Below are 227,051 nucleotides of genomic sequence, written 5' to 3' on the forward strand. Positions count from 1 at the left end.
TTGACCGCCGAGCCCCGGAGCACCGCCAGCACGCGATGTCCGTGGCGACGGGCGTCGGACAACCGCTCCAGCACCACAATCCCCGCACCTTCACCCCATGCGGTCCCGTCCGCGGCCGCCGCGAACGGTTTGCACCGCCCGTCCGGGGCCAGCCCACGCTGCCGGCTGAACTCCACGAACAGGTTCGGCGTGGACATGACCGTCACACCACCGGCCAACGCCAGCGAACATTCCCCGCTCCGCAGCGCCTGCGCCGCCAGATGCATGGCCACCAAAGCCGACGAGCACGCCGTGTCCACGGTGAGCACCGGCCCTTCGAACCCGAAGGTGTAGGCCAGCCGGCCGGACGCCACACTGCCGGCGTTGGCCACCGACGACTGCCCGACGAGGTCGTCCGGGAGATCGGCCAGCGGGAGCGCGTAGTCGCTGCCCATCAGGCCGACGAAGACACCGGTTCTGCTGCCCCGCACCTTCTCCGGGTCGATGCCCGCCGACTCCAGCGCATGCCAGGCGACTTCCAGCAGCACCCGCTGCTGCGGGTCCATGGCCAGCGCCTCACGGGGTGAGATCCCGAAGAACCCGGCGTCGAAATCGGTGGCCCCGGACAGGAACCCACCCTCCCGGACGTAGCTGCGGCCGGCCCGGTCGGGATCGGGGTCGTAGAGGGCGTCCACGTCCCAGCCGCGGTCGGCGGGGAACTCGGTGACCGCGTCCCGGCCGGCCGCCAGCAGCTCCCACAACGCCTCCGGCGAATCGGCCCCACCCGGGTACCGGCAGCCCATACCCACCACCACGACCGGGTCCTCGTCCCCGGCGATCGCCGGGACGGCGGCGGACCGGTCGACCGAACCCCATACCCGGCCGCTCAGGAAGCCGGCCAGCGCGACCGGGGTGGGATGGTCGAAGATGAGCGTGGGCGACAGCCGCAGGCCGGTGGCCGTGCTCAGCCGGTTGCGCAGCTCCAGGCCGGTGAGCGAGTCGAAGCCCAGCTGCCGGAAGGCCACGCCGGGGTCCACCGGGTCCGCTGTGGAGTGACCGAGCACGGTGGCCACCGTGACGAGCACGAGGTCCCGCATCGCGCGGTCGTCGCGGGTGACCGGCAGCCCGGCGGCCCGTGGCGTGGTGGCCCCGCCGTCCTGCGCGGTCCGACGCACGGGGCCGAGCAGCGCGGCGAACAGAGGGGCGGGCCGGGCACCGACGGCGCGGAGCCCGGCGAGGTCCAGCCGGGCCGGGACGACGAGGGCGGCGTCCAGCCGTAGCGCCGTGTCGAACGCGGCCAGCCCTTGGTCCTGCTCAAGCGGCACCAGGCCGCCCCTCGCCATCCGGGCCCGGTCGACCGTGCCCAGGTGCCCGGTCATGCCGGTGCCGGTCGCCCACAGGCCCCACGCCATCGCGGTCGCGGGCAGCCCGCAGGCCCGGCGGTGGTGGGCGAGCGCGTCGAGGAACGTGTTCGCGGCGGCGTAGTTGCCCTGGCCCGGGTGGCCGATGATCCCGGCGACCGAGGAGAACAGGATGAACGCGGACAGCTCGGCGCCCTGGGTGAGCGTGTGCAGGTGCCATGCCCCGTCGACCTTCGGACGCAGTGCGGCATCCACTTTGGACTCGTCGAGCGCGGCGATCGTCCCGTCGTCGAGCACGCCGGCCGCGTGGACGACGGCGGTGAGCGGGTGCTCGGCAGGAACACCGGTGAGCACCGCGGCGAGCTGGTCACGATCGCTCACGTCGCACGCGGCGATCCGGACCTGGGCGCCGAGCGCGGTCAGCTCGGCGGCCAGCTCTCCGGCGCCGGCGGTGTCCCGGCCGCGGCGGCCGGTCAGCAGCAGGTGCCGCACGCCGTACTCGGTGACCAGGTGCCGGGCCAGCAGGCCACCGAGCGTCCCGGCGCCGCCGGTGATCAGCACCGTGCCGTCGGAGTCCAGCGTGACCGGCTCGTTCCCGGGCGGGGGCACGCGGACCAGCCGGGCGGCGAGCAGCCGGCCGTCGCGCACCGCGAGCTGCGGCTCGGCCGCCGCGGCTGCCGCGCGCAGCAAGCCGGGCGCGTCCGTGTCGAGGTCGATGATCAGGAAGCGATCCGGGTTCTCCGACTGTGCCGACCGCACCAGGCCCCACACCGGCGCCGCGGACAGGTGGGGGACGTCCTCGTCGGGACGGGTGGCGATCGCTTGGTGGGTGACCACGACCAGCCGGACACCGGCGAGCGCGTCGTCTGCCAGCCAGTCGCGGACAACGTCGAGCACGCCGACTGTGGTCTCCCGCGGGTCGAGGTCCGATGGGACGGGCACGGCGACGGCTCGGGGCCGCGCCCCGGCAGCCCGCAGCGCGGCCAGGTTCGGGTACACCGGGGCGCCGAGGCCGAGGCCGGTCTCGCCGAGCACGGCCCAGTCCGTCTCGGTGGCCGCAGGCGTCGGCACCGGCACCCAGTCGACTCGGAACAGGCAGCGTCGCCCCGCGCGGCCGGCCGCGCCGAGCCGGTCCGCCCGGACGTCCCGCAACGTCAAGGACTCGACGCTCCCCACCGGCTCGCCGGCGCCGTCGGCCATGGTGATGGCGTAGGCGTCCGCCCCGGTGGGCGACAACCGCACCCGCAGAGTGGTCGCGCCGGTCGCGTGCAGGGACACCCCGGTCCACGAGAACGGCAGCCGCACCGGTCCGGCGTGGCCGACCAGCACGGGGTGCAGCACGGCGTCGAGCAATGCAGGGTGGATGCCGAACCGCGCCGCGGCCTCACGCACCTCCGCCGGCAGGACGATCTCCGCGTAGAGGAAGTCACCCCGCCGCCAGAGCGAACGCAGTCCCTGGAACGCCGTGCCGTACTCGTACCCGGTGTCGGCGAACCGTTCGTAGATGCCGTCGAGGTCGACGGCGTCGGCGTCCGGGGGCCACTGGTCGAGGTGTTCGGCCCGGGCGCCGCCCGCACCCAGCGTGCCGCTCGCGTGACGAATCCAGTCCTCGGTGGGCTCGCCGGCCGGGCGGGAGTGGATGGCGACGGACCGCCGGCCGGACTCGTCCGGGCCGCCGACCGTGACCTGGACCACGACCGCGCCCTCGTCCGGCAGCGGCAGCGGGGCTTCCAGCGCAAGATCGTCCACGACCCCGCAACCGACCTGCTCGCCGGCGTGCAGGGCCAGCTCGACGAAGGCGGCGCCCGGCAGCAAGGGCAGCCCGTGCACGGCGTGGCCGGCCAGCCACGGGTGCGTCCCGAGCCCGATCCGGCCGGTGAGCACCAAGCCGTCCCCGCTCGCGAGCGGGACCGCCGCGGCGGCGAGCGGATGGTCCGAAGTGGACAGGCCGAGGGCCGCGGAGCCGGCCCGCTCGGTCGGCAGCATCCAGAACCTCTCCGGCTGAAACGCGTAGGCCGGGAGGTCGACCTGTGCGGTGCCGGCGAACACGGTGTCCCACTGGACGTCCGCGCCGTGCACGTGCGCCTCGGCGAGGGACCGCAGGAAACGGTCCGCGCCGCCCTCGTCGCGGCGAAGCGTGCCCAGCGCGGCGCCGTCCCCGCTCGCGCCGTCCAGGACCTGTTGAACGCCGACGGTCAGCACCGGGTGCGGGCTGACCTCGACGAACAGCCGCTCGCCGCGGGTGACCAGGTCGGCGACCACCGCGTGGAACTCGACCGGGTGACGCAGGTTGCGGTACCAGTACCCGGCGTCCAGCAGGGCGGTGTCGACCGGCCCGCCGGTCAGCGTGGAGCGAAACGGGATCTCGCTGGTGCGCGGCGTGATCGGGGTCAACTCCCGAAGCAGCGTCTCGCGTAGCTGGGTCACCTGCGTGGAGTGCGACGCGTAGTCCACCGGCAGCCGGCGCACCCGCACGCCGTCGGCCGCGAGCGCGGCAGCCAACTCGTCGAGGGCCGGTGAATCGCCGGAAACCACCGTGGCCTCCGGTCCGTTGACCACGGCGATGGACAGCCGCTCGCCCCACGGTTCGATCCGGCGGCCGGCCCTTCCGCGCGTGAGCGCCACCGACAGCAGCCCGCCCCGGCCCGACAACTCGCGGAGTGCCCGGCTGCGCAACGCCACGACCCGTGCACCGTCCTCGATGGACAGCGCACCGGCGGCGGTGGCCGCGGCGATCTCGCCCTGCGAGTGGCCGACCACGGCGGCCGGCTCGACGCCGTGCGCCCGCCACGTGGCGGCGAGCGACACCATGATCGCCCACAGCGCCGGCTGCACCACGTCCACCCGATCCAGTGCGGCCTGGTCGGACAGCACGTCGGTGAGCGACCAGTCCACGAACTCGTCCAGCGCACGCTCGCACGTCGCCATGCGCTCGGCGAACACCGGGCTGCCGGCAAGCAACGGCACGGCCATACCCGTCCACTGCGTACCCTGACCGGGGAAGACGAAGACCGGACGGGCTGCCCGGCCGGCCCGCCCCGAGATCGTGCCGGCCGACGGGACACCTGCGGCCAGCGCGCGCAGGCCTGCGACCAGCTCCGCCCGGTCCTGGCCGACCGCTGCGGCCCGGTGCTCGAACCGGGCTCGCCGGGCGAGCGTGCCGCCCACATCCGCGAGGTCGAGCCCGCTGTTGCCGTCGAGGTGCCCGGCCAGCCTCGACGCGTTGTCCCGGAGCGCCTGCTCGGTCCTGGCGGACAGCAGCAAGGGCACGACCGGTCCCGCCACCACACCCGCGGCGTCCTCGGTGTCCGGGACCTGCTCGATCCTCGCGGACAGCAGCAAGGGCACGACCGGTCCCGCCACCACACCCGCGGCGTCCTCGGTGTCCGGGACCTGCTCGATCACCACGTGAGCGTTCGTGCCGCTGATGCCGAACGAGGACACCGCCGCCCGGCGGGGCCGGCCGGTGTCCGGCCAGGCGGCGTTCTCGGCGAGCGGTTCGACGTGCCCGCCGGCCCAGTCCACGTGCTCGGTCGGCCGGTCCAGGTGCAGCAGCTTCGGCAGTTGCCCGTGGCGGATGGCCTGCACCACCTTGATGACGCCACCGACCCCGGCGGCCGCCTGCGCGTGGCCGATGTTGGCCTTGAGGGAGCCCAGCAGCAGCGGCCGCCGCGCCGGCCGGTCCTTGCCGTAGGTGGCGAGCAGCGCGTTGGCCTCGATCGGGTCGCCGAGCGTGGTCCCGGTGCCGTGCGCCTCCACCGCGTCCACATCGGACGGCCCGAGCCCGGCATCCGCCAGCGCGTCGCGGATCACCTGCTCCTGCGCCCGGCCGCTCGGCGCGGACAGCCCGTTGGACGCGCCGTCGGAGTTGATCGCGCTGCCGCGGACCACGGCCAGCACCCGGTGCCCGTGACGCAGCGCGTCGGACAGCCGCTCCAGCACCAGCACCCCGGCACCCTCCGCCCACGCGGTGCCGTCCGCACCGGCCGCGAACGACTTGCACCGGCCATCCGGCGCCAGCCCGCGCAGCCGGGAGAACTCCACGAACATCTCCGGCGTGGCCATCACGCACACACCGCCGGCCAGCGCCAGCGAGTTTTCGCCGCGGCGCAGCGACTGGACGGCCAGGTGCAACGCGACCAGTGAGGACGAGCAGGCGGTGTCCACCGTGACGGCCGGGCCGCGCAGGCCGAATACGTAGGCCAGCCGGCCGGAGACCACGCTCGCCTGGTTCCCGGTGATCAGGTGCCCTTCCAGGCCGGCCGGCACGGTGCCCACGCGGGGGGCGTAGTGGTGGTACATCGCGCCCGCGTACACCCCGGTGCGGGTACCGCGGACCGACTCCGGGTCGATGCCGGCGTGTTCGAACGCCTCCCACGCGGTGGTGAGCAGCAGCCTCTGCTGCGGATCGGTCGTGAGCGCCTCGCGCGGCGCGATGCCGAAGAAGCCGGCGTCGAAGCCGGCGGCGTCGTAGAGGAAACCGCCGTGCCGTGTGTAGGACGTGCCCGGCCGCTCGGGGTCCGGGTCGTAGAGCGCATCCAGGTCCCAGCCGCGATCGGTGGGGAACTCGCCGATCGCGTCCGTCCCGGACACCGCCAGCCGCCACAACTCGTCCGGGGTGCGCACGCCGCCCGGGTAGCGGCAGGCCATGCCGACGATCGCGATCGGCTCACCCGCGCCCGCCGTGGCGGTGTCCACCGCCGTGTCCACCGCCGTGTCCGCAGCGGGTGCCGCCGCCAGGTACTCGGTCAGCGCGGCCGGCGTCGGGTGGTCGAACAGCAGCGTGCTCGGCAGCGGCGAGGTCACTTCCGCCGCGAGGCGCTCCTCGAGCTCGATGGCCATCAGCGAGTCGAACCCCAGGTCGGTGAACGTCCGCTCGCGGTCCACCGCATCGGAATCGGCGTGCCCCAGCACGGCGGCGGTGTGCGCCGCCACCAACTCCCCCACGTCCCCCGGCGGGTCCGGCTCGCGGGGGCCGGCCGCCACGACGGTGTCCAGCCAGTGCCGGGTGCGCTGGAACGCGTAGGTCGGCAGGGAGACCCGGGTGCCGCGGCCGGGCTCCGGGACGGCCACGGGGATGCCCTCGCCGCTGGTCAACCCCGCAGCCGGGTGCCCGGTGCTCAGCGCGTCCAGCCCGGCGAGCAGCTCGTCCCGGCCGGACGCGGTGAGCCGCGCGCGGTGCTCGAACACGGTGCGGGTGGTGGCCAGCGAGTGCGCCACGTCGCCCAGCGTGACGTCCGGGTGCTCCTCGAGGTGGGCCCGCAGCCTCGCGGCCTGCGCCTGCAGCGCCGCCGCGGTCCTTCCGGAAATGACGTACGTGGTCTCGCCGGCCGATGGCGTCGCGGGTGGGCGCGGCGTGGGCGGGGGTGCGCCGAGCACCAGGTGGCAGTTGGTCCCGCCCATGCCGAACGCGCTCACCCCCGCTCGCCGCGGCTCCGGCCAGCCGATCAGGTCCGTGACCACCCGCAATCCCAGCGACGCCAGGGGGATCCCGGGGTTCGGCGTGGCGAAGTTCAGGCTCGGCGGCAGCTCACCGTGCCGGATCGCCAGCGCCGCCTTGATCAGCCCGGCGACGCCGGCGGCCGCCTCCAGGTGCCCCAGGTTGGTCTTCACCGAGCCGACCAGCAGTGGCCGGCCGAGCTCCCGGCCGGCACCCAGCACCGCGCCGAGAGCGGCCGCCTCGATCGGGTCGCCCACCGGCGTGCCGGTGCCGTGCAGCTCGACGTAGCCGACCTCTACCGGGTCGTGGCCGCCGTGCCGGTGGGCCTGCCGCAGCACCTCTTGCTGAGCGGCTTGATCGGGCACGGTCAGCCCGGCACCACCCCCGTCGTTGTTGACGGCGCCGCCGTCGATCACGCAGTAGATCCGATCGCCGTCGCGGACCGCCGCGTCCACCGGCTTGAGCACCACGATCCCGCCGCCCTCGCCACGCACGAAACCGTTCGCCCGCGCGTCGAACACATAGCAGCGGCCGTCCGGCGAGAGGCCGCCGAAGCGCTCCGCCTCCTGTGCGCTCATCGCCGCGAGGTTCAGATTGACCCCACCGGCCAGCGCGAGCTCGGACTCACCGGCCAGCACGCTCCGGCAAGCGAGCTGGACCGCAACCAGCGACGAGGACTGCCCGGTGTCCACGACCAGGCTCGGCCCGCGCACCCCGCAGAAGTAGGAGACGCGGTTGGCGATCACCCCACGTTGCAACCCGGCGAACGTGTGCCGGCTACTGGCCGGCGCGGCCGCACGCCGCGAAAGATCAGCGTAGTCGTCGCGCATGGCACCCACGAACACGCCGGTCCGCCCGCCGCGCAACGTCCCCGGAACGATGCCGGCGTCCTCCAGCGCCTCCCAGGCCAACTCCAGTGCGAGCCGCTGCTGCGGGTCCATGACCGCGGCCTCCCGCGGGGAAATGCCGAAGAAGTCGGCGTCGAACCCGGCCACATCCGCCAGGAACGACCCCCACCGCGCCCCGGCCTGCGACCGGGCATCCCAGCGGCTGTCCGGCACCTCGCCGACAACCTGCCGGCCGGCCCGCAGCAGCCGCCAGAACTCGACCGGCCCGGAGGTACCGGCAAACCGGCACGCAATCCCGACGACCGCAACCGCGCCGGACAAGCCGTCCATCGGACTCACGCCGCCCCCACCCCACCCGCCGCCACGCCGAAGAACCCGGCCGGTCCACGCATTCGGTGCCCCCGTTCCGTGCACCGCACACTGATGTCGGGGCACCACCGACACCGGGCCCGCGACGACGGGATCCATTCGCCGAGCGTCGGCATCGACGAAGTTCGTACGCCTCTTCGAGCGCGCACGCCAGCCAAGCCGGTCGCACAGTCGAACGCGACGGTTGCGAGCAAGTGGCCAGGGTCGGCGACCTCCCAGGCTTGGTACTTGTTGGCCGATCCCCAGTAACTACTGCGCGAGAGGGTCGTGAGGGCGCAGGGCTTTTCGCTGGCCCGTGGCGGCGGACCGTGCGATCGCGTCGAGGAGCCGGTGGCGCTTGACGGCGTGGGTGAAGTCCGGGGCGAGGACCGTCCCGTGGACGAGGTCGTCCCGAACGGCGGCGTAGGCGTGCGCCAGTGTGTGGATCGCTGTTCCGGCCAGGGCGGGGTAGTCGTCGTAGCCGCTGGGCAGCGTGAGTTGCGCGAGCGGACCACCGCTGCGTGTGCCATACACCGTGACCGGACCGATGTGCGGAAATTCGGCGCCGGTGATCTCGAGTCTTCCCGCGGTGCCGTCGATGATCAGGGAGAACCCGGCCCCCGAGGCCGCGCCTCCACGGTGGTGAACGGACAGGATCGCCCCTCCCGCCACGGTGCCCGAGATCGCGATCTGGTCCTCGGCGGTCATCGGAACGACCCGCCCGGTGCGCCCGAGCGGAACCTGGGGGCGCCGGGTCGCAGTCGTGGCAACCACTTCCCGGAGCTCGCCGACGACCATCGTCACCAGGTCGATCGCGTGTCCGAACGGGATGGTCAGCATCGTGGCGCCGAGTTTGCGGTCGAGGGTGTAGACCATGTTCGGAGACACCGGGGTGCCCCATTCGGTCGAAGACGCCACGACGGTGGCGGAGAGCACTTCCCCCACGAACCCTTCCGCCACCAGGTCGGCCAGCCAGCGGAAGGCGGGCGAGGAGCGGCCCTGAAGACCCACGAAGGTGCGCGTCGTCCCGGCGGCCCGCTCCATCTCCTCGGCCTCGCGCAGGTCGACGGCGAGCGGCCACTCGGAGAGCACCGGCACTTCCGCCTCCAGCACGGGCAACACCAGTTCGCGATGCCGAGGCACTTTGACGGCGACCACGACAAGGTCGACGTTCTCGTCGCCGGCGAGCTGCTCGACCGACGTGTACGCGGGTACGCCATACGCCGCTCCGGCCGCCTGGGCCGAGGCTTCGGAGCTCGCCGCCAGCGCGCGAAGCTCGATCCCGTCGACGGCACTCAGCGCGGGCAGGTGAGCCCCGGCCGCCCAGCCTCCCCTGGCGCTCAAGCCGACGATGCCGACGCCGATCGGCTCACGGAGGTCAGGCACCGAGCTGCCGCCTGAGCGTCTCGGCGTCGTGCAGGGCCGTCATGTGCACGAACCGCCCGTCACGAACCTGGTAGACGGCGTACTCGACGATCTCGAACGAGGCGCCGGTGGGCGTCACGCCGAGCCGCTCCTTGACGGGCGTGCCCGTGTTGGTCAGACGAGCGGCCAGGCGATCCCCGTCGACCGCGATCTCCCGGGGCTCCCAGTGGAAGTCCGGAACCGCGTCGATGTCGCCGTTCAGCACGGCGATGACCTGGTCCCTCGTGCCAGGCTCGCCGTTCAGGGTGGTCTCGTCGTTGATGAACTCGTCCATGCGGTAGATCTCGTGGGCGTTGAGCGCCCCGATGTAGCGCAGATAGAACTCGCGCAGGTCGGTGTCGGACATGATCACCCTTCTTCGGCCGTGGGAGCGGGGTCCTGCTCGAATTCTGTTCCGAACGGCGGCAATCTCCAGCCGTCAGCGCAGGAACTTGAGCAGCAGCGCGGTGAGCTCTTGCGGTCGTTCTTCGGTGAGCCAGTGGCCGGTGTGGGCCATTACCCGGGTCTCGACGTTCGAAGCGTAGCCCTTCCACTGGGTACCGACGGCACTGCTCAGCGCCTGTTCGCCACCAATGGCCAGGATCGGCATCTTCAGCAGCCCCGCCCCACGGAACTTTTTGTTCTGGGCGATGTCGGTGTGAAGCGCTTGGTACATGTCCATCCACGCCTTGAACCGGCCGGGTTCGCGAAGGTACCGGGCGTAGAACTCGTAGTCGCCGGCGTCAAACGCACCGTCCACTGCCAAGTACTGCTCGATGAACCCCTTGACCAGATCACGCTCGTGCCCACGGACCAGATCTTGAGCGAAGTCCTTTTGGAAGAATCCGAGGTGCCACGTCGAAAGCTCACCTTCAGGCGAGAAGGCCGGGAACGTGTAGAGGGAGTGGTCGGGGATGGGCCCCTCCATCACCACCATCCTGCTGACCTCGGTGGGCCACATGGCGGCGTAAGGGTAGGCAATCCATGCGCCGATGTCGTGGGCCACGATCTGGATGCCCTTGTCGAGGTTGAGGTGGGCGAGCAGCGTGTGCACGTCGTCAGCCAGCTGCGTCGTGTCGTAACCGGTCTTCGGAACCGAGGAGTCACCGGTTCCACGAAGGTCGACAGCGATCACGGTGTGGTTCTTGGCGAGTGCCTGGAGTTGCGGCTCCCACTCCGCGGACGTCTGCGGAAAGCCGTGCAGGAGAACGACCGGTGAGCCACTGCCTCCGCGGAGGTAGTGCATCCGGAAACCGTTCACCCACGCGTAGTCCGACCGGTAGCCGATCGGCGATTCATCGGTCCGGGTAGCGGCGCTCTGCACGGCAGCCGGCTCCGGCCTTGAGGTCGCGACGGCGTCGGCGGAGACCAGGCCGGTCCCCACGACAGCGGTGGCCGCGGTGATGGCGGCGACGAATGCCCTGGACAGGACCGTCATTCTCGTTTTCATGGATTCCCCTGGAGTGTGCTCGGCCTGGTGCCGATCGTTGTGGATGCAGCCGTCTGTTCGCTGTCGCTCAGCGGTCGACGGCGGCCATGTTGGCTTCGTCGTAGCGGTCACCGGCGGCCGGCTCCAGGTTGTTCAGCCGGGCGATGTGAGCGTCGGTGAGTCCGATGTGGTCGGCGGCGATGTTTTCTTCCAGCCGGTCGATGCGTGTGGTGCCGGGGATGGGGGCGATGTCGTCGCCTTGGGCGAGCAGCCAGGCGAGGGCGACCTGTGCCGGTGTGGCCTCGACTTCGGCGGCGACGACGTTGACCTCGTCGACGATGCGCAGGTTGAGTTCGAGGTTGCCGCCGGTGAATCGCGGGTTGGTGCGGCGCCAATCGTCGGCGTCGAGGCCGTCCAGCGAGCGGATGCTGCCGGTGAGGAACCCGTGGCCGAGCGGCGAGTACGGGACGAGGCCCACGCCGAGCTCTCGCAGGGCCGGCAGAACCTCCGTTTCGGGGTCGCGGGTCCACAGCGAGTACTCGGATTGCACCGCGGCGATCGGGTGTACGGCGTGCGCGCGCCGGATCGTCGTGGAGCTTGCCTCGGACAGGCCGATGTGGCGGACCTTGCCCTCGGCGACCAGGTCGGCCAAGACTCCGACGGTGTCCTCGATCGGGGTGTCCTGATCGACGCGGTGCTGGTAGTAGAGGTCGATGTGGTCGGTGCCCAGGCGCCGTAGCGATCCCTCGACGGCGATCCGGATGCCGGCCGGGGTGCTGTCCGGGCCGGGGCGCCCGGTGTGCGAAACGAGGCCGAACTTGGTGGCCAGTACGACTTCGTCCCTGCGCCCCTTGACGGCGCGGCCGACCAGCTCTTCGTTGACGAAGGGGCCGTAGACCTCCGCGGTGTCGATGTGGGTGACGCCGAGATCCAGGGCGTGCCGGATCGTGCGGATCGACTGATCGTTCAGCCGGCCGGCTCCGGTGTAGAAGTCTGACATTCCCATCGCACCGAGACCGATGCGGGAGATCTCCAGCCCTCCGAGTGAGGTGGTCTTCATTTTGATGCCCTCTTCCGATGTGAGGTCGGCTGCTTTAAGTACCGCTCGGTACAGAACCGTAGCACATTGGGACCGTTCGGTACTAAAGTCTGTTGTGACGAGAGTGACAGCGTCCGCGCCATGGGGCCGGCCGCGTCGGCTCCGGAGCGAGGAAGATGCCGCTATGAGTGGTTCGCGGAGTACAGCGTTCGGACGGCCCCGGGAGTTCGACATCGACGAGGCGCTGGAGCGCGCCATGCAGGTGTTCTGGGCTCGGGGATACGACGGCACGAGCCTGACGGACCTGACCGGCGCCATGGGAATCACCAAGTCGAGCATGTATGCCGCTTTCGGCAACAAGGAGCAGCTCTTCCGCAAGGCAGTAGAGCGCTACGCCGAGGGGCCGGCCTCCTACGCGACGCGCGCTCTGCGCGAGCCCACGGCACGAGGGGTGGCCGAGGCGTTCCTCCGCGGAGCCGTCCGGACCACGACATCGCCCGGCGCCCCCGCCGGCTGCCTGTCCGTTCAGGGCGCACTGGCGCTGAGCGAGCAGGGCCGCCCGGCGCACGATGTGCTCGTCGCCTGGCGCAACGACGCGGGCGTACGGCTCGAGGAGCGCTTCCGGCGCGCCGTCGACGAGGGCGACCTCGGGCCGGACGCCGATCCGAGGCGTCTCGCCCGGTTCATCATGACGATGGGATTCGGCATTGCCGTCCAAGCCGCGAACGGCCTGGGCACCGTCGAACTCGACGAGATCGTCGCCACGGCGCTGCTCGCCTGGCCGGACTAGTAGCTGCTCGGCAGCACCCCGGACATCATGTCGGTCGCCAGGTGCACTTCCAGGAAGGAACTCAAAGCGCCGCCATCGCGCTGAGGTAGCGCGTCAGCGCCGCCGGCGTGGGATGGGTCCAGAGCGGGCGCAAGGCGGCCAGGTCCCAGTCCGCGAGGTCGGCACCGTCGGGCCGGATCCGGCCCGACGACGGTCCGTGGAACCGTTCGGGCAATGCGAACAACGTGGACTTCCCGGCGCCGGAGGCCCCGACGAACGCCGTCATGCCCCGGGCGGGAACCTCGAGGTCGCCGCCGCGCAGGATTTCCGGCGAGTCCGGGCCGTACCGGAAGCGGACGTCCTCGAACACCAGCCCGGCCGCGCCCCCGCCGCCGGCGGTGCTCCCGGCCGGAGCCGGTTCGGCCGCCATCTGCTCCACTTCGGACAGCCGGCGCACGGCCGCCAGCCCGTACACGACGCTGCTAGTGCGCGGCGTCGGAACAGTCGGAACAACAGGCAGTGGCAGCCTTCGCCGAGCTGTTTGCGGACCAGCCGGTGCGCCTGTGGGACGGCCGCCGTCAGGAAGAGCCGGGAAGACCAGCGGCTTGATCACGGTGCCGGTCATGAAGACCGCCGCCACCGAAGGCGGCGCAACCGAGAAGACGTTATCTCCCGTGTCTGGGCAGCCCGCGCCGACGGCCAACCGGCCTGAGCGCCGCTTTAACAGTCGTTTCAGGTTCGCTCGGTATGAAGTTGGCATCGCCGGGTGACGCGGGTCCCGGCCTTGCCCGGACGGTGGCTGGACCGTCTACGCGCCCCTGAAAGGCAGCCGTTCATGATCTCGGTGCTCGTGGTGGACACCCAGCCGATGCAGCGCTTCGGGTTTCGCATGCTGCTGGAGTGCACCCCCGACACCGAGATCGTCGGCGAGGCCGAGAACAGCGCCGAGGCCGTTCGGTGGACCACCGAACTGCATCCCGACGTGGTGCTGATGGGCATCCGCATGCCGGGCGTCGACGGGATCGAGGCCACTCGGCGCATCGTCGCCGCCGGTGGGCGTTCGCGGATCCTGGTGATGACGACGCTCGACGTGGACCGGTACGCGCTCGCCGCTCTGCGGGCCGGGGCGAGCGGTTTCCTGCTGAAGGACACCCGCCCGGAGGAGCTGCTCGCCGGCATCCGGGCCGTCGCCGCCGGGGACGCGGTGATCGCGCCGGCGCTGACCCGGCGGCTGCTCGACGCGTTCGCCGACCGGCTCGGCGATGACCTCTGCGGGCCCGGGCGGGAGGATCCCCGGTTGGACTCCCTGACCGGCCGCGAGCGCGAGATCTTCGTCGCCATCGGCCACGGCCTCACCAACGGCGAGATCGCGCAAAGGTTCACGCTGTCGGAGTCGACGGTGAAGTCCCACGTCGGGCGGGTCCTCGCCAAGATCGGCGCACGGGACCGGATCCAGGCCGTCATCCTCGCCTACGACCTGAGACTCACCCGGCCGGTTTAGCACCACCACCACGATCGGGCCCGGTCATGCTGTGACGACCTGCCCGTCGACGACTCGCACCGGCACGTTGGTCAGGGGTTTTGTCGCCGGCCCGCCGGTGGCTTGGCCGTTGCCGTCGAAAGTGGAGCCGTGGCACGGGCAGCGGAAGCCGGAGCCGGCGGGCGTGATGGGGCAGCCCTGGTGTGTGCAGGTGGCGAGGAACGCCATGAAGGTGTCGGTCGAGGGGCGCACCAGATATGCGGCGGAACCGTTCGGTGTGGTGAAGCTCGTCGACGAACCGACGGCGACGGCAGAGACCGCAGCGATCACCGTCTGGGAGTTCGTTCCCGGGTCTGTCGGCCGGCTTGGTTCGGGGTCGGTGGTGGTGCGACGGGTAAGGGCGATGACGCCGCCGCTGACTGCAGCGGTCGTCGCGGTGATCAGGCCGCCCCAGATCAGAATGCGTCGCTCGACGTCGTCCGGGGTGGCGTTCGGCCGGCGACGACGGCGTATCGCGGCGCGCAAGCGGGCCGTCGTGGAGAACAGGCCTGCGTCGCCGGCAACCAGCAGCGGGGTCCAAGCGGCCGCGAAGACGATGTCGGCGCCGAAATAGTACGGGCGGGTCGTCCAGCTCACGGTGAGGAAGAAGCTCAGCGCAAGGAGAAACCCGCCGAGTGCGGCGATGCGGGTGAACAGCCCGAGCAGAGTACCCAGCCCGACAGCGACCTCGCCGAAAGCGATGACCAGGCCGATGACGGTCGGGTGTTCGGCCGCGAATGACACCACCGGGCCGATCGGGGAGGTGGTCGCGGCGTGCAGCATCTGAGCGTGGACGCCGAGGGGTGAGGTGTGGTCCAGGTAGTGGGTGTCGAGGATTTTGGAGAGGCCTGCGTAGAGGAATGTGCCGCCGAGGAAGACGCGTAGCGGCAGGAGTGCCCAGATCGGTGTCCGTAGTGGCGCATCGGCCGGTAGAGTTGTTTCGCCGGGGGAAGGCGTGTGGGGCAATAGAAGTCGCCTTTCATTTCATTTCGCAAGTATGGATCCCGGTGCTTCGTCAGGACTTGCGAGGGGAGACTGTCATGATGCCCGCGCACATTTCGTCGCTGGTGCCGTCGCCCCACACCACGTAGCGGGGCGGCAGCTTGCTCAGCTGCGGCAGCCGTTTGCGCAGCCCCGCGTCGTGCGTACACGTCACCCGCAGCGTGTCCCCCGGACCGATCTCCACCGGCGACGGCAGCTTCACCAGCCGCTGGTTGTCGAAGTCGAACTGCGGCACGTCCAGCACGACCTCGGCATTCGCTTTGCCGGGGTTGAGTTCGACCTTGATGGCCCGCCCGAGCAGGTGCATGTGGCCGAAACCGGCGAACAGCGTCATCGGCGCCTCCACCTTGTGGTCGCACGTCTGGCGGTCACCGGGCTTCGGCGCGCTCTGGCCGCACTCCTCCAGCTGCTCGTCCGCGGTGCCGCCGACCTCCGGCCCGAACCGCTTCGTCACGTCCGCGATCGAGGCCGCCCGGTCACAGAGCGGACCCGACTCGCCGGCGGCGCAGGGCAGGTCGGTCGGCGCGTCGAGCGGCAACGTGTCGAATTCCCTGGTCTGCGGCGTGCCGTCCGTCAGCCGCAGCCGCAACGCCGTGCGGTCCGACCCACCCGGCTTGCCGTCGGTCGCGAGCAGGTTGTAGTGCATCTGGAGGATGACCAGGCTGCCCGGCTCCAGCTTGAAGCCCACGTCCTGGGTGAACAGCGTCTCCGTGGCGCCCGGCGCCCAGGTGTCCGCCCACGTCGCCTCCCCCTCTTCTACTTCGGCGCCCTTCACGCCGGTCCCGCCGAAACACTGCCAGCCGGGGCCGGGGGTCTTCGCGTCCTGCTCGCGCACCGCGGCAGCGCCGCCCGGCGGCACCGTGTACACGATGGCGTGGTGCGCGAGGGCGACGTTCTCCGGCATGACTTGGGTCCCGGTCAGGAACGCCGTCTTGGTCAGGCCCGGATCGACCACCTGGCACCGGTACTCGTCCGTGCCGCCGCCCTCCGGCGGCGCGGGCGTGTAGGCCTCGGCCATCTTCAGGTCGACGAACCGCTCGCCGGCGCGCAGCGGCTGCGGTGCAGCCGGCGGCCGGCCCGCGTGCCCGTTGTGTGAGCCGGCCGCGGGGGGCGCCGCACTGGTGCCGGCGTTCGACCCGCAGGCGGCGACGGCGAACGCCGTCGCCAGCGCCATGGTGGCCGCCCCGAACCTCCACAGTGGACTATCAAGTTTCGTCATAGCTTGAACGCTAGGCCGAATTCCGTCCCGTTGCATCGTACTGCGGTCGTCATTCTCGGGAGGACGGCGGTACGACCGTACTACCGAGCCCGAAATCGCGCCCATTTTAACGGTCGTTTCAGATTCGCCCGGTACGAAGTAGACGTCAGACAAGCGATGTAACACGTATGTAGGGGGCCAGTGAATGGCAGTCAACGCAGCGCAGTCCGGGGAAGCGCCGACCAGTCGGTTGGCAAGCCGGTGGGTGCCGTGGTTGGTGCTCGGCTTGTGGGTGGTGCTGGCGGTGGTCATGGTGCCCCTGAGCGGAAAGCTGAGTTCGGTCACCACCGACAGCGCCGCGGTCACCCTGCCGGCCGGCGCCGAGTCCACGAAGGTCGCGGTGCTGGAGGACAGTCTCCCCGGCGGGGAAGACAACACGTTCGTCTTCGTGTACCACCGCACCGGCGGCATGACCGACGCCGACCGCGCGACGGTCGAGCGCCACTACGACACCCTGGCCAAGCGGTACCCGCCGAAGGTGGCGGCCCCGGCCGGCGAGGGCGACGAGGGCCCGCCGACGAGGCCCTCCACCGACGGCAAGGCGATGATGTTCACCCTCGATGTGAGCACGGCCTACGGCGCACCGGAGGCCATCGTCGGCCCGTTGCGTGACGCCGTGAAGGACCGCCCCGCCGGCCTGGAACTCGACGTGACCGGCCCCGCCGCGATCGACGGCGACATGGAATCCGTCTTCGACGGCATCGACCTGCAGGTCTTGCTCATCACCGTCATCGTCGTCACGCTCCTGCTCATCATCACCTACCGCAGCCCGGTGTTGTGGTTCATCCCGCTCGTGGCCGTGGGCGCGGCCGCACTGACCGCGATGGCGACCGTCTACCTGCTCGTCAAGGGCTTCGGCATCGTGGTCAACGACCAGAACTCGGCGCTGCTGACGATCCTGGTGTTCGGCGTCGGCACGGACTACGCGCTGTTGCTCATCGCTCGATATCGGGAGGCACTGCACCACCACGAGAACGTCCGGGTCGCGATGGTCCACGCGCTGCGCAGCGCGGCGCCGGCCATCGTCGCGTCCGCGGCCACCGTGGTCGCCGGCCTGCTCTGCCTGCTTTTTGCGGACCTGAACAGCACCAGCGGGCTGGGCCCGATCGGTGCGGCCGGCATCCTGTGCGCGCTGGTGGCCATGCTGACGCTGTTCCCGGCGCTGCTCGTGGTGCTCGGCAGGCGGATCTTCTGGCCGGCCATCCCGCGGTTCGGCACGGCCGTGGCGGAGAAGCCGGGGCTGTGGGGACGGCTTGGCACCGCCATCAGCCGCCGCCGGTGGGTGGCGGCGCTCGGCTCGCTCGGAGTCCTCGGCGTGCTCGCCATCGGGCTGTCGGGCAACACCGGCGCCCTGCGTCAGCAGGACCAGTTCCCGGACGCGCCGGAGTCGGTCACCGGCTTCACCGTTCTCCGCCAGCACTTCCCGGAGCTCGGCGGCCAGCCGATGACGATCTTCACGCGGCCGGCGTACCAGGAGCGGGTGCTCGACATCGTCAAGGGCACTCCCGGCGTGGCCGTGGCCATCCCGGGCCAGACCAGCGGTGGCTGGGCCGACATCTCCGTGTTCCCGACGGACGCGCCGGACACCGTCGCGGAGTACGAGACGATCAAGCGGGTGCGCACCGCGGTGCACGCGGTGAGCGGGGCGGAGGCGATCGTCGGCGGGCCGAGTGCGGAGCACCTCGACACCGAGGTGACCACCAGCCGCGACGAGTTGCTGGTGATCCCGTTGGTGCTCGCCGTCGTCCTGTTCGTCCTCGGGCTGCTGCTGCGCGCGATCGCGGCCCCGCTGATCCTGATGGCGACCGTGGTCGTCTCCTTCGCCGCGGCCTTCGGCGGCAGCGTGTTCGTCTTCGACACGATCCTCGGGTTCAAGGGTATTGACTCGTCGGTGCCGCTGCTGGCGTTCCTGTTCCTGGTGGCGCTCGGCGTCGACTACAACATCTTCCTGGCCAGCCGGGCCCGTGAGGAGACCATGCGTCTCGGCACCAGAGAAGGCATGCTCAAAGCCCTGTCCGCCACCGGTGGCGTCATCACCTCGGCTGGCCTGGTTCTGGCGGCCACGTTCGCGGTCCTCACCACGCTTCCGCTGGTGATGCTGGTTGAGGTCGGGTTCCTGGTCGCCTTCGGCGTGCTGCTCGACGCCTTGCTGGTGCGGTCGGTCCTGGTGCCCGCCCTCACCCTGCTGATCGGCCGGCGGATGTGGTGGCCGAGCCGGCTGTCCCGGCCGGTGGAGCTGCCGGCCGGTCAACGGCCGCTCGTGGACGACGAGGAGCCTGCGCTGCAACGGTGAGCGCGGCGGCGCGGACGAGATCCGGGACGGGGCCCAGGCCCCACCCCGCACTTTCACGTGAAAGTGCGGGGTCGGGGGCCGCACTTTCACGTGAAAGTGCGGAGTCGGGGCCGCGGCGGCCGGGGACGCCGTGAGACTTTTCACGAGCCCGACAACCGCCCTTTGGTCCTGCGCCGTGCGGCCAGGGCCGGGATCGGCGCACCGCGGTGTCCCGCCCCGAAGATGAGCCGCGGGGGGCCATGCCCGAGGCCGCCGCCCTTTGGTCCTGCGCCGCGCCGGCGGGGCGGGTCAGCGCACCGCGGTGTCCTCCCCGGCAGTGAGCCGCGGGATCGGGCCGGTCGCGGCCGGGAGGGCGACCCGAAGCAGCGCGCCACCGCGTGCGGAGCGGGCGACGGTGGCCCGGCCGCCGTGGGCGTCGACGACCCGCTGCACGATCGAGAGCCCCAGACCGGATCCCGGCAACGCCCGGGCGCTGTCGGCACGGTAGAACCGGTCGAACACCCGCGGTGCGTCGGCGGCGTCGATGCCCGGCCCGGCGTCGTCGACCTCGAGCACCGCCGACGCGCACTCGGCCCGGAGCCGGACCTGGACCGGCTGGTCCGCGGGAGACCATTTGCCGGCGTTGTCGATGAGGTTGAGCACCGCCCGTTGGAGCGCAGCGGGACGCCCGCTCACCCACACGGAGGTCACGTCGAGCGCGATCTCGATGTCGGGCACCCGGGAACGCGCCCGGGCCGCGGCGGCCACCACCACGTCGGCGAGGTCGAGCAGCTCGGTGCTCTCGTCGGTGACGTCACCGCGCGCCAGGTCGGTCAGCTCGGCGGCCAGGGTGCTCAACTCGGCCACCTGGGCGCCCAGATCGTTGAGCAGCCGGGTCCGGCTCTCCGCCGGCAGTGCGCTGTCCAGGGTGCCGCGCCGATCGAGCCGGATCAGCAGCTCGGCGTTGAGGCGCAGGCTGGTGAGCGGGGTCTTGAGCTCGTGGGCGGCGTCCTCGGCGAGCAGCCGCTGGGCCCGCCGGGAGTCCCGGAGCGCGGCGAGCATGTCGTTGATCGACTGGATCAGCCGCCGGATCTCCCCGCCGCCCTCATCCGGGATGTCGGCGTCGAGATCCCGGGTGTGCGCGACACGGACCGCGGCGGCGCTCAGCCGGTCGATCGGGGCCAGCCCGGCCCGCGCCACGGTCCGCCCGACCAGGGCGCCGCCGGCCACGCAGAGCAGCCCGATCAGCAGCATGCCCCACCCGAACCGGTTGTTCGTGCTGCCGTCGGCGACGCGGACCGCCTGGACCGCGCCGTCGCCCGCCCGCAGCGTGTAGATGAGGTAGCCGTCGTCGTCGCTGTCGTCCGACTCCATCAGGTCGGCGGACGCGCCCTGCGCCACGCGCCCGGCGCCCTCGCTGACGGGGGGCAGCGCGGGTTGGCCGGGCGGCGTCCGGGTCGAGCCGTCGGGCAGGATGACCCGCACCAGCCCACCGGATCCGGGATACGGCGGTAGCTGGACCTGCGCCAGACCGGCGCGCTCCGCGTTCGTCGCCAGGACGCGGGAGTCGGCGCGTAGCTGATTTTGGGCGGTGTCCTGCAGCTCCCGGTCCAGTAGCTCAATGGCCACTTGGAAGGCCACGAACACGCTGACCGCGATGGCCGTCGCCGCGATCACCGTCAGCCTGGTCCGCAGGGACCGCCGGCGCCACCATCGGGTCAGCCGGCGCGGTTCCCGGCCGGCGGGCCTGCTCACGGAGGAGTCTCCCGCAACGTGTACCCCAGGCCGCGCCGCGTGTAGATCAAGCGTGGCTCACCCCCGGCCTCCATCTTGCGGCGCAGGTAGCTCACGTACACCTGGAGGTTGTTGGCGGTGGTGCTCATGTCGAAGCCCCAGATCGCCTCGAACAGCGCGTCGCGGGTCAAGACCCGGGTCGCGTTGCGGACGAGGACCTCCAGCAGGGAAAACTCGGTCCGGGTCAGGCGCAGCGGCCGCTCGCCCCGCCACGCCTCGAACCGGTCAGGATCGAGGCGGACGTCGGCGAACGACAGGATCTGCGACTCATCGTCGGTCGGCGTCCGCCGGCGCAGCAGGGCCCGCACCCGGGCCAGCAACTCCTCGGTGGCGAACGGTTTGGGCAGGTAGTCGTCGGCACCCGCGTCCAGCCCCGCAACCCGATCGGAAACCTGGTCACGGGCGGTCAGCATCAGCACCGGCAGATCCCGGCCCGCACCCCGTAACCGCCGGCAAGTCTCCAACCCGCCGAGGCGGGGCATCATGACGTCGAGGATCAGCAGATCCAGCGTGTCACCGCCGGCCCCACCGACCCCGTCGAGCACGGCGAGACCGTTGGCGGCGGTGCTGGTGTCATAACCCTCGACCTGGAGCACCCGCTCCAGCGACTCACGGATGGCCGCGTCATCATCTGCGATCATGATCCGCACGCCGGCCCGCCCCTTCCAGTCGATGCTTTGCCGCTCATCCTCCCCGATCAACCTGAAGCCAGGATTAAAGCGTCGCCGCTGTGGTGCCCGCGGGCCGTGCTCGTACGGAATGGCCGATGAGCTGGTCGCGGGCCACGGCCAGGTCGTCGCCGCCTACTCCGACGCCGGCACCTCACGCCGCGTCTCATGGCGCCGCGAGCGCAGGCCGCCGGGGTGGCCAGGTCGATGGTGGTGGTGAAGCGCAGCCGCCCGCCCAGTGGCCGCCCGAGCCGGCGCTGCCAGGGCACGCCGGGCGCTTCCCACCTGCGTCGGGTCCACGCCCGTGTCGGCGATCTCTGCCAACGCGGCGCCCAGCGCACGGTCCTGCTGCTCCAGGCGGTCCGGTGCCGTGAGCCAGGTCCGCAGGATGCGCTCGCCTCGGTCGATCCGGTCGGCGACGGCCGCGACGTCGACGCGGGCTGAGGCCACCAAGCGACGGAACTCGCCGTCGGAGTAGCCGGGCAGGCTGCGGTGTTCAATACCGCGGGCGACCTGCCACGCTCCATGACCAGCTGCGCGAGCACGGCATCCCCGTCCTCTCCGCGCGCAATACCGCACGGCTCGCGCTCGCAGCTGTCGGCGAGTTCGGTGACCGACACGGACTCCTTCCCGGCCAGCCGGTGCCCGGCGGGCACCATCACGACGCGGGGTTCGGTGAACAGCGGCCGCACGGTCAGGCCGCGCTGGTCGACCGGCAGCCGGACGATGCTGAGGTCCACGCGGCCGTCGTGGACGACCTCCACCTGATCGTGCCAGCTGGTGCGCAGCAGCCGGACGCTGACGTCCGGCCGCCGCCGGGCCAGCACTCGTACCGCCGGGGTGACCACGATGCCCGGCATGAACCCGACCGTGAGCACCGGTTTCGCCTCGGCCGCGGCCGTGACTCTCCGGTGGACGGCTTCGGCGGCCGCCAGCAGGTCCCGGGCGTCCGCCAGGAGTTGTTCGCCCGCCGCGGTGAGGACCGTAGTCCTGCGGTCGCGGACGAACAGGGCGGTCTTCAGCTCGTCCTCGAGAGCGCGGATCTGGCGCGACAACGCCGGCTGGGCGATGTGCAGCCGCGCGGCGGCCCGCGGGCCGCGACCTCGATGCGCACAGGAGGTCAGTGCGCGGCCGTCAACCCGCCGTCCTTGGTGACGATCATTCCGCTGTCGAAGTTGGCCAGCATCTCCCGATGCGCCTGCTCGGCTCTCGACGCCCCTGAACGCCGGCTGGCCGGCTCTACTCTGCCGAATGGGTCAACGGCGACGGCTGTTCTTGTGACCACGAGCCGCGAGCGGTCACACTGGGAAATCCGGGCGGGTTTTCCGAAGAAACGGGGGCGCCCATGCCGACGGTGGCCCAGGAGCCCGCACACGAGCCACAACGCCCGGCGAAAAACCTCGTCCACCCGAATCGATCCGCCGGCGGCCGGCCACCCACGAACGTGGCCGCTTTGCGCGAACTCCAGGCTTCGGCGGGCAACCGCGCCGTGTCGCAGATGCTGGCATCGCGTGCGGGGCCGGTGCACCAACGAACGTTGGCCGTGGAGTCCGACGAATACTCGGCGTTCGTCCGCGAGCAGGAGCAGAAGCAGCACGCCGTTCTCGAGGGCCAAGAGCGCGAGCCGTTCACCACCGTCGGTTTCGAACACGAGTTCTGTGGGCACGAGGGCCCGCTCCAGGGCGTCTCCCACCTCACCGTGGCGACCGCCGACCAGCCGCTGCCGTACACCAATCTGTCCTTCGCCGTGGAAACGGACGCGGCCAACGTGTTCGAGCTCGTCACACCACCGTTCCTGCTTCCGGTCAAGGACGCCGCCACGCCCGTGCCCAAGGCCGACCAGGTCGAAAAAGTCGTCGGCCTGGCCCACCAAGCACTGGGCCAGGCCGCCGGAACCCACCTGAAACTTCCCGATTTGCTGATCAACCTGCGCAAATTCGTCGGTCCTGATTTCACGCTCGCAGACGGCGCCCTGATCACCGCCGAGAACCTCTCGCACCATAGCAAACTCAAACCGGGACGACTCCAGGCCGACGAGCTGAGTTCGATCGACATCGTGCCCATGACAAAGCACCACGGAAGCATTGCGACGCAGGTCAATTTCGCGACCAACTTCGCGGTGTTCAACAAACTCGTCGAACAGAGACGCGAACTGGTCGGGCCGGACAAAGTACACCGTCGCGACGTCTACCGGGAGATCGAGGAGCGGCTCTCTGCGAGCATCGACCCGGCCAAGACCAAACAGACGATTCTGGACGAGTGCGAACGGCTGATGATCATCACCATCGCCGGTCAGCTGGCCACCTTCATGCAGCAGCTGCTCACCGGCTATCTGCGAGATCGCGGGCGCCCGGCGTCGGACCTCTTCAGAGCCACCCTGGAGCAGCTGGTCGACGAGGACCTCGACCCGGTGCGCAGGGCAAGGTTCGCCGACGCCCTCTTCAAGGGCAAAATCACCAAGAAAGCGATCGCGATCAACCTCGGCAAGAATGGAAAGAGAGTCAAGGAAGACGACCCGCTCGTCGAGCAGATCTTCTACCAATACCAGCTGCGCGTGCCCACCGACCAGGCACTGAGCACAGCCGGCCTGTTGAGCAGTCACGTGAAGGACGTGTACGGTGTCTGGCCGAAGGACACCTGGGAGAACGTCATCTCAGGCGGCCTGCTCGGCCCCTGGCGGGCGCTGGCCCTGAAATTGGGTATCGGTGAGCGGAAAGTGGCCGAGTACCTGCACACCGCCATGATCGGGAAACTCATCGGCCGGCTGGAACGAAATATCCGGCCCGCCGTCGAAAAGATCGATCTGACCGATCTCCTGAAAGACCTGCCGTGGCCGGCGGGTCTGCTCGCCCAAGATGTCAAGGCCCAGATGCGGTCCGCCGTCAACACCATGTCCGCGCTGCTCGCCCACGATTTCCTCAACGTGCTCGCGGCGCGAGGGCAACTGCCGCACAGCGGCGACGTGGCCGAGCTGATGCGGCCCTGGTTCGGCGAGGACCCGCGGCGGAATTTCGGGGAACCGCCGCAGACCGCGCAACCCGGCCTGTACGGGCATGACCCCGCCCGGGTGAGTGCTCGGCAGGACACCCACCTCGATCCGGCGCAGGTCCAGAAACCCGCGCAAGACCAGCTCGGCTTCGGCCACCTGTTCGTAGTCGAATCCCGCGGCGACGTCGATACGTTCATCAAGGTGCTTGGCGAGCTCTGAGCAGGAGCCGGCGCGTCGAACCCGGTTCGGCGTCAGGCGGGCCTCCCGACGCTCTGGGCCACACGCTGCCGCCGGTGCGCGGCCATCCGGACCGGCGAGTTCGCCGCACCGTCTCCGGCGTAGCCGCCGATCCGTTGCACCCGACTCGAAGAAGACGCGGCCGCCCAGTACCACCGTGAAGAAGTGCAGCAGTTCGCCGTGCTCGTCGCGGTCGTAGAGCACCGACTGCTGCCGCAACGCCGTCAGCAGTTCGAGGTCCGGGGCCAGCCGCGCGTCGAGGTCGCATCCGGCGCGCGGACGATCAGGCGCCGGGTGGGAAAAGAGCGCCGGAATCGCGGTTCCCGATCACGGACTCGGCGCAGCAGCGCCATCCGATCGGCCTCGAGAGGGTCCGGGCTCGGCGCCCATCCCCAAGTCGCCTAACCGATGAACAGCACGCTGCTTCCGGGTCTGTTCGGGTCGACGTTGACGATCTCGGCCAACAGGCGTCGCGCGTACGGCTCAGGCACAGGTGAGCTGGTCGTCGATCCGGGCACGATGCTCCTCTCGAGGCGCTGCGAGGCGAAGGCGGGGCAGTTCGGGCGTCCAGCACGTCGACCCGCTACCACGAGCCGCCTGCCGGAACCGATCCCGGCGTTCCGACCCTCGCGAACTTCCGTCGCGCGAGCGAACCGGTTTACCGCGAGCGCGTCAGCCGCCGATGCGATCGCGGGTTGGCCCGTTGGCCGGGAGCGGCGTGTCGGCGGAGGGTGCCGACGGTGAACAGGCCCGTTCGCCGGTGAAATGGTGGAGTGCGTCGAGTTGCTGTCGCACGCGCTGGACGTCCAGGTTGCGGTGTTGGCCCTGGTAGAGCTGGAGTGCTTGCTGCCATGCGGCGCGGGCGTGGTCGTACTGGCCGAGGGCGGTGTGGGGGTGTCCGAGGTTGTCGAAGGTGTTGGCGATTTCGTAGCTGTGGTCAAGACCGCGGAACAGGGTGAGGGCTCGCTGGTAGTGCTCGATGGCTTGCCGGTGGTGGCCGGTGTGGTGCGCGATGTACCCGAGGCGATCGTGGGCGACGCCCTCGAGCTCGGGATGGACGTTCTCGATCAAGCGCAGGGCGTGCCGGCAATGCGTGCGGGCGGTGTCGTAGTCCTCAAGGAGGAGGTGGCACCAGCAGGCGACGATGTGGGCGCTGGCTTCCAGCAGCGGCGGTCCGATGGTGCGGAAGAGCGCCAGTGCCCGAGTGGCGTGCTCCAGTCCGCGTCGGCTGTCTCCCCAGCCGTTCCACTCCCGGCTCAGCTGCAGGTGGACGTGGCCTTGGTCGGTGAGGTTGCCGTGTTCCTCGGCCAGGTCGAGTGCGACGTGGAAGTGATGAACGGCCTCGTCGTGACCTCGCATCTGGTTGTAGACCCGTCCGAGGTGCCAGTGCACGCCGGAGCGCACAGCCGGATCGCCCAGCTGGTCGGCCGCGTCCAGCGCCGCCCGCCACGCTGCGAGTTCATGCTGGTGGTCCCCCGACCGGAGGTGGAAGGTACTCAAGGCGGCGGCCAAGGCCCACACCGTGTGGTGCCGGCCCAGGATGGCGGCGGTGTGCTGGGCGGCCATGAGGGTGCGATGTTCGACGTTCAGCCAGTCCATCGCCGCGGCCGCATCCGACAGCTTCCAGACCTCGACCGCGGTAGTGGGTAGGCCGCGCCGCAGAAGCGGGACGTCCGGCTCCAGCAACCGCCCGGCGGCATGGGCGGTGTGGAGGTAGAAGTCGAGCACGCGCCGCACAGCGGCTTCCCGGGCCTCCTGCGGGATCTCGCGCTCGGCGGTTGCGGCGGCGTAGCTGCGAACGAGGTCGTGCAGCAGGTAGCGGTCGCGGGCGCGGCGGGTGAGCAGCGACGCGTCTTCCAACTGACGCAGGATCTTCCGGGCCCGCGCTCGGGACAGGTCGACAAGGTGCGCGACGGCGGGCAGGGCAATGTCCGCGCCGGGGGCGATACCGAGTAGCGCGAACACTCTGCGCTGCTCGACGGTCAAGGAGTGCAGCGACCAGGAAAGGACGTCGGGAAGGCTGACTGTGGGGTCAGCGTCGTCCAACGCGTCCAGGCCGACCTCCCGGAGTTCGGCGACGAATTCGCCGATGGGGATGTCGGAGCTGATCTGTGCGCGGCTGGCCACGACCGACAACGCCAGCGGGTAGTTCCCGCACGAACGGATCAGCGCGGTGGTTGCCTCGGGTTCGGCTGTCAGCCGTTCCCGGCCCAGCCGGTGGGCGAGCAGCGTGCGGGCGTCGTCCTCGGCCAAGACACCCAGACGCACGTGACGGGCGCCGTAGCGGTGCAGCAACGCGCTCAGGATCCGCCTGCTGGTGATCAGCACCGTGCACGCGGCCGTCCCCGGCAGCAGCGGCGCCACCTGGTCGGCGGTGGCCGCGTTGTCCAGCACGATCAGCATTCGCCTGCCCGCGACCCGGCTGCGATACAGCGCGGCCAGCTCGTCCGGGCCACCGATCAGCTCCGCCGGATCCACCCCGAGCGCGGTGAGGCGCACCACGGCCGGCGGGTCCACCGGGTCACCATTGGGACTGAACCCCCGCAGATCGACGAACAGCTGCCCGTCCGGAAACCGGTCCAGGTGATCGTGTGCCCACCGTAGCGCCAGCCACGTCTTGCCGATACCGCCGGCGCCGCCGATCACGGTGATCAGGGCGCCGCGTCCAGAGTCGACCACGGTTTCCGCGGGCTCTTCCAAGGCCGCCAGTTCGCCGGCCCGTCCGGCGAACCCGCGTGGCACGGCAGGCAACTGCCGGGGAACCGGCGGCGCGGCCGCCGGCGGCGTCGCCGCACTCAGCACCACCAGCAAGTCGTCACGATCGCCCGGCGAAAGCTCGAGCGCATCCGCCAGCTGGACCAACGAAGCAAGCTGGGGATTACGCCGCGTTCCGGTTTCGATCCCCCGGATGGTCCGCACCGACACGCCGGACCGCTCCGCCAGGCCCTCCTGCGTCAACCCGGCTCGCAATCGCAGTCGCCGCACCGCCAACCCAGTCTCGTCCTGCACCCTCATCCCCCTCGAAAGATCCGGGATCTTCCTCGCGCTCGACGGTAGCGCACGACCGGCCATCGGTGGCCGGTCCGTGACCTGGCCTCAGCAAGCGACCGAACAGCATCATGAGGACTCAATCCCGCGAGACGACGCAGGAACAAGGGAGATGGGCGGTTATCGATGCCCAGAACATCCGCGTGACCACCGCCGTCGGACCAGTGCTGTGCAGGTTCGCCGCGGGGAGCAAAGGCACGTACGCCCGGCCACCGCTCACCCGAGCGCGGCCCGGGTGTGTTCCGTATTCACCACAGTTCCGACGGCCGATGTGCCCGCGCCGACGCAAACACCCTCGGCGGCAGCGGATGGGCACGCCGTGAACCCCGCGGCATACCCAGCGAGCCCGGCCTGAAGGAGCGGCGGTCATGAACTCGAGTTGAAGAAGAGTCCTGACGATCAACTGTGAACGTGATGAAGTCGCGACCCGGGTTGGCCGCCTGTTCGAGGCCATCCACGACAAGAAGGGGAATCTTATGAGGATCAGGACTTTGATCGGAGCGGCCGCAGCCGCTGTCGCGGCCACCGCGGGACTCGTCGCGCCGGCATCCGCGACCAGATTCGAGAACCCGTACATCGGGTTGCAGGCCTGTCTCGACCGCCACGACTTCACGGAATTCTTCAGGAACAACAGCTCTGGGGACAAGTACTGTTTTTCAGCGAACAACCCGAACGTGGTCATCGATCCCACGCTCATCCCGCTGAACCACATCACATGGTTCCACGCCGGGGTGAACCACGGCTGGTTCAGGTTCGTGGACGGGGCCGACGGCCGGGTGAAGACTTACTATTTCGGCGCCGGCGACAACAGCGGATGCACCGACTGCACCATCCTGCTCGTCAACGTCGAGTACTAGGTTTCGGACGACGGGCGGCGGATCGCAGGACAAGCGCGGCTCGCGCGAGCACCGTGCTGAAAGCGCCCGCTCACCGCTGCAGATACTGCGAGCAGGATTGATTGATTGGTCTCGGCAAAATCCGCGATCGTCAAGCGCATCAGCGCGCCAGGAGCGTCACACGCAGCGCAGTGGACGCCGAGCCGATCGGTGTCCACTACGCGGTGAGCGGCTGACCGGTGTCGTTATGGCCGCGGTCTCGGTGAGGTTTGTCGTGCTGTCGGGAATGCCGTCCGGTTCGTCTGGGCGTAGGTGGACCACGCGTTGGCAGTGGTGGTGCCTATGCCGAACAGGTCGCTGAGCACGATCGGCGAGAGCGTGGTGGCCGCTTCGAGCATGGCGGTGTTCCGGGCCGATGCGACAGGCAGATGGCGTCTGCGCAGGAGGTGGCAAACGCTGCGTGGCAGGTGGGGCGGGTGGCCGGGAAACAGGTACTGGGTGCCGGATTCGGTGGATCCCTGCAGCACGAAGTATCGGCGTGGCCGGGCGATCTGCTCACGTAGCCAGCACCCGCTATCACGCTGCGTAGCAGATCTGCAGCGCGCTCTGTCCCAGAGGCACGTTGTGAGCAGATGGAGCGGGTGCACGGCATCGGCCAGCCGAGTGTTGACGAGCAGTCGGCATCGCCCCGTGGGCGATCCTGAGCTGCACTTTCAGTCCGATGACGGCCGAGGTGGGTCGAAGTTGATTAGAGGACGACCTATCGATTAGAGTACCGTTGTGGTCGGTTACGGAACGTTGCCGCAAACAGGCGGTTGCGGAGCGCCGACGGCGGAACTCAGACGATGAGTGATGTGTCAGGTGCCGGGGCAGGCAAGCAGTGCCCTCTTCGCTTCCGCGGCCAGCCAGCGCTCGGCGTCGTCGAAGCTCCACCTGCGGTGACTCACGAGGCTGAACCAGGCGTCCTGTCCGACGTAGAACCAGAGCACGTCCGCCACCGTGTCCTCGGCCACCCCCGGTCGAAGCGCGTTCAGTTCGATCAGCCTGGCGGCAATCGTCGCGAGCGCGGCGGCATATTGGGCGTTCCCAGCTTCGAGGACAGCTGCCGCAATAGGCTCGGTGCGGCATTCGGGAACGAGCGCTTCGAGCATCTCCCAGTGCGCTTCGTGGGCCAGGCGGGTTCCGCGGGCGGTGAGGTCGATGACCTCACCGGGGTCGTCGCTCTGGGCTACCGCACTGAGCGTTCGTCCGGCGTTGGGGTCGTGAACAGCAGGTACGAGCAGTTCCCGGAGGATCTCGGCCTTCCCGCCGGTACTGCTGTAGACGGTCTGCGGTGCGACGCCGGCGGCGGAGGCGATCTGGGCGACCGTGACGTTGACGTAGCCTCGCTCGATGTAGAGGTCGCGGGCGCTGTCCAGGATCGCGGCGCGGGTGGCGGCGGCCGCGCTGAGCCTGCGGGGCGAGTGGTATCTCCCCTTGGCCACTACGTACCTCGCGCTCTGACGATCACCCCACCGACCAGGCGGACTTTAGCACCGTGCACAGGTTGCTCATCCCACCTCTTGCCAAGATCGAGTCGCCGCGTTCCCCGGCGCTTCACCCTCAGGCCTGCCCGGCAGCCGGGGGTGAGCCGCGGTGATCGGCCGAACGACTGAGCTGGACGAGCTCGCGCGGGTTGCCCGGAGCGTGACGGCCGACGGGGCGGCGGTAGTGATCGCGGGCGAGGCCGGTATCGGCAAGACCCGGGTCGTGGAGGAGTTCAGCGAACTCGCTCGCGCGGACGGATTCCGGCAGCTGCGTTGCACGGGCCTGGAGAGCGAAGGTCATGCCGGGTTCGCCGGACTTCATGAGCTGCTCCATCCGGTGCTGGACGAAGCCGAAGGGTTGCCGGAGCGGCAGCGCCAGGCCTTGTTCACCGCTTTCGGGATGGCCGACGGACCGGCCCCGGAAGGGCTGCTGATCGGTCTTGCCGTGCTGGGCCTGCTCGAAGAGGTGGCGGCGCGGCAGCGGCTGTTGCTGGTCGTGGAGGACGTGCAGTGGCTCGATCCTTCGACCGCCGAGGTGATCAGGTTCCTCGCGCGACGCCTGAGTGCGGCACCGATCCTTCTGCTGGCGACCGTTCGCGCGGCAGCCGGGGACGCCGAGCCGGCGAAGTCCTTGCCCGGCACTCATCTGACTCTCGGTCCCTTGTCCGAGGCGGACTCGGCGCTGCTGCTCGACAGCGTCGCCTCGGACCTCACACCGGCCCGCCGGGCCCGCATTCTGCAGGAGGCGGGTGGAAACCCGCTGGCGCTGCGGGAGATTCCCGTCGCGTTGCGCGAACGTGGACCGGCGCCCGACTCACCACTTCCTCCGCTGCTGCCCACCACTCGCCGGCTGGAACAGGCTTTCCTGGCCCAGACCGCGGCCCTGCCCGCGGCGAGCCGGCGGCTCCTGTTGCTCGCCGCGGCGGGCGGCGAGCCGACGCTGAGCGATCTCGTCGCGGCGGCCCGGCAGGTCGGCCTCGGTCCCGAAGGCCTCGATCCCCTGGAACGCAGCGGGCTGGTGGAGGTGTGGCAGGGCCGCGTGCGGTTCAGCCACGGGCTGCTTCGTTCGGCCGTCTACGGAGCGGCGTCGTCGATCGAGCGCGCCGACGCGCACCACGTCCTTGCCGCGGTCGCGCAGGATCCGATGCGGGCGGCGTGGCACCGCGCTGCGGCGGCCGGCGCTCGTGACGAGAACATCGCGGCCGAGTTGGAGGCCGCGGGGATGGGGGCCGCGCAGCGGGGTGCTCTGGCGGAGGCGGTGAACGCGCTCGAGCGTGCGGCGGCGCTGTCGCCCGAAGCGGCACCGCGGGCCCGGCGGTTGGCCGCGGTCGCCGAGCTGGCGCGTCAAGCGGGCAGGACGAACGACGCGCTGGGGGCGGTCCAGCAGGCCAGGCCGCTGGCCACCCAGCCGGCCGTGCTCGTGGAGCTGGCCGGAACCGAGATCGTGAACAACCTGATGTCCGGGCTGCCGTCGCCGAGTGAACGGGGCCTGGTGGCTCTGGCCCGGCGGCTGGCCGGCCCGGCCGGGGACGACCACCGCGCCGAGCGGATCCGGCTGCTGTGGGCCACGGCCGTCCAGCTCGCCCTCCGTCCCGGCGGACAGCACAACGCCGCCGAAGTCATGGCCGAGCTGACGAAGGCCGGCCCGAATCTGCGAGACCCGCTGCAGCTGATCGGGCTGGCCCTGCTGGATCCACTCGGCTACGCCTCCCAGGCGCGGCCGCGGCTGGAGACGTTGCTGCCGCCGGTGCTGACCGAACCTCGGGTCCTGCTGAGCCTGGGTTTGGCGGCCGAGACCGTGCAGGACCTGCCCACCGCGCTAGCGGCGTTCGCCGCCGGCCGGACCCACCTGCAGCGCAGCGACGCTTTGGGTGATGAGAGCCATCTGCTGGCGTGGCTGGCGTGCCAGCGGGTGCTCGCGGGCTCGCTGTACGAGGGTGTCGCGGACGCGGCGATGGCCGAGCGGGTCGCGACCGAGCTCGGGCTGCCCGCGGTCGCCGCAGCCGCAGCCGCCTCCGGCGCACTCGGGCTCGCCTGGCGAGGGGAACGCACCGAAGCCGTCGCCGCGCTCGCCCGCATCGGCGAACAGTCACCGGATGCACTGTGGACGTCGACGACGGCGCGCGCGGCCTGGGCCTCCGGGCACCTTGCGCTCCAGCAACGCAGCTATCGCGACGCGTGGCTCGAGCTGCGGAAGGTGAGCGCGGACCGGACAACTGCCTTGTGGGCGCTCGGGGACTTCACCGAGGCGGCCGTTCGGTCGGGCAAGGCCGAATCGGCGCGGCGTGTGCTGGATGGCGCCGAGCGCGACGCTGCCTGGCTGAAGTCGCCGGATCTGGACATGCTCGTGCAGCGGTGCCGCGGGCTGCTCGCTGCCGACATCAAGGCCGGCGCTCACTTCGAGGCGGCACTCGAGCACGGGCGCGGGGGCCGGGCGGTGCTGGAACGGGCACGGACCCAGCTCTCCTACGGCCGGTGGCTGCGCCGGGAGCGGCGGGCGCCCGACGCACGAGACCACCTTTCCGCGGCGCTGTACGCCTTCGAGGAGCACGGGGCCGAAGAGTGGGCGAACCAGGCAGCCGCCGAGCTGCGCGCGGCCGGGGTGCCCACGGGCCGCCGTCCGCGCGCCGGTCGTCCGGGTGCCGGGGTGCTGACCCCGCAGGAGCTGCAGATCGCGCGCCTGGCGGCGGACGGGCTGACGAACAAGGAGATCGCCGACCGGATCTACCTGTCGCACCGGACCGTCGGCGCGCACCTGTACAAGATCTTCCCGAAGCTCGGCATCACGAACCGCGCACAGCTGAGGGAAGTCATGGCGGCCCTCGGAGTGCCCGAAGGCCGAGCGTGACCGTCGTTCCGGCCGGCCTCGGCGAGCGTGGGCGGGCGGTCACGGGCGCGCAGCGGTTCCGGCTGGTGCGCGCCCGTGACCGGCGGAGGTCAGGCCGTGCCGAGCACGCCGGACAGGAAGCCGATGCCCTGCGTGATGGCCGCTTGCGCGGCGCGGGTGCCGCGCAGCGGGTTGAGGCCGACGAAGTCGTGGACGATGCCCTGGTAGCGCACCGCGGTGACCGGCACGCCGGCCGCGCGCAGCTTGGCCGCGTACGCCTCACCCTCGTCGCGCAGCACGTCGGCCTCACCGACGATGACGAGCGCCTCGGGAAGCCCGGCCAGATCCTCGAGGCTCGCCCGCAGCGGCGACGCGGTGATCTCGGCGCGCTGGGCGGGGTCGGTGGTGTACTGGTCCCAGAACCACTGCATGCCCTCGCGGGCGAGGAAGTAGCCGGTTTCGAACTGGCGGTAGGAGCCGGTGTCGAAGCTGGCGTCGGTCACCGGGTAGAACAGCAGCTGGCCGGTGAAGGAGATGCCGTCGCGCTGCTTGGCCAGGATCGTGGTGACCGCGGCCATGTTCCCGCCGACCGAGTCACCCGCGACGGCGACCCGGCTGGTGTCGAGGCTCTGCTCGGCCCCGTGGGTGCGGATCCAGTCCGCCACCGCGTAGATCTGCTCGATCGCCGTCGGGTACTTCGCCTCGGGCGAGAGGCTGTAGTCCGGGAACACGACGGCCGCACCGGTGCCGACCGCGAGTTCGCGGATCAGCCGGTCGTGGGTCTGCGGTCCGCCGAAGACCCAGCCGAGACCGTGGACGTAGAGGATGACGGGCAGGTCACCGGTCGCGCCGACCGGGCGGACGATCCGGATCGGCACGGTGCCGGTCGGGCCGCCGGTGATGGTCAGGTCGGCGATGTCGGCGTCGGGCACCTGCCCGGGGTTCGCCTGCACGCTGTCGACGATCTTGCGTCCCTCTTCGGGGGACATCTGGTAGAGGAACGGCGGCGTCGAGTTGGCGTCGGCGAAGGCCTGGGCGTCCGGTTCGAGGACGGGCTTGGAGTCGGTCATCGGTGTTCTTTCTCTCGTGGCGGCGAAACCCGCGGCGGGCGTGATGCCGACGGTTCCAGGCCCGCCACGGCGAGGCATCTGTCACGCGACTGGTGTTGGCTTTGGCCTCCGGCCGAACCCGGCGGGCCGACCTATGCTCGTGCGGGACAGCCCGGCAGGAAGGACCACGCCTCGTGATCGGCCGCACGTCGGAACTGTCGGTCCTGACTCGTCTGATCGACACGATGACGACGGCGGGACACGCCGTCGTCATCGCCGGTGAGGCGGGGATCGGCAAGACGACCCTGGCCGAGGCCGTCGCGGAGCACGCCCGGGCGGCGGGATTCCGCGAGCTGCGCTGTACCGGCTACCAGAGCGAGGCCACCCCGGGCTTCGCCGGCCTGCACGAGCTGCTGTACCCGGTGTGGGACGAAGGTTCGTCGTTGCCCGACCGGCAGCGCGCGGCCCTGCAGGCCGCGTTCGGCCTCGCCGACGACGCCGGGGTGCAGGACCTCCTCGTCGCGCTCGCCGCTCTCGGGATCCTCGAGGACGCCGCGTCCGAGCAGCCGGTGCTGCTGTACGTCGAGGACCTCCAGTGGCTGGACGCCTCGAGCGCCGCCGTGATCAAGTTCCTCGCACGCAGGCTGACCAACGCCCCGATCCTGCTCCTGGTGACCGTCCGCGCGGAGGACCCGGAGATCGAGATTCCCTGGGCGCCGGCCGAAGCCGTCCTGCCGTTGGCGCCGCTGACCCGCGCCGAGTCGGACGAGGTGCTGGAACACGCCGGCGTCGCGCTGAGTGAGGGCGAACGGAAGCGGATCCTCGACGAAGCCGGCGGCAACCCCCTCGCGTTGCGGGAGCTGCCCGTCGCCGTGCGCGAGCACGGCGACGCCGTCGGGCTCCTGCCGGGCGTGCTGCCGACCAGCCGCAGGCTGGAGTCGGCGTTCCTGGGGCAGGCGGCGCACCTGCCCGACGGCAGCCGGCGCCTGCTGGTGGTGGCGGCCTGCGGGGAGGACATGCCGCTGCCCGAGCTCGTCGCCGCCGCCCGGGAACTGGGGCTGACGCGGGAGGACCTCGATCCCCTCGAGAAGTCCGGGCTGCTCACGCTGTCGGGTGACCGGCTGCGGTTCCGGCATCCCCTGGTGCGGTCGGCAGTGTACGGCGCGGCGTCGTCCCGCGAACGCACCGCCGCCCATCTCGCGCTGGCGGCCGCCGCCCACGATCCGGGCCGCGCGGCCTGGCACCGCGCCGCCGGCTCCTACGGCCGCGACGAGGCGCTGGCCGCGGAGCTGGAAGCCGCCGGTCAGACCGCGGCCCGGCACGGAGCCCGCTCCGAGGCCGCCGCCGCGCTGCACAAGGCGGCCGAAGTCTCCCCGCGCGTCGACGACCGGGTCCGGCGGCTGTCGGAAGCAGCCGAGCTGGCCCGCCGGGCCGGCGAGCCGGACGCGGTCTGGGCGATGCTGCGCGAAGCGGTGCCGGTGGCGACCGAGCCCGACACGATCGTCCAGCTGGCCAGCACCGAGGTGGGCACGTCGCTGGCTTCCGGTGTGCCGGCTCGCAGCATCCGTGAACTGCTCGTGCTGGTCCGCCGGCTGGCCGGTCCGGACGGATCCGGCCACCCGGAGGCTCGGGTGCGGCTGTTGTGGGCGATGGCCCTGGAGTGCGTGGACCGTGCCCGTAGCGCTGAGGAGACCGCCGCGGTCGCCCGGGAATTGGCGGCGATCGATCTGGGCCGCTGGGATCCGGTTCAGGAGATCGCCCGGGCGCTGGTCGATCCCGCCGGGCGGGTGGACGTCCTCAAGCCCAAGCTGCGTTCGCTGGTGCCACTCGTCGGACAGGACATGCGGGTCCTGCTCTCGCTCGGTCACGCCGCTTTTGTGCTGCACGACCTGCCTGCCGCTCGGCTGGCCTGGGCGGCCGGCTGCGACTACCTGCCCTCGCTGGGCTCCTCGGTGGACGAGGCGCAACTCCTGGCCACGCGCGCGAGCACGGAGCTTCTGCTGGGCAGGCTGCAGGAGGCACAGCAACGGGCCGAGCTCGGGCTGCGGATCGCCGGCCACGCCGGATTGCCGGCCGTGGCCGCGGCGGCCGAGGCGGCGTCCGCGTACGCCTTCGCGTGGCGGAGTGAGATGGCCGAGGCCGCGGCCGCCGTCCGGCGCAGCCGGCGGCTGTCGACGGAGGCACCGCGGGGACACGAGACAGCCCTGGCCGCGTGGGCGGCCGGGCTGGTGGCCTTTCACGCTCAGCGCTACGAGGAAGCCTGGACCGAGCTGATGCAGGTCCAGGTGTTCCCCCCGCTGGCCCGGATGAGCGTGGCCGACCTGACGGAAGTGGCCCTGCGCAGCGGGAAAGCCGGCGACGCCGAGGCGTTCGTGGCCCGCGTCGAGGCCGACGCCCGGGTCTTCGACTCACCGCACCTGCGGACGGTGGTGCACCGCAGCCGCGCGTTGTTGCTGGACGGGCCGGAAGCCGCCGGGCACTACGAGCTGGCGTTGGAGCACGGACGGCGGAGCGAGGCGCGCATGGAGGTCGCCCGCACGCAGCTGGCCTACGGCGAGTGGCTGCGGCGGAGGCGGCGGATCGCCCAGGCCCGCGAGCACCTCACCGCGGCGAGCAAGGCCTTCGAGGACGCCGGGGCGCGGGGGTGGGCGGCGCGGGCGGCGGCCGAGCTCACCGCCGCCGGCGGCACGCCCGCCACCGCCGCCTCCAGAGCCGGAGCCCAGGGCGGGCTCACCCCGCAGGAGCTGCAGATCGCCTTGCTGGCCGCCGAAGGGCTGACCAACAAGGAGATCGCCGACCGGCTCTACCTGTCGCACCGCACGGTCGGCGCCCACCTGCACAAGGTGTTCCCCAAGCTGGGTATCACGGCGCGCACCCAGCTTCGGGACGTGCTGGAAACACCTTCCGACACCTGATCACGCGTGCATCCGGGCCAGGCCGGCCTCGGTGTCCCGTTCGCCGGCCACTCCGGTTTCGGTCACCGCGCGCCGGAGGGCGGCAAGGTCGTCGCCGGTCAGCACCAGGTCGACGGCCGCGGCGTTCTCGTCGAGCCGCGAGCGGTGCCGGGTGCCGGGGATCGCGACCGCGCCCTGGGCCTGCACCCAGGCGAGCGCGACCTGGGCGGGCGTGGCGTCCTTGGCCTCCGCGATCCGCCGTACCTGCTCGACGAGCCGCAGGTTCGCCGCGATGGCCGCCGGCTGGAACCGGGGCAGCGTGCGGCGGGCGTCGCCGGGTTCGAGGTCGTCCACCGTGGTGATTTCCCCGGTGAGGAAACCGCGGCCGAGCGGGGAGAACGCGACCAGGCCGATGTCCAGCTGCCGGAGGGTGTCCAGCACGCCGTTGCCGAGCACGTCCCGGGAGAACAGGGAAAACTCCGACTGGACGGCGGCGAGCGGGTGCACCGCGTGCGCCCGGCGGATGGTGGCCGCCGAGACCTCCGAGAGCCCGATGTGGCGGACGAGCCCGTCGCGGACGAGTTCGGCCATGCCGCCGACGGTTTCCTCGATCGGCACGGCGGGGTCGACCCGGTGCAGGTAGAACAGGTCGATCACGTCCGTGCCGAGGTGGCGCAGCGAACGCTCCGCCGCGCGGCGCGCGTACTCCGGGCGGCCGTTGAGGCCGTGCGGACGGCCCTCGTCGTCGAATTCGGTGGCGAACTTCGTCGCCAGCACCGCCTCGTCCCGCCGGTCACCGAGCGCGCGGGCGATCAGCTTCTCGTTCTCGAACGGCCCGTACGCCTCGGCCGTGTCGATCAGGGTGACGCCGATGTCGAGGGCGTGCCGCAGGGTCGCGATCGCCTCGGTTTCGTCGGTGGTGCCGTAGAAGGCGCTCATACCCATCGCGCCGAGTCCCTGCGCCGGGACGGTCAGACCGTCGCCCAGCGTCGTCTGCTTCACGCGTTCTCCTTGTCGTTCTGTTCACGGCGCTCGTCGAGCACCTCGAGAAGGCGGTGCATCTGCACCGGCATGTCCCCCGGTTTGCGGGCGGTGATGAACTGCCCGTCCTCCACCGTCGGCTCGTCGACGTAGGTGGCACCGGCGGCGCGCACCTCGGGGGCGACGTCCCGCCAGGACGTCATGCGGCGGCCTTCGGCCAGCCCGGCGCTGATGAGCACCTGGGGTCCGTGGCACAGCGCAGCCACCGGCCGGCCGGTTGTCGCGAATGCACGGACGAAGTCCAGCGCCGCCTCGTTCTTGCGCAACTCGCCGGGGGCGAGGCCGCCCGGGACGAACAGGGCGTCGTAGTCCTGCGCTTGGGCGCCCTCGATCGGGCGGGTGCCGGTCTTGAGCGGGAGGCCCTTGTAGCCGGTGAAGCCCGCGCCGGTCGGGGTCAGGACGTCGACCTGGTAGCCCGCTTCCCAGAAGCGGTAGTAGGGGTAGAAGAACTCGGTGTCTTCGACCTGGTCCGCGGTCAGGATGGCGACTCGTCCCTTCGACTCGACGTCGGGTGCGATCGCGGCGCGGTTGTCCTCGGCGGACGGCGTAATAGTTTGACTCACGTCCAACAGTGTGCGCTACAGTTGGATACATGTCAAACAGTCAGTGGGGTGAGCGGTCGCCGGCCTTCCCGGAACCCGAGCGGGACCGGATCGACTTCGTCTCCGTGCTCAAGGCGCTGGCCGATCCGGTGCGGCTGCGGATCCTGCGCACCCTGGCCGACGACCGCTACCACCCCTGTTCGGTGCGGGAGTACGACCTGGACATCCACAAGTCCACGCTGTCGCACCACTTCAAGACCTTGCGCGAAGCAGGGGTCACCTCGACGCGGGTGCGAGGCCGGGAGCACGCCGTCCAGCTGCGGCGAGACGACCTCGATGCCCGCTTCCCGGGCTTGCTCGGCAGCGTGCTCGCGGCGGCCGCGGACGTCGACGCCTGACCGGTCACCGGTGCAGGTGCTCGGCCCAGTCGCCGGGCACCCGCGCCGCCGGGCCCGGCACGCCCTGGCTCAGCGGACGGTGCTCGGGTGCGGCGAGCGCGGGGCCGCTTTCGTACATGACCTGCTCGCCGTAGTCCCAGAACCACTTCTCACCCGGCTCGAAGCTGCGCACGAACCGGTGACCGGTGGCGGCGGCGTGCGCACTGGCGTGCTGGTTGGGCGAGGAATCGCAGCAGCCGATACGCCCGCACCCGGCGCACCGCCGCAGGTGGAACCACCAGCCGGGCGGGTTCATGGCTTCGCAGTCGGCGCAGCCCGTGCCGCTCGGCGGCACCACGGGATCGATTCCCTCCATGGGACTCCTTCACTCGGGACTCCGGCGCGCGGGCAGATCGCGGCCGGAGTGGTCAACGCAGCTCAGGCGGACGCGCAGGGGCAGCTCACTGCCGGGTCTGCCGCTCCGCCGGGGTCAGCCGCAGGAGGTCCTGACCGAGCAGCGGTCCGGAGGGCACCTGGTGCAACCGGCCACCGTCGGCCAGGCCGCCCAGGTCGATCGGCGCGAACCCGAGATCGGTCAGCAGGCCGGTGAACGCCTTCTTGGCTTCCTCGTCGTCACCGGACACGAACAGCACCCGGTTGCCCTCCGGCCGCCGCGGGTCCGCGGCCAGCGTCGCGGCGAACAGGTGGTTGAACGCCTTGAGCACGCGCGCGCCCGGGGCCCGGCGGGCGACCACCTCGCTGGAGGTCTCCCCCTCCGGACCGGACGGCGGTCCGGTGTAGTCGTTCGTGGCGTCCACCAGCACGCGGCCGCTCCACTCGGGCAGCCCCGCGAGCGCCTCGGCGGTCCTCGCCGGGTACGGCGAGGACGACGAGCTCGGCCTGCGCCGCCTCCTCGCGGGTGCCGGCCGACACGCCGGAGCCCAGATCCCGGACCACGCCGGCCAGGGTGTCCGGGCCGCGGCTGTTGCTCAGGACGACCTGGTGGCCGCCCGCGGCCAGGCGGGTGGCCACCGCGGTGCCGATCGCTCCCGCCCCCAAAATGCCGATCTTCATCGTTTCCCTTCCGTGGCTTCGGTGTCGGCTCCCATCGTGACCGGCGACAGGACACCGCCACATCGGTCACGTGACTTATCCGGCCGGGTCGTCCGCGCACCGCTACCACCGCGGCGAACGGTGCCGGCCGGCCGCCGCCGACGTCCGCGGACGCCATCCGCAGTCACGTGACGGATGCCGCCGGCCGGCCGGGACGGCCAGCCTGGGCGGGACCAAACGTCTGCGAGCGGGAAGGCTCATCGGTGCCTCAACCAACAACCGCCGTCGGCACGCTGCCGGCCTGTCTCGGTCCACGGGAGCCCGCGGCCGCCGGGGGACGTGCGGGGTGGATCGCCGTCGGTTCCGTGGCGGCAGCGTCGTTCACGCTGGTCCTGTCCGAGTTCATCGTCATCGCCGTGCTGCCCGACATCGTGCGGCAGTTCGGTGTCTCGGCCGGCACTGCCGGGCTGACCCTCGTCCTGCCGGGATTGCTGGCCGCGGTCGCGGCGCCCGTTCTCACCTTGGCTTTCGGTTCGCTGGACCGGCGCGTGGTGCTCTGGGGCCTCACGGGCGTCGTGGCGCTGTCGGACTTGCTGGCCGCGCTCGCCCCCAGCTTCGCGCTGGTGATGACGGCCCGGTTGCTGCTCGGGGCGGCGATCGGAGCGTTCTGGACGATCGGCGCCGGGGTGGGTCCGCGGCTCGTTCCGGCAGCCCGCGTGACGCGGGCCACCTCGCTGATCATGGCCGGCATCTCCGCGGGCACGGTGGTCAGCCTGCCGGTCGGCCACCTCGTCGCCCAGCACTGGGGCTGGCGCTCGGCTCTGTTCGGCGTGGGCGCGCTGAGTGTGCTGGTCCTGCTCCTGCAGCTGCGCGTGCTCCCGCGGATGCCCGCCGGCAAGGCGTTGCACGCCGGGGATGTTCTCGGGCTGCTGCGCCGCCCACGGGCGCGTGTCGGGCTGGTGCTCTCGGCGCTGTTGTTCTTCGGGCACTTCGGCGCCTACACGTTCGTCTCGTCGTATCTCGGTGACCGGGCGGGCTTTTCGGCCTCGACGGTGGCCGTGTTGCTGCTGCTCTACGGAATCGCCGGATTCGTCGGCAACTTCACCGCCGGGGCGACGCTGAACCGCAGCCTGCCCGCCACGCTGGGCACCGCCGCGGCCGTGCTCGCCCTGTCGTTGCTCGCACTCGGGCAGTGGCACGCGCAGCCCCTGGTGATCGTCGCTCTGTGCGCGTGGGGAATCGGCTTCGGCGCCGTGCCCATTTCGCTGCAGACCAACATGATGCGAGGCGAGACGGCCGAAGGTGCGCTCGCGCTCTTCGTGACCGTCAGCCAAGTGTCGTTGGCGGCCGGGTCGTTCGTCGGCGGCCTGGTCGTGGACCACGCCGGAGTGGCGACCGACTATTTCGTCTTCGCGCTGCCCGCGATGGCCGCGGTGCCGGTCACCGCGACCGTGCTGCGCCGCCTGCGGTAGCCGGACCAAGCACAGGAAGTGAGTTCAAGGTGGACACCACACCACACACCGAAGTCGGCCTGCGCATCAACGGCGCTGATCAGACCGCCACGGTCGACAACCGCGTCACGCTGCTCGACCTGCTGCGCGAGCACCTCGGCCTCACCGGGACCAAGAAAGGCTGCGACCACGGGCAGTGCGGCGCGTGCACGGTCCTGCTGAACGGGCAGCGGGTCAACAGCTGCCTGAAGCTGGCCGTCTCGGCCTCGGGCGGCACGGTCGTCACCATCGAAGGCGTCCAGGACCTCGCCGACGGCGACGGTCTGCACCCGCTGCAGGAAGCTTTCGTGGCCAACGACGCATTGCAGTGCGGCTACTGCACACCGGGGCAGATCTGCTCGGCTCTGGGCGCGCTCGCCGAAGCCGACGCGGGCTGGCCCAGCCACGTCACTCCCGACGTGGCCGACGGCGTCGAGTCGGCGGCCGCGCTCACCGCGGACGAGATCCGCGAGCGCATGAGCGGCAATCTGTGCCGTTGCGGCGCCCACCGCGGCATCCTGTCCGCCATTACCCAGGTCGCGGCGGTGACGACCCGATGAAACCGTTCGCGTACCAGCGCGCCGGCGGTGTCGCCGAAGCCGTCACGGCCGTCGCGGCGAACCCGGACACCGCCTTCCTCGCCGGCGGCACGAACCTGGTGGACCTGATGAAGCTCGGGGTCGCCCGGCCCAGCACCCTCGTCGACATCTCCGGGCTGCCGCTCGGCGGGCTCAGCCACCGCCCCGACGGCGGAACCGTCATCGGCGCGACGGTGACCAACGCGGCCCTGGCCGGTGACCCGACCGTGCGCCGGCGATTCCCCGTGTTGTCCGAGGCCGTTCTCGCCGGCGCGTCCGGGCAGCTGCGCAACGCCGCGACGGTGGCCGGGAACCTGCTGCAGCGCACCCGGTGCGCGTACTTCCAGGACGTGCGCAAGCCCTGCAACAAGCGGGAGCCGGGCTCGGGCTGCCCGGCCCGCGCGGGCGCGCACCGCGACCTGGGCATTCTCGGCGTCTCGTCCGCCTGCATCGCGACCCAGCCCTCGGACATGGCCGTCGGCCTGGCGGTGCTGGACGCGGCGGTCACCATCCACGGGCCCGACGGGCCGCGCTCGGTGGCGTTGCGGGACTTCCACACCTTGCCCGGCGACACCCCGCAGCGGGAGACGGTCCTGCGGCACGGGGACCTGATCACCGGGATCGTGCTGCCCCCGGCACCGGCGGGGGCGGTGATGCACTACCGGAAGGTCCGTGACCGGTGGTCCTACGCCTTCGCGGTGATCAGCGTCGCGGCCCTGCTGACCCTGCGCGCCGACGGACGGATCGACCAGGTGCGCATCGCCTGGGGCGGGGTCGCGCCGCGCCCGTGGCGGGCCACCGTCGCCGAAGACCTCTTGCGGGGACAGGAACCGACCGCGGAGTCCTTCGCCCGCGCGGCGCGCGCGGAACTGCGCCAGGCCACGCCGCTGCCGCAGAACGAGTTCAAAGTGGACCTCACCGCGGACGTGACCGCCGCCGTCCTCACCGACCTTGCCGACCGCGCCCGCAATCCGGAGGTGACACGATGACGTCGATCGGAACTCCCCTCGAACGTCAGGACGCCACGGCAAAAGTCACCGGGGCGGCCACCTACGCCTACGAACACCACGTCGACGGTGTGCTGTACGCGTGGCCGGTGACTTCGGCCGTCGTCAAGGGCCGGGTCGCCGGCATCGACGAGGCATCGGCGACGACAGTGCCCGGCGTCGTAGCGGTCCTGCACACGGGCAACGCCGCCAAGCTGCACACCGGCTTCGATCTCGGGCCGGTGCAGCAGGTGTCGGTGCCGGAACTGCTCCTGCTGCAGACCGACGAGATCTCCTACCGGGGACAAGTCGTCGCCGCGGTCATCGCGACCTCCTCCGAAGCGGCCCGGGAAGGCGCCGAGACGCTGATCGTGCGCTACGAGGAACAACCCCACGACGTGGTGTTCCGGCCGGACGACCCGCGGGCCTACGTCCCGGACATGGTCGGCGACCTCGGGCCCGGCCATGTGGCCCGCGGTGACGCGGACGCCGAGCTGGACCGGGCCGAGGTCCGCGTCGACGTCGTGTACACCACTCCCCCTCAGCACGCGCACCCCATGGAGCCGCACTCGACCATTGCGGCCTGGACGGACGGGCGGCTGACCCTCCACAGCTCCGAACAGGGGCCGTCGAACACCAGCCAGACCTTCGCGTACCTGTTCGGCCTGGACCCCGCGGACGTCGAGGTGATCTGCGACCACGTCGGCGGCGGCTTCGGCGCCAAGGCCTCGCCCCGGCCTCCGGCGATGGTCGCCGCTCTCGCCGCCCGGCTCGTCGACCGGCCGGTCAAGGTCGCGTGGAACCGGCCGTTGATGTCCGCGCACGAGACCTACCGGTCGCCGACCATCCAGCGGATCGCGCTCGGCGCCGACCGTCAGGGCCGGCTGCGCGCCATCGTCCACGAGGCCCAGCACCTGGCCTCCACGCTGTCGGGCTACGTCGACCAGACCGCCAGCTCGGCGCGCATGATGTACGCCGCCGAGCACGCCCGCACCACCGCCACCGCGGTCCGGCTGGACGTGCCCTCCCCCGGCTGGATGCGGGGACCCGGCGAGGTCCCGGGGATGTTCGGGCTCGAGTGCGCGATGGACGAACTGGCCGGCGAGCTGGGCCTTGACCCGATCGAGCTGCGGATCCGCAACGAACCGTCCGTGGACCCCGCCGACGGAACGCCGTTCAGCAGCCGGAACCTGCTGGCCTGCTTACGGACCGGCGCCCAACGGTTCGGCTGGGCGGACCGCGATCCGCGGCCCGGCCTCCGCCCCGACGGACGCTGGTTGCGCGGAACCGGCGTAGCCGCCTCCCGCTACCCGGTGTTCACCGTGCCCTCCACCGCCCGGGCCACCGCCGAGACGGACGGGACGTTCACCTTCGCCATCGGCGCGGTCGACATCGGCACCGGAGCGCGCACGGTGCTCGCCCAGGTCGCCGCGGACGCCCTGGCCGTCCCCGTCGAGCGGATCCGGCTCGTGCTCGGCCGCGCATCGCTGAGCGTCGCCGCGTTCGCCGGCGCCTCCCTCGGCACCGCGTCGTGGAGCTGGGCGATCGACAAGGCCGGCCGGATGTTGCGGGAGCAGGGCGCGAGGCCGGGGCTGACGGTGCACGCCGACACCACCGACGAGGTGGCCGCGATGCGCCAGGTCAGCCGCAACGCCTACGGAGCCCAGTTCGCCGAAGTCGCCGTCGACACCGTCACCGGTCAGGTGCGCGTCGAACGGATGCTCGGCGTGTTCGCCGGCGGCCGCATCCTCAACCCGCGCACCGCCCGCTCCCAGCTGATCGGCGGCATGATCATGGGCGTCGGCGGCGCCCTGATGGAGGCCGCCGAGCTGGACCCGGTGTTCGGCGACTTCGTCAACCACGACCTCGCCGGCTACCACTTCCCGGCCCACGCCGATGTCCGCGACATCGACGTGATCATGCTGCCCGAGCAGGACCGGGAGCTGAACCCGCTGGGCGGCAAGGGAATTGGCGAGATCGGCGTGGTCGGTGCGGCGGCCGCCATCGCGAACGCGGTCTTCCACGCGACGGGCACCCGCATCCGCGACCTGCCCATCAGGCTCGAGAACCTGCGCCCGCCGGGTTCCCGTGCCGTCCAGCAGCAACTGTGAGGAGCAAATCGATGAAGGTTCTCGTGACCGGCGCGTCCGGCACGGTCGGCGGGCTGGTGACACGTCACCTGGCCGGGAAAGAGATCGCCGTGCGCGGTGTCGTGCACCGGCCCGAAAGCGCCACCGCCCTGCACCGGGAACTGCCGGCCGTGGAAGCGGTCGCAGCCGATCTCGCCGACGAGGCCCGCGTTCCCGAACTGCTGGCCGATGTGGACACGGTGTTCCTGGTGACGGCCAACGTGCCCACCCAGCTCGCCCAGGAGCAGACGGTGATCCGCGCCGCGGCCAAGGCCGGGGCGCGGTGGGTGGTCAAGATCAGTGTCGGCGGGGTGTCCCCGGACGCGCCGCTGGCCCTCGCCCGCGTCCACTACGCGGCCGAGCAAGAGCTGACGGCCGGCGGAATCCCCCACACGATCCTGCGGCCCGCGTTCTTCATGGACAACCTGCTGCAGTACATCCCCTGGATCGACCCCGCCGGCCGGCTGGAGCTCCCGCTCGGCGACGGCGCCATGGCCATGATCGACGCCCGGGACATCGCCGACGTCGCCGTCGCCGAACTACTGGCCCCGACCGGCGGCGACCGTGACCTCGTGCTCACCGGCCCGGAAGACCTCACCGCGGCCCAAGCGCTGGCCCGGATCGCCGACGTCGTCGGCAGGCCCCTGAGCCACGTCGACGGGACGCGGGAGAGCTTCCTGCGCCGGTACCTCGCCGACGGCAACCGGGCCGGCTACGCCGAGGACATGGCCACCCTCTACGACGGCGTCCTGCGCCACGGCTACGGCGCCGGGACCACCGCCACCGTCGAAGAGGTGACGGGTCACCCCCCGCGCACCATCGACGACTTCGCCCGGCAGCACGCCGCGAAGTTCAGCCGGTGAGGCGCACCGCGCGCACATGAACCGCGTACAGGCGAGCGCCGGCGATCCGCCAGATCAGGCGGGCCGGCGCCGGCATCTCGTGCAGGAACCAGCGGCGCTCCCCCGGCGTGGCGTCTTCGAGCACGACCCCCGCCAGCAGCATCCGGGACCGGAAGCCGCCGGGCAGATTGCGCATGGCCGCCTTCTGCGGCTCCTTCCACTCCGCCACCGACAGCCGTTCGCGGATCAGCGGAAGCACCCGCTGCTCTTCGAGGTCCAAGTGCTCCCGCAGAGCTGCGGCCAGCTCCCGGAAACGGGCGGCCAGGTGATCGCGCAGCTGCGCGGTTGCCGTGGCCGCCCAGCCGGGCAGATCCGGTTCGATCGACGCGATGGTCTTCGCCAGCGCCTCGTGCTGCTCTTCCATGGTGTTGATGAGGCTGTCGTCCAGGGTGAGCCGCTCGTGCAGCAACGGCCACAGGTACCGGTCCTCGCTCTCGTGGTGCTCGTGCAGCATGGTGAGCATCAGGCCGGCGTGCTTCGCGATCGTCGCCGCGGCGGCCCGCTCGCCCGCGGGCACGGCGGCGATCGCCGGCCCCAGCAAGTCCATCTCGCGGCGAAGGGCTTTGTGGATCACCTTCATCTCTTCGGTATCCGGCCTGCCCGCGGGGCTGTGCTGATCGATGCGCATGGTTCGTCTCCTCGGTGGAAGCCGGATTCTTCCGGCACGGCCCGTCCTGCCTCGGCGCGCGCCGAGGCAGGACGGGGTCTTTCATTCGGCGGCGAGCGCCCGCGGCACGTCCTGGCGCAGGGCGAGCAGGGCGGGAATCACCGTCGCGGGCACGATGAGCAGGGCCCCGCCCGCGGTCAGCGCGGCGACTGCCGCCACGGTCGCGGAAGAGACTGCGAGACCCTGGCCGGTGCCCCAGGCGCCGGCCAGCAACGTCGTCGCCACGGCGGCCAGCCCGAGCAGGCAGGCGGTCCCGACGTAGATCACCGCCTCGGCCGCCGCGGCGGCGGTCACCGTTCCCGGGCTGCCGCCACCGGCCACGACCAGGGCGACTTCACGCTCACGGCTGCGGCTCGACATGAAGATGGTGGCGGTCGCGCCCAGCAGCGACAGCAGGACCGGACCCCCGAGCAGCAGCACGACCGCTCCGACAGGCAGCGGACCGGCGTCGCCGGTGGTCCCGTGCGTCGCGTCGCCGGCGGCGTACAAGCCTCCGGCCAGCGCGATGGCCACCAGCAGCGGATTGATCACCGCGGTGCTCCGGCCGAGGTGGCTCACGCTCGCGTTGCGCGCCAGGTACCAGGCACTGGACCGGGAGTCCGGGACCAAAGCGGTCCAGCCCCGCACCAGCCGCGCCGTGAACAGCGGGCCCAGCGCCGTGAAGATCCCGGCCACGAGCGGACCGACCAGCATCAGCGGTGTGTCCATCCGGCCGGGGTCCGTGCCGGGCAGCGTGCTGACGAGCCACGCCAGGGCCGCCGCCATGGCTGCGGCGGCCACCCACCGTTTCCGGCTCATGGTCACCGGCGGAGCGTCCGCCTCGCGCAGGGTCCGGATGACCGGCGTGTGCGCGGCCCGGCGGGCGCCGCGCGCACTGGCGGCCACGGCCAGCAGGACGACGAACACCACCACCGCGGCCGCCGAGACGAACCCGAAGCTCGGCCGCACCGACGAAAACTCCGGGCTCGTCGCGAAGCTGAAGCGGAACAACGGCCGCAGCACCGGCACCGCCAGGAAACACCCGGCGATGCCGCCGACGAGGGCGAGTGTGGCCAGCTGGGCGTGGACGACCGTGCGCACGTGCGCGGGGCGCAGGCCGACCAGTTGCCACAACGCGTAGGCGCGCTGGTGCAGCGCTACGGCCAAGGCGGTGACCGAGCCGAGGACGACAAGTGCGGCCGCCACGCTGAAGACGATCATCGTGCCGCTGATGCCGTAGAGCGCCAGGGCGACGTTTCCGCCGGTGACCAGCCCGGTCTCGACGTCGCAGGCCACGACGGCGGTGACGACGGCAGTGGCCGCCGTGACCAGCAGCACTCCCAGCCACACCCGGAAGTTGTCGAGCAGGTCGGAGAAGATGAGGCGCAGCATGTCAGGCCACCACCGCACGGGCGTGGGTGAGCGCGTCGAGCACGTCCGCGGCGCTGGGCCGCAGCAACGTGCGGTGGATCGTCCCGTCGCGCAGCACGAGCACCCGGTCCGCCATGGCCGCCGCCTGCAGGTCGTGGGTCACCATGACGACGGACCGGCCGCCGTCGCTGACCGCCCGCAGCAGGCCGAGCACCTGGGTGCCCGCGTCGGTGTCCAGCGCGCCGGTGGGTTCGTCGGCGAAGACGATGTCCGGGCGCATGGCCAGCACCCGGGCGATGGCGACCCGCTGCTGCTGGCCACCCGAAAGCGCGGCCGGCTTGTAGGAGGCACGGTCGGCCAGCCCCACCTGGTGCAGTGCGCGGCTCACGTCCTCCGCACTGACTTTCCGTTGGGCCAGCCGGGCCGGCAGCGCCACGTTCTCCCAGGCCGTCAAGGAGCGGATGAGGTTGTAGGACTGGAAGACGAAGCCGATGTGCTCGCGGCGGACCGCTGCCTGCGCTCGCCGGCCGAGACCGCTCAAGGACCGGCCCATCACCGTGACGTCCCCGGACGTCACCGGCTCCAGCCCGGACAGGCAGTACAGCAGCGTCGACTTGCCCGACCCGCTCGGGCCGACGATGGCCACGAACTCCCCGGGGAAGACCCCGAGGGAGATGCCGCGCAACACCGGCGTGGGTGTTCCGCCGCGGCCGTCGAGGAACTCCTTGGTGATGGAGTCCGCCTGCAGAAGGTGATCGCTCATTCCGGTTCCCTGCTTCGTTCGTCCTTGACGGCTGAATGCTGCCCGGCCGGCAGCGGCTCGCGCGTCTGTCCCGAGGACGACCGGAGGTCTGTCCTGCGGCATACCCGGCCGTGCGTTCGCCGCGCGCTACCGCGTCTGTCCGGGGCGGCTTCGTGATCTCCCGGCTCGGCCCCGACCGCAGCACCACGCTGCGGCGCCGGACCCTCGACGCCGTCATCACGGTCTTGGTGTTCGTGACCGGCGCGGCGCAGCTGCACCCGTGGCAATTCCGGCCCGACCTCGGCTATCTCGCGGCGCTGACGCTGACCGCCGGTGCGCTGTCCATGCCCTGGCGCCGCCGGCTGCCCTCGAGCGTATTGGCCCTCGCTGTCGCGGGGAGCACGCTGCAGCTGCTCACCGCCGGTCCCAAGGACAGCTCCGTCGACATCGGACTGGTCTTCGCCGGCTACGCGATCGCCGCGTACGGGAGCGGGCCGACGCGCGTGCTGCTGCCCGCAGCCGGTGTCCTCCCCACGGCCTGGGCGGCGGCGGACTGGCTTGGCGACTCCGCCGGCCGCTACACCGCTCCCGCGGCGGTCGCGGTAGCCGTCCTGCCGATCTGGATCCCGTGGCTCATCGGCGCGAACGTCGAAGCGCGGCGCCGGGCGCTGGCCGGTCTCACCGAGCGTGCCGCCCGGCTGGAAGCCGAGCGGGAACTGGAGACCGTCCGGGCCGTGCTGGCGGAACGCGGACGCATCGCACGGGAGCTGCACGACATCGTCGCCCACCACGTGAGCGTGATGGGCGTGCAAGCCGGAGCCGCCCGCGTGGCGATGCGGGCCGCCCCCGAGCGGGCGGAGGCCGCGCTGCGCGGGGTCGAGGGTTCGGCCCGGCAAGCGGTCGCCGAGATGCGCAGCATGCTGGGCGCACTCAAAGCACCCGCCCCGGCCGCGCCACCCGAAAGACGCCGATCCGCCGGGTCCGCCGCCTTGAGCCCGCAGCCGGGCCTGGCCGATCTGCCGCGGCTGGCCGGGGAATTCGCCAACGTGGGCCTGAACATCGAGATGTCCCTTGACTGGCGTCTCGGCTCCGGCAACCCCGCGCCCGGCGAGGCGCTCCAGTTATCGGCCTATCGCATCGTGGAGCAGTCGCTGACGAACGTGCTCGAGCACGCGGGTACGGCACCGACCTCGGTGGCCGTGCGGGTGACGCCCACCGCGGTCGAAGTGACGGTGACCAACGGGCCGGCCGATGACGCGAAGAACTTCACCGGATCCGACCGGGGTACGCGCGGACACGGAACCGCGGGAATGAGAGACAGGGTGAGCATGTTCGACGGCACACTCAATGCGGGAGCCCTGCCCGACGGCGGTTACCGGGTCCACGCTCGGCTACCGAGGGAAGGCGGCCGATGATCCGCGTCGTGGTCGCCGATGACCAGCCCCTCATGCGGAACGCCCTGCGTACCGTGATCGACCTCCAGGCCGACCTGACCCTCGTCGGCGAAGCGGCTGACGGCGACGAAGCCGTGACTTACGTGCGCCGAGAACGTCCGGACGTCGCTGTCCTCGACATCCGCATGCCCCGGCTCGACGGCATCGCCGCCACTCGCGAAGTCACCCGCAGCACGGACACCCGCGTCCTGATCCTGACAACTTTCGAGGACGACGACTACGTCCACGCCGCCCTGAAAGCCGGCGCTTCGGGATTCTTGTTGAAGAACTCGCCACCCGAGGACATCCTGAACGCCATCCGCGTCATCTCCTCCGGGAACGGGCTACTCGCTCCATCGGTGACGATGAAACTCATCAAGCAGGTCGCCGCAGCGGCCCCCACCCACGACCCTGCCCTCGCCGAAACGCTCGACACGCTGACTGCCCGCGAAACCGACGTCCTGCGGGGCATAGCCCAAGGAATGTCCAACGCCGAGATCGGCCGGCACCTCTACATCGGTGAAGGCACCGTCAAAACCCACGTCTCGCGCATCCTCCTCAAGCTCGGCGCACGCGACCGGGTGCAAGCGGTCGTCTTCGCCTACGAAAGCGGCCTCATCGCGCCGGGAAAGCCGAGGTGAACGCCGACCGCAGCGAGAGCGAGGTTTCCGGGCAATATTCAGCCGCAGGCAGTTCGTCGCCGGAGCCGTCGCCGCCACGGTACGGGGTCCGGCGGCGGAGGTCGTGTTGTTGGGTGATCAGCGCCCCGGCGGCGATGATCCGTTACTGGTTCCTGCAACTTCGTCGAATGGCGATGCAGGCCTCACGGCGGAGCCATCACCCTCCCGGGAGCGACGACGGACAGCCCGTGCCGCTGGTTGGCTGCGGCACATCTCGAACAACGCTATAACAGGCCGAGCGGCGTTGCCGAACTCAGGTGAGCCATCCGGTCCGTCGTGGCCGGATACGAGTTTCGCAACGGCGGCAGTGGCGCTGTTCGGCGGTCGGGAGAATGCGGATCCGGCCGCGTTGCAGCAGCAGCTCGGTGCCGCGCACCAGTAGGTCCGGGAGCGCCGGCCGACGAGATCCGGTACGTCGGCCGGCGTTCCACGAGATCCGAGTCCCGCGCGAACCCGGCATCGCACCGAGCCGGGCGGCGGCCGGGATCAGAGGGTGACGACCAGTTTCTGCGCGGAGACTCCCTGGCGCAGGCGTTCCAGGGCGGCGGGGATCTGCTCGAGTCCGTCGCCGGCGATCACGGCCTCGGGCGCAGCCCGGTAGGTCCCGGTGGCCAGCGCGGCCGGAAGGAACCGGGTGAACACAGCCGGCCCGACGGAGGTGTCTTTCAGGGCCGGTCCCCGGATCAGGCCTACGCTGATGTTGTTGCGGCGGGCCAAGGCCGAGCGCACGTAGCTGACCGGGTCGGGGGCCGCACCGGAAATCCGTCGCCGTCCCGGCAGCACCGAGGCGAGCTTCAGTGCCGGGCCCAGTGAGCCATCGCCAATGGCCAGGGTCCCGGCCAGAGGGCTGCTGCCCACCGCGTCGATCAGGTCTTCGACCGCGTTCTTGCTGCGATAGTCGACCACCTCCTCAGCCCCGAGGCCCCGCACATAGTCGGCGTTGCGTGGTGATGCGGTGGTCACGACGCGGTAGCCGGCACCCCGGGCGAGCTGGATGGCGTTGCTGCCGACGGTGGTGGAACCGCCCCAGACGAGCACGCTTTCGGGTCGCTGCGGCGCATCGGGTCCCGGCAGTTCGAGAGCGAGCTGACCGGCCTCGAAAAGGCCGGTCGCGGCGATGGCGACTCCCATGGGCAGCACCGCTGCCTGCTCGAAGGAAAGGTGCTCGGGGATCGGTACGAGCATGTGCTGTTTCAGCACCACGTATTTCTGGAAGGCGCCCTCGGCGGCACGGTTGTGCGTGCGTTCGAGCGCCAGGGCGATCCCGGCCACGCGGGATCCGGGCGCCGTCCCGGTGACCGAAGGGCCGGTCTGGACCACCTCCCCGGCGACGTCCCAGCCGATGATCGCCGGGTAGGTGAGCCCGCGGTGGACCAGGCGGTACAGCGGGCCCGGCAGGTTGTCGACCGGGTTCAGGGCGATGGCCCGCACTCGCACGACGACCTCGCCGGCTCCCGGCGGCGTGTAGGGGGCGGGCCCCACGGCAAGAGCTGCGCCGGGGCGTCGCATCCAGAGGGCTTCGTTGTTCTCGTTCATGGATCAGGCCGTTTCTCAGGGGGTGTCAACGGCGTTGATCAGGCGCGCGTTCAGGTCGTCGCGCCGTGAGCCGCCGTGCACGATCGCGGTGGTAAGCAGGCTCGCCGTGATTTCGGCGCAGGCCTGGGCGCCCGCGGTCCCGCGCGGGATCGCCATGGCCTCGTACGCGCGCACGGCTTCGTCGAGGTCGTCGTGTTCGGCGATCGCCGTGGCCAGGTCGGTGCCGTCCAGCAAGGCCAGATTGGCCCCGATGCCGTACGGCGGCATCAGGTGAGCGGCGTCCCCGAGCAGGGTGATGCCCGGGACGTGGGACCACGAGTGCCCGACCGGAAGAACGAACAACGGCCAGCTGGTGTAGTGGGCGTCGCTCTCGCGGATCAGGTCGAGCAGCCGGGCATCCCAGCCCTCGACGGCCTTCAGCAGGTAAGCCCGGACGGCACCGGTGTCCTCGATGCTCGGACCGGTCTTGTCGGCCCAGTCCAGCGGGATGTCCAGGGAGACGAAGACCTGGATCTGGCCGGCACTGTTGCGCAGGGCCACCAGCGCCGTGGATCCGGACCTGGCCGACAGAGTTCCGCCGCCCACCAGCTCGGCCAGGGCGGGGTGGCGGTTGTCGGCGTCCTCGAGGACGTTTCCGACGAAGGTGGTTCCCAGGTAGGACGGTTCGATCCCCGACAGCGCCTGGCGGGTGCGTGACCAGGCCCCGTCGGCCCCGATGACCAGATCGAAGGTCTCGATCGAGCCGTCTCCGAAGCGGATGCTCGCCCGGCCGTCGGCAGCCGGGGTCACCGTGTCGGTCTGCCTGCCCCACAGCACGGTGCCCGGCGCGAGGGATTCCAGGAGAAGGGCTCGCAGCCGGCCGCGGTCGATTTCCGGGGCTTCGACGGTGCCGGCCTCGGGCTTTTCGTGCAGCAGCAGCGCACCCGTGAGGTGCTCGTACTCGCGCACTTCCTGCCCTTCCGGGCGAGCCAGTTCGGTGAACCGCTCGTACAGGCCGGCCACGCGGAGGGCGGCCTGGCCGGTGGGCACGTGCAGGTCGAGGGTGCCGCCCTGCCAACGGGCGTCCACCGAGGTCTCCCTCTCGTACACGGAAACGTCGAAACCGTGAAGCTGAAGGACACGGGCGCAGGCGAGGCCGCCGAGGCCGCCTCCAGAGATCGCGATACGTGCGGTGCGGGGGGTGCTCATGGCTCATGGACCTCTCGTCGGGGCAGCTGCCCTTCACGAGTGAACCACTAGCACACCAAAATTGCAACGCTCCAATAATGGAGTGCTCCAAGTTTTTAGCCTCGAGCGGCCACCCACCCGTGGTCCAGCAGGGCGAACACCGCACCGATGGCCTCAGCCGGCTGTGGGTGCGCGTAGGCCAGGTCGAACGCCTCCAGGGAGAAACGCGCCAGAGCCCGGCACAGGACATCCCCGGTCGCGGCCCCGACCGCCTCTTCCAGAGCTTTGGTCAACGCGTCTTCGTGCTGCAGCCAGACCCGCCGCCCGTACGCGCTCAGGGCCGGGGTCCGGTCGATCATCCCGGTGAACTCCGCGGCATGCGGATACGAGGCGACCTCGCCGGCCCACTTCACGATGAACGTGCGCAGGGCACCGACGACCTCCTGCGGCGCGCAATCCCGCACCGTCGCGACCAGAGCCGAGCCGATGGCCTCGCTTTCGTCGAAAGCCAGCGACTCCTTCGTGGGGTAGTAGTTGAACAACGTGCTGAGAGAGACGTCCGCAGCATCGGCGATCTCCCGCACACTCACCTGGTCGTAACCGCGCTCCAGAAACAACCGCAGCGCGGCATCCCCGATCGCCTTGCGGGTCTGGGCCTTCTTCCGCGCACGCCGACCGCTCTCACTCATCCGCAGATCCTAGGCCGCCCAGTTCACCGGCTGCGGTCGTTGCACCGGAAGAAGCCCAGCAGGACCTAGACCGGGGTACGAGGCGTCTTCCCCGCCACCGGGCCCGAGCCACCGTTGCGGCGGACGACCGTTCCCCGCACGGCCAAGCCGAGGCACAGCAGGGCCAGTCCCGCGACGAGCAGCAGGGCTCGGTGGTGCCCGAACGCGGCGGCGGCCGGCGCGAGCGGGACCGCGGCGACGGGCCACGGCCAGATCGCCCGCCACGACCGGCTGCTGCCGCCGAGGACGAGGGCGGTTCCGATCAGGAAGAGGGCGACGCCGGCGGCCAAGGCCCAGCCGCCCGCCGACGGCAGCGCTGCCCCGGGGTGCAGCACGAGCTCTTCGACGCCGACACCGGCCATGACGACGCCCAGGGCGAGCGGTAGGTGGCCGTAGACGAACAGGTCGTGCCGTTCGTCGGCGGGCGTGCCGTCGTCCCGGGACTCGTCGTCGCGCCGGCGCAACGCGGCGGCCCCCACGGCGGCGGCGGTGTCGAAGTAGATCCACCACATCGCGGCGGCGATGACGAACCCGGCGACTCCGACCGCCACTGCGGACGGGCCCCACGCCGCGTCGTGCACGCCGATGGCCGCGCCGCCCACGGCTTCCCCGAGCACCAGGATCACGAAGAGCCCGAACCGTTCCGGGAGGTGTTCCATGTGCAGCGGGAGGTGGTTGTCGCGCCAGGTGGCGATGACCGGGCCGACGGCGTCGACGACGACTGCCGCGCCCCACAGCCAGTACCGCGCCGGTCCCCCGAAAGCCAGCGACACGGCCCACAGGGCCGAGCTCGCCGCGATGGTGGCGAGGTAGACGTCGATGGTGCCCCGCGCGTCGGGGACGTGCCGCCATGCCCGCGCGTAGAGCCCCAGCAGGATCACCCGGCCGGCGAGGAAGCACACCGCGAACGGCGTGGAGAACGACGAGGTCGCGGTCGCGGCGCTCGCCGCGCACCCGGCGATGGACAGGGTCGCGGCGAGCTTGGCGATGCGGAACAGGACGTCGTCGGTGTCGAACCGGTTGGCGTAGAGGGTGTACCCCACCCAGGACGTCCAGATGGCGATGAACAGGGCCACGAACGTGCCGACCCCGGACCACGTCAGGTGCTTGAGGAAGGCGACGGCGAGCTCGTTCACGACCAGGACGTAGGCGAGGTCGAAGAACAGTTCGAGGTTGCTCGCCGATGCTTCCTGCCCGGTGCGCAGCGCGGGCGGGCGGACCATCGGCTCGCGTTCGGTACCCACGCTCACGAGCGTCTCCTGTCCCCGGCCCCTGCGTCGGGTACCGGCTGTCCGGGGGCCGCCCATTCCGGCACGATCGTCGGAGTGGTCAGGTCAGGACCCGGCGGCCTCGGTCCACCGGGCGGTGAGCCGCACGAGCCCGCTCCGGCATCGCCGCCCGGCGGAAGCCTGGCCGGTGCGGATGGGGTAGGCATGGCGTTCTCCGTTCGCTGCCGGAGTGCGGGACTACCCAGGGGCGGGCCGCAGGAAACGGCGAAGCGGCCGCGCTCACGTTGCCGTGCCGATGTTTGAGGGAGCGGGTCGAGGGCATTCGCCCCGGACCCCGTGTCCGACGGCGAGTGCCACCCGCAGGTCCGGTATTGCCTTCGCGAGCACGCCCGCGAAGGCAACACCGGAGGTTCCCATCTCCCGCTCGGCTCGGGTCCCCGCACTCGGAGCCGCTGACCTGCCGTCATCCGCCGACCGGCCGATCGGTCCACCTGGCCGGCCACCGGACCACCGAAGGAGCCACGCAATGCCCACCGAACGCCAAGGCGACGACCCCCGCGGCCGCGGATCTGCGGACCCCACCAGCCAGGACTCCCCGCGACGGGAGCCGTCGGTGCGAAACCGGCTGACCGGCCGCGCGGATCCCGGGCAGCACCCGGACGACGCCCGGACCGACCTCGATCACCACGACCGGCTCGAGGCGGACGCCGGCACCGGGCCTTCCCGCGGGGATGTCCTCCACCGGCAGAAGGACCGCTTCGGGGGCATCAAGTGGGGCTCGGCGTTCTTCGGCTGGCTGACCGCGATCGGCACCGCCGTCCTGCTCTTCGCCCTGCTCACCGCCATCGGTGGCCTGATCGGCCTGTCCCTCACCGACGACAGCGGGCAAGCGGCCGGGCAGGCCGCGCAGAATCCCGACGTGACGCGGACCGCGGGGGTCGTCAGCGCCATCGTCGCCGCAGCCGTCCTGCTGGTCGCGTACTACTGCGGCGGCTACGTCGCCGGACGCATGGCCCGGTTCAACGGCGTGAAGCAGGGCATCGCCGTGTGGGTCTGGACGATCGTCATCACCGTCGTCGTCGCGATCCTCGCCGCCATCGCCGGTGACCGGTTCGACGTCGTGAGCCGGATCGGCGGGCTGCCGAAACTGCCGGTCAGCGACGACGCCGCGACCATCACGACGATCATCGGCGTGGCCGTGGCCCTCGTCGTCGCCCTGGTCGGAGCGATCCTCGGCGGTCTGGCCGGGATGCGGTTCCACCGCAAGGTGGACCGCGCCGACCTCGGCACCGACCGACCGTGAAGATCGCGATGGGGCTGGAGCACGCCTAGCCGCCGGCCGCCGCCTGGGAAGGCCCCGCCGGCAGCCGGTGCACCCCCGTCGGAGAACTGGCCTCGGCGATGACCAGGTTCGGCCACGAGGTGACGGTCCACGCCCGGGGCGCGCCGGGAAACTTGTGCCGGGCAAGGGGTTCGCCGTCGTGATCGCCGCGCTGCGGCCCAACGAAGACACTCCCGCGCCTTGCACGCAGCGGTTTCAGCTCAGTGTGTGGCGGGCCAGCAGTGCCGCCTGCGCGCGGCTCTGGCAGCCGGTCTTGGTGAGCATGCGGCTGACGTGCGTCTTGACCGGGTGCAGGCTGACCACGAGCCGGTCGGCGATTTCCGCGTTGCTCAGGCCTTCGCCCACCAGGCGCAGTACGTCGCGTTCTCGCGGGGTGAGGTCGGACAAGCGGGCCAGCTCGGCGGGGTCGGTCGACAGCGCGGCCAGGTGGACGACCGCGTAGAAGCCGGCAACGTGCGAAGCGGTGACGTCCCGCAGATCGACGGCGTGCCCGGCCGGGTCGGCGGGGGCGGGCCCGAGCAGGCAGTCCTCGAACAGCCCGGAGTCCAGGCGGGGGACTTCGTGCCCGGCGACGGCGGTGGCCCGATGAGCTGTCTGGAAGCGGAGGACCACGCCGGAATCTCCGTCCCGCACGCCTTTCCGGAGCAGGTCGTGGAGCTCGGCGAAACCCGGATGAACTACGCGTCGCGGGCGACCTCGGGAACCCGGCGATGCTGCTCATCCCGGCGCAGACGGAGTCGTGGTGGGGCTACGAGGCCGCCATGGGGATATCGGTGCACGATCACCCGCGCCCGGCACCGCCTCACTCGGCCGCGCCCTTTCGCCACAAAAGCGGCGGTCGAACGCGGCACCGTTCTCGGAGTTGTAGACGGCTTCCGCGCCGTGGTCGTCGTGCGGCCGGTGGATCAGGCCGGCCCCCGGTCCCGGAACCGTCAAGCACCGGTCGCGCCGGCTGAGCATCGCCGGGATCGTGGGCCGCACCGTGCTCGTCGATCCCCGGTCCGCGACGCCCAGCAGGGATACCCAGGCCCCTGGTCGCCTGCTTGGCTCAGCAGACGCTGTCGGCGGGCTGGGGGTTGGCCAGGCCGAACAGGGGGCGGAGCCGGATCCCGATCCACGTTCCCCCGAGCGCGAACAGTCCCCACAGCCAGCCGTGCAGGCTGCCGGTGGAGATGCCGGCGAGGTAGGCGCCGATGTTGCAGCCACCGGCAAGCCGGGCACCGATGCCCATGAGGACGCCGCCCAGCACGGCCGCGACGAAAGTCCGCCACGGGATCTCCGCGCGGATCTTCCAGGTCCCGGCGGCCGCGGCCGCGACGGCGGCGCCGAGGATGATCCCGATGTCGGTGAGGCTCGTCTTGTCCGTCCAGATCGGGCCGGCGAGGGCCTTGGCGTTGGTCGCGCTCCGCCAGAATTCCCAGGTTTCCGGGTGCAGGCCGACCAGTTGCAGCAGTTTCGCACCCCACAGGGCGAACGCGAACGTGACGCCCCAGGGACTGCCGGACACGAGGACCACTACCGCGGCGAGTACACCCAGCACGACCGCGCCGGCCAGCAGCGGCCAGGAGCCCCGAAACACCCGCGCGAAGCCCCGCGCGGTCGGGACCGCGTCGACGGGTGGCGGCGTGCGGCGGGCCTGGACCACGCGCGTCACCACGACGACGAGCGCCAGCGCAGCGACGGTGATCGCCCAGGAACCCCACCAGCCCACGTGGTCGGCGAGCAGGAAGCCGGACACCTGCGGCCAGCCCGTGAAGATCGGGTAGGCCCACGTGAAGAGCACCGAGCCGGCGATGAAGCCGCCCAGCGTCGGCACGATCGTGGCCTGGCCGGCGCCGACCGCGAACAGCGTCCCCGAGGCGCAGGCGCCACCCAGCTGCATCCCGATCGCGAACAGCGCCGCCCCGGCGAACAGGGCGAGCCCCACCGGTCCGGCGGTGAGCTTCGGCGTCACGCCGAACAGCCCCGCGCCGGTGCCCGCGATCAGGGCGATCAACGTGGCCGCGGTGCCGAGCAGCAGGGTGTGCGCGCGCAGCCCGGTACCGTTGCCGACCGCGATCAGCTGCCGCCACGCGGAGGTGAAGCCGAACCGCGAATGGAACAGGGCCAGGCCGAGCAGCAGCCCGACGACCAGCAGCGCGCCGGACTTGGCGCCGTAGGACGCCCAGACGTACCAGCTCAGGCCGGCGGCGAGCGCCGCGCTGACGACCAGCGGTACCACCCGGACGGGTTCTTCCGGCGCCGGCCGCGGCGCGGCGCACGAAGTGGGCGAGCTCAGCAGGAAGTTCCCTGCCGGGGTGCGTTCGGTGGAGGTGGACATCGATACTCCTATGAGGACACGCGGATCGAGGAGAAACGAGTTCCCGGGGCGGCCGGTGGCGGTCCTCGCCGGGGCGGGCGAGGACCGCCGGCAGGTCAGGACCAGGAGGGCAGCAGCTTGCCCGGAACGCCGTTGACCGACTGGATCAGGCCGAGCACCGGGACGCCAAGTGGGGCGAACGTCCAAATGTTGTTCAGGCCGCTGGTGTCCGGCTCGTCGACCACGACGACGCCCGGGGCGTCGGCCGCCAGTGCCGGTCCGGCCGCGCCGAAGAGGGCCGCACCGGCGAGGACCGCGGCACCGGCCGCGCGGATGAGGTTCTTCTTCATTTTGTGCACCTTTCAGGAAACGGCGGTGATGAGGCCGAAGACGGGGGCGAGCAGCCCGACGGGCTGGCCGAGCGGACCCAGCACGCTGCCGAGGTCGACGCCGGGCACGAGCCAGACGGAGCCGTCGGTCGGGTCGGCACTGGCGACACCGGCGGCCAGGCCGGTGAACGCAGTCGCCGCGACGAGCGGCAGCAGCACGCGGGCAGCGAGACGCTTCATGCGTTTTCCTTTCTTCGCAGGGGTTTTCAGCGGAGAACCGCCGTGATCGGCACGATGGTTCCGTCGGGGACCCACTGGCCCGCGTAGTCGCGGTCCATCACCATTCCGGTGGCGTGGGGTTCGGTGGGGTACATCGGCATGGCGTTGACCTGGGCGGCGGCGAAAATCTGCACGTCCGCCGCCGGCCGGCCGGCGCCCAGCCAGTTCCGGAAGCCGCCGAGCGTCGGGCTTTCGCCGCCGAAGCGGTTGCCGACCGCGACGGCGTACCCGACCGCGGCCGACTCCCGCGGGTCGAAGCGCAGCGGCAGCGACGCGCTCGCGACGGCGTTGACGATCGGCCCGTTCAGCAGCCACGGCGCCAGGTAGAGCCCGTACTGGTGGGTGGGTTCGAGGCGCTGCAGCTCCGCGGCCCGCGTCATCGCCGTGTACCCGGCGGCCCAGCCGGAGACGACGACGAGCGCGGTGTCCGGCCCGGCGTCCGGGCGCACGGCCAGTCCGGCGCGCGCGGCGGTGTCCCGCACCAGCTTCGCGGCGGCGATCCCACGCGGGGAGTCGTCTTCGACCAGTGTGAGCGCGGCCGGCTTCCGCCCGGCGAGGAACTCGACGAGCTTGACGAGCGCCCCGCTGTCCTCCGGCGTCAGCGCGTCGGACGGGCACGCGGTCAGCACGTCGGTGCGGCCGGCGACCAGGCCGCCGAGGGCCGCGGACGCGCATTCCGGCGCGTCGGCGTCGATGATCGACGGGCCGGGCGCGCTGCCCGCGTCGACCTCGACGACCGAAGTCGTGTCGCCGCGGCGGATCTCCAGGCCGCTGCGCCCGGGCGGCAGATCGACATCTGCCCACGTGCCTTCGGCCCCGGGCCGCGCGACGGCCTTCGTGATGATCCCGCCGCGGACGCCGGCGGCGAGGTCGCCGCCCGCACTGGGCGGGAAGTGGACGAGGTTGTGCCCCGGCCGCTGCGGGCTGACCAGCACCGGGAACCCCGGCTCGTCGGCCAGCAGCGGCACGCCCGGCACGGGCAGCGGCGGTGGCGCCGGGATCGCACCGAGCGCACTCCACGCGAGGAACCCGAGGGCGACACCGGCCGCACCGAAGCGGTAGGCACGCCCGCGCAGCACCACCGCGAGCCCGCTCACCACCACGGGGACGACCACGACGGCGAGGACCGCGAGCCCGAAGAGCGTCGTGTAGAGCCGCCGGTCGAACCCGAGGCCGGACAGCCCGAACCGCACCGCGCCGGCGAGGACCAGGAGCCCGCCGAGGGTGAGGGCCAGCGGGCCGGGCCGGATCGCGGACGTCGAGACCGGCCCGTGCAGCGCGAAGCCGAACCACACGGCCGCCCCGGCGACGAACACCGTGTCGATCGCGAACTCGATGCCGGTGCCGCCGAGCGACGTCTCCAGCACGACGAGCACCAGCAGCGCGGCCGACGTCCAGCGGGTGGCCCGCGGGAAGACCGGCACCGCCACCGCGAGCACGACGTGGATCGCCAGCGCGACCACGGTGACGTCGACGGCGAAGGCCGACACCACGGCGAGCAGCGCCGACGACCCCCCGAGGACGTACAGCACGAGCTTCCGCGTGCGCGGCAGGTCCCCCACCGGCGGGCGCAGGACCCCGCCGCCCGCGAGGAACGCCGTGGCCAGCAACAGGGCCAGCCGCAGCACCAGCGCCAGCACGTCCACAGTGGACGAACCGGTCGGCGCGGAGTGGTCGTGTTCCATCAAAACTCCCAGCTCGGGGGTCGTGAGTGGTAAGGCGGGTTCTAACCCGCCTTACCACTCACGACGGGTGGGTCACTTCAGGCCGGTGGCTTCCGCGGCGGCGGGGTCGGAGTCGGCGAGGAACGTCCGGCAGCGCTCGTACTCCTCGGCCTCGCCGATCTTGCCGGCGGCCTTGCCGAGCACCGCGAGGGCGCGGAGGAACCCCTGGTTGGGGCGGTGCGCCCACGGCACCGGGCCGAAGCCCTTCCAGCCGGCGCGGCGCAGCTGGTCGAGACCCCGGTGGTAGCCGGTGCGGGCGTACGCGTACGCGGCGACGGTCTCGCCCGCGTCCAGCGCCTTCTCGGCGAGCGAAGCCCAGGCCTCGCTGTAGTCGGGGTGTTCGGCCGCGACGGTGGCCGGGTCGTTCCCGGCGTCGAGCGCGGCCTGGGCGGCGGTGTGCTCGGGCAGCATCGTCGGCTCGGGGCCGAGCAGGTTGTGCGTCATGCCGCCCATTCTGCCTCTAGAGGAAGAGGCTCCCGAGCACCCCGGCTCCGGCCAGCACCAAGGCGGCGACCAGCACGCCCGCGACAACTCGTTTCGGCATCATGGCGCGACACCATGCCAACCCGGGCGGTCCGGAAGCAAGTCCGCCACCCTTAGGGGTGAACCCCCGATTTTCGCGTTCTTTGCCACGGTCTTGGCCCACTCGTGACCATGACCGGCCATGATGTCCGGCATGGCCAAGGCAGTCGACGTCCCGGTGGACGTGATCCCGCGCAGTCCGATCGGCAAGACGCGGCTGTTCTTCTCCCGGCACTGGCACCGCGGCGCCCCCGGGCAGCCGACCCCGGACTGGGTGCTGCGCTTCTGTTACGGGATGTGGCTGGCGGCGTTCGGGTTCAAGCTGCTGGGCTCGTCGTGGGACATGTCGTGGCACTTCATGTGGCTGCGCGACGACCTGGCGCCACCGCACCTGATCAACACGGTCGGCACGGTGATCATCGTGGTGCTGGTGTCGATCCACAGCTATACGGGCCTCGGCTGCGATCGGAGCTCCCTGCGCCTGATGCAGATCGGCCTGCTGACGTTCCTGGTGGCGGCGCCGCTGGACGTCATCAACCACCGCGTCAACGGCCTCGACCTGACGGCGTGGAGCCCGTCCCACATGATGCTGTACCTGGGCACGGGCATCATGCAGGCGGGCGTCCTCCTGGGCTGGCTCCGGTCCGCACCGCCGGGCCGGTTCCGCACGGGCGTGCTGCTGGCGCTGTGGGCGTTCTTCCTGGAGAACACGTTCTTCCCGAACGGCCAGCAGGAGTACGGCATCCTCGGCCTGCGAGCGTGGGAGCGCGGTACCCCGGAGGCCGAGCCGTCGCTGCTGGACTTCGCGGCCGCCCAGATCGGGCACCCGGTCGACCGGACGGCGGTGCTGCACTTCACGATGCCGATCCCGGAGTGGGTGTACCCGCTGTGGGGCATCGGGGTGATGGCGTTGATCCTGGTTTTGGCTCGGAAGACGCTGGGGTTCCGTTGGGCGGCGACCGCGGTGGCTCTCGCGTACGTCGCTTACCGATCGGTGATGTGGCCGCTGCTGCTGGGGCTGGGGTTCCCGGTGTCGACGGTGCCGTTCTACCTGCTTTTTGTGGGTCTCGCGGTGGACTTGGCGTTCGCGATCGGGACGGGCGTGTTGCGGGCGGGCGCGGGGGCGTTGCTGGTGACGGCGTTCGGGTACGGGGCGTTTTGGCTGCAGTCGCAGTTCCGGCCGTGGGTCCTGGGTGACGCGCACACGGAGTCGGCCCCACCGGCGGCGTACTGGACGGCTTTGGTGGTGCTGGGCGGGGTGTTCGCCCTGTGGGCGGCGGCCGGTCCGGCTTCGCGACGTTGGGCGGCTCGGCGTTCGGTCACCGCATCGGTCTGAACACGATGAAGGGCGGCACTCCACGTGGAAGTGCCGCCCTTCGCGCGTAGAAGACTTACTTCAGCTTCGTCCCCGCCGAGCCCAGTGCCTGGCAGGCCTCGACGACCCGGGCCGCCATGCCGGCCTCCGCGGCCTTCAAGTACGACCGCGGGTCGTACACCTTCTTGTTGCCGACCTCGCCGTCGATCTTCAGGACCCCGTCGTAGTTCTTGAAGAAGTGGTCCACGATCGGGCGCGTGAACGCGTACTGCGTGTCCGTGTCCACGTTCATCTTCACCACGCCGTACGACACCGCCTCGCGGATCTCCTCCGGCAGCGAGCCCGAACCGCCGTGGAAGACCAGCTCGAACGGCTTCGAGCCCGCGTCGAGGCCCAGCTTCTTCGCCGCCGCTTCCTGGCCGCCCTTCAGGACGTCCGGGCGGAGCTTCACGTTGCCCGGCTTGTACACGCCGTGGACGTTGCCGAACGTCGCCGCCAGCAGGTAGCGGCCGCGGTCGCCGGAGCCCAGCGCGTCGATCGTCTTCAGGAAGTCGCCCTCGGCGGTGTACAGCTTCTCGTTGATCTCCGCCTCGACGCCGTCCTCCTCGCCGCCGACCACGCCGATCTCGACCTCGAGGATGATCTTGGCGGCCGCCGTCTTGGCGAGCAGCTCCGCGGCGATCTCGAGGTTCTCGTCGAGGTCGATCGCCGAGCCGTCCCACATGTGGGACTGGAACAGCGGGTTCTGGCCGTTCTTGACGCGCTCGGCCGAGATCTCGATCAGCGGGCGGACGAAGCCGTCCAGCTTGTCCTTCGGGCAGTGGTCGGTGTGCAGCGCGACGTTCACGTTGTACTTCGCCGCCACGACCTGGGCGAACTCCGCCAGCGCCGTCGCGCCGGTCACCATGTCCTTGACCTTCTGGCCGGACGCGAACTCCGCACCGCCGGTGGAGAACTGGATGATGCCGTCGCTCTCCGCCTCGGCGAAGCCGCGGATGGCGGCGTTCACGGTCTCGGACGAGGTCACGTTGATGGCCGGGTAGGCGAACTCGTTCGCCTTGGCCCGGTCGAGCATCTCCGCGTAGACCTCGGGGGTGGCGATGGGCATCGTTACTCCTCCTTGGCACAGGGTGGGTCCCGACCGCATCGTACGAGGTCGGCCGCCGCCGCACACCGGTCCCCGGCGAGAAACTTTTCCGCACGTGGAATCGGTTCAGAAGGGGCGTGTCCGGCCGCCGGGCGAACCGGCGGCCGGACGGGGATCACCGCAGCTCGGAAGCCAGCGCGCGGTAGGCGGGCCACGGGTCTTCGTTCAGCACCTGGACGTTCACGTGGTCGGCCCCCGCCTCGAGGTGGGCCGACAGGCCGCGAGCGATCGTCGCCGCGTCGCCCTGCAGCACCAGCGCGTCGATCAGGCGGTCGCTGCCCTCGCCCTCGAGGTCCTCGTCCGTGAAGCCGAGTTTCCGCAGGTTGGCGACGTAGTTCGACAGGCCGAGGTAGAACTTCACCGTCTTGCGGCCGATCGCGCGGGTCTCGGCGGCGTCGGTGCCGAGGACCACCTTGTGCTCCGGGGCGAGCAGCTTCCCCTCGCCCAGGATCTCGCGCGCCCCGCGGGTGTGCTCCGGCGTGGTCAGGTACGGGTGCGCGCCCGCGGTGCGGTCGCCGGCCAGCTCGACGACCTTCGGGCCGAGCGCCGCCAGCGCGCGTCCCGAAGCCGGGACGCCCGCCGCGTCCAGCCCGTCGAGGTAGTCGACCAGCGCCGCGTACGGCTTCTTGTACTCCTTGGTCGCCTCGCGGTGGCCCGCGCCGACGCCGAGCAGGAAGCGGTCCGGGTACTTGCCCGCGATCCGCTCGTACACGCGGGCGATGTCCGCGGGCTCGTCCTGCCAGATGTTCACGATGCCGGTGGCGATGACCAGGCGATCCGTCGCCGCGAGCAGGTCGTCCACGTAGGCGAGGTCGCCGCTCGGGGACGCCCCCAGCCAGATCGCGCCGTAGCCGAGCTTCTCCGCCTCCGCCGCGAACTGCGCGTCGACGCCCGAGTAGTGCCGCCAGATACCGAGCTTGCCGAGTTCGATTGCCATGGAACACTCCAACGCGCGGGACGGCGATTTTCCTCCCGGGTCCGGCGAATTAATGTCGACGGCATGACCAAGCTGGGCAACACCGACCTCGACGTCTACGGCCTCAACCTCGGCGGCAACGTCTTCGGCTGGACGGCCGACGAGCCGCAGTCCTTCGCCGTCCTCGACGCCTACACCGCGGCGGGCGGCAACTTCGTGGACACCGCCGACCTCTACGGCGGCGGGGGCGGCTCCGAGGAGATCCTCGGCAACTGGCTGACCGCCCGCGGCCGGCGCGACGACGTCGTCGTCGCGACCAAGGTCGGCATGTGGGAGGGCCGGCCGGGCCTGTCGGCGAAGAACATCCAGGCCGCGGCGGAGGACTCGCTGCGCCGCCTGAAGACCGACCACATCGACCTCTACTACGCCCACCGCGACGACCCGGACACGCCGCTCGAGGAGACGCTGGGAGCGTTCGACGCGCTGGTCCGCGCGGGCAAGGTCCGCTACCTCGGCGCGTCCAACTACACCGCCGAGCGGCTCGCCGAAGCACTGTCCACTTCGGACCAGAACGGCTTCGCGCGGTACGCGGTGCTGCAGCCGCACTACAACCTCGTCGAGCGGGACTACGAGCGCGACCTGGCCCCGCTCGTCGAACGGGAAGGCCTGGCGACGCTGCCGTACTTCGCCCTGGCCAAGGGGTTCCTCACCGGCAAGTACCGCACGAAGGGCGACGTGACGAACAGCCCGCGCGCCGCCCGCGCGGAGTCCTATTTGGACGGCGACGGCGAGCGCATCCTGGCCAAGCTCGACGCGGTGGCGGCCGCCCACAACGTCTCGGTCGCCACGGTGTCGCTCGCCTGGCTCCGGCAGCAGCCAACAGTCGCCGCCCCGATCGCAAGCGCCCGCACCCCCGAGCAGCTAACCGACCTGATCGCCTCCGTCTCCCTCAACCTGACTACAGAAGAAGTAGCGGAGCTTTCACGTGAAAGCTAACTTACTACGGGGTAGCTTACTGTGGGTAAGTTGGGGTACGGTGCCGTTCGGAAAGCGACGTTCGACGTCCAGGAGGGCACCGTGGCCAACCCGTTTTCGCTGCTGAGCGGCACCAAGAAGGTCGACGGCAAGGTCGTGCTGATCACCGGCGCCGCCCGCGGCATCGGCGCCGGGCTCGCCGAGCGGCTGGCCGCTCGCGGCGCGAAGGTCGCCCTCGTCGGCCTCGAAGCCGACGAGCAGAAGAAGGTCGCCGACCGGATCGGGCCGAACGCAAAAGCCTGGGAAGCCGACGTCACCAGCTGGGACGCCCTGGAAAGGGCCACGAAGAGCGTCGTCGAGCACTTCGGCGGGATCGACATCGTCATCGCGAACGCCGGCATCGCGACCGCGGGCTTCGTCCGCTCGGTCGACCGGGCCGCGTTCGAGAAGGTGATCGAGGTCGACCTGCTCGGCGTCTGGCGGACGTTCCGCGTCACGCTCCCGCACGTCATCGAGCGCAAGGGCTACCTGCTGGCCATCTCGAGCCTCGCCGCGATCACGCACGCGCCGGGCATGGCCAACTACTCCGCCGCCAAGGCCGGCGTCGAGGCGTTCTCGAACAGCCTCCGCGCCGAGGTCGCCCACCTGGGCGTCAAGGTCGGCGTCGCCCACCCGACGTGGATCCGCACCGACCTCGTCGAGAGCGCCGACGCGCACCCGGTGTTCGGCAAGCTCCGCGCGTCGATGCCCGGCCTGATCGGCAAGACCTACCCGCTGGACGTGGCACTGGACGACCTCGAGGCGGGCATCCTCAAGCGCGCCCGGACCATCCACGTGCCGCGCTGGGTCGGCGCGCTCAAGCTGTTCCGCGCCTTCCTGCCGCCGGTCGTCGAGATCGGCTCGCGCAGCCGGGTACCTTCGGCGGACAAGGCCGCGCTGGCCGACATCGAGGCCCGCGGCGCGTTCGAGTCGGCGGTCACCGGCCACGGCGGGCGAGCCGCCACCAAGGGGTGACGATGTCCCGTCGCGATCAGATCAGGATGACCGAGGCCGAGGTCCGGGCGTACCTCGACGGCCAGAAGGTCATCAACGTCGCCAGCGTCGGCCCGAACGGCCGCCCGCACCTCGCCCCCCTCTGGTACTTCCCGCACGAAGACGGCGTCGCGACCTGGACGTACGGCACCTCGCAGAAGGCGAAGAACTTCCGGCGGCTGCCGGAAGCGACCGTGCTGGTCGAGGACGGCGACAGCTACGAGAAGCTGCGCGGCGTCTCGTTCGAGGCCGACGTCGAGCTCGTCGAAGACACCGACAAGGTCACCCGGATGGGGACCGCGCTCATGCAGCGCTACTCCGGCGCCAAACCGGGTGACCCCGCGACCGACGAGCTCAAGGCCTTCATCGCAGGTCAGGCCGCCAAGCGCGTCGGACTGGTCTTCCGCCCGACCAAGGTCGTCAGCTGGGACCACAGCAAGCTCGGCGGAACGTACTAACCGGTAGGGAGTACTTCCAGGTAACTGTTACTTGAGGTAACGTCATCTGGGCAGCATCCCCGAAGCAGCGGAGGCCGACAGATGACCGAGCGGTTCAAGGTCGTGATCGTGGGCACCGGGTTCTCCGGTCTCGGCCAGGCGATCCAGCTCGAAAAGGCCGGCATCCGGGACTACGTGATCCTGGAGAAGGCCGACGAGGTGGGCGGGACCTGGCGCGACAACTCCTACCCCGGGTGCGCGTGCGACGTGCAGTCGCACATGTACTCGTTCTCGTACGAGCAGAACCCGGACTGGTCACGGTCGTTCTCGCCGCAGCCGGAGATCTTCGGCTACCTCAAGGGCGTCGCGGACAAGTACCGGCTGCGCGAGAAGATCCGCTTCGGCGTCGAGCTCACCGGCGCCCACTGGGACGAGCGGGACCGCCGCTGGACGGCGACGACCAAGGACGGCCGCGAGTTCGTCGCCCAGTTCCTCGTCTCCGGCGTCGGCGGCCTGCACATCCCGCAGATCCCCGAGCTGCCCGGGATCGGAAACTTCCAGGGGCGGACCTGGCACTCCGCGCGCTGGGACCACGGCTACGACCTGCGCGGCAAGAAGGTCGCCGTGGTCGGCACGGGCGCCAGCGCCGTCCAGTTCGTCCCGAAGATCGCCCCCGACGTCGCCGAACTGACGCTGTTCCAGCGGACGCCGCCGTGGATCATGCCCAAGCCCGACCACGCGATGCCGTCGTGGGCGCAGACGCTGTTCAAGCGCCTCCCCGGCACCCAGCGCCTCTACCGCAACGCGCTGTACTGGCTCCTCGAGGCGCGGGCCATCGGCTTCAACGGCCACCCGGTGGTCATGAAGGCCGGCGAGCTGATCGCGAAGCGGAACATCGCGAAGGGCATCAAGGACCCCGCGCTGCGCAAGAAGGTCACCCCGGACTACACGATGGGCTGCAAGCGCGTCCTGATCTCCAACGACTACTACCCGGCGCTGAGCCGGCCGAACGTCGAGGTGAACACGGCCGGCATCAGGGAGGTCAAGGCGCATTCGATCGTCGACTCCGCCGGGGTGGAGCACGAGGTCGACGCCATCGTCTACGGCACCGGCTTCAAGGTGACCGACGCGCTGGAGTACCTCGACATCACCGGCGTCGACGGCCGCAACCTCGCCAAGGAGTGGGCGAGCGAGGGCATGCGGACCCACAAGGGCATCACCGTGTCCGGCTACCCGAACCTGTTCTTCCTGCTGGGCCCGAACACCGCGCTCGGCCACAACTCGGTGGTGTTCATGATCGAGTCGCAGGCGCGGTACGTCGTCGACGCCATCAAGCTCGCCGACTCCCGCGGCGCCGCGGCGCTCGACGTGCGGCCGGGCGTGCAGGACGAGTTCCAGCGGGAGATCCAGGACAAGCTGGTCAAGGGCGTCTGGACGCAGGGCGGCTGCAAGAGCTGGTACCTCGACGCCCAGGGCGTGAACCGGACGATCTGGCCCGGCTTCACCTGGCGCTACTGGCTGGAGACCCGGAAGGTCGACCCGGCGGACTACGAGCTGAGCGGCCGCTCCTGATCCGCGGAGCGTGGTGCCCGACGTTTCGCCGAGCGGCGAAACGTCGGGGCGCGCAGCCTAGGACGGCAGCCAGGCGCCGATCACCGGCTTGAACTCGCGGATGCTCCGCTCGGCGATGGCGCCTTCCAGGAAGTACGGGTCCCGGTCGATCGTCTCCTTCAGGTGCGCCTCGTCGTCGGCCTGGTACAGCGTGACGCCGCCGGTGCCGTCGCCGAGCGGCCCGGCGACCGCGACGCGGCCCTCCTCGGCGAGCTTGGCCAGGAACTCGCGGTGGCGCGGCCGGACGTCCGGCATCTTCTCCTGGACGTAGGTGATTTCGACGAGGAACCAGGCCATGTGGATCTCCGGGGTCGGGCGGGCGGGACGGATCCGACGCTACCCGTGTCACGGTTCTGTACCAGCATCCGATCTGTGGCACCGGCAGTCGAACCCGATAGGCTGGGCACGCGTCAGTACCTGTGTGAGCGCTGTGAATACCGTGAACCTGCTGACGCGGCACACCGTGCAAACCGGGGTCGAGAACAGGCAGGGGTTCATGCTCGAGGGCAATGCGGAACGCAGTGTCGAGGCGACCCTCGGCCACCTGCGGGTCATGGACGGTCCGGCCCCGGCGCAGACGCCCGCGCCGCTGACCCTCGAAGACCTCTACCGCCAGCACCGCATGCGGCTGGTCCGGCTGGCGATTCTGCTGGTCGACGAGCCCGCGACGGCGGAAGACGTCGTCCAGGAGGCCTTCACCGGCCTGCACCGCAACTGGGGCAGGCTCCGGGACGCCGCGGCCGCGGTCGGCTACCTGCGCACGGCCGTGGTCAACGGGTCGCGCAGCGTGCTGCGCCGCCGCAAGACGGCCCGCGAGTACGTGCCGCCGCACGCGGTGAACGCGCGGTCCGCGGAGAGCCTCGCGATGCTCTCCAGCGAGCACCAGGCCGTCGTCAGCGCGCTGTCGAAACTGCCGCCCCGCCAGCGCGAAGTGCTGGTGCTGCGGTACTACGGCGGGCTGAGCGAGGCCGAGATCTCTGAGGCCGCAGGCATCTCCAAGGGTACCGTGAAATCGACCGCCAGCCGGGCGCTCGAGGCACTCCAGAAGGCCATGCAAGCCCCACAGTGACCCGGGTGGACCACTCCGATCACTGAGTCGTATCACCATGCTTGGTCCAGACCAATATATGCTGGGGGGCGTGAGAGGCGCCGGAGATTTCGTGATCATGGGCGGCCGGGTGGCAACCCCGGACCGTTTACTCGACGACGGCTGGGTGGCCGTCACCGACGGGCGGATCGCCGGCGTGGGTTCCGGGACCCCGCCGTCGGGCGAACACGTCGACGTCGGTGGGGCACTCGTCGTGCCCGGGTTCATCGACACCCACTGCCACGGCGGGGGAGGTGCTTCGTTCACCTCCCTCGATCCCGAAGAACTCCTGACGGCGGTGCGAGCGCACCGCCGTCACGGCACCACGACCATGCTCGCCAGCCTGGTCTCCGACCCGGTGGACATCCTGCGCGAGCAGGTCGCCGCGCTGCGTGAGCTCGTCCAGGACGGCGAGGTCACGGGCATCCACCTGGAAGGGCCGTTCATCTCCAAGGCCCGCTGCGGCGCGCACGACCCGGAGACGCTGCTCGAACCGGACACGGGCACGGTCGAGAAGCTCCTGCGCGCGGGCCAGGGCGCGATCCGGATGGTCACCATCGCCCCCGAGCTGCACGGCGGCGTCAAGGCCGTCCGGCAGCTGGCCGAGTCCGGCGTGATCGCCGCCATCGGGCACACCGACGGCGTCGAGGAGCAGCTGCTGCCCGCGATCGACGCGGGCGCGACGGTCGCGACCCACCTGTTCAACGGCATGCGGCCGCTGCACCACCGCGAGCCCGGCCCGATCGGGGCGCTGCTGGACGACGAGCGCATCACGATCGAGCTCATCTGCGACCTGGTGCACCTGCACCCCACCGTGGTCCGGCTGGCGGCGAAGCACGCGGGCCGGAACCGGACCGTGCTCATCACGGACGCGATGTCGGCCACCGACGCCGCGGACGGCCGCTACACGCTGGGCCGCCTCGAGGTCGACGTGCACGACGGCGTCGCCACCCTCGCCGACAACGGCTCGCTGGCCGGCAGCACCCTGACGATGGACACCGCCTTCCGCAATCTGGTCCGGGGTGCGAAACTCGGCATCCTCGACGCGGTGCACGCGACGTCGCAGCGGCCCGCTGAACTGCTCGGCATCGCCGACCGGACCGGGATGCTGTGTTCGGGCTACCAGGCCGACATCGTGGTCCTCGACCAGGACCTGCGGCCCGCGAAGGTGCTGCGGCGGGGAGAATGGGTCGCCGAGGTGGGTACGGCTACCTTGAGCACCTAGTTCCTACGACCGGACGGGCGGAGATGAGCGAGCCGAAGGACCCCGAGCAGCTGCTGGCGGACGCCCTTCGCGCGCAAGCCGTCTTCGCCCCGCAGGCGGCACCCCCGGCCCGCGACACCGAGCCGGCCACCGACGCCGTCCCGACGAGCGACCTGCCGTCGGCGTACGGGCTGCTTTCGGGGGCCAGCGCGGACTCGCTGGAGCGCGAGCGCGCGGCCCTGGACGCGGCCTCCGAGGCACCGACGGCGTTCGCCCCGCGCCCGCCGGAGCCGGCACCGGTCCGGACGTCGGCGCAGCTGCCGGCGTACTGGATCCTGTTGCTGGCGGTGCTGCTGGGGCTCGCCGCGGGGTCCGTGGTCGGCCTGCTGACGCTGGTCTGACCGGGTCTCAGTAACGACTCAGGGTGACCCTGTACCGTTTTCCAGGTGATTCTCGCCCAGAGCACGGTCAACACGATGTCGCTGCTGCCGTCATGGCTGGACCCGCAGCACCTGCTGAGCGGTCTGACGACACCGGTCATCGCGGTGCTGTGCCTGATCATCTTCATCGAGAGCAGCATCTTCCCGGTGCTGCCCGGTGACTCACTGCTGTTCACGGCGGGCCTGTTCATCGCGAACGGCACCCTCGACGCGCCGTTGTGGCTGGTCTGCGTGCTGGTGACGGTCGCGGCGCTGCTCGGCAACGTCACCGGCTACTACATCGGCTACTTCGCCGGGCCCAAGCTGTTCAACCGGCCGGACTCGAAGTTCTTCAAGCGGGAGTACGTCGACAAGACGCACGAGTTCCTGGAGAAGCACGGCCCGAAGGCGGTGGTCCTGGCCCGGTTCGTCCCGTTCGTCCGGACGTTCATCACCTGGATCGCGGGCATCGGCCGCATGGACCCGAAGCGCTACTTCACGTACACGGTGATCGGCGGCATCCTGTGGGCCGCGGGCATCACGATCCTCGGCTCGCTGCTGGGCAACATCGGCTTCATCAGGGACAACGTCGACGCGATCTTCGTGCTGATCGTGCTGATCTCGGTGGTGCCGATCGTGCTGGAGTACCTGAAGGCGCGCCGGGAGAAGAAGGCCGTCGTGGAGACCGATCCCGAGGTCACGCAGCGGATTCCGCGCATCAAGGACTGAGGTTCCGGTCTGCCCGGCGGTCACCTCGCCGATGCCGTCCAAGCGTCACTTTCCCTACGAAAGTGACGCTTCGGGCGCCTCGCCGATGTCGCGAATGACTCATTCGCGGCGTCCGTGGTCCCGAATGAGTCATTCGCGGCATCCCGCGTCCCGACCTCTGCCGGTGCGGCTCAGGTCATCGAGAACATCGAGCCCGGGTTGAACAGGTTCTCCGGGTCGAGCGCCTGCTTGATCTGCCGGTGCACCCGCAGCCCCACCGGGCCGATCTCCCGCGCCAGCCACTCGCGCTTGATCTTGCCGATCCCGTGCTCCCCGGTCACCGTCCCGCCGAGCGACAGCCCCACCTCGAGGATCTCGTCGAACGCGCGCTGCGCCCGGGCGAACTCGTCCGGGTCGTCCGGCTGGTACACGATCGTCGGGTGCATGTTGCCGTCGCCCGCGTGGCCGACGACGGCGATCCGCAAGCCCACCTCGGCGCTGATCTTTTCGCAGCCGCGGATCAGCTCCGCGATGCGCGTGCGCGGCACGCACACGTCGTCGGTGAGCCAGAGGCCGTACGTCTCCAACGCCGTCAGCACCACCCGGCGGGCGTGCAGGAGCATCCGGCCTTCTTCGAGGTCTTCGGTCGTGTACGCCAGGTCCGCGCCGCAGTCGAGGCAGATCTGCTCCAGGGCCGCCAGCTCGCGGCGGGCCACCTCGCCGCCCGCGTCGGACTGGCCGAGCAGGAGGGCCTGGCAGTCCGAGCCCGCGCCGAGGTCGGTCTTGAGGTACGCCTCGGCCGCCTTGATCGACGACGCGTCCATGATCTCCAGCAGTGACGGCACCAGCCCTTCGCGGACGACCCGCGCCACCGCTTCCCCGGCCGCTTCGGTGGTGCTGAAGCCCGCGACGAGCGTCGCCGGTGCCTGCGGGAGGGGCTTGAGCTGGACCGTCGCCTGCGTGATCACGCCGAGCGTGCCCTCGCTGCCCACGAACAGCCGCGCCAAGTCGTAACCGGCGACCCCCTTCACCGTCCGCCGTCCGGTCTTCAGCAGCGAGCCGTCGGCCAGGACGACCTCCAGGCCGAGCACCGAGTCGGTCGTCACGCCGTACTTCACGCAGCAGAGGCCGCCGGCGTTGGTCGAAAGGTTGCCGCCGATCGTGCACCAGTCGTAGCTCGACGGGTCCGGCGGGTAGAACAGCCCGTGCTTCTCCACGGCGTTGCGGAAGTCCAGGTTGACGACCCCGGGCTGCACGACGGCGAGCCGGTTGCCCGGGTCGATTTCGACGATTTCGTTCAGCTTGGTCAGCGACAGCGTGACGCAGCCGTCGATGGCGTTCGCCGCGCCGGAGAGGCCGCTGCCCGCCCCGCGCGGCACGATCGGCACCTTGGCCTCGGCACACGCCTTGACCACCGCCTGCACCTGCTCGGTGTTCGCGGGCAGGACCACGGCGAGCGGCCGGCCCGACGGCGCCAGCGGCATCATGTCGCGGGCGTAGGAGTCGGTGACGTCGGAGTCGGTGAGCACGGCGCTCTTGCCGAGCAGGTCGCGGAGCCGGGTGACCAAAGCTTCGTCGCTCATGGCCTCATGGTAAGCCCGGAGAGTCCGCACTGCGGAAATCTTCTTTCGAAATCCGCCGAACGCCCCAGCGACGTCAGCGGACCAGGCCCAGCAGCTTCTCGACGTGGACGGTCAGCAGCACCCGCTGGTCGGTGACCATGGCCTGGCGGTACTCGTCCCAGTCGGGGTGTTCGCCCGCCGCGCGCCGGTAGTAGCCGACCAGCGCTTCCACTGTGTCGTCGCCGGGTGCGGCGGCCGGCGCCGTGAGCGAAGCGCGTCCCTCGGCGACGACGTAGCTCCAGCCGTCCTCGCTGCTCACGTGGAACGTCACCCGCGGGTCCCGGCGCATGTTCTTCGTCTTCGCCCTGGTCTCGGTGATCGACGCGATGAGCGTCGCCGCTGCCGGGTCGTACCGGTAGGTGATCGTGGACAGCTGCGGGCGGCCGTCGCGGCGGATCGTGGCGAGGACGCCGTGGCTGCGGGCGGCGAGGAAGTCCTTCAGCGCTGTGTCGTCGGTCATACCCCTTTCCAACCGGCGGCGGCCGCCGTTGTTCCGGGAGCAGCCCGGAGGAAATGTGCTTGCATACGACAACTAAAGTGTGTTCCACCACATCGCGAGGTACTCCGCTTGCACAACCGCTGATGAAGGCACATCCTTGCCTGAGGCAACTAGTTGCAGCCGCCAACCAACGCCTTGAAGGATCACCATGGCACCGAACACCACCCGGCCCACGGCCGAGCTCGACCTCGCCGACCAGCTCGGTCACGAGCTCGTGCGCCTGGTCCGGCTGGTCAACAAGGCGAAGTCGCAAGTCTCCAAACAGGGGCCGGACGGCATCGAGCGGGCGGCGTACGCGATTCTCTTCACCCTCATCCACGAGGGGCCGCAGCGCACCAGCAAGCTGGCCGATTCGCTCCACTCCGAGATCTCCACGATCAGCAGGCAGTCGAGCTCGCTCGTCCAGCACGGCCTGGTCGAGCGTCAGGCCGACCCGGAAGACGGGCGGGCCTGCCTGCTCGCGCCGACGGCCGAAGGCATGCGGGTGTTCGAAGAGAACCGCAAGCAGCGCAACAAGTGGCTGGCCGAAGTGCTCGGGGACTGGACTGACGGGGACATCCAGACCCTGAACCGCCTGTTCGGCCGGCTCAACACAGGTATCGAGAACCACTCTCCACAGCTGGCCGACGCGCAAGCGTCCGCCGGTGCACCGGCCAAGGGGGCCAACGCATGAGCACCACCACTGTCGAACAACCCGTGGCGAAGGAACCACCACGGCTGAGCCACCGCCAGATCGTCACGATCCTGAGCGGCCTGATGTGCGGCATGTTCCTGGCCGCGCTCGACCAGACGATCGTCGGCACGTCGATCGTCAAGATCGCCAACGACCTGCACGGCTTCGACCTGCAGGCCTGGGCGACCACGGCGTACCTGATCACCTCGACGATCGTCACGCCGATCTACGGCAAGCTGTCCGACATCTACGGCCGCAAGCCGTTCTACCTGGCCGCGATCACCATCTTCGTCGCCGGTTCGCTGGCCTCGACGTTCTCGCAGTCGATGTACGAGCTGGCCGCGTTCCGCGCGGTGCAGGGCCTCGGCGCCGGCGGTCTGATGTCGCTGGCCATGACCATCATCGGCGACGTCGTCCCGCCGCGGGAACGCCCGCGCTACCAGGGTTACATCCTGGCCGTCTTCGGTCTGTCCACCGTGCTCGGTCCGGTGCTGGGCGGCTTCTTCGCCGGCTTCGACACCTTGGGCGGCATCGCCGGCTGGCGCTGGGTGTTCCTGATCAACGTCCCGATCGGCGTCGTCGCGCTGTTCGTCGTGGCGAAGGTGCTGAACGTCCCGCACGAGCGCCACGACCAGAAGATCGACTGGTGGGGCGCGCTGTCGCTGGTCGTCGCGGTCGTGCCGTTCCTGATCGTCGCCGAGCAGGGCCAGAAGTGGGGCTGGGGCGATGGCAAGGCGATCCTCTGCTACGTCGTCGGTGGTGTCGGTGTCATCGCGTTCATCCTGATCGAACGGGTGATGAAGGACGCCGCGCTGATCCCGTTGCGGCTGTTCAAGAACTCGACGTTCACCGTGGCGATCATCGGCGGTGTCATCGTCGGTGTGGCGATGTTCGGCGCGATCACGATGATCCCGCAGTTCATGCAGGTCGTGCAGGGCTACACGCCGACCGAGTCCGGGTTGCTGATGCTGCCGTTGATGGCGGGCATCATGACCAGCTCGATCGTCTCCGGCCGGATCACGTCGAAGACCGGGCACTACAAGATCTTCCCGATCCTCGGCACCCTGCTGATCGCCATCGGCGCGTTCTTCTTCGCGCAGGTCGAGTACAACTCGGCGCTGTGGCACCCGCTGGTCGCCGCGGCCATCATCGGCCTCGGTCTCGGCCAGTGCATGCAGACGCTGGTCATCGCGGTCCAGAACGCCGGCCCGCGCAGCGACATGGGCGCCTCGACCGCGTCCGCGACGTTCTTCCGCCAGATCGGTGGTACCGCCGGTGTCGCGATCTTCCTGACGATCCTGTTCAACACGCTGCTGCCCAACATCACCAAGGCGTTCGGCGGCCGGCTGCCGGCCGGCGCGGGTGCCGGGATCGGCAACCTGTCCGAGAACACCAGCGGCATCCAGAACCTGCCCGAGGCGCTCAAGACCCCGGTGCTGATCGGCTTCACCGAGTCGATCACGACGGTGTTCTACGTCGCCGGCGCGGTGGCTCTGCTGGCCACGATCGTGCTGATGTTCATGAAGGAGATCCCGCTGGCCGGGATGAACCCCGCCGCGGCGGCGGTCGAGGGCGGCGAAGCGCTGCTCGACGCCGACGACCACGACCACGCCTACGCGGACGCCGACGCGCCGACCGAGATCGTCGAGCCGGTGCGCCCGGCCGACCGCGAACCCGCACTCGTCGGTGGGGGCAAGCACGCGCTGAGCAACGGGCACGGCGATTACCAGGCCGTGTCGGGTGCCCTGCCCATCACGAACTCCGTCGCGCAGTCCGAGCCGGACGTCCCCGTCGGCGCGGGCGGCGTGCCGGTGATCGGGCACATCCGGCGCCAGGACGGCACCCACGTGGCGGGCGCCGCGCTGACCCTGATCGACCAGCGCGGCCGCCAGGTCGCGCGGGCCACCGGTGCGGCCGACGGCAGCTACTCGGTGCCCAGCCAGGGCCCGGGCGCGTACGTGCTCATCGTGTCCGCGCACGGCCACCAGCCGCAGGCCTCCAGCGTCGTGATCAGCAACGGGCCGGCAACGGTCGACGTCACGCTCACCGGGTCCGGCGAGCTGACCGGCACCGTGCGGGCGGCCGCGACCGGCCAGCCGCTGCCGAACGTGACGGTGACGCTGACCGACGGCCGGGGCGAGGTGAACGGCGCGTTCATCACGACCGCGGACGGCACCTACGCCTTCGTCGGGGTCGGCGCCGGGGCCTACACCCTGGTCGCCAGCGGCGCGGGCTACCGGCCCGTCGCGCTGACGCTCACCGTGCCCGACAGCGGCGTGCTGCGCCACGACGTCGAGCTCGCCAGCTCGGTGCTGCTCACCGGCACCGCGCGGACCGAGGGCGACCGGATCGTGCCGGACGCGCGGATCACCGTGCTCGACGCCGAAGGCAACGTCGCGGCCGTGGCCCGGACCGACGGCGAAGGCCGGTACGTGGTCAGCGACCTGCCCGCGGGGGCCTACACCGTGGTCGCCAGCGGCTACCCGCCGGCGACCAGCCAGGTGGAGCTCACCGGCGGCGAGGCGGACCACGACGTCCGGCTGAGCTACGACCAGGCCCTCGACGAGCTGGTCGACCGGTCATGACCGGCTTGCGCGCGACCCTCCGCACGGCCGAGGGCTGGGCGGTGGAGCACGCGGTGCTCACCGTCACCGACCCGGCCGGGCGGCAGGTCGCCCGGCAGGCGGCGGACGTCCGCGGGGACGTCGTCACGGACGCGCTCGTGCCGGGCGTCTACACGGCCGTCGTCACCGCGGCCGGGTACACCCCGGTCGCGCGGACGGCGCAGATCGCCTCGGACGGCAGCGGCTCGCTCGGCGACGTCGTGCTGGCCCCGGTCGCCGAGGCGGTCGAGCTGCCGCCCGCCGGCCCGTGGGTGATCGACCCGATGCACACGTCGGTGGTCGCGACCGCTCGGCACCTGGGCATCGCGAGCATCAAGGCGCGGTTCCCGGACGTGTCCGGCCGGATCGAGATCGGCCGCCCGGCCGAGCGGTCGTCGGTGCACGCCGAGATCAAGGCGGCGAGCATCGACACGGGCATCCGGATGCGGGACGACCACCTGCGCTCGCCGGACTTCCTCGACGTCGACGTGCACCCGGTGATCACGTTCACCAGCACCGGAATGCGCCAGCGCGGCGCGGACTCGTGGACCCTGCTGGGCGAGCTCACGCTGCACGGCGAGCGCCGCGAGGTCGAGCTCGAGCTGACCTACGGCGGCTGGGGCCCGGACCCGTGGGGCGGCGTGCGCGTCGCGTTCCACGCCGAGACGACGCTGCACCGCAACGACTTCGCGATCAACTACAGCGCGATGGTCCGCGCCGGCGTCGCGGCGGTCGGCACGACGGTGAAGATCGAGCTGGACGTCGAAGCGGTCCAGGGCGAGACCCTGCCGCAGTTCTGAGCCCGGCCGGTCCGGAGGCCCTCTCACCGCTGGTGAGGGGGCCTTCACCGTTGGTGAAACGCGCGCTCGATTCGACCGTTAGCCGCGGCACGTTCACCTGAGCCACGTAGGCTCCGGGGGTGAACGTCGTGAGCATCGAGGCCGCGGGCGTCGGCGTGAGCTGGCTGGACACCGCCGGCCCGCTGCTCGTCTGGGTGATCGTGCTGAGCTTCGTGCTGGTCGAATGCGCGCTGATCATCGGGCTGTTCCTGCCCGGTGACTCGCTCCTGTTCGGGGCGGGCGTGGTGCTGGCGCAGCACGGTTCGGACGCCAACGCGTGGTTCCTGTCGGGAGCCGCGCTGATCGTCGCCGTGCTCGGCAACCAGATCGGCTACTACATCGGCCGCAAGAGCGGCACGAGCCTGATCGCGCGGCGCGAAGGGAAGGTGCTGAACCGGCACAACCTCGAGCGCGCGCAACGGTTCCTGGACCGCAAGGGCTTCTTCGCGATCGTGGCGGCCCGCTGGATCCCGTGGATCCGCACGCTCGCCCCGCTGATCGCCGGCGCCGCCCGCATGGACCGGCGCCGGTTCCTGGTGGCCACGGCCTTCGGCGGCCTGCTGTGGGTCCCGACGCTGGTGCTGCTCGGCTACTACGGCGCCGGCCTGCTGGACACCCTGCCGTGGCTGAAGACGGCGGCGCTGTGGATCAGCATCGCGTTCTTCGTGTTCGGCACCGGGTACGGCGTGCTGCGCTACCGCCAGGAGATGCGCCGCCCGGTCGACGCACCGGACGACAGCAACGCCCGCGCCTGAGCTCAGAGCTGCGGGTCGGTCCAGATCTCGAGCTGGATGCCGTCGGGGTCGCGGAACACGATCACGCGTGACCCTTCGAACGTGCGTGACGGCGCGGCCGGAGTGTAGGAGACGCCGAACTCCTCGAGCCGGCTCTCCCATTCGGCCAGCTCGGCGGCCGAATGCACGCGGAACGCGACGTGGTCCAGGCCGGTCCGGCGTTCGTCGAACCCGCGGCGTCCGGTGTCCGCGTGCTGCACCAGGACCACCGAGAACTCGTCGCCGGCGGAACGCAGCACGACCTTGCGCAGTCCCGTGTCCGGCTCTTCGCGCCGGGTGACCTCCTCGAGGTCGAGGACGCGCACGTACCACGGCACGCTGCGGTCCACGTCGGTCACGGTGAGCGCGAGGTGGTGCACGGACATGAGTTTGGCCATGGCTTCCGAAGCCGTCCTTTCGCGTGGCGGCTTCCCAGAGTTGCACAGCGTTCGACCACCGAAACCGAGGTGACCAATTCCCCGGCCAATCGTGATCTCGCCGTCTCCGGCCGTCCCACCAGGCGGACGTCACCTACCGCCGGTCACCCGCCTCTCACGGATGGCGACCGGCGGTGACGAGGTGGTTTCAGCCCGCTGCCAGGCTCCGCGCGCGGAGGCGATCGAGCCTGCTCAGGAGCCCGTCGCGGATGATGCACTGCGTTGTCACCCGCTCGGGGTAGCACCGGGTGAACATGTTCGTGAAGTGCGTCCCGTAGTGGATGGACTCGTCGCCGCCGGCCAGCGGGCGGACGGTGGTGACGAACGACGGCTCGTGGAAGTACGCCAGCGTGTACCGCTCCCGCGTCGCCAGGCGGACCTTGTGCGGCGTCGACAGCAGCCGGCCGCCGGTGAGGAACTGGAGGATGTCGCCGGGGAAGACGGTGAACACCGCCGGCTCGGGTTCGACGAAGTGCCACGGCTCGTCGTCCTGGTACATCCCGGCCGTGCTCTCGTGCGGCAGCCAGTTGCGGTTGCGGTGCTCCCCGGGCACCGGCGGCCGGACGAACAGGCCGCCGACGTCGTCCTGCGCGGCGATCACGAGCAGGCCGTAGTCGGTGTGCGCGCCGATCCCGCGTTCGGTCGTCGCGGACCGGGCGGGGAACCGCAGCGCGCGCAGGTGGTGCCAGCCCTCGCGGGTGAGCCGGGTCAACCGGTCGATCTCCAGCCCCAGCCCGAGTGCGACCAGCGCCAGCAGCCGCTCGCCGATGGCCCCGGCCTCGCGCAGGTGCGTCTCCATCGCCGTCCGGTAGCCCTCGTCCGGCCACGGCACCGGTCCGTGGCACGGCCAGCCGTCCGCGACGCGGGTGTCGTCGAGCGGGACGTCCGGGCAGACGGTGAAGATTTCGGAATAGTCGGCTTCGCCCGCGGTCACTTCCTCCCCGGAGGCGATGTACCCGCTGTAGGTCAGGTCGCTGACGAACTTCGCCTTTTCCGGCAACGACCTTGCGAAGAACCGGCGGCTCGCGGCCAGCGCTTCCCGGGTGGTGCGGTCCTGCTCGGCCGTGGCCGCGACCTGGAAAATTCCGTCGGTCTCCCAGGTGCGGACCAGCTGACGGCCCAGGATCCGATCGGCTGTCGTCCCGCCCACTGAACCGGGCAGCTCGAACGTACGCATTGTTGTTCACCTTTCGCGCGGTTTCGGGGAACGCTCACCACACGAAAGGCGCGAAATGCCGGTTCACAAGGATCAGCGGCCGCCACCGACGTCGAGCACGGCACCCGTCGTGAACGACGACGCTTCCGACAGCAGGAACAACACGGCTTCGGCGATTTCCGCGGGCTGCCCGGCCCGGCCCAGCGGGATCTGCGGCGCGTACTTCGCCATCCGGTCCGGCAGGCCCGCGGCCGCGTGCAGACCCGTGTGGATCATGCCGGGCCGGACCGCGTTGACCCGGATCCCTTCGCCGGCGACCTCCTGCGCGAGCCCGAGGGTCAGCGTGTCCACGGCGGCCTTCGACGCGGCGTAGTGCACCCACTCCCCGGCCGAGCCGGTGCGCGCGGCCGTCGAGGAGATGTTGACGATGGCGCCGCCGTCACCACCGTGGCGGGCCGACATCCGGCGGACCGCCTCGCGGCAGCACAGGAACACACCCGTGACGTTGACGTCGAGGGTGCGCCGGACGACGTCGACCTCGTAGTCCTCGAGCCGGCCCGGCGTGTTGCCGACGATCGCCGCGTTGTTGACCAGGCCGGTCACCGGCCCCAGCTCGGCCGCCGCGTCGAACAGCGCGCGGACGTCGTCCTCGTCGGAGACGTCCGCGCGGAAGGCCAGCGCCTGCCGTCCGGAAGAACGCACCTGCTCGGCGACGGCCTCGGCCGGCGCGGGATCGCCGGAGTAGTTGACGACGACGTCGTACCCGCGCGAAGCGGCCAGCGCGCAGATCGCCGCGCCGATCCCCCGGCTACCGCCCGTGACGATGAGCGGCATCAGATCGCGAAGTTCGCCAGCGGCAGGTTCTCCAGCACCAGATCGGCCCGGTCGCGCGTCTGCGAGATGAGGTCGGCGTTGCGCTGGTCCGAGCCGAGCGCGCGCTGCCGCGCCTCGACCAGGGAACGGCCGTAGCGGCGGTGGCGCGACACGAGCCGTTCGATCCGCTCCGGCTCGTCCGGCGCGAGGAACCAGGCCTCGGTGAGCAGCGGCCGGATCGCGCTCCACGGGTCGTCCGGCAGCAGCAGGTAGTTGCCCTCGGTGATGACCAGCTGGACCTCCGGCGGCACCGCGACGGCCCCGGCGATCGGTTCCTCGATCTCGCGGCGGAACTCCGGCGCGTACACCGTCTCGCGGCCTTCGGCCAGCCGTCGGATCAGGTGGTAGTAGCCCGCCGCGTCGAACGTGTCCGGAGCGCCCTTGCGCTCGGTGCGGCCCAGCCGGCGCAGCTCGACCTGCGCGAGGTGGAAGCCGTCCATGCCGACCACCGCGGCGCGCGAGCCGAGCGCGCTGGCCAGCGCCCAGGCGAGCGTGGTCTTGCCCGACGCGGGCGCGCCGATGATGCCGAGCACGTTGCGCTGCCCGCGCACGGTCAGGCCCTCGGCCCGGGCGAGCAGGTCGTCGAACGCCGTCATGTCCTGTTCCTTCCTGCGATCGCGGTCGTCCACGACCGCGGTCCCACATGCCGCACCCGTTCGGCGGCCACCTCGTTGGCGAAGCGAATCCGGTCCGTCACCGTCGGTTCGCGCGTCACGGCCACGGCGAGCGCGCCGTGCCAGACGTCGCCCGCACCTAGTGTGTCTCGCGCTCGCACCGCGGGCACAGGCACCTCACCCGAGCCGCCGTCCGCAGTGGACCAGCGCACCGGGTGCGGCCCCGCGGTCGTGATCACGGTCGGCACCCCCCGCTCGTGCAGACCGGGCCCCGGCGCACGGAAGTGCGCGGAGCAGGCGGCCACGTCGACCAGCGGCAACAGCTCGTCGAGCACGGGTTTCCAGCTCCCGGCATCAAGCACGACCGGCGCTTTCGCTGCCCGCGCAACCGCCAGCGCAATCTCCGGATAGTGCCCATCAACCAAAACCACATCAGCCCCACCAGTCCCAAAAACCGGAGCTTTCACGTGAAAGCTCCGCTCGGCGGCGTTGCGGGAGACGACTGTGCGCTCGCCGTCGTGGTCGCGGACTGCTACCGCGCTGACCGGGGGTGGGTCGGGTAGTGAAGGGGAAAGGTCGATGAGCCGGACGCCGTGGGCTTCGAGGTCGGCGCGGGCGAGCGCCGCCAGCGGGTGTGCCCCGAGGACGGTCAGCAGGGTCGCCTCCGCACCGAGCGCGGCCGCCGTCACCGCGGCGTTCGTCGCGGGCCCGCCGGCCGCGACGTCCACCTGCAGCGACTGCACCTTCTCGCCCGGCGCCGGAAGCTCCTCGACCCGCTGGACCACGTCCACGGTGCACAAGCCCGCCAGCAGCACCCTCATTTCAACCCGGCGACGTGGGTCGCGGCGGCGGCTTCTTCAATTTCGCCGTTCTCGGTGAGCCGCAGCGCCCCGGTGAGCAGGCCGACGACCTGGTTCATCGAGTGGGTCTTCGGCGAGACGACCGCGACGCGCTTACCGAGGCGGTGCACGTGGATGCGGTCGGCGATGTCGAAGACGTGCGGCATGTTGTGGCTGATCAGCACCACCGGCAGGCCGCGGTCGCGGATCCGGCCGATCAGGTCGAGCACCTTGCCGGACTCGGCGACGCCGAGTGCGGCGGTGGGCTCGTCCATGATCACGGCCTTCGTGCCGAACGCGGCCGCGCGGGCCACCGCGACACCCTGGCGCTGACCACCGGAGAGCGTCTCGACGGGCTGGCTGATCGACTTGATGTTGATGCCCAGCTCGTCGAGGATCCGCTGCGCCTCCGACCGCATGGTCGCGGTGTCGAGCTTGCGGAACAGTCCCAGCGGACCCTTGAGCCGCTTTTCCCGGCCCAGGAACATGTTCGACGCGATGTCGAGCGCCGGCGCGACCGCGAGGTCCTGGTACACCGTCTCGATCCCGTAGTGCCGGGCGTCCAAAGGGGACTTGAAGTGGACGGTCTTGCCGTCCACTTTGATCTCCCCCTCGTCCGGGATCACCGCCCCGGAAAGGGTTTTGATCAGCGACGACTTCCCGGCGCCGTTGTCGCCGACCACGGCGAGCACTTCGCCGGGGAGCAGGTCGAAGTCGGCGCCGTCGATGGCGGTGACGCGGCCGTAGCGCTTGACCAGTCCGCGAGCCTGGAGGATGGGTTCACTCATGACTGCTGCTGCCTCCTCGCGATGCGGTCCACCACAACGGCGGCGATCAGCAAGGCGCCGGTGGCGAGGTCCTGGTAGTTGCCGTCGACGTTCATCTGCGTCAGCCCGGACCGCAGCACCGCCACAACCAGCGCGCCCATCAGCGTGCCGAGCACTGAGCCACGCCCGCCGAACAGGCTCGTCCCGCCGAGGACGACGGCGGTGATCGAGTCGAGGTTGCCGAGCTGGAACTGGTTCGGGTCGGCGTTCGGCGTCCGGCCGAGCGCCTGCCAAGCGGCGATGCCGAAGGTCAGCCCGGCCACGATGTAGACCGACAGCACCGTGCGGTTGACCTTGATGCCGGACAGCCGCGCGGACTCCGGCGCGTTGCCGACGGCGTAGACGTGCTTGCCCCACGCGGTTTTCGTGAGCGCGTACCAGACGCCGAGGTACATCAGCAGCGCCAGCGTCATGCCGTAGGTGATCGGGATGCCGCCGAAGAGGTAGCGCTTGGTGCCGAGCCACTGCAGCAGCCCGTCGGTCACCGGCACGGCCTGGCCGCCGGCGATCAGCTTCGACACGGCGGTGAGCATGGTGAACGTGCCGAGCGTGATGATGAACGCCGGCAGCTTGATCCGCGTCGCGAGCCCGCCGATGAAGATGCCGACGATGATCGTCAGCACGACGCCGGCGAGCAGCGCGACGAACCCGTTCGTCCCGGCCGCGGCGAGCTTCGCCATGATCAGCGTCGCGACCACCATCGACGCGGCGTTGGAGAGGTCGATGCCCGCGATGAGGATGACGAGCGTCTGGCCCAGCGCCAGCGTCCCGACGACCAGCGACTGCTGGACCACCGTGGACAGGTTGTCGAGGTCGAAGAACGTGTCCGTGGCCAGCGAGAACACCACGATCGCGACGACCAGCGCGAGCGCCGGGCCGACCGCGGGGGCGCGGAGGAGGAAGTCGCCGAGCGACTCACGCTCCCTTGTGGACACTGCGGTCGCTGTCGTCACTTCGTGCCTCCCCAGCAGTTCTGCAGGCCCCAGGCCGAGTCGTGGCTCTCGATGCCGGGCAGGGGCTTGTCGGTGATCACGGCGGACCCGGTGTTCACGAAGCCGGACGGCTTCTTCCCGGTCTTGGCGTACTCGACGGCGGCGAGCACACCCTGCTCGGCCATCTTCTTCGGGAACTGCATGACGGTGGCGGCGAACTGGCCGTCCTTGACGTTCTGGACGCCTTCGCAGCCGCCGTCGATCGAGCCCATGACGATCTGCCCGGTGAGGCCGCGGGCCTTCAGCGCCGCGTACGCGCCGCGGCCCATCGGCTCGTTCATCGAGTAGACGGCGTTGATGTCGGTGCTGCGCTGCAGCAGGTTTTCCATGCCCTGCTGGGCGAGGCTCTGGTCGCCGTTGGCCGCGGTGTGGCCCTTGATCTCCGGCGAGCCGTCGGTCAGCCCGATGCCCTTGAGGAACCCGGTGTGCCGCTGGGTGTCGACCGTGCTGCCCGCCGTGCCGTCGACCATCAGCAGCTTGGGCGGGACGCCCTTGAGCGCGGCCTTGACGTAGGCGCCCTGCTGCTCGCCGGCCGCGAAGTTGTCGGTGGCGAAGGTGGCGTCGACGGCGTCGGCCGGCTCGGTGGCGGTGTCGAGGGCGATGACCAGGACCCCGGCGTCGCGGGCGTCCTTGATCGCCTTGAGCACGCCGGTGGACGAGCTCGGTGTGATCAGGATGGTGTTCGCGCCCTGCTGGCGGAGGTTTTCGATGGCGCGGACCTGGCCGTCGTTGTCGCCGTCGAACTGGCCGGCGAGGGCGCTGAAGTCGGCGCCGTTGGCCTGTGCGGTCGCTCTCGCGGCGTTGCGGAGTTCCACGAAGTAGGGGTTGGTGTCGGTCTTGGTCACCAGGCCGACCTTCGCCTTGCCGTTCCCGCCCGTGTTGGTGTTGCCACCCCAGTGGCGCTCGACCGTGCACCCGGTCGTCGCGGCGAGGACGACGGCCAGCGTGAGCGCGGTGAGACTTCGCTGTCTCATGGATTCCCAGCCTTTGTTCGTGTCGAGGCTTGCCGATGGACGGGAAGGTAGACAGACTGCTCCTTGCGCGCAAGCGTTTGCGCAAACGCTTGCCGGAAAGGATGGGTATGCCCCAGTCGAGGTCTTCGCGGCCGACCCAGCGGGACATCGCCGAGCTCGCGGGCGTATCGATCACGACCGTCTCGCACGTGGTGAACGGGACGCGCGCGGTCGCCGAGGACACCAAGGCGGCGGTGCTGCGGGCCATCGAGACGACCGGCTACACCGGCGACGCGATCGCGCGCTCGCTGGTCACCGGCGGGACGCGGTCCATCGGGATGGCGATCTCCCTGGTGGCCAACCCGTACTTCGCGACGCTGATGCAGGCGATCGAGCGGGAGGCGTCGGCGCACGGGTACACCGTCCTGCTGGCCGACACGCACGACGCCGCGGACACGGAGCGTGACACCGTGCGGGCGCTGCGCTCCCGTCGCGTCGACGGCCTGCTGATCACCCCGGCGCCCGGCGACGGCCCGGTGATCAGCGAGCTGGTGTCCCTCGACGTGCCGACCGTGCTGATCGACCGGCTGGCCACCCGCACCGACGTCGACCAGGTCGGCTCGGAGAACATCCAGGCGACGTCGGCGCTGACCGCGCACCTGGCCACGCTCGGGCACCGGCGGATCGGGATGATCAGCGGCGTGCCCGGGCTGTCGACGAGCGAGGAGCGCGTGCTCGGTTACCGGCTGGGGCTAGGCCGGTCCGGGCTCACCTGGTCGTCGGAGCTCGTGGCCTGCGGAAACTCTTCACGCGAGGGCGGCGCGCTGGCGTTGAGCACGTTGCTGGCGCTGCCCGAGCCGCCGACCGCGCTGGTCGTCGGGAACGACAGCATGATGGTCGGGGTGCTGCACGAGGCCCGGCGGCGCGGGCTGCGGATCGGGCGCGACCTGCCGGTGGTGGTGTACGACGAAGTCGAGTGGGCGGACCTGGTCGACCCGCCGCTGACGACGATGGCGCAGCCGATCGAGGAGATCGGCCGGCAGGCGGTCCGGCTGCTGCTGGCCCGGATCAACGATCCGGCGCGCAAGGCCGAAACCGTCCGGCTGGCACCCACTCTGCGTCACCGCGAGTCGTGCGGCTGTCCACCGGTTCACTCACTTCAGTGAATCTGGGTTCCTGACATCTCCGCACGGCCGTTCAGCCGATAGGTTTCCGCTGAGCGTCTGCGAGGGCTTATGACCGCACTTTCGCCGGAGCTCCGGTTGTGGGACCCCCCGGTCACCTACCGGATCGGCGTCGCGATGGGTGTGCACGCGCACCCGTACTCCGGCGAGCTGCTGCGCGCGATCAGGGCGGCCGCGGCGCAGGCCGGGTGTGACGTCGTGCTGGCGGACACCGAGGACACCGCGGGTGAAGAAGCCGAGGTGGTGCGCGCGTTGCGGGCCGACCTGGTGGACGGCGTGCTGCTGGTTCCCTCGGCCGGCGACGAAGCGGTGATCAACGGCCTGGTGCGGATGGGCGTGCCGACGGTGCTGGTGGACCGGGTAGCCGCGCGCAACGACGTCGACCAGGTGGGCACGGAGAACGTGCACGCTCTGGCGTCGCTGGTCCGCCACCTGACCGACCGGCGGCACCGCAAGATCGGCTTGATCTCGGGCGACGACGGCCTGGAGGTCAGCCGCGAGCGCGTCCGCGGCTACCGGCTGGGCCTGGAGCAGGCGGGCTTGCGCTTCAACCGCGAGCTGGTGGAGTGCGGCTTCTCGAACTCGGGCGGCGCCACGCGCGCGACGGCGAAGCTCCTGGACGGCTGGCCCTCTCCGACGGCCCTGGTCGTGGCGGACGAGTCGATGCTGGTGGGCGTCCAGTACGAGGCCCACCGCCGCGGCATCCGGATCGGCGACGAGTTGGCGGTGGTCGGCTACGGGGACATGGACTGGGCCCGCCGCGTGAGCCCGGCGGTGACGACGCTGGTCCAGCCCGTCGCGGACCTGGGCCGCCGGGCGGTGCAGCTGCTGATGTCCCGCATGGCGGACCCGGACCGCCCGCCGGAATCGGTGTGGCTGACCCCGAAATTCCTCCACGGCGCTTCCTGCGGCTGCTGAGGGTCGTGAGTGGCAAAGAGGGTTCTAACCCTCCTTTCCACTCACGACAGCGTCGCCGCGGCCTCCAGCAGCATCCAGCCGCCCACCTGGACCGACATGTCCCGCTCCGGCGCGTCTTCCGGCAGCGGCCAGGGTGCCGGGCGGTCCCAGTACGCGCTGAACAACGGCCCGTCAGGGGTCTCCGCAGCACCCGACCAGCAGGCGTCCGCCGACGTCAGCACCAGCGACCGGGCCGTCGAAGCCTCCGGGCCCGGCAGGGAGCGAGCCGCCAAGGCCAGGTACCGCGCCAGGATCGCCGCGAACAACCCGCCGTCGCCGCCGCCTTGGCCGCGGAGCACGCCTCCTGGCGCGAGGTGCTCCGCCACCGCACGGACCGTCCGCGCCGTTTCGTCCATTAAGGACAATTCCAGGCATGCACCCAGGTACACCCCTTGGCAGTACGTGTAAATGTGCTTCACCAGCTCGCCGGTGTCCGCTCTGATCCCGTCCCAGACCAAACCGGACGACGGATCGACCAAAGTGGACGTCAGCCAGTCCGTCATCGCGCGCGCACGGGAGAGATTTCCGGACCGGGCGTGGAAGATCGCCGCCGGGCCGTTGGCCGGGGCGTTCTTGAAGTCGTCGCCGCGGCGCCACCAGATCCCGCCGCCCGCCGCCGACGTCCAGCCCGACAGCAGCTGCGCGTCGATGGCCGCCAAGGCCGGGCCGACGTCGATGCCCAGCGACGAGACCCGTTGCAGCGCAAGGCCGAGCCACGCGATGTCGTCGTAGTAGTCGTTGGTCCACTTGCCGAAGTTGCGCAACCGGACCGAACGCACGAAGGAGCGGATCAAGGCGAGCCGGGCCGGTGAAGGCGCGCGCAGCTGGGCGTCGACCAGCGTGTCCAGCAGGTGGGCCTGCCACCAGTAGTTCCAGTGCCAGTGCAGCCGCTGGTCGAGCGCCGCCGGCCAGCGGCTGCGGCCCAGCACCGTCGTGGGCAGCGCCCAGACGCGGCTCAGGTGCCGCGAAGTCACCGCGCGTTCCGCGGCCGAGACGTCCATGTCGCAATCGTGCCTTGCCGATCGACATACCGCTCGGTATGTTCGGTGGTCATGACGACGGCCCACGTCACCTGCCCGCTGTGCGAAGCCACCTGCGGACTCGAAGTGACGCTCGACGCGAACCGGCGGGTCACCCGCGTCACCGGTGACGACAAGGACGTCTTCTCGCGGGGCTACATCTGCCCCAAGGGCGCGTCGCTCGGCGCGCTGCACCACGACCCCGACCGGCTGACCACCCCGCTGCTCAAGCGCGACGGCGAGTTCGTCGAGGTCAGCTGGCAGGAGGCCTACGACGAGATCGCCCGGCGCCTCCCGCCGATCATCGAAGCGCACGGCCGGGACGCCGTCGCGGTGTACGCGGGCAACCCCGGCGTGCACAACATCGCGCTGACGCTCTACGGCCGGGTGCTCTACAAAGCGTTGGGCACCAAGAACTTCTACAGCGCAACGTCGGTCGACCAGATGCCGAAGCACTACTCCGCCGGCACGATGTTCGGCGACCCGCTCGCCATCCCGGTGCCCGACCTCGACCGGACGCGGCACCTGCTGGTCCTCGGCGCCAACCCGCTCGTCTCGAACGGCAGCCTGATGACCGCGCCGGACATCCGCGGGCGGCTGCGCGGGATCCGCGAGCGCGGCGGCAAGATCGTTGTTGTCGACCCGCGCCGCACGCGCACCGCCCGGTTCGCCGACGAGCACCACGCCATCCGCCCCGGCACCGACGCCCTGCTGCTGTTCGCGCTGGTCAACGTCCTGTTCACGGAGAACCGGGTCCGGCCCGGCCGGCTCGCGGAACACCTCAACGGCCTCGACGACGTCCGCGCGCTGGCCGAGCCGTTCACCCCGGAGGCCGTCGCGCCGCGCACCGGCATCGGCGCCGCCGAAACCCGCCGGATGGCGCTGGAGCTGGCCGACGCGGAAAACGCCGTGGTCTACGGCCGGATCGGCACCACGACGCAGACGTTCGGCACCCTCGCGAGCTGGCTGGTCGACGTCCTCAACGTGCTCACCGGCCACCTCGACGAGCCGGGCGGCGCCATGTTCCCGCTGGCCGCGTGCCAGCCCACCGGGAACCGGCGGCCGTTCGCCGTCGGGCGCTGGCGCAGCCGCGTGCGCGGGTACCCCGAGGTCGTCGGCGAGCTGCCGGTCGCAACGCTCGCCGACGAGATCGAAACCCCGGGTGAGGGCCAGGTCCGCGCGCTGATCACGGTCAGCGGCAACCCCGGCCTGAGCACGCCGAACGCCGGACGGCTCGCCGCGGCCCTGGACAGCCTCGACTTCATGATCTCCGTCGACGTCTACCTCAACGAGACGTCCCGCCAGGCCGACGTCATCCTGCCCGGTCCGTCACCGCTCGAACGGCCGCACTTCGACCTGGCCTTCTACCAGCTGTCGATCCGCAACGTCGCCAACTGGACCCCCGCGACGCTGTCCTCGGCGCTCCCGCAGGAGTGGGAGACCATGCTGCGGCTCACCGGCATCGTCGCCGGCCAGGGGCCGGAGGCCGACGTCTCGGCGCTCGACGACTTCGTCGCCGCCGACGTCGCTCGCCGCGCGGGCCTGGAAGTCACGCACGACCGGACCGGGCCCGCCCGCCTGGTCGACCTGATGCTGCGCGCGGGGCCGTACGACGTCACGCTGGCCGACCTCGAAGCCGCGCCGCACGGGATGGACTTCGGGCCGCTGAAGCCGCGGATCCCGGAGGTGCTGTGCACCGCGTCCGGCCGGATCGAACTCGCGCCGGAGCCGGTCGTCGCCGACGTTCCGCGGCTGCGCGAGGAGCTCGCGAAGCCCGCGGACGACGGCCTCGTCTTGATCGGGCGACGGCACCTGAGCTCGAACAACTCGTGGATGCACAACCTGGCCCCCCTGATCCGCGGCGGCAACCGCTGCACGGTCCTGGTGCACCCCGACGACGCCGCCCGGCTGGGCCTCGCCGACGGCGCCCTCGCGTCGGTGACGTCCCGCGCGGGCAAGCTCGAAATCCCCGTCGAGGTCACCGACGAAATCCGGCCGGGCGTCGTCAGCATCCCGCACGGCTGGGGCCACGACGCCGACGGCTCGCGGACGCGGGTCGCGCGCGCCAACCCCGGCGTCAACTCGAACCTGGTCGCCGACGAGACGCTGCTGGACGTTCCGTCCGGAACGTCCGTGCTCAACGGCATCCCGGTCGAGGTCGCCCCCGTTTGACGCTTGACACCCAGCGCCGTCCGAGCGCATCCTCGGCTCCCATGTTCACGTCAACATCGGAGCTCCCATGACCCGTTGTCTGCGTGCTGCCCTGGTCGCGTTCCTCGCCGCGGCCCTCCTCGCGGTTCCGCCGAGCGCCTCCGCCGCCACCAACGGTTTCCGCGGCGTCAACTGGGCGGACGCCCGCGACAACTACGTGGACGGCTGGGTGATCCCGACCGGCCTCACCGCCGGGGACAGCTACGCGAGCGTCCGCAGCAAGGCGGACGGCATCATCACCGGCTTCCAGCAGAAGCTGGGCGCGAACACCGTGCGGCTGCCGATCAACCCGCAGAGCGTCAACTCGGACTGGTGGGCGCGGTACAAGGGCACCGCCGATTCGGCCCTGTCCCACGGCATGAAGGTCATCTTCGGCTATTGGGAAGCGAACAAGGACGGCTTCGTCGACGACACGAACGCCTGGAACACCATGTGGGACAAGGTGACCGCCGACTACGGCGGCAACGGCAACGTGTACTTCGAGCCGATGAACGAGCCGTTCGGCTACAGCTTGAACGCCTGGGTGTCGCTCTGCTCGTCCTGGCTGTCCCGGCACTCGAACGTCCCGCGTGGCCGGGTGGTGATCAGCGGAACCGGCTACAACGACAACGTCACCGGCGTCGGTGCGGCGAGCGCGTTGACCGGGACGCTGCTTTCGCTGCACTTCTACGGCTTCTGGGCCTCCGACACCACGCGCTCGGCATGGACCACGAACCTCAGCAACCGGCTGGGGTCGTACTCCTCGCGCACCATCATCGACGAGGCGGGCGCCCCGATGACGACGGGCTTGGACTACTCGGCCGGGCACCAGGACGGCAACAACTTCACGGCGTACTTCGCCGCCACCACCGACCTGGCGCGGTCCCGGCAGATGGGCGTCGTCTACTGGCCCGGCCTGCGGTCCGGGGACACCTACTCGATCACCCGGCAGAGCGGCAGCGGCCTGGAGGTCAACAACACGACGGGCGTGGCGCAGCTGCGCTGGGGCTGGGGCCTGTAGGCCTCACCAGGCGCGGCCGAGGTCGGCGTGCTGCCGGATCCAGGCGTGCATGACGATCCCGGCCGCGACCCCGGCGTTGATCGAGCGGGTCGTGCCGAACTGGGCGATCGACACGACCAGCGACGCGGCTTCCTGCGCCTGCGGGGACAGCCCGGGCCCTTCCTGGCCGAACAGCAGCACGCACTCGCGCGGGATCTCGGCCGTCTCGACCGGCTGGGACCCGGGCGTGTTGTCCACCGCGACGACGGCGAGACCGTGCTCGGCCGCGAAGGCGACCAGGCCGCCGACGTCGTCGTGGTGGCGGAGGTGCTGGTAGCGGTCGGTCACCATGGCCCCGCGCCGGTTCCAGCGCCGCCGTCCGACGATGTGCACCTCGGCCGCGGCGAACGCGTTGGCCGTGCGGACCACGGTGCCGATGTTGTGGTCGTGCTGGAAGTTCTCGATCGCGACGTGGAACGGGTGCCGCCGGCTGTCCACATCGGACACGATGGCTTCGCGGCGCCAGTAGCGGTAGGCGTCGACGACGTTGCGGCGGTCGCCGTCCCGCAGCAGTTCGGGGTCGTACCGCTCGTCCGCGGGCCACTCACCCGGCCACGGGCCGACGCCGACCTCTTCGCGGCTCACCCACTCGGTGGGTCCGGGGATCGTGTTCACCCGGCGATTGTCGCTTAGCCGAGGTGGACGGGACGCACGTGGGCTTCCTCGGCGTCGTCGTGGCGGTGCCGCCAGCGGTGGTAAACGCCGACGTAGGAGTAGGCGACCACCGCGATCGCGCCGATGCCGATCGCCGGCAGCCACGACTGCGGGAACACCGTGCCGTACAGGTAGTAGGCGTTGAACCCGCCGGGCAGGTCGCCGAGGCCCTGCTGGTGCCGGAAGTAGTTCTCCAGCGCGGTGAACGGGCACGGCACCGGCGCCACGTTGACCAGGATGCCCCAGGCCAGCCCGAGCAGGTGGATGAAGATCAGCTTCGGCCAGCGCCAAGCCACGAATCCGCCGAAACCGATGAGCAGCAGCGCCAGAATGTGCACCACGACGGTCACGTCGGCCAGGAACTTCGCCATCGCACCCCCTCCACCGATCCCCCTACCAGCGACTTTACTCCGCCGGTCGACAGCGTCCGCTCTTATGGGTACCCGGTGGGGTGATGTTCAACCCAGCAGCGCAACAGTTCACCTGCGCGGTGACGGAGGCGTTACACCCGGTGGGAATTCCGGCGGCCGCTTTGCGGGGTACTGCGTCGGCTCCTCGTGCGGGTACTGGTCCGGCGCGCCGTCCGGTTTCTTCCGGTTCGGGTCGGCTGGGCGCTGCGGTTCCGGCGGCTCGCCGGGCGTCGACGGCTCGTCCATGCGCTCGACGGTACGCCCGGGCCCCGCCGGCGCCCTCCGGATTTCGCCGTCAGCCGAACGCCGCGCCGTCGAGGTCGGTGACCACCAAGCGCAGCCGCGCGTTCGCCCACTCCGTGCCGGCCAGCACCGGACGCACCACGCCGGCGGCCTGCTCCAGCAGCGGCGGGATCGGCAGCCGCGTGGCGATCAGCCGGATCTCGATGCACTCCGCCGACAAGTCGACCGCCGTACCCGCCGGCAGCCACGCGGGCTCCGGGGTCGCCGGCCGGAGGCCGTCCACCCGGCCGAGAGCGCCGACGATCCGCTCGACGGCTTCGTCCGCGGTCACCGGGCCGCCGGCTCGATGTCCATGATGGACACCGACACCTCGTCGACGACCAGGCCGGTCTGCTCGGCGACGAACCGGGTCACCGAGCGCTGGACCGCCCGGCCGACCGCCGCCGCCTGGTCGGCGCCGGCCGTGACCAGGTCGATCTGGACCGTCACCCGGCCGTCGGTGGTGCGAACGCGGACGCCGTCCGCCGGCGCCGGGTCGAGGCCCTTCCAGCGCTGCCGGGCCGCGCGCGTCCACGCCGTCACCAGGCCGAGCAGGCCCGGCTCGAGCCGCACGACGCCCGGCGTCGTGAGCGCCGCCCGGGCCGCGACCCCGGCGATCACCGGGTCGGCGATGACGTACTCCGCGCTCATTCCGGCTCCCCGTAAACGTCGTCCACCAGCAGGTCGAGCTGCGCCAGCGTCAGGCCGACCCGGGCCGCGGCCGCCGCGGTCACCCGCTCCCGCACCATCGACAAAGCTTCGCCGCCCGTGGCGTTGCCCAGGCTCACCGCGAGGGTGAGTTCCACTTCGACGACTCCGGCCGCGGTGGTCCGCACCCGGCAGCGCCGCGCCCGGACGCCGTCGACGGTGTCCGCCGCGTACCGCAGCACCGCCGCCACCGCCTGCTCGCTGACCTCGACGAACCCGGGTTCCGGGGTCGGCAGGCGCACCATCGAGCCGCGCCGCACCTCGGCGCGCACCGCCGACATGATCCGCCCGAACAGGTCCGGCGACGGCGCGTCCTCGTCGGCCGCCAGCTCCGCCGTGGCCTCGCGCAGCGCCAGCAGGCTTTCGCGCGCGGCGCGGCAGTGCGGGCAGGTCAGCTCGTGTTCGTCGGCCCGCCCGGCGCCGACCGCGTCGAGCCGTTCCCACACCTGCTCGACATCGCGTTCGCAGGGCAGCTCGTAGTCCGTCATCGCCACGGCTTCATCACCTCCGCCAGCTGGGCCCGGGCGCGCGCGATCCGGCCGCGGACCGCGGTCGCGTTCACGCCGACCACTTCGCCGATCTCTTCGTAGGACCGGCCGTGCACTTCGCGCAGCAGCCAGCACGCTTTCTGCTCCGGAGTCAGCTGCGCCAGCGCGGCGGTCAACGCCGCGAGCTGGCCGCTGACCTGGGCGGCCCGCTCCGGCTGGAGGTCGGTCCGCGGCGACTCGGCGAGGTCGAGGTCGACGTCGGCCTGGGGCCGCCGCGCTCGGATCGTGTTGAGGCACCGGTTCGTGGTGGCCCGGTAGAGCCAGCCGACGAACGCGGCGTCCGCGCTGAGCTGGCCCAGCTTGCGCCAGGCGGTGAGGAAGACCTCCTGCACGACGTCCTCGGCGTCGCCGCGGTGGGCGAGCATCCGCACCGCGAGCCGGAACATCGGCCCCTGGTACCGCAGCACGAGCTGCTCGTACGCCCGGACGTCGCCGTCGCGCGCGCGGGCCACGAGGGTCGCGTCGTCGAGCGGCGTTGCGGGCTCCGCGCTGGTCGTCACGGCACCTCCTCGGAAGGAAGACACCGGCGCACGGGAAACGTCACGCACCAATTGTGGGTGACGGCCGTCACCGGGGCGAATCCGCGGATCCGCCCCGGGTGCGTCAGTCCAGGCCGAGGTCGTCCTTGCCGAGGACGTACCGGTACTCCAGGCCTTCCTTCTCGATGGCCTCGCGCGCGCCGGTGTCGCGGTCGACCACCGTCACCACGCCGACGACGTTCGCGCCCGCTTCGCGCAGCGCCTTCACCGCCGTCAGCACGCTGCCGCCGGTCGTGGACGTGTCCTCGACGGCCAGCACGCGCTGCCCGCGGACCTCCATGCCCTCGATGCGCCGCTGCATGCCGTGTTCCTTGACCGACTTGCGGACGACGAACGCGTCCAGCACGACCCCGTCGGTCGCCGCGGAGTGCAGCATCGCCAGCGCGACCGGGTCGGCGCCGAGCGTCAGGCCGCCGGCGGCGACGTAGTCCCAGTCCGCCGTGAGCTGCCGCAGCAGCTTGCCGATCAGCGGCGCGGCCGCGTGGTGCAGCGTCGCCCGCCGGAGGTCGATGTAGTAGTCGGCTTCCTTACCGGACGCCAGGGTCACCTTTCCGTGCACCACGGAAAGATCGGTGACCAGCCTGGCCAGTTCGAGTTTCGCCGCTTGATCCAAACCGGGGTTCGCCACGGCCGTGAGTCTTACACACGACCGGGTTCACTCACCGATGGATGTGGCATCGACCGCACGCCCGCGCGTCGCGGCCCAGGCCGGCACCAGGATCGCCACGAGCGAGAGCACCACGGCGATCGCGAGCACCGCCAGGTAGATCGTCACCGGGCCCGACGGCAGCGGCGACCCGGTCACCACGAGGCAGAACGGCACGATCGCGCCGGCCGCGACGAGGGTCCCGAGCAGCACCGCGATGGTCGCGATGAGGCCGCCTTCGACGCCGGCCATGCGCAGCACCTGGCCGCGGGTGAAGCCGCTCAGCCGCTGCACCCCGAACTCGCGGCGCCGCCTCGCGGTGGCCGTCACCAGCGTGTTCACCACGGCGATGACGGTGTACGCGATGATCATCCCGACGAGCAGGTAGTTGACCCAGGCCCCGACCTCGTTGCCCTTCGCGTGCGCCGCGATCAGCGTGCCGCGATCGCCGACGAACACCGGCAACCCCGCTGTGGCCTCGCGAAGGCGCGAAGCCAGCGTTGCCGGGTCGACGCCGGGGGCGGCGCGGACCAGCAGCTGCGGGGCCAGCCCGGCGGTCGTGTGCGGGGCCAGCAGCCCGGCGGGCAGCACGAGCTTCTCGAACCCGGGGCGCTGGCTCACGACGGCGGTCACCCGCACGTCCACCGGCGTGCCGTCGCCGAGCCGCAGCGACAGCGTGTCGCCGACGCGGTGGCCGAGCGTCGAGGGCACCTCGACGGCGTTCCCGGTCAGCTCGCTGACCCCCAGCGCGGGCCGGCCGTCGTCGTTCTGGCCCGAGTCGAACGGCTTCTCGACGAACACCGTGCTCGTGACGTACTCCGAAGCACTCGCCACCCCGGGGGTGGCGCGCACCCGCCCCAGCACGGACGGGTCGAGCCCGCTCGGGCCGGCCACAACGGCGTCCGCTTGCAGGTCCTCGGTAAAGGCCTGGTTCGAAACGGCTTCCTGGGTGGTCTGCAGGTAGATGTTGGCGGTCGCGATGCCGACCGCGAGCATGATCGGGGTGACCGCACCGGCCGCCCGCACCGCGCCGACGCGGGTGTTGCGCAGCGCGACCCGGCCGTTGACGCCGGTGAGCGCCTCCACCGGCCAGCGCAGCAGCATCGCCATCAGCTTCGTCACGCCGGGGCTGATCGCCGCGAGCCCGAACGCCCACAGCATCACCGCGGGGCCGGCCGTGCTGGCCGCGACCGGGCCGGTCATCACCGCGACGGTGACGATGCCGAGCGCCGTCCCGCCCGCGAAGCACAGGATCGCGGTGATCAGCCGGATCGGCGTCAGCCAGCGCCGCTCCACGGCCGCTTCGGCGAGCGCCTCGGTCGGGCGGACCCGCGAGGCACGCCGTCCCGCCACGAAGGAAGCACCGAAGACGGCGAGCAGCGACGCGCCCGCGGCGACCACGGCCGGGAGCCAGCCCTGCTCGAACCGCAGCACGTCGGGGACGACGTGGTGGTCGGCGAGCTCGCCGAACAGCCACCTCCCGAGCACCGGGCCGAGCACCACCGCGGCACCGACCGCGAGCAGCCCGACGACGAGCGCCTCGCCGAGCACCATCCGCCGCAGCTGGCGCGGGGTCGTGCCGACCGCGCGCAGGAGGGCGAGTTCGCGCTGGCGCTGCTGCGTCGAGAGCGTCAGCGTGCCTGCCACGACGAACACCATGACCAGCGCCGACAGCCCGCCGGACACGGCGGCCAGCACGATCAGGTTCTCGCCGCTCTTGCCCGTCTCGGGGAACTCGAAGGCACCGCGGTCGACGCCGGTCGCCACGACACCGGCGTCCCCGACGGCCGCGGTCACGGCGGCGACGTCACCACCGAAGACGCCGATGGTGTCGAAGCGGCCCGGGTGCCCGGACAGCTTTTCCGCGTCCGAAGCAGCGAAGAAGACGGCAGAGTCCCGCATGGCCTGCGGTGCTTCGGCCAGCCCGGAGACCCGGTACTGGCCGACGCGGCCGTGCGCGGCAACCGGCACGGTGTCCCCGACGGCGAGCCCGCGGCCGGCGTCGACGACTACCTCGCCCGGCTTCGGCGCGTCGCCCTTCAGCGCGTACGGGGTCAGCACGGCGGAGTTCCAGGCGTGCCCCAGTGCGCTCGCGGACCCGATCTGCGCGGGAAAGGTGACCTCGCCGACGACGTCCGTGACACCGGGAACCGCGCGCAGCCGGTCGGCCAGCCCCGCGTTCAGCCGGACGCGCTCGGGCAGGGTCGCGTTCTCGAACTTGTGCTTGTCCTCGGGATCGAGGGTCGCCGGGTCCTCCTCCGGCAGCCGCAGCGTCTGCTGCCCGCCGACGACGATCGGGGCCGCGGCCAGCCGCTGCACCGGCGTCTCGGACCGGATGCCGGTCTCCATCAGGCCACCGCAGGCCGAGACGACCAGCGCGCCGAAGAACACGGCGACGAACGTCGCCAGGAAGCCGCCTTTGCGCAGGCGGAGGGTTCGCAGTGCGAGCTTGAACATCAGACCGCCACCTGGCCCCAGGCACCCAGGTGCGTCATCCGCTCGGCGACGGCTTCCGCGGTCGGCCGGGCCAGCCGCCCGGCGATCCGGCCGTCGGCCAGGAACACGACGTCGTCGGCGTAGGACGCGGCGACCGGGTCGTGCGTCACCATGATCACCGTCTGGCCCGACGACCGGACGGAGTCGCGCAGCAGGCCGAGCACCTCGGACGCAGTCCGGGTGTCGAGCGCGCCGGTCGGCTCGTCGGCGAACAGCACGGCGGGGGCGGTGACCAGGGCGCGCGCGATCGCGACGCGCTGCTGCTGGCCCCCGGACAGCTGCCCGGGCAGGTGCTTGCGGCGCCCGTCGAGCCCGACGTGCGTGAGGATCCGGGCGACGAGCCGCTTGTCCGGGCGCTTGCCGGCCAGCTGCAGGGGCAGCACGACGTTCTGCTCGACCGTCAGCGCCGGGAGCAGGTTGAACGACTGGAAGACGAAGCCGACGCGGTCGCGCCGCAGCTTCGTCAGGTAGGTCTCGTTCTTGCCGTCGAGGTCCTGGCCGTCGAGCACGACCCGGCCGGACGTCGGCCGGTCGAGGCCGGCGGCGCAGTGCAGGAACGTGCTCTTGCCCGAGCCGGACGGGCCCATCACCGCGGTGAACCCACCGCGCGGGAACGCGATCGAGACCCCGTCCAGCGCGACCACGCCGTCGCCGTACTCCTTGCGCACGGCCTCCAGCCGGACCGCGTCGGCTGCCTCGTGCCACCCAGTTGTCATGGGGAAAACGCTATTGAGCCGGCCCCCGATCCACCCTGGTGCGCACGCGCGTCTCCCCGGTAGGGCCAGCCCTACCGCGGAGCTTTCACGTGAAAGCTCGGGGTCGGAGCTTTCACGTGAAAGCTCAGGTTCGGCCCCGGCCGCCGCTGATGCGGCGCAGCACCGCGCGGGGCAGCAGGCCGCCGATCGCGACGACGGCCTTGTACTGCAGGCTCGGCACCGAGATCACCTTGCCGCGGCGCAGGTCCGCGAGCGCCTCGCCGACCACCTGTTCGACACCCAGCCAGGCGATTTTCGGGCCGGGTTTGCCGATGCCGGCCCGTTCGTGGAACTCCGTCGCCGTGAAACCGGGGCAGAGCGCCATCATCCGCACGCCCTTCGGCAGCGACACGGCGATGCCTTCGGTGAAGGCCGTGACCCAGTTCTTGCTGGCCGTGTAGGTCGAGCCGCGGCCGCTGAAGAAGCCCGCGACGCTGCTGACCTGGATGATTTCGCCGTGGCCGCGCTCGATCATGCCCGGCAGCACGGCCCGGGTGAGCCGCAGGACCGCGGTGACGTTGACGTCGAGCTGGCGCTGCAGCGCGTCCGGCGGGATGGTCCAGAAGTCGCCGTTCAGCCCGAACCCGGCGTTGTTGACCAGGAGGTCGACCGGCCCGGCGGCGAGCCGCTCCTCGACCACCGCTCGTCCGTCCACTTCGGACAGATCCGCCGGGAGCACCTCGACCGCGACGCCGTGCTTTTTGCGCAGCTCAGCGGCGTGTGCCTGCAGGCGCGCGGTGTCACGGGCGACGAGCACCAAGTCGTATTTCTCGGCGGCGAGCGTGCGCGCGAACTGCGCGCCGATGCCCGCGGTGGCTCCGGTTATGAGAGCGGTGGTGGTCATGTGGGTGAACCATACCCGCTGGTCAGGGCCGGGCGTGCGAGCCGAATCGACGGGAAGTATCGTCCGGCGCATGGGTAAGCACAGCAGGCGCAAAAGCGGCTATCTGCCCAAGGTCGCCGCCGGCGCGGCGCCGGTCGCGCTGCTCTTCGCGGCCCCCGCCACGGCCCTGGCGACCCAGACCGACATCACGCTGCCGCTCGACCGGATCACGCTCCCGGTCGACCACCGGCACGACGGCACGCTCGACCGCGACATTTCGACGGCGACCGAGAACGAGACGTCGGCCGCGTGCGAGGCCGTGACCGCCACCCGGCACGACTTCGTCGCCAAGGAGTTCGCCGGCGCCCTGCTCATCAACGACGTCACGGAGTCCGCGTCCATCCGCCGCGAGGGCCGGCAGACCCCGAACACGACTTCGGAGCGCGAGTTCGAATCGGTGACCCGGACCGGTCAGCACGCCCTCCGGCTCGGCACCATCGCGGCGGCCACGGCGAACGACCAGCGAATCGGCCAGGGGGCCGGGCGGGACTTGACGCTCTCACCCGGCCTGGCGGGCACCACCGACCGCCGCATCGCCGCCGGAGAAGGCACCAGCCACGGAATCTGGCTGGCCGACGGCGTGGACGTGCTGAGCCAGAACGCCGAGCAGGCCGACACGGGCTTCCGCGGCACCATCATGGGAGACCTCCGTGGCGCGCTGTCGGCCCAGAGGTCATCCGGCCAGGCGATCGACATCGGCCGCCTGGGCGCGCTCGGCATGACGTCCGAGCAGTACGCGAGGGGCCAGTTCGCCGGCGTCCTCGACCTGGGCCAGAAGCACGAACTGGGCGGCCAGCTGGGCCCGGCGTGGGGCCTGGCGCAGACGAGCCAGTCCATCGGCCCCGCCGGCCCAGCGAGCTCAATCCGCGGCGACCTGGGCGCAGACCACGTGATCTACGCGGAAGGCGACACGACAACGTCGGTCCGCGGCACGCTGGACCAGCACCGGTCGGCGTCGGTGGAGGTGCTCGACCAGCCGGTGGTTTCGCTCCCGCCGCGCTGACTGCGGCCCGAATTCCAGAAGCATTTATCCACTGCCCCGCTGATCCACTAACCTGGTCGGGCAATGCGGCCCGACGGGCACCGAGGAATCTCGTTGCTGCCCCCACCCGCGCATCGATGACGCGTGCCTTGGTGGGGGAGAATGTCGCTGCGCAACAGTGCCGGAGAAATGCTCGCCGAACTGCGAGCCGACGGCTTGGACGACCTGATCGCACAACTCGGCGTGGACCACTCCGGCGAGGCCACCGCCGATCGCTGGACGGACCTGCTGCCGAAGTTCCTCGCCGACCTGGAGACGGCCGGGCTGGGTCATGTCGACGTCATCCTGCACCACCGGTTGCCACACAGCCCGAAATACATCGACCTCGTGCTGTCCGGGCTCGACCCGCACACCAAGGAGTCGAGCCACATGCTGGTCAGCCTGGCTTCCGTGGGTGACGCCCAGGCGACCGCCGACGAGTTGTTCGTCCGCGACGGTGCTTATGTCCTCCCCCCGGGGAAACAGGTCCGCCAATACCTCGACTACCTCGCCGCGGCAACTCCGGAGCTGGCCAAACGACCGCGTTCTCTCCACGGCATGGCTTATGTCGGGGAACAGCCGTCGAACCCGGCTTTCGCCGACCACGAATCGCCCGGATCCACGCGGGTCTTCACCACCGCGGCCGGCCCTGAGCTGCACTACCACCTCCGAGCCCGGCTCGACGCTTCGTCCTCGACGGCGGAGACCCGCCGGGCCGGAGACCAGTTCCTCGCCTTCCGCCAAGAGCGGTCCTTCCTCTTCAAGACCGAAGAGGACAAGGCAGGCAAGGTACACCGGCTTCTGCGCGACAGTTTTGTGCTGCTGGACGAACAGGAAGTGGCGTACGAACGGGTCAAGACCGCCGTGCACAACGCTCGTGCCGGCGGAAAGCCGACGGCCGTGATCATCATCGGTGGCCCCGGCTCGGGGAAGAGCGCCGTGGCCCTCAACCTCAAGCGGGACCTCGACGCCGAAGGGTGCCGGGTGGAACACGCCACCGGCTCGAGGTCGTTCACCAGCACGTTGCGCACCTTCACCGGAAGCCGCTCGGAGCGCCCGCAAGGCGGGTTCCGCTACTTCAACAACTACGTCGACGCCGCTCCCGCGGAACTCGACGCGTTGATCTGCGACGAAGCGCATCGAATCCGCGAGAAGAGCCTCACGAGGTTCGCTCCCAAAGAGGTGCGGGACCGGGCCGGACGGCAGATCGACGAACTGCTCGCGGCGGCGAAGGTGCCCGTTTTCCTCCTCGACGATCAGCAACGGGTCCGCCCGGACGAGCTCGGCTCACGCGACGCGATCGCGGCCGCGGCTCGGGCGAAGGGCTTCGCGGTCGAAGTCATCAGGCTCGCCGGACAGTTCCGGTGCGGCGGATCGGATGCGTTCGACGCCTGGGTCGCGCGGCTGGTCGGGCTGAGCCCCTTGCCTCCGGTGAAGTGGAGCAGCATCGCCGGCCCCGACGACGAATTCGTCGTCGTCGACGCGCCGGACCCGGCCCGGATGGAGGCGTGGTTGCTCGAGCAGCAGCGGCAGCACGACGGCACCACCGCGCGGATCGCCGCCGGGTTCTGCTGGCCGTGGAGCGACCCGGCGGGTGCCAAGGCGGACCGCCACTTGGTGGACGACGTGACGATCGACGGCTGGAAACGTCCGTGGAACGCCAAGCCCGACGGCAAGGTCTCCCTGCCGCGGGGGATACCCGCCTCCCACTACTGGGCGACCGACCCTCGGGGCTTCGGCCAGGTCGGCTGCATCTACACCGCGCAGGGGTTCGAATACGACTGGGCGGGCGTGATCTTCGGGCCGGACTTCGTCCGGCGGGGTGACGAGTGGGTCGCCGACAAGAAGGGGTCCGCGGACACCACGGTCCGGAAGGCTCCCGACGAGCAGTTCCGCGTCCTGACGGCGCAGGCCTACAAGGTGCTGCTGACCCGGGGAATGCGCGGCGCCTGCGTATTTTCCGTGGATCCGGAAACACAGCGCTTCCTGGAAGAGATGACTGCATAGAGCCCGCGGTCAGAGGGTTCCCGGCTCCGCAACGCGAGGAGACACATGGCCGACTCGGCGCAACTGCTCAGGACCTGCATGGAGGTGATCCGCGATTCCGGCGGTCCCCTTCCCCCGGAGAAGGTCTACGCCGGCGTCACCGCCAAGCTGAGCAGCGCGCCGGGCGATGCCACGGCCGAGGCCGACAACCCGGAGCACCGGCGTGCGCAGCTCGACCGGTTCACCGCGGAAGCTGCCTCGATCGGCTGGCTGGACAGGATCAACGGGTGGTCCCTGACCGTTCCCGGCGAGCGCGCGTTGGACGCTTTCCCGGGCGACCAGCTGTTCGAGGAGTTCAAGCTGCGGACGAGTGAGTTCCGCAGGCAACGCGAGCTGGCTCTTTCCCACCTCTCCGGCACCGAAATGATGATCGCGCGCCTGGTGGACGTCGTGACTCCCGGTTGCTGGACCTCGTTCGAAGCCATCGATCGGATCGTCGGCACCTCTGTCGAAGACGTCACCAGCTATCTCGTCCGAGTCGGCCCGGCGGGCGCCCACCGCATCCTCCGCGCCGACGGATCGATCCCCGGCCCGAACCAGCTCCATGCCCGTTTCCACGACGTCGACCTGCAGCGCAAACTGGCAGTGGAAGGAGTCGAGTTCGACGCGGCCGGCCGCGCATCACAGCGCCAGCGTCTCGCGGTTTCGGCCCTTCGTGAACGCCTGCGAAGGGATCAGGAGGCAACGGATTCGGCGCCTCGCCGGGCCTGGTTGATCCGCGCCGCGACGACGACCAAGGCGGATCTCGTCACCCGCTGGATCGCCGAGGGCTTCGTTTCGATACCGGCCGACCGGCTGCGCTCACTGACCCTGCCGATCTCGCCCGACCTCCTGCGGGAAGTGGTCGACGAAGACTTCCGGCACGAGTCGTACAACGCCAGGGACGTCCGGTTCGAGGAGCTGAACGGCTTCCTCAACAGGATGAGGACCGGTGACTACGTCCTCACGTTGAGCGGCAGTTCCGCCTATTTCGGCCGGATCGCCTCCAGCCCCAGTTTCCTGGTGGACGACCGGCTGGCTCCGCTCCGGCGGTTCGCCCAGTGGGAGCGGCTGACCCCGACACCCGCACTCGACCAGCTGCCACGCTCACTCCAGGCCAAACTCCGCAGCACGTCGTCGGTGGTGGACCTGACCGAGAACCTCGGCGAAGTCGAGCAGGTGCTTCGCGACTTCAACGCCGGTACGGCCGAACTCTCGACCGAGCCCGGGCGTGCGCTCGCCTTTCCCGAGATCTCCGAAGAAGCGGCCCGGGATCTGCTGATCGACCACGACTGGCTTCTCCTGCAGGCGGACTTGCTCTGGGAGTACAAGCAGCTGATCTTCCACGGGCCGCCGGGGACCGGGAAGACCTACCTGGCGCAGAAGCTGGCCCGGCTCCTGGCCGACGTGAACGCGGTCAAGCTGGTGCAGTTCCACCCCTCGTACACCTACGAAGACTTCTTCGAGGGGTTCCGTCCCATCCAGAACAAGGACGGCAAGGTCGAGTTCGGCCTGCATCCCGGCCCCTTCCGGAGCCTGGTCGACGCCGCGCGCAAGAAACCCGGCGAGCCGCACATCCTGATCATCGACGAAATCAACCGCGCGAACCTGGCCAAGGTCTTCGGCGAGCTGTACTTCCTGCTCGAGTACCGCGACGAGCCGATCAACCTCCTGTACTCGGCCGACGCGGCCTTCACGCTGCCGGAGAACATCTTCGTCATCGGCACGATGAACACGACCGACCGCTCGATCGCCACGGTCGACGCGGCGATCAGACGGCGTTTCGTGTTCACCGAACTCCACCCGGCGGTGCCGCCGACAGCCGGGCTGCTGAAGCTGTGGCTGGACCGGCTCGTTGCGGCCGAGCCCGGCTCGACGTTCAACAACGACGCGCCCGAGGTGCTGGAAGCGCTCAACGAGCAGGTCGGTCGTCGCGACCTGGCGCTGGGGCCGTCGTTCCTCATGCAGCCGTCCATCTACCGGCGTCCGGACGGGCTGGAACGGGCGTGGGCGGCCTCGATCCTGCCGTTGCTCGCGGAACACCACTACGCCTCCGGTCCCGAAGCGCTCGAGGAATACCGGCTCGACGTGCTCAGGCGGGGCATCGCCGGGCGCCGGACATGACGGAGCCGCTCGAGCTGACGGAAACCGGCAGGTGCACCAGCCCGCTGACCTCCGGTCAGTTGCGTGCGCTCAAGGCCTGCAAGTTCGTCACCCTGACGCCGCCGCAGCCGGGCAGCGACGACTGGACGATCGCGGGCAACCGCGGGTGGGTCGGGGTCTTCTGGGCCGCGGATCGGCAGGTCCGCCTGGTCCCCAAGCTCGGCATCGCCCGTCTGCTGTTCCTCGCCGGCCATGGTGTCCGGTCCTCGGACCAGTGGTTCGACGAGCCGGGCGGGATGCGGACCGACGAGGGAGTCGTCCCGGCCGTGGCCAACATGCTCTGGCGGCAGGCGCGGCGGGCCATCGACACCAACCTGCTGTCGGGCTACGTCCCGACGACGGAGACCTCCACGACGATCCGCGGGAAGGTCCGGCTGGCCGATCAGCTCCGCCGGCACTACGACCGGGAGTTCCCGTTCGAGATCGGCTACGACGACTTCGGTGTCGACATCCCGGAGAACCAGATCCTGCTGGCCGCGACCACGCTGCTCTTGGATACCCGCGGGCTCGACGCCGTTTCGGCAGATCGGCTCAACGCCATCCGGCGGACTCTGAACGGCGTGTCACCCCTGCGTCGGAACGCGCCGTTGCCGTCGTGGCACCCCACCCCGCAGAACGCGCACTACCACTCCGTCCTCCGGCTCTGCGAGCTGCTGCTCGACGCGTCTTCACCCGAGCACGGCCAAGGTGGCTTCGCGACCAACGGGTTCGTCTTCAACGTAGAGAAGGTCTTCGAAAGCTTCGTGACCGAGGCCGTCAACACGGCGTTGAAGGAGCGGATCCCCGGCCGGGGCTTCCCGCAGTACGAGTGGCACCTCGACGAGGGGCGCAAGCTGAAGATGAACCCGGATCTCGTCTGGCAGATCGACGGCCGTCCGGCAGTCGTCGTCGACGCCAAGTACAAGCGGAAGCAGCCGGCCGACGACTTCTACCAGCTGCTGGCCTACTGCGCGGCGCTCGGCGTCGGCCACGGCCACCTCGTCTACGCGAGCGGCGAGCCGGGCGAGGTGCGGCACAAAGCCCGAGGTGGGGGTTACCAGCTCTTCGCACACACGCTGGACCTCATGCGCCCGCGAGCCGAACTACTGACCCAGATCGACCGGATCGCGGATCGGATCGCCGAACTCACGAACACGAAGTGAGGCTCGGTTACGGCCCGCCGCGCTGACCCGTCAGTCCTGCGGCTTGGGCTCCGGCTTCGGTTCCGCGGCCGGCTGCGGAACCGGGGTCCCCCCGGCCGGAGCAGGCGGGGCGGCCGCAGCCGGGGCCGTGGCCTCGGACGGGACCGGGGCGCTCGCCTGGTGGCGGCCCGCGTCGTAGTCCTCGTCGAACGGGTCGACGATGTCCGCGATCTCGCCGAGGTCGCGCAGCAGGCGCTCCAGGCGGGACGGGCCCGCCGTCGGGACCACGCTGGCCAGGACCCACTCGTTCTCCAGCCAGGCCACGCCGACGTCGCCGCCGAGCTGGTCGGCCGCGTCGACGAGCTCCTGGGTGATCACCATGCGGGCGCCGTCGGCGTCGTCCGCGAAGGCGTAGCGGGCGCCGATCGGGCCGAGCATCTCGGGCATGTCCGCGCGCTGGAACGGGACGCTGGACAGCCACATCTCGATGGGGATCCGGTGCTTCTTGTTGCAGCGCACGGCGACCACCACCGCGGGGATCTGCCCCTCGGTTTCGATGTCGAAGATGAACACCGGGCGGCGGCCGTCGGAGGTGAAGGTCGAGCCTGCGACGACGTTGACGGCCGCGTCCGCGCCGAAGTAGCCGATGGCGCCGTTCGACCACTGCTGCGGCAGCCGCTCGTCCTCCTCGACGAACTGCCAGCCGCGCAACTGTGCCCAGCGCATTCGCTCGCGGTTGCGCGAGCCCTCCTTCGCCCGGTCGGCCGCGAGCAGCCCCAGCCCCGCCACCAGCGCGACGGCGGCGATGACGAACCAGATCCACGCCGGAATACCCACGACCGCAGGGTATCGCCTGTTACGCCGGAGGGATGATCGCCGGCACCCGTGTCGCCGGGCTCATTCGGAGCATCTTCCAGCGCAACCAGGTCGACAAATCGGCACGAACACTGTGGACGCCCACCGTCGTGAGTGGCAAGGCGGGTTAGAACCCGCCTTACCACTCACGACAGGTCAGACCCGCGTGACGGTCAGCGCGTCTCCGGCTTCCAGCTCCGGGCCGTCGACGCGCACGGTGTCGCCGTCCCGGATCTCGCCCGACAGCAGTTCCTTCGCCAGCTTGTCGCCGATCGCCGACTGGACCAGCCGCCGCAGCGGGCGGGCGCCGTAGATCGGGTCGAAGCCGTTGAGGGCGAGCCACTCGCGGGCGCCGTCGGTGACGTCCAGGTGCAGCCGCCGCTGGGCCAGCCGCTTCGCCAGCCGGGCGATCTGGATGTCCACAATGGACGTCAGCTGCTCGGTGCCGAGCGAGTGGAACACGACGATGTCGTCGAGCCGGTTGAGGAACTCCGGCTTGAACTGCCGCTGCACCACCTCGAGCACCGCGTCCCGCCGCTGCCGCTCGTCGAGCGACGGGTCGGCGATGGCGTGCGACCCGAGGTTCGAGGTCAGGATCAGGATGGTGTTGCGGAAGTCCACCGTCCGGCCCTGTCCGTCGGTCAGCCGCCCGTCGTCGAGGACCTGCAGCAGCACGTCGAAGACGTCCGGGTGGGCCTTCTCCACCTCGTCGAGCAGCACCACCGAGTACGGGCGGCGCCGCACGGCCTCGGTCAGCTGCCCGCCCTGGTCGTAGCCGACGTACCCGGGCGGGGCTCCGACCAGGCGCGCCACCGAGTGCTTCTCGGCGTACTCGCTCATGTCGATGCGCTGCATCGCGCGCTCGTCGTCGAACAGGAACTCGGCGAGCGCCTTGGCCAGCTCGGTCTTGCCGACGCCGGTGGGGCCGAGGAACAGGAACGAGCCGGTCGGCCGGTCGGGGTCGGCGACGCCGGCCCGGGCGCGGCGGACCGCGTCCGCGACGACCTGCACGGCCTCGGCCTGCCCGATGACCCGCCGGGTCAGCTCCTCCTCCATCCGGAGCAGCTTGCCGGTCTCGCCCTCCAGCAGCCGGCCCGCCGGGATGCCGGTCCACGCGCTGACCACGTCCGCGACGTCGTCCGCGCCGACCTCCTCCTTGAGCATGACGTTCTGCTGGCTGGCCTCGTTCGCCGCGGTGGCCGCTTCGAACTCCTTCTCCAGCGCCGGGATCCGGCCGTAGCGCAGCTCGGCGGCCTTGCCGAGGTCGCCGTCGCGCTCGGCGCGCTCCGACTCGCCGCGCAGCTGTTCGAGCTGCTCCTTGAGCTCGCGGACGCGCTCGATGGAGCCCTTCTCGTTCTGCCAGCGCGCGGTCAGCGCGGTCAGCGTCTCGCGCTTCTCCGCCAGCTCCGCACGCAACGTCGCCAGCCGATCACGAGAAGCGGCGTCGCTCTCCTTGGCGAGCGCCATCTCCTCGATCTCCAGCCGACGGACGGCGCGCTCGACCTCGTCGATCTCCACCGGGCGGGAGTCGATCTCCATGCGGAGCTTGGATGCGGCCTCGTCGACCAGGTCGATCGCCTTGTCCGGCAGGAAGCGCGCGGTGATGTAGCGGTCGGACAGCGTCGCGGCCGCGACCAGGGCGGCGTCCGTGATCCGGACACCGTGGTGCACCTCGTAGCGCTCCTTCAGCCCGCGCAGGATGGCGATGGTGTCCTCCGGCGACGGCTCGCCGACGAGCACCTGCTGGAAGCGCCGCTCCAGGGCGGCGTCCTTCTCGATGTGCTGGCGGTACTCGTCGAGCGTGGTCGCGCCGACCATCCGCAGCTCGCCGCGGGCCAGCATCGGCTTGATCATGTTGCCGGCGTCCATCGCGCCCTCGCCGGTCGCGCCGGCGCCGACGATGGTGTGCAGCTCGTCGATGAAGGTGACGACCTCGCCCGCGGAGTCGGTGATCTCCTTGAGCACGGCCTTCAGCCGCTCCTCGAACTCGCCACGGTACTTCGCGCCGGCCACCATCGACCCGAGGTCGAGTGCGACGACGCGCTTGCCGCGCAGCGACTCCGGCACGTCCCCGGCGATGATGCGCTGGGCCAGCCCTTCGACGATGGCCGTCTTGCCGACGCCCGGCTCGCCGATCAGGACCGGGTTGTTCTTCGTGCGCCGCGACAGCACCTGCACAACGCGGCGGATCTCGGTGTCGCGGCCGATGACCGGGTCGAGCTCGCCGGCGCGGGCGCGCGCGGTGAGGTCGACGCCGTACTTTTCGAGCGCCTTGAACGTGCTCTCGGGGTCCGCGCTGGTGATCCGGGCCGAGCCGCGGACCTTGGCGAACGCCTCCTGCAGCGCGTCCGGCGTCGCCCCGTGGCGCTTGAGCAGGTCGGCGACCTGGCCGCCTTCGGTCGCGAGCCCGACGAGCAGGTGCTCGGTCGAGACGTACTCGTCGCCCAGTTCGGTGGCGAGCTTCTGGGCCCGTGTGAGCGACTTGACGGCGAAGGTGTCGAACTGCGGGCTCGACACGGTCGCGCCGGTCGCCGACGGCAGCGCCGCGATGAGCGGCTCGAGCTCCTTGTGCACCACCTCCGGGTCCGCCCCGACCGCGGTCAGCAGCGGTGCGGTGAGCCCCTCACCCTGCGCCAGCAGGGCGCCCAGCAGATGGGGGGCGGAAACGTGCGGGTTCCCCGCCATCGTCGCCGCCTGCGCCGCCGACGAGATCGCCTGCTGGGTCTTCGTGGTCGGGTTGAAAGCGTCCATCCCTCACCTCATGCTCGGTACTGCGTGAAAGTCCAGGTGACGGGCCTGACCGTGACCCGTCATCATCTCTAACGCACGAAAACTTGAGTCTGTTCCGCTCAACTCTGTCCGGGGGCGACCGCATGGGCCGGCAGCCGGGAGCCGAGCGTCCCGAGCCCGGCCACGGCCAGACCGGCGCACGTTCCCACCAGCACCCAGGGTAACCAGTCGGCCACCGAGAACAACGCGACCACGGCGGGGGCGATCACCTGCGCCACGGTGAACGCGTACTGGTACGCAGCGAGATAACGACCGCGGGCGACCGCGGGTGCCGCGGCCTCGGCGAGCGCTCCCGATCTCGGCCCGAAAACCAGGTCGCCGGCGGCGAACACCAGCGTCGACCCCAGCAGGTACAGCACCTGCCAGCCGTCCGGCACGAGCAGCACACCCAGGCTGACCAGGCACCACGCCGAGAACAACGCCGAGCCGACGCGCATCGCGGCGATGCGCGTCAGCTTGGCCGTGAGCCGCAGCGCCAGCGTGCCGCCGACGCTGGTCAGCACGGTCAGCAGCGCGAGAATCGCGCCCGGCAGCCAGGCCGGGCCGTGCAGCCGGTCGAGCACGAACACCGGCGTGCCGATCAGGAAGAAGTCCAGCGACAGCCCGAACAGCCCGCTGAACAGGATCAGCCCGAGGTACGGCCGGTCGCGCAGCACCCGGGCCGAGCTTTCGCGGTCCTGCCGGTGCGGCCGCACGAGCCGGACGAAGAAGACGAGGATCGACGCGGCCAGGAAGAACGTCAGCGCGTCCACGGCGAGCGCGATGCGGTAGCCGGCGTTCCCGAGCCACGTCAGCAGCGCACCCGCCGCCAGCCCGCCGAGGCCGAAGCAGGCGGCCCGCACCATCCCCACCTGGGCGAACGGCCGGTCCTTGGGGCCGTCGCCCGCGACGTCGGCGATGAGCACGAACAGGGAGCTGTAGAACAGCTGCTGCCCGGCGGTCAGCAGGACGGCGGCGACCACCACCGCGCCCGCGTTGTCGGCGATGAGGTACGCACCCGTACCGGCGGCCTGAAGCAGCTGGGCGCCGATCACCACGACGCGTGGCCCGACGTGGTCCACGAGCCGCCCGGCGAGCGGCGGCACCACGAGCCCGCCGAGGGCACCGAGCGTGACGGCGGTGCCGGCCACGGCCAGCGGCACCCCGACCACCTGCGTCACGTAGACCAGCCCCAACGGGAGGAACAGACCTGAGCCGAAGTTGTCGATCCCCAGCGCGCACAGCAGTGCGACCCGGTCACGCGTCACCTACCGACGTTAACCCTGACGATCGCCCCTAAGTCAGGACCGAACGGACACTTTCCACGGGGGCAAAAGACACTTCCGGTGGGCCTTTTCGCCGCGGTGTCACTTGTTCGTGTCAGCCAGCACGGCGTCGGCGCCGAGGGCGCGGCGAAGATCGGCGTTCATCTCCGCCAGCCGCACGGTGAGGTCGGTGACGCGCTCGTCGTCCCAGCCGCCGAGCGCCTTCTCCATGAACTCGACGTAGCTGGCGCGCCAGCGGGCGAGCTCGGCCCGGCCCTTCTCCGAGACGCTGACCAGCGACGCCCGGCCGTCCTCGGGTGCGGGACGGCGGTCGACCAGCCCGGCCGCGGAGAGCTGGGTGATCTGCCTGCTCACGACGGAGAGGTCGACGAACCGGCGCTTGGCCAGTTCGGACGGCCGCGCCTCGCCGTTCTTCGCCAGGTCGGACAGCAGCATCGCCGCCGCCGGGTGCAGGCCGGGCTCGCTCTGCCAGCTCTGCATGATCCAGGCGTGCTGGAGCTGGGAAGCGGTTTTCAGCTCACGCATGAGCTCGACCCGGACGTCGTCGTCGGTGTCGTCGAAGCCCATCGGAACCTCCCTTGGTTGCGCCATACAAGTTTATTGCCGGACGCTTGCCCCGGACAACCATCGGACCGGTGAGGTCCCCCACGCGGCACCGCGGCGAATACACCCGGTCGGAGCAACAATGCGGGCAAAAGGCTGCCCGGCGGCTACCCTGCGGACGGACCGCGCGCGCGGTACCGGACGAGTGACAGAGGTGGATGCAGTGGCGATGGACCCAGGAGGCGGCCGTGAGCAGCGGCATCCGCGTGCCCGGGCCGGCGGTGCATGATCGGGTGCCGCCGCTCAACCGTCCCCGGCCCGTGAACGATCACCCATGACAGCCGACTCGGTCAGCCCGCTCCCCAGGTCGTCGGCCCCGCGTGAAGCCCCCGCGGCCGTCACCGCGATGGTCCGGCTCATCCGGGACAGCTGGGCCAGGTCGGAGCCGTACATCGCGGACATCTCGCAGTTCTTCTACGGGATGCTGTTCACCCTCGCCCCGACCACGCGCGACTTCTTCCCGATCAACATGGAGATCCAGCGCGGCAGGCTGGTGCGCGCGCTGGTGCACATCGTGCAGATGGTCGACCGGCCCGACGACCTCGCGCCGTTCCTGCGCCAGCTGGGCCGCGACCACCGCAAGTTCGGCGTGGTGCCCCGGCACTACGAAGCGGTCGGCACCGCGCTGCTGGCGTCGCTGAAGAACCACCTCGGCCCGGAGTGGACCCCCGAGGTCGAACGGGCGTGGGCCGAGGCGTTCACGATCGCCGCGCGGGCCATGCAGGACGCGGCCGCGGCCGACACGAACCCGCCGTCGTGGTCGGCCACCGTCGTCGAGCACCGGCGGCTGACCTGGGACCTCGCCCTGGTGCGGCTGGTGCCCGATCAGCCCGTGCCGTACCACCCGGGGCAGTACGTGAGCGTCGAAGTGCCCCAGCGGCCACGGCTGTGGCGGTACCTCTCGCCGGCGAACGCGCCGCGCGAGGACGGCGGCATCGAGTTCCACGTCCGCGCGATCGACGGCGGCTGGGTCTCCCGCGCCATCGTCAGCCACACCCAGCCGGGGGACGTCTGGCGGCTCGGGCCGCCGCTGGGCCGGATGACGGTCGACCGGGAGGTGTCGCGGGCCGTGCTGATGGTCGCCGGCGGCACGGGTGTCGCGCCGCTGCGGGCCATCCTCGACCACCTCGCGCTGTGGGGCGAGAACCCGAAGACCCACCTCTTCTACGGCGGGCCGGCTCGCGAGGACCTCTACGACCTCGAAGAGCTCCGCGCGCTGGCGGCCACCAACCCCTGGCTGACCGTCACGCCGGTCGTGGAGCGCGGCGGCGACGTCCCGGGGTTCGAGCAGGGCACCCTGGCCGAGGCCGTCACGCGCTACGGCTCCTGGCCCGGCCACAACATCCTCGTGTCCGGCTCACCGGCGATGATCCGCGCGACGGTGTCGCGCATGCTGGTCGCGGGCAGCGCGCTGCACCAGATCCAGTACGACCCGTTCACGATCGACTGACCACCGGCAATCCGCCGTCCGGTGCACAATTTCGTTACGCTCCGGAAATCAGCCACCAGTAACGGATGAATCCGCGGCGTGATCAATTTTACGCTGCGACAGGCGGGGTTGACCGGGCGTACCTGAATTGCTCCGTTCGAGCGGGAACGCGCGGAATCACGCGCATCTGCACGGGAATTCGCCTACAGTCGGGAACCCTCGGGGGCGGTACCGCCACAGCGACGCCGCACGCACGGCGCGAAAACCTTTGTACGACTGGAGATTGCCGTTCCCGATGAACGCTGAATCCGTGAAGATCTCCGCACCGCCCGAGCCGCTTCCCGTTTCGGCAGTGCAAGGTCGAGAGATGGCCCGGTTGATTCGTGAGAGTTTTGCGGAGATCGAACCGAAAGCCGACGAACTGGCGCAGTACTTCTACGGCGCGTTGTTCGTGGTCGCCCCCGATTGCCGTGCCCTGTTCCCGGTCACCATGACGACCCAGCGGAGCAGGTTGCTGCGCGCCCTGGTGTACGTGGTGCAGATGGTCGACCGGCCCGACGAACTGGTCACCTTCCTGGGACAGCTGGGCCGCGACCACCGCAAGTTCGGCGTCGTCACCCGCCACTACGACGCCGTCGGGGTGGCGCTGATCTCCGCGCTGAAACGGTTCCTCAAGGAGAAGTGGACCACCGAGGTGGAATCCGCGTGGACCTCGGCCTACGGGCTCATCGCCAAGTCGATGCGCGAGGCCGCCCAGGCGGAGACGGGGCCGGCGACGTGGGCGGCGACCGTGCTGGAGCACCGGCGGCTCACCCGCGACGTCGCGCTGGTCAAGGTGCGCACCGAAGGCCTCCTGCCGTACCGCGCCGGCGGGTACGTCAGCGTGGAAGTACCGCAGCGGCCCCGGTTCTGGCGGTACCTCTCGCCGGCGAACGCGCCCCGCGGCGACGGCGAGCTGACCTTCCACGTGCGCGCGGTGCCCGGCGGCTGGGTCAGCGGGAGCATCGTCAACCACACCCGGCCGGGCGACGTCTGGCGCCTCGGGCCCTCGATGGGCGTGCTGAACGTGCGCCCGACCTCCACGAAACGACGGCTGCTGATGATCGGCGGCGGCACCGGCATCACGCCGTTGCTGGCGATCCTCGACGACCTTTCGCGCTGGAAGCGCAACCCGCCCGTGCACCTGTTCTTCGGCGGCCGGAGACCGGAGGACCTGTACGCGCTGGAAAACCTGCGCCGGCTGGCCGCGACGTCGAAGTGGCTGACGGTCACCCCGGTCACCGAGGAGGGCGCACTGGCCGGCGGCGACCGCGGAACACTCGCCCACGCGGTGACCCAGCGCGGCGCGTGGCAGAACCACGACGTCCTCGTTTCCGGTTCGCCGCCGATGATCCAGGCGACCGTCGCGAAGCTGCTGGCCAGGGGGATCGATCTGGCACGAATCTCCTACGACCCGTTCACCCTGGACTGAGGTTTGCCCGGAATGCGCTGAGGAACTCTCAGCGTCCGGCGCGGAACCGGCGGGGGCTCGCTATCTTCGCCGATATGGAGATGACTATCCCGGTTGCGGACGGCACCATCGGCGGCTACCTGGCGAAGCCCGGCGGCGCGGGCCCCCACCCGGGCGTAGTGCTCATCCACGACGCGTTCGGGCTGAGCCAGGACACAAAAAACATCACCGACCGCTTCGCCCGCGAGGGATATCTCGCGCTCAGTCCGGACCTGTATTCACGGGGCGGGATGTTCCGCTGCGTGCGGCGGGTGTTCTCGGACATGTTCGCGAACCGGGGCCGGGCGTTCGACGACATCGAGGCGTCCCGCGCGCTCCTGGCCGGTCTCCCGGACTGCTCGGGCCGGATCGGCATCGCCGGGTTCTGCCTGGGCGGTGGCTTCGCGCTCGTTGCGGCGTCGCGCGGGTTCGAAGCGTCCGCGCCGTACTACGGGCAGCTGCCGAAGAACCTGTCGGTGCTGGACGACGCCTGCCCCGTCGTCGCCAGTTTCGGCAAGAAGGACTTCGGGCTGCGCGGCGCCGCGGCGAAGCTCGAGACGGCGCTCACCGAGCGTGGCGTCCCGCACGACGTCAAGGAGTACCCGGACGCCAGCCACGGGTTCGCCAACAAGATCGACACCGTGGCGCCGGTGAACCTGCTGCTCAAGGTCGTCGGCTTCACCTACCACCACGAATCGGCCGAAGACGCGTGGCGCCGGGTGACGTCTTTCTTCGGCGAACACCTGCAGCAGCCGCCCCGACCTTCGCATTGAACCAATCAGAGCAGCGATTCTGGCGAACGGCGGTAGTTCGTTGACCGTTGTGCCCGAATCGTCTTATGGTCTAGACCACATCTTCCCCGGATGTGCTCGCTCGTCCTCCCCTCCGGAACGACGCTGTTCCCCTTCGAGGAGCCGAAATGACCTGGAAACGAAAGCTCTTCGCGGCCGCTGCCGGAGCCTTGCTCGCGCCGGTGCTGGTCGTTGTCCTCCCCGCCGCCTCGGCGAGCGCCCACGGTTACGTGTCCGATCCGCCCAGCCGGCAGGCCAACTGCGCGGCCGGGAAGGTCTCCGGCTGCGGCCAGATCGTCTACGAACCGCAGAGCGTCGAGGGCCCGAAGGGCCTGCGCAGCTGCAACGCCGGCCTGGGCCAGTTCGCCGAGCTGACCGACGAGTCGAAGCCGTGGCCCGCCAAGTCGGTCGGCACCACGGTGACGTTCAACTGGGTGTTCACCGCCCGGCACTCGACGTCGAACTACGAGTACTACGTCGGCAACACCCGCGTCGCGGTGTTCAACGGCAACAACCAGCAACCGCCGTCGACGTTGTCGCACACGGTGAACCTGGCCGGCTATTCAGGCCGGGTGAAGGTGCTGGCGATCTGGAACATCTCGGACACGTCCAACGCGTTCTACAGCTGCGTCGACCTCCAGATCGGCGGGGGCGGCACCCCGCCGCCCACCACCACGCCGCCGCCGACGACGACCCGGCCGCCCACCACGACCCCGCCCCCGACGACGACCCCGCCGTCGAGTGGCACGTGGTCGGCGGGCACGGCGTACAAGGCGGGCGACGTCGTGACGTACGGCGGCGCGAGCTACCGCTGCGTCCAGCCGCACACGGCGATCGCGGGCTGGGAGCCGCCGAACACCCCGGCGCTCTGGCAGCGCCAGTGAGAGTGGTCCTGGCCGTCGTCGCGCTGCTGCTGACCGGATGCGGCAGCGGCGCGACGGCGGCCCCGCCGCAGTACAACGCGGCCGACGTGATGTTCCTGCAGATGCTGATCCCCCAGAACCAGCAGGGCATCGAGATCGTCCGGCTGGCCCCGGCCCGCCCGCTACCGGCGGGGGTGAAGGAGCTGTCGGCGGCGATCGAGGTGACGCAGCAGACGGAGATCGAGGACATGCGGCGCTGGCTCCGCGAGTGGAACCAGCCCGAGGCGATGGACGCGAACCCGCAGGCCCACGCCGGCCACGGCGGCATGAAGATGGCAGCGCCGGACCTGGTGGGCGCGCTTCGATCGGCTCCGGACGGCGAGTTCAGCCGCCGGTTCCTGGACGTGCTGACGGGTCAGCAGCAGGGAGCGGTCGAGCTGGCCCAGACGGAAAACGGGACCGGCGGCGGGATCAACGCCCAGGCGCGGGACTTGGCCCGCCGGGTGATCGAGTCCCGGACGGCGGAGGTCAAGCAGCTGCTGAACACCCAGACGTAACCCCGCGGCGCCGGGCCGCGGGCAGCCGGGAGGGACTGCTCGCGGCCCCCACTCACGCACGAAGGCCTCCCCGGTCGCCCGGGGAGGCCTTCGTCGCGTTGGTCGTCAGCGGCGCTTGGGGCGCCAGACCACCAAAGCCGTCTGCTGGTTGAGCGGCACCAGGTCCCGGCGGTAGGACGCGTGCGCCGCCGCCGCGGCCTGTTCCGCGGCCACGTACGCCGCGGTCAGTTCCTCGGTCAGCTCGGTGATCCGGGCCCGGAGCGCGTCGACCTGGTTCTCCAGCTCGATGATGCGCTTGATGCCGGCCAGGTTGACGCCGTCCTCCTGTGACAGGCGCTGGACCTCGCGCAGCAACGCGATGTCCCGCATCGAGTAGCGCCGCCCGCCGCCGGGGGTGCGGCCCGGTGACACCAGGCCCTGCCGGTCGTACGTGCGCAACGTCTGCGCGTGCATCCCGGCGAGCTGGGCCGCCACCGAGATGACGAACACCGGGGTTTCCTCGTCGCCTTCCTGCGGTATCCCGCCGAACACCACACTCACCTACCTTGCAGCAGCTCGGTGATCTCGGGCCGGGGGTCGTGCCCGGCCATCGCCTCGGCGTACGCCTGCAGTGCGTCGCGCGCCTTGTCGTCCAGTTTGGCGGGAATCGCCGCCTGGAGGGTGACGAGCAGGTCACCTTGCGCACCGTCGCGCTTGGCGATGCCCTTGCCGCGCACGCGCAGCACCCGTCCGCTCGCGGTGCCCGGCGGCACCTTGAGCGAGACCTTGGCCTCGAGCGTCGGCACCGTGATCGTGGTGCCGAGCGTCAGTTCCGTGAAGTCCACCGGCACGGTGATCGTCAGGTCGAGCCCTTTGCGCCCGAACAGCGCGTGCGGGGCCACGTGCACCCGGACGTACAGGTCACCGGCCTGCGCACCGCCCCGGCCCGGCTCGCCCTGGCCGGCCAGCCGGATGCGCTGGTCGTCGTCGACGCCCGGCGGGATCCGGACGGTCAGCGTCCGCGTCCGCGTGCTGATGCCTTCGCCGCCGCACTCCGGGCACGGGTCGTCGATGATCGTGCCGCGGCCGCGGCAGTCGCGGCACGGCTCCGAGAACGCGAACGCGCCCTGGCTGCGGCTGACCAGCCCCGAACCGGAACAGGTCGGGCAGGTCCGCGGCGACGTGCCCGGCCGCGCACCGTTGCCGCTGCACGTCGCACAGGTCGCCGGGCTCGACAGCCGCAGCGGCAGGGTCGCGCCCTTGACCGCCTCGGTGAAGTCGATCCGGACGTCGGTCTCGACGTCGGCGCCGCGCTGCGGCCGGTTGGCCGTCGCGCCCGCCGACGCCCGGCCGCGGCCGAAGATCCCGCCCAGGATGTCCCCGAGCCCGCCGAAGCCGCCCTGCTGACCGGCGCCGGCCTGGCCGAAGATGTCGCCCATGTCGAAGCTGCCGCCACCGCCGCTTCCACTTCCCGGGAAGTTGAAGCCGCCCCCGCCGCCGAACAGCCGCCGTGCCTCGTCGTACTCCTTGCGCTTGCTCGCGTCGGAGAGCACGCCGTAGGCCTCGGAAACCGCCTTGAACTTCTGCTCCGCCTGCGCGTTGCCGGCGTTCGCGTCCGGGTGGTTCTCCTTGGCCAGCTTCCGGTAGGCCTTCTTGATTTCGTCCGCGGTGGCGTCGGAGGAGACGCCCAGTTCACGGTAGAAGTCCTTACCGATCCACTCCCGTGCACTCATCGGACGCCTCCTCCTCCCACTTGAACCGGATAGTGCTTACTGCTGCTGCTCATCGACTCCGCCGCCGAGTGGCAGCTCGCCACCGACGGACGGGTCCACCGGGGCCGCGCCGGGCTCGTGGTCGGTCACGCCGACCAGCGCCGCCCGCAGTACGCGGTCCCCGAAGCGGTACCCGCGGCGCATGACCACGGTGACCGTCGGGCCCGCCACGTCCGGCGAGGTGTTGTGCTGCACGGCCTCGTGCACGCTCGGGTCGAAGGGCTCGCCCTCGGAGCCGAACGACTCCAGGCCCGCCCGCTGCAAGCCGCTGATCAGCTTGTCGCCGACCGCCTTGAACGCGCCGGTGAGGTCACCGTGCTGCTCGGCCCGCTCGAGGTCGTCGAGCAGCGGCAGCAAGTCGTTCACCACGGTCGCCTTCGCGCCGATCACGACCGCCTCGCGGTCACGCTCGACGCGCTTGCGGTAGTTGGCGTACTCGGCCTGCAGGCGCTGGAGGTCGGCGGTGCGCTCGGACAGTTCCTTTTCCACGTCGGAGACCACCGACACCGAGTCGCCCATGATGGTCTCGCCGAGCGAGGGGCCCGCGTGCTCCACGGGCGCCTCGTCTTCCGGCTCCGGCGCGGCGTGGGCCGGACCGGGCGGGCGGACCTGCCCGGTCTGGGGGGCCACCCGGCGCCGATCCCGCACGACCACCGGCTCCTCGGGGCCGCGGCCCTGGTTCTCGGATTCGTCGTAGCTGTGGGTCACTTCTTCTCGTCCTCTTCGACGATCTCGGCGTCCACCACGTCATCGGCCTTGGCCTGGCCGCCGGCCGCACCGGCGTCCCCGGCCGCACCCGCACCCGCGGCGCCCGCGGCACCGGCCGCGGCGTCGGCCGCGGCGTCGGCGTTCGCGTTGGCGTACAGGGCGGTGCCCAGTTCCTGCGAAGCGGCGTTCAGCTTCTCGATCGACTCGCGGATCTTGGTCGAGTCGGTGCCCTTCAGCGCTTCGTTGGCCTCGTCGATCGCGGACTTGACCTTGCCCTTGAGGTCCTCGGGCAGCTTGTCGTCGTTGTCCTTGACGAACTTCTCGGTCTGGTAGACCAGCGTCTCCGCCTGGTTGCGGGTCTCCGCTTCCTCGCGGCGCTTCTTGTCTTCCTCGGCGTGGGCCTCGGCGTCCTTGACCATGCGCTCGATGTCGTCCTTCGGCAGCGCGGAGCCACCGGTGATCGTCATCGACTGTTCCTTGTTCGTGCCCAGGTCCTTCGCGGTCACGTGCACGATGCCGTTGGCGTCGATGTCGAAGGTGACCTCGATCTGCGGCACGCCACGCGGGGCGGGCGGGAGACCGGTCAGCTCGAACATGCCGAGCTTCTTGTTGTGCGCGGCGATCTCGCGCTCACCCTGGAACACCTGGATCTGCACCGACGGCTGGTTGTCGTCCGCGGTGGAGAAGATCTCCGAGCGCTTGGTCGGGATCGTGGTGTTGCGCTCGATGAGCTTGGTGAACACGCCACCCTTGGTCTCGATGCCGAGCGACAGCGGCGTGACGTCCAGCAGCAGGACGTCCTTGACCTCGCCCTTCAGGACACCGGCCTGCAGCGCTGCGCCGACCGCGACGACCTCGTCCGGGTTCACGCCCTTGTTCGGCTCGCGGCCGCCGGTCAGCTCCTTGACCAGGTCCGACACGGCCGGCATGCGGGTGGAACCACCCACGAGCACGACGTGGTCGATGTCGCCGACGGCGATGCCCGCGTCCCGGATGACGTTGTTGAACGGGTTGCGGGTGCGCTCGAGCAGGTCCGCGGTGATCTTCTGGAACTCGGCGCGCGAGAGCGTCTCGTCGAGGAACAGCGGGTTCTTGTCCGAGTCCACGGTGATGTACGGCAGGTTGATGCTGGCCGAGTTCGAGCTGGACAGCTCGATCTTCGCCTTCTCCGCCGCCTCGCGGATGCGCTGCAGCGCCATCTTGTCCTTGGTCAGGTCGATGCCGTTCGTGGCCTTGAACTTGTCGACCAGCCACTTGACGATGCGCTCGTCCCAGTCGTCACCACCGAGGTGGTTGTCACCGGAGGTCGCGCGGACCTCGACGACGCCCTCGCCGATTTCCAGCAGCGAGACGTCGAAGGTGCCACCACCGAGGTCGAAGACCAGGATGGTCTGTTCCTTTTCGCCCTTGTCCAGGCCGTACGCCAGCGCGGCGGCGGTCGGCTCGTTGACGATCCGGAGCACGTTCAGGCCGGCGATCTGGCCGGCCTCCTTGGTGGCCTGCCGCTGCGCGTCTTCGAAGTACGCGGGGACGGTGATCACGGCGTCGGTGATCGTCTCGCCCAGGTACGCCTCGGCGTCGCGCTTCAGCTTCATCAGCACGCGCGCGCTGATCTCCTGGGAGGTGTAGTTCTTACCATCGATCTCGGTCTTCCAGTCGGTGCCGATGTGCCGCTTCACGGACCGGATCGTCCGGTCGACGTTCGTCACGGCCTGGTTCTTCGCCGGCTGACCGGTCAGCACTTCACCGTTCTTGGCGAAGGCGACGATCGAGGGGGTGGTCCGGGAGCCTTCCGAGTTGGCGATGACCGTCGGCTCGCCGCCCTCAAGGACGGCGACGACCGAGTTGGTCGTGCCGAGGTCGATGCCGACCGCTCGCGCCATGGTGCTTCCTCCTGTGTAAGACTGCTGTGTTCGTGACCTGCAGGTTTGTGCTCGCCTTGAGCGAGGCCCTGTCAAGTTTTATCGGGCCTTCGCGCACCTCGTCAAGCCGGACTTGAGTCGACTGCGCTCAACCTCTGTACCCAGCCTAACGAGGGGGTGGGGGTTCTTGTTCCCGGGTCCGGTGAGCGAGTGTGCCCGGATGGGCTGTGACGCCGCTCACCCGGCAAATCGGCTCACCAGCTCGGCGGGCCGGGGCCAAGCCTGAGCGGACCCGGGGCGCGGCCGGACGCGGACACCCGCTGACCTTCGGTGTGCTTCTTTCCCAACAGCGGCCACCGGCAGTTCAGGAGCGGCGGCCGGCCCAGGAGGAGAAGAAGAAATCCGGGTTTCCCTGCTGCACAACGACTTCAGCCGGAGTGCCGATCCAAGAAGTCACTCGGTAGTGGTAATCCGCGGTGACCGGCACGCCCTGCGCCGGGGTTTCCGCCGGCCCGCCCCGCGCGAAGCCCACGACACCGAACATCGCGACTGCCCCCAGCAGCGCGGCCACCAGCACGCGCCGTTCGATCCTGCCCATCGGAAATGCCCCCGTAGTAAGAGAAAAGTCAGGCCGCGCGGACCGTGACGCTGCCGCTCTCGGTGGTCAGGTCCAGCAGGTGCGGACCCGAACCGTCGGTCGGGACGTCGATCTCGCGGTGCCCGCTGTCGCTGTTGCCCTGGACGCGGTACGGCCCGCCCGGCACGGCCAGCTCGATGCTGCCGCTGTCGGCGTGCACCTTCACGTCGTTCGCCTGGGCCAGCGTGAATTCGACGCTGCCGCTGGAGGACGTCACGTCGACCCGGCCGCGCACGTCGCGGCCGGTGATGCTGCCGGAATCGCTGCGCAGCTGGACTTCGCCGACGTTCCGCAGGTCGATCGAGCCGCTGTCCAGCTGCAGCTTCACCGCGCCGGAAACGTCCTCGACGCGGGCCTGCCCGGAATCGGCGTGAACGTCCACACTCGACACCCCGGCGATGTCCAGCTCCCCGGAGTCGACGCTCCCCGTGACGGGCACGCCGGGCGGCACGACGACCTCGAAGTCGACCGAGCAGTTCGTGCCGCAATCGCCGAGCACCAGCTGGTCGCCGTCGACGCGGTAGAAGGGGCCCGCCGGCTTGCTCCGCCAGTGGTAGCTGACTTCTTCCTGCACCTTCGACGGCCCCGAGCCGGTGCGGATCTTCACCGATCCCGAGTCGCCTTCCAGCTTCACGCTGCGGATGGCCTGCGAAACGGTGCCGGTGTTCCGGAAGTCCGAACCCCAGCCCCACCCGAGCGCGGTCGCCAGGCCGACGCCGATCAGGACGATGCCACCCAGTGCGAGAAGCGGGCGCGCCATGGTCGTTGGTCCCCTCAGTGTTGTTTCCCCTGCGTGAGAAACGTTAGGACGGGGTGAGCGGGCCGTACATGGGGGTAACCCCCCGAAAGACCCTGAGATCCCTCCCTGACACGCGGGGAAGGGGCCCGGGGCCTAACCTGGCGCACGTCTCCAGTTCCGTGATCAGGAGGATCCATGCCGCAAGCACCCGGCCCGTACGAGTCCCTGCCCGACGTGCCGTCGTTCACCCTGCGCAGCAACGATGTCGCCGACGGCGAAACCCTGGCCACGCCCCATTTGTCCGGCATCTTCGGCGCCGGCGGCGAGGACCGTTCGCCGCACCTGGCGTGGGAAGGCTTCCCGGCGGAGACGAAGAGCTTCGCGATCACCTGCTACGACCCGGACGCCCCGACCGGCAGCGGGTTCTGGCACTGGGCGGTGTTCAACGTCCCGGCTTCGGTGACGGAGCTGGCGTCCGGCGCGGGAGACGGCTCCGGCCTCCCCGAAGGCGCGGTGACGCTGAAGGGCGACGGCGGGGTCAAGCAGTTCCTCGGCGCGGCGCCCCCGCCCGGGCACGGCCCGCACCGCTACTACTTCGCGGTGCACGCGCTGGACGTCGACCGGCTGGACGTGCCGGAGGACGCGACGCCGGCGTTCCTCGGCTTCAACATGTTCGGGCACACGCTCGCCCGCGCGGTGATCACGCCGGTGTACGAGAACAAGGGCTGAGGTTCCCGGGCCCGGCGCTGTTGCCGATCGGCAACGGAGCCGGGCCCGTTTTTGTCGGACCCCGCTGACACACTGCGGTCATGCCACCACCGATAGCGACACCCCGGTCGAGAGCGCTGGGGTTCGGGCTGAGGAAAGCGCGGAAGGCGCGCGGGTACGGGCTGCGCGAGCTGGCCCGTGCCACCGGCGTGCACGCGGCCGAGCTGTCCAATTGGGAGCTGGGGTTGCGGGTGCCCCGGATCGAGGAGGTCGCGCTCCTGCTCGGGCAGCTGCGGGTGCTCGGCGCGGAGCGCGACCGGCTGTTCGAGCTGGCCCGCACCGCCCGTGAGCCGAACTGGGCCGAGAAGGAGATGCCGGACGCGCCCGCGATCCTCACGACGCTGGCCGAGTACGAGCGCACCGCGGCCGCGATCTTCAGCTGGCAGCCGATGCTGGTGCACGGCCTGCTGCAGACGCCCGATTACGCCCGGGCGATCCTGGCGTACGGCGGTTCCCCCGCGCAGCTGGTCGAGCAGCGGTTGCGGGTGCGCATGGTCCGGCAGGCGGCCCTGCGCGAGCACCGCGCGCCGGAATGCTCGTTCCTGCTCGGCGAAACCGCGCTCCGGCAGCGGGTGGGCGGTACGGAGGCCTTGACCGACCAGCTTCGCCACCTCCTCGGTCTCCCGAGGCGGCTGGCGGTCCGGGTGGTGCCGTCCGGCGGCGATTTCCACCCCGGCCTCAACGGTTCCTTCGCCGTATTCGAGTACTCGGACCTGCCCTCCATCGTCTTCTTGGACCAGCATCGCGGGAGCGCCTACCTCTACGATGAGGATCAGGTGGCGGACTACAAGTCGGCCGCGAAGACCGTGACATCCCTCGCCTTGGACGTGGACGAATCCCGCGCGTTCATCGAGGGGGTGATCGCCGAACTGGAGGCCTGACGTGACCTGGCGGAAGTCGACCTACAGCGGCCAAGAGGCCGATTGCGTGGAAGTGGCGCTCGCCCCGGTGGTGCGGATCCGCGACACGAAGGACCGCCCGGGCGGAACGCTCGAAATCACCACCCGATCGTGGGACGCCCTCCTCACCGATCTGCGTTAGCGACGAAGTTCCCCGCGTTGGGCCCTTCACGCTCGAGGTAGTGGCCCTTGATGTGCTCGGCGAAGCCGAACTGCCGGTACAGCCCGTGCGCGTCGGCGGTGTGGAGCATCCAGCGGAACCGGTCGCCGGGGCCGTTGTCGATCATCTCGCGCACGATCTCCTTGCCGAGGCCGGTGCCGCGGGCGGAGTCGACGACGAAGACGTCGGCCAGGTAGGCGGACGAAACGCCGTCCGAGAACGCCCGCGCGAAGCCGACCAGCTCGCCGCCGCGGTAGGCGCCGACGACCCGCCACGAGCCGTCGATGGCGGCTTCGACCTGCGCACGCGTGCGCCAGCGGCCCCAGTAGGCCTCGGTGGAGAGGAACTTCCACACCACGTCGAGGTCCAGCCGCGTCCGGTCGTCGTCGAGTTCGTAGTCGCCGAAGGTGCGCATGATCCGAAAATAATCGACCGGTCAACGCGGTTTCAGCAGGTAGTCGACCACCGGGCGCAGCTCGTCCGCCGACGGCGGCTCGTCGTCGATCAGGCCCTGGATCAGCAGCCCGTCGATGCCGGCGAGGAACACCCGGAAGGCCACCTCGTCGTCGTGGCGGACCATCGACGTCAGGACGTCCAGCCAGCGCCGCGCCGCCGGACGAAGCTCCGGCTTCCGCGCGGCCAGCAGGTACAGCTCGTACTCCGCCATCGTGCGCCCGCGCCGCGGCCCCAGCGCCTCGGCGAGCAGGCCGGCGACCTCCTCGGCACCGCGCGACCCGCGGGAGCGGGCCCGGTCGATCATCCAGTAAACCTCGGTCGCCATGTCGCGGGCGCAGGAGATGAGCGTCGCGATCAGGAGGTCGTCCAGCGACGAGAAGTGGTAGGTCGTGGACGTCGTCGGCACCCCGGCCTCGGCCGCGACCGTCCGGTGGGTGACACCGGCGACGCCGTCGCGCTCGATGATCCGCAGCGTGGCCGCGATGAGCTCGGTGCGCCGCTTGTCGCCGCGCGCCTTCCGGCCGTCGACTTGCAGTTTCACGTAGACGCACTCCCGAGTTCGATCAGCACGACACCGCCGATGACCAGCGCCAGCCCGGCGATCATCGTCGCGTTGATCGACTCCTTGAGGAACAGGACGCCGATGATCGCGACCAGCGCGACGCCGGCCGCGGCCCAGATCGCGTACACGACGCCGACCGGCAGGCCCATCTTCAACACGTACGACAACGCCGCGAACGCCACGGCGTACCCGGCCACCACGACGACCGACGGCCCCAGCTTGGAGAAGCCTTCGGAGAGCTTCAACGAGACCGTCGCGGAGACCTCGGCGGCGATCGCCAGCGCGAGGAGAAGGTACGCACCCATAGGGTGAAAACTACCTGAACGATCGTCCCGAAACAAAGAGCGACGTACACCACATCGGTGGGACTTAGGGCCACTCAACGGGTTACTCATCAGTAAGGACGGTTAGTCTCCCGGCACCACCACAGTTTTCCCGGACGAAAGGCACCCGAACGATGGGCGCTCTGCAACTGACGCTCGGCGGGATTTCCGTCGTGCTCGGCCTCGTCGCCTGGGGCATGTTCGCCGCGACCATCGCCCGTTTCGTACGGGTGATCCGCCTCGGCCAGCCCGACTCGACGCGCAACGGACCGTTCATGCCGCGCATGAAGACGCTGATCAAGGAGTTCGCGGCCCACACGCGGATGAACCGGAAGCGCAGCGTCGGACCGGCCCACTGGCTGGTGATGTGGGGCTTCCTGCTCGGCTCGCTGGCGCTGTTCGAGGCCTACGGCGAGGTCTTCGTCCCGACGTGGGGCTGGCCGTACCTCGACGACTTCCCGCCGTTCCAGCTGCTCATGGAGCTGCTCGGGCTCGGCACGATCGTCGGCATCCTGGTGCTGATGGCGATCCGGCAGCGCAACCACCCGCGCCGCGCCGACCGCCAGTCGCGCTTCGCCGGGTCGAGCTTCAAGTGGGCGTACTTCGTCGAGGCCGTCGTGCTCATCGAGGGCATCGGCATCATCGGCGTCCGCGCCGCGAAGTCCGCGCTGAACACCCACGAAGGCCCGATGTGGGCCTCCTTCGTCTCGAACCCGATCGGCCAGCTGCTGCCGGCCAGCCCGAACCTGGTGACGATCTTCGCGTTCGTCAAGCTGATGAGCGCCACGGTCTGGCTGATCGTCGTCGCGCGCACCATGACCATGGGCATCGCGTGGCACCGGTTCAGCGCGTTCTTCAACATCTACTTCAAGCGCGAGGACGACGGCGGCGTCGCGCTCGGCGCGCTCAAGCCGATGATGAGCGGCGGCAAGGTCCTCGACCTCGAGGAAGCCGACCCCGACGAGGACACCTTCGGCGTCGGCAAGATCGAGGACTTCAGCTGGAAGGGCTGGCTGGACTTCTCGACGTGCACCGAGTGCGGCCGCTGCCAGGAGCAGTGCCCCGCGTGGAACACCGGCAAGCCGCTGTCGCCGAAGCTGGTCATCACGCAGCTGCGTGACCACGCCTACGCGAAGGCCCCGTACCTGCTGGCCGGCGGCAAGCGCGACATGGCGGGCGACGAAATCGGCCTGTCCGGGGACAACATGTACGCGGGGATCGACGTCCTCGCGATCGCCGAGTCGCAGAAGGCCCTGATCGGCGATGACGGCGGCGTCATCGACCCCGACGTTCTGTGGTCCTGCACGAGCTGCGGCGCCTGCGTCGAGCAGTGCCCGGTCGACATCGAGCACGTCGACCACATCGTCGACATGCGCCGCTACCAGGTGATGATCGAGTCGTCGTTCCCCAGCGAGCTGAACGGCATGTTCAAGAACCTGGAGAACAAGGGCAACCCGTGGGGCCAGAACGCCAAGGACCGGCTGGCCTGGACCGAGGACCTCGACTTCGAGGTCCCGGTGTTCGACGGCGACCTCGGCGACACCGAATACCTGTTCTGGGTCGGCTGCGCCGGCGCGTTCGAAGACCGCGCGAAGAAGACGACGCGCGCGGTCGCGGAGCTGCTGCACATGGCGGGCGTCAAGTACACCGTGCTCGGCTCGGAGGAGTCCTGCACCGGTGACCCGGCCCGCCGCGCCGGCAACGAGTTCCTCTTCCAGATGCTGGCCCAGCAGAACGTCGAGGTGCTGAACTCGGTGTTCGAGGGCCGCGAGCGCAAGGCCCGCAAGGTCGTCGTGACCTGTGCGCACTGCTTCAACACCCTCGCCAACGAGTACCCGGAGCTGGGCGGCCAGTTCGACGTCGTGCACCACACGCAGCTGCTGAACCGCCTGGTGCGGGAGAAGCAGCTGGTGCCGGTGGCGCCGGTCGCCGAGGACGTCACCTACCACGACCCGTGTTACCTCGGCCGCCACAACAAGGTCTACGAAGCCCCGCGTGAGCTGGTCGGCGCGACCGGCGCGCGGCTGCGGGAGATGCCGCGCCACGGCGACAAGTCCATGTGCTGCGGCGCGGGCGGCGCGCGGATGTGGATGGAAGAGAAGATCGGCAAGCGGATCAACGTCGAGCGCGTCGACGAGGCGCTCGGCACCGCGCCGTCGAAGATCGCCACCGGCTGCCCGTTCTGCAAGGTGATGCTGAACGACGGTCTCACGGCCCGGCAGAGCGACGGCAGCGCGAGCGAGAAGGTCGAGATCGTCGACGTCGCGCAGATGCTGCTGGAGGCGGTCAAGCGCAAGCCGGAACCGAAGCCGATCGCGCTCGGAGCGCCGTCACTCGCGGAGGAGTGACACAGTTCCCCGGAACGCACGGCCCCGGTCAGATCATCTGACCGGGGCCGTTTTTCCTGGTCGGAAAGTTTCGGGAATCGAGGATTTCGTAGCCATTCCACTACCCGTTGTCACTGAGTTTGCCCTTGACTTCAGGGCCGCTAGCTGGGAGTTCGTCACAGTAATCGTTTTCCCGAAAAATGTTCATGATAATCACCGAAATGGCCCATCGGGTGAAGGACAAACGATCGCCTGAACTATGGACAAGCGGCGTATCCTGGCCTTTCCTCGCCGCCGCCGATGCCAGCGAGGGCACCTTTGACGATCACGAAAACCTAGGGAGCGGCGAGGATGATGGGCGAGGACCGGCGGACCACCACGACCGGCCGACACGCTCTCCACCCCCTCCCGGACGACGCCCGGCCGAACTCGGACTACGTGCCCTTCCAGCGCACCCTCGTCCGCCCGTACGTCCTCACGCGCGGGCGGACGCAGTCCCGGCGGCACCTCGCGATCGAAGCGATGGTCTCGACCCGGGCCGGCGCGCACTGGGACGGCGCCCGGGTGGCCGGTGAGTTCCGCTCCGTGCACTCGCTGTGCCTGCACCCGCGTTCGGTCGCCGAGGTCGCGGCCACGCTGAGCGTGCCGCTCGGCGTCGCTCGCGTGCTGCTGGACGACATGGCCGAACAGGGCCTGGTCACCATCCACGACAGCCGGACCGGCGCCGACGGCCGTCCGGCGATGGCGCTCATGGAACGCGTTCTGAACGGCCTGCAGCGCCTCTGAGCACTACGCTCACCAACGTGAGCGAGGAATCCGGGAACTCCGGCGGCGAAAGCACCCTGACCGTCCTGCTCGCCGGCGGGGTGAACTTGGCGATCGCCATCATGAAGCTGGTCGCCGGCATCATCACCGGCTCGGGCGCGATGCTGTCCGAAGCGGCGCACTCGGTGGCCGACACGATCACCGAGGGCCTGCTGCTGACCGCGCTGAAGCGCTCGGAGCGCCCGGCCGACCGCGTGCACCCCTTCGGCTACGGCAAGGAGCGCTACTTCTGGTCGCTGCTCGCGGCCGTCTCGATCTTCGCCTCGGGCGCGATGTTCGCGCTCTACGAGGGCATCTCGACGCTGTTCGGGCACGGCGAAGCGCAAAGCACGTCGCTGCTCAGCTACATCGTCCTCGCCGTGGCGTTCGTGCTGGAAGGCACGTCGTGGCTGCAGGCGGTGCGCCAGGTCGTCCGGGAGTCGAAGGCCGCGGACCGCTCGCTGTGGACCTACCTGCGGCTCATCGACGACCCGACGCCGAAGACCGTCCTGTTCGAGGACTCGGCCGCGCTGATCGGCCTGCTGATCGCGTTCGGCGGCATCGGGCTGCACCAGCTCACCGGCTCCGAAGTCTGGGACGGCATCGCGTCGATCGCCATCGGCCTGCTGCTCGCCTGCGTCGCCTACCTGCTCGGCCGCACCAACCGCGGCCTGCTCGTCGGGCGTCAGGCCGACCCGACGCTGGTCCGCGGCGTCCGCGACCACCTGAACGCGGCGCCGGAGATCGAGGCCGTCGTCGACCTGCAGACCATGCTGATGGGCACCGACCAGGTACTGGTCTGCGCCCGCGTGGACTTCGACGACTCGCTCGGCGCCGGGGACCTCGAACGCGCGTGCGTCCGGCTCGCGTCGGAGCTGACCGAGTCGTTCAACGACGTCACCGAGGTGTTCATCGAGCCGGTGCCGCGGTCGGACCCGGAGCTGCGGGCGACGGTGCTGGCGCGCTACGGCGACATCGCCGAGCGGTGGGGCAAGTAGCTTTTCGCCTCAGTAGCCGAAGTCCTGGACCCAGTACCAGCCCGCGGTGGTGACGCCGACGCCGATCTTCTTGAGCGTGCAGTTCAGGATGTTCGCGCGGTGGCCCGGGGAGTTCATCCAGGAGTCCATGACCTGCGCCGCGGACGTCTGCCCCCGCGCGATGTTTTCCGCGCCCGGCTTCGAATAGCCGGCGTTCTTGATGCGCTGGTCGAACGTCGTGCCGTCGGGGCTGGTGTGGGAGAAGAAGTTTTCGGCCGACATCAGGTCGCTGTAGTCCTGCGCGGCCTTCGTCACGTGCGATTCCTCGGTCAGCGGGGCACAGCCCGCCTTCGCCCGCTCGTCGTTGACCAGCGCGACGACCTGGGCGGTGGTCGAGGGGGCGACGCGCGCCGCGGGCTTGGTGCTCGGCGGCGGCGCTTCGGACGTCGTCGGCTGGGGCGCCGAGGACGTCTCGCTCGGCGTGGGTGCCTCGCTGGACGTCGCCGGGGCGGGGGCCGAGGCGGTGGGCGCGGCAGGCTGACCGGGGGTGGTGGTCTGGACCTGACCGCCGGCGAGCTCGGTTCCGCTGCTGCCGCCGGCGCCGGCGGGCGCGTTCGGCAGGACCAGCGCCGCGGCGCCGAGCTCGGCGGTGTTTCCTTCCGCGGTGGCCATCCAGGTGCCGGCCGCGGCGGAAAAAACGCCGAGCAGCACACTGAGTGACACCATCACCACGTGAGCACGTTGACCAATGGGGGACACGGCGCAGGAACGTATCACGGGACGATTACGGCGAGAACCCCGCGAACGCACTGGTCACATTCTTAGGGCGCCTTATCGATGACAGGCGTGAATTCCCCGGCAAACGGATGCTTCCACATTACTCCATTCAGTCTATTAGCTGGACTCGGTCAGCTTCTCCGTCGATTCATGGGTTATCGCGGTGGCCGCCTGGACGAACCCGATCACCGTCCGGAGCTCGTCGTCGGTGTAGCGGTCGCAGAGCTCGTACATGCCCTTGACCAGGTGGTCCCACAGGTGCCTGCCGCTGGCGATGGACTGCAGGTCCAGGGCGATGAGGATCTTGCGCCGGTCGTCCGGGTGCCGCTCGCGGTTGACGATGCCCTTGCGCTCCAGCCGGTCGATCATCGCCGTCACCGACGCGGGCGCGAGCCCGGAGAGCCGCGCGAGGTCCTTCGGCGTCTGCGGCCCGAACCGCGCGAGGTAGTCGAGGACCTTGCTCTCCACCGCCGACAGCCCCCGCGTCTCGGAGATCGCGGTGTGGAACATGACCGTCTCCGTCGACAGCTCCCGCGACCTGAGCAGGACCTCTTCGACGAGTTCTGTTCGCTCGCTTGACACGGCGACCAGCCTAGCCCACTCTTTAGTTCGACAGAACGAATTACTTTCTAAGACATTTGAGGGATCGAACGACATGACACGGGCACTGATCATCGGGGGCGGCGTCGCGGGCACGATCACGGCCATCGCGCTGCACGAAGCCGGGCACGAGCCGCTGCTGTTCGAAAGGTACGACCGCAGCGCCGAGGGCGTCGGCGCGTTCCTGACGCTGGCGGTCAACGGCTTGGACGCGCTGCTCCCGCTGGGGCTCAAGGACGTGGTCCGCAGCGCGGGCTTCGACTCGCCGCGGATGTCGATCGGGCTCGGCAACGGCACCCGGCTCACCGAATTCCCCCTCGGCGGCACCCTCCCGGACGGCACGGTGAGCCAGACCGTCCTGCGCTCCGACCTCTACATCGCGTTGCGCGACGAGGCTGCCCGGCGCGGCATCCACGTCGGGTACGGCAACCGCCTGATCGGCGCGAGCCAGACGAACACGCACGTCAGAGCGGACTTCGCGGACGGCTCGCACGCCGAAGGCGACCTGCTGATCGGCGCCGACGGCCTCCGGTCCCGGGTCCGCACGATCATCGACCCGGACGCGCCGTCACCGCGGTACGTTCCCCTGCTGAACACCGGCGGTTTCGCCGAAGGCCTGGACCTGCCCGACGAGCCCGGCGTGCTGAACATGGTGTTCGGCAAGCGCGTGTTCTTCTGCCACGTCGTCAGCACGGACGGCCGCGTCTGGTGGTTCGCGAACCCGGCCCGCAAGACCGAGCCGACCGCGGCCGAGCTGGCCGGGCTCGCCGGGGAGAAGCTGCGCGCCGAGCTCCTGCACCTGGTGGCCCGCGACCGGACGCCGGCCACCGAGATCATCCGCGCGACGCGCGAGATCTACCCGGCGTGGCCGACGTACGACTTCCCCACGGTCCCGGTCTGGCACCGCGGCCGCATGGTGATCATCGGCGACGCGGCGCACGCGACGTCACCGGCGGCGGGCCAGGGCGCCTCGATGGCCATCGAAGACGCCGTCACGCTGGGCAAGTGCCTCCGCGACGTGCCCGACGTCGAGCGCGCGCTGACCACGTACGAGAGCTTGCGACGCGAGCGCGTCGAAGCGGTGGTCGCGGCCGGGAAGCGCAACGGCGACACCAAGGTCATCGGCCCGGTCGGGCGCGTCGTCCGCGACTTCTTCATCAAGCGGGCGTTCTCGAAGCCGTTCGACGAGGACCCGAACGCGTTCATGTGGAACCACCACATCGACTGGGACGAGAAGGTGGCTGCTTAGCGCCAGGTGTCGATGCGGTGGAAGTTCTTGTACGCCCGGCTCGGGGTCGGGCCGCGCTGCCCCTGGTAGCGGGACCCGGCTTCGCTGGAGCCGTACGGGTGCTCGGCCGAGCTCGAAAGCCGGAAGATGCACAGCTGGCCGATCTTCATGCCGGGCCAGAGCGTGATCGGCAGGTTCGCGACGTTCGACAGCTCCAGGGTGATGTGCCCGGAGAAGCCGGGGTCGATGAACCCGGCGGTGGAGTGCGTGAGCAGCCCGAGGCGGCCGAGGGAGGACTTGCCCTCGAGGCGGCCGGCCAGGTCATCGGCCAGGGTGACGAGCTCGAACGTCGAGCCGAGCACGAACTCGCCGGGGTGCAGCACGAAGGGCTCGTCGCCCTCCTTCTCGACCAGCGACGTCAGCTCGTCCTGCTGCAGCTGCGGGTCGATGTGGGTGTACTTGCTGTTGTCGAAGACGCGGAAGTACCGGTCGAGCCGGACATCGATGCTGGACGGCTGGACCATGCCGGCATCGAAGGGGTCGATGCCGAGCCGGCCGGCGTCGAGCTCTTTGCGGAGGTCACGGTCACTGAGCAGCACGGCCCGAAGCCTATCCGGTGGGCTGTGACATCCGGGGCTCCGCCCCGGGCCGGGGGCTCCGCCACCCGGACCCCCGAAAAGCTGGTCAGGCGGCCCGCATGTGCTGCGCGTAGGTCGTATCGGGCGCGAAGATCTTCTCGAGCCGCTTCACGTACCCGCGGCGCCCGGCCTCACCGATCCGTTCCTGCAGCGCGGTGGCTCCGGGGATGAACCGCCGCACGGTCTCGGCGGCGAAGTTGACCCCCGCGACGGCGACGATCGCGGCCTGCGCAACCGGGTCGTTCGGCAGACCGAGGAAGTCGGCGTTGGTCTTCCCCAGCACGAGCCGGCTGATCGACGAGTGCACGGCGACGGAGACGTGCGAGAGCACCTTCCCGACGGCCCCGCGTCCCTCGCCGACAGCGGCGTTGGCCTCGATCAGGGCCTTGGCGAGCCGCTTGGAGTCGTCGTCGGGGATAAATTCGGTTGCCGCGAGCAGCCACAGCAGCCGCCAGGCGTCCTCTTCACCGGTGGGCAGCAGTTCGTCGTCGACGCCCATCAGCCAGCCGATGTAGCGCCAGAGGTGCAGGATGTCGCCGCGTTCGCGGGCGGAGTAGCGGAGGCCGAGCAGCTGCGTCCCGAAGACGTAGACGAGCGAGAAGAGCAGCAGCGTGCCGGCGGTCTGCACCTGGTTGACGGGCCGATCCCAGGCGGCGTAGTCCCAGTCGTCCCGCCGGTTCATGGCGGCGCGCACGTGGGCGTGCACGAGCCGGATCCGCAGCGCGGAGGCGCACCCCTGCGCACCGTGCTTGAGGGCACCGGGCGTGGTGACGTCGATCCACCAGGCGGCGGTCTCGACGAGCCTCCTGGTGGCCTTGTACTCGATCTCGCCGGTCCCGACCAGCGCTTTCGTGGCGCGCGAGGCGAGGTAGCCGCCCATCAGCGACATGTCCCCGAGCGGGAAGAGCCCCAGAAGACCGGCCCGGGTGATGGCTTTCGCACCCCGCTCGATCCGCTCGTCATCGACCCAGTAGGGCTTGGCGTCGACCTGGTCGAAGAAGTCCTTGAGCGGCCCGGGCGTCTTGGGACCGCCCTTGAGCGCCTCCTCGAAGAGCCGCCGCCCGTGGCCTTTGGGCTGCTGCGCCATCCAGGCGACAACGTCGTCCGCCAGCCGGTCCTGCACCTGGGCGAACTCCCGGATGCGGGCGACCTGGCGTTCGTCGCCCCGGATGTCACCTTCGATGAACAGCCGCTGGGCCAGCCGGAACCCGCCTTGCCGGAACAGCTCGGGCTCGTCCATGACAGCTCACCTCCGCGAGTCGACAACAAGTGTTGTCACTTGACGGGCAAGAGTCAAGGAGGAGGGTCCTGGACAAGGGGATCACGGCGCCGTGTATGCTGGCGACGCACTGCGGATGTAGTTCAATGGTAGAACATCAGCTTCCCAAGCTGAATACGCGGGTTCGATTCCCGTCATCCGCTCTCATCGAGAAGCCCCAGGTCACATGGTGTCTACTGTGGACCTGGGGCTTTCTCTATCTCCGCTGTTCACTTCTCGCGTGCCATTGATGTGCCATTAGCCGACTGGCACCGGTTGGCCGTCCTGATCTTCGTCGTCGTCCGGTGTGGTGCCCTTGCGGTGCCGGTCGACGAGCTTGGACAGCCGGTCCGCGATCTGCTTGTCCGCGTCGCTGGTCGCGCGCTGGTAGATCAGGGCTGCCCGCATGTCGTCGTGGCCCATCCGCGCCATCAGGTCCTTGGTCGACGTCCCCGCCTTCGACGCCCAGATGTTCCCGGCGTGCCGGAGGTCATGGAAGTGCAGGCCCTTGAGCCCCATCTTCTCCACGACCTCCGTCCACCGGGTCCGCTGGCTGAAGTTCGGCCGGCGGACCGCGTGCCCAGCGCGCTCACCCGTGAAGAGCAGCGCGTCCTGCTGAGGCTTGACCCAGGTGTCCAGGTGCCGCAGCAGGTCACGGCGGACCGCCGTCGGAATGATCAGCGTCCGGACACCCGCCCGCGACTTGGGCGGACCGACGACGAGCCCACGGCCGCTTGTAGTCGGCAAAGGGGTCAGTCACTTGGTTACCTCTTTCGGGTTGTTGTATTTCGGGGTCTTTCCGGTTCGCTGCCATCTGTCGAGCGACGCCATCGACATGCTCAGCCGCAAGCTCCCAGATCGGTAGACCCACCACCCCGAAGCCGGATCATGACAACGGCCGGTAGCACCGGGTCAAGGCGAGAAAGCGTGCCTTGACCCGGCACCACCGGCCGCGTGCTGACTTCGTATCGGGGTGACGGACTAGTCTGGGCGACGTCACCGCCGTGCCACGATCCACACAATCGGCGTCACTGATCCGTTTGGATCTGGGCTCGATACTCAGGTTTGACCCTGAAAATCGTCCGCTTCTCAATACCCAGATCTGACCGCATGACGTCCACCAGTTCAAACAGTGCAGCGTGAACCTCAAGACACATCTGTTCGTGATCACCCCACACCTCGTTTGAGCCTTCGGGCTCATAGGCTTGGCGCACAACTTGTCGCAAACTGTCAAGGACCGAGAGCAGATAGGAACTGTAGGCCACGACATCGCGGCCAGCGAGCATGTCGAGTTCCGCCACCGCAAGCTCGATCGTGTCCATCTGTTCGCAGAATTGCTTCGTCAGGTCCCTGACTTCACCGCGAGCTCGTTCCCTAGTTTCGCCGGATACTCCCAACATGATCACTCGGCCACAAGCTATCGCTTGCCATGTGTCAACGACAGCGTGAACTGTCGCTATGACGCGAGCACCCAGCTCTCCAACCTGCTGCCTGCGCCACTTCTGTAGCTCGACGTTGCTCGTGCTGCGCTTGGTCATCATGACGTTGAAGATCGCAGCGGCAGCGGCGATCACAGCCGCGGCCAGTGTAAACCAACTACTTACCACAATCGCTCTCAATCTCACGGTCGTCTAAACGACATATCATTAACGCGAGCGTCCGAGTGGGAGCCAAAATCCATCCTTGACACAACAGTTTCCCGGAGGGGCGACCGGCAAGGCTGACATTTTATTATCTTCTCCCGTCGCGGTTTAGCGGTCGCTGTCCGATCAGCGGCTTTAAAGAGCATCTCGCCGCCCTCGTCCGCCCCAACCACGACGCCGCAGGCCTGCCGAGATCGGGCAGCGTCGCAAGGGGATCACCTCGATCGTGCATGTGGTGTGTCACTACGTCGGGCCATTGGCGGCAATTAGGGGTGGTCAACCAGGGTCAGCGGCGGCGCCAAGAGCAAGCTCTGTCCGACGACGGGATAGCCGTTGCTCCTCGCTCGTGCGGTGATGCTACTAGGCCTACGTCAGGTGACGAGGCATAGTGTTGGCTGGCTCGGTGGAGTTGACCGCGGATCAGCGGTCCGAGTTGCAAGCCCTGCCGCACCACGACATGTAGCGACGGTCACGGCTAGGGCCTAGGTAGTGACCATGAGGCGCCTGACAGACAACGGAGAAGGATCTCCCCACGTTAGCCGGAGGGTCACGGCGGGCTGTTAACTTGTCGCTTGACTGCTACGCCCCGGACGTTTAGGGCTGTCGTGCCGCCTGAGCCGTGAGGTGTGTACGGGCCGCTGGCCATGCCATTAGCGTGCCATTCAGGCGGGTCAACCAAGGTCAACAGCGGGTACCGCGAGACAGTCCCGTTCGCAGGTCAGGGCCACTTCCGAGCATGAACACCCTGGTTCCCAAGCTGAATACGCGGGTTCGATTCCCGTCATCCGCTCTCATTTGAAGTTGGGCAGACCACAAGGGATGTTTCCCGATTCGGGAGACATCCCTTTCTCATTGCCCGGCCGAGCTCGCCGTGGCCCGTCCGCGCGGTGTCGCCGCCGCCATCGTCAACGCGACCGTCAACCCGACGGTCGGTGCCACCGTGGCGCCCAGCACCGCACGGAACAGGATTCCGCCGGGCGACAGCAGCAACACCAGCAAACTCAACCCGGCCACGACTGCCCACACGGTGACGACCCTGCCGGTCTGCTTGCGCGCGACCAGCACAGCCACGGTCAGCATCGTGGCCGCCAGGGCTATTCCCGACCACCCGAGGCCGGCCATCGTCCACGCTGACACGGCGAACTTGTCCCGGTACAGCAAGTGGAACACCCACGGCCCCGCCACGTACGCCACCGCTGCCACGAGCAACCCGACGACCAGCGTTCCCCCCGCGCCCACCGCGGCGAACCGCCGCAGCCGGCGCGGGCCGTCCGGCTGGTTTAGCACCCGCACGACAGTCGGGACCGCCAACGTCTGGATCGGAGCCAGCACCAGCAGCAGCGGGGACCGCAGCAGCGACACCGCCAGGAACAACCCGCCCAGCGCATCTTCGCTCCCGCGCGGCGCGACGAGCTTCACCACGGCCGGGTAGCCGGTCAGCACGCTCGCGGTCAACGCCGCGCTGACGGTCAGACCCAGCATCCGCCGCCACAGCGCACCCCACGGCTCGCTCGACGGACTCGGTTCGACCAAACCGCGCGCACGGAAAGCGAACGGCAGCCAAGCGCACGAGCCGGCCGCCACCGCAACCGCCAACCAGATCAGCCCGCTGACCCCGGCAACAACGAATCCCACGAACAGCACCAGCCGGACCCCGGCCTCGGCCAGCAATATCGCCGAGTAGCGCCCGTTCTGCCCGGCGCCGATGAACAACCCGCGCATCGCGTACAACGAAGGGAACGCCACAATTCCGCAACCGGCCACCCACGCCAACTCGCGGTGCTGGTCGAACAGCTGCGCATTCACCGTTGGCACCGCGAGTACCGCGGCCACCACGATCGCGACGGTCTGCGTCACCGCGAACGTCCGCGCAGCGCTCAAATCCGGCTTGCGTCCCTGCGCCGCGGCCACAGCCGTCTGGCGCGACAACTCCTGCTCCACCGGCGACAGAGCACTGCCCACACCCATCAGCAATCCCCAGAAACCCAGGAAAACTGCGTTCTCGACGGAGCTGAGATGCTTGCCGGCCAGCAGGAGCAGCACATAGCCCATCGCCGATGTCGCGAGAACCGTCGCGCCGAGCCCACCGACAGCTCCCACGCGCGACCGGCGGCCGGCTCCTGGTGAGACGTCTCCGCTATAGCTTTCACTGCGCACAAACCCCAAGATCATACGGCAGTGGCAGCGATCCTCACGCTGCGGTCTTCAGCGTTTTTCCTATCACAAAAGAAAACAGTTGAGCGTGAGCAGTCGATTATTTCGAAAACCCGATCCGGGCTCGCAAATGCGCGACATGCGCGGCGGGCAAACCGGTTTCCTCCGCGCGCTCCAGCGCCTCAAAAGCCGACGCCGAACCCAGCCGGTGCAACAACTCCGCCCTCGACGCGTGCCACCACGGATAGCCGTCCAAGCCCGGCAATGCATCCACCAGCGCCAAAGCCGTCGAAGGGCCGTCCCGTTCCGCGACCGCTGCCGCGCGGTTCAACCGGACCACCGGTGTGTCCTGCACCGACAACAGCACGTCGTACCAGGAAATCACCGCGTTCCAGTCCGTTCCGGCCCACGATGGTGCGAGGTCGTGGCAAGCCGCGATGGCCGCCTGGACCACATACGCGTTCGGCACCGCCGGAGTCCGGCGCAAGCCGCGGCCGACCAGCTCGACGCCTTCCTTGATCAGCGCTGCGTCCCACGACGCACGGTTCTGCGCGGCGAGCAACACCGGCGAACCGTCCGGGAGGAACCGCGCGGGACGGCGGGCGTCCTGCAGCAACACCAACGCCAGCAGCCCCAACGCTGTCGGCTCGTCCGGCATCAGCGACACCAGCAAGCGCGCCAGGCGGACTCCCTCGACGAGGAGCGGCTCGCGGCCCGTGTAGCCCTCGTTGAAGATCAGGTACACCGTCGAGGCGACGCCGGCCAGCCGCGACGGCAGCTCCTCCGCCGACGGCACCCGGTACGGAATCCGCGCTTGGGCGATCTTCTGCTTCGCGCGCGTCAGCCGCTTCGCCATCGTCGCTTCGGGGAGCAGCAACGCCCGGGCGACCTCCGCGGTCGACAAACCGCCCAACGTCCGAAGCGCCAAAGCGACCTGGGCGTCCAACGACAACGCCGGATGACAGCACGTGAAGACCAGCCGCAGGAGGTCGTCGCGGACCGAGAGCGGGTCCGGGTACGGGTCGACCGCGGGCATCGCGTCGGCCTCCTTCCCGAGCCGCTTCGCTTCGCGGCGGACCACGTCCACCGCGCGGCGGCGGGCCGCGACCAGCAGCCAGCCGCGGGGATTGCCGGGGACGCCGTCGCGCGGCCACGTCTCCAGCGCGCGCACGACGGCGTCCTGGACCGCGTCTTCGGCCAGGTCGACGCTGCCGGTGACGCGGACCAGCGTGGCCAGTACCCGGGTGCCCTCGTCCCGGACCAGCCGCGCGACCGCGTCCCCGGCGCCGGTCACTTGCCGAAGTCGACGACCGGCCGGACCTCGATCGCGCCGTCCCAGGCGCCCGGGATCCGGGCCGCGACCTTGACGGCTTCGTCGAGGTCGGCGCACTCGATCAGGTAGAACCCGGTGAGGGCTTCCTTCGTCTCCGCGTACGGGCCGTCGCTGGTGACGATGTCGCCGCCCTTGCCGCCGGTGACGCGGACCGTCGTCGCGGTCGCCGTCGGGTAGAGCGCCGCGCCGCCGCGGATCACCGCTTGCGCTCCCGCGCCGAACTCGTCGTAGTCCTTCATCATGTCCGTGGCCTCGGGCGCGGTCGGGTCGATGTCGGTGGCGTAGATGATCGCGGCGTACTTGGGCATGAGGTGCTCCTCGCAGGTCCTGACCGGCGCCGATCGCCGGCTCTCACTGTAAGGACGAACGGGGGAAGCCGCGCCGGGACACTTGTCGGAAAGAAAGTCCGGCGGGCAGGGTGAGGACCATGGGAGAGCCCGCGCTGTTCGGTCCGGACTTCGATCGCGACCCCTCACCCGCTTACGCCTGGCTGCGCGAACGGCCACCGCGCCGGCTCCGCTTCCCGACCGGCACCTGGGCGTGGCTGATCACGCGGTACGACGACGCCGTGACGGCGCTCAACCACCCCGCCCTGGTCAAGAGCCCCTTCGCCGGCCACGAGGAGTGGCAGCGTTCGGGCATGGGCCTGCCGCTCGACCACCGGCCGTCGCTCGGTTCGCACATGATCAACGCCGATCCACCCGAGCACGCCCGGCTGCGCCGCGCCTGCGCCGGCGCGTTCGGGCCGCGGCGGATGCAGAGCCTGCGCGAGCGCGCCCAGCAGGTGACCGACGAGCTGATCGACGCCGTTGAAGCACGCGGGCGCGGCGACCTCGTCACCGACCTCGCCTACCCGCTGCCGATCGCGATCATCTGCGACCTGCTCGGGGTGCCCGGGCGGTACCGCGAAGACGTGCACGAGTGGTCGCTCGTCATCGATTCGGCCGACGACACCGACGGCTCCAAGGTCCGCGAAGCCACCGACGTGCTGGAACGGCTGGTCACCGAGGTCGTCGAGGCCAAGCGCGCGACGCGGGGCACCGATCTGATCAGCGACCTCGTCGCGCAGGAGGCCGTGGGAACGCTCTCCGCGGACGAGGTGACCTCGACGGCCTTCCTGATCTTGATCGGCGGCCACGAGACGACCGTCGGGTTGATCTCGACCGGCGCGCTCGCCCTGCTGAACCATCCCGAAGAAGCCGCGAAGGCACGGCTGGACCCGCAGCACCGCGCCGCCGTCATCGAGGAAACGCTCCGGCTGCACGCGCCGCTGCAGAACGCGACCTGGCGGTTTCCCACCGAGGACGTCGAGATCGGCGGCCGGGTCATGCGGCCCGGCGACCCGATCCTCGTCTCGGTGCTGGCCGCCAACCGCGACCCCGCGGCCTTCGAAGACGCCGACGCGTTCCGGCCGGGACAGCGGTCGGCGAAACGGCGGCACATCGCGTTCGGCGCCGGGCCGCACCTGTGCATCGGCGCGGCCCTGGCCCGGCTGCAGGCCGACGTCGCCTTCGAAAGCCTGCTCCGGCGCCTCCCGGCCGCACGGCTCGCCGTCGCCGAAGACGACCTGATGTGGTGGCCGAGCCCGATCACCCGCGGGCTCTTCCACCTACCTATCGAGCTCTAACCCTCGACGAGCTCCCAATCGCTGTCCGGCGTCGCTCGGTCGTACACTTGGCCCGGCGCCGCCTTCAGCACCGTGCGCACGTCCGGGTACAGGTTCGCCACGTGCTCCAGCTCCAAGCCCTCGACCTCGAAGTCCTCCGCCTCGGGGACCTCGAAGCCGACGAACAGCCACGTGCCGTCCTGCTCGCGGACGACCTGGCGGACCGCGCGCACCGGCTGCTGGGGGCCGGTCGGGATCTCGGTGAGGCCGGTGCTGATCTGGGCCTCGTCGTCCGGGGAGCCCTCGTACTTCCACGCCGCGCGGCGCTGGGCGAGCAGCCGGATGTCCTCGTCCTCGTCGTCGGAGCCGGTCACCGACGAGAGCAGCCACGTGCGGCGCTCCGGGTCCCAGTCGGCGGCCATCCCCGTCGGGAGGCCCGCCAGCGCGCCCAGCTGGGGCAGCAGTTCGACGGCTTCGCGCAGCGACATCTTGCCGAAGCTCTCGCGGTTGACCAGCACGTCGTCGGACAGCTCGGTGCCGTCGCTGATGAACCAGTCGTCCTCGTCGTCCAGGACGACGAAGCCCAGCGCGTCGGGGTCGTTCACCAGGGCCAGCGCGATGATGACCGGCCCTTCCGGGTCCTGGCGCAGCGGCCATGCGGTCGACATGCGCCATATCCCACCATCGGAGCCCGCCGCTCGGGGAGCCGGGGTCACCCGATCGGTTAATTCATCGGTCGTTGATTTATCCGGCGAGCAGGATCATCATGAGCGCATGGTGCTCTCCAAACGGGTCGCCCGGTTCAACCGCGTCGCGACCAACCAGGTTCTCAAGCACGTCGCCGGCTGGGCGCCCGGGTTCGCCATGGTCGTCCACAAGGGACGGAAGTCCGGACGCGAGTTCCGCACGCCGGTCAACGTCTTCCGCACGAAGGACGGTTTCGTGGTCGCGTTGACCTACGGCCCCGGCGCGGACTGGGTGAAGAACGTGCTCGCCGCCGGCGGCTGCACGCTGGTCTTCCGGCGGAAAAACATCACCGTGCACGGCGCCGAGCTCGTGCATGATGAATCACGGCAGGCCGTGCCGGTCCCGATCCGGCAGGTCCTCGGCTTGCTGGAGGTCAACGACTTTCTGCTGTTGAAAAGGGAGTAAAGATGCTCGAGGGGGAGCTCGTCCGGCTGCGCGCGCTGGAGCCGGAGGACGCCGAACGGCTGCACCCGTGGACCGCCGACCCCGAGGTCGGCCGGTGGATGGTCAACGAACACCCGTTGTCGCTGGCCCAGGTGCGCAAGCGCTGCGAAGAACGCCCGCTCAACACGTACGAGAAGGTCGTCCTCGGCATCGAAGCCAGGGCCGAGCGCAAGCTCATCGGCGTCATCGACCTGCGGGACGCCGAGCCCGAACTCGGCGAGGCCACGCTCGACGTCTACATCGGCGATGCCGAGTACCGCGGCGGCGGCTACGGCACCGAAGCCCTGCGCCTGCTGTGCCGCTACGGCTTCACCGCGATGCGGCTGCACCAGATCACGCTGTGGGTGGTCGCCGAGAACGAGGCCGCCCGGCACGTCTACCGCAAGATCGGGTTCGTCGAAGAGGGCCGCCACCGCGAATCGTTCATCGACGCCGACGGCGAGCGGCACGACATGATCCTGATGAGCATGCTCAAGGGCGAGCTCAAGTGAGCAGCCGGCGTGGCGCCTTCCGCCGCCACGCCTCTTCGAGCAGCTCACGCAGCTGATCGACGTCCACGCGGTCCAGGTCGACGATGATCGAGCCGTGGCCGTCGTAGTGCGGGGTCGTGAAGAAGGCCGCGTCGCCGGAATCCAGCAACGCGGCCTTCTCGTCGTGCCCGCACCACAGGACCAAGCCGCCTTCGGCCTCGGTGCGCAGCCGCGCGAACCCCTTGCCCGCCACCTTCAGCGCGGGCGTGCGATACCACGTCGAGGCCTCGACCTCCGGTAGCCCGGAGGCGAGGCGCACGACGTCTTCCCAGGTCGTCATGGGTTCATTGTCGACCCGGTGTCTTGGAGAAAGCGGACCTACGGCAGGCGGGTGATCCGGTCCGCCGCGGGCGGGGCCAGGTTCGGGTGGGCCCCCAGGTACTCGATCAGCGCGTCGAGGTCCACCGGGCCACCGGACAGGTTCGTGCCCTTCGTGAACTCGGTGAAGCCGTCCCCGCCGGCGGCGAGGAAGTTGTTCACCGACACGCGGTACGACGCCGCCGGGTCGACCGGCGTGCCGTTGATCGTGATCGCCGAGATCCGCGAGCCCTGCGGCGCGGACGCCGAGTAGCTGTAGTGCAGCGAGCTCGAGAGCTGCAGGAAACGGGTGACCGTGCCCTGCCACTGCTGCTCCAGCACGTTCTTCAGGTTCGCGCCGGTCAGCGTGATCGTCTGCATGATGTTCGCGAACGGCTGGACGGTGAACGCCTCGCCGTAGGTCACCACACCGTCGCCCTCGCCGTTCGGCGACGACTTGTACGTCAGGTCGGCGCGGATGCCGCCCGGGTTGGTCATCGCGACGACCGCGTTGTTCGACTGCGTGCCCGCGAGCTGCGCGTCGGCGATGACGTCGCCGAGCGACGACTCACCGGCCGCGTTGGCCGCCGCCGGCAGGTCCGCGGTGATGGTGCCGACCTGCCGGTTCGCGATCGGCGCGGCCTTCGTCTTGGCGTCGGCGACCAGCGCGGCCACGGCCGGGTCCGGCGTGACCGTGCGGGTGACGATCTCGTTGAACGCCTTGGTCTGCGAGCGCACGACGTCGCGCGTCTTGCGGCTGATCTTCAGGTCCACCACCGACAGCAGCCTGCCGAACGACGAACCCTGGATGACCGGCCGCGGCTGGCCCGCCGGGTCGTTGATGACGCAGTTGTACTGCTGGTGGCTGTGCCCGGTGAAGAGCGCGTCGACCTTCGGCGTCACCGCGGCCGCGATCGCGGCGGCCGGGCCGGGGCGCAGCTTGCAGTCGTTCGGGCCCTCGACCTCGGTGCTGTCACCCTGGTGCAGGAGCACGACCTGGGCCTTGACGCCGAGGAAGTCGAGCAGGTTCGCGGTCCGGTTGATCGCTTCGACCTCGTCGCCGAACTTCAGGCCCTTGATGGCCTCCGGCGTGACGACGGTCGGCAGGTCCTCCAGCGTGGCGCCGATGACGCCGATCGGGACACCGCCTTCGAACTTGACGGTGAACGGCAACAGCGCGGGCAGGCCGTTGGTGAAGTACACATTGGACCCGATGAACGGGAAGTTCGCACCCTTGAAGGTCTTCTCGAACTGGCAACCGTCGGTCGGGTGGCAGCCCCCGAACTGCATGCGCTGCAGCTCCTTGTAGCCCTCGTCGAACTCGTGGTTCCCGACGACGGACGTGCTGACGCCGAGGGTGTTCAGGAAGTCGATGGTCGGCTCGTCGTGGAACAGCGCCGAGATCACCGGCGACGCACCGATGTTGTCACCGGCGGACACGACGAACGAGTTGGCCACCTGCGCCCGCAGCTGCTTCACGTGCGTGGCCAGGTAGGCGGCCCCGCCGGCGTCCACAGTGGTCCCGTCCGACTGCACCACGCGGCCGCTGGAGCCGGACGGCGGCTCCAGGTTGCCGTGCAGGTCGTTGAACCCGATGATCCGGACGTCGGTCGTGGGGTCCGGGCGCTGGCCCGCGGACGCGGGTGCGGTGGTCACCGCCGTGGTCGCCAGCGCGGCCGCGGCGAACACCGCGAGCCGGGTCGAAAGCCTCATGAGTGTTTCTTCCTCCGATTCGCGCCCAGGGTCCCCGAACGGGCGCACGGCGGAGGATTCTGCCTCCCGGAGGAGGCCGTTGCCAGGGGCAAAAGACGGACGTAAAGCGAATGTCACCTAACGGCTTCCGTCGAGCAGCACCCGCGCGACGAGTTCCGGGTCGTCGTTCATCGGCACGTGCCCGCAGCCCGGCAGCAGCCGGAAGATCCCGTGCGGTGCGACTTTCCGCAGGTCGGCGACGCGCGGGCGGGCCAGGATCCGGTCGCGCTCCGCCCAGGCGACGGTCACCGGGACGTCGGTGACCGGGCCCGTGAAGCGGAAGTCACCGCGGGACTGCGCGGCGGTCGGCTCGAAGCCCGGTGCGGTGGCGAGCGCGCGGGCGTCCTCGACGACGTCGTCGGGCGTCAGCCGCTCGGGCCGTCCGACGATCATCCCGGTCAGGGCGCGCCGCCCGGACGCCGTCGCGGCGATGCGGCGCACCACGTGCGGCGGCGTGCGCTGGGCGAGCGCGCGGTGGGCCCGGAGCGTGGCGATCGCGTAGGCCTTCTGGGTCCGGGTCCACAGCCCGGCCGGCGACAACGCCGTGACGCTGCGGACCAGCCCGGCCTGCCCGAGGGCCAGCGACAGCAGACCGCCGAGCGAGTTGCCGGCGACGTGCGGCCGGCCGAGTCCGAGGTCGGTGAAGAGCTCCTTGAACATCACCAGCGCGGGCTCGATGCCGTACCCGCCGGACGGCTCGGGCGACTCGCCGAAGCCGGGCAGATCAACGGCGATGACGTCACGATGGGCGGTGAGCAGCGGCAACACCGGCGCCCACGCCTGGCGGCGGTGCCCGATGCCGTGGATCAGCACCAGCGGTTCGCCCGTGCCCGCGCGGTCGTAGACAACGTCGTCCATGGCCCGAGCGTAAGGGGCGAACGGCAGAACCTACAACCGTCGGTAACAGTTACTCTGCGTCCGGACGGACCCGGCTGCCGCTGTCGGCCGAGCGCTGGACGGCGTCGAGCACCCGGTGCACGCGCAGGGCGTGCGCGAAGTCGGGCAGGTCACCCTTGAGGTGCCGGGCGTACGCGTGCGCAACGTTGTAGGACGGCTCGGCACTGCGCCCGGCCAGCTGCGGCAGCTCGTACCGCGCCGGCACGGTGAGCTTTTCCAGCGTGCCGGTCCGGCTGCCGCGCAGCGTCAGCTTCGCGATCCAGAACAGCGGGTCCGCGGCCTCGACGACCAGCGTGCCCTCGGTGCCGTTGATCTCCCAGTGGAAGTTCGTCGCCGGCGACGTCCCGCCGCGCACGTGCAGCGACGCGACGGCACCCCCGGTCAGCACCCCGGTGACGGCGATCTGGTCCGGCGCGGTCATCTCGACGGAGTCGCCGGTGACCTCGTCGCGCACCCGCGGCCGGACGGTCGCCATCGTCGCCGAGAACTCCGCGAAGCCGCCGAGGACCATGGCCAGGGTGTCGACGGTGTGCGCGAACGGGATGGTCAGCATGGTCGCGCCGCCCTCGGGCCGCAGCTGGTAGTCCCGGCCGGCCCGCACGCTCGGCCCCCAGTTCCCGCCGGACGCGATGAGCGACGTCGACAGCACGCGGCCGACGTAGCCGTCCTTGATGAGGTCGCGCAGGTAGCGCAACGCCGGCGCCGACCGGCCCTGCAGGCCCACCGCGGTCGCCTTTTCCCGGGCCGCTTCGGCCAGCGCTTCGGTTTCGGCCAGGCTCACGCCCAGCGGCCACTCGCTCAGCACCTGCTTGCCGGCGGCCAGCGCGGGCTCGATCAGCGCCCGGTGCTCGGGCACCTTCACGGCGACCACCACGAGGTCGACCTCCGGGTGCCGGGCGAGCTCACCGGCGTCGCCGAAGGTCAGCGGCACGCCGTACTTCTCGCCGGCGACCCGCGCCGACTCGGCGCTGCTCCCGGCGAGCGCGCGGAGTTCGTAGCCGTCCACCGCGGCCAGCGCGGGCACGTGCGCGGTGGCGGCCCAGCCGCCGTTCGCGCTGAGCCCGACGATGCCCACCCGGACCGGTGCCATGAGCGTTCCCTTCGTTGCCTGCACAACACCCCGACGTGCCGAGCGTCGTGCTCATTCCCGTATCGGCGCAAGCCGCATCCGGTTACGTCCGCATGACTTCGATCACCAATCGGCCGTCCCCGGATCGGTCAAGTGGCCGATGCGGGCCCCGGACCGCCGGACTCTTCGACCGAAGCGGCCCCGGGGCCAAGATCCATAACGTCGACGGCATGACGAACGCACAGCTCACGGCCCTGCAGGACGGTTTCACCGGGTTTCTCGCGCTGTGGGTCGTGGTGCTCGTCCCGCAGCTGATCACCCAGCTCGCCCGGCACGGCGGCCTGCGGCTGCGCGGCCTCGCCACCACCGCGGCGGTGCTGCTCTACGGCTGCATGACCCTCGCGGTCGTCTTCCTGCCGCTGCCGGGCCCCGGCACCCGCCGGCTCAGCCAGACCGTGCAGCTGCACCCGTTCCAGTGGATCGCCGACATCCACACCGAGCTGCTCAAGCACGGCGGGTCCTGGTTCATGACGCAGACGTTCCAGCAGGCGTGCTTGAACGTCCTGCTGTTCGTCCCGCTCGGGGTGTTCGCGCGGATCCTGTGGTGCCGGGGCCTGACCGGCACGGCGCTGATCGGCTTCACGGCGTCACTGCTCATCGAGATCACGCAGCTCACCGCGAACTTCGGCACGGCGCCGTACGTCTACCGCATCTTCGACGTCGACGACCTCATGAACAACACGTTCGGCGCCGGCGTCGGCTGGGTGTTCGGCGCCCTGCTGCTGACCCTGCTCCGCAGCCGTCCTTCAACGGTCGGCGTGCAGCCGGCCCGGCGCGAGCGGGTCCACTTCGCCGAGACGCGCTAACCGGGCTTTCCGCTGCAGCGCCGCCCGCTTGGCGGCCCGCCTGTCCTCGAGGACGACGACGAGCACGGCGACGGCCAAGACCAGCGCAACCAGCCCGAGGACGATCGGAAGCTGCACAAAATCCTCCTCGGTACGGCGCTGTGCGGGAGATCACACAGGTTACGCAGGTCCGTGCCGGATTCGCTACCCCCGGCTACCGGGCGCCGGTCCGGGGTTGACCGGAAACTGGACGGGTGAGCACCCGACCCACGAAGGACCAGCTGGCCGCGGCCCAAAACGCCACCATCCCCGACGTCATCGCGCCCGGTCTCGACGTCCTCTTCTGCGGCATCAACCCCGGCCTCTACTCCGGCGCGCTCGGTCAGCACTTCGCCCGCCCCGGCAACCGCTTCTGGCCCGCGCTCCACAACGGCGGCTTCACCCCGCGGCGGTACTCGCCCAGCGAGCAGGACAAGCTGCTCGACCTCAAGCTCGGCGTCACGAACGTCGTCGCCCGAACCACCGCCCGCGCCGACGAACTGACCGGCGACGAGCTGCGCGAAGGCGGGAAACTGCTGGTCGCGAAGGTGCTCAAGTACCGGCCGCGGTGGCTCGCCGTCGTCGGCATCACGGCGTACCGGACCGCGTTCGGGTTCCCGAAGGCGCGCGTCGGGCGGCAGGACCACCGGATCGGGGACACCCGCGTGTGGGTGCTGCCGAACCCGAGCGGGCTCAACGCGCACTGGACGCCGGCCGGGCTGGCGGTCGAGTTCGCCGAGCTGCGGACCGCATCCGGCGACTGTCGAAATCGTTGAACGAGCTGCGGGCCACCCTCAGTAGCGCCAACTGCCCCATCGGGCCCCTTCCCGCCCCGACGAGCCATCTCGTCAAGATCCACTTCTACCGAAAGTTTGCTGTGACCGGCGGATTGGGCCATGAGGGGGAGTTGCCGTCATGAGCTGCGCAATCGCGACTCGTACCAAGCAGGAGAAGTCGCTTCCGGCCGGACCCGGCAGGGGGACCGGACGGTGCCGGAGACGTCCGGCACCCCAGGAGCGACGGCGCAGAGACGGAGGCCCGCGATGCACGGCATCGAGCCCACCCGCAGGCCCACTGGGCCGGCCGGCCCCGGTGGGCGCAGCCTGGGCGTGGCGGTCGTCGACCCCGTCCCGATCTTCCGCGACGGCCTCGCGGCGCTCGTCCACCGCAACCAGGGGCTGCACTGGGCCGGGCAGGCGGCCAGCCACCACGCCGCCCTGCAGCTGTGCGAGCAGGTCAAGCCGGACGTCGTCGTCCTCGACTCGGCGCTCGACCCGAACTGTCACCTGACGAAGCTGCTCAACGCCGGCGACCCGGCGCTGATCCTGGTCACCCTGATCCGTGACGCGAATCGCACCCAGCAGTACCTGGCGGCCGCGATCGCCGCGGGCGCGCACGCCATCGTGCCGCGATCGATCGATTCACGACGACTTGCCGAAGCGATCCGGCGGGCCCACACCGAACGCCGGTACATCGACCCGGCACTGGCCGCCCTGACCGCCCGGCCGAAGCGCGCGAGCGCGCCGAAGGGCGACCTCGCGCACGACAGCCCGCCGGCGCCACGCGGCGCGATGCCGCTGTCCAGGCGCGAATACCAGGTGCTCCAGCTGGTCGCCGAAGGGCTCGAAAACTCGGCGATCGCGAAACTGCTGTTCCTGTCCGTCGAGACGGTCCGGACCCACGTCAAGAGCATCCTGCGCAAGCTCTCCGCCCGGGACCGGACACACGCCGTGACGATCGCCTTCCGCGGCGGGATCCTCGTCGCCCGGCCCGAAGACGGGTACGTCCCGGTGACGGCGGACACAACGGCGATCCCGGAGCACCGCTGACCTCCGTTCCCCAGGAAGAACCCCACAATCGGGGGGATTTCCGATACTCGGAAGTGCGGATCTGCTTGCTCCAGTTACCCGCAGGTAATATCCTGAAGTTACCGGCGAGTAAGGCGAACGTGTGCCCGGCCGGGGAGCCGAACACATTGGAGTGACGACATGGGCCACTACAAGAGCAACGTCCGAGACCTGGAGTTCAACCTCTTCGAGGTACTCGGCGTGCAGGAGCGCCTGGGCAAGGGTGTGCTCGCCGAATCCGACGAAGAGACCGCGCGCGGGGTGCTGTCCGAGCTGAACAAGCTCGCGACCGGGCCGCTCGCCGAGTCCTTCGCCGACGCCGACCGCAACCCGCCCGTGTACGACCCGAAGACGTTCAGCGTCAAGATCCCCGAGTCGTTCAAGAAGAGCTACAAGCAGCTCCTCGACGGCGAGTGGTGGCGCCTCGGCCTGACCAACGACCTCGGCGGCTTCGGTCTCCCGCCGACCGTGCAGTGGGCGGCGTCCGAGCTCATCCTCGGCGCGAACGCCCCGCTGTTCATGTACCTGGCGGGCCCGAACTTCGCGATGATCGTGAACAAGAACGGCACCGAAGAGCAGAAGCACTGGGCCCAGCTCATGATCGACCGGGCCTGGGGCGCCACGATGGTGCTGACCGAGCCGGACGCCGGCTCCGACGTCGGCGCGGGCCGCACCAAGGCCACCAAGCAGGAGGACGGCTCCTGGCACATCGACGGCGTGAAGCGGTTCATCACCTCGGCCGAGCACGACATGAGCGAAAACATCATGCACCTGGTGCTCGCCCGTCCCGAGGGCCCCGGCATCGAGACCCGGCCGGGCACCAAGGGCCTGTCGCTGTTCCTCGTGCCGAAGTTCCACTTCGACTCACAAACCGGTGAGCTGGGCGAGCGCAACGGCGCCTTCGTCACCAACGTCGAGCACAAGATGGGCATCAAGGCCTCGACGACGTGCGAGCTGACCTTCGGCCAGCACGGCACCCCGGCCAAGGGCTGGCTGCTCGGCGAGGTGCACGACGGCATCGCGCAGATGTTCCAGGTCATCGAGTACGCCCGGATGATGGTCGGCACGAAGGCCATCGCGACGCTGTCGACGGGTTACCTCAACGCGCTCGAGTACGCCAAGGAGCGCGTCCAGGGCGCCGACCTGCCGAACATGCTGAACAAGGCCGCCCCGCGCGTCACCATCACGCACCACCCGGACGTCCGCCGCTCGCTGATGCTCCAGAAGGCGTACGCCGAGGGCCTCCGCGCGGTGTACCTCTACACGGCGTCCTTCCAGGACCAGCTGTGGACCGGCGAGGGCGACCTCAAGCTCGCGCACGGCGTCAACGACCTGCTGCTGCCGATCGTCAAGGGGGTCGGCTCCGAGCGCGCCACCGAGCAGCTCGTGCAGTCGCTGCAGACGCTGGGCGGGTCCGGCTTCCTGCAGGACTACCCGATCGAGCAGTACATCCGCGACGCCAAGATCGACTCGCTGTACGAGGGCACCACGGCGATCCAGTCGCTGGACTTCTTCTTCCGGAAGATCGTCCGCGACAAGGGCCAGTCGCTGGCCTTCGTCGCCGGGGAGATCACCAAGTTCATCGAGTCCGAGGCGGGCAACGGCCGGCTCAAGAACGAGCGCGCGCTGCTCAAGCAGGCCCTCGAGGACACCCAGGGCATGCTCGGCTCGCTGATCGGCTACCTGACCGCGTCCCAGGAGGACCCGCAGAGCATCAACAAGGTCGGCCAGCACACGGTCCGCCTGCTGATGTCGGTCGGCGACCTGCTCATCGGCTGGCAGCTGCTCAAGCACGCCGAGGTCGCCATCGGCAAGCTCGACGCGGGCGCGTCCGCCAAGGACGTCCCGTTCTACGAGGGCAAGATCGCCTCGGCCTCGTTCTTCGCGAAGCAGGTGCTGCCGGAGCTGACCGCCCGCCGCGCCATCGTGGAGGCCGCCGACAACGCGCTCATGGAGCTGGACGAAGCCGCGTTCTGATCAATGTGTTCGGCCGAAGGACCCCTTCCTGACAGGGAAGGGGTCCTTCGGCGTTTCGGCCCGCGATCGCCGGGGAATTCCGTCTTCGAGTTCGCGGGATCCGAGTGGCCGGACCCGCACCGAGAGGAGAAGCGATGACTGTCGCCGGCATCATCAGTGCCATCATCGTCGGGTTGATCATCGGCGTTTTGGGCCGGCTGGTCGCTCCCGGCAAGCAGAACATCCCGATCTGGCTGACCATCCTGATCGGTATCATCGCCGCGTTCATCGGCACGGCCATCGCGCGGGGTCTGGGCTACGCCGACACGAACGGTATCGACTGGCTGGAGATCCTCACCCAGGTCGTGCTCGCCGCGCTCGGCGTCAGCATCGCCGCGGCGGCCTACGGTCGTCGCGGGGTAACCAGGTAACGCTTTCGGCTGACGGCCCGGCCGGTTCACCCTCGGGTGAACCGGCCGGGCTTTTCCGTGCCTACCGCCGGGCCGACGCGCGCGCCAGCGCGACGGCGAACCCGACGCCCACCACCAGCAACGCCGCCGCGCAGATCATCGTCGTGGTGATGGCGTGCGCGGACGAACCGACGGCGAGGGTCAGGAAGAGGCTCCCGAACGTCGCCACGCCCACGACCTGCCCCAGCTGCAACGTCGTCGTGAGCAGGCCGCTGGCGTCCGCCGCGCTTTCGAGCGGGACGTGGGTCAGCGCGTGCGCCATCAGGGAACCGAACGCCAGGCCCATGGAGAGGCCGAAGAGCAACAGCGCGGCGAAGAAGAGCACGCCGCCGGTTCCGCCGTCCTTCAGGCTCAGGCCGAGCAACGTGTACGCGACCGCCGACCCCGCGTAGCCGCACGGTGTCAGTGCCGCGTGGACGCGTTCGGGCAGCTTGTGCCAGAAGAACCCGCACACGCCGAAAACCACCCCGCCCGGCGCCATGGTGAGCCCGGCGGCCAGCGCCGTCTCGCCGAGGCCCCCCTGCAGGTGCAACGCCACGCAGAACAGGAAACCGCCGTAGGAAGCGACCCCGGTGGCCAGCGCGGCGAGTCCCGGTGCGACACCGCGGATCTTGAGCACGCCGAGGTTGACGAGCGGGTCGCGCACCCGGCGTTCCACGACCACGAACAGCGCCGCCAGCAGCGCACCCGCCGCGAGCGAGCCGAACGTCCACACCGGCCAGCCGGTCTCGTGCCCGAGGACGAGCGGCAGCACGACGAGCACCACCGCGGGCACGGCGAGCGCGAGGCCGGCGACGTCGAGACGGCGGCCCGCTTTCGCCGCGCCGCCGGGCACCAGCCGCAGTGCTAGCGCGGCGACGAGCACCCCGATCGGCACGTTCACCAGGAAGATCGGCCGCCAGCCCGCGCCGAAGAGGTCCGCGCCGACGAGCACCCCGCCGAGCACCTGGCCGGAGACGAACGCGACGGAGATCACCGCGGTGTACGCGCTGAGCGCCTTGGCCCGCGCGGGCCCGCTGAACTGCGCCTGGATGACGCTGATGACCTGCGGCATCATCAACGCCGCCCCGGCGCCCTGGGCGATCCGCGCGACGATCAGCACACCGGCGCCGGGCGCCAGCCCGCACAGCAGCGAACAGACGGTGAAGGCGACGACGCCGGTCACGAACAGCCGTCGCCGCCCGAACAGCTCGCCGAGCCGGGCGCCGGTGATCAGCAACATCGCGTAGCCCACGGTGTAGCCGGAAACGACGAGCTGCAGCGCGGCGCCGGACGCGTGCAGGTCGGTGCGGATGTCGGTCATGGCGACGTTCACGACGGTGACGTCGAGCAGCGCCATGAACTGGCCGAGCAGCAGGACGGCCAGCATGAACCACGGCCGCCGGTCCGGCCGGGCGGCCCGGTCCGGGGTGGCCGTGGCAGAGGTGGTCAGTGTCATGCCTCTGACCTTGGGACTCTTCGGTTCCGGGCGGAGAGAGCCTGGGGATGCTGGTACCGGGAGCACCCGTTTCCCCGAAATTGTCGTACCCCTCCGGCACCATGTCGGCATGACGTCAACGCAGGTCCACACGAGCCGCCGGGAGGAACTCGGCCAGTTCCTCAAGGCGTGCCGGGCGCGGATCGGCCCCGAAGAGGTCGGGCTGCCGCCCGGCGTGCGCCGTCGCACGAGCGGGTTGCGGCGGGAGGAGGTCGCGCTGCTCGCCGGCGTCGGCGTCACCTGGTACACGTGGCTGGAGCAGGGTCGGCCGATCAACGCGAGTGCGCAGGTGCTCGATGCGGTGGCGCGCACGCTGCGGATGGACCACACCGAGCGGGAGCACCTGTACCGGCTGGCGGAGCTGACGCCATCCCGGCTGCCGTCGTCGGTCGAAGTGGTGCCGGACGCGGTGCGCGAGGTGCTGCGCGCGCTTGATCCGCTGCCCGCCACGGTCGTCAACGGCCGGTTCGACGTGCTGGAGTCGAACGCGGCGCAGAACGAGCTGTTCTGGGAGTGGCACAGCCTGCCGTGCCTGCACAAGAACCTGCTGTGGTGCTGTGTCACCGAGCCGAACGCGCGGGAGTTCCTGCTGAACTACGACGACGAGGTGCCGCACATGGTCGCGCGGATGCGCGCCGAGTACGGCAGGCACGTCGGCGACCCGGCCTGGGAAGAGGACATCCGGCGTCTGTCGGCGTTGTGCCCGGAGTTCGCCGAGCTGTGGGCGCGGCAGGAGGTGGCGGAGCCGCGGCCGCGGGTGCGGGAGTTCCAGCACCCGCGGGCCGGGCGGCTGAACTTCCGGCTGACCGAACTGGCGGTCTCGGAGGCGCCGGGCCTGCGGATCCAGGTGTCCACTCCGGACGACCCGTCGACGTGGGCGTTGCTGCCCCGGACTCGCCTGGAGGGGCCATGACGTCACTCGATCTGAGCGATCGAGGGCTGACGTCGGTGCCTTCGCTGCCGGACGGCGTCACGCGGCTCGACCTGTACAAGAACTCGATCTCGGAGGTGCCCGGGGCGCTGTGGTCGTCGACCGGGCTGCAGGTGCTTAACCTCGCAGCGAACCGGATTTCTTCGCTGCCGCCGGGCATCTCGGCGCTGACGTCGCTGCACACGCTCGACCTGGCGCACAACCGGTTCGACTCACTGCCGGACGAGCTGGGCGAGCTGTCCGGGCTCACCGAGTACCTGTACATCAGCGACAACCGGCTGACGAAGTTCCCGGCTGCCTGGTGCCGGCTGGGCAAGCTGCGTTATCTGGGGTGCACGGACAACCGGCTCGCTTCGCTGCCGTCGGACCTCTCGGGGTTCGCGGCGCTGCGCGAACTCCGGCTCTACCGCAACGAGCTGACGGCGCTGCCCGAGTCGATCGGCGCTCTGAGTGCGTTGCGGGAGCTGCACCTGCGCGGCAACCGGCTCACCGCGCTGCCGTCGTCGATCGGCTCGCTGAGTGAGCTGCGTCAGCTGGACCTGCGGGAGAACTCGTTGACGACGTTGCCCGCGTCGCTCGCCCGCCTGTCCAAATTGGACAAGCTGGATCTGCGGTGGAACAAGCAGCTCCGGGAGCCGGCGTGGCTGCGCGACTTCGAGGAGGCGGGGTGCATGGTCCTTCGCTGACAACTCAACAGAGAACGGTCGGACGCGGACCGTAGGTCGCCGTGTGCGACGTCCGCCGGAGCTCGGTGCCGCTCGCGAGGTCGTAGAGCACGCGCGTGTCGGTGACGCTGAAGCCGGACGAACCGATCGAGGGACGGCACGAGCCGGCCCCGCCGGAGCCGAACTGGATCGGCGGCGGGTCGCCGGGCGTCTGCGCCCCGGTCTGGCCCTCGACGCGGAAGTGCCGGGTGCCCCAGATCCGGACCGTCACCGCGTCGCCGAAGACCGTGGCCTGGATGGCGATGCCGGTCGCCGCGTCGTTGGTCAGCTTGAGCTCGACCGGGCTGCCGTCGGGGTTGACGGCCTTGGCGTCGCGGCCGACGGGGTAGCGGTCGAGGTAGTGGTCGTGCTCCAGGTGACCGGCGTCGGCCAGGCCGGCGAGGTAGGCGGCGTTGTACAAAGTGGACGCCAGCTGGGAGACACCGCCGCCGACCACTTCGGCGCCGGTGCCGTCCTCGTTGACCGGGGCGGGCACGTAGCCGGCGTCCGCGGTGCGGGGGCCGGAGCGGCCACCGAGGCTGAACGTCTCGCCGGGCTTGACGATCGCGCCGGACACACGGGCGGCGAGCGTCTGGTTGTTCGTCGAGGCCGGGCCGGTCAGGCCGTCGGTGGTGAACTCGCCGATGACCTCCTTGATGCCGAGCGCGTTGGCGGCGTCGGTGGTCACGCTGGGTGCCGACGCGGTGTAGACGACGGGGAGATCCCGCCCGTCGGTCTTCTTCAGCACGTCGATCAGGGGGAGGAAGGTCTTCTCCCAATCGACCTTGCGGGCGTCTTCGGAGGGTTCGACCACCGGCTGTTCGCTGGTGAAGACGATCTGCGCGTCCTTGCCGTCGGTCTCGGTGCTCAGGAGCTCGTCCTTGAGGGCGGCCTGCAGCTTGCCCTGGTCGATGCGGACCTCGACGGCCCCGCCCTCGACGGCCGCGAACTGGAACGAGCCCGCGATCGCCACGGGCTTGAGCGGAACGACCTTGCCCTCACCGTGCACGACGACCGGCTTCGCCACGGCGGGCACGACGATCTGCCGGTAAGCGGCCTGCACCCCGGCGGCGGTCGCCCGCACCGGCGTGATCACCATGGCCAGCTTGACCCCGCCGGGATCGAGCCAGTGGTCGGTGACGGTGTGCGCGGCGCCGGCCGGATCGGTCAGCTGCTGGCCCTGCCGCGGCAGGATCGGGTAGGCGGTGACCCCGCCGTCGCTGCCCGGGACGGGCGTGAACCCGACCGAGCCTTCGATGGCGGGGTGGTTCAGCTTGCCCGCGGCGAGCTCCTGCACGGCCTGGACGATCCGGTTCTGGTCGGTGCGCGTAGCGACCCCGACCTCGCGGCTGGTGAAGAAGGACATGATCCGCGTGATCGGACTGAGCGGCTGGTGCCCGGCGAGCCCCAAGGTGTTCGGCCAGTCGAGGCCGAGCCCGGACTGGGAGGGAAGGAGTTCGGCCTGCACATCCCCACCGTGCACAACAACGGGCCGAATCAGCCGCGGCTCGAGTTCCCGCCGCAGCTTGGCTTCGGCCTCGGCATGGCTGAGCCCCCCGACATCGATACCGGCCACGGTCACCCCCCGCGGCACATCACCGGCGCTGACGAGCAGGTCGACGGCGTAGAGGATGACGAAGAGCCCGAGAGCGAGCCCAACGGCCATCATGGTCCGGGCGACACCCTTGCGCAGCTTCCGGGCAGGCGTCTCCGGCGCCGGGGGCGGGGCGGGGGTTTCGAGGAGCTCGCCGAGAAGGTCATCGGAGAAGAGATCGGTGGTGGCGGTGGCACCATCAGGGGGCGGGACGACGGGGGGCCAGGCGGGCACGACTTCGGTCGCGGCCTCAGGCGACTCGGCTGTGGCGGTCGGCACCTCGGCGGCCGTGGGCCACTCGGGCACCGCAGCGTTGATCGGCTCCTCGAGCGACCCGGCGATCGGCGACTCCGGCACGGCGCTCGCGGGTTCGGCGAGCAGCGCAGGCGCCCGGGCGGCGGCAGGCCGTTCGGCCACCGCAGCGTTGATCGGTTCGGCAGGCGGCTCAGGCGCCCCGCCCACAGCGGCCGGCACCTCGGCGACTGAAGACCACTCGGGCACCGCAGCGTTGATCGGCTGGGCAGGCGGCTCAGGCGCCCCGGCCGCACCGCCATCGGCCCCAGCGAGCGGCTCGGCCGCGGACGAATCGGCGACAGCGGCAGGCGTCTCCCCACTCGCGGGCCGCTCGGCAGCCACCGCGGTGCGCTCGGTCGCCGTCTCGAGTTCGAGTTCGCGCACGTCGGCGCCCTCGCGTACCTCTTCGTCTGCCACGCGCCTGCCTTTCGCGGGACCCGACCTACAGGTAGAGCCCCGTCCCGTGCTCGGTCCGCTCGGTCGCCACCGCGTGGATGTCGCGTTCGCGCATCACCAGGTGCCCCTCGCCCTGGATCTCGACCTCGAGCTGATCTTCCGGGTTGAAGAGCACGCGATCGCCCGTCTTGACGTTTCGCACACTATTGCCTACGCCCAGTACATCACCCCAGGCGAGGCGGCGCGCGACCTGCGCCGTTGCGGGGATCACGATGCCGCCGCTGCTGCGGCGCTCGCCCTCTTCCGGCGACAGCCGCACGAGGACCCGGTCGTGCAGCATCTGGATTTCGAGTTTCGGACCGTCGGACACGGCCTGCATGTTACCCGCCGGTCCGGGGCGCACCGGCCATGACCAGGCTCAATTCGCGCACCCCGCCGTCCTCGATGCGCACCGGGACGCCCCAGTCCTGCCGGGTGATCCGGCACGCCGGGTGCTCGCCGCCGTCATCGCAGCTCGCGGCCTGCGCGACGACCTGCAGCACGCCCTCGGTGACACCCGGCGCGAGGCGGATCTTTCGATTCAAATCCGTACCCGTCCCGCCGCCTTCGGCCAGCAGCGACGGCGGCGACGCGCTGATCTCGAGCCGGGTCGACGGGCCGAAGCGGTCGTCCAGCTTCTCGCCGGGCGGTGCGGTGAACACCACCGAAAAGTCGATCTCGCCTGGTGCGAGCACTGTCGGCGGCCTGCGTACAGCGTGCGCATCGCCGGTGACGACCGTCGGCTCGGCCGCGGGCAGCGAGCCGATCCGGTTGCCCGCCGACTCGACGACCACCAGCTCGCCGTCGTGCAGCAGCAGGCCCTGGGGTTCGGCGAGCCCGGTCGCGATCGTCGTCACCTGGCGGGTGAAGATGTCGAAGCGGCGGACCGCGCCGTTGTAGGTGTCGGCGATCGCGATCTTGTTGCCCGGCAGCACGGCGAGGCCCAGCGGGTGCTGGAGCAGCGCCTGGTCGGCCGGGCCGTCGGTGTGGCCGAAGGAAAAGAGGTCGATGCCGATCGCGGTGTGCGCGGTGAACGACTCGCCGTCGGGCTCGATCCAGCGCAGCGCCGACGTCTCCGCGTCGACGAGCCACAGCTTGTCGCCGTCCACGGCCAAGCCGGACGTCTGCGCGAAGAACGCTTCGCCGACATCGCCGTCGCGAAGGCCTTCGACGGTCGTCCCGGCGAACCGGCGGATCGTGCCGCCGACCGGGTCGAACACGCTCAGCGTGTGGTTGCCCGCCATGGCGACGACGACCCCGCCGGCCGGCCCCCACCAGGCGACGTCCCACGGGCTCGTGAGGTCGACGTCGACGCCCTTGCCGGAGTCCGGCCCGCTGCGCCACTGCGCGCCGGTGCCGGCGACCGTCGTCACCTCGCCGGTGATCAGGTCGAGGCCGCGCAGCCGGTGCCCGGCGGTGTCGGCGACGACGGCGTGGTAGCCGACGCTCTCGGCGATGTCGTACGGCAGGAGCGCGATGCCCGACGGCTCGGTGAAGGTCGCGACGTCGAACGGCCCGTCCTGACCGCCGCGGGCACCGCTGCCGAAGCGGCGGATGACGGTCTCACCGTCCGAAGCGAACTCGACGATCGCGTGATGCCCGGTGTCAGCGACCAGGACACGTCCCTCGGCGGTGGCGACGGCCTTGCTCGGGAAGCGCAGCTCGCCGGGCTGCTCCTCGACCGGCACGTACGGACTGCCGCCGCGGCGGAGCGTCCCCTTCGCTTCGTGCTTCGTCACCAGGTCCGCGATAACGCGGCGAAGCGCCTCTTCGTGTCCTTCGCCCGCCGCAACGTGCACGACGTACCCCTCGGGGTCGACGACCACCAGCGTCGGCCAGGCGCGGACCGCGTACTGCGACCACAGCTCCATCTTGGGGTCGTTGACCACCGGGTGGTGCACGTCGTAGCGCCGGACCGCGGCTTCGATCGAGGCGCGCTCGCCCTCGTGCAGGAACTTCGGCGAGTGAACACCGACCGTGACCAGCACGTCCGCGAACTCGGCCTCCAGCGGGCGTAGCTCGTCGAGCACGTGGAGGCAGTTGATGCAGCCGCTGGTCCAGAAGTCCAGCAGCACGACGCGGCCACGCAGCTCGGCGAGGGTGAGCGGGCGGCCGCCGGTGTTCAGCCAGACGTCGCCGCGCAGCTCGGGGGCGCGCACGCGGCTCTGCGGTCGTGGAGAAGTCACGGGATGAGTGAACTACAGGCGTTCACGCTCTGTTCCGCGGTCCGCCCGATGAGAGAACAAACTCACCCGGTAGTGGGTCCCCAGGTCAGCGCGAAAAAGGACGCGCGGGCGGGTGAGCCGCCGCTTAGGCTCGGGTCATGACCCCCGTCCAGCCGGCCGGCGCCCTCACTCCGGAGGAGGCGCGGCACCTGCAGGAGAACCTCCGGGAACCCGTGCGTCCCGGGCTGAGCGAAACCGAACTCGACGACGTCGAGCGCCGGTTCGGCTTCCGCTTCGCCGCGGACCACCGGACGTTCCTGTCCGCCGGCGTCCCGATCGGCGACCGCTGGCCCGACTGGCGCTGCGGCAACGCGGAGCAGCTGCGCAAACGTTTGGCCTGGCCGGTCGACGGCGTGCTGTACGACGTCGAGCACAACGGCTTCTGGCTCCCCGACTGGGGCACCCGCCCGGTCGGCCCGGAGGACGCGGTCCGCGAAGCCCGGCGGCGCCTGGCCGACGTGCCGCAGCTGGTGCCGGTGTGCGGGCACCGGTACCTGCCCGGCCTGCCGGGCACGATGGGTTACCCGGTGCTGTCGGTGTACCAGACGGACATCATCGTTTACGGCTCCGACCTGCGTGATTACCTGCACCGCGAGTTCGCGACGGGCGGGATCAGCACAGCCCCACCGGACGGCCCGCGCTACATCCCGTTCTGGTCCCGCTTCATCGATTAGCCTCGGCCGCCCGCTTCAGCCGGGCCAGCGTGGCGGCGATGTTGGCGGTGTTGGCCTGTTCCCGGTCCCAGACGCCGGTGACGGTCAAGGAGGCCACCTTGAACCAGGCGGGCCGCCGCTCCCACATGCTTTCGACGACGACGCAGCCATCACTGGCGGGTTCGAAGTCGTACTGCCAGCGCGCAACGGGCAGCCCGGCCACCGAGGTGACTTCGAAGCCGAACCGCCGCCCGGGCTCGGCGTCGGTGATGGTGGACAGGGTGCTCCACCGCCGGAACCCCCGCCGGTTGCGACCGCGGAACTTGGCGCCGACGGCGGGCCCGGAGGCACGGCCGACCCACCGGTGCCCGGCGTACTCCTCGGCGAGGGAAGCAAGCAGGCCGGGGTCGCTGACCAGGGCGTACACGGTTTCGGGAGCCGCATCGATCTCGATCCGGCCGGTGGCGCTGGGTGCGTTCAAGAGAACCTCCACGCTGAGGGGCATACCGAGGGTATGCCAGCGACCGCCGGTTGGGAACCGGTCCTGTGGGTGCCGGACGAGAGATGTGGACAGCTCCGGCCGGAAACGCTGTTTCGGCCGGGCTTGTCGGACCCGCCGACAGACTGGACTGGGAGTCGCGTTCGTCATCACCGACGCCGCCCGCTCGCTGCCCCACACTCTGCGTCCGATCGGCGTCGGTGACAAAGCCTCGGCGAGCTGGAGGTTCGATGACGTCCTGGCCGGCGAGGCCAATCGGACTCGTAGCCTGCCGACCCGGGGTTGGTCCTGGTCTCGAGCGACGAGCGGGTGCGGTCGCCCGGCGGTGCAGGAAATTCTGTTCCGTTGCGACTTGTGGATGCCGGACGAGTGATGTGGACAGCTCCGGCCGGAAACGCTGTTTCGGCCGGGCTTGTCGGACCCCGCCGATAGACTGGACCTGGGGACGCCCCCCGGAGAGGGTGGGGGCTGGTTGGGGTCCTTCGGGCCGGCCCCGGGCTCAGTTGTCCCGGCGCAACATGCGGCTCACACCAGCAGCCACGGTGGTCGCCAAGATCCAGCCCGACGCCGTGAAACCCGCCGCTACCCAGTTGTCCGGGCCGTGCATGTACCACCGTGACTTGTTGCCGAAGTCCACGATCGGCACCAACAGATCCGCCGTGTAGATCACCGGGTTCCACTGCAGGCCCGTGTCCTGCTGGTTCACCACACAGCGCGGGCCGCTCGCCACCAAGCGGCCGGACTTGTCGTTGATGCAGTCGTCGGAACCCAGGCCGAACCACAGGCTGCCCAGCACCAGCAGCGTGAGCAGCCAGCCGAGTGCGCGGACCGGGCGGTAGCCGTAGCCCACCATCGATCTCTGCAGCCAGCTCCACAGCCGCACCCCGGGGCCGAAGAACTTGAAGCCGCGGGCCAGTGCCTCGTACCTGAACTGCTGCTTGCGCAACGCCACCGTCGAGGCGTGCTCTTCGTTCCCCGCCGCGCGGAGCATGTGCGCGAGCTGGTCGTACGGGCCCGGGCGGTAGCCGCGCATGGCCTTGCGGAGCAGCTCGATGCGGTGGTCGAGGGTCTTGTCGTCGGCGAGGGGGATGCCGTTTTTGAGCGCGTCGTAGCGGAAGTCCTCCAGCTCGATGCCCGCGGAAGCCGCCCAGAACTCCTCGTTGTCGCTCAGCGTTCCGCAGTGCGCCCGGCGCAGCACGATGCGGCCCACCGGGGCGACGCTCGGGGTCAGGATGAACTCGTCCGAGGCGACGTCACCCGCGTCGAGGGCCACCGCGAACGGGGGGAGCGAGCCGAGCTGGGAACCGCGCAGGTCGACGCGGCGGGCGACCTGGGCGCCGTCGAGGTTGACGCCTCCTTCGGCCACGAACGGGCGGCCGTTGTTGTCGCGCAGCGTCAGGTCGCGGCCGACCCGGCCGGTGCGGACGTCCAGCGAGTAACTGCTGGTCGCGCGGCGGCCCGGGTCGGTCAGGCGGGTGCCCGCCAGGTTGATGCTGCCGCCGACGTCCACCCCCTGCAGGCGCAGCGTGCCGTGGATCGTGGCGTCGGTGAGCTGGAAGTTGCCCGCGATCTTCGAACGGCGCGCGGAAAACACGTCCCGGCCCGGGTGGCGGAACATCGAATTCCAGGCCAGGAAGTTGCCGCCCACCGTGACGTCGGCCAGGCGCAGCTGGCCGGCCGGCACGCGCAGGCTCGTCGCCTCGATGTCGCCGCCGATCTCGGTGCCGTCCAGGTGCAGTGCGCGGTCGTAGTACGGCTGCGACTTGCCGCGCTCGACCCGGATCTCGGCGCCGGCCAGGCGCAGCGAGCCGCCGATGCGGGCGTTGACCATGCGCAGCGTGCCCAGCGCCTGCAGGCCGTCCGACAGCTCGACGTTGCCGTCGACGCGCAGCCGGTCGGCGACCAGCGCCGGCCGCGGGTCGATGTACGGGTCGTTGGACTTCCACGCGTCGATCGCGATCGGACCGTGCTGGGACACCGTCAGCTTGGCTTCGCGCAGCGAGATGTCGCTGTCCACCGTCGCGCTCGGCAGGTACATGATCCCGGTGGCGGAGAACCGCTTGCGCTGGCTGGCCGGCCCGTAGTTGTCGACCTCGCACAGCAGGCTGCCGCCGATGTGCAGGCCGTTGCCGTTGAGCGCGAAGCCGTCCGGGTTGTTCAGCGTGGCGCCCGAAAAGTTGACGTTACCGCCGGTCCGCAGGCCGGGGAGCCGGACTTCGCCGTTCGCGACCATCCGGTAGGCCAGCAACGCGCCGTTCAGGACCAGCCGGTCCGCCTGGATCGCCTTGCCGTGCGGGTGCGAGATGACGGTGCGGGTCAGCACCATCGAGCCCTCGATCACCGCGTCGGTCAGGTTGACCGCGGCGTTCGGCATCCCGCGTTCGCGGTCGTCGCCGCGCTGGACGGTCGTCTCTTCGATCTCCCGCCGGTCCCCGTCGACCTGCACGACGCTGCGGATCAGCCGGACGTCGTTGCGGCTGCGCATGTTGCGGGCCTTGAGCCCGGGCAGCCAGCACTTGCGGAACACGAGCCCGAGCAGGTTCGCCTCGCGCACGTCCGGCGGCTGCTCGAACCGGCACCGCTCGAACCGGAACAGGTACTTCAGGTCCGCCGCCCGCAGGTCCAGCGTCCCGGTGATGTAGGCGTCCTCGACGTAGACGATCGGGGCGTTCGTGGCCTGACGCCGCCAGCGCATCAGGCCCGCGTTGCCGGGTTTCAGCAGTTCGGAGGCCTTGACCTCGTAGCGGCGGTCCGGGATGCCCGCGAAGGGGTCCAACGGTGGCAGCGCACTTTCGGTCGACATGCGGGCCTCCCCATCCCTCACCCGCCATCAAGGTAGCGAAGAAACGGCGGAAACGGTGCCGAACACCGTTTCCGCCGCAAGATCCTCAGGCGTTGGGGTTGAGCACCCGGGCAAGGAAGGACTTCGTCCGCTCTTCGCGCGGGTTCCCGATGATCTGTTCGGGCGGCCCCTCTTCGACGACGACGCCGCCGTCCATGAACAGGACCTTGTCCGCCACCTCGCGCGCGAACTGCATCTCGTGCGTGACGACGACCATGGTCATGCCGTCCTTGGCGAGCTGCTTCATCACGCCGAGGACGTCGCCGACGAGCTCCGGGTCCAGCGCGGACGTCGGCTCGTCGAACAGCATCAGCTTCGGCTGCATCGCCAGCGCCCGGGCGATCGCGACGCGCTGCTGCTGCCCGCCGGACAGCTGAGCCGGGTAGTTCTTCGCCTTGTCCGCGAGGCCGACGCGCTCCAGCAGCTCCAGCGCGCGCTGCCGCACCTGGGCCTTCGGCTCGCGCCGGACCTGGATCGGCGCCTCCATGATGTTTTCGAGCGCCGTCATGTGCGGGAAGAGGTTGAAGCGCTGGAACACCATGCCGATGTCCTTGCGCTGGAACGCGACCTCCTTCTCGCGCAGCTCGTGCAGCTTGTCGCCGCGCTGCCGGTAGCCGACGAGCACGCCGTCGACGTAGAGCCGGCCGGCGTCGATCTTCTCGAGGTGGTTGATGCAGCGCAGCAGCGTCGACTTGCCCGAGCCGGACGGCCCGATCAGGCAGAGCACCTCCCGCTCGCGCACCTCGAGGTCGATGCCCTTGAGGACGTCGACGCTGCCGAAGCTCTTGTGGATCTTCTGCGCGGAAACCACGGGGGTCATGTGACGTTCCCTCCGCCCCGGCCGAACACCCTCGACCGCCAGCCGGTCCGCTGGACGACGTCTCGCGAGGTGCCGCGCGCGAAGCGCTTCTCGATCTGGATCTGGATCAGCGTCAGCACCGACGTCATGAACAGGTACCAGGCGGCCGCCGTGATCAGCAGCGGGACCGTCTTGTAGTTCTGCGAGTAGATGGTCTGGACCGCGACCATCAGCTCGAAGTACCCGATGGCCACGACCAGCGACGTCGTCTTCAGCATGGAGATGGTCTCGTTGCCGGTCGGCGGGATGATCACCCGCATCGCCTGGGGCAGCACGATCCGCCGGAGGGTCCTCGTCCGGCTCATGCCGAGCGCGCTCGCCGCTTCCAGCTGGCCCGAATCGACCGACTGGATGCCACCGCGCACGATCTCCGCCATGTATGCGGCTTCGTTGAGCCCGAGGCCGAGCAGCGACGCGGTGAACTGCGTGATCAGCTGGTTGGTGTCCCAGCTGACGAACTCCGGCCCGAACGGGATGCCCAGGCCGAGGCGCGGGTAGGCCAGCGCCAGGAAGTTCCAGATCACCAGCTGCGTGATCAGCGGCGTGCCGCGGAACAGCCAGATGTAGATGCCGGCCGCCCCGGAGGTCAGCGGGTTGGGCGACAGGCGCATCACGGCCAGCAGGATCCCGCCGAAGATCCCGATCAGCATCGAGATCACGGTCAGGATCAGGGTGTTCTGCAGGCCGCGCAGCACCCGGTCGTCGAAGAGGTAGTCCCCGACGACCGGCCACTGCAGAGCGTCGTTCGTGATCACGCTGCGCGCGACGATGAACGCGACGAACAGGATGATCACGCCGGCCACCCAGCGCCCGTAGTGGCGCACCGGGACGGCCTTGATGGACTCGGCGTCGATCGGCGCCTCGGCCGGAGGCGCTTCGGAGGAACTCACGAACTCGTCCTAACTCGACAGACTCAGGAGGCCGGGTTGATCTCCGACTTGGTGACCGCGCCGGCCGCGTTGAGACCCCACTTGTCCAGGATCTTCTTGTACGCGCCGCTGTCGATCAGCTTCTGGATCGCCCCCTGGACGGCCTTGCCGAAGTCACCGCTGTTCTTCGGCAGCACGATGCCGTACGGCGCCGTGTCGTATGGCGCGCCGACCGACTCGAGCTGGCCGCTGGTCTGCTTGACCGCGTAGTCGATGACCGGGGAGTCGGCCAGCTCGCCCTGCACGCGCTTGGCGGTGAGGGCGAGGTTGACGTCGGTCTGGGCCTGCAGCTGCGTGATCTCGATGGCGGGCTTGCCCGCGCCGGTGCAGGCGGCGTTCTTCTTGTCGAGGTCCTCGACCTGGGTGGTGCCCTTCTGCACAGCGACCTTCTTGCCGCACAGGTCGTCGACCTTCAGGCCGTCGGGGTTGCCCTTCAGCACGGCCAGCGAGGTGCCCGCGCTGTAGTAGGAGATCATGTCGACCGACTGCAGCCGCTCGGCGTTGATGCTGAACGACGACATCGCCAGCTCGTACTTCTTGGCGCCGATGCCGGGGATGATGCCGTCGAACGCGGCGTTCTGGAAGTCCATCTGCACGCCGAGCACCTGGCCGATGGCCGTGCCGAGGTCGACGTCGAAGCCGGCGGGCTTGCCGTTGTCGACGAACTCGTTCGGCGGGTAGCTCTGGTCCTGCCCGACCGCGATCTTGCCGTCGGCCTTGACGTCGGCGGGCACCATGGCGGCCAGCGCGTCGTCCTTGGCAACCGTGCCCGCGTCACCCGATCCGGTGCCCGGTGCGGGAGCAGAGCTGCTGGGGCCCACGTCGCCCGCGCCGCTCCCTCCCGCTCCGCACGCCACGGTCAAGCCGACCAGGGCGAACGCAGGCAGCAGGGCGATCGCCTTGAGCTGGGTTCCTCGGGCCACGTCGTCACTCCTCGTAGTTCTCAGGTTCTGAGAGCACGCATATTGCCACTCATCCATACCAAAGCACAGCACCGTGAAGTTACAGCGCGGTTTAGAGCGGTGCGCGAGTGTCTCGGTCCGCCTGACCGGCCGGCCTAGAGCACGAAGGTCCCACCCGCCGCTTCGGCGACGTCCGCGCCGAGGGCCGATGCCGGGGTGTGCGCGCCCGGCTTGCCCTCGCCGCGGGCCAGCCGCGCCGCGACCTCGGCCACCACCGCCGTCGTGAAGTCCATGCCCTCGCCGGCGCGGAGCCAGCCTTCCCGCGTCGTTCCGTCGGGCCAGGTGACGACGGCGTGGCCCCAGGAGTGCGCGCGGGGGCGGGGTGCGGCCTTCGTCGTCACCCGGGCCAGCTGCCGGACCGCGAACCGGCGCACGAGCGGAATCGACACCACCCTGCCGAGCAGGGGCAGGAGCGCGCGGACCGCGGGTGACGTCGGCGCGAGCCCGGACATGACGGTGACCGACGGCGCGCCACTCGCCCGCTGAGCGGCCACCAGCTCACCCGAGGGCACGCCCGCCGACTTCGCGGTCTCGCCGTCCGGGAGGGTGTGCGTCTGCGGTTCGGCCCCGAGGCGGGCCGGGGTCAGGCGGCCGTCCTCGTAGCGGCGGCCGCCGGTGGTCAGGACGTCGACGATGCTGGCGGCCAGTGCGACCCCCACGGCACCTGCTTCGACGGCGACCGACGCCAGCGCGTCGACGCGCACCCGGCTCGGCGTCTCGCGTCCTTCACAGAGCTTCGCGACGACGGCCTCCGTGGCCAGGACGCCGAACCCGGCGCCGGTCACGAAGGTGCTGCCGCCGGCGAGGGCTTCTTCGTGCAGGTCGAGCAGCCGCGGGACGGCAACCAGGTCCGCGGCCAGGTCCACGTAGTGGCCACCGGGCAGGCACGCCCGCGCGATCGTCGCGGCCGTGGCGGCGTACTCGCCGATGGTGTTGACGACGACCGCCGGCCGCTGCCGCCGGATCTCGGCCGCCATGGCCTCGACGCCGTCGGCGACGACGAACTTCGCGCCGGTCGCCTCCAGGCGTTCTCGGTGGCGCCCGACCAGCACGACCGGCAGCCCCTTCGCCGTCAGCTCGGCGGTGATGCCCCGGCCGGTGCGGCCAAGCGCTCCGAGGACCCAGATCTCCATGTCGGCCTCCAGTGATGTCTCAGTGTGTCGTCACCGAGGCTAGCACGTGATGACACACTGAGACGTCAGCTAGGGTGGGGCGTGGCCAGATGGGATCCCGGGACCGCGGACCGGCTGCGGAAAGCCGCGCTGGAGCTGTTCGCCGAGCACGGGTACGACGCCGTGACGATCACGCAGATCGCCGAGCGCGCCGGGATCACGCGCCGCTCGTACTTCCGCTACTTCCCCGACAAGCGCGAAGTCCTCTTCGCCGGCGCGGAGCAGCTGCCGCCCGCGGTCGCCGAAGCCGTCCTCGCCGCCGAAGAGGCGGAGTCGCCGCTTCGCACGGCCCTCGCCGCGCTCGTCGAGGTCGGCACGCAGGTCACGCGGCTCGTCGACCCGTCACCGGAACGCCGGGCCGTGATCGCTTCGAGCGACGAGCTCCGCGAACGCGAGCGGAGCAAGGGCGCGGCGATCACGGCCGCGATCCAGGACGCCCTGGAACACCGGGGAACACCGCCCGAGCTGGCGAAACCGGCAGCGCAGGTCGCGGCGATCATCCTCGGCGACGCGTTCGACCGGTGGATCGACTCGGCCGGAAAGCGGGACTTCCCGGCGTGCCTGGAGATGGCCGCCGCGACCTTCCGCGAAGCCTGCGCCTAGCCCCAAGCGTCACTTTCCCTACGAAAGTGACGGCTCAGGCTGCCCAGAGCGTCACTTTCGTAGGGAAAGTGGCGGGCTAGCCGCGGGCGTGGGCGTCCAGGATGTGCGCGACGGCCTCGGTGACCTGCTGCGCGTACTCCAGGTGCAGCCACTCGTCCGGCACGTGGATGTTCGAGTCGGCGCCGCACGCGCCCGTCACCAGGAACTGCGCCTCCGGGTACTTCCGGGAGAGCAGCCCCATGAACGGGATCGAGCCGCCCATGCCGGTCGCGCGGTGCGGGCGGCCGAACACCTCGTCGCCGACCGTGCGCAGGGCCGTCGTCAGCCACGGCGATTCGGCCGGCGCGTTCCAGCCGCTCTCCGCCTGAGGCGCACCGAGCGTGACCTTCGCGCCGTACGGGACGTCGGTGGTCAGGACGCGCTTCACGGCTTCGAGCGCCTTCTCGGCGTCGGCCGTCGGCGGGAGGCGGAAGCTCAGCGTCAACGTCGTGCTCTCGCGCAGGACGTTGCCGGCGTCGGCGGGCTTCGGGAAGCCGTCGGCGCCGATCACCGACAGCGTCGGGCGCCACGCGTTGTTGAGCATCAGCTCCAGCGCGTCCTCCGTGATCACGCGGCCGCCTTCGACCAGCGGGAACGCCTTCGCCATCGCCTCGGGGAACTCCTGCGAGACGGCCTCGAGCTCCGAGAGCCGGTTCGCCGGGACGTCGACCTTGAGCTCGTCCAGCAGCAGTTCACCGGTCGCGCTGTCCTCGAGGCGTTCGATCAGGTGCCGCAGGATGCGGAACGAGCTCGCGACGACCCCGCTCGCGATGCCGGAGTGCTGCGCCGCGCCCAGCAGCTGCACCGTGACGTCGAGGTGCAGCATCCCGCGCAGGCTCGTGACCAGCCACAACCGCTCGTAGTCGCTGCCGCCGGCGTCGAGGCAGACCACCAGCGAGACGTGGCCGATGCGGTCGGCCAGGTGCTCGACGTAGGCGGGCAGGTCCGGGCTGCCGGACTCCTCGCCGGTCTCCAGGAGCAGCACGATGCGGGCGTGCTCACCGCCGGCCGCGTGCACGGCTTCGATCGCCGTCGTCGCCGCGTAGCCGGAGTAGCCGTCGTCGACGGACCCGCGGCCGTACAGCCGGCCGTCGCGGATCACCGGGGTCCACGGGCCGAGGCCTTCGGACCAGCCGCCGACCGGGGGCTGCTTGTCGAGGTGGCCGTACATCAGGACGGTGCCCTTGTCCGCCGCGCCCGGGGTCGCCGGGACGTCGACGAGCAACAGCGGGGTCCGGTCTTCGAGCTGCACGACCTCCAGCTTCGCGCCGGGCAGGTCACGCCCGGCGATCCACTCGCGGACGTGCTCGACGGCGGCGGCGAGGTGGCCGCTCTGGGCCCATTCGGCGTCGAAGGCCGGGGACAAGGCAGGGATCGCCACCAGCCCGGACAAACTGGGGATGACGTCGTCGGTCCACGACGTCACAACGGATTCACGCACGGATTTTTGCTCCACGTGGCCCATCGTGCCACGCACGTCCGAGCGTGCGGCACATCACAACCTCGCCTCACGCCTCGTGAGTGGTAAGGCGGGTTAGAACCCGCTTTACCACTCACGACCCTGGTGAGCGCTGGGGCCGGTTCCCTACTCTCGTAGGTCCGATGCTCGGGCTTCCTAACGTTTGCCCTGTTCAGGGGCCCTTTCTCAGCAACAAATCAGCATCCGTGACTCACCAAAGCGTGGACCTTCGTGCCAGGATGTCGGCGTGAACCGTCAACGCCGACGGTGACCGAGCGCTTCGGACCCGATGCGCTGGTCCCCGCCGGTGCAGTCGCTGTGGTCGCCACAAGCGGCCGCCAGAGGCACCGACACCAAGGAGTACAGCGCATGCCGTCCGAACAGTGGACGCACCCGGAGCCTGGAGACGGCCCCGCCGCGGTCGCGGCCCAGCCCTCTCCCGAACAGGTGATCGCCGGATTGCGAGCGACCAGCGAAGGGGGCGCTGAGCTCACCCAGCTGCTCACCCCCGAAGGCGAACGGGTGCCCTCGCCCCAGTTCGACAAGTACGTCGAGGACGTCGACGCCGAAGCACTTTGCGGCCTCTACCGCGACATGGTGCTGGTCCGGCGGGCCGACCGCGAAGCGAACGCCATGCAGCGCCAGGGCCAGCTCGGCATCTGGGTCCCGCTGCTCGGCCAGGAGGCCGCGCAGATCGGCTCCGGCCGCGCCCTCAAGGCGAACGACATGGCGTTCCCCAGCTACCGCGAGCACGGCGTCGCGTACGCGCGCGGGGTCGACATGAAGGACCTGCTGGGCATCTTCCGGTGCACCGACCACAGCGGCTGGGACTACCGGCAGCACGGTTTCCACCCGTACACCATCGTGATCGGCAACCAGGTGCTCAACGCCGCCGGCTACGCGATGGGGCAGAAGTTCGAGGGCAAGGTCGGCGACGACGACGGCGAAGCGACCATCTGCTACTTCGGTGACGGCGCCACTTCGCAGGGCGATGTCCACGAAGGATTCGTCTGGGCCGCGGTCTACGACGCGCCGCTGGTCTTCTTCTGTCAGAACAACCAGTGGGCGATCTCCGAGCCGACCGAGCGCCAGTCGCGCCTGCCGCTGTACCAGCGCGCCCGCGGCTACGGCTTCCCCGGCATCCGCGTCGACGGCAACGACGTCCTCGCCTGCCTCGCGGTGTCGCGCTGGGCGCTCGACGAGTGCCGGCACGGCAACGGCCCGGTGCTGATCGAGGCGTTCACCTACCGGATGGACGCGCACACGACGACCGACGACCCCAGCCGCTACCGCCTCTCCGACGAGCTGGAGGAGTGGAAGCTCAAGGACCCGATCGAGCGCGTCCGCGCGTACCTCGCTCGCAACGGCTACGCCGACCACGACTTCTTCGACAGCGTCCAGGCCGACGCCGACGCCTTCGCCGCCGACCTGCGCGAGTACACGTTCAACATGCCGGAGCCACCGCCGGAGCGGATCTTCAGCAACGTCTACGCCGAGGGCAACCCGGTGCTGGACGCGCAGCGCGAAGAGTTCCTGTCCTACCTCGACGGCTTCGTATCGGCGGGTGAGCACTGATGTCCGACCTCCAGAAACTCACCATCGGCAAGGCGCTCAACCTCGGCCTGCGCCGCGCGATGGAAGAAGACCCCAAGGTCCTGATCATGGGTGAGGACGTCGGCAAGCTCGGCGGCGTCTTCCGGATCACCGACGGCCTGCAGAAGGACTTCGGCGAGCAGCGCGTGCTGGACACGCCGCTCGCGGAGTCGGGCATCATCGGCACCGCGGTCGGCCTGGCCGTGCGCGGCTTCCGGCCGGTGTGCGAAATCCAGTTCGAGGGCTTCATCTTCCCGGGCTTCGACCAGATTTCCTCGCAGCTGGCGAAGCTGCACTACCGGACGCAGGGCAAGATCAAGATGCCCGTCGTGATCCGGGTGCCGTTCGGCGGCGGGATCGGCGCGGTCGAGCACCACTCGGAGTCGCCGGAGTCGCTGTTCGCGCACATCCCGGGCCTGAAGGTCGTGTCGATCTCGAACGCCGCCGACGCCTACTGGGGCATCCAGCAGGCGATCAAGTCGGACGACCCGGTCCTGTTCTTCGAGCCGAAGCGGCTGTACCACTCGGGTGCGCTGCGCGCGGAGATCGACGTGGCCGGGACGCCGTCGCCGGTGTTCTCCTCGCAGGTCGTCCGCGAAGGCACGACGGCGACGGTCGTCGCGTACGGCCCATCGGTGAAGGTCGCCCTCGACGCAGCCGCCGCGGCCGCGGATGAAGGCAAGTCCCTCGAGGTCATCGACCTGCGCACCCTCTCGCCGCTGGACCTCGGGCCGGTGTTCGAGTCGGTGCGCAAGACCGGGCGGCTGATCGCGCTGTCGGAAGCGCCGTCGGAGTCGTCGCTGACGTCGGAAATCGCCGCGCGCGTCCAGCAGGAGTGCTTCTACTCGCTGGAAGCGCCCGTCCTCCGGGTGACCGGGTTCGACACGCCGTACCCGCCGGCCAAGCTCGAGGAGCACTACCTCCCCGACCTGGACCGGGTGCTGCACGCCGTCGACCGCTCACTCGCCTGGTAAGGGGGATTTCCGCGTTATGCCCACGTACAAACAATTTCCCCTGGCCGACACGGCGGAGGGGCTGACCGAAGCCGACATCCTGTCCTGGCACGTGAAGCCGGGCGACGCCGTGACGGTGAACCAGATCGTGGTCGAGATCGAGACCGCGAAGGCCGCCGTCGAGCTGCCGATCCCGTGGGCCGGGGTCGTCACGGAACTGCACGTCGAGCCGGGGCAGACGGTGGAGGTCGGCACGCCGATCCTCACGATCGACGTCGATCCCGGCGGCGCCGCGGCTCCGGCTGCCGCTCCCGCTGCTCCTGCCCCGGCGCCGGCCGAGGAAGAGGAGATGAAGCCGCTGGTCGGCTACGGCTCCAAGGCCGTCGTCACGCAGCGGCGGGCGCGGAGGGGCGCTGAACCCGCTCCGGTGGCTGCTGTTGCTGCCCCTGTCGCTCCTGCTCCGGTGGCTCCGCGCGGTGGGTACGTCCCGCTCGCGAAGCCGCCGGTGCGGAAGCTCGCGAAGGAGCTCGGCGTCGACCTGCACACGCTGACCGGCACCGCGGACGGCGGCGTCATCACGCGTGAAGACGTCGAGCGCGCCGCCAACGGGACTCCGGTCGTCGCGTCCACTGTGGACAGCGGAACCCGCGAGCGGCGCGTGCCGATCAAGGGTGTCCGGAAGATGACCGCGGCGGCGATGGTGCAGAGCGCGTACACCGCTCCGCACGTCACGGAGTTCCTGACCATCGACGTCACGCCGATGATGGAGTTCCGCGAGAAGCTCAAGAAGTCGCGGGAGTTCGCCGGGGTCAAGGTCACGCCGCTGACGTTCGCCGCGAAGGCCGTGTGCCTGGCGGCGAAGCGGACCCCGGACATCAACGCGGTCTGGGACGAGCAGGCGCAGGAGATCGTCTACAAGGACTACGTGCACCTCGGGATCGCCGCGGCCACGCCGCGCGGGCTGATCGTGCCCAAGGTCCGCGACGCCGACTCGCTGTCGCTCAAGGAGCTGGCGCAGGCGCTGACGACGCTGACCGAGGTCGCCCGCGAGGGCAAGACGTCGCCGGCGGACATGGCGAACGGCACGATCACCATCACGAACGTGGGCGTGTTCGGCGTCGACACCGGCACGCCGATCATCAACCCGGGCGAATCCGCGATCCTGTGCCTCGGCGCGATCAAGGACCAGCCGTGGGTGGTGGACGGCGAGATCAAGGTCCGCAAGGTCCTCCAGCTGTCGCTGAGCTTCGACCACCGCGTGGTCGACGGCCAGCAGGGCTCGGAGTTCCTAGCCGACGTCGGCGCCCTTCTGGCCGACCCGGCGATGGCGATGACGTACTGACGCACTGACATAGGGCGTTTCGGTATTCCAATACCGAAACGCCCTATGTCACGCTTTAGACTCCTTACGGGCGCAATTCAGCCGCGAGTCGAAATCTGGACGGCAACAATAAGTTACACATTGACAGTTCAGGTTACCAGACTGGCAAGAGGTCACTCAACGTAACAGCGACCTTCACTCTCGCGACAGTCCGAAGCAATGCCGGACTTCAAACGAGAGGTTGCCCCCATGAGCGTGGAACTGAATGTCGACAGTCTTCTCGAGGGCAACCAGCCCGACAAGGAGCAGGTACAACGCATCGCCAAGGCGTATTCCACAGCACTGGCACTCTCCATGATCAACGGCGAAGATCGTCCCTTTGCCCGAGTGTCCGAAAATGTGGAAATCGATCACGGCGAGTGCCGAAGACAACTGGCGATCGACTGGCACTTGCCGACCCTCATACAAGCACTGCCGGGTAACACCTTGATGAGCGACCCGAAGTTCATTAGTGCGTTCAACGAGATGAATCCAATACTCGTGGTACCGATCTTCATAGTCCGAAAAGGGCGCTTGATGAACAACTTCTGCGTCGAAGACTCCTCCGGCGGGAAGCTGTACCTGTGCGGCACCGATGAGTGGCAGAAGCGCACCCGTCTTATGCTCCGCTTCTTCTGGGGACTCGTCGACCTCGTGCCGGTCGAGAAAGGCTCTTACACCGAAGGCCGGCTGGCCGAACTCAAGCGGCGGTACCTGGAACTCCCGACCATGGATGCAGGTGCCGCCACCGAGCGGGTAGAGGCGGTCGTGGGTGAACTGGGGACGGTCGGAGTGCCGTTTTATCCGGGCGTGTTGGGGCGGTTGAGGTACGTCGGCAACTACGTGGCCAAGAGGCACCTGATCTGGCTACACCTGACCAGCAGACCCGGGCAGGCCGTGCGCCTCAACGTCTCGTACCGCACCAGGTTCTCGGCTGACTACCTGCCGAAACCCAAGAACGGCCACCATCAGCCCCGAAGCCCCTACCGCAGAGTGGACGAGTGGGTCAGGCGAGCCGTCGGGCAGGAGCCCTATGAATTCAGGATTCCACTTGCCATGCACAGCGTGTGCACGAGCTACCACTTCACCCAAACTGCACCGCCCGGAACCTTCTTCCTGGAACAGCGCTTCGCCCACGAGCGCACCTTGGCGATGCCGAAGGACCAACAGATCGACACGTTCGACGCTGCGATCAGCAAGCTCGACAACGTGGATGTCCAAGGCAAGAACGAAGCCGGCGGTCCCGTGGCCCATCTCTACGTCCGCAACTTGCCTAGCACAGTCGGTGACCAGATCTACGCCTACACGCTGCTACGAGAGCGACCGCCCGGCACCACGGCGCTGGTCATGTGGTTGACCTTGTTCGCCAGCATCTTCTTCTGGTTTTACTGGCTCATCTGGGACCGGCTCGTGATCGATGACACCAAGGGCATCGACGTGGCTGCACTGTTCGTCGCACTCCCAGGGTTGGCTTCTATCTGGTTTTCCCGGGCATTCAAGGACGACATCCGGCCGCGTATCCCGCTCGTGAGCCGAATCGGGTTGCTCGCGGTCGGCATGTCAGCCTTTTACTCACTGCTCGGCGTAGTCGTGCAAAGAGGGGTTTGCAACCCTGAGGCCGCTCCGTGCTCACCCATCCTCACGTCGATCTTTTCCCATCAGGTGCTGCTCGTACTCGCTGCACTACTCACCGCACTCACTGTGTGGCTGATCGGGCGAAGGTTCCGCTTCCAAAAGAGTTATCGAGTACTCCAGAAGAACATCATCGAGCGCTACTCGCGCTAATATCTCGGAAAGGTGTCTACGATGGCCGGAGAGAGCATCATGGACTTCATGCGACCCCAAGTCGAAGAGATCTTGGACTTGGCCGTCAAGGCTGGCCCGGACACGTTCAGCGATGAAGCACAACGCGTGCTGTTGAGCGACGACGACGGCGACAAGGCCATCTTCTCTGCGGCGGCCCGGCAGCCGTTCATCGTCGCGTCCGACGCCGCATCCGCCGCGCGGCTCCCCAACCTGGTGCCGGAGTCGTGGCGCCCACACTTCACGGAGTTGGTTCTTCGCGCCGTCGACGACGAGTGACTGAATCAAGGACGCATTGAGGGCCGCCTCGTTCGAGATGGCCCTCAGCGTTTCCGGAAGACGATCTTCCCCACGTAGAGGTCGAGGTGGGTTCATCGAGGTCGGCGCGGGTTCGCGGCGGCGTGTCGCCGGCTTGGTCTTCGACCAGCCTGAGTTGGACCTGGCGTTGCTCCAGTATGTGCTGCCTGATGTCAACGAGCAGCGCGTCGATCTCCTCGGTGACGACACTCGTCGCTATGCGAGGGGCGTCGCCGCACCGGCGCCACGGCAAGAACCGCCAGTCCTGAGCTCCGACACGGCGAGCCTTTACCCATTTGACGGAGTGAGCACTCACTCCGCATACTGGACGTCATGACACCAGCACCCGAAACCCGGCGGAGAGCGCCGGGCATGAGCGTCGAAGCCCGGCGCACCATGATCGTGCACGCGGTGCTGCCGCTCCTGATGGAGCACGGCACCGGCGTCACGACCAGCCAGATCGCCCGCGCCGCCGGCATCGGCGAGGGCACCATCTTCCGCGCGTTCAAGGACAAGGACGAGCTCTTCGACGCCTGCACCGCCGAGGCGCTGCGGCCCGACCACGTCCTCGACGCGATCGCCGACATCCCCCTGGACCAGCCCCTCGAAGAGCGGCTCGTCGAGGCCGCCGAGGCACTCGGCGCCCACCTCGAACGGATGGGCGTGCTGATGGGCGCCCTGCACGCGTCCGGACGGCACAAGCTGCGCGATCCCGAGCAGCGCCTCAAAGACCGGCGCAGCTCGTGGAAGGGCGGCCGCCGCGAGTCGATGGCCGCCATGCGCGGGGCGATGGTCGACCTGTTCACCCCCGAGAAGGACCGGCTGCGGCTGCCGCCCGAGCAGCTCGCCTCCCTGTTCCTGGCCCTGCTCTTCGGCGGCCGCCCGATGGCGGCGGACAGCGACGCACCCACCACGCGCCAGGTGGTCGACGTCTTCCTGCGCGGCGCCGTGGAGGCTCAGTGATCCCGGGCGGTGGGGGCGGCATGGAGTTCGTGCTGGCTCGGCGCGGCCGGCGCCGGCACGCCGTGACGGTGCCGGAAAGCGGGCTCACCGGGCCCGTCGACATTCCCGAACCGAAGCAGGACGACCAGCCGAAGGACCTGCGCTCGCGGCTGAAGCGCGCGAAGACGTCCGTGGCGGGCACGGTCCGCGGGCTGCCGAAGGTCGTGAAGCTGACGTGGCAGGCCAGCCCCGTCCTGACGATCCTCCTGGCGCTGATCACGCTGTTGTCGGGGCTCCTGCCGACTGCGACCGCGTACATCGCGAAGCTGCTGCTCGACTCGGTCGTCGCGGCGATCCAGGGCAAGGGGACCACGGCCGACATCGTGCACGTCGCGCTCTTCCAGTTCGCGGTGCTCGCCGCGACCGCGATCAGCAGCGCGCTGACGTCGATCGCGCAGACGCTGCTGCAGGAACGCATGACGCTGACCATCCGCCACCAGGTGATGGCCCACGCCAGCGAGCTGCACCTGGCGTACTTCGAGGGGTCCGCGTCCTACGACATGCTGCGCCAAGCCGCGCAGGAAGCGCCGACGCGGCCGCTGTCGATGATGAACTCCGCGCTGGGGCTCGTGCGGACGCTGATCACGTTCGGCAGCATGATCGCGCTGCTCGTCGCGATCAGCCCGCTGCTGGCCCTGGTCGCGCTGGTGGCGCCGATCCCGGCGTTCATCTCGCAGTCAAAGTACGGCTCGCGCGCGTTCTGGCTGACGTTCCTGATGTCACCGATCAAGCGGCGGATGGATTACCTGTCTTCGCTGGTCACCACGGACACGTACGCGAAGGAGACGAAGCTGTTCGGGCTCGGCCCGTACTTCGTCGACCGCTTCCGCCGGCTGGGGGTCGTCTCGTACGAACGGCAGCGGAAACTGACGATCAACCGCAACATCAGTTCGACGTCTTGGGGGCTGCTGAGCACGCTCGCGGGCTCGGCGATCGCGCTGTACATCGCCCTGGAGGCGGTCGGCGGCCGGCTCACGCTCGGCGACCTGGCGTTGTACACGGCCGCGGCGACGTCCGTGCAGACGTCGGTGTCCGGGCTGTTCACGGCGTTTTCGGGGATGTACGAGAACAACCTGTACCTCGACACGCTGTACCGGTTCCTGGACACAAAACCCGAGATCACGGCACCTCCCTCGCCACGTCCATTTCCGTCCCGGGTGGACGGTCACATCGAGTTCGACTCGGTCACGTTCGCGTACCCGGGATCGGATGAGCCGGCCCTGGAGGACGTCAGCTTCGAGATCCGCCCGGGCGAAACGGTGGCGGTGGTGGGCCGCAACGGCGCGGGCAAGTCGACGCTGTTCAAGCTGCTCTGCCGGCTGTACGACCCCACGGACGGGCGCATCCTGCTGGACGGCGTCGACGTCCGCGAGTACGACCCGGACGAGCTGCGCCAGAGGATCAGCGCGATGTTCCAGGACTACGTGACGTACCAGGGAACGGCGGCGGAGAACATCGGCTTGGGCGACCTTTCGCGGCTGGAAGACCGTCCCCACATCGAGGATTCGGCCCGCCGAGCGGGCGCGGACGAGCGCATCGAGCGGCTGCCTTCCGGCTACGACAGCCCGCTCGGACGCTGGTTCGACCAGGGCGTCAGCCTGTCCGGCGGCGAGTGGCAGAAGATCGCGCTGGCCAGGGCGTTCCAGCGGGAGGCACCGATTTTGATCCTCGACGAGCCGACGTCGGCGCTGGACGCGCAGGCCGAGCACGACCTGTTCGCACGCCTGCGCGAGCTGTCCGAGGGGCGGACGACGCTGTACATCTCGCACCGGTTCTCGACGGTGCGGCAGGCGGAGCGGATCCTGTTGCTGGACCAGGGGAAGGTCGCGGAGTACGGGACGCACGAGGAGCTGATGGCGGCGAAGGCGGGGTATGCCGAGCTGTTCACACTGCAGGCACAGGCGTACCTGGACGAGGTGCCGAGCTAGAACAGGGAGTTGCGGTGGTACTGCGGTGGTAGCGCAGTACCACCGCGAAGCTCGAGATTGTGCACGGCCAGCCGCTGCGGACCGGCGTCTTCCGAGGTGTCGACAGAGATCGCGACGGTGTCGAGCACCGAGTTCTGGATGGTGATCACCCGGTGGCGATCACCCAACCAGCTCAGGTCCAGGCGGCACCGCACCATTCGCACGTCCGAGACGGCCACTCTCGACCACCCTCCGCCGCCACCGGACCATTCGTAGCTCCGGCCCGAGAGATTGATTTCGAGATCGGCGAAATCACACTTTTCGAATCGCAGGGTACCGGCGGAGATCGAGAAATCATCGAAGTTCACCCGCTGGACCCGGAAGCGGCAAGCGTAGAAGCCGACGGTCCGCCCGGTCAGCTCGCCGTCGGCGAAGTCCAGCACCTCGCCGACGAACTCCGCCCCCACGAAGTGGACGGCCGCACGTTCGAACACGACGTTGGTGAAAACGGTCTCCTTGGCGGCGAACCGGGTGTCCAGGCAGCTCAGGCGGCCGCGGAACGTCGTCCGGGCGAAGGACGTCAGGCCGCCCCGGAACTCGGCGTTGTCGAAGACGACCGCGCCTTCGAAGCTCAGCCCGGCGAAGTCCGCGTTGTCGAAGACGAGGCCGGTGAAGTCGAAGTCGAGGGCCCGCCAGGAGGGTTCCGCGGTCTCCACAACTCGGTCGCGGATGGCGCGCAGCACAGCCTTCCGCACTTCGCTCTCGCCGGGTTTGTCCGAGTTGCGGGCCAGCCGGAGGTAGCCGCACAGCACGTCGACGCAGACCTGGCGCTTGTCCGCCCAGTCATCCGCCAAGCCGGCCAGGGCGTACACGCCGGTGAGCCGGACCGCCGGGCTGTCGTGCGCGAGTTGTTCGGCGGCGGACGAGAGCCGCTCGTTGAACCGCTGTTCGACCTCCCGCTGAGCGCGGTCGACGTCGAGATCGTGCTCGTCTTCGGCGACCCGCTGCTTCCGGTAGTTGACCGCGAGCAGCACGACACCGCCGAAGCCGGCGACGACCGATAGGGCAATCTTCAGCAGGTCCAGCATCTGCGGCACGTCGAAGGAGCCGGCCTTCGGGAACCGCGGCCACCCGAGGAACCACAGGAGCCCGGCCGCGGCGGTGGTCACGACCGCCATCGCCAGGAGGAGCCACCCCAGCACCGACGCGGCCATCCGCCGCCGCCGGGTCACAGCAGCTCCCGCGGCTTCGGCCTCGATGTCGTTCTCGCGAGCGGATGGGCTGCGGTTGCGCTTCAGGCTCCGTCCGTGGACGAGGAGGACCACCGCGAAAAGCAGCAGGACCGCGACCAGGAGGTAGCGCAGCCAGTCGGACACGAGGGGTGACCCTAGCCGCCGGCCGGGGTGGCCGGGAGCAAAACGGACAGGTCGTTCGTTGTACGGGTATGGCTGTCGCGTTCCTGCTTTACGTCTTCGCCGAGATCGCCGCGATCTGGGCGGTGGGCTCGGCCGTCGGCGTGCTCGGCACGCTGGGCCTCCTGCTGGCCGGCGCCTTCCTGGGGTCGTGGCTGGCCCGCCGCGAGGGCGGCAAGGCCATGAGAGCGTTCACTTCGGCGGCCCGCTCGGGACGGCCGGCGGAGAAGGAACTGACCGACGGGATGCTGGTCGGGCTGGGTGGGGTGCTGATCCTGGTGCCCGGGTTCGTCAGCGACGTGCTGGGGCTGCTGTTGATCCTGCCGCCTTCGCGCGCGGTGGCGCGTCGGCTGTGGTTGAAGCGGATGGAGAAGCGGGCGGTGCGGTTCGCGAACCGTCGGCGGGGGCCGGTGATGGTGGTGGACAGCGAGGTCGTCGACTCAGAGCAGCCACGACGGGACCAGCCCACGGTGATCGAGGGTCGGATCGTGGAGAACTGATCACGAGTGGACGCCGCGGTGGTACTCGAGGAACTCGCGTCCGAGGTTGTGCGATTCCTCCACGGTCAACATCCCCGCCGGCTGCCCGTGGCGAACGATCGTTAGGTCCGGGGCGATGAAAATCGCCCCGCGGTCGAATTGCACGTGGCAGTTGGGGCAAAGGCAGAGCACGTTGGGCGCGAGGTCCGGGCCGTGGTGGAGACCACCCAGTGCCTTGATGTGCGCGCCTTCTGAGTACCCCGCGCCGTCGCCGACCACCAGGCGGGTACCGCAGATCTGACAGGTGTGGTCGTACATCTTCTTCACGTACTCGACAACGTCGGTCGAGCGGACAGTCCGTTGCGTCACGACCTGCTTGCGTTCGGGCTGTGCGTTGCCGAGCGGGGCCACAGCGTGGTGCTGTTCACCTGGCAACAAGACGTCTTGCCGGGCGAAGGTGACGTCCACACCCACGCTCATCTTCACCATGCGGAACCGACAGATCTGGTGGCCGCCCTGGCCGGACACCATTGCCGCGTCGTCAACGCGAAACAGACCGTCGTAGCGGTAACCCGAATCGGGCGCGTGCGGCGACTTCCGATCCGCGCCGCGCACCACCCGAACTGGAGCACCGGTCAACCAGCTCGTTCGCAAGGCAGCGTTTCCCGGGGCTTCGAAGGTCTGATCCTCGACCTGCCGACCACGGCTATCCCGACCTCCGTGGCCCGTGTACAACAACTCGTGTCCGTGATCATCGTCGTCCTCGTAACCACCTGACGACACGATCGACTCCGCCCCCGTTTTGCCGGTCCCGACGATGCCCGCTTGGAGCGCGCGGTGGACCCCGCTCGCCGCTACTTCAGCTCGGCTGGCGAACACCGCACCTTCCGGGTAACCGGGAATCTCACCAATGCCCTGCGCAGCGCCAGCGGCGGACATGATGTTGAGGTCTCGGAAGTCAAAGCCCAAGGCAGTCAACCGCGCTACGACCGTTTGCAACCCGCCGCTGAACTCTGCCGCCGTGAGCGCTCGGCCTGTCGCGTACCCGTGCGACGCGCCTAGAAGTGCCTTCGAGTCGTATTGCTTGCCCTCGTAGAGCACGACATACCGACGCGACTGACCGAAGCCGTACTTGCCGAGGAACGCTTCACGACCGAGGTCGTCGAACTCGGCGATGGCTTTGAGGACGTGCTCTTGGTCCACGTCGGCGAGGCTCATGGATCCACCCTAAAGGTGGACACCGACAGTTTGGTGTCACCAAGCTGCGACAGCTAGTCCACGGATGGCTTGGGGATGTCGAAGTAGCTGGAGAACCGTACCGCCGGTGCGTACTCGCCCTTCACCTTCACTCTCCCCGTCACGAACATCGCCGCTACCGCTGCGTTGCCCGTGGCCATCCGGATGAAGTCGTCCACCGACAGCGTGATCGTCGTGTCCGGAGTTCGGGACAGGTCCGGCGAAGACACGCACACCCCGTCCTCGATCACCGTCTGGAAACGGTCGTATCCGTCCTCGCCTGAACCCTCCGAAAAGCGCCAGGAAATCACACAATCCACGTGGCGTGCTCGGTCCGGTGAGAAGTGCTCCGACATTCTGCGAAATATCTCGTCCAAAAACACCGGACGCAGCTGCGGGTGGTCCGCGATCGCCTTCAGCTGCTCACGCGAAGCTCGGCGGACCACGTCCACCAGTACGTCCGTCGACAACGAGCTCAGCTCGATGCCCGCGCCGGCTTCGCCCAGCATGTGCACGGTTTCCAGGACCTGGGTGAACTGCGCGGGGGTCAGGTTGGCGATGACCAGCTTCTCCGCGAACGCGTTCACCACGTGGCCGCCGCGGGTACGATGGGGGCGGGGGAGGCGCCATTTTGCGTTTCGGGGCACGGGGCCGGACTATACGGGGTGCGGCAGGTCGAAGAAACCGATCAAGCCGGCCGCGAACGCCAAGTCGCCTTTGACTTTGATTCTTCCCGTGACGAACAACACCGCCGGTGTTGCCTGGTGGGTGACGAGGCGGAAGAAGTCGGCCGGGGCGATTGTGATCGTCACCCGGGGGCGCCCTTTCAGCTCGCGGCTCACCGTGCACGCTCCGTGCGCGATTGCCGTCTCGTAGCGGTCGAAGCCGCCTTCGCCGGTTCCGCCCGACAGGCGCCAGTGGACCACCGCGTGCAGGTCGCGGGCTCGGTCGGGGCGGATGTGCGCGCCCATGCGGGCGAAGATCTCGTCCAGCACTCGCTCGCGCAACGACCTGTCCGCGACGACGCTCTCCAGCTGCGCGCGCGACGCCGATGCCACCAGGGACGCGAAGCGGGCCGGCTCGACCTTGCTCAGGTCGAACGCCGGGGCGCGCTCCGCCAGCCTCAGGAGCGCCTTCAACAGGCGGCGGAAGTCGTCCTTGCGGAGGTCGCCGGGGTCGAGATCGAGCTCGTTGACGTCGAGGGCGTGGGCCTCGGGGCTCAGCGGGTCGAGCCGCTCGAGTGCGTCGAGCAGCGCCGCCCCACGGAGGTCCGCGATCCGATCGGCGCTGGTCATCCCGGCGTTTTCGGCCATGCTCACCCCTCTCAGGTTACTCGAGGGTAATACTACTTGCCAGTAGGTAGGCGGGCAAGCGTGCCGAAATCACCCTCCCGGGTCGTCTCCCGGTACCGTCTCCGGGCAGCAACAAGGAGGTCGAGCGTGTCAGAGGAAGATCAGCGTCCGCCCGAACGGGCCAGGCGGCTGCCGCGTGCGGTGCGCGAGCGGCAGATCCTGGACGCGGCCGTCCAGGTCTTCTCGCGCCACGGCTACCACGCCGCGTCGATGGACGAGATCTCCGACGTCGCCGGGGTCTCGAAGCCGATGATCTACACCTACCTCGGCTCCAAAGAGGACCTCTTCGGCGCGTGCATCCGCCGCGAGGCGACGCGCCTGCTCGAGGCCATCCAGGCCGGTGTGCAGCCCGACTTGCCACCCGACATGCAGCTCTGGCACGGCCTGCGGTCCTTCTACCGCTTCGTCGCCGAGTACCGCGAGTCGTGGACGGTCCTGCACCGCCAGGCCCTCACCGTCGGCGGGGCCTTCGCCGCGGAGATCACCGACATGCGGGCGCGCGCGATCCAGCTCGTCGCCGCGCTCGTGGTGTCCGCCGGCACCCGCAAGGGCGTCGGCGAGCAGGCCGAGTTCTCCGGCGAAGGCCTGGCCGCGTCCCTGGTCGGGGGAGCCGAGTCCCTGGCCGACTGGGCGCTCGACCACCCCGACATCTCCGACGGCGTCCTGGCCTCCTGGATGATGAACCTCGTCTGGCTGGGCTTCAACGACCTCATCGAGGGCGCCGTCTGGAAGCCGTCAGAGTGAGCTGATCGTCCCCTCGATGTGCGGCTTCGACTTGCTCCACAGCTCGAAGGCCCAGCCGTCGTCCACCGACCACGACGTGAAGCCCACCTTCGCCGGCAGCAGCACCGGCTGCTTGAAGCGGACGTCCACCGTGAACGCCTCCGGCAGCCGGCCCTCGAACGCGGCCAGCGCGTGGGCCTTCGTCCACATGCCGTGGGCGATCGCCGCCGGGAAGCCGAACAGCCGCGCCGTCAGCGCGTGCAGGTGGATCGGGTTGCGGTCGCCCGAGACCTCCGCGTAGCGCCGCCCGATGTCGCCCGGGATCCGCCAGATCGCGTCCGGGGTCGGCGGCGCCAGCTGCTCTCGCCGCGAAGAGCCCGAGCCCGAGCCGCGTCGCAGGTACGTGCTGACGTCGGCCCAGACGAGGTGATCGCCGGCCCAAGCTTCGCTGATGACGTCGAACTGACGTCCCTTCTCGTGCGGACGCAGGTTCTCCGCCCGCACGCGCACGGTCAGCGGCTCGCCGACGCGCAGCGCGCGGTGCTGGGTGATCCGGTTCGCCACGTGGACCATGCCGAGCAGCGGGAACGGGAAGCCCGGCTCGGTCATCAGCGCCATCTGCAGCGGGAAGGCCAGCATGTGCGGGTACGTCGCCGGCAGCTCGTCGCTCAGCCGGAAGCCGCACACCGTGTTGTACGCCGCCAGGTGGGCCGGGTCGACGACGACACCCGTGCGCACCAGCTCGGTGTCCGGCAGCGAAGAGCCGGACGGCTTCCGGATCACCCCGCCGAGCAGCGCCTTCGGGTACAGCGTCGCCAGGCTCGGCGTGCTGTCGAGTTCGCGGATCGCCACGTCACGCCCCCAGCAGGGCCTGGCCGCAGACGCGGACCACGTTGCCGTTCACCGCGGCCGACGCCGGGTTCGCGTACCAGGCGATCGTCTCGGCGACGTCGACCGGCAGGCCGCCTTGGCCGAGGCTGGACAGCCGCCGCCCGGCTTCGCGGATGAACAGCGGCACCGCGGCCGTCATCTTGGTCTCGATGAACCCGGGTGCGACGGCGTTGATCGTGCCGCCGTACGCCGCCAGCTGCGGGGCGCCGACGTTCACCATGCCGATCACGCCCGCCTTCGACGTCGCGTAGTTCGTCTGGCCGACGTTGCCGGCAATGCCCGCGATCGACGAGACGCCGATGATGCGGCCGTTCTCGTTGAGCACCTTGTCGGCGAGGAGCTTGTCGTTCACCGCGAGCTGCGAGGCGAGGTTGACGGCGATCACCGAGTCCCACGCGCTCTCGCTCATGTTCCCGAGCGTCTTGTCGCGGGTGATGCCTGCGTTGTGCACGACGATGTCGACGCCGCCGTGGCGCTCCTTCAGGTACTCCGCGAGCTTCGCGGGCGCGCTCGGCGAAGTGATGTCGAGCTGCAGCGACGACCCGCCGACCTTGTTCGCCACCTTCGAGAGGTCACCGCCCTGGGCGGGGATGTCGAGCGCGACGACGTGCGCGCCGTCGCGGGCCAGCACCTCGGCGATCGCCGCGCCGATGCCGCGGGACGCGCCGGTGACCAGCGCGACCTTGCCGTCGAGGGGCTTCTCCCAGCTCGCGGGCGGAGAAGCCGTCTTGCCCTCGGTGCCGATCCGGATCACCTGCGCGTCGACGAACGCCGACTTCGCCGACAGCAGGAAGCGCAGCGTCGAGTCCGTGGCCTCTTCGGCGCCGTCGGCGACGTACACGAGCTGAGCGGTCGCGCCGCGCTTCAGCTCCTTGCCGACGGAACGGATGAAGCCCTCGAGGGCGCGCTGCGCGATCCGCTCGCGGCCCTCGACCTGCTCCGGCGGGGTGCCGAGCACGACGACCCGGCCGGACGGGCCGACGCTGCGGATCACCGGGTGGAAGAAGTCGTAGACCTCGCGCAGGCGCGCGGGGTCGGTGACGCCGGTGGCGTCGAACACCAGTGCCGCGTGCCGGTCGGCGGCCGTGGTGAGCACCTCGATGCCCGCGTCGGCGAGCTGGTCGCGCAGGGTCTTCTCCAGCCGTCCGCCGGGCGCGGCGCCGAGAAGTGCGGGACCCTCGAGGGCGGATTGGCCGGGCTGGTACCGGCGCAGCGTCGCGGGATTGGGCAAGCCGAGCTTCGGCACCACGAACTTCCCCACCGGGCTTTTCGTGAACTGCTGGTACCTGTCAGCCATCGGATGCCTCCCGTGCAGTCTGCGTCACGTCGCAGTCTAACCTACTCGCTAGTAGGTTACAGTGTGAGAGACACGACCAGAGAGGTGGAATGTCATGCCGCCGAAGCTGCGACATTCAAAGCAGGCGCCAGCTGTACGCAAGGTCGCGATCATCGGGGGCAACCGGATCCCGTTCGCGCGGTCCAACGGTCCATACGCGAAGGCGTCGAACCAGGACATGTTCACCGCCGCGCTCGACGGCCTGGTCAGCCGCTTCTCACTGCAGGGCGAAGTGATCGGCGAGGTCGCCGCCGGCGCCGTGCTCAAGCACTCCAAGGACTTCAACCTGGCCCGCGAGAGCGTGCTGGGCAGCAAGCTTTCGCCGGCCACGCCCGCGTCCGACGTCCAGATGGCGTGCGGCACCGGCCTGCAGGCGATCGTCAACGTCGCCAACAAGATCGCGCTCGGCCAGCTCGACTCGGCGATCGCCGGCGGCGTCGACACCACCAGCGACGCCCCGCTCGCCGTCAACGAGGACCTGCGCCAGATCCTCATCCAGCTCAACGCCGCCAAAACGCTCGGCGACCGGCTCAAGCTCGTCGCGAAGATCCGGCCCGGGCACATCGTCCCGGCGATCCCGCGCAACGAGGAGCCGCGCACCGGCCTGTCGATGGGCGAGCACGCGGCGCTGACGGCGAAGGTCTGGGAGATCACCCGCGAGGCCCAGGACGAGCTGGCCGCGAGCAGCCACCAGAAGCTCGCCGCCGCCTACGACCGCGGGTTCTTCGACGACCTCGTGACGCCGTTCCTCAAGCTCGCGCGCGACCAGAATTTGCGCCCGGACTCGACCGCGGAGAAGCTCGCCAAGCTCAAGCCGGCCTTCGGCGGCCCGGACGGGACGATGACGGCGGGCAACTCGACGCCGCTGACCGACGGCGCGTCGACGGTCCTGCTGGCCACCGACGAGTGGGCGAAGGCGCACAAGCTGCCGGTGCTGGCCTACCTGACGTTCTCGCAGACCGCGGCCGTCGACTACGTCCACGGCGACGAGGGCCTGCTGATGGCGCCGGCCTACGCCGTGCCGCGGATGCTCGCGCGCGCCGGGCTTTCGCTCCAGGACTTCGACTTCTACGAGATCCACGAGGCGTTCGCGTCGCAGGTGCTGGCCACGCTCAAGGCGTGGGAGGACCCGGCGTTCGCCAAGGAGAAGCTGGAGCTGGACGCCCCGCTCGGGTCGATCGACCGGGCGAAGCTCAACGTCAACGGCTCGTCGCTGGCGGCCGGGCACCCGTTCGCCGCGACCGGCGGCCGGATCGTCGCGACGCTGGCGAAGCTGCTGCACGAGAAGGGGTCCGGCCGCGGCCTGATCTCGATCTGCGCGGCCGGCGGCCAGGGTGTCACCGCGATCCTGGAGAAGTAACTTTCGTACCGAAAGTGCCGCCCTCGGGGTTCCGGGGCGGCACTTTCGGTACGAAAGTGGCGGTTAGTTCGGGAGGGCCTTCTGGGCTCGCTTGGCGAGCTTGTTGGCGCGCTTCTGGCCCTTGCGGCTCAGCTTCTCGGCGCTGTGGCCGACGTCCTTCGCCGCGCGACGCGCCCGCCAGCCGACCGACGGCTTCCCGGCCGTGTCGGCGACCGCGAGCAGCAGGCCACCGGCCAGGCTCGCGTTCTTGAAGAACTGGATCTGCTGCTGCTGACGCTCGCCCGGGTCCTTGAGGGTCCAGAAGCTGTGCGTCGCGAGCGTGGTGGGCACCAGGCTGCCCAGGAGGAGCCCCGCCGCGAGCCGCGGCGCCTTGCCCGACGCGAGCGCGAGACCGGCCCCGATCTTAACCGCGGCGTCGACCCGGACGAGCGTCACCGGGTCCCGCGGGACCTGCTCCGGCACGACGTCGCCGAGCTTGTCGAACGCGTTGTTGAGGAACGGTTCCGCCGCCTTGGCGTGGCCCTCGGCCTGCCTCAGCGCATTGATCCCGCCCGTCACGAAGATCGTGGCGAGCAGGGGACGTGCCACTCGACGGAGTATCACGGTCATAGCCTTCCTCGTACGGGCCGCTGCCTGGTCGAACCTACTCCGTGGATGCCCGCTCGGCCTCCGCTCGAATCCTCATCGGGCTTTCTCCACGAATATCGCCGCAACCCTAGATAGGGCTATAAAGCATTAGCGGTTGACCTTGACGCAGCGTCAACTTCTATCGTCGAAGTCATGGAGTGGTCGATCCAGGACATCGCCCGCTCGGCGGGGACCACGAGCCGGACGCTGCGCCACTACGGCGCGGTCGGCCTGCTCGAGCCCAGCCGGATCGGCGGCAACGGCTACCGCTACTACGACGAGCAGGCGCTCGTCCGGCTGCAGCGGATCCTGCTGCTGCGCGAGCTCGGTCTCGGGCTGCCGGCGATCGCCGAGGTGCTCGACGGGCAGCGGGACAGCGCCGCGGCGCTGGAAACCCACCTGGAGCTGCTCGAACGGGAGCAGCGGCGGATCGGACGGCAGATCGAGTCGGTCCGCACGACACTCCGGAAACTGAAGGGAGGTGAACGACTGATGGCAGAAGAAGTCTTCGACGGCTTCGACCACACGCAGTACGAGAAGGAGGTGACCCAGCGCTGGGGCGCCGACGCGTACCGGCACGGTGACCAGTGGTGGAGCTCGCTGACGGCCGAAGAGAAGCAGGCCCACCAGCAGGAGCAGCTCGACATCGCGACGGCGTTCGGCGCGGCGCGGGCTTCCGGGCTCGCGCCGGACGCGGACGAGGTCCAGGCGATCACCCGACGGCTGCACGAGTGGCTGCGGCCGGCGGTCTCGTCGGTGTCGGCGGGGTACTTCGCGGGCCTGGGACAGCTGTACGTCGACGACCCGCGCTACGGGCTCGAAGGCGAGACGGCGGAATTCGTCCGGGACGCGATGAAGATCTACGCCGAGCGGAACCTGAACGCCTAGCGGCACGTCGTAGTGCGCGCTGGGGGTAGGGACGAGCAGGGCTGCAGACCTGTTCGTCTCTATGTACGGCCATCCGGTCGAACCTGGGCGACACGCGCTAGGTGTCTATGGCGGAATATCGGGCTCCCGCTAGATACGCCGATAACTTGGCAGAGTGGACCCCATCCGCAATCCCTTCGCACCGGGCGCCGGGCAACGGCCGCCCGAGCTGGCTGGGCGCGAGCGTGAGCTCAAGGCGTTCGAAGTGGTGCTGGAGCGGGTTGCGCGGGGGAGACCCGAACGCAGTCTTGTCCTCACCGGGCTGCGGGGTGTCGGCAAGACCGTGCTCCTGGGGGAGCTGCGGGCGATGGCCGTGCGGCACAAGTGGGGGGCGGGCAAGATCGAAGCCCGGCCGGACGCCGAGCTGCGGCGGCCGCTGTCGGCCGCGCTGCACCGGGCCATCCGGGACCTCGCCGTGCGCCACCGCGCGCCGGACCGGGTCGAAGAGGTGCTCGGCGTGTTGAAAGCGTTTGCGCTGCGGGCCAACAAGGCCGACGCGAAGCTGCGTGACCGCTGGCAGCCGGGGATCGACGTGCCCGCCGCGCAGGGGCGGGCCGACTCCGGGGACATCGAGATCGATCTCGTCGAGCTGTTCACCGACGTCGCCGAACTCGCCGCGGACGTCGGCACCGGCGTCGCGGTGCTCATCGACGAAATTCAGGACCTTCAGCCGGACGACGTTTCGGCGTTGTGCGCGGCCTGCCACGAGCTGTCGCAGTCCGGCGCGCCGCTCGTGGTCGTCGGCGCCGGGCTGCCGCACGTTCCCGCGGTGCTCTCGGCGTCGAAGTCCTACTCCGAGCGGCTCTTCCGGTACGCGCGCATCGACCGGCTCAACCGCGAGGACGCCGACTTCGCCGTGATGGCGCCGATCGAGCGCGAGGACGCCGGCATCGAGCCGGAAGCCCTCGACGCGCTCTTCGACGCGTCCGGCGGTTACCCCTACTTCATCCAGGCCTACGGCAAGGCGGCCTGGGACGCGGCGCCGTCCGACCCGATCACGGTGAAGGACGTCCAGGTCGCGGCGCCCGAAGCGGAGTCGGAGCTGGCGGTCGGCTTCTTCGGATCGCGCTACGAGCGCGCGACGCCGGCCGAGCGGGAGTACCTGCAGGCGATGGCCGAGCTGACCCAGGGACGCGACGAGCCCGCCGGCACCGCCGACGTCGCCGTGTTCCTCGGGCGGAAGCCGTCGTCGCTGTCGCCGGCGCGCGACAGCCTGATGAAGAAGGGCCTCGTGTACTCCGCCGAGCGGGGACAGATCGCCTTCACCGTCCCGCACTTCGGCCACTACCTGCTCAGCCGCGACTGACCTGGGCTTTTCCGGTTATCTCGCGGTCTATGAGGCTCTCTAACTTTGTATTGTCTTTTTGCTATAAAGCCTTAGGAAGCTATAGCCGGTTGCTTCGTCGTGATGGCCGCCACCCCCGATCTCTCCGGTCGATACCCAAGTTTGCCGATGATTCATCGGCTAGTGCGCCACATCACCGGATATTCATTGGCCTCCTTGTGAAAAAAGGTGCATACTAGAAGCACAGCCACCAAGACCCTCGAAGGGGATGCAGAAACCGATGAACAACATCGCCGCCAAGCTCCGTGCCCGTCGCGCCGAGGTTCGCACTCGCCGGGCACTGAACCGGGCGATCGACACCGCCGCCACCGCGACGGTCCGTCAGGAACTCATCGCGATCGCCCAGGCTCGCTCGAACTACATGCGCTGATTTCTTCACCCTGTGGCGGTCGCCCATTCGAGTGACCCATGCCACAAACCGGTGAAGGTGTAACGCCACCCGAACAGGTGTCGATACCCCCTACGACCCCGTGATGCTGGCGGACCCCCGACCTGGCAGCATCGCGGGGTTTCCCATGTCCGAAACCACTTGCCGGCCTGGCTCCTTCGGGTAATCTTTGACTTCGTCAACGAACTTGTTGAGGTGGTCAATGAATGACGCTCGGCTGGCCGACCGCGTGGCCGCGGTCCGCTCCTTCAACCGGCTCTACACCGCGGTCATCGGCGTGCTCGACGAAGGCCCGGCGGACGCCGAGTACTCACTGCCGGAAGCGCGGGTGCTCTTCGAGCTCGCCCACCAGGACCCGCTTCCCGTGACCGACCTGCGGAAACGTCTGGACCTCGACGCCGGCTACGCCAGCAGGCTGCTCGCGCGCCTCGAGTCGCGCGGGCTGATCGTGCGCGAACGGTCCGACGAGGACGCCCGCCGTCAGCTCGTGCGCCCGACCGCGGCGGGCCGGGACGCCTTCGCGGTGCTGAACCGGCGATCGACGGACCAGATCGGCGGGCTGCTGCGCCGCTTCGCCGACGAAGACCAGCAACGCCTGCTGAGCGCGATGCGCACGATCGGCGACCTGGTCGGCGACCGCCGCCGCGACCCGTCCCTCGTGCTCCGCCCCCCACGACCGGGGGACCTCGGTTGGGTGGTGGAACGCCACGGAGCGCTCTACGCCCGCGAGTACGGTTTCAACGCGCGGTTCGAGGCGCTCGTCGCCCGGATCGTCGCGGACTTCGCCGACACCCACGACGATCAGCGGCAGGCGTTCTGGATCGCGGAGCTGGACGGCGAACGGGTCGGCAGCATCGCGTGCACCCGCGGGCCGGACGCGGACACCGCCAAGCTCCGGCTGCTGCTGCTCGAACCGTCGGCGCGAGGCCACGGCGTGGGCAAGCGGCTGGTCACCGAGTGCGTTTCGTTCGCCCGCGCGCACGGGTACCGGGCGATGGAGCTGTCGACGGTGTCGGCGCTCGACGCCGCGCGTGCGATCTACCGGGCGGCCGGGTTCGAGCTGGTCGCCGAGGAGGACTTCGACACCTGGGGGCCGAAGCTGACCGACGAGACCTGGCGCCTGGAGCTCTAGCGGGGCTGCCGGCCGAGCAGGTAGAACTCCGGGTTCGGGCGGAGGGCGGTGAGGTGGGCGAGGCGGTTCGACATCGCGAACAGCGCCGTGATCGCGCCGATGTCCCAGATTTCGTCGTCGGTCAGCCCGGCGTTGCGTGCGGCTTCGAGATCGCCCTCGCCGAACAGGGCCGAGTCCTGGGCGAGCGCAAGAGCCAGGTCGACGATCGCGCGGCCGCGTTCGTCCAGCTCCACCTGCCACGGGTTGCTCGACACGCGGTCGGCCAGCTCCGGGTCCTTCGCGCGAATGCGCAGGATCGCACCGTGGGCGACCACGCAGTAGGTGCAGTGGTTGGCGCCGGACGTGGCGACGACGACCAGCTCGCGCTCGGCCTTGCCGAGTCCGTCGGTGCGTTCCATCAGCGCGTCGTGGTAGTCGAGGAACGCGCGCAGCTCGGCGGGGCGGTGGCCGAGCGCGCGGAAGATGTTCGGCACGAACCCGGACTTTTCCGCGATCGTGCCGACGCGCTCGCGCAGGTCTTCGGGCAGGTCTTCGAGTTCCGTCACCGGGAACCGGCTCACCGCGTCGCTCATGGGCTTCACGCTAGCCGTGGTTGGGTGTGCTCGTGACGGACTACGTCGACGGGTACTGCGAACGTGTCGGGCCCGGGCTCTGGGGTGAGCCGCTCAACAGTCTCGGCAACGTCTCCCTCCTCGTTGCCGCCGTGCTCGTGTGGCGGCTGGCCAAGGGGGATCGGGCCGGGCGGGTGCTGGCCGGGCTCATCGGGGTCGTCTTCGTCGCGAGCGCCGTCTTTCACCTCCTCGCGACGCGGTGGGCCGCCGTGGCGGACTCGGTGGCGATCCTCGGGTTCGTGCTCGTGTACGCCGTGTTGTTCGCGCGCGAGTTCTGGAGCCGGCGACACGCCTGGGTCGCCGCGCCCGTATACCTCGCGCTCACCGTCGGCACCGCGTTGCTGGGCGGCGGGCTGTACCTGTCGATGTTGATCGCGCTCGGGGTCTTCGCCGCCGTCCTCGCCTTCGCGCGTGACGCGTACTGGACGCACTTCGCCGTCGCGGGAGCGATCTTCGCGCTCTCGTTGAGCCTGCGCGCGGTCGACCGGGACGTGTGCGACTACGTCCCGGCCGGCACGCACTTCCTCTGGCACCTGCTCAACGGCGTGGTGCTCTACCTCGTCTCACGGACGCTCGTCCTGCGAAACCGTCCTTAGTGGACGCCGATCGGGCGCAGGTTCTTGTCGTGCTCGTCGGTGTGGTAGTCCTCGGGCTCCGTGTCGTCGGTGCCGTTGAACACCTTCATCTGGCGGGCGATCACCGTGACGATCGCCGCGATCACCAGGTTGCCGATCAGGGCCACGAAGCCGACGTAGATCTGGACCTGGGAACCCGCGAACGGGTGCCAGCCGAACAGGGACAGGTTGCCGAGCGGGAGCGCCGAGCCGCCGAAGTGGAGCTTTCCGTTGGCGGGGTTGGGGATTCCGTACAGCATGATCAAGCCCCAGCCGATGCCGACCACCCAGCCCGCGATCAGGCCCCAGCGGTGGAACCAGCGCGTGTACAGCGCCAACGCCACGGCCGGCAGCGTCTGGAGGATCAGCACGCCGCCGATGAGCTGCAGGTCGATCGAGAACTGCGGGTCGATCAGGATGATCACCGCCACCGCGCCGAGCTTCACGACCAGCGACGCGAGCTTCGCCTGCTTCGCCTCTTCCTGCGGGGTCGCGTTCTTGCGGATGTACTCCTTATAGATGTTCCTGGTCCACAGGTTGGCCGCGGCGATCGACATGATCGCCGCCGGGACCAGGGCACCGATGCCGATCGCGGCGAAGGCGATGCCCGCGAACCACGACGCGAACGTGCTGTCGAACAGCACCGGGACGATCGTGTTGCCGTCCGGCTTGCCGGTCGCCGCGTTCGTCAGGGGCTTGATGCCCGCCGTGATCGCCACGTAGCCGAGCAGCGCCAGCAGGCCGAGCACCAGCGAGTACGCCGGCAGGGCGACCATGTTCCGCTTGATCACGCTGCGGCCGCGGGACGCGAGCACGCTGGTCAGCGAGTGCGGGTACAGGAACAGCGCGAGCGCCGAACCCAGCGCGAGCGTCGCGTACTGCAGCTGGTTGTTGGCGTTCAGCAGGATGCCGTCGGCCTTCGACGGGGTCTTGTCGAACTTGGCCACCGCCGTGTCGAAGATGTGCGACCAGCCGCCGAGCTTCGAGGGCAGGTAGATGATCGCCACCAGGATCACGATGTAGATCAGGATGTCCTTGACGAACGCGATCAGCGCGGGCGCCCGCAGGCCGGACTGGTAGGTGTAGAAGGCCAGGATCACGAAGGCGACCAGCAGCGGCAGGTGCCCGACGATGCCCGAGCCGTTGATGCCCATCGTCCGCAGCACGGCTTCGAGGCCGACCAGCTGCAGCGCGATGTACGGCATCGTCGCGACGATGCCGGTGATCGCCACCAGCAGCGCGAGGATCGGCGAGCCGAAGCGGCCGCGCACGAAGTCGGCCGGGGTGACGTAGCCGCGCACCCGCGAGACCGACCACATCCGCAGCGCCGGGAGCAGGACGATCGGGTAGACGACGATCGTGTACGGCAGCGCGTAGAGGCCGAGCGCGCCGGCGCTGAAGACCAGGGCAGGCACCGCGACGAACGTGTACGCCGTGTAGAGGTCACCGCCGAGCAGGAACCAGGTGATCCACGAGCCGAACTTGCGGCCGCCGAGGCCCCATTCGTCCAGGTGGTCCAGCGTGCTGCCCCGTTGCCAGCGCGACGCCAGGAAGCCGAGCACGGTGACCAGGGCGAACAGGATCGTGAAGATGATCAGCTCGGGCCACTGCAGGTTGCTCATCGAGCGTTCCCCTCGTCCAGATCTTCGACGCTCAGCGCATCCGGGGCGTCAACGGTCGGCTTGTCCCGGGTCATCAGGTAGACGATCCAGGTGCTCAGCACCCCGACCGCGACCATGAGGAACTGGAACCAGTAGAAGAACGGCATCCCGAACAACCGCGGACCGTCCAAGTTGAACAACGGCGTGACCAGGACAATCAGCGGAACGATCAGGAGCAGGTTCCACGGGCTGAACTGAAACCCGCGCACCTTTCCGTCGTGCTTCACAGTCGACATCGGACCTCACCTAACACTCCCGTAACCGACCGCCTGACCTTAAGACCTGGGTGACAGCGAGTCACGTCTGTCCGATATCGATTTGATCGCCCCGGTCGCCGATGCCGACCAACGTCGCTTGCCCCGCCCTCGCGAGCCCGATATCAATAGCCCGACTCCGCACGCGCAAACCCAAAAGGGGCAACCGTATGACACGACTCCGCTACGCGGTGGTGATCCCGGCGATCGCCGGCACCCTGCTGGCCGGGTTCACTCCTGCGTTCGCAGGTCCGGAGGTCGCGGCCGGTAAGCAGCCGCTGAACTCCACGAACATCCCGGCGCAGTACGCGAACCAGAAGCTCGACTGGCACAAGTGCGCAGTCCCCTCCGAGCTGCCGACGGCCCCGCCCGCCGGCGCCGAGGACATGGAGTGCGCGACCTACAAGACCCCGCGCAACTGGTACCAGGCGAACGCCCAGATCGACCTGACCATCGCGGTCAGCCGCCTGAAGGCGACCAAGGACGCGACCGCCAGCGTCGTCACCAACCCCGGCGGCCCGGGCGCCCCCGGCCGCAACTTCCCGGCCCGCCTGCGCAACCAGGTCAAGCTGCGCGAGCACCAGGAGATCGTCGGGTTCGACCCGCGCGGCACCGGCAAGAGCACCAACATCACCTGCGGTGGCGCCATCGGCACCGGTTCGGACCTGGACCCGCGTGACCGGGACCGCGGCAACCTGAACCTGATCCTGCAGGCGACGAAGTACGCGGCGCTGTCCTGCCAGCAGAAGTCCGGCGAGCTGGGTCCGCTGATCAACACCGACCAGACGGTCAAGGACATCGACCTGCTGCGCGTGCTGCTCGGCCGGGACAAGATCAACTGGGTCGGCTACTCGGCGGGCACCTGGATGGGCGCGCACTACGCCCAGGCCTACCCGACGCGCACCGGCCGGTTCGTGCTCGACTCGGCCACCGAGTTCACCACGACCTGGCAGAAGTCGTTCGACTGGCAGCCGCTCGGCTTCGAGCGCCGCTGGCGGCAGGACTTCCTCCCGTGGATGGCGAAGTACGACAAGCTCTACCACTTCGGCACCACCGGCGAGGCGGCCCGCCAGACCTACGAGCAGGTCCGCTACGCCCTGACCCAGGGCGCGGTCACCCTGCCCGACGGTTCGACCGTGTCGGCCAACGGCCTCGACTCGTTCATCGCGTCGCAGATCTACTCCAAGCGCGCCTTCCCCGGCCTGGCCGACTACCTGGTCAGCGTCCGCACGCTGACCCAGGGCACCGCTTCGGCGCAGGCCAAGTCCGCGGCCGCGCAGAAGGTCAAGGCCGGAGACAAGAGCACCGTCACCTACGGCCCGCAGCCGCTGATGGTCCCGGCCGACGGCGACTCCTACGACGCCAGCTTCTGGACGATCCCCTGCAACGAGGGTCCGTGGACCGGCTCGCCCAACAGCGCCATCAAGGACTCGCAGAAGCTGATCGACAAGCAGCTGCCGCTCCTGGGGGCCGGCTGGTTCATCCAGCCGTGCCTGTTCTGGAAGAAGCCGCCGGCCCCGCTCCCGGTGCTGGACGGCAAGGGTGTCCCCCCGGTGCTGATCGTCGAGTCGGAGCACGACCCGGCGACGCCGCTCGAGGGCGCGAAGCGCGCGCACAAGGCGTTCGCGGGTTCGCGGATGCTGACGATCACCGGCGAGGGTGACCACGGCATCTACGCCGGCGGCAACGCGGGTGTGGACAAGGTCGTGGAGGCCTACCTGATCGACGGCGTCGTGCCGAACGACCAGAGCCTGCCCGGCATGCCACTTCCGGTGCCCGCGGGCGCCTGACACCACAAGGGCTAGTGGCGGCCCCGCCGAACTCCGGTTCGGCGGGGCTTTTCCACACCTGTGCACAGAGTTGTCCACAGGCGGTGGATAACTCATCTGGTATTAGAATCACGCCCATGGTGCGGGTACCGCTGACGGATGAAGAACGCGAACGGGGCGAACGCCTCGGCCAGGCGCTGCGGGCGGCGCGGGCCGGCCGGAGCATGGTCGACGTCGCCGCCGAGGCGGGGATCTCGGTCGAGACGCTCCGGAAGATCGAAACCGGCCGCATCCCGACGCCGGCGTTCTTCACGGTCGCGGCCATCGCCGACGCCGTCGGCCTGCCGCTGGAGGAGCTGCGCGCGGCCGTCACCCCCGCCGCGTCACCACCGCTTTCCCAGGCCAGTTAGGCCGGACGCAGCTGCTTGAGGATGTGCTCGCGGTCGTTGAGGAACGCGCAGCCCGGCACCGGCAGGTCGTAGCTGTTGAGCAGCTTCTCGAAGTCGGAGAACTCGTCCGCGGAGAAGCCGAAGCCGACCCGGACGGCGTGCGCGGCCAGCACGTCGGCCAGCTCTTCCCACTCGCCGGCCCACAGCAGCGTGCGGTAGTGGGTGTAGTCCTCCGGGGAGAGCCGGTTGCCGAGCGTGGTCAGCACGCTGTCGGCGAAGAAGCTGATCCGGTTGCCCTTGAGGTCGGCGACCGTCGGGTTCGCCGGGTCCCGCGCGGTGTCGGGGTTGCGGACGACGCCCGGTCCGGCCACCGGGTAGGCGGTGTGCACGTGCCCGTCGTCCTCGACCAGGACGATCAGGTGCACGTTGAACCGCTCGCCGGCACAGCGCCAGCGGCCGTTGCGCTGCTGCCGCCGGGCCTCGCTGGGGTCGTTGGCGACGTCCTTGACCACCGAGATGATGTGCTCGTCGGTCCAGCCGGCCGGGAACTCGCTGGTCGCCCTGCGCCCGACGCCCGGTGCGTGCCCGCCGCCCACTGGCTGCTCCCTTCGTCGCACCGAGGGTAGGTCAAACGGCGGCGGCGAGCAGCACGATGCCGACCACCTGCAGGTCGAGTCCGCGGAAGAGCTGCCGGACGAGGTTGGCGGGCATCGGGCCCATCGGCGTGTCCACGAACGCGGGATTGCCGTAGTCAACGGCGGTCCGGGTGACCGTGCGCAGGATCGAAAGCACCGACAGCGGCACGGCGAGCCACGCGGTCGCGGCGAACGACGTCCCACCCGCGAGGGTGACCACGAACAGCACCGCCGCCCAGAGCAGGCCCACGCCGGTGAGGACCAGACCGTGGGCCAGGACCAGCTCGCGGTCCGCCGACCCCAGCCAGCGCCGCCGTCCCGGGTTGCGCCAGAGCTCGCCGAGCCCGCCGCCGAACGGCGTCAGCGCGACGTACGCGCCGATGCCGATCAGGACCGCGCCCGGCACCGTCGGCACCGCGATGTGCGCGACGACGACGGCGAGGCCGATCAGCAGCGCCGCGCCCGCGTACCGGGAGCGGCCGAGCGTGCCCGCCCAGGCCAGCCGCAACGGCGTCGGGCGGCGCAGCGAGAGCCCGCCGGCCGGCGCGGACGGCGGGAGCAGCATCATCGGGTCGAGGAAGGTGACGGCGACCGAGCGCAGCACCCGGCCGTCCCACCCGGCGAGCAGCGTCGCCCGGCCGGCGCGCGAGACCGGGGCACCGCCGAACGCCAGCGGCAGCGCGGCGGCCAGCACCCCCGCCGCGACGAACTGGACGGTCGCCGGGCCGAGGCCGAGCGCGGCGATCCCCAGGCCGAGGACCGCGAGCACCAGCGGACCGAGTGCGTCGAAGCGCAGCGACGTCCGCCGCGCCGAAGCGAACGCCGCCACCCCGGTCGCGACGACGATCGCGACCGCCGCGCGCCACTGCTCCAGCCCGGCGCCGCCGACGGCGAGCAGCAGCGCGGCCAGGTAGCCGGTCACCGCGACCACGCCGGTCCACGCGCCGAGCAGCCGCAGCGTGACGACGCGGCCGCGGTCCACCGGGGCGAAGTCGAGCCAGGTCAGCTCCGCCGGTTCGACCCACGCGAAGCCGCGGCGCAGCAGGCCACGCCAGCCGACCGCGCAGCAGAGCGTCAGCAGGCCCAGCACCGCGGGAAAATCCACAGTGGACGATCCGTAGAGCGCCGGGCGCCAGCCGTCGACGTGGAAGAACGCGGTGAACAGGAACCCGAAGCCGAACAGGAAGACGAAGGTGGCGGTGTCGCCGCTGAAGACCCCGCCGAACCGCTTGCGACCCGGGATCCGCATCCGCCTCGGCGTCTGCGTCACCACAGTTCGAGCACGCTGTCCGCAGCCTCCAGCAGCGGCGGGTGGTGGGTGGCCACCACGACCGCCGCGCCGGCCGCCGTCGACCGGGCGATCACCTCGACCAGCCATTCCTTGCCCGCGGTATCCAGCGCGCGTTCCGGCTCGTCCAGCAGGAGCACCCGGTGCGGCCGGGCGGTGACGCCGAGCAGCAGCAGGCGACGACGCTGGCCCGCGGAAAAGTGCCCCGACGTCACGCGCATGCGTTCACCCAGGCCCGCGTCGCGCAGCAGTTCCTCGTGGTCGCCGAGGTCGGTGCCGAACGAGCCGGCCAGGAGCTCGAGGTGCTGCAGCGGCGTCAGCTCGGCGAAGAAGTCGGAGTCGTCGAACAGCACCGACACCTTGCGCCGGAATTCGACGTCCCGCTCGTCCGGCGTCCGGCCGTCCACCAGCACGCGGCCGCGCTGCGGCTTCTGCATCCCGTAGAAGCAGCGCATCAACGTCGACTTGCCGACCCCGTTGGGCCCGACGATCGCGGCGCACTCGCCGGGGTCGACGGTGAAGTCGAGGTCGTCGAACAGCCACAGCTCGCCGGCCCGGACGCCGAGCGCTTTCGCGTCGATCATCGGAGGTGTTCGAGGACCGGCGCGAACTCCTCCAGGAACGGTTCCAGGATGGTGAAGTAACCGAAGCCGAACCGCTCCCGGTGCCCGCGGATCTGGTCGGCGATCTGCGCGGGGGTGCCGACGAAGGCGACCGGCAGCTCGCCGGCCGCCTCGGCGGTCAACCGGCCGCCGACGAGCTTTTCGACCTCGGCGAGGCCGGCCGCGCGGTCGTTCGTCACCTTCACGTACTGGCAGAGCAGGTTGAACTCGACTTCGGACGCGCGCTCGCCGAGCTTCGCCCGGACGAACGCCACCCGCTCGTCGACCTCCTCGGGAGCGGCCGCCGCCAGTGGCGCGCCGTCGGGGGTCTTGGTGGTGCCGGTGAAGCCGATGATGTCGGCGTGCTCGGCGGCCAGCGTCAGCACCCGGTCGCCGCGGCCCCCGAGCAGCAGCGGCGGCCCGGCCGGGCGCACCGGCGCCGGCTTGTGCTCCGGGTCGGCGTACAGCCGCTTGAGCTCGGTGATCGTCCGCTCGAGGTGGTCGACGCGCTCACGGGCCGAGGGGAACGGCATCCCGGCGGCCTCGAACTCCGCCTTGACGTACCCGGCGCCGAGCCCCAGCTCCAGCCGTCCGCCGGTGAACTGGTCGGTGCCCGTGACGTCCCGGGCCAGCAGCACCGGGTTGTAGAACGGCGTGTTCAGCACGAAGGTGTTCAGCTTGACACGCGAAGTGACCTCGCCGGCGAGCACGAGCGCCGGGAAGGGCGGCGCCATGCCGAGGTGGTCGGCCGCCGACAGGACGTCGTAGCCGAGGTCCTCGGCCTTGCGGCACTTCTCGACCCAGGCGGCGCGGCTGTCCGGCACGACCATGTTGACGCCGAAGCGGAAATCCCCAGTCATACGGACAAGGTACTCAACGGAGCTTTTGGATCACCGGGGCAAGCCTGGTCAGGTCGTCTTCGAGCACCGTGAAGTAGCTGGCGCCCAGGGTTTCGCGGGTGTGCAGCAGCTGTTCGGCCACTGCTTCCGCCGAGCCGACGAGGACCGTGGCCAGCGCGCCGAGTTCCTCGACGTCGAGGTGCGGCACGAGCTGGTGCGCCGTTTCCAGTGCCGCCCGCCGGTCATCGGTGATCCGGACGAAGTGGACCATCAGGTTCACCTCGGTGTCCCGGCCGTCGAGCACCCGCCGCACGAAGCCGGCGCGCTCGGCCAGCGCGGCGGAACCGGCCAGGGCCAGCCGCCCCTCGGCCGCGCCGGGTGCCGTGCCGGTGAGGGCGATCGTCTCGGCGTGCGCAGCGGCGAAGGTCAGCATCCGGTCGCCGCGGCCGCCGAGCAGCAGGGGCGGCCGCGGGCGGCCGGCGAACTCGCGCTCGAGCGCGGTGACCACGTCGACGAGCCGGCGGAACCGGCGGCCGGGCGTGCCCCAGTCGATCCCGGCGGCTTCGAACTCCGCGCGGACGTACCCGGCGCCGATCCCGATCTCCACCCGGCCGCCGGTGAATTCGTCGAGCGCGGCGAGGTCGCGGGCCAGGACCACCGGGTTGTGGAAGCTCGCGTTGAGGACGTAGGTGTTCAGCCGGATCCGCTCGGTGGCCTCGGCGGCGAGGAGCAGGGCGGGCACCGGCGCGACCCGGCCGAGGTGGTCGACCACGCCGACGACGTCGTAGCCGAGGTCCTCGGCCTGGCGGCACTTCGCCACCCACTCGGCCCGTGAGCCGGGCACGTACAACGCCACCCCGAAGCGGAACGGTCTCATGGCCGCGAACGTACCCGGGGACGCGCTCGTGAGTGGTAAGGCGGGTTCTAACCCGCCTTACCACTCACGACAAGCCGCGGCAGACTGCTCAGGCGAGGCGCTGGGCCAGCGCGTCGAGCTCGTCACGCAGCGCGGTCGGGACCTTGTCGCCGATCTTCTCGAACCACTCCTCGATCAGCGGCAGCTCCGCGCGCCACTCCTCGGGCTTGACGTCCAGGGCGGCCTGGATGTCTTCGAGCGGCTCGGTCAGGCCCTCGGTGTCGAGGTCCTCGGCGCGCGGCACGAACCCGACCGGCGTCTCGACGGCGTTGCCCTTGCCCTCGACGCGCTCGACGACCCACTTGAGGATCCGCGAGTTCTCGCCGAAGCCCGGCCACAGGAACCGGCCGTCGTCGCCGCGGCGGAACCAGTTGACGTAGAAGATCTTCGGCAGCTTGGTCGCGTCGGCGTTCTTGCCGAGGTTCAGCCAGTGCTTGAAGTAGTCACCGGCGTGGTAGCCGAGGAACGGCAGCATCGCCATCGGGTCGCGGCGGACGTTGCCGACCGCGCCGGCGGCCGCGGCGGTGGTTTCCGACGACATGGTGGCGCCCATGAACACGCCGTGCTGCCAGTCGCGGGCCTCGTTCACCAGCGGCACGGTGGTCTTGCGGCGGCCGCCGAAAAGGATCGCCGAGATCGGCACGCCCTTCGGGTCGTCCCACTCCGGCGCGAGGGTCGGGCACTGCGACATCGGCGTGCAGTAGCGCGAGTTCGGGTGGGCGGCCTTCTCGCCGGAGTCCGGCGTCCAGTCCTGGCCCTTCCACGAGGTGGCGTGGGCCGGCTGGTTTTCCATGCCCTCCCACCAGATGTCGCCGTCGTCGGTCAGTGCGACGTTCGTGAAGACCGTGTTGCCCTTCTCGATGGTGCGCATCGCGTTCGGGTTGGTGTGCCAGTCGGTGCCCGGCGCGACGCCGAAGAAGCCGAACTCCGGGTTGACCGCGTACAGCCGGCCGTCCTCGCCGAAGCGCATCCAGGCGATGTCGTCACCCAGGGTCTCGGCGCGCCAGCCCGGGATGGTCGGCTGCAGCATGGCGAGGTTGGTCTTGCCGCAGGCGCTCGGGAACGCCGCCGCGACGTAGTGGACCTTGTCCTCGGGCGAGATCAGCTTGAGGATCAGCATGTGCTCGGCGAGCCAGCCCTCGTCGCGGGCCATCACCGACGCGATGCGCAGCGAGTAGCACTTCTTGCCCAGCAGGGAGTTGCCGCCGTAACCCGAGCCGTAGCTCCAGATCGCGCGCTCCTCCGGGAAGTGCGAAATGTACTTCGTTTCGTTGCAGGGCCAGGAAACGTCCTTCTCGCCCGGCTCGAGCGGCTTGCCGACCGAGTGCAGCGCGGGCACGAATTCGCGCTCGCTGCCGTCCGGCGCGACGAACTTCTCGAGTGCGGCCTTGCCCGCGCGGGTCATCACGCGCATCGAGGCGACGACGTAGGCGAAATCGGTGATTTCGATACCCAGCTTGGGATTCTCGTCGCCGAGCGGGCCCATGCAGAACGGGATGACGTACATCGTGCGGCCACGCATCGAGCCGCGGAACAGCTCGGTCATGGTGGCCTTCATCTCGGCCGGGTCCATCCAGTTGTTGGTCGGACCGGCGTCATCGGGACGCTCCGAACAGATGAAGGTCCGGTCTTCGACGCGGGCGACGTCGTCCGGGTCGGAAGTGGCCCAGAAGGAGTTCGGCTTCGACTTGAGCTGCACGAACGTGCCCGTCTCGACCAGCTCCTGGTTGATCCGGGCGGCTTCTTCGTCAGACCCGTCGACCCACACCACGCGGTCCGGGTTGGTCAGCTCGGCGACCTCCCGGACGAAGGACAGCACGCCGGTGTGCGTCGTCGGCGCGGTGTCCAGTCCGGGGATGGCGACTGCGGTCATCTCTACTCCTGACTTCCGACGACAAATGCGCCCGCACCGGAACGACGTTGTCCCGGTGCGGGCGTCATTGCCGGCGACCGAATGGCTTCGCACACCGGCTGGCGAACCGGTGTGCGGATTCTGGGATTCTTCGAGAGTAACCGCATGACCGGCAGGTAACAGAGAGCTGACGTGTACGTTCTCTCACAGGACCGATAAGGGGATCGATTCAGAAGCCGCTTTTCTTTTCATTGACGACATGAAAAAAGCCCGAGGCCGAAGCCCCGGGCTTTGAAACTATGACGTGGGTCACCTCAGTTCGGCGAGATCCACTGCCCCGTGCCGGAGTCGATGCGCGCGACACCCTCCAGCGTCTGCGTGCCGGCCGCGCCCCACGCGGCGTCGTCGGCCGGGTCGCTTTCGGTCCCGGCGTCCATCAGTCCACTGGAGACCTCGGTCCACTGGCCGGGGCCGGAGTGCTCGAACGTCGTGGTCGTGCCGTCGGCGTCGGTCTGCACCGCGATGTCCGCTTCGCCGTCGCCGTCCTTGTCGGTGAACGCGATGGTGCCGCCGCTCTTCGTCTCGACGATGGCGGTGTCGTTGTGCCCGTCGTGGTCGGTGTCGATGGTCGCGACCCCCGCGTCCACCTCGCCGTCCGGCAGGTCGGCGTGGATGTGGCCGCCGGAGCTGTCGTCGCGGCCGCCGGTGTCCGAGTCGTCGCCCCCGCTGCCGGGGGCCTCGACCCACTGGCCGCTGGCCTCGTCGTAGACGGCCTGCTCGACGACGTGCCCGGTCTCGTCCAGCACGGCGTACTGGTCGGCCTCACCGTCGTGGTTCGTGTCGATGAAGGCCTGCGACGTGCCGTCATCGTGCTCGATGATGGCGGTGTCGTTGACGCCGTCCTCGTTCAGGTCGTAGTTGACCTCGGCCTGGTACTCCTGGCCGTCGACGTGGACGGTCATCGCGTCCGGGCTGCTCGCGTCGGTTTCGCTGCCGCCACTCTCGTCGACCCACATGGGACTTCCCCCTTTGAACCGGGTAACGCCGATCTCTGACCTGCTGTCTGAGGGTATGACTCACCGTAGGCCCGTTCGGTTCCGCTTCACAACCGGACCCGGGTCAGGCCGTCTTGTCCCGCAGCGCCCGGATCCGGGTCAGGAAGGCTTCGGCGCGCTCGCGGCCGTCGCTGACCTCTTTGAGCCGCTTCGACACGACGGCGATCTTCTTGGCGCGTTCCTGCGCCCCCATCTTGATCGTCTTGTCGACTTCCTTCAGCTCGGCCTCGATCGCGTCGATGCGGCGGCCCAGCGCCTCGTCCAGTGCCATCGAAAGCTGCTGCTCGGCCTCGATGAGCTGCTCGGCGACGAGCTGGTCGAGCGTCGAACGGGCGTCCGCGATGGCCTCGACCAGCCACTGCTTCAGGTGCTGCTTGTCGGCCGCGTGCTTGCGCGTGCGGGCCATCCACCAGCCGGCGCCGAGGCCGATGATGATCGTCGCGGGCAGTACCACCGGGTTGAGGATCGCGACGCCGGCCAGCGGCAGCGCGGCGACCTTCCCGGCGCCGACGCCGCCGGAGATGCCCATGAACACGAGCAGCTTGTCCTCGGCCGTCGGCGGCTTCTTGTCCGGCGGGCGCAGGATCACCGGCGGGCCGCCCGCCCTGGCGAACTGCGCGCGGATGACGTCGAGCTCCTCGGGCGAGAACAGCTCCGAAAGCGAGACGTTCGTGACCTGGTTCAGCCGCTGCGAGAGCAGCATCGAGATCCGCTGCGACGTCGTCTGGAGCGCGATGTCGACCTGCTGCGGCAGCGCGGCGAGTTCGTCGCGCTTCGCCCCGTCGATCAGCTGGCGGAAATGGGTCTGCGCGTCCCGCATCTGCCTGCCGGACTCGTGCGTGACCTCGACGCGCGTGCGCTGCACCTCGCCGCGCAGCTTCAGCTGCCAGCCGCGGGTGGAGGTCCGGCGTTCGGCCTGGAGCTGGTCGCGGCGTTCGCGCAGCTGCTCCGCCTCGGCCTCACCCGCGGACAGCGCCCGGCTCTCGGCCTGCAGTTTCGCCTTGAGTTCACCCAGCGCGCTGGACAGGGCGCGCAGCGTGTTGGCCTCGCCGAGCATCGCCGAGCGGCCGACGAGCAGCTCCTGCAACGCCATCTGGATCGCGGCGACGCCGGACTTCTCCCGCAGCATCGCGGCCATCTGCTCGTTGGGTGCTTTCGCCGCCGTCTCGAACATCCGCGCCGACACCGGGTGGAACACCGCGTCGGCGAAGCGGGGCGCGTGGTCGCGCAGCAGCTGCCGGTCGGCCTCCATGATCTCGCGCCAGCCGCGGAACATGTCCACCTTGGTCAATGCGAACACCACGGTCTCGACGCGCTCGCCGACGTCGCGCAGGAACTGCAGCTCGGTGGTGGTGAACGGCGCCGACGCATCGACGACGAACAGCAGCGCGGTCGCCCCCGCGGCGGCTTCCTTGGCGAGTTCGCCGTGCATCGAGTCGAGCCCGCCGACTCCCGGGGTGTCGACCAGCGAAAGCCGTTCCAGCAGCGGCACCGGCCCGGTGACCTCGACGTACCGCGGCGGGAGCTGGCCCGGCGGCAGCTCGTGCGCGGCCGACACCCAGTGGATCAGCTGGCCGAGGTCGATCGGCACCGGCGCGAGCTGGCCGGGGTAGCAGGCCTGCGCGCCCCAGGTGTCCGCGTGGTCGAACACCAGGTAGGTCGCGGTGGCGACGTCGGCGTCGACCGGAGACAGCCCCGGTCGGGCCAGCAGCGCGTTGACCAGCGAGCTCTTCCCGCGGTTCGTCTCGCCGACGACCACGACGGCCGGCTTCTTCGGCCGGGCCTTCCGGATGTCGTCGACCCACTTGGCGGCCGCCGGATCGGCGTCGCGGACGAGGGTCAGCAGCTGGTCTCGGGTCGCGGTGACCTGCGCGGGCAGGCTCGGCGCGGTCGGTGCGCTCACAGGTTCTTCTTCGCGTAGACGGTGACGATGGGGGCGCGCAGCAGCCGGTCGTGGTCGGCGAAGCCGGTGACCTCGGTTTCCGCCACGATCCCGTCGAGCGCCGGGTCTTCGGTGGGGATCGCGCCGCCTGCCTCGTGCCGGGCCGGGTCGAACCGCTCGCCGTCGGGGCGCAGGGCCTGGACGCCGATCGCGGCGAGCCCTTCTTCGAGCCGTTCGACGACGCCGCCGCTGCGGGCGCGGTCCAGCGCGTAGAGGCACATCTGGATCAACGCCTGGCGATCCGCAAGAGCGCGCTCAAGATCGCTTACTTGCTGCTGCAAGGGGTGCACATCGGTGTCCGACGCGGCGGAACCGCGGTCGGTTCCGTCCTTGCGAAACCACGCCATGCCCACAGTTTGGCGGACTCAGGCGCCGTCCGGGGGCGAAACCGGGCGAAGGAACCGGATCAGGATCGTCCGGAGGATCGCCTGTTCGGCGGGCAGATCGAGGTCCGGGTCGAGACTGGCCCGCGAAATCATGGCGTCGATCAGCCCCGCGACCCACCCGGCGGCCGCCCGCGGGGAGACGCCGGGATCGATCAGCCCGGCGTCGACGGCCCGCCCGACCAGGACCGCCAACCCGTCGCGCAGTGCGCTGTCGTTGCGGTGGATCAGCTGGGCGAACTCGTCGTCGCGGGCGGCCTGCGCGGCGGCTTCCAGCACGATCCGGACGACCCCCGGCTGCGCGATCTGCCCGGCCAGCTCCTCGACGACGTCGAGCAGCGCGGCCACCGGGTCGCCGGCCTTCGCCGCGGTCTCGAGGCGCTCGGCCGTCTCGGCGGCGTCGTCGGTGAAGATCGCCGTGAACACCGCGCGCTTGCTGGGGAAGTAGTGGAAGAGGCTGCCGGAGCTGATGCCCGCGGCCCGGCAGATGTCCGCCGTCGTCGTCCGTTCGAACCCCTTCTCGGCGAAGCAGCCGGCCGCGGCGCCGACGATCGCGGCCCGCTTGGCCGCGTGCTTGGCCGGATCGACGGTCCTCATCGCTCGACCGGTGGCTCGTCCCGCCAGGGGTAGCCGTGCTCGGCGAAGGCGGGCGCCAGCTCGCGGCCCGGAAGGTCGGTCTTCTCCCGCGCGATCTCCCGGCCGTCGGTGGTGCGCAGGACGAGGTCTTTGCCGTCGAGGTAGACGGCTTCGAGCTCGGCCTCGATGCGCCGGGTCTTGTCGCCGCGGACCAGCGTGACCCGGGTCGGCGACACCGTGACGACCAGCCGCTCGTGCGCCCAGATCGCGGCGAACACCAGGCCGAGCACGAGCCCGCCGGCGACCGCGGCCAGCGCCGCCCACGGCTGGGGCAGCTTGGTGAGCACCTTGAACACGCCCTGGAACGGGAAGGCGGGCAGGTCACCGACCCAGGCGGCGACGGCCCAGACGCCCACGCCGAGCGCACCGCCGGTGAGGGGGCAGCCGATCCAGGACCCGGTGCGCAGCCACGACGGCTCGTCGACGGTCGTCTCCATGCCGCCTATTATTAGACCGCGTACTCGGTTTATGAAAGCCGGGGGTCAGACCAGCTCGCCGATCACCTCTCGCAGGACCGCCTCCAGGCCCGGGCCGTCCTCGGCGAGGCGGGACGAGACGAGCAGCTGGTCCTCGGCCGTGCGCAGCCAGATCGAGCCGGCGACCGAGATCTCGATGACGTTGAGCCGGAACGGGTACGCGCGCCGGCCCTGCTTCACCTCGGCTTCGCGGACCAGCTGGCCGAGCCGCTCGCCGGCCACGATCTGGCGGCGGTAGAAGCCGGGCGCCCACGGGGTGCCGCCCGACGGCTCGCCCGAGCCGCGCAGGGCGGGGCCGCGGGCGTTGGCGAAGTGGCGGGCCGCGGCCGGGCCGAAGAAGTCGACCGCCTCCCGCATCGCCGAGCCGGGGGCGAGCGCCGGCCTGCCGTACCGGGTGCGGGTGCTGCGCGGATCGGGGTCCTCGCGGTTGCGCAGGAAGGCCAGCAGGTCGACCCACCAGTCGGCCCACTGCTCCTGGACGGCCGCCCGGTCGACCCCGGGTGGGACGTGCACCGGAACCTGCGGCTCCACCGGCGGCAGCACCTGTCCTTCGGAAACGGACAGGGCCAGGGCGTCACGGATGTACAGCGCGACGTCGACCTCGGTCTCGCTGCTCCAGCCCGCTCGCCAGGATGTCGTGTTTTCTAGGCGCACGTCCTCACAGTACGCGGGAAACGCTTCGGCTCAGCCGAAGTCGGCAAGCAGAAACAAACTCACGCTTCCCGGATCTGTTGCCAGATCAAGAAGTAGGCCCGGTGGACGACGTGCGCGACGCGGCTCTGCGCCGGCGTCGCACCGAAGGAGGCGAAGGAGCGCCACCAGCCCGCGCGTTCGAGCGCGTGCGCGGCCAGCTCCGGCCGCGGGGCACCGGGCTTGCCGAGCTGGGCGCCGACGTCGGCGTTGCTGCCGACCCGCAGCACCTCTTCGGAGAGGTCCTCCGGCATGTCGACCGCGCCGGAGGCGACCAGCGTCAGCGCTTCGAGCAACCGCAGCTGGTGGGCCTCGGGCTTGGCGAGCAGCACCTCGATGGCGTCGTGGACGCGCTGGCGCTCGGCCGGGTCGGCCGACGCGTGCGCGAGCGCGGTCACCGAGGCCAGCGCCGCGGCCGCCTTGATGCCGTCGGCGCGGGCCGCGAACACCACCGCCAGCCGCTGCCGGACGGCTTCGAGGCCGGACGCGTCGAGCAGCGCCCGCCGCAACGCGCCCGCCGTGATCTCCGGTTCCTTGCGGATGGCCTCGACGGCGTGCGAGATGCCGAACAGGTCGAGCTTCTCCAGCAGCCGCAGCCGGGTGCCCGCCGGCACGTCGCACTCCCAGCTCGTGAAGATGTCAGCCGAGATCAACATGGTCTGCAGGACGTCGTCGTCGAGGTCGGCGAGCTGCCGCAGGGCCTCGGCGTCGGCCGAGGTGAACCCGCCGGACTCGGCGGACTCGGCGATCAGCCCGATCACCGGCAGCACGTCGGCGACCCGCGGCTTCAGCGTCGACGCCTGCTTCTCGGCGAGCAGCGTCGCGGCCTTCCAGACGTCGCCGCCGGCGCCTTCGACCGACTCGGGCGCGATGGTATCGGCCTTGTTGAGGACGGCGATCGCGTTGACCGGACCGGCCTCACGGCTCGCCGTGGCCGCGGTGAAGGCGGCGAGGGCCTGCTGGTCGTCCGCGCGGACCCCCTGGGTGACGACGTACAGGACGGCCTCCGCGCCGGCGACGGCGTTGCGCGAGGTGTCGTCGAGCTCGTCGGAGCCCTCTTCGTCGTCTTCTTTGCGGTGCTTCGCCGCGCCCAGGAGCTGCTCGGTGCGGGACACCGAAGCGGCGTCGAGCGAGCCGAGGCCCGGGGTGTCGATCACCGTCATGCCCTGGAGCACGGCGTTGGTCAGGTACGCCTCGATGTGCGACACCTGCTCGATGTCGACGCCCAGCTCGGCGGGGATCATGCCGTCGGAAGCGAAGGGCAGCACCTGCTTGCGGCCGTCGGTGAAGACGATCTCGACCCGGTCCACCGTGCCGTACTGGAAGCGGGTCACCAGCCGCGTGCACTCGCCGATGTCGGTCGGCGCGACCCGGCGCCCGATCAGCGCGTTGACCAGCGTGGACTTGCCCGACTTGATCCGGCCGGCCACGGCCACCTGCAGGGGCGCCCCGAGCCGGCGCAGCACCTCGGCGAACCCGGCGGCGGTGCGCGCGGAGACCTGCGGCTGCAGGCGGTGACACAGGTTGGCCACCGACATCGACAGCGGACCCGCGAGCCGGCCCTGCTCCGGTGACGTCACGGCCCCCAGCCCTCCCCCGTCTCACGGACAGCCCCTGTACGGACCACCCCTGAATCGTGCCATGCTCCTCATCCGCAGGTCGCACCGAAGGTGGTACCGGCGACCGACGCGCGAGCTCCGCCGCCCGACCTAGTGTTGTGTGGTGCGACGGCTGAGTCTCTGGATGCGTGCCCACCCCATGGCGGGCGACACGGTGCTCGCCGTCCTGCTCGGCCTGTTCGACCTGCTGCTGTTCGCCGCCGACGGCTTCGACGAAATCGCCGAGCTGCCGCCCTGGTACGTCGCGGTGCCGCTGGACATCGCGATGGTGGTGCCGCTGGTGTTCCGGCGGAGGTCACCGCTGTGGTCGGCCTACACCGTGCTGGTGCTGAGCGTCGTGCACGGGTCGCTCCAGCTCGGCACCGCCGGCGCCGCCGGGCTGGCGATGAGCATCTACTCGGTCGTCGTCTACGTGGGGCGGCGGCAGGGTCTGGTCTTCGTCGGCGCCGTGGTCCTCTCCTCGGCCGTGCAGCTGGCGCTGGAGCAGACGGACGAGCTCGTCATCTCGGTGCTGTTCCTGGCGTTCGGGATCGCCCTGTGCTGGACCCTCGGCGAGTTCGTCGGGGCCCGGCGCGCCTACGACGTGGAAGTGGAGGCCAGGTTGCACCTGCTCGAGACCGAACGGGACCAGGCCACCCGGATTGCGGTGGCCGAAGAACGCGGACGGATCGCCCGCGAGCTGCACGACGTCGTCGCGCACGCGGTGAGCGTGATGGTCGTGCAGGCCGACGGCGCGTCCTACGCGATGCAGAGCAACCCCGAACTCGCCCAGCGGGCCCTGCACACGATTTCCGAGACGGGCCGCGGCGCGCTGGGCGAACTGCGGCGGCTGCTGGACGTGCTCCGCAGCGACGACGCCGACGGCGAGCCGCGGGTGCCGCAGCCGGACGTGCACGCCCTCGCCGAGCTGGCCGACCGGATGCGCGCCGCCGGGGTGCCGGTGGAGCTGGAAGCCGGCGAGCTCGGCGACCTGCCCGCCGGCGTCTCGCTGGGGATCTACCGGATCGTGCAGGAGTCGCTGACCAACACGCTCAAGCACGCCGGCCGCGGCGCAACGGCGTCGGTGCGGGTGCACCGCACCGGCGACCTGGTGGAGGTGCTGGTGTCCGACGACGGCGCCGGCGCTGTCCCGCAGCTGGTCCCCGCCGGCCGGCGCGACCCCCGGCTGCCGGGCGGCAACGGCCTGATCGGCATGCGCGAGCGCGCGCACGTGTACGGCGGGACATTGGACGTGGGCCCGGCTCCGGGCGGAGGGTGGCAGGTCCGCGCGGCCCTGCCGGTTAGGTTGGACAAGTGATCCGGGTGGTGGTCGTCGACGACCAGGAACTGATGCGCGTCGGGTTCCGCATGGTGCTGGGTGCGCAAGCCGACATCGACGTCGTCGGCGAGGCGGGCGACGGCGCGCAGGCGATCAAGCTGGCCGAGGAGCTGCGCCCCGACGTCGTGCTGATGGACGTCCGGATGCCGGTGCTCGACGGCGTCGAGGCGACGAAGCGGATCGTCGCCGACGGCACCGCGCGCGTGCTCGTGATGACGACGTTCGACCTCGACGAGTACGTCTACGCGGCGCTGCAAGGCGGGGCGAGCGGGTTCCTCCTCAAGGACACCCAGCCCGACCACCTGGTGTCGGCGCTGCGCGCGGTCGCTTCGGGCGACGCGGTGGTGTCGCCGTCGGTGACCCGCCGCCTCCTGGACCGCTTCGTCGGCACCGGCGGCTCCCCGATGCGGGACACCGCCGAACTGGACGTGCTCACCGACCGCGAACGCGAGGTGCTCGTGCTGATCGCCAAGGGCATGTCGAACCTGGAGATCGCCGACACGCTGTTCCTCTCCGAGGCGACGGTGAAGACGCACGTCGGACGGATCCTGGCGAAGCTGGAGCTGCGAGACCGGGTCCAGGCCGTGGTCCTCGCCTACGAAACCGGCCTCGCCCGCCCCGGCATCTCCTGACCCCTCACGCGGCACTTTCACGTGAAAGCTCCGCGCGGACCGCCGCGACCACAGCCTTCGGCGCTCCGTACAGCTCAGCCTTGGTGACGATCACGAAGCGCCAGCCCAACGCGCGAATCGCCGCTCGGCGTGCCTCGTCTCGCTGCGGCTGGGCACCATCTCGGTGCCAGTCGCCGTCGTACTCCACTGCGAGCTTCCGGTCGGGAAAGGCCAGGTCCAACCGGCCCACGAACGCGCCTTGTTCGTCGAAGACCTGAACCTGGAGGTCGGGGGCGAGGCCGGCTACGGTTAGCCAGACCCGCAACTCGGACTCGGGAATGCTCTCCGAACGCGGATCGGCGAGCTGGAGGGCTCTTCGCGCGCGGACGATCCCGTTCTCCCGGCGGCCTTTCAGGTAGGCCGCCAGCGCCGTCGCGTCGACCTCACCGACTCGGAGCAATGCGTCGAGGTAGCCGACGACCCTCGGAAGCGAGCGGTGCAGCTTCGTGTCGGTCAGGATGTCGAAGACGAGGCGTGCTGACGACGCCAACCGGATTTCCCGCCAAGGCTCGCTGTCGATCCGCCCCCGGCTGGTCCGCCGGATGTGCACGCCGTCCTGCACGGCGAACAACACACTTTCCGGCAGGACGAACTCGACGGGGTCGTGCACTCCGGCCAGTTCCACGCCGCGGACGGTCGAGGCCGAGCAGCCGGTGAGAACCGCGCACGGCGGCGCCAGGAGCGCAGCGGCTCGGCAACGCAGCACATGCGTGATCGGGGTCGCCGAAGCCACGTAGACGTTGCGGAAGAGCTTCGTGAACAGCGGTGATCGCAGGGCCTGTTCGGTCACGGCCCCCGCGGCGATGGCATTGCTGCCCAGGAAAGGCTCGGCGAACTCGAACTCGGCGGAGGCGTACAACACGAGCCGAGAATGCCGCACCCCCGGCCGCAAACCGCCGCTTCAAGATCAACTAACCCGAGTTGTCCACACCCCATTCAAGTTGTGGACAACCCCAGCTTTCACGTGAAAGCTCCCACCTGGGTCCCGAGCTTTCACGTGAAAGTGCGGGGTTAGCGGAAGGCGTCGGGTGGGGTGGTTGCGGGGTCTTTGCCTGCGTTGCGGACTTCGGTGAGCCAACGGCCGAAGTCCGGGCGGTCGCCGTCGATGTCCGTGTAGCCGTACTCCTTCATCAACGTCCAGGACGCCAGCGTCCGGCCCGCGAAGCGGGAGACCTCGGGGTCTTGGGCGAGGGCTGCGACGCCTCGGGCCAGCAAGTACGGCGTCTCGGAGATCTTGAAGTCGACCGGGGCGAGCTTGCCGATCGCGTCGCGCCAGTTTTCCTCCGTCACCTCGAAGTGGTCGAGCATCGACTCCGAGCGCAGGAACCCCGGCGTCACCGCGAGGCCGACGCAGCCGTCGTTCTTCAGCTCGGCTCCGAGGGCGCGGCCGAGCGCGCGGATGCCGCACTTGGCCAGGTAGTAGGGGAGACCGGCGCCGACGTAGTCGTCGTTGTCGCCGTCGGTCACCTCCAGGACGAGCCCGCGGCGGGCGATCACCAGCGGCAGGAGCTTGTGCAGCGCGATGAGGTGCGTGTCGAGCGCGTTGTGCGTCAGGGTGAGCGCGTCCTCCAGCGGCGTCTCCCAGAAGGGCGCGTCGAAGTGGAAGTACATGTCGCCGCCCCAGACGTCGTCGACCAGGATGTCGATTCCGTCCACTTCGGACTCGACGCGGGCCTTCAACGCGTCCACATCGGACACCGACGTGAAGTCGCAGCGGACCACCACCGCGCGCCCGCCGGCCGCCTCGACCAGTTCGCCCGTCTCTTCGATCGTCTCCGGTCGCTTCATCGGTGACGTCTTTTCGCGCGTCGTGCGGCCGGTGACGTACACCGTCGCGCCCGCGCGGCCCAGCTCCACCGCGATCGCCCGGCCACAACCACGGGTCGCCCCGGTGACCACCGCGACCTTGCCCTGCAAACTCATGCGTCCTCCCGTCCCCGCCACGCGGCCAGCACCGCGTCGACGTCCTCCGCCAGCCGGTCGGCCAGCCGCCCGTGCGGCCGGATCGACCAGTCGATCGACACCCCATTGAGCACGCCGAGCACCGCACGGGCCGCCCGCGGCACGCTCGGCGCGTACGGCAAGGCAGGAGCCGCCGCCCGCACCAGCCGCCGCAGTTCTTCCTCGACTGCCGTGAAGTGCTCGCCCAGCAGCGACCGCAGCACCGGGTCGCCGATGTCCACACCGAACTGACCCAGGTGGTTCGCCGCCTCTTCGGCGTCACCGAGCACCGCGTAGACCGACACCGCCGCGGCGCGCAGGCCCTCGACCGGGTCGCCGGCCCGCTCGGCGCACTCCCGCATCTGCGCGACCGCCCGCCGCGTGGCCCGACGGCTCATCGCCTGCAGCAGACCGCTCTTCGAGCCGAACCGCTGCGCGACCGTGCCGACCGAAACCCCGGCTTCCGAAGCCACCTGCGCGAGCGTGAAACCGGGGCCGCAGCGGCCGATCACGGTCTCCGCCGCACCCAGCAGCCGCTCGTCGGTGATGCTCCTCGGCCGGGCCACCCAGTTATTGAACCACAGTTCATTAATAGGTGCGAATCAGGGTTGCCTCAGGGTCATCACGGATCGCGCATCGGCCGAAGAGCCAGCAAGGTACTACTCAGGTAGGGGGAGCGGTTCGGCCTACAGGGTGACGCGCGAACCATCCCCGACCCGCGACGATGAACGCGTCGTAAGCGAGGGGCGGAAGAGGAGCAGTCATGATCGAGGCAACGGGCCTCACCAAACGGTACGGAAAAACGCTGGCGGTGAACAACCTGTCGTTCTCCGTGGCCGCGGGTCAGGTCACCGGCTTCCTCGGTCCGAACGGGGCGGGCAAGTCCACCACCATGCGGATGATCCTGGGCTTGGACAACCCGACCGGTGGCCAGGTCACCATCGGGGGCAAGAAGTACCACGAGCTCAAGGAGCCGCTGCGCACCGTCGGCGCGTTGCTCGACGCGAAGTGGGTGCACCCCAACCGTTCGGCGCGCGCCCACCTGCAGTGGATGGCGAAGTCCAACCGCATTCCCGCCGCCCGCGTCGAGGAGGTCCTCGACACGGTCGGCCTGACGAGTGTGGCGGGCAAGCGCGCCGGCGGGTTCTCGCTCGGCATGTCGCAGCGGCTCGGCATCGCGGCCGCCCTGCTCGGCGACCCCGAGGTGCTGCTGTTCGACGAGCCGGTGAACGGCCTCGACCCCGAGGGCATCCTCTGGATCCGGAAGTTCATGCACCGCTTGGCCGAGGAAGGCCGCACTGTTTTTGTGTCGAGCCACCTGCTTTCGGAGATGGCGCTGACCGCGAGCAACCTCGTGGTGATCGGCCGGGGACAGCTGATTTCGCAGTCGTCCACCGAAGACTTCGTCGCTCGCGCAGCGGAAAACACGGTGAAGGTGCGTTCTCCGCAGCTGGCCGAGCTCCGGGACGCCCTGCAGCGCGCCAGCGCCGGCGTCACCGAGGAGGCGAACGCGCTCGTGGTGTCCGGGATGGACAGCGACAAGATCGGGGAGATCGCGGCCGCCAACCGGATCGTGCTGCACGAGCTGAGCCCGCAGACCGGCTCGCTCGAGCAGGCCTTCATGCAGATCACCGGCGACTCCGTCGAGTACCACACCGGTCTCGACGCCGAGGCGCAGCACGTGCTCGAGTCCGCCAAGTAACCGGGGAAACCAAGATCATGAATCTGCTCGCGGTCGAACGCATCAAGCTGTTCAGCACCCGCTCACCGTGGTGGTGCGCGCTCATCACCCTGGCCCTGACCATCGGCTTCGCGGCCATCATCGCCGGCGCGACGCCGTCCGACGCCCAGCTCTCGCTGTCGGCCACCCAGTTCGGCGGCTCCCAGTTCGGCATCGCCGTCGTCATGGTGCTCGCCGCGCTCTCGGTGACCACCGAATACCGCTTCAACACCATCCGCACCACGTTCCAGGCGGTGCCGCACCGCTCGCCGGCGCTGATCGCCAAGGCGATCCTCGTCGCGCTGGTGGCGCTGGTCATCGGCGAGATCGCCGCCTTCGGCGCGCTGGGCCTGGGCATGCTCATGCGGCCGAACGACGGCCTCGGCCTGCACACCTCGCAGGACTGGATGAACGTCGCCGGGCTCGGGCCGGTGTTCGCCATCAGCGCGGTGCTCGCGGTGGCGCTCGGAATTCTGATCCGGCACAGCGCGGGCGCCATCGCGCTGCTGCTCATCTACTACTTGGCCGTCGAAGAGCTGGTGCAGCTGATCCCGAAGATCGGGAACCACATCCACGAGTGGCTGCCGTTCAACGTGGCGAACAAGTTCCTGCGCGGCTCGGCGGAGGTCGACGGCCCGGCGCCGTCGGACTCGCCGCTGAGCCCCGGCTGGGCGCTGGCGTACTTCGCCGGCATCGCCATCGTGTTCCTGCTCGTCGCGCTCGGGGTCGCGAAGAAGCGGGACGCCTGAGGGGAAACAGGGGAAATAGGGGGAACACCGGATCCGGGTCGCGCTGTCGGGGGGCGACCCGGATCCGGTGTTTCGCAGTAGGCTCTGCTGGACGGACGGGGGAGCCATGATCGAGGCGACAGCACTGACCAAGCGGTACGGCGCCACCACCGCGGTCAATGAACTGACGTTCACCGCGCGGTCGGGGCGCGTCACCGGGTTCCTCGGCCCGAACGGCGCCGGCAAGTCCACGACGATGCGGCTGATCCTCGGCCTCGACAGCCCCGACGCGGGCACCGTCCTCGTCGACGGCGAGCCGTACCGGCAGCTGAAAGATCCACTGAGGACGGTCGGCGCGATGCTGGACGCCACCTGGCGCCACCCCGGCCGCAGCGGGCGCGACCACCTGCGCTGGCTGGCCGCGACCAACGGCATCCCGGACAAGCGCGTCGAAGAGGTGCTCGCGCTGGTCGGGCTCACCAGCGTCGGCAAGACGCGCGTCCTGCAGTATTCGCTGGGCATGCAGCAGCGGCTGGGGATCGCCGCGGCGATGCTCGGCGACCCGCGCGTGCTGCTGTTCGACGAACCGGTGAACGGCCTCGACCCCGAGGGCATGGCCTGGATCCGGCAGCTGCTGCACGCGCTGGCCGCCGAGGGCCGGACCGTGTTCGTCTCCAGCCACCTGCTGCCCGAGATGGCGCAAACCGCGCAGGACCTGGTGGTGATCGGCCGCGGCAGGCTGATCTACCAGGGCACGATGGACGAGTTCATCGCGCAGACGAGTGAACACGGCGTCCGCGTGCGCACCCCGCACGCCGACGAGCTGCGGACGGCGCTGACCGGGCAGGCCGAGTTCACCGAAGCCGACGGCGCTTTTGTGGTCTCCGGGCTGGACAGCGACCGGATCGGGCAGCTCGCCTTCGACGCCGGCGCGACACTGCACGAGCTGAGCCCGGTCACCGGCTCGCTCGAGCAGGCGTACCTCGACCTCACCCGGGACGCCGTCGAATTCCCCGCGGTGACTTCCCCGGAGGCTTCGCGATGATCACCAACCTGCTCCGCGCCGAGCGCATCAAGCTCTTCAGCACCCGCGCGCCGTGGTGGTGCCTGGCCATCGCGCTCGTCGCGCCGCTCGCCTTCACCGCGCTGTTCTTCGCGCTGGCCGGCCCGGAGATCCCGCCGACCGTCGGCAACACCCAGCTCGCGAGCGGCAACGGCCGGACCGTGCTGCTCGTCCTCGCGGTGCTCGCGACCGCGTCGGAGTTCAACTGGGGCACCATGCGGCTGACGTTCCAGGCGGTGCCGAGCCGGGTGCCCGCGCTGCTGGCCAAGCTGGCGGTCGTCAGCGCGGTCGGCGCGGTGCTCGGCCTGGTCGTCGGCTTCGGTTCGTGGGGGCTGGCGTCGCTGGTGCAGCCCGACGCCGACCTCTCGCTGAACACGGCCGAGGAGTGGCGCTCGGTGCTCGGCCAGAGCCTGGTCTTCCTGTTCACCGCGGTGGCCGGGGTCGGCGTTGCGCTCCTGCTGCGCAGCGTCGCCTTCGCGCTGACGGTGGTCCTCGTGTGGACGCAGGTGCTGGAAGCCGTGCTCGTCATCATCCCGGGCGTCGGCAAGCAGATCTACCAGTGGATGCCGTTCCACGCCGCCGACGAGTTCGTCGGGGCGGGTGGGTTCGCCGCGGGACCGCTGGGGCTGCCGGCCGCGCCGCTCGGCCCGTGGGGCTACCTCGGTTACTTCGCGGCGATCACCGTTGCCCTGTTCGTGGCCGGCGTGCTCGTCACGGCACGGCGCGACGCCTGAGCGTGACGGCGGTCTCAATACCGCAGAAAACCTTGTTAACAAAAGGTGAAACAACTGTGGCTTCTCTCACAGGCACCGGACATACTGCTACGACCAGGCAAGATTCATAAGGGAAGGCACCGGACCCGTCTGAACTCCCCCTGGAGGTGATCCTTGACGGTGGACACCGGGCAAGAATTGGGCAGCACGATTCCCCGAGCCCGCGTCGAAGACGACGCTCCCCGGCTCGAACCGATGTTGGACCTCGAATGGTCGCGGGCGATCGAACTCCCGCAGGCCGCCATGACGGCGGCGACGCCCGCCGAACTCCGCCGGGCTTGGGTGCACCGCGCGCCCGAAGATCGTGTCCTGGCCCTGTTCCGCGCTTCGGCCGGGATGGCGGGACCGATGCCCGCGCCGTGGTGGCTGCGCGCGATGGCGGACGGCAAGCTCGATTCGCGGGAACAGGGTTTCCGCGTCGAGGACCGGATCGCGCAACTGCTCGGCAGGCGCCCGGGCTGGGAATTCGTCCCGTGGGCCGCGGACGGCGAATCCGGCTACTGGGAGTTCATGCCGTCCGAACGCGGGCAATCGGGACACGCGATTCCCACGACTGTGATGAACACCGACCGGCACCCGGGCTGGATCGACGTCCTGCCGGCGCACACCGGCCGGACACCGGACCCGATCCCGGTCGCCGGATTGGCCGGGCTGCGCTCTCGTCTCGGGGTGTTCGAAGCCGTTCGTTAATCCATCCATGCCCCCGCCACCACCCTCAACGGAGGCGCTGCGCGCCCAGCTACATTCCAGTCGTGGAAAACGAAGACGGACGTCGGCTGCGCAGCGTGGTCAGTTACGTCAAGCGCGGTGGCCGGATGACCGTCGGGCAGCAGCGGGCGTGGGACGAACACTGGCCGCGGCTGGGCCGCACGGTGAGCGAGCTGCCCGAGGGGCCGCTCGACTTCACCGCGTGGTTCGGCCGCGAAGCGCCGGTGATGCTGGAAATCGGCTCCGGCATGGGCGAGACGACGTCGCAGCTGGCCGCCGCGGCACCGGAGCTGAACTACGTCGCGGCCGAGGTCTACGACCCGGGCCTCGGCCAGCTGATGCTGCGCGCCGAAAACCTCGGTGTCAAAAACCTGCGGCTCCTGCACGGCGACGCCGTCGTGCTGCTCACCGAGCACGTCGAGCCGGAGACGCTGCACGGGGTGCGGTTGTTCTTCCCCGACCCGTGGCCGAAGAAGAAGCACCACAAGCGGCGGATCGTGCAGCCGTCGTTCGCGGCGCTCGTCGCGTCGCGGCTCGCGCCCGGCGGCACCTTCCACCTGGCGACCGACTGGGAGAACTACGCCGAGCAGATGCTGGCGGTCTGCTCCGGCGAACCCGCGCTGCGCAACCGGTACGACGGCTGGGCACCGCGACCGGACTGGCGGCCGGTGACGAAGTTCGAGCAGCGCGCCGACGTCGAAGGCCGCGTCTCGCACGACCTCATCTTCGAAAAGCGCTAGCGCACTTTCACGTGAAAGTGACGCTCCCTGGTCGTCACTTTCACGTGAAAGTGCGCGGTTCGCCCCTCCCCCGACAGAGGGGCGAACACTATTCGTCGGCCAGCGGCTCGGCCTGGACCCGCTTGAGCGCGGGGGTGCAGACCGACGCGCCGAGCAGGGCCACCCCGACGCCGAGCACGACCGGCGCCAGCAGCCACGGGCTGAGCACGATGCCCCGTGGGTCCACCATGCTGTAGAGCCCAACGCCGACGAGTACCCCGACGATTCCCGCGCCGATGGTGGCGACCAGAGCCGGCAGCGCGGCTTCCATCCGCAACGCCCTCGCCAGCACCCGCACCGGGGTGCCCGCGGCCATCAGCGCCCCGAAGGTGCGGCGGCGGTCCATCACCGAGCCCGCGGTCGCGACCGCGGCACTGCAGCCGGCCAGGACACCCGCCGCGATCAGCCCGATCACCGTGACCCGGCGCAGGTCGCCGAGCTCGGTCTCCTGGTTGAACAGGTACTGGTCGCGGCTGCCGACCTCCGCACCGGCCGCCGGTCCGCCCAGGGCCGTCCGGACGGTCTCGCGGTTCGCGTCGGTGGTCGCCGCGACGACGGTGTAGTCCTTCGGCGTGAAGCCGTCCGGCAGCGTGGCCGGGTCGACGACGAACGAGCCGGACAGGTCGGCATCGGGGTAGTGGACGGCTTCCACCCGCGTCCCCGACTTCGCGGCCGTCGCCGGGCTGTCCCAGTTCGCGGCGAACTTGTACTGCGCCAGGTCGATCGCCGAGTCGCCGAAGACGGCCGGCCCGCCCGTGCAGTTCTCCGGCGAGAGCCCGAAGCGGGTCAGCTTGACGGCGTCGGCGCAGGTCATCACCAGCGCACGGTGGCCGTAGCGGTTGTCGCCACTACCCCGGACGAGGTAGACCTCGCCGACCGCGACCGCCTTCTCGTTCTGGCCGTACTTCTGCAGGGACGCGTTGGCCTCGTCGACGATCTTGCCCGCGTGCCCGCCGTCGGTGTCGACGTAGAGCACGGAGTCGGCGAAGGACCGCCCGCCGCCGGCCATCGATTCGAACGTCGGCAGCAGCGTCAGCGCCATCGACCCGGCGAACACCGCCAGCACGATCCCGGCGGACGCGCGGTAGGCGCCCTTCGGGTCGTCGCGCAGGCGACGGCCGGCGAGCAGCGCGGACGGGCGCCGCCAGGCCCGGACGAACGTGCCGCCGACCGCCGACGTCACCCACGGCCCCACGATCGCGGCCGAGCCGACCAGCAGGAACAGGCCCGCCATGACCAGCCCGATGCCGCCGGATTCCTCGACCGTCGTCACCGCGATGAGGAAGAAGGCCCCGGCCGCGGGCAGCGCCAGCAGCCGCCACCAGTGCAACGGCTTCTTCGAGTGGCCGCCGGTGGCGAACAGCGGGTTCTTGAGCACACGACGCAGGCCGAGGACGCCGGCCAGCACCACGAGCACCGGGATGGCCAAGACGATGAACACCGTCAGGCCGACCGGCAGCGCGAAGTCGGCCGCCAGCCAGGTGCCGCCGCCCCACGGCACGAACGACGCGAGGCCGTGCAGCGCCGGGCTGATCAGCAGACCGAGCAGCGCCCCGATCCCGGCCGACAACGTCGTCTCGGCCGCCACCATGTTCGTGACCTGCCCCGGGGTCGCGCCGGCCAGCCGGATCGCGGCGAGCCGCCGTTCCCGCCGGGCCGCGGTGAGCCGGGCCGATGACGCGACCAGCACCAGGCTCGGCACCAGCAGCACGATGATCCCGACCCAGGACAGCAGCATGAGCAGGGCGTCCGGGCTGGCTTTCCCGCTCGGGAAGCCCGCCACCTGGGACGAGTTCTCCGGCATCGCGTCCGGGGTGTGCCCGGTGAGGGCGACGAGCTGCTCCGGGAAGCGGAGGCCGTCTTCGGTGAGCGCGCCGACGGGTTTGCCGAACCGGTCGCCGAGCTGCCCGGCCGGATTGGCCTGCAGGAGCCGGCCGAGCGCGGGCGACACGACCGTCTCGCCCGGTCCCGGCAGCTGCGGCACGCCCGGCGGCAGCGGGATCTCGGCCGCGGCGGCCCCGGGGGCGAGCGCGACGTCGACGCGGATGATCTGCTTGCCTTCGAAGTAGTCCTTCGACTCGTTGAAGACCATCTTGGCCGGGGCGTCGGAGCCGCGGCTGTAGAACTGCTCGCCCTGCCAAAGAGCGCGCTGCTCGCGGTTCTGCGTGGCGAACGGCAACGTCGCCAGCAGCAGCACCAGCCCGGTCGCGACGGCCACCCCGATCGCGGTGAGGATCGCCGACGTCCGGGTCCGCCGGTCCACCCTCAGCACCCGCAGGGCGATCTGGAGCGAGTTCATGCCGCGAGCCTCGTCGCGATCAGGCCGTCTCGGATGGAGACGGTCTTGGGCATCGACTCGGCCAGCTCGCGGTCGTGCGTCACCACGATCACCGCGGCCCCGGTCTCGTGGGCCGCGCCGAGGAGGGCGTCCATCGTCTCGCGGCCGGTGCGCGTGTCGAGCGCGCCGGTCGGCTCGTCGGCGAAGATGACCTTCGGCCGGTGGGTCAGCGCCCGCGCGATCGCGACGCGCTGGGCCTCGCCGCCGGACAGCTCGCCGGGACGGCGGCGTTCCTTGCCGGCCAAGCCGAGGCGCGCGAGCCACTGGCGGCCGGCGTCGATGGCCTCCTTGCGGCCGAGCCCGGCCAGCAGCGACGGCAGCGCGACGTTCTCTTCGGCCGACAGCTCCGCGACCAGCATCCCCGACTGGAACACGAACCCGAACTCGGTGCGGCGCAGTTCGCTGCGCTTCTTCTCGCCGAGGTGGTCGATCCGCTGCCCCGCCAGGAAGATCTGCCCGTCGTCGGCGCGGAGGATGCCGGCCAGGACGTGCAGCAGCGACGTCTTGCCCGAGCCCGACGGCCCGACGATGGCGACGGCGTCCCGCGGCTGGATGTCGATGTCGATGCCGGCCAGTGCGTACTGGGTGCCGTAGCGCTTCACCAGCCCGCGGCCGGACAGCACCGGGCCGTTCGTCGCATGTGGAGTGTTCGGGTCCACGAAAGTTCTCCCTGCGGTTCATCGGTTCGGATCTTGCTGCCGATGAGCTTCGCCGAGATCGGGGCGCGTCCACTTCGGGCAGACGGCCAGTCACACCCCGGGGCGCCTCGGCCGATCGGCCGAGGGAGGGCGGGCCACTCGGCCAAGGTGCGGGTACCGGGGAATCACGTAACGTCACGTTGTGCCCGCCGCGCCTGTCCCGAAAACGCTCTCCACCCGCGCCACCGCCCTGGTGCGGCGCATCGGCGTGCCCTCGGCCGTCCTGTTCGCCGCGCTGCTGTTCGACCTCATCTACACGACGCAGGCGGCGCTCGACGACCACGGCCCGCGCTTCGTCGACTTCGGTTTGCTTCCCGGCATCTTCGCGATGGTGGCCTGCGGGCTCTGGGCCCAGCGGCGCGCCGCCGTCGCCGGGGTGGCCGGCGGCGGGGTGCTGGTGCTCTCCACCCTCTTCATCCACGCGTTCGGCATCCCGCCGTACTCCAGCGTGCTGCCGAAGGTGACCATCACCGAGGTCGTGGCCGGGGTGCTGATGGTCTACTACGTGGCCCGCCGGGCGCGGGCGGGCGTGGCGTTCTGCGTGGCCGGCTTCCTGGTCTTCGCCGGCCTCGTCGCCGTCTTCGGCCGGTACGCGGGCGTCGGCGAAATCGACAGCGGCACGGGCACCCAGGCGCTGCTGTTCGGCCTGCTGCTGCTCATCGGCCCGCTGGTGCCCGCGATCGCGGGCCGTGACCGCGGCCCGCGCGCCGACCCGCGGACCCGGCGGCTGCGTCGGGTGAACGAACTGGCGATGGGGCAGTGGCCGCTGATGGGGCTGCTCGCCTTCGCGCTGCTGTTCGAGTTCGGCTACACGTACTCGAACACCGCCCGCGGGTTCCCGATCCTGTTCTGCTCGATCATCGCGGCCGTGATCGCGGTGCTGTCCCCGCGGCGGCCCGCGGACGCGCTGCTCGGCCTCGCCGGGATCATGCTGCTGTCCGCGGTCATCACGCCGTTCCTGCAGCTGCGCTCGTTCGACTACCCGGTGCCGGGCGGGGTGCCCGCCACGCAGATCGTCGCCGGCATGGGCGTGGTGGTGAACCTGACCCGGGCCCGCGGGCTGAGCCAGTCCTGGGCGCGGGTCGCCGTGCTCTCGAGCGTCGTCGCGCTCGCGGCGATCCTCAACTCCGACGCGCGCGACGGCCTGCAGACCGACCCCCAGACCCTGTCGATCCTCGCCTTCGCCGCGACACTGATGCTGGGCATCTCGATCGCCGTCGGCCTGATGCTGCGGTCGCGGGACGCCGAGCGCACCACGGCCGTCCAGTCGGCGGTGAGCGACGCGCAGACCGCCGAGCGGATGGCACTGGCCCGCGAACTCCACGACGTCGTCGCCCACCACGTCACCGGGATCGTCGTGCAGGCGCAGGCCGCCAGGATGATGGCCGAGAAGAACCCGCAGATCGCGGTGGAAGCGATGGGCCGGATCGAGAACGCCGGTGTCGAGGCGCTGGCGGCGATGCGGCGGCTGGTCCGCTCGATGCGCGGCGACGCGCCGGCGGGGTCGAGCGAGTTCAGCGAGCAGGCGACCACCGACCTCGGCGCCGACCTGCGGAAGCTGGTCGAGAGCGCCAACCACGGCGTGCCGACGTCGATGCACCTCGACCTGCCGCCGGACCTGCCGCACGAGGTCGGCCGCTCGGCCCTGCGGCTGGTGCAGGAGTCGCTGACGAACGTCGGCAAGCACGCCGCCGACGCGACCGAGGCGTTCGTCGTCGCCGAAGTGGGGGGCGGCGAACTGCACCTGCGGGTGACCGACAACGGGCGCGCGACGGCGCACCGGCCGGCCGGCGGATCGGGCGGCTACGGTCTGGTCGGCATGCGCGAACGCGTCGCGCTGCTCAAGGGCCGGCTGTCGGCCGGGCGGGGCCCGGACGGCGGCTGGCGCGTCGAAGCTTGGCTGCCGCTGGCCGCTACGGAAGGGGACGAGTGATCCGGGTACTGATCGCCGACGACCAGGAAATGGTGCGGATGGGGTTCCGCATGATCCTGGACGCCCAGGACGACATCGAGGTCGTCGCCGACGTCGCGGACGGCGTCTCGGCGGTCTCGAAGGCCCGCGAGCTGCGTCCGGACGTCTGCCTGCTCGACATCCGCATGCCCGGCCTCGACGGTCTGGAAGTCGCCCGGCAGCTGGCCGGGCCGGACGTGACCGACCCGCTGAAGGTCGTCGTCGTCACGACGTTCGACCTCGACGAGTACGTCCACACGGCGCTGCGCAACGGCGCGTCCGGCTTCCTGCTGAAGGACGCGGGCCCGGCGCTGCTGATCGAGGCGGTCCGCGCGGCCGACCGCGGCGACGCGCTCGTCTCGCCGCAGATCACCGTGCGGCTGCTCAAGCACTTCAACGGCGGCGCGGTGAAGCCGCGGGCCGAGTCGCCGTCCGAGCCGCTGACCCCACGGGAATTGGACGTGCTGAAGGCGGTCGCGCGCGGGCTGACGAACACCGAGATCGGGGCGGAGCTGTTCATGTCGCTGTCGACGGTGAAGACGCACCTGGCGTCGGTGCAGTCCAAGATCGGCGCGCGGAACCGGGTGGAGAGCGCCGCGTGGGCGTGGCGGAGCGGAGTCGTTTCGTAATTCCGGGTGCGTAGTATCCAGAGATGCAACGCCGTTTCCACGCCCCTGTCGTTCTCCCCGCCGACCCGTCCTGTTCGCTCCTGCGTGACGCGGTCGTCGACGTCGACGCCGATGGGCGCATCTTGCACTGCGGACCGGCGGCCACCGCCCCCGAATCCGCCGCACCGGTCACCACCCTGACCGGCATCCTGCTGCCCGGCTTGGTCAACACGCACGCGCACAGCCCGATGACGCTGCTGCGCGGCATGGGCGGCGACCTGCCGCTGCTGCCGTGGCTCAACGAGATCATCTGGCCGGCCGAGGCGAAGCTGCGCCCGGAGGACGTGCGCACCGGCATGCTGCTCGGCTCGGTCGAGATGCTCCGCCACGGCGTCACGACCAGCGCCGAGATGTACTTCGAAGGCGAGCAGCTGGTCGACGCGGTGCTCACCACGGGTGGGCGCGTGCTGGTCGCGCCGCCGGTGATGGAGCTGCCCGGCCTCGACTGGCGGGCCCAGCTGGCCGGCATCGAGCGCTGGATCGACACCGACGGCCTGCGCTTCGGCCACGGCGACCGCATCGAGCTCGGCTACGGCCCGCACTCGGCGTACATGCTGTCCGAGGAAGCGCTGCGGGCGACGGCGGAGTCGGCTGCTTCACGCGGTGCGCTGGTGCAGATCCACGTCGCCGAGGCGGCGGCGGAGGATCTTGCCGTGCGTGAGGCGCACGGTTCGGTGCCGGCGCTGCTTCGTGAGCTGGGCATGCTGGACGGCCGGATGCTGGCGGCGCACGCGATCCACCTGTCTGATTCGGACATCGCGCTGTTCGCCGCGCACGGGGTCGGCATGGCGCACTGCCCGGGGTCGAACGCGAAGCTCGCTTCGGGGATCGCGCGGATCGCGGATCTGCGGGCGGCGGGGGTCGCGGTCGGGCTGGGCACGGACGGCCCGGCGTCCAACGACGACCTCGACCTGTGGGAAGAACTGCAGCTCGCGGCGATGTTCGCCCGCCTGGCCACGGGCGAATCGACGGTACTGACGGCGGCCGACGTCCTCCTGCTGGCGACTCGCGGCGGAGCGTCGGCGCTGGGCCGGTCCGACATCGGG

At 70.2% G+C, this 227,051-nt stretch carries 211 protein-coding genes, 1 tRNA gene and 1 pseudogene (1 of these 213 running past the window's edge); 90 read left to right on the forward strand and 123 right to left on the reverse strand.

From position 1 onward, the window contains the following. The 5 genes from Q5425_RS39080 to Q5425_RS39100 all read right to left on the reverse strand — a co-directional run. The coding region (locus tag Q5425_RS39080; RefSeq protein ID WP_308677889.1) for an SDR family NAD(P)-dependent oxidoreductase at positions 1-7,958 on the reverse strand (7,958 nt) is incomplete at its 3' end. Positions 7,959-8,246: 288 nt separating this feature from the next. Continuing rightward, positions 8,247-9,362, reverse strand: a complete 1,116-nt coding sequence (locus Q5425_RS39085) for a Gfo/Idh/MocA family oxidoreductase (RefSeq protein ID WP_308677459.1) — start codon at positions 9,360-9,362, stop codon at positions 8,247-8,249. Next, positions 9,355-9,747: an ester cyclase gene (locus tag Q5425_RS39090; RefSeq protein ID WP_308677460.1), complete on the reverse strand. Its 393-nt coding sequence runs from the start codon at positions 9,745-9,747 to the stop codon at positions 9,355-9,357. The genes Q5425_RS39085 and Q5425_RS39090 overlap by 8 nt, the downstream gene beginning before the upstream one ends. A gap of 72 nt (positions 9,748-9,819) precedes the next feature. Beyond that, positions 9,820-10,818 carry an alpha/beta hydrolase gene (locus Q5425_RS39095; protein WP_308677461.1) on the reverse strand — a complete coding sequence of 333 codons (999 nt, stop codon included), beginning with the start codon at positions 10,816-10,818 and terminating at the stop codon, positions 9,820-9,822. 79 nt (positions 10,819-10,897) lie between these two features. Continuing rightward, entirely contained in the window at positions 10,898-11,869 is a 972-nt protein-coding gene (locus Q5425_RS39100; protein ID WP_308677462.1) for an aldo/keto reductase, read from the reverse strand. Positions 11,870-12,032: 163 nt separating this feature from the next. On the opposite strand from Q5425_RS39100, the gene Q5425_RS39105 reads away from it, so the two are divergent. After that, positions 12,033-12,638, forward strand: coding sequence for a TetR/AcrR family transcriptional regulator (locus Q5425_RS39105; RefSeq protein WP_308677463.1), 606 nt, complete (start codon positions 12,033-12,035; stop codon positions 12,636-12,638). Positions 12,639-12,699: 61 nt separating this feature from the next. On the opposite strand, the gene Q5425_RS39110 is transcribed toward Q5425_RS39105, so the two are convergent. Continuing rightward, the gene (locus Q5425_RS39110; protein WP_308677464.1) at positions 12,700-13,092 is read right to left on the reverse strand and encodes an ATP-binding cassette domain-containing protein; all 393 of its coding nucleotides are present in this window, start codon (positions 13,090-13,092) and stop codon (positions 12,700-12,702) included. A 360-nt stretch (positions 13,093-13,452) separates the two neighbouring features. Between Q5425_RS39110 and Q5425_RS39115 the strand changes: the two genes are divergently transcribed. Next, positions 13,453-14,118, forward strand: coding sequence for a response regulator transcription factor (locus Q5425_RS39115; RefSeq protein ID WP_308677465.1), 666 nt, complete (start codon positions 13,453-13,455; stop codon positions 14,116-14,118). Positions 14,119-14,142: 24 nt separating this feature from the next. On the opposite strand, the gene Q5425_RS39120 is transcribed toward Q5425_RS39115, so the two are convergent. Continuing rightward, a complete protein-coding gene (locus Q5425_RS39120) occupies positions 14,143-15,102 on the reverse strand; it encodes a Rieske 2Fe-2S domain-containing protein (RefSeq protein ID WP_308677466.1) in 960 nt (319 codons plus the stop codon). A gap of 49 nt (positions 15,103-15,151) precedes the next feature. Next, a complete protein-coding gene (locus Q5425_RS39125; protein ID WP_308677467.1) occupies positions 15,152-16,357 on the reverse strand; it encodes a hypothetical protein in 1,206 nt (401 codons plus the stop codon). A gap of 256 nt (positions 16,358-16,613) precedes the next feature. Here Q5425_RS39125 and Q5425_RS39130 point away from each other — a divergent pair, with 256 nt between their 5' ends. Then, positions 16,614-18,689 carry an MMPL family transporter gene (locus Q5425_RS39130; protein ID WP_308677890.1) on the forward strand — a complete coding sequence of 692 codons (2,076 nt, stop codon included), beginning with the start codon at positions 16,614-16,616 and terminating at the stop codon, positions 18,687-18,689. A gap of 288 nt (positions 18,690-18,977) precedes the next feature. Here the strand turns inward: Q5425_RS39130 and Q5425_RS39135 are convergent, their stop codons facing one another. The 3 genes from Q5425_RS39135 to Q5425_RS39145 are packed head-to-tail and all read right to left on the reverse strand — an operon-like array spanning position 18,978 to position 22,383. After that, positions 18,978-20,423 (reverse strand): HAMP domain-containing sensor histidine kinase, encoded by a 1,446-nt coding sequence (locus Q5425_RS39135; RefSeq protein ID WP_308677468.1) that lies wholly within the window; start codon positions 20,421-20,423, stop codon positions 18,978-18,980. Continuing rightward, on the reverse strand, positions 20,420-21,112 hold the full coding sequence (locus Q5425_RS39140; protein ID WP_308677469.1) for a response regulator transcription factor: 693 nt from the start codon (positions 21,110-21,112) through the stop codon (positions 20,420-20,422). The genes Q5425_RS39135 and Q5425_RS39140 overlap by 4 nt, the downstream gene beginning before the upstream one ends. A 47-nt stretch (positions 21,113-21,159) precedes the next feature. Beyond that, positions 21,160-22,383: a LysR substrate-binding domain-containing protein gene (locus Q5425_RS39145; RefSeq protein WP_308677891.1), complete on the reverse strand. Its 1,224-nt coding sequence runs from the start codon at positions 22,381-22,383 to the stop codon at positions 21,160-21,162. A 92-nt stretch (positions 22,384-22,475) separates the two neighbouring features. Here Q5425_RS39145 and Q5425_RS39150 point away from each other — a divergent pair, with 92 nt between their 5' ends. After that, positions 22,476-24,338 carry a hypothetical protein gene (locus Q5425_RS39150; protein WP_308677470.1) on the forward strand — a complete coding sequence of 621 codons (1,863 nt, stop codon included), beginning with the start codon at positions 22,476-22,478 and terminating at the stop codon, positions 24,336-24,338. 690 nt (positions 24,339-25,028) lie between these two features. Here the strand turns inward: Q5425_RS39150 and Q5425_RS39160 are convergent. After that, positions 25,029-27,365, reverse strand: coding sequence for a tetratricopeptide repeat protein (locus Q5425_RS39160; protein ID WP_308677471.1), 2,337 nt, complete (start codon positions 27,363-27,365; stop codon positions 25,029-25,031). A 515-nt stretch (positions 27,366-27,880) separates the two neighbouring features. Between Q5425_RS39160 and Q5425_RS39165 the strand changes: the two genes are divergently transcribed. After that, complete coding sequence (locus Q5425_RS39165; protein WP_308677472.1) at positions 27,881-28,261, forward strand: hypothetical protein; 381 nt, start codon at positions 27,881-27,883, stop codon at positions 28,259-28,261. Positions 28,262-29,097: 836 nt separating this feature from the next. Here the strand turns inward: Q5425_RS39165 and Q5425_RS39170 are convergent. Next, positions 29,098-29,724, reverse strand: coding sequence for a helix-turn-helix domain-containing protein (locus tag Q5425_RS39170; RefSeq protein ID WP_308677473.1), 627 nt, complete (start codon positions 29,722-29,724; stop codon positions 29,098-29,100). Between the two features lie 151 nt (positions 29,725-29,875). On the opposite strand from Q5425_RS39170, the gene Q5425_RS39175 reads away from it, so the two are divergent. Beyond that, a complete protein-coding gene (locus tag Q5425_RS39175; RefSeq protein ID WP_308677474.1) occupies positions 29,876-32,614 on the forward strand; it encodes an AAA family ATPase in 2,739 nt (912 codons plus the stop codon). Between the two features lie 89 nt (positions 32,615-32,703). Here the strand turns inward: Q5425_RS39175 and Q5425_RS39180 are convergent, their stop codons facing one another. Continuing rightward, a complete protein-coding gene (locus tag Q5425_RS39180; protein ID WP_308677475.1) occupies positions 32,704-33,663 on the reverse strand; it encodes an alpha/beta hydrolase in 960 nt (319 codons plus the stop codon). 173 nt (positions 33,664-33,836) lie between these two features. Here Q5425_RS39180 and Q5425_RS39185 point away from each other — a divergent pair, with 173 nt between their 5' ends. Continuing rightward, complete coding sequence (locus Q5425_RS39185) at positions 33,837-36,557, forward strand: AAA family ATPase (protein WP_308677476.1); 2,721 nt, start codon at positions 33,837-33,839, stop codon at positions 36,555-36,557. On the opposite strand, the gene Q5425_RS39190 is transcribed toward Q5425_RS39185, so the two are convergent. Together Q5425_RS39190 and Q5425_RS39195 are read right to left on the reverse strand one after the other, a co-directional pair. After that, positions 36,558-37,538 carry an aldo/keto reductase gene (locus tag Q5425_RS39190; protein WP_308677477.1) on the reverse strand — a complete coding sequence of 327 codons (981 nt, stop codon included), beginning with the start codon at positions 37,536-37,538 and terminating at the stop codon, positions 36,558-36,560. Next, positions 37,535-38,140 carry a type 1 glutamine amidotransferase domain-containing protein gene (locus Q5425_RS39195; protein WP_308677478.1) on the reverse strand — a complete coding sequence of 202 codons (606 nt, stop codon included), beginning with the start codon at positions 38,138-38,140 and terminating at the stop codon, positions 37,535-37,537. The genes Q5425_RS39190 and Q5425_RS39195 overlap by 4 nt, the downstream gene beginning before the upstream one ends. A 29-nt stretch (positions 38,141-38,169) precedes the next feature. Here Q5425_RS39195 and Q5425_RS39200 point away from each other — a divergent pair, with 29 nt between their 5' ends. Next, positions 38,170-38,517, forward strand: a complete 348-nt coding sequence (locus Q5425_RS39200) for a metalloregulator ArsR/SmtB family transcription factor (RefSeq protein ID WP_308677479.1) — start codon at positions 38,170-38,172, stop codon at positions 38,515-38,517. 4 nt (positions 38,518-38,521) lie between these two features. On the opposite strand, the gene Q5425_RS39205 is transcribed toward Q5425_RS39200, so the two are convergent. The 3 genes and pseudogenes from Q5425_RS39205 to Q5425_RS45945 form a co-directional block, all read right to left on the reverse strand. Next, positions 38,522-38,872: a UBP-type zinc finger domain-containing protein gene (locus tag Q5425_RS39205; RefSeq protein WP_308677480.1), complete on the reverse strand. Its 351-nt coding sequence runs from the start codon at positions 38,870-38,872 to the stop codon at positions 38,522-38,524. An 85-nt stretch (positions 38,873-38,957) separates the two neighbouring features. Then, a complete protein-coding gene (locus tag Q5425_RS39210; protein WP_308677481.1) occupies positions 38,958-39,320 on the reverse strand; it encodes a hypothetical protein in 363 nt (120 codons plus the stop codon). A 91-nt stretch (positions 39,321-39,411) separates the two neighbouring features. Then, positions 39,412-39,633: pseudogene (locus Q5425_RS45945) on the reverse strand (NAD(P)-binding domain-containing protein); the annotation flags it as partial. 281 nt (positions 39,634-39,914) lie between these two features. Between Q5425_RS45945 and Q5425_RS39215 the strand changes: the two are divergent. The 5 genes from Q5425_RS39215 to Q5425_RS39235 are packed head-to-tail and all read left to right on the forward strand — an operon-like array spanning position 39,915 to position 45,595. Then, the gene (locus Q5425_RS39215; RefSeq protein WP_308677482.1) at positions 39,915-41,021 is read left to right on the forward strand and encodes an MFS transporter; all 1,107 of its coding nucleotides are present in this window, start codon (positions 39,915-39,917) and stop codon (positions 41,019-41,021) included. 29 nt (positions 41,022-41,050) lie between these two features. Further along, positions 41,051-41,599, forward strand: a complete 549-nt coding sequence (locus Q5425_RS39220; RefSeq protein ID WP_308677483.1) for a 2Fe-2S iron-sulfur cluster-binding protein — start codon at positions 41,051-41,053, stop codon at positions 41,597-41,599. Continuing rightward, positions 41,596-42,606 carry a xanthine dehydrogenase family protein subunit M gene (locus Q5425_RS39225; RefSeq protein ID WP_308677484.1) on the forward strand — a complete coding sequence of 337 codons (1,011 nt, stop codon included), beginning with the start codon at positions 41,596-41,598 and terminating at the stop codon, positions 42,604-42,606. The genes Q5425_RS39220 and Q5425_RS39225 overlap by 4 nt, the downstream gene beginning before the upstream one ends. Continuing rightward, positions 42,603-44,714, forward strand: a complete 2,112-nt coding sequence (locus tag Q5425_RS39230; RefSeq protein WP_308677485.1) for a xanthine dehydrogenase family protein molybdopterin-binding subunit — start codon at positions 42,603-42,605, stop codon at positions 44,712-44,714. Before Q5425_RS39225 ends, Q5425_RS39230 begins: the two co-directional genes overlap by 4 nt. An 11-nt stretch (positions 44,715-44,725) precedes the next feature. Further along, positions 44,726-45,595, forward strand: a complete 870-nt coding sequence (locus Q5425_RS39235; protein WP_308677486.1) for an NAD(P)H-binding protein — start codon at positions 44,726-44,728, stop codon at positions 45,593-45,595. Here Q5425_RS39235 and Q5425_RS39240 read toward each other — a convergent pair. The 3 genes from Q5425_RS39240 to Q5425_RS39250 form a co-directional block, all read right to left on the reverse strand. Continuing rightward, positions 45,585-46,262, reverse strand: a complete 678-nt coding sequence (locus Q5425_RS39240; RefSeq protein WP_308677487.1) for a hemerythrin domain-containing protein — start codon at positions 46,260-46,262, stop codon at positions 45,585-45,587. The genes Q5425_RS39235 and Q5425_RS39240 overlap by 11 nt on opposite strands. 81 nt (positions 46,263-46,343) lie before the next feature. After that, positions 46,344-47,672, reverse strand: coding sequence for an FtsX-like permease family protein (locus Q5425_RS39245; RefSeq protein WP_308677488.1), 1,329 nt, complete (start codon positions 47,670-47,672; stop codon positions 46,344-46,346). A gap of 1 nt (position 47,673) precedes the next feature. Further along, positions 47,674-48,414, reverse strand: a complete 741-nt coding sequence (locus Q5425_RS39250) for an ABC transporter ATP-binding protein (RefSeq protein WP_308677489.1) — start codon at positions 48,412-48,414, stop codon at positions 47,674-47,676. A 152-nt stretch (positions 48,415-48,566) separates the two neighbouring features. Here Q5425_RS39250 and Q5425_RS39255 point away from each other — a divergent pair, with 152 nt between their 5' ends. Next, complete coding sequence (locus Q5425_RS39255; RefSeq protein ID WP_308677490.1) at positions 48,567-49,808, forward strand: histidine kinase; 1,242 nt, start codon at positions 48,567-48,569, stop codon at positions 49,806-49,808. Continuing rightward, positions 49,805-50,467 carry a response regulator transcription factor gene (locus Q5425_RS39260; protein WP_308677491.1) on the forward strand — a complete coding sequence of 221 codons (663 nt, stop codon included), beginning with the start codon at positions 49,805-49,807 and terminating at the stop codon, positions 50,465-50,467. Before Q5425_RS39255 ends, Q5425_RS39260 begins: the two co-directional genes overlap by 4 nt. 525 nt (positions 50,468-50,992) lie before the next feature. On the opposite strand, the gene Q5425_RS39265 is transcribed toward Q5425_RS39260, so the two are convergent. From Q5425_RS39265 to Q5425_RS39280, 4 genes are all read right to left on the reverse strand, one after another. Next, entirely contained in the window at positions 50,993-52,042 is a 1,050-nt protein-coding gene (locus Q5425_RS39265; RefSeq protein WP_308677492.1) for a zinc-binding alcohol dehydrogenase family protein, read from the reverse strand. A gap of 15 nt (positions 52,043-52,057) precedes the next feature. Beyond that, positions 52,058-53,230, reverse strand: coding sequence for an NAD(P)/FAD-dependent oxidoreductase (locus Q5425_RS39270; protein WP_308677493.1), 1,173 nt, complete (start codon positions 53,228-53,230; stop codon positions 52,058-52,060). Positions 53,231-53,325: 95 nt separating this feature from the next. Beyond that, a complete protein-coding gene (locus Q5425_RS39275; RefSeq protein ID WP_308677494.1) occupies positions 53,326-53,898 on the reverse strand; it encodes a TetR/AcrR family transcriptional regulator in 573 nt (190 codons plus the stop codon). A 65-nt stretch (positions 53,899-53,963) separates the two neighbouring features. Next, a complete protein-coding gene (locus Q5425_RS39280) occupies positions 53,964-55,187 on the reverse strand; it encodes a low temperature requirement protein A (RefSeq protein WP_308677495.1) in 1,224 nt (407 codons plus the stop codon). 505 nt (positions 55,188-55,692) lie between these two features. Between Q5425_RS39280 and Q5425_RS39285 the strand changes: the two genes are divergently transcribed. Continuing rightward, a complete protein-coding gene (locus Q5425_RS39285; protein ID WP_308677496.1) occupies positions 55,693-56,469 on the forward strand; it encodes a hypothetical protein in 777 nt (258 codons plus the stop codon). Between the two features lie 234 nt (positions 56,470-56,703). Here Q5425_RS39285 and Q5425_RS45950 read toward each other — a convergent pair whose 3' ends face one another. From Q5425_RS45950 to Q5425_RS39320, 6 genes are all read right to left on the reverse strand, one after another. Then, the gene (locus Q5425_RS45950) at positions 56,704-57,120 is read right to left on the reverse strand and encodes a response regulator transcription factor (protein WP_396135354.1); all 417 of its coding nucleotides are present in this window, start codon (positions 57,118-57,120) and stop codon (positions 56,704-56,706) included. Positions 57,121-57,556: 436 nt separating this feature from the next. Further along, on the reverse strand, positions 57,557-58,828 hold the full coding sequence (locus Q5425_RS39300; RefSeq protein ID WP_308677497.1) for a YeeE/YedE family protein: 1,272 nt from the start codon (positions 58,826-58,828) through the stop codon (positions 57,557-57,559). A 95-nt stretch (positions 58,829-58,923) separates the two neighbouring features. Next, the gene (locus Q5425_RS39305) at positions 58,924-59,157 is read right to left on the reverse strand and encodes a hypothetical protein (protein ID WP_308677498.1); all 234 of its coding nucleotides are present in this window, start codon (positions 59,155-59,157) and stop codon (positions 58,924-58,926) included. A gap of 12 nt (positions 59,158-59,169) precedes the next feature. Continuing rightward, on the reverse strand, positions 59,170-59,376 hold the full coding sequence (locus tag Q5425_RS39310) for a hypothetical protein (protein ID WP_308677499.1): 207 nt from the start codon (positions 59,374-59,376) through the stop codon (positions 59,170-59,172). Positions 59,377-59,402: 26 nt separating this feature from the next. Then, positions 59,403-61,100, reverse strand: a complete 1,698-nt coding sequence (locus Q5425_RS39315; RefSeq protein WP_308677500.1) for a hypothetical protein — start codon at positions 61,098-61,100, stop codon at positions 59,403-59,405. A 72-nt stretch (positions 61,101-61,172) separates the two neighbouring features. After that, positions 61,173-61,583, reverse strand: coding sequence for a DUF3151 domain-containing protein (locus tag Q5425_RS39320; protein ID WP_308677501.1), 411 nt, complete (start codon positions 61,581-61,583; stop codon positions 61,173-61,175). 232 nt (positions 61,584-61,815) lie between these two features. On the opposite strand from Q5425_RS39320, the gene Q5425_RS39325 reads away from it, so the two are divergent. Beyond that, complete coding sequence (locus tag Q5425_RS39325; RefSeq protein ID WP_308677502.1) at positions 61,816-62,997, forward strand: hypothetical protein; 1,182 nt, start codon at positions 61,816-61,818, stop codon at positions 62,995-62,997. 55 nt (positions 62,998-63,052) lie between these two features. Here Q5425_RS39325 and fbaA read toward each other — a convergent pair whose 3' ends face one another. After that, entirely contained in the window at positions 63,053-64,084 is a 1,032-nt protein-coding gene (gene fbaA / locus Q5425_RS39330; protein WP_308677503.1) for a class II fructose-bisphosphate aldolase, read from the reverse strand. 154 nt (positions 64,085-64,238) lie between these two features. Next, positions 64,239-65,060, reverse strand: coding sequence for an LLM class F420-dependent oxidoreductase (locus Q5425_RS39335; RefSeq protein WP_308677504.1), 822 nt, complete (start codon positions 65,058-65,060; stop codon positions 64,239-64,241). Positions 65,061-65,123: 63 nt separating this feature from the next. Between Q5425_RS39335 and Q5425_RS39340 the strand changes: the two genes are divergently transcribed. The 4 genes from Q5425_RS39340 (at position 65,124) to Q5425_RS39355 (ending at position 69,055) form a co-directional block, all read left to right on the forward strand. Next, positions 65,124-66,035 carry an aldo/keto reductase gene (locus tag Q5425_RS39340; protein ID WP_308677505.1) on the forward strand — a complete coding sequence of 304 codons (912 nt, stop codon included), beginning with the start codon at positions 65,124-65,126 and terminating at the stop codon, positions 66,033-66,035. An 81-nt stretch (positions 66,036-66,116) separates the two neighbouring features. Next, complete coding sequence (locus tag Q5425_RS39345; RefSeq protein ID WP_308677893.1) at positions 66,117-67,028, forward strand: SDR family oxidoreductase; 912 nt, start codon at positions 66,117-66,119, stop codon at positions 67,026-67,028. Between the two features lie 2 nt (positions 67,029-67,030). Further along, the gene (locus tag Q5425_RS39350; protein ID WP_308677506.1) at positions 67,031-67,504 is read left to right on the forward strand and encodes a pyridoxamine 5'-phosphate oxidase family protein; all 474 of its coding nucleotides are present in this window, start codon (positions 67,031-67,033) and stop codon (positions 67,502-67,504) included. A gap of 81 nt (positions 67,505-67,585) precedes the next feature. Beyond that, positions 67,586-69,055, forward strand: a complete 1,470-nt coding sequence (locus Q5425_RS39355; protein ID WP_308677507.1) for an NAD(P)/FAD-dependent oxidoreductase — start codon at positions 67,586-67,588, stop codon at positions 69,053-69,055. A 57-nt stretch (positions 69,056-69,112) separates the two neighbouring features. On the opposite strand, the gene Q5425_RS39360 is transcribed toward Q5425_RS39355, so the two are convergent. After that, positions 69,113-69,391, reverse strand: a complete 279-nt coding sequence (locus Q5425_RS39360) for a YciI family protein (RefSeq protein WP_308677508.1) — start codon at positions 69,389-69,391, stop codon at positions 69,113-69,115. 199 nt (positions 69,392-69,590) lie between these two features. On the opposite strand from Q5425_RS39360, the gene Q5425_RS39365 reads away from it, so the two are divergent. The 4 genes from Q5425_RS39365 (at position 69,591) to Q5425_RS39380 (ending at position 72,533) form a co-directional block, all read left to right on the forward strand. After that, positions 69,591-70,163 (forward strand): SigE family RNA polymerase sigma factor, encoded by a 573-nt coding sequence (locus Q5425_RS39365; RefSeq protein ID WP_308677894.1) that lies wholly within the window; start codon positions 69,591-69,593, stop codon positions 70,161-70,163. Between the two features lie 91 nt (positions 70,164-70,254). Beyond that, positions 70,255-71,406: an N-acetylglucosamine-6-phosphate deacetylase gene (gene nagA / locus Q5425_RS39370; protein ID WP_308677895.1), complete on the forward strand. Its 1,152-nt coding sequence runs from the start codon at positions 70,255-70,257 to the stop codon at positions 71,404-71,406. A 23-nt stretch (positions 71,407-71,429) separates the two neighbouring features. Then, entirely contained in the window at positions 71,430-71,786 is a 357-nt protein-coding gene (locus tag Q5425_RS39375) for a hypothetical protein (protein WP_308677509.1), read from the forward strand. 45 nt (positions 71,787-71,831) lie between these two features. After that, positions 71,832-72,533 (forward strand): VTT domain-containing protein, encoded by a 702-nt coding sequence (locus Q5425_RS39380; RefSeq protein ID WP_308677510.1) that lies wholly within the window; start codon positions 71,832-71,834, stop codon positions 72,531-72,533. Positions 72,534-72,703: 170 nt separating this feature from the next. On the opposite strand, the gene Q5425_RS39385 is transcribed toward Q5425_RS39380, so the two are convergent. After that, positions 72,704-74,095 carry an FAD-linked oxidase C-terminal domain-containing protein gene (locus Q5425_RS39385; RefSeq protein WP_308677511.1) on the reverse strand — a complete coding sequence of 464 codons (1,392 nt, stop codon included), beginning with the start codon at positions 74,093-74,095 and terminating at the stop codon, positions 72,704-72,706. 73 nt (positions 74,096-74,168) lie between these two features. Then, positions 74,169-74,594, reverse strand: coding sequence for a PPOX class F420-dependent oxidoreductase (locus Q5425_RS39390; RefSeq protein WP_308677512.1), 426 nt, complete (start codon positions 74,592-74,594; stop codon positions 74,169-74,171). Between the two features lie 187 nt (positions 74,595-74,781). On the opposite strand from Q5425_RS39390, the gene Q5425_RS39395 reads away from it, so the two are divergent. The 4 genes from Q5425_RS39395 (at position 74,782) to Q5425_RS39410 (ending at position 79,503) form a co-directional block, all read left to right on the forward strand. Further along, on the forward strand, positions 74,782-75,306 hold the full coding sequence (locus Q5425_RS39395; protein WP_308677513.1) for a MarR family transcriptional regulator: 525 nt from the start codon (positions 74,782-74,784) through the stop codon (positions 75,304-75,306). Beyond that, positions 75,303-77,891: an MFS transporter gene (locus tag Q5425_RS39400; RefSeq protein WP_308677514.1), complete on the forward strand. Its 2,589-nt coding sequence runs from the start codon at positions 75,303-75,305 to the stop codon at positions 77,889-77,891. Before Q5425_RS39395 ends, Q5425_RS39400 begins: the two co-directional genes overlap by 4 nt. Further along, positions 77,888-78,709, forward strand: a complete 822-nt coding sequence (locus tag Q5425_RS39405) for a YceI family protein (RefSeq protein ID WP_308677515.1) — start codon at positions 77,888-77,890, stop codon at positions 78,707-78,709. Before Q5425_RS39400 ends, Q5425_RS39405 begins: the two co-directional genes overlap by 4 nt. Before the next feature lie 119 nt (positions 78,710-78,828). Next, positions 78,829-79,503 carry a DedA family protein gene (locus Q5425_RS39410; protein ID WP_308677516.1) on the forward strand — a complete coding sequence of 225 codons (675 nt, stop codon included), beginning with the start codon at positions 78,829-78,831 and terminating at the stop codon, positions 79,501-79,503. 2 nt (positions 79,504-79,505) lie between these two features. Here the strand turns inward: Q5425_RS39410 and Q5425_RS39415 are convergent, their stop codons facing one another. The 8 genes from Q5425_RS39415 to Q5425_RS39450 form a co-directional block, all read right to left on the reverse strand. Beyond that, positions 79,506-79,919 (reverse strand): VOC family protein, encoded by a 414-nt coding sequence (locus Q5425_RS39415; protein WP_308677517.1) that lies wholly within the window; start codon positions 79,917-79,919, stop codon positions 79,506-79,508. A 187-nt stretch (positions 79,920-80,106) separates the two neighbouring features. Then, complete coding sequence (locus tag Q5425_RS39420) at positions 80,107-81,135, reverse strand: 2-oxoglutarate and iron-dependent oxygenase domain-containing protein (RefSeq protein ID WP_308677518.1); 1,029 nt, start codon at positions 81,133-81,135, stop codon at positions 80,107-80,109. A gap of 72 nt (positions 81,136-81,207) precedes the next feature. Beyond that, positions 81,208-81,948 carry an SDR family oxidoreductase gene (locus Q5425_RS39425; RefSeq protein ID WP_308677519.1) on the reverse strand — a complete coding sequence of 247 codons (741 nt, stop codon included), beginning with the start codon at positions 81,946-81,948 and terminating at the stop codon, positions 81,208-81,210. After that, entirely contained in the window at positions 81,948-82,583 is a 636-nt protein-coding gene (locus Q5425_RS39430) for a nucleoside/nucleotide kinase family protein (RefSeq protein WP_308677520.1), read from the reverse strand. Before Q5425_RS39430 ends, Q5425_RS39425 begins: the two co-directional genes overlap by 1 nt. Further along, entirely contained in the window at positions 82,580-83,422 is an 843-nt protein-coding gene (locus tag Q5425_RS39435; protein WP_308677521.1) for a PfkB family carbohydrate kinase, read from the reverse strand. The genes Q5425_RS39430 and Q5425_RS39435 overlap by 4 nt, the downstream gene beginning before the upstream one ends. After that, positions 83,419-84,228, reverse strand: a complete 810-nt coding sequence (locus Q5425_RS39440) for an ATP-binding cassette domain-containing protein (RefSeq protein ID WP_308677522.1) — start codon at positions 84,226-84,228, stop codon at positions 83,419-83,421. Before Q5425_RS39440 ends, Q5425_RS39435 begins: the two co-directional genes overlap by 4 nt. Next, positions 84,225-85,220 carry an ABC transporter permease gene (locus tag Q5425_RS39445; RefSeq protein WP_308677523.1) on the reverse strand — a complete coding sequence of 332 codons (996 nt, stop codon included), beginning with the start codon at positions 85,218-85,220 and terminating at the stop codon, positions 84,225-84,227. Before Q5425_RS39445 ends, Q5425_RS39440 begins: the two co-directional genes overlap by 4 nt. Beyond that, positions 85,217-86,233, reverse strand: a complete 1,017-nt coding sequence (locus tag Q5425_RS39450; RefSeq protein WP_308677524.1) for a substrate-binding domain-containing protein — start codon at positions 86,231-86,233, stop codon at positions 85,217-85,219. Before Q5425_RS39450 ends, Q5425_RS39445 begins: the two co-directional genes overlap by 4 nt. A 107-nt stretch (positions 86,234-86,340) precedes the next feature. Here Q5425_RS39450 and Q5425_RS39455 point away from each other — a divergent pair, with 107 nt between their 5' ends. Next, complete coding sequence (locus Q5425_RS39455; protein ID WP_308677525.1) at positions 86,341-87,378, forward strand: LacI family DNA-binding transcriptional regulator; 1,038 nt, start codon at positions 86,341-86,343, stop codon at positions 87,376-87,378. Positions 87,379-87,447: 69 nt separating this feature from the next. Further along, positions 87,448-88,314 carry a substrate-binding domain-containing protein gene (locus Q5425_RS39460; RefSeq protein WP_308677526.1) on the forward strand — a complete coding sequence of 289 codons (867 nt, stop codon included), beginning with the start codon at positions 87,448-87,450 and terminating at the stop codon, positions 88,312-88,314. Between the two features lie 41 nt (positions 88,315-88,355). Here Q5425_RS39460 and Q5425_RS39465 read toward each other — a convergent pair whose 3' ends face one another. After that, positions 88,356-89,354, reverse strand: a complete 999-nt coding sequence (locus Q5425_RS39465; protein ID WP_308677527.1) for a glycoside hydrolase family 76 protein — start codon at positions 89,352-89,354, stop codon at positions 88,356-88,358. 51 nt (positions 89,355-89,405) lie between these two features. Between Q5425_RS39465 and Q5425_RS39470 the strand changes: the two genes are divergently transcribed. Both Q5425_RS39470 and Q5425_RS39475 read left to right on the forward strand, forming a co-directional pair. Further along, positions 89,406-91,544 carry a molybdopterin oxidoreductase family protein gene (locus Q5425_RS39470; protein ID WP_308677528.1) on the forward strand — a complete coding sequence of 713 codons (2,139 nt, stop codon included), beginning with the start codon at positions 89,406-89,408 and terminating at the stop codon, positions 91,542-91,544. Positions 91,545-91,611: 67 nt separating this feature from the next. Next, the gene (locus Q5425_RS39475) at positions 91,612-92,583 is read left to right on the forward strand and encodes a cellulase family glycosylhydrolase (protein ID WP_308677529.1); all 972 of its coding nucleotides are present in this window, start codon (positions 91,612-91,614) and stop codon (positions 92,581-92,583) included. A gap of 3 nt (positions 92,584-92,586) precedes the next feature. Here the strand turns inward: Q5425_RS39475 and Q5425_RS39480 are convergent, their stop codons facing one another. From Q5425_RS39480 to Q5425_RS39525, 10 genes are all read right to left on the reverse strand, one after another. Next, positions 92,587-93,237: an RNA methyltransferase gene (locus Q5425_RS39480; protein WP_308677530.1), complete on the reverse strand. Its 651-nt coding sequence runs from the start codon at positions 93,235-93,237 to the stop codon at positions 92,587-92,589. A gap of 14 nt (positions 93,238-93,251) precedes the next feature. Then, positions 93,252-93,647 (reverse strand): DUF2784 domain-containing protein, encoded by a 396-nt coding sequence (locus Q5425_RS39485; RefSeq protein ID WP_308677531.1) that lies wholly within the window; start codon positions 93,645-93,647, stop codon positions 93,252-93,254. Between the two features lie 334 nt (positions 93,648-93,981). Next, a complete protein-coding gene (locus Q5425_RS39490; RefSeq protein ID WP_308677532.1) occupies positions 93,982-94,260 on the reverse strand; it encodes a hypothetical protein in 279 nt (92 codons plus the stop codon). Next, positions 94,257-94,619 (reverse strand): Asp23/Gls24 family envelope stress response protein, encoded by a 363-nt coding sequence (locus Q5425_RS39495; RefSeq protein WP_308677533.1) that lies wholly within the window; start codon positions 94,617-94,619, stop codon positions 94,257-94,259. The genes Q5425_RS39490 and Q5425_RS39495 overlap by 4 nt, the downstream gene beginning before the upstream one ends. Further along, the gene (locus Q5425_RS39500) at positions 94,616-95,170 is read right to left on the reverse strand and encodes an Asp23/Gls24 family envelope stress response protein (protein ID WP_396135355.1); all 555 of its coding nucleotides are present in this window, start codon (positions 95,168-95,170) and stop codon (positions 94,616-94,618) included. Before Q5425_RS39500 ends, Q5425_RS39495 begins: the two co-directional genes overlap by 4 nt. Next, complete coding sequence (locus Q5425_RS39505; protein ID WP_308677534.1) at positions 95,161-95,724, reverse strand: sigma-70 family RNA polymerase sigma factor; 564 nt, start codon at positions 95,722-95,724, stop codon at positions 95,161-95,163. Before Q5425_RS39505 ends, Q5425_RS39500 begins: the two co-directional genes overlap by 10 nt. A gap of 103 nt (positions 95,725-95,827) precedes the next feature. After that, positions 95,828-96,391, reverse strand: coding sequence for an orotate phosphoribosyltransferase (gene pyrE, locus Q5425_RS39510; RefSeq protein WP_308677535.1), 564 nt, complete (start codon positions 96,389-96,391; stop codon positions 95,828-95,830). 27 nt (positions 96,392-96,418) lie between these two features. Then, complete coding sequence (locus Q5425_RS39515; RefSeq protein WP_308677536.1) at positions 96,419-98,866, reverse strand: ABC transporter permease; 2,448 nt, start codon at positions 98,864-98,866, stop codon at positions 96,419-96,421. Then, positions 98,866-99,621 (reverse strand): ABC transporter ATP-binding protein, encoded by a 756-nt coding sequence (locus Q5425_RS39520; RefSeq protein WP_308677537.1) that lies wholly within the window; start codon positions 99,619-99,621, stop codon positions 98,866-98,868. Before Q5425_RS39520 ends, Q5425_RS39515 begins: the two co-directional genes overlap by 1 nt. A 124-nt stretch (positions 99,622-99,745) precedes the next feature. Further along, the gene (locus Q5425_RS39525; RefSeq protein ID WP_308677538.1) at positions 99,746-100,504 is read right to left on the reverse strand and encodes an SDR family oxidoreductase; all 759 of its coding nucleotides are present in this window, start codon (positions 100,502-100,504) and stop codon (positions 99,746-99,748) included. Between the two features lie 70 nt (positions 100,505-100,574). On the opposite strand from Q5425_RS39525, the gene Q5425_RS39530 reads away from it, so the two are divergent. The 4 genes from Q5425_RS39530 to Q5425_RS39545 all read left to right on the forward strand — a co-directional run bounded on the left by Q5425_RS39530 (position 100,575) and on the right by Q5425_RS39545 (position 106,894). Beyond that, positions 100,575-101,546, forward strand: coding sequence for a hypothetical protein (locus Q5425_RS39530; RefSeq protein ID WP_308677539.1), 972 nt, complete (start codon positions 100,575-100,577; stop codon positions 101,544-101,546). Between the two features lie 141 nt (positions 101,547-101,687). Further along, positions 101,688-103,571 (forward strand): DNA/RNA helicase domain-containing protein, encoded by a 1,884-nt coding sequence (locus Q5425_RS39535; protein ID WP_308677540.1) that lies wholly within the window; start codon positions 101,688-101,690, stop codon positions 103,569-103,571. Between the two features lie 45 nt (positions 103,572-103,616). Then, a complete protein-coding gene (locus Q5425_RS39540; protein WP_308677541.1) occupies positions 103,617-105,713 on the forward strand; it encodes an AAA family ATPase in 2,097 nt (698 codons plus the stop codon). Next, a complete protein-coding gene (locus tag Q5425_RS39545; protein WP_308677542.1) occupies positions 105,710-106,894 on the forward strand; it encodes a 5-methylcytosine restriction system specificity protein McrC in 1,185 nt (394 codons plus the stop codon). The genes Q5425_RS39540 and Q5425_RS39545 overlap by 4 nt, the downstream gene beginning before the upstream one ends. Before the next feature lie 30 nt (positions 106,895-106,924). Here Q5425_RS39545 and Q5425_RS39550 read toward each other — a convergent pair whose 3' ends face one another. The 4 genes from Q5425_RS39550 to Q5425_RS39565 all read right to left on the reverse strand — a co-directional run bounded on the left by Q5425_RS39550 (position 106,925) and on the right by Q5425_RS39565 (position 112,350). After that, positions 106,925-107,710, reverse strand: a complete 786-nt coding sequence (locus Q5425_RS39550; RefSeq protein ID WP_308677543.1) for a hypothetical protein — start codon at positions 107,708-107,710, stop codon at positions 106,925-106,927. 174 nt (positions 107,711-107,884) lie between these two features. Beyond that, positions 107,885-110,479, reverse strand: coding sequence for an ATP-dependent chaperone ClpB (gene clpB, locus Q5425_RS39555; protein WP_308677544.1), 2,595 nt, complete (start codon positions 110,477-110,479; stop codon positions 107,885-107,887). 98 nt (positions 110,480-110,577) lie between these two features. Continuing rightward, complete coding sequence (locus Q5425_RS39560; RefSeq protein ID WP_308677545.1) at positions 110,578-111,765, reverse strand: MFS transporter; 1,188 nt, start codon at positions 111,763-111,765, stop codon at positions 110,578-110,580. A 99-nt stretch (positions 111,766-111,864) separates the two neighbouring features. Next, positions 111,865-112,350 (reverse strand): MarR family winged helix-turn-helix transcriptional regulator, encoded by a 486-nt coding sequence (locus Q5425_RS39565; RefSeq protein ID WP_308677546.1) that lies wholly within the window; start codon positions 112,348-112,350, stop codon positions 111,865-111,867. Positions 112,351-112,660: 310 nt separating this feature from the next. Between Q5425_RS39565 and Q5425_RS39570 the strand changes: the two genes are divergently transcribed. From Q5425_RS39570 to Q5425_RS39590, 5 genes are all read left to right on the forward strand, one after another. Further along, complete coding sequence (locus Q5425_RS39570) at positions 112,661-113,836, forward strand: globin domain-containing protein (RefSeq protein ID WP_308677547.1); 1,176 nt, start codon at positions 112,661-112,663, stop codon at positions 113,834-113,836. Positions 113,837-114,182: 346 nt separating this feature from the next. After that, entirely contained in the window at positions 114,183-115,286 is a 1,104-nt protein-coding gene (locus Q5425_RS39575; protein WP_308677548.1) for a globin domain-containing protein, read from the forward strand. A 74-nt stretch (positions 115,287-115,360) separates the two neighbouring features. Then, positions 115,361-116,077: a dienelactone hydrolase family protein gene (locus tag Q5425_RS39580; protein WP_308677549.1), complete on the forward strand. Its 717-nt coding sequence runs from the start codon at positions 115,361-115,363 to the stop codon at positions 116,075-116,077. Between the two features lie 146 nt (positions 116,078-116,223). Further along, positions 116,224-116,979: a lytic polysaccharide monooxygenase gene (locus Q5425_RS39585; RefSeq protein ID WP_308677550.1), complete on the forward strand. Its 756-nt coding sequence runs from the start codon at positions 116,224-116,226 to the stop codon at positions 116,977-116,979. Then, a complete protein-coding gene (locus tag Q5425_RS39590; protein ID WP_308677551.1) occupies positions 116,976-117,515 on the forward strand; it encodes a DUF305 domain-containing protein in 540 nt (179 codons plus the stop codon). Before Q5425_RS39585 ends, Q5425_RS39590 begins: the two co-directional genes overlap by 4 nt. A 105-nt stretch (positions 117,516-117,620) precedes the next feature. On the opposite strand, the gene Q5425_RS39595 is transcribed toward Q5425_RS39590, so the two are convergent. The 6 genes from Q5425_RS39595 to Q5425_RS39620 form a co-directional block, all read right to left on the reverse strand. Further along, a complete protein-coding gene (locus tag Q5425_RS39595; protein WP_308677897.1) occupies positions 117,621-118,046 on the reverse strand; it encodes a heat shock protein transcriptional repressor HspR in 426 nt (141 codons plus the stop codon). Between the two features lie 5 nt (positions 118,047-118,051). Next, on the reverse strand, positions 118,052-119,227 hold the full coding sequence (dnaJ, locus tag Q5425_RS39600; protein WP_308677552.1) for a molecular chaperone DnaJ: 1,176 nt from the start codon (positions 119,225-119,227) through the stop codon (positions 118,052-118,054). A gap of 36 nt (positions 119,228-119,263) precedes the next feature. Then, positions 119,264-119,974, reverse strand: coding sequence for a nucleotide exchange factor GrpE (grpE, locus tag Q5425_RS39605; protein WP_308677553.1), 711 nt, complete (start codon positions 119,972-119,974; stop codon positions 119,264-119,266). Continuing rightward, the gene (dnaK, locus tag Q5425_RS39610) at positions 119,971-121,857 is read right to left on the reverse strand and encodes a molecular chaperone DnaK (protein WP_308677554.1); all 1,887 of its coding nucleotides are present in this window, start codon (positions 121,855-121,857) and stop codon (positions 119,971-119,973) included. Before dnaK ends, grpE begins: the two co-directional genes overlap by 4 nt. A 343-nt stretch (positions 121,858-122,200) precedes the next feature. Then, complete coding sequence (locus Q5425_RS39615; protein WP_308677555.1) at positions 122,201-122,434, reverse strand: hypothetical protein; 234 nt, start codon at positions 122,432-122,434, stop codon at positions 122,201-122,203. A gap of 28 nt (positions 122,435-122,462) precedes the next feature. Continuing rightward, positions 122,463-123,233 carry a DUF4097 family beta strand repeat-containing protein gene (locus tag Q5425_RS39620; protein WP_308677556.1) on the reverse strand — a complete coding sequence of 257 codons (771 nt, stop codon included), beginning with the start codon at positions 123,231-123,233 and terminating at the stop codon, positions 122,463-122,465. A gap of 174 nt (positions 123,234-123,407) precedes the next feature. Here Q5425_RS39620 and Q5425_RS39625 point away from each other — a divergent pair, with 174 nt between their 5' ends. The 3 genes from Q5425_RS39625 (at position 123,408) to Q5425_RS39635 (ending at position 125,021) form a co-directional block, all read left to right on the forward strand. Beyond that, positions 123,408-123,941 carry a YbhB/YbcL family Raf kinase inhibitor-like protein gene (locus Q5425_RS39625; RefSeq protein ID WP_308677557.1) on the forward strand — a complete coding sequence of 178 codons (534 nt, stop codon included), beginning with the start codon at positions 123,408-123,410 and terminating at the stop codon, positions 123,939-123,941. An 80-nt stretch (positions 123,942-124,021) separates the two neighbouring features. After that, positions 124,022-124,861 carry a helix-turn-helix transcriptional regulator gene (locus Q5425_RS39630; protein ID WP_308677558.1) on the forward strand — a complete coding sequence of 280 codons (840 nt, stop codon included), beginning with the start codon at positions 124,022-124,024 and terminating at the stop codon, positions 124,859-124,861. Between the two features lies 1 nt (position 124,862). After that, on the forward strand, positions 124,863-125,021 hold the full coding sequence (locus tag Q5425_RS39635) for a DUF397 domain-containing protein (RefSeq protein ID WP_308677559.1): 159 nt from the start codon (positions 124,863-124,865) through the stop codon (positions 125,019-125,021). On the opposite strand, the gene Q5425_RS39640 is transcribed toward Q5425_RS39635, so the two are convergent. Genes Q5425_RS39640 through Q5425_RS39650 form a run of 3 tightly spaced genes read right to left on the reverse strand, consistent with a single transcriptional unit; the run spans position 125,005 to position 126,362 of the window. Beyond that, a complete protein-coding gene (locus tag Q5425_RS39640; protein ID WP_308677560.1) occupies positions 125,005-125,454 on the reverse strand; it encodes a GNAT family N-acetyltransferase in 450 nt (149 codons plus the stop codon). The genes Q5425_RS39635 and Q5425_RS39640 overlap by 17 nt on opposite strands. Before the next feature lie 21 nt (positions 125,455-125,475). Next, entirely contained in the window at positions 125,476-126,036 is a 561-nt protein-coding gene (locus Q5425_RS39645; protein ID WP_308677561.1) for a TetR family transcriptional regulator, read from the reverse strand. Then, positions 126,033-126,362: an SMR family transporter gene (locus Q5425_RS39650; protein WP_308677562.1), complete on the reverse strand. Its 330-nt coding sequence runs from the start codon at positions 126,360-126,362 to the stop codon at positions 126,033-126,035. The genes Q5425_RS39645 and Q5425_RS39650 overlap by 4 nt, the downstream gene beginning before the upstream one ends. A gap of 152 nt (positions 126,363-126,514) precedes the next feature. On the opposite strand from Q5425_RS39650, the gene Q5425_RS39655 reads away from it, so the two are divergent. The 3 genes from Q5425_RS39655 to Q5425_RS39665 all read left to right on the forward strand — a co-directional run bounded on the left by Q5425_RS39655 (position 126,515) and on the right by Q5425_RS39665 (position 130,509). Continuing rightward, the gene (locus tag Q5425_RS39655) at positions 126,515-128,728 is read left to right on the forward strand and encodes a (Fe-S)-binding protein (protein ID WP_308677563.1); all 2,214 of its coding nucleotides are present in this window, start codon (positions 126,515-126,517) and stop codon (positions 128,726-128,728) included. 333 nt (positions 128,729-129,061) lie between these two features. After that, entirely contained in the window at positions 129,062-129,493 is a 432-nt protein-coding gene (locus tag Q5425_RS39660) for a DUF742 domain-containing protein (RefSeq protein ID WP_308677898.1), read from the forward strand. A 17-nt stretch (positions 129,494-129,510) separates the two neighbouring features. After that, on the forward strand, positions 129,511-130,509 hold the full coding sequence (locus tag Q5425_RS39665) for a cation diffusion facilitator family transporter (protein WP_308677564.1): 999 nt from the start codon (positions 129,511-129,513) through the stop codon (positions 130,507-130,509). Between the two features lie 9 nt (positions 130,510-130,518). On the opposite strand, the gene Q5425_RS39670 is transcribed toward Q5425_RS39665, so the two are convergent. Both Q5425_RS39670 and Q5425_RS39675 read right to left on the reverse strand, forming a co-directional pair. After that, entirely contained in the window at positions 130,519-131,220 is a 702-nt protein-coding gene (locus Q5425_RS39670; protein ID WP_308677565.1) for a CAP domain-containing protein, read from the reverse strand. A gap of 162 nt (positions 131,221-131,382) precedes the next feature. After that, a complete protein-coding gene (locus Q5425_RS39675; RefSeq protein WP_308677566.1) occupies positions 131,383-131,847 on the reverse strand; it encodes a MarR family transcriptional regulator in 465 nt (154 codons plus the stop codon). A gap of 73 nt (positions 131,848-131,920) precedes the next feature. Between Q5425_RS39675 and Q5425_RS39680 the strand changes: the two genes are divergently transcribed. Further along, a complete protein-coding gene (locus tag Q5425_RS39680; protein ID WP_308677567.1) occupies positions 131,921-133,114 on the forward strand; it encodes an NAD(P)/FAD-dependent oxidoreductase in 1,194 nt (397 codons plus the stop codon). Here the strand turns inward: Q5425_RS39680 and dcd are convergent. Next, positions 133,111-133,692, reverse strand: a complete 582-nt coding sequence (gene dcd / locus Q5425_RS39685) for a dCTP deaminase (RefSeq protein ID WP_308677568.1) — start codon at positions 133,690-133,692, stop codon at positions 133,111-133,113. The two genes, Q5425_RS39680 and dcd, sit on opposite strands and share 4 nt — an antisense overlap. A gap of 85 nt (positions 133,693-133,777) precedes the next feature. Continuing rightward, positions 133,778-134,971 (reverse strand): oxygenase MpaB family protein, encoded by a 1,194-nt coding sequence (locus Q5425_RS39690; RefSeq protein ID WP_308677569.1) that lies wholly within the window; start codon positions 134,969-134,971, stop codon positions 133,778-133,780. A gap of 111 nt (positions 134,972-135,082) precedes the next feature. On the opposite strand from Q5425_RS39690, the gene Q5425_RS39695 reads away from it, so the two are divergent. Beyond that, positions 135,083-135,153 (forward strand) — tRNA-Gly (locus tag Q5425_RS39695). Positions 135,154-135,247: 94 nt separating this feature from the next. On the opposite strand, the gene Q5425_RS39700 is transcribed toward Q5425_RS39695, so the two are convergent. The 5 genes from Q5425_RS39700 to Q5425_RS39720 form a co-directional block, all read right to left on the reverse strand. Continuing rightward, positions 135,248-135,736 (reverse strand): tyrosine-type recombinase/integrase, encoded by a 489-nt coding sequence (locus Q5425_RS39700; protein WP_308677570.1) that lies wholly within the window; start codon positions 135,734-135,736, stop codon positions 135,248-135,250. A gap of 281 nt (positions 135,737-136,017) precedes the next feature. Further along, entirely contained in the window at positions 136,018-136,563 is a 546-nt protein-coding gene (locus tag Q5425_RS39705; RefSeq protein ID WP_308677571.1) for a hypothetical protein, read from the reverse strand. Positions 136,564-137,481: 918 nt separating this feature from the next. Further along, positions 137,482-138,675 carry a hypothetical protein gene (locus tag Q5425_RS39710; RefSeq protein ID WP_308677572.1) on the reverse strand — a complete coding sequence of 398 codons (1,194 nt, stop codon included), beginning with the start codon at positions 138,673-138,675 and terminating at the stop codon, positions 137,482-137,484. A gap of 211 nt (positions 138,676-138,886) precedes the next feature. After that, positions 138,887-140,080, reverse strand: a complete 1,194-nt coding sequence (locus Q5425_RS39715; RefSeq protein WP_308677573.1) for a DUF6596 domain-containing protein — start codon at positions 140,078-140,080, stop codon at positions 138,887-138,889. Then, positions 140,077-140,427: a YciI family protein gene (locus Q5425_RS39720; RefSeq protein ID WP_308677574.1), complete on the reverse strand. Its 351-nt coding sequence runs from the start codon at positions 140,425-140,427 to the stop codon at positions 140,077-140,079. The genes Q5425_RS39715 and Q5425_RS39720 overlap by 4 nt, the downstream gene beginning before the upstream one ends. Positions 140,428-140,546: 119 nt before the next feature. Between Q5425_RS39720 and Q5425_RS39725 the strand changes: the two genes are divergently transcribed. Further along, on the forward strand, positions 140,547-141,746 hold the full coding sequence (locus Q5425_RS39725; RefSeq protein WP_308677575.1) for a cytochrome P450: 1,200 nt from the start codon (positions 140,547-140,549) through the stop codon (positions 141,744-141,746). On the opposite strand, the gene Q5425_RS39730 is transcribed toward Q5425_RS39725, so the two are convergent. Then, positions 141,743-142,393, reverse strand: a complete 651-nt coding sequence (locus Q5425_RS39730; RefSeq protein ID WP_308677576.1) for a hypothetical protein — start codon at positions 142,391-142,393, stop codon at positions 141,743-141,745. The genes Q5425_RS39725 and Q5425_RS39730 overlap by 4 nt on opposite strands. 106 nt (positions 142,394-142,499) lie before the next feature. Between Q5425_RS39730 and Q5425_RS39735 the strand changes: the two genes are divergently transcribed. Together Q5425_RS39735 and Q5425_RS39740 are read left to right on the forward strand one after the other, a co-directional pair. Continuing rightward, positions 142,500-142,877: a nitroreductase family deazaflavin-dependent oxidoreductase gene (locus Q5425_RS39735; protein ID WP_308677577.1), complete on the forward strand. Its 378-nt coding sequence runs from the start codon at positions 142,500-142,502 to the stop codon at positions 142,875-142,877. Positions 142,878-142,879: 2 nt separating this feature from the next. Beyond that, positions 142,880-143,407, forward strand: a complete 528-nt coding sequence (locus Q5425_RS39740) for a GNAT family protein (protein WP_308677578.1) — start codon at positions 142,880-142,882, stop codon at positions 143,405-143,407. Here Q5425_RS39740 and Q5425_RS39745 read toward each other — a convergent pair. The 4 genes from Q5425_RS39745 to Q5425_RS39760 form a co-directional block, all read right to left on the reverse strand. Further along, entirely contained in the window at positions 143,400-143,726 is a 327-nt protein-coding gene (locus Q5425_RS39745; protein ID WP_308677579.1) for an MmcQ/YjbR family DNA-binding protein, read from the reverse strand. The two genes, Q5425_RS39740 and Q5425_RS39745, sit on opposite strands and share 8 nt — an antisense overlap. Before the next feature lie 38 nt (positions 143,727-143,764). Further along, positions 143,765-145,456, reverse strand: a complete 1,692-nt coding sequence (locus Q5425_RS39750; protein WP_308677580.1) for a bifunctional metallophosphatase/5'-nucleotidase — start codon at positions 145,454-145,456, stop codon at positions 143,765-143,767. A gap of 117 nt (positions 145,457-145,573) precedes the next feature. Continuing rightward, on the reverse strand, positions 145,574-146,353 hold the full coding sequence (locus Q5425_RS39755) for an alpha/beta fold hydrolase (protein ID WP_308677581.1): 780 nt from the start codon (positions 146,351-146,353) through the stop codon (positions 145,574-145,576). 49 nt (positions 146,354-146,402) lie between these two features. Then, positions 146,403-147,482, reverse strand: coding sequence for a Gfo/Idh/MocA family oxidoreductase (locus tag Q5425_RS39760; protein ID WP_308677582.1), 1,080 nt, complete (start codon positions 147,480-147,482; stop codon positions 146,403-146,405). Between the two features lie 209 nt (positions 147,483-147,691). On the opposite strand from Q5425_RS39760, the gene Q5425_RS39765 reads away from it, so the two are divergent. After that, the gene (locus Q5425_RS39765; protein ID WP_308677583.1) at positions 147,692-148,327 is read left to right on the forward strand and encodes a VanZ family protein; all 636 of its coding nucleotides are present in this window, start codon (positions 147,692-147,694) and stop codon (positions 148,325-148,327) included. On the opposite strand, the gene Q5425_RS39770 is transcribed toward Q5425_RS39765, so the two are convergent. Then, positions 148,268-148,444, reverse strand: a complete 177-nt coding sequence (locus tag Q5425_RS39770; RefSeq protein WP_308677584.1) for a hypothetical protein — start codon at positions 148,442-148,444, stop codon at positions 148,268-148,270. The genes Q5425_RS39765 and Q5425_RS39770 overlap by 60 nt on opposite strands. 116 nt (positions 148,445-148,560) lie before the next feature. Between Q5425_RS39770 and mug the strand changes: the two genes are divergently transcribed. The 4 genes from mug (at position 148,561) to Q5425_RS39790 (ending at position 152,579) form a co-directional block, all read left to right on the forward strand. Next, positions 148,561-149,121, forward strand: a complete 561-nt coding sequence (gene mug, locus Q5425_RS39775; RefSeq protein ID WP_308677585.1) for a G/U mismatch-specific DNA glycosylase — start codon at positions 148,561-148,563, stop codon at positions 149,119-149,121. A 267-nt stretch (positions 149,122-149,388) separates the two neighbouring features. Next, a complete protein-coding gene (locus tag Q5425_RS39780; RefSeq protein WP_308677586.1) occupies positions 149,389-150,174 on the forward strand; it encodes a response regulator transcription factor in 786 nt (261 codons plus the stop codon). 159 nt (positions 150,175-150,333) lie between these two features. Then, positions 150,334-152,169, forward strand: a complete 1,836-nt coding sequence (locus Q5425_RS39785; RefSeq protein ID WP_308677587.1) for an acyl-CoA dehydrogenase — start codon at positions 150,334-150,336, stop codon at positions 152,167-152,169. Positions 152,170-152,303: 134 nt separating this feature from the next. Then, the gene (locus Q5425_RS39790) at positions 152,304-152,579 is read left to right on the forward strand and encodes a GlsB/YeaQ/YmgE family stress response membrane protein (RefSeq protein ID WP_308677588.1); all 276 of its coding nucleotides are present in this window, start codon (positions 152,304-152,306) and stop codon (positions 152,577-152,579) included. 61 nt (positions 152,580-152,640) lie between these two features. On the opposite strand, the gene Q5425_RS39795 is transcribed toward Q5425_RS39790, so the two are convergent. Continuing rightward, positions 152,641-154,056, reverse strand: coding sequence for an MFS transporter (locus Q5425_RS39795; RefSeq protein ID WP_308677589.1), 1,416 nt, complete (start codon positions 154,054-154,056; stop codon positions 152,641-152,643). 109 nt (positions 154,057-154,165) lie between these two features. Between Q5425_RS39795 and Q5425_RS39800 the strand changes: the two genes are divergently transcribed. After that, positions 154,166-155,008, forward strand: coding sequence for a helix-turn-helix transcriptional regulator (locus Q5425_RS39800; RefSeq protein WP_308677590.1), 843 nt, complete (start codon positions 154,166-154,168; stop codon positions 155,006-155,008). Further along, complete coding sequence (locus tag Q5425_RS39805) at positions 155,005-155,712, forward strand: leucine-rich repeat domain-containing protein (protein ID WP_308677591.1); 708 nt, start codon at positions 155,005-155,007, stop codon at positions 155,710-155,712. The genes Q5425_RS39800 and Q5425_RS39805 overlap by 4 nt, the downstream gene beginning before the upstream one ends. Before the next feature lie 4 nt (positions 155,713-155,716). On the opposite strand, the gene Q5425_RS39810 is transcribed toward Q5425_RS39805, so the two are convergent. From Q5425_RS39810 to Q5425_RS39820, 3 genes are all read right to left on the reverse strand, one after another. After that, entirely contained in the window at positions 155,717-157,837 is a 2,121-nt protein-coding gene (locus Q5425_RS39810) for a VanW family protein (RefSeq protein ID WP_396135363.1), read from the reverse strand. Positions 157,838-158,060: 223 nt separating this feature from the next. Further along, complete coding sequence (locus tag Q5425_RS39815; RefSeq protein WP_013230909.1) at positions 158,061-158,393, reverse strand: co-chaperone GroES; 333 nt, start codon at positions 158,391-158,393, stop codon at positions 158,061-158,063. Between the two features lies 1 nt (position 158,394). Beyond that, positions 158,395-160,212: an NHL domain-containing thioredoxin family protein gene (locus tag Q5425_RS39820; protein WP_308677900.1), complete on the reverse strand. Its 1,818-nt coding sequence runs from the start codon at positions 160,210-160,212 to the stop codon at positions 158,395-158,397. 164 nt (positions 160,213-160,376) lie between these two features. On the opposite strand from Q5425_RS39820, the gene Q5425_RS39825 reads away from it, so the two are divergent. Continuing rightward, positions 160,377-160,952 carry a hypothetical protein gene (locus tag Q5425_RS39825; RefSeq protein ID WP_308677592.1) on the forward strand — a complete coding sequence of 192 codons (576 nt, stop codon included), beginning with the start codon at positions 160,377-160,379 and terminating at the stop codon, positions 160,950-160,952. Here the strand turns inward: Q5425_RS39825 and Q5425_RS39830 are convergent. The 6 genes from Q5425_RS39830 to Q5425_RS39860 form a co-directional block, all read right to left on the reverse strand. Beyond that, complete coding sequence (locus Q5425_RS39830; RefSeq protein ID WP_308677593.1) at positions 160,942-161,412, reverse strand: SRPBCC family protein; 471 nt, start codon at positions 161,410-161,412, stop codon at positions 160,942-160,944. The two genes, Q5425_RS39825 and Q5425_RS39830, sit on opposite strands and share 11 nt — an antisense overlap. A gap of 517 nt (positions 161,413-161,929) precedes the next feature. Next, positions 161,930-164,233: an oxidoreductase gene (locus Q5425_RS39840; RefSeq protein WP_308677594.1), complete on the reverse strand. Its 2,304-nt coding sequence runs from the start codon at positions 164,231-164,233 to the stop codon at positions 161,930-161,932. Positions 164,234-164,318: 85 nt separating this feature from the next. Continuing rightward, positions 164,319-165,092 carry an amino acid ABC transporter ATP-binding protein gene (locus tag Q5425_RS39845; protein WP_308677595.1) on the reverse strand — a complete coding sequence of 258 codons (774 nt, stop codon included), beginning with the start codon at positions 165,090-165,092 and terminating at the stop codon, positions 164,319-164,321. Beyond that, on the reverse strand, positions 165,089-166,021 hold the full coding sequence (locus tag Q5425_RS39850) for an amino acid ABC transporter permease (protein ID WP_308677596.1): 933 nt from the start codon (positions 166,019-166,021) through the stop codon (positions 165,089-165,091). The genes Q5425_RS39845 and Q5425_RS39850 overlap by 4 nt, the downstream gene beginning before the upstream one ends. 23 nt (positions 166,022-166,044) lie before the next feature. Continuing rightward, positions 166,045-166,983 carry an ABC transporter substrate-binding protein gene (locus tag Q5425_RS39855; protein WP_308677597.1) on the reverse strand — a complete coding sequence of 313 codons (939 nt, stop codon included), beginning with the start codon at positions 166,981-166,983 and terminating at the stop codon, positions 166,045-166,047. A gap of 134 nt (positions 166,984-167,117) precedes the next feature. Further along, positions 167,118-168,155: a hypothetical protein gene (locus Q5425_RS39860; protein WP_308677598.1), complete on the reverse strand. Its 1,038-nt coding sequence runs from the start codon at positions 168,153-168,155 to the stop codon at positions 167,118-167,120. A gap of 81 nt (positions 168,156-168,236) precedes the next feature. Between Q5425_RS39860 and Q5425_RS39865 the strand changes: the two genes are divergently transcribed. After that, positions 168,237-168,797 (forward strand): helix-turn-helix domain-containing protein, encoded by a 561-nt coding sequence (locus Q5425_RS39865; protein ID WP_308677599.1) that lies wholly within the window; start codon positions 168,237-168,239, stop codon positions 168,795-168,797. Between the two features lie 76 nt (positions 168,798-168,873). On the opposite strand, the gene Q5425_RS39870 is transcribed toward Q5425_RS39865, so the two are convergent. Then, on the reverse strand, positions 168,874-170,292 hold the full coding sequence (locus tag Q5425_RS39870; RefSeq protein ID WP_308677600.1) for a M20/M25/M40 family metallo-hydrolase: 1,419 nt from the start codon (positions 170,290-170,292) through the stop codon (positions 168,874-168,876). 372 nt (positions 170,293-170,664) lie between these two features. Here Q5425_RS39870 and pdhA point away from each other — a divergent pair, with 372 nt between their 5' ends. The 7 genes from pdhA (at position 170,665) to Q5425_RS39905 (ending at position 179,231) form a co-directional block, all read left to right on the forward strand. Next, positions 170,665-171,870, forward strand: a complete 1,206-nt coding sequence (gene pdhA / locus Q5425_RS39875; RefSeq protein ID WP_308677601.1) for a pyruvate dehydrogenase (acetyl-transferring) E1 component subunit alpha — start codon at positions 170,665-170,667, stop codon at positions 171,868-171,870. Then, entirely contained in the window at positions 171,870-172,862 is a 993-nt protein-coding gene (locus Q5425_RS39880) for an alpha-ketoacid dehydrogenase subunit beta (protein ID WP_308677602.1), read from the forward strand. Before pdhA ends, Q5425_RS39880 begins: the two co-directional genes overlap by 1 nt. A gap of 16 nt (positions 172,863-172,878) precedes the next feature. Further along, the gene (locus Q5425_RS39885; RefSeq protein WP_308677603.1) at positions 172,879-174,183 is read left to right on the forward strand and encodes a dihydrolipoamide acetyltransferase family protein; all 1,305 of its coding nucleotides are present in this window, start codon (positions 172,879-172,881) and stop codon (positions 174,181-174,183) included. Positions 174,184-174,411: 228 nt separating this feature from the next. Then, positions 174,412-175,986: a hypothetical protein gene (locus Q5425_RS39890; protein ID WP_308677604.1), complete on the forward strand. Its 1,575-nt coding sequence runs from the start codon at positions 174,412-174,414 to the stop codon at positions 175,984-175,986. A 21-nt stretch (positions 175,987-176,007) separates the two neighbouring features. Beyond that, the gene (locus Q5425_RS39895; RefSeq protein ID WP_308677605.1) at positions 176,008-176,283 is read left to right on the forward strand and encodes a hypothetical protein; all 276 of its coding nucleotides are present in this window, start codon (positions 176,008-176,010) and stop codon (positions 176,281-176,283) included. Positions 176,284-176,673: 390 nt separating this feature from the next. Further along, on the forward strand, positions 176,674-177,264 hold the full coding sequence (locus Q5425_RS39900) for a TetR family transcriptional regulator (protein ID WP_308677901.1): 591 nt from the start codon (positions 176,674-176,676) through the stop codon (positions 177,262-177,264). 20 nt (positions 177,265-177,284) lie between these two features. Beyond that, positions 177,285-179,231: an ABC transporter ATP-binding protein gene (locus Q5425_RS39905; RefSeq protein ID WP_308677606.1), complete on the forward strand. Its 1,947-nt coding sequence runs from the start codon at positions 177,285-177,287 to the stop codon at positions 179,229-179,231. On the opposite strand, the gene Q5425_RS39910 is transcribed toward Q5425_RS39905, so the two are convergent. Continuing rightward, entirely contained in the window at positions 179,228-180,586 is a 1,359-nt protein-coding gene (locus Q5425_RS39910) for a hypothetical protein (protein ID WP_308677607.1), read from the reverse strand. The genes Q5425_RS39905 and Q5425_RS39910 overlap by 4 nt on opposite strands. A gap of 68 nt (positions 180,587-180,654) precedes the next feature. Here Q5425_RS39910 and Q5425_RS39915 point away from each other — a divergent pair, with 68 nt between their 5' ends. Further along, complete coding sequence (locus Q5425_RS39915; protein WP_308677608.1) at positions 180,655-181,122, forward strand: FxsA family protein; 468 nt, start codon at positions 180,655-180,657, stop codon at positions 181,120-181,122. Here the strand turns inward: Q5425_RS39915 and Q5425_RS39920 are convergent, their stop codons facing one another. From Q5425_RS39920 to Q5425_RS39930, 3 genes are all read right to left on the reverse strand, one after another. Next, a complete protein-coding gene (locus tag Q5425_RS39920; RefSeq protein WP_308677609.1) occupies positions 181,123-182,319 on the reverse strand; it encodes a YDG/SRA domain-containing protein in 1,197 nt (398 codons plus the stop codon). A 53-nt stretch (positions 182,320-182,372) separates the two neighbouring features. Then, positions 182,373-182,924 (reverse strand): SCP2 sterol-binding domain-containing protein, encoded by a 552-nt coding sequence (locus Q5425_RS39925; protein WP_308677902.1) that lies wholly within the window; start codon positions 182,922-182,924, stop codon positions 182,373-182,375. A 69-nt stretch (positions 182,925-182,993) separates the two neighbouring features. Continuing rightward, positions 182,994-183,650, reverse strand: coding sequence for an SCP2 sterol-binding domain-containing protein (locus Q5425_RS39930; RefSeq protein WP_308677903.1), 657 nt, complete (start codon positions 183,648-183,650; stop codon positions 182,994-182,996). 126 nt (positions 183,651-183,776) lie between these two features. Between Q5425_RS39930 and Q5425_RS39935 the strand changes: the two genes are divergently transcribed. Further along, positions 183,777-184,433: a TetR/AcrR family transcriptional regulator gene (locus tag Q5425_RS39935; protein WP_086843734.1), complete on the forward strand. Its 657-nt coding sequence runs from the start codon at positions 183,777-183,779 to the stop codon at positions 184,431-184,433. On the opposite strand, the gene Q5425_RS39940 is transcribed toward Q5425_RS39935, so the two are convergent. Beyond that, positions 184,425-185,264 (reverse strand): MaoC/PaaZ C-terminal domain-containing protein, encoded by an 840-nt coding sequence (locus Q5425_RS39940; RefSeq protein WP_308677610.1) that lies wholly within the window; start codon positions 185,262-185,264, stop codon positions 184,425-184,427. The two genes, Q5425_RS39935 and Q5425_RS39940, sit on opposite strands and share 9 nt — an antisense overlap. 1 nt (position 185,265) lies before the next feature. Then, positions 185,266-186,600, reverse strand: a complete 1,335-nt coding sequence (locus Q5425_RS39945; protein ID WP_308677611.1) for a 3-oxoacyl-ACP reductase — start codon at positions 186,598-186,600, stop codon at positions 185,266-185,268. Between the two features lie 94 nt (positions 186,601-186,694). Between Q5425_RS39945 and Q5425_RS39950 the strand changes: the two genes are divergently transcribed. Then, positions 186,695-187,999 carry an acetyl-CoA C-acetyltransferase gene (locus Q5425_RS39950; RefSeq protein ID WP_308677612.1) on the forward strand — a complete coding sequence of 435 codons (1,305 nt, stop codon included), beginning with the start codon at positions 186,695-186,697 and terminating at the stop codon, positions 187,997-187,999. 63 nt (positions 188,000-188,062) lie between these two features. Here Q5425_RS39950 and Q5425_RS39955 read toward each other — a convergent pair whose 3' ends face one another. Next, positions 188,063-188,608 carry a DoxX family protein gene (locus tag Q5425_RS39955; RefSeq protein ID WP_308677613.1) on the reverse strand — a complete coding sequence of 182 codons (546 nt, stop codon included), beginning with the start codon at positions 188,606-188,608 and terminating at the stop codon, positions 188,063-188,065. A 171-nt stretch (positions 188,609-188,779) separates the two neighbouring features. On the opposite strand from Q5425_RS39955, the gene Q5425_RS39960 reads away from it, so the two are divergent. The 4 genes from Q5425_RS39960 (at position 188,780) to Q5425_RS39975 (ending at position 192,418) form a co-directional block, all read left to right on the forward strand. Beyond that, positions 188,780-189,514: a MerR family transcriptional regulator gene (locus Q5425_RS39960; RefSeq protein ID WP_308677614.1), complete on the forward strand. Its 735-nt coding sequence runs from the start codon at positions 188,780-188,782 to the stop codon at positions 189,512-189,514. Positions 189,515-189,668: 154 nt separating this feature from the next. Further along, complete coding sequence (locus tag Q5425_RS39965) at positions 189,669-190,859, forward strand: ATP-binding protein (protein ID WP_308677615.1); 1,191 nt, start codon at positions 189,669-189,671, stop codon at positions 190,857-190,859. Between the two features lie 259 nt (positions 190,860-191,118). Then, entirely contained in the window at positions 191,119-191,268 is a 150-nt protein-coding gene (locus Q5425_RS39970) for a hypothetical protein (RefSeq protein WP_308677616.1), read from the forward strand. Between the two features lie 220 nt (positions 191,269-191,488). Further along, a complete protein-coding gene (locus Q5425_RS39975; protein ID WP_308677617.1) occupies positions 191,489-192,418 on the forward strand; it encodes a helix-turn-helix domain-containing GNAT family N-acetyltransferase in 930 nt (309 codons plus the stop codon). Here Q5425_RS39975 and Q5425_RS39980 read toward each other — a convergent pair. After that, the gene (locus Q5425_RS39980) at positions 192,415-192,990 is read right to left on the reverse strand and encodes a peroxidase-related enzyme (RefSeq protein ID WP_308677618.1); all 576 of its coding nucleotides are present in this window, start codon (positions 192,988-192,990) and stop codon (positions 192,415-192,417) included. The two genes, Q5425_RS39975 and Q5425_RS39980, sit on opposite strands and share 4 nt — an antisense overlap. A 32-nt stretch (positions 192,991-193,022) precedes the next feature. On the opposite strand from Q5425_RS39980, the gene Q5425_RS39985 reads away from it, so the two are divergent. Next, positions 193,023-193,625, forward strand: a complete 603-nt coding sequence (locus Q5425_RS39985) for a hypothetical protein (RefSeq protein ID WP_308677619.1) — start codon at positions 193,023-193,025, stop codon at positions 193,623-193,625. Here Q5425_RS39985 and mctP read toward each other — a convergent pair. Together mctP and Q5425_RS39995 are read right to left on the reverse strand one after the other, a co-directional pair. Then, positions 193,622-195,265, reverse strand: coding sequence for a monocarboxylate uptake permease MctP (gene mctP, locus Q5425_RS39990; RefSeq protein WP_308677620.1), 1,644 nt, complete (start codon positions 195,263-195,265; stop codon positions 193,622-193,624). The two genes, Q5425_RS39985 and mctP, sit on opposite strands and share 4 nt — an antisense overlap. After that, positions 195,262-195,540: a DUF3311 domain-containing protein gene (locus Q5425_RS39995; protein WP_308677622.1), complete on the reverse strand. Its 279-nt coding sequence runs from the start codon at positions 195,538-195,540 to the stop codon at positions 195,262-195,264. Before Q5425_RS39995 ends, mctP begins: the two co-directional genes overlap by 4 nt. Positions 195,541-195,728: 188 nt before the next feature. On the opposite strand from Q5425_RS39995, the gene Q5425_RS40000 reads away from it, so the two are divergent. Together Q5425_RS40000 and Q5425_RS40005 are read left to right on the forward strand one after the other, a co-directional pair. Continuing rightward, positions 195,729-197,348, forward strand: coding sequence for an alpha/beta hydrolase (locus Q5425_RS40000; protein WP_308677623.1), 1,620 nt, complete (start codon positions 195,729-195,731; stop codon positions 197,346-197,348). A gap of 116 nt (positions 197,349-197,464) precedes the next feature. Further along, positions 197,465-197,737 carry a helix-turn-helix domain-containing protein gene (locus Q5425_RS40005; protein WP_043787181.1) on the forward strand — a complete coding sequence of 91 codons (273 nt, stop codon included), beginning with the start codon at positions 197,465-197,467 and terminating at the stop codon, positions 197,735-197,737. Here the strand turns inward: Q5425_RS40005 and Q5425_RS40010 are convergent. The 13 genes from Q5425_RS40010 to Q5425_RS40070 all read right to left on the reverse strand — a co-directional run bounded on the left by Q5425_RS40010 (position 197,734) and on the right by Q5425_RS40070 (position 210,568). Beyond that, positions 197,734-198,312, reverse strand: coding sequence for an EndoU domain-containing protein (locus tag Q5425_RS40010; RefSeq protein ID WP_308677624.1), 579 nt, complete (start codon positions 198,310-198,312; stop codon positions 197,734-197,736). The genes Q5425_RS40005 and Q5425_RS40010 overlap by 4 nt on opposite strands. A gap of 31 nt (positions 198,313-198,343) precedes the next feature. After that, positions 198,344-199,624, reverse strand: coding sequence for a hypothetical protein (locus Q5425_RS40015; RefSeq protein WP_308677625.1), 1,281 nt, complete (start codon positions 199,622-199,624; stop codon positions 198,344-198,346). Further along, positions 199,618-200,223: an ABC transporter ATP-binding protein gene (locus Q5425_RS40020; protein ID WP_308677626.1), complete on the reverse strand. Its 606-nt coding sequence runs from the start codon at positions 200,221-200,223 to the stop codon at positions 199,618-199,620. Before Q5425_RS40020 ends, Q5425_RS40015 begins: the two co-directional genes overlap by 7 nt. After that, complete coding sequence (locus Q5425_RS40025) at positions 200,220-201,101, reverse strand: LLM class F420-dependent oxidoreductase (protein ID WP_308677627.1); 882 nt, start codon at positions 201,099-201,101, stop codon at positions 200,220-200,222. Before Q5425_RS40025 ends, Q5425_RS40020 begins: the two co-directional genes overlap by 4 nt. A 13-nt stretch (positions 201,102-201,114) precedes the next feature. Further along, complete coding sequence (locus Q5425_RS40030; RefSeq protein ID WP_308677628.1) at positions 201,115-201,957, reverse strand: TIGR03621 family F420-dependent LLM class oxidoreductase; 843 nt, start codon at positions 201,955-201,957, stop codon at positions 201,115-201,117. Between the two features lie 88 nt (positions 201,958-202,045). Then, positions 202,046-203,869, reverse strand: coding sequence for a phosphoenolpyruvate carboxykinase (GTP) (locus tag Q5425_RS40035; RefSeq protein WP_308677629.1), 1,824 nt, complete (start codon positions 203,867-203,869; stop codon positions 202,046-202,048). 293 nt (positions 203,870-204,162) lie between these two features. Continuing rightward, positions 204,163-204,864: a hypothetical protein gene (locus Q5425_RS40040; protein WP_308677630.1), complete on the reverse strand. Its 702-nt coding sequence runs from the start codon at positions 204,862-204,864 to the stop codon at positions 204,163-204,165. 103 nt (positions 204,865-204,967) lie between these two features. Continuing rightward, positions 204,968-206,806 (reverse strand): dynamin family protein, encoded by a 1,839-nt coding sequence (locus tag Q5425_RS40045; RefSeq protein ID WP_308677631.1) that lies wholly within the window; start codon positions 206,804-206,806, stop codon positions 204,968-204,970. Next, positions 206,803-207,192: a nucleotide exchange factor GrpE gene (locus Q5425_RS40050; RefSeq protein ID WP_308677632.1), complete on the reverse strand. Its 390-nt coding sequence runs from the start codon at positions 207,190-207,192 to the stop codon at positions 206,803-206,805. The genes Q5425_RS40045 and Q5425_RS40050 overlap by 4 nt, the downstream gene beginning before the upstream one ends. An 18-nt stretch (positions 207,193-207,210) precedes the next feature. Further along, on the reverse strand, positions 207,211-207,825 hold the full coding sequence (locus tag Q5425_RS40055) for a TetR/AcrR family transcriptional regulator (protein ID WP_308677633.1): 615 nt from the start codon (positions 207,823-207,825) through the stop codon (positions 207,211-207,213). Beyond that, a complete protein-coding gene (locus Q5425_RS40060; protein WP_308677635.1) occupies positions 207,822-208,301 on the reverse strand; it encodes a hypothetical protein in 480 nt (159 codons plus the stop codon). The genes Q5425_RS40055 and Q5425_RS40060 overlap by 4 nt, the downstream gene beginning before the upstream one ends. A 45-nt stretch (positions 208,302-208,346) precedes the next feature. Next, on the reverse strand, positions 208,347-208,994 hold the full coding sequence (locus Q5425_RS40065) for a hypothetical protein (protein ID WP_308677636.1): 648 nt from the start codon (positions 208,992-208,994) through the stop codon (positions 208,347-208,349). A gap of 59 nt (positions 208,995-209,053) precedes the next feature. Further along, the gene (locus Q5425_RS40070) at positions 209,054-210,568 is read right to left on the reverse strand and encodes a dynamin family protein (protein WP_308677904.1); all 1,515 of its coding nucleotides are present in this window, start codon (positions 210,566-210,568) and stop codon (positions 209,054-209,056) included. Positions 210,569-210,788: 220 nt separating this feature from the next. Here Q5425_RS40070 and Q5425_RS40075 point away from each other — a divergent pair, with 220 nt between their 5' ends. Together Q5425_RS40075 and Q5425_RS40080 are read left to right on the forward strand one after the other, a co-directional pair. Next, positions 210,789-211,946: a sensor histidine kinase gene (locus tag Q5425_RS40075; protein WP_308677905.1), complete on the forward strand. Its 1,158-nt coding sequence runs from the start codon at positions 210,789-210,791 to the stop codon at positions 211,944-211,946. Beyond that, complete coding sequence (locus tag Q5425_RS40080) at positions 211,943-212,599, forward strand: response regulator transcription factor (protein WP_308677637.1); 657 nt, start codon at positions 211,943-211,945, stop codon at positions 212,597-212,599. Before Q5425_RS40075 ends, Q5425_RS40080 begins: the two co-directional genes overlap by 4 nt. A gap of 4 nt (positions 212,600-212,603) precedes the next feature. On the opposite strand, the gene Q5425_RS40085 is transcribed toward Q5425_RS40080, so the two are convergent. The 3 genes from Q5425_RS40085 to Q5425_RS40095 all read right to left on the reverse strand — a co-directional run bounded on the left by Q5425_RS40085 (position 212,604) and on the right by Q5425_RS40095 (position 215,145). Continuing rightward, positions 212,604-213,500 (reverse strand): hypothetical protein, encoded by an 897-nt coding sequence (locus Q5425_RS40085; protein WP_308677638.1) that lies wholly within the window; start codon positions 213,498-213,500, stop codon positions 212,604-212,606. A 149-nt stretch (positions 213,501-213,649) separates the two neighbouring features. After that, complete coding sequence (locus tag Q5425_RS40090) at positions 213,650-214,561, reverse strand: SDR family NAD(P)-dependent oxidoreductase (RefSeq protein ID WP_308677639.1); 912 nt, start codon at positions 214,559-214,561, stop codon at positions 213,650-213,652. Beyond that, a complete protein-coding gene (locus Q5425_RS40095) occupies positions 214,558-215,145 on the reverse strand; it encodes a TetR/AcrR family transcriptional regulator (protein WP_308677640.1) in 588 nt (195 codons plus the stop codon). Before Q5425_RS40095 ends, Q5425_RS40090 begins: the two co-directional genes overlap by 4 nt. A 197-nt stretch (positions 215,146-215,342) precedes the next feature. Here Q5425_RS40095 and Q5425_RS40100 point away from each other — a divergent pair, with 197 nt between their 5' ends. The 6 genes from Q5425_RS40100 to trmB all read left to right on the forward strand — a co-directional run bounded on the left by Q5425_RS40100 (position 215,343) and on the right by trmB (position 220,311). Further along, positions 215,343-216,281: an ABC transporter ATP-binding protein gene (locus Q5425_RS40100; RefSeq protein WP_308677641.1), complete on the forward strand. Its 939-nt coding sequence runs from the start codon at positions 215,343-215,345 to the stop codon at positions 216,279-216,281. Between the two features lie 17 nt (positions 216,282-216,298). Next, positions 216,299-217,048 carry an ABC transporter permease gene (locus Q5425_RS40105; protein WP_308677642.1) on the forward strand — a complete coding sequence of 250 codons (750 nt, stop codon included), beginning with the start codon at positions 216,299-216,301 and terminating at the stop codon, positions 217,046-217,048. Between the two features lie 106 nt (positions 217,049-217,154). Next, positions 217,155-218,072: an ATP-binding cassette domain-containing protein gene (locus Q5425_RS40110; RefSeq protein ID WP_308677643.1), complete on the forward strand. Its 918-nt coding sequence runs from the start codon at positions 217,155-217,157 to the stop codon at positions 218,070-218,072. After that, the gene (locus Q5425_RS40115; RefSeq protein WP_308677644.1) at positions 218,069-218,824 is read left to right on the forward strand and encodes a hypothetical protein; all 756 of its coding nucleotides are present in this window, start codon (positions 218,069-218,071) and stop codon (positions 218,822-218,824) included. The genes Q5425_RS40110 and Q5425_RS40115 overlap by 4 nt, the downstream gene beginning before the upstream one ends. 159 nt (positions 218,825-218,983) lie before the next feature. Continuing rightward, positions 218,984-219,553 carry a hypothetical protein gene (locus Q5425_RS40120; RefSeq protein WP_308677645.1) on the forward strand — a complete coding sequence of 190 codons (570 nt, stop codon included), beginning with the start codon at positions 218,984-218,986 and terminating at the stop codon, positions 219,551-219,553. Positions 219,554-219,678: 125 nt separating this feature from the next. Beyond that, entirely contained in the window at positions 219,679-220,311 is a 633-nt protein-coding gene (gene trmB, locus Q5425_RS40125) for a tRNA (guanosine(46)-N7)-methyltransferase TrmB (protein ID WP_396135364.1), read from the forward strand. A gap of 88 nt (positions 220,312-220,399) precedes the next feature. On the opposite strand, the gene Q5425_RS40130 is transcribed toward trmB, so the two are convergent. Further along, positions 220,400-222,649: an ABC transporter permease gene (locus Q5425_RS40130; protein WP_308677647.1), complete on the reverse strand. Its 2,250-nt coding sequence runs from the start codon at positions 222,647-222,649 to the stop codon at positions 220,400-220,402. Next, the gene (locus tag Q5425_RS40135; protein ID WP_308677648.1) at positions 222,646-223,347 is read right to left on the reverse strand and encodes an ABC transporter ATP-binding protein; all 702 of its coding nucleotides are present in this window, start codon (positions 223,345-223,347) and stop codon (positions 222,646-222,648) included. Before Q5425_RS40135 ends, Q5425_RS40130 begins: the two co-directional genes overlap by 4 nt. Before the next feature lie 181 nt (positions 223,348-223,528). Between Q5425_RS40135 and Q5425_RS40140 the strand changes: the two genes are divergently transcribed. The 3 genes in view from Q5425_RS40140 to Q5425_RS40150 are tightly spaced (at most 23 nt apart) and all read left to right on the forward strand, a layout consistent with a single transcriptional unit that may run on beyond the window. Then, positions 223,529-225,319: a histidine kinase gene (locus tag Q5425_RS40140; RefSeq protein WP_308677649.1), complete on the forward strand. Its 1,791-nt coding sequence runs from the start codon at positions 223,529-223,531 to the stop codon at positions 225,317-225,319. Next, positions 225,316-225,966, forward strand: coding sequence for a response regulator transcription factor (locus Q5425_RS40145; protein ID WP_308677650.1), 651 nt, complete (start codon positions 225,316-225,318; stop codon positions 225,964-225,966). The genes Q5425_RS40140 and Q5425_RS40145 overlap by 4 nt, the downstream gene beginning before the upstream one ends. Before the next feature lie 23 nt (positions 225,967-225,989). Continuing rightward, positions 225,990-227,051 carry the 5' portion of an amidohydrolase gene (locus Q5425_RS40150; protein ID WP_308677651.1) on the forward strand. It continues 246 nt past the right edge of the window, so the window shows 1,062 of its 1,308 coding nt (coding positions 1-1,062); the start codon lies at positions 225,990-225,992; its stop codon lies beyond the right edge, outside the window.

It is taken from the genome of Amycolatopsis sp. A133, from assembly GCF_031082405.1.
Classification (GTDB): domain Bacteria; phylum Actinomycetota; class Actinomycetes; order Mycobacteriales; family Pseudonocardiaceae; genus Amycolatopsis.

What these genes read in the sequence shown, in the direction of transcription:
- Q5425_RS39090 (WP_308677460.1), bottom strand. Translation starts at nt 9,747, where the DNA reads ATGTCCGACACCGACCTGCGCGAGTTCTATCTGCGCTACATCGGGGCG.
- Q5425_RS39095 (WP_308677461.1), bottom strand. Translation starts at nt 10,818, where the DNA reads ATGACGGTCCTGTCCAGGGCATTCGTCGCCGCCATCACCGCGGCCACC.
- Q5425_RS39100 (WP_308677462.1), bottom strand. Translation starts at nt 11,869, where the DNA reads ATGAAGACCACCTCACTCGGAGGGCTGGAGATCTCCCGCATCGGTCTC.
- Q5425_RS39105 (WP_308677463.1), top strand. Translation starts at nt 12,033, where the DNA reads ATGAGTGGTTCGCGGAGTACAGCGTTCGGACGGCCCCGGGAGTTCGAC.
- Q5425_RS39115 (WP_308677465.1), top strand. Translation starts at nt 13,453, where the DNA reads ATGATCTCGGTGCTCGTGGTGGACACCCAGCCGATGCAGCGCTTCGGG.
- Q5425_RS39125 (WP_308677467.1), bottom strand. Translation starts at nt 16,357, where the DNA reads ATGACGAAACTTGATAGTCCACTGTGGAGGTTCGGGGCGGCCACCATG.
- Q5425_RS39150 (WP_308677470.1), top strand. Translation starts at nt 22,476, where the DNA reads ATGCCGACGGTGGCCCAGGAGCCCGCACACGAGCCACAACGCCCGGCG.
- Q5425_RS39165 (WP_308677472.1), top strand. Translation starts at nt 27,881, where the DNA reads ATGAGGATCAGGACTTTGATCGGAGCGGCCGCAGCCGCTGTCGCGGCC.
- Q5425_RS39180 (WP_308677475.1), bottom strand. Translation starts at nt 33,663, where the DNA reads ATGACCGACTCCAAGCCCGTCCTCGAACCGGACGCCCAGGCCTTCGCC.
- Q5425_RS39200 (WP_308677479.1), top strand. Translation starts at nt 38,170, where the DNA reads ATGTCAAACAGTCAGTGGGGTGAGCGGTCGCCGGCCTTCCCGGAACCC.
- Q5425_RS39205 (WP_308677480.1), bottom strand. Translation starts at nt 38,872, where the DNA reads ATGGAGGGAATCGATCCCGTGGTGCCGCCGAGCGGCACGGGCTGCGCC.
- Q5425_RS39225 (WP_308677484.1), top strand. Translation starts at nt 41,596, where the DNA reads ATGAAACCGTTCGCGTACCAGCGCGCCGGCGGTGTCGCCGAAGCCGTC.
- Q5425_RS39230 (WP_308677485.1), top strand. Translation starts at nt 42,603, where the DNA reads ATGACGTCGATCGGAACTCCCCTCGAACGTCAGGACGCCACGGCAAAA.
- Q5425_RS39235 (WP_308677486.1), top strand. Translation starts at nt 44,726, where the DNA reads ATGAAGGTTCTCGTGACCGGCGCGTCCGGCACGGTCGGCGGGCTGGTG.
- Q5425_RS39240 (WP_308677487.1), bottom strand. Translation starts at nt 46,262, where the DNA reads ATGCGCATCGATCAGCACAGCCCCGCGGGCAGGCCGGATACCGAAGAG.
- Q5425_RS39245 (WP_308677488.1), bottom strand. Translation starts at nt 47,672, where the DNA reads ATGCTGCGCCTCATCTTCTCCGACCTGCTCGACAACTTCCGGGTGTGG.
- Q5425_RS39250 (WP_308677489.1), bottom strand. Translation starts at nt 48,414, where the DNA reads ATGAGCGATCACCTTCTGCAGGCGGACTCCATCACCAAGGAGTTCCTC.
- Q5425_RS39260 (WP_308677491.1), top strand. Translation starts at nt 49,805, where the DNA reads ATGATCCGCGTCGTGGTCGCCGATGACCAGCCCCTCATGCGGAACGCC.
- Q5425_RS39265 (WP_308677492.1), bottom strand. Translation starts at nt 52,042, where the DNA reads ATGAACGAGAACAACGAAGCCCTCTGGATGCGACGCCCCGGCGCAGCT.
- Q5425_RS39270 (WP_308677493.1), bottom strand. Translation starts at nt 53,230, where the DNA reads ATGAGCACCCCCCGCACCGCACGTATCGCGATCTCTGGAGGCGGCCTC.
- Q5425_RS39275 (WP_308677494.1), bottom strand. Translation starts at nt 53,898, where the DNA reads ATGAGTGAGAGCGGTCGGCGTGCGCGGAAGAAGGCCCAGACCCGCAAG.
- Q5425_RS39285 (WP_308677496.1), top strand. Translation starts at nt 55,693, where the DNA reads ATGCCCACCGAACGCCAAGGCGACGACCCCCGCGGCCGCGGATCTGCG.
- Q5425_RS39300 (WP_308677497.1), bottom strand. Translation starts at nt 58,828, where the DNA reads ATGTCCACCTCCACCGAACGCACCCCGGCAGGGAACTTCCTGCTGAGC.
- Q5425_RS39305 (WP_308677498.1), bottom strand. Translation starts at nt 59,157, where the DNA reads ATGAAGAAGAACCTCATCCGCGCGGCCGGTGCCGCGGTCCTCGCCGGT.
- Q5425_RS39310 (WP_308677499.1), bottom strand. Translation starts at nt 59,376, where the DNA reads ATGAAGCGTCTCGCTGCCCGCGTGCTGCTGCCGCTCGTCGCGGCGACT.
- Q5425_RS39315 (WP_308677500.1), bottom strand. Translation starts at nt 61,100, where the DNA reads ATGGAACACGACCACTCCGCGCCGACCGGTTCGTCCACTGTGGACGTG.
- Q5425_RS39320 (WP_308677501.1), bottom strand. Translation starts at nt 61,583, where the DNA reads ATGACGCACAACCTGCTCGGCCCCGAGCCGACGATGCTGCCCGAGCAC.
- Q5425_RS39325 (WP_308677502.1), top strand. Translation starts at nt 61,816, where the DNA reads ATGGCCAAGGCAGTCGACGTCCCGGTGGACGTGATCCCGCGCAGTCCG.
- fbaA (WP_308677503.1), bottom strand. Translation starts at nt 64,084, where the DNA reads ATGCCCATCGCCACCCCCGAGGTCTACGCGGAGATGCTCGACCGGGCC.
- Q5425_RS39335 (WP_308677504.1), bottom strand. Translation starts at nt 65,060, where the DNA reads ATGGCAATCGAACTCGGCAAGCTCGGTATCTGGCGGCACTACTCGGGC.
- Q5425_RS39340 (WP_308677505.1), top strand. Translation starts at nt 65,124, where the DNA reads ATGACCAAGCTGGGCAACACCGACCTCGACGTCTACGGCCTCAACCTC.
- Q5425_RS39350 (WP_308677506.1), top strand. Translation starts at nt 67,031, where the DNA reads ATGTCCCGTCGCGATCAGATCAGGATGACCGAGGCCGAGGTCCGGGCG.
- Q5425_RS39355 (WP_308677507.1), top strand. Translation starts at nt 67,586, where the DNA reads ATGACCGAGCGGTTCAAGGTCGTGATCGTGGGCACCGGGTTCTCCGGT.
- Q5425_RS39360 (WP_308677508.1), bottom strand. Translation starts at nt 69,391, where the DNA reads ATGGCCTGGTTCCTCGTCGAAATCACCTACGTCCAGGAGAAGATGCCG.
- Q5425_RS39365 (WP_308677894.1), top strand. Translation starts at nt 69,591, where the DNA reads ATGCTCGAGGGCAATGCGGAACGCAGTGTCGAGGCGACCCTCGGCCAC.
- Q5425_RS39375 (WP_308677509.1), top strand. Translation starts at nt 71,430, where the DNA reads ATGAGCGAGCCGAAGGACCCCGAGCAGCTGCTGGCGGACGCCCTTCGC.
- Q5425_RS39385 (WP_308677511.1), bottom strand. Translation starts at nt 74,095, where the DNA reads ATGAGCGACGAAGCTTTGGTCACCCGGCTCCGCGACCTGCTCGGCAAG.
- Q5425_RS39390 (WP_308677512.1), bottom strand. Translation starts at nt 74,594, where the DNA reads ATGACCGACGACACAGCGCTGAAGGACTTCCTCGCCGCCCGCAGCCAC.
- Q5425_RS39395 (WP_308677513.1), top strand. Translation starts at nt 74,782, where the DNA reads ATGGCACCGAACACCACCCGGCCCACGGCCGAGCTCGACCTCGCCGAC.
- Q5425_RS39400 (WP_308677514.1), top strand. Translation starts at nt 75,303, where the DNA reads ATGAGCACCACCACTGTCGAACAACCCGTGGCGAAGGAACCACCACGG.
- Q5425_RS39405 (WP_308677515.1), top strand. Translation starts at nt 77,888, where the DNA reads ATGACCGGCTTGCGCGCGACCCTCCGCACGGCCGAGGGCTGGGCGGTG.
- Q5425_RS39415 (WP_308677517.1), bottom strand. Translation starts at nt 79,919, where the DNA reads ATGGCCAAACTCATGTCCGTGCACCACCTCGCGCTCACCGTGACCGAC.
- Q5425_RS39420 (WP_308677518.1), bottom strand. Translation starts at nt 81,135, where the DNA reads ATGCGTACGTTCGAGCTGCCCGGTTCAGTGGGCGGGACGACAGCCGAT.
- Q5425_RS39425 (WP_308677519.1), bottom strand. Translation starts at nt 81,948, where the DNA reads ATGCCGCTCATCGTCACGGGCGGTAGCCGGGGGATCGGCGCGGCGATC.
- Q5425_RS39430 (WP_308677520.1), bottom strand. Translation starts at nt 82,583, where the DNA reads ATGACGGCGTTCGACGACCTGCTCGCCCGGGCCGAGGGCCTGACCGTG.
- Q5425_RS39435 (WP_308677521.1), bottom strand. Translation starts at nt 83,422, where the DNA reads ATGAGGGTGCTGCTGGCGGGCTTGTGCACCGTGGACGTGGTCCAGCGG.
- Q5425_RS39440 (WP_308677522.1), bottom strand. Translation starts at nt 84,228, where the DNA reads ATGAGTGAACCCATCCTCCAGGCTCGCGGACTGGTCAAGCGCTACGGC.
- Q5425_RS39450 (WP_308677524.1), bottom strand. Translation starts at nt 86,233, where the DNA reads ATGAGACAGCGAAGTCTCACCGCGCTCACGCTGGCCGTCGTCCTCGCC.
- Q5425_RS39455 (WP_308677525.1), top strand. Translation starts at nt 86,341, where the DNA reads ATGCCCCAGTCGAGGTCTTCGCGGCCGACCCAGCGGGACATCGCCGAG.
- Q5425_RS39460 (WP_308677526.1), top strand. Translation starts at nt 87,448, where the DNA reads ATGACCGCACTTTCGCCGGAGCTCCGGTTGTGGGACCCCCCGGTCACC.
- Q5425_RS39465 (WP_308677527.1), bottom strand. Translation starts at nt 89,354, where the DNA reads ATGGACGTCTCGGCCGCGGAACGCGCGGTGACTTCGCGGCACCTGAGC.
- Q5425_RS39470 (WP_308677528.1), top strand. Translation starts at nt 89,406, where the DNA reads ATGACGACGGCCCACGTCACCTGCCCGCTGTGCGAAGCCACCTGCGGA.
- Q5425_RS39475 (WP_308677529.1), top strand. Translation starts at nt 91,612, where the DNA reads ATGACCCGTTGTCTGCGTGCTGCCCTGGTCGCGTTCCTCGCCGCGGCC.
- Q5425_RS39485 (WP_308677531.1), bottom strand. Translation starts at nt 93,647, where the DNA reads ATGGCGAAGTTCCTGGCCGACGTGACCGTCGTGGTGCACATTCTGGCG.
- Q5425_RS39495 (WP_308677533.1), bottom strand. Translation starts at nt 94,619, where the DNA reads ATGAGCGCGGAGTACGTCATCGCCGACCCGGTGATCGCCGGGGTCGCG.
- Q5425_RS39515 (WP_308677536.1), bottom strand. Translation starts at nt 98,866, where the DNA reads ATGTTCAAGCTCGCACTGCGAACCCTCCGCCTGCGCAAAGGCGGCTTC.
- Q5425_RS39520 (WP_308677537.1), bottom strand. Translation starts at nt 99,621, where the DNA reads ATGACAACTGGGTGGCACGAGGCAGCCGACGCGGTCCGGCTGGAGGCC.
- Q5425_RS39525 (WP_308677538.1), bottom strand. Translation starts at nt 100,504, where the DNA reads ATGACCACCACCGCTCTCATAACCGGAGCCACCGCGGGCATCGGCGCG.
- Q5425_RS39530 (WP_308677539.1), top strand. Translation starts at nt 100,575, where the DNA reads ATGGGTAAGCACAGCAGGCGCAAAAGCGGCTATCTGCCCAAGGTCGCC.
- Q5425_RS39535 (WP_308677540.1), top strand. Translation starts at nt 101,688, where the DNA reads ATGTCGCTGCGCAACAGTGCCGGAGAAATGCTCGCCGAACTGCGAGCC.
- Q5425_RS39540 (WP_308677541.1), top strand. Translation starts at nt 103,617, where the DNA reads ATGGCCGACTCGGCGCAACTGCTCAGGACCTGCATGGAGGTGATCCGC.
- Q5425_RS39545 (WP_308677542.1), top strand. Translation starts at nt 105,710, where the DNA reads ATGACGGAGCCGCTCGAGCTGACGGAAACCGGCAGGTGCACCAGCCCG.
- clpB (WP_308677544.1), bottom strand. Translation starts at nt 110,479, where the DNA reads ATGGACGCTTTCAACCCGACCACGAAGACCCAGCAGGCGATCTCGTCG.
- Q5425_RS39565 (WP_308677546.1), bottom strand. Translation starts at nt 112,350, where the DNA reads ATGGGCTTCGACGACACCGACGACGACGTCCGGGTCGAGCTCATGCGT.
- Q5425_RS39570 (WP_308677547.1), top strand. Translation starts at nt 112,661, where the DNA reads ATGACAGCCGACTCGGTCAGCCCGCTCCCCAGGTCGTCGGCCCCGCGT.
- Q5425_RS39575 (WP_308677548.1), top strand. Translation starts at nt 114,183, where the DNA reads ATGGCCCGGTTGATTCGTGAGAGTTTTGCGGAGATCGAACCGAAAGCC.
- Q5425_RS39580 (WP_308677549.1), top strand. Translation starts at nt 115,361, where the DNA reads ATGGAGATGACTATCCCGGTTGCGGACGGCACCATCGGCGGCTACCTG.
- Q5425_RS39585 (WP_308677550.1), top strand. Translation starts at nt 116,224, where the DNA reads ATGACCTGGAAACGAAAGCTCTTCGCGGCCGCTGCCGGAGCCTTGCTC.
- dnaJ (WP_308677552.1), bottom strand. Translation starts at nt 119,227, where the DNA reads ATGAGTGCACGGGAGTGGATCGGTAAGGACTTCTACCGTGAACTGGGC.
- dnaK (WP_308677554.1), bottom strand. Translation starts at nt 121,857, where the DNA reads ATGGCGCGAGCGGTCGGCATCGACCTCGGCACGACCAACTCGGTCGTC.
- Q5425_RS39615 (WP_308677555.1), bottom strand. Translation starts at nt 122,434, where the DNA reads ATGGGCAGGATCGAACGGCGCGTGCTGGTGGCCGCGCTGCTGGGGGCA.
- Q5425_RS39620 (WP_308677556.1), bottom strand. Translation starts at nt 123,233, where the DNA reads ATGGCGCGCCCGCTTCTCGCACTGGGTGGCATCGTCCTGATCGGCGTC.
- Q5425_RS39625 (WP_308677557.1), top strand. Translation starts at nt 123,408, where the DNA reads ATGCCGCAAGCACCCGGCCCGTACGAGTCCCTGCCCGACGTGCCGTCG.
- Q5425_RS39630 (WP_308677558.1), top strand. Translation starts at nt 124,022, where the DNA reads ATGCCACCACCGATAGCGACACCCCGGTCGAGAGCGCTGGGGTTCGGG.
- Q5425_RS39640 (WP_308677560.1), bottom strand. Translation starts at nt 125,454, where the DNA reads ATGCGCACCTTCGGCGACTACGAACTCGACGACGACCGGACGCGGCTG.
- Q5425_RS39650 (WP_308677562.1), bottom strand. Translation starts at nt 126,362, where the DNA reads ATGGGTGCGTACCTTCTCCTCGCGCTGGCGATCGCCGCCGAGGTCTCC.
- Q5425_RS39655 (WP_308677563.1), top strand. Translation starts at nt 126,515, where the DNA reads ATGGGCGCTCTGCAACTGACGCTCGGCGGGATTTCCGTCGTGCTCGGC.
- Q5425_RS39660 (WP_308677898.1), top strand. Translation starts at nt 129,062, where the DNA reads ATGGGCGAGGACCGGCGGACCACCACGACCGGCCGACACGCTCTCCAC.
- Q5425_RS39680 (WP_308677567.1), top strand. Translation starts at nt 131,921, where the DNA reads ATGACACGGGCACTGATCATCGGGGGCGGCGTCGCGGGCACGATCACG.
- Q5425_RS39690 (WP_308677569.1), bottom strand. Translation starts at nt 134,971, where the DNA reads ATGGACGAGCCCGAGCTGTTCCGGCAAGGCGGGTTCCGGCTGGCCCAG.
- Q5425_RS39720 (WP_308677574.1), bottom strand. Translation starts at nt 140,427, where the DNA reads ATGCCCAAGTACGCCGCGATCATCTACGCCACCGACATCGACCCGACC.
- Q5425_RS39725 (WP_308677575.1), top strand. Translation starts at nt 140,547, where the DNA reads ATGGGAGAGCCCGCGCTGTTCGGTCCGGACTTCGATCGCGACCCCTCA.
- Q5425_RS39730 (WP_308677576.1), bottom strand. Translation starts at nt 142,393, where the DNA reads ATGTCGACCGCATGGCCGCTGCGCCAGGACCCGGAAGGGCCGGTCATC.
- Q5425_RS39735 (WP_308677577.1), top strand. Translation starts at nt 142,500, where the DNA reads ATGGTGCTCTCCAAACGGGTCGCCCGGTTCAACCGCGTCGCGACCAAC.
- Q5425_RS39740 (WP_308677578.1), top strand. Translation starts at nt 142,880, where the DNA reads ATGCTCGAGGGGGAGCTCGTCCGGCTGCGCGCGCTGGAGCCGGAGGAC.
- Q5425_RS39745 (WP_308677579.1), bottom strand. Translation starts at nt 143,726, where the DNA reads ATGACGACCTGGGAAGACGTCGTGCGCCTCGCCTCCGGGCTACCGGAG.
- Q5425_RS39750 (WP_308677580.1), bottom strand. Translation starts at nt 145,456, where the DNA reads ATGAGGCTTTCGACCCGGCTCGCGGTGTTCGCCGCGGCCGCGCTGGCG.
- Q5425_RS39755 (WP_308677581.1), bottom strand. Translation starts at nt 146,353, where the DNA reads ATGGACGACGTTGTCTACGACCGCGCGGGCACGGGCGAACCGCTGGTG.
- Q5425_RS39760 (WP_308677582.1), bottom strand. Translation starts at nt 147,482, where the DNA reads ATGGCACCGGTCCGGGTGGGCATCGTCGGGCTCAGCGCGAACGGCGGC.
- Q5425_RS39765 (WP_308677583.1), top strand. Translation starts at nt 147,692, where the DNA reads ATGACGAACGCACAGCTCACGGCCCTGCAGGACGGTTTCACCGGGTTT.
- Q5425_RS39780 (WP_308677586.1), top strand. Translation starts at nt 149,389, where the DNA reads ATGCACGGCATCGAGCCCACCCGCAGGCCCACTGGGCCGGCCGGCCCC.
- Q5425_RS39785 (WP_308677587.1), top strand. Translation starts at nt 150,334, where the DNA reads ATGGGCCACTACAAGAGCAACGTCCGAGACCTGGAGTTCAACCTCTTC.
- Q5425_RS39790 (WP_308677588.1), top strand. Translation starts at nt 152,304, where the DNA reads ATGACTGTCGCCGGCATCATCAGTGCCATCATCGTCGGGTTGATCATC.
- Q5425_RS39795 (WP_308677589.1), bottom strand. Translation starts at nt 154,056, where the DNA reads ATGACACTGACCACCTCTGCCACGGCCACCCCGGACCGGGCCGCCCGG.
- Q5425_RS39800 (WP_308677590.1), top strand. Translation starts at nt 154,166, where the DNA reads ATGACGTCAACGCAGGTCCACACGAGCCGCCGGGAGGAACTCGGCCAG.
- Q5425_RS39805 (WP_308677591.1), top strand. Translation starts at nt 155,005, where the DNA reads ATGACGTCACTCGATCTGAGCGATCGAGGGCTGACGTCGGTGCCTTCG.
- Q5425_RS39815 (WP_013230909.1), bottom strand. Translation starts at nt 158,393, where the DNA reads ATGCAGGCCGTGTCCGACGGTCCGAAACTCGAAATCCAGATGCTGCAC.
- Q5425_RS39825 (WP_308677592.1), top strand. Translation starts at nt 160,377, where the DNA reads ATGACCCCCGTCCAGCCGGCCGGCGCCCTCACTCCGGAGGAGGCGCGG.
- Q5425_RS39840 (WP_308677594.1), bottom strand. Translation starts at nt 164,233, where the DNA reads ATGTCGACCGAAAGTGCGCTGCCACCGTTGGACCCCTTCGCGGGCATC.
- Q5425_RS39845 (WP_308677595.1), bottom strand. Translation starts at nt 165,092, where the DNA reads ATGACCCCCGTGGTTTCCGCGCAGAAGATCCACAAGAGCTTCGGCAGC.
- Q5425_RS39860 (WP_308677598.1), bottom strand. Translation starts at nt 168,155, where the DNA reads ATGGAGATCTGGGTCCTCGGAGCGCTTGGCCGCACCGGCCGGGGCATC.
- pdhA (WP_308677601.1), top strand. Translation starts at nt 170,665, where the DNA reads ATGCCGTCCGAACAGTGGACGCACCCGGAGCCTGGAGACGGCCCCGCC.
- Q5425_RS39880 (WP_308677602.1), top strand. Translation starts at nt 171,870, where the DNA reads ATGTCCGACCTCCAGAAACTCACCATCGGCAAGGCGCTCAACCTCGGC.
- Q5425_RS39885 (WP_308677603.1), top strand. Translation starts at nt 172,879, where the DNA reads ATGCCCACGTACAAACAATTTCCCCTGGCCGACACGGCGGAGGGGCTG.
- Q5425_RS39890 (WP_308677604.1), top strand. Translation starts at nt 174,412, where the DNA reads ATGAGCGTGGAACTGAATGTCGACAGTCTTCTCGAGGGCAACCAGCCC.
- Q5425_RS39895 (WP_308677605.1), top strand. Translation starts at nt 176,008, where the DNA reads ATGGCCGGAGAGAGCATCATGGACTTCATGCGACCCCAAGTCGAAGAG.
- Q5425_RS39900 (WP_308677901.1), top strand. Translation starts at nt 176,674, where the DNA reads ATGAGCGTCGAAGCCCGGCGCACCATGATCGTGCACGCGGTGCTGCCG.
- Q5425_RS39905 (WP_308677606.1), top strand. Translation starts at nt 177,285, where the DNA reads ATGGAGTTCGTGCTGGCTCGGCGCGGCCGGCGCCGGCACGCCGTGACG.
- Q5425_RS39915 (WP_308677608.1), top strand. Translation starts at nt 180,655, where the DNA reads ATGGCTGTCGCGTTCCTGCTTTACGTCTTCGCCGAGATCGCCGCGATC.
- Q5425_RS39920 (WP_308677609.1), bottom strand. Translation starts at nt 182,319, where the DNA reads ATGAGCCTCGCCGACGTGGACCAAGAGCACGTCCTCAAAGCCATCGCC.
- Q5425_RS39930 (WP_308677903.1), bottom strand. Translation starts at nt 183,650, where the DNA reads ATGGCCGAAAACGCCGGGATGACCAGCGCCGATCGGATCGCGGACCTC.
- Q5425_RS39945 (WP_308677611.1), bottom strand. Translation starts at nt 186,600, where the DNA reads ATGGCTGACAGGTACCAGCAGTTCACGAAAAGCCCGGTGGGGAAGTTC.
- Q5425_RS39950 (WP_308677612.1), top strand. Translation starts at nt 186,695, where the DNA reads ATGCCGCCGAAGCTGCGACATTCAAAGCAGGCGCCAGCTGTACGCAAG.
- Q5425_RS39955 (WP_308677613.1), bottom strand. Translation starts at nt 188,608, where the DNA reads ATGACCGTGATACTCCGTCGAGTGGCACGTCCCCTGCTCGCCACGATC.
- Q5425_RS39960 (WP_308677614.1), top strand. Translation starts at nt 188,780, where the DNA reads ATGGAGTGGTCGATCCAGGACATCGCCCGCTCGGCGGGGACCACGAGC.
- Q5425_RS39970 (WP_308677616.1), top strand. Translation starts at nt 191,119, where the DNA reads ATGAACAACATCGCCGCCAAGCTCCGTGCCCGTCGCGCCGAGGTTCGC.
- Q5425_RS39975 (WP_308677617.1), top strand. Translation starts at nt 191,489, where the DNA reads ATGAATGACGCTCGGCTGGCCGACCGCGTGGCCGCGGTCCGCTCCTTC.
- Q5425_RS39980 (WP_308677618.1), bottom strand. Translation starts at nt 192,990, where the DNA reads ATGAGCGACGCGGTGAGCCGGTTCCCGGTGACGGAACTCGAAGACCTG.
- mctP (WP_308677620.1), bottom strand. Translation starts at nt 195,265, where the DNA reads ATGAGCAACCTGCAGTGGCCCGAGCTGATCATCTTCACGATCCTGTTC.
- Q5425_RS39995 (WP_308677622.1), bottom strand. Translation starts at nt 195,540, where the DNA reads ATGTCGACTGTGAAGCACGACGGAAAGGTGCGCGGGTTTCAGTTCAGC.
- Q5425_RS40000 (WP_308677623.1), top strand. Translation starts at nt 195,729, where the DNA reads ATGACACGACTCCGCTACGCGGTGGTGATCCCGGCGATCGCCGGCACC.
- Q5425_RS40005 (WP_043787181.1), top strand. Translation starts at nt 197,465, where the DNA reads ATGGTGCGGGTACCGCTGACGGATGAAGAACGCGAACGGGGCGAACGC.
- Q5425_RS40020 (WP_308677626.1), bottom strand. Translation starts at nt 200,223, where the DNA reads ATGATCGACGCGAAAGCGCTCGGCGTCCGGGCCGGCGAGCTGTGGCTG.
- Q5425_RS40025 (WP_308677627.1), bottom strand. Translation starts at nt 201,101, where the DNA reads ATGACTGGGGATTTCCGCTTCGGCGTCAACATGGTCGTGCCGGACAGC.
- Q5425_RS40030 (WP_308677628.1), bottom strand. Translation starts at nt 201,957, where the DNA reads ATGAGACCGTTCCGCTTCGGGGTGGCGTTGTACGTGCCCGGCTCACGG.
- Q5425_RS40035 (WP_308677629.1), bottom strand. Translation starts at nt 203,869, where the DNA reads ATGACCGCAGTCGCCATCCCCGGACTGGACACCGCGCCGACGACGCAC.
- Q5425_RS40040 (WP_308677630.1), bottom strand. Translation starts at nt 204,864, where the DNA reads ATGTGGGTCGACGAGAGTGGCGGCAGCGAAACCGACGCGAGCAGCCCG.
- Q5425_RS40050 (WP_308677632.1), bottom strand. Translation starts at nt 207,192, where the DNA reads ATGGCGTGGTTTCGCAAGGACGGAACCGACCGCGGTTCCGCCGCGTCG.
- Q5425_RS40055 (WP_308677633.1), bottom strand. Translation starts at nt 207,825, where the DNA reads ATGAGGACCGTCGATCCGGCCAAGCACGCGGCCAAGCGGGCCGCGATC.
- Q5425_RS40060 (WP_308677635.1), bottom strand. Translation starts at nt 208,301, where the DNA reads ATGGAGACGACCGTCGACGAGCCGTCGTGGCTGCGCACCGGGTCCTGG.
- Q5425_RS40070 (WP_308677904.1), bottom strand. Translation starts at nt 210,568, where the DNA reads ATGTCGGTGGCCAACCTGTGTCACCGCCTGCAGCCGCAGGTCTCCGCG.
- Q5425_RS40075 (WP_308677905.1), top strand. Translation starts at nt 210,789, where the DNA reads ATGGCGGGCGACACGGTGCTCGCCGTCCTGCTCGGCCTGTTCGACCTG.
- Q5425_RS40090 (WP_308677639.1), bottom strand. Translation starts at nt 214,561, where the DNA reads ATGAGTTTGCAGGGCAAGGTCGCGGTGGTCACCGGGGCGACCCGTGGT.
- Q5425_RS40100 (WP_308677641.1), top strand. Translation starts at nt 215,343, where the DNA reads ATGATCGAGGCAACGGGCCTCACCAAACGGTACGGAAAAACGCTGGCG.
- Q5425_RS40105 (WP_308677642.1), top strand. Translation starts at nt 216,299, where the DNA reads ATGAATCTGCTCGCGGTCGAACGCATCAAGCTGTTCAGCACCCGCTCA.
- Q5425_RS40110 (WP_308677643.1), top strand. Translation starts at nt 217,155, where the DNA reads ATGATCGAGGCGACAGCACTGACCAAGCGGTACGGCGCCACCACCGCG.
- Q5425_RS40115 (WP_308677644.1), top strand. Translation starts at nt 218,069, where the DNA reads ATGATCACCAACCTGCTCCGCGCCGAGCGCATCAAGCTCTTCAGCACC.
- trmB (WP_396135364.1), top strand. Translation starts at nt 219,679, where the DNA reads ATGACCGTCGGGCAGCAGCGGGCGTGGGACGAACACTGGCCGCGGCTG.
- Q5425_RS40130 (WP_308677647.1), bottom strand. Translation starts at nt 222,649, where the DNA reads ATGAACTCGCTCCAGATCGCCCTGCGGGTGCTGAGGGTGGACCGGCGG.